The 225,131-nt window shown below is 68.7% G+C and carries 212 protein-coding genes, 2 pseudogenes and 1 riboswitch (1 of these 215 running past the window's edge); of the genes and pseudogenes, 122 read left to right on the top strand and 92 right to left on the bottom strand.

Annotated elements, in window-relative coordinates; genetic code table 11:
• Nucleotides 1-77 precede the first annotated feature (77 nt).
• Nucleotides 78-743 carry a TetR/AcrR family transcriptional regulator gene (locus AC07PU_RS20510; RefSeq protein WP_495319998.1) on the bottom strand — a complete coding sequence of 222 codons (666 nt, stop codon included), beginning with the start codon at nt 741-743 and terminating at the stop codon, nt 78-80.
• A gap of 182 nt (nt 744-925) precedes the next feature.
• On the opposite strand from AC07PU_RS20510, the gene AC07PU_RS20515 reads away from it, so the two are divergent.
• The 23 genes from AC07PU_RS20515 to AC07PU_RS20625 all read left to right on the top strand — a co-directional run bounded on the left by AC07PU_RS20515 (nt 926) and on the right by AC07PU_RS20625 (nt 30,492).
• Nucleotides 926-2,758 carry a flavin-containing monooxygenase gene (locus AC07PU_RS20515; protein ID WP_495320000.1) on the top strand — a complete coding sequence of 611 codons (1,833 nt, stop codon included), beginning with the start codon at nt 926-928 and terminating at the stop codon, nt 2,756-2,758.
• Complete coding sequence (locus AC07PU_RS20520; protein ID WP_495320002.1) at nt 2,755-4,020, top strand: MFS transporter; 1,266 nt, start codon at nt 2,755-2,757, stop codon at nt 4,018-4,020. The genes AC07PU_RS20515 and AC07PU_RS20520 overlap by 4 nt, the downstream gene beginning before the upstream one ends.
• Nucleotides 4,017-4,967, top strand: coding sequence for an alpha/beta hydrolase fold domain-containing protein (locus AC07PU_RS20525; protein ID WP_495320004.1), 951 nt, complete (start codon nt 4,017-4,019; stop codon nt 4,965-4,967). Before AC07PU_RS20520 ends, AC07PU_RS20525 begins: the two co-directional genes overlap by 4 nt.
• Before the next feature lie 112 nt (nt 4,968-5,079).
• The gene (locus AC07PU_RS20530; protein ID WP_495320006.1) at nt 5,080-6,222 is read left to right on the top strand and encodes an epoxide hydrolase family protein; all 1,143 of its coding nucleotides are present in this window, start codon (nt 5,080-5,082) and stop codon (nt 6,220-6,222) included.
• A complete protein-coding gene (locus AC07PU_RS20535; RefSeq protein WP_495320008.1) occupies nt 6,215-7,114 on the top strand; it encodes an alpha/beta fold hydrolase in 900 nt (299 codons plus the stop codon). Before AC07PU_RS20530 ends, AC07PU_RS20535 begins: the two co-directional genes overlap by 8 nt.
• A 78-nt stretch (nt 7,115-7,192) precedes the next feature.
• On the top strand, nt 7,193-7,852 hold the full coding sequence (locus AC07PU_RS20540) for a hypothetical protein (protein WP_398493483.1): 660 nt from the start codon (nt 7,193-7,195) through the stop codon (nt 7,850-7,852).
• Between the two features lie 483 nt (nt 7,853-8,335).
• A complete protein-coding gene (locus tag AC07PU_RS20545; protein WP_495320010.1) occupies nt 8,336-15,841 on the top strand; it encodes a non-ribosomal peptide synthetase in 7,506 nt (2,501 codons plus the stop codon).
• Between the two features lie 10 nt (nt 15,842-15,851).
• Nucleotides 15,852-17,165: a glycosyltransferase gene (locus tag AC07PU_RS20550; protein WP_495320012.1), complete on the top strand. Its 1,314-nt coding sequence runs from the start codon at nt 15,852-15,854 to the stop codon at nt 17,163-17,165.
• Nucleotides 17,166-17,201: 36 nt separating this feature from the next.
• Nucleotides 17,202-17,402 (top strand): MbtH family protein, encoded by a 201-nt coding sequence (locus AC07PU_RS20555; RefSeq protein WP_057591017.1) that lies wholly within the window; start codon nt 17,202-17,204, stop codon nt 17,400-17,402.
• A 28-nt stretch (nt 17,403-17,430) separates the two neighbouring features.
• Nucleotides 17,431-17,598: a hypothetical protein gene (locus tag AC07PU_RS20560; protein WP_398493477.1), complete on the top strand. Its 168-nt coding sequence runs from the start codon at nt 17,431-17,433 to the stop codon at nt 17,596-17,598.
• 57 nt (nt 17,599-17,655) lie between these two features.
• Nucleotides 17,656-18,591, top strand: coding sequence for a LysR family transcriptional regulator (locus AC07PU_RS20565; protein ID WP_209542202.1), 936 nt, complete (start codon nt 17,656-17,658; stop codon nt 18,589-18,591).
• A gap of 170 nt (nt 18,592-18,761) precedes the next feature.
• Nucleotides 18,762-19,769: an acrylyl-CoA reductase (NADPH) gene (gene acuI / locus AC07PU_RS20570; RefSeq protein WP_495320015.1), complete on the top strand. Its 1,008-nt coding sequence runs from the start codon at nt 18,762-18,764 to the stop codon at nt 19,767-19,769.
• Nucleotides 19,766-21,895 carry an acetate--CoA ligase family protein gene (locus tag AC07PU_RS20575; RefSeq protein WP_495320017.1) on the top strand — a complete coding sequence of 710 codons (2,130 nt, stop codon included), beginning with the start codon at nt 19,766-19,768 and terminating at the stop codon, nt 21,893-21,895. Before acuI ends, AC07PU_RS20575 begins: the two co-directional genes overlap by 4 nt.
• A 12-nt stretch (nt 21,896-21,907) precedes the next feature.
• A complete protein-coding gene (locus tag AC07PU_RS20580) occupies nt 21,908-22,726 on the top strand; it encodes an enoyl-CoA hydratase/isomerase family protein (protein WP_495320019.1) in 819 nt (272 codons plus the stop codon).
• Nucleotides 22,727-22,760: 34 nt separating this feature from the next.
• Nucleotides 22,761-23,528 (top strand): ABC transporter ATP-binding protein, encoded by a 768-nt coding sequence (locus tag AC07PU_RS20585; protein WP_209542205.1) that lies wholly within the window; start codon nt 22,761-22,763, stop codon nt 23,526-23,528.
• Nucleotides 23,525-24,364, top strand: coding sequence for an ABC transporter permease (locus AC07PU_RS20590; protein WP_495320021.1), 840 nt, complete (start codon nt 23,525-23,527; stop codon nt 24,362-24,364). The genes AC07PU_RS20585 and AC07PU_RS20590 overlap by 4 nt, the downstream gene beginning before the upstream one ends.
• 37 nt (nt 24,365-24,401) lie before the next feature.
• Complete coding sequence (locus AC07PU_RS20595; RefSeq protein WP_495320023.1) at nt 24,402-25,505, top strand: ABC transporter substrate-binding protein; 1,104 nt, start codon at nt 24,402-24,404, stop codon at nt 25,503-25,505.
• Nucleotides 25,506-25,523: 18 nt separating this feature from the next.
• The gene (locus AC07PU_RS20600) at nt 25,524-26,309 is read left to right on the top strand and encodes a class II aldolase/adducin family protein (RefSeq protein WP_495320025.1); all 786 of its coding nucleotides are present in this window, start codon (nt 25,524-25,526) and stop codon (nt 26,307-26,309) included.
• 129 nt (nt 26,310-26,438) lie between these two features.
• A complete protein-coding gene (locus AC07PU_RS20605) occupies nt 26,439-27,224 on the top strand; it encodes an alpha/beta hydrolase (protein ID WP_495320027.1) in 786 nt (261 codons plus the stop codon).
• A 76-nt stretch (nt 27,225-27,300) separates the two neighbouring features.
• Nucleotides 27,301-27,981, top strand: coding sequence for a heavy metal response regulator transcription factor (locus AC07PU_RS20610; RefSeq protein WP_208512467.1), 681 nt, complete (start codon nt 27,301-27,303; stop codon nt 27,979-27,981).
• The gene (locus AC07PU_RS20615) at nt 27,978-29,384 is read left to right on the top strand and encodes a heavy metal sensor histidine kinase (RefSeq protein ID WP_495320030.1); all 1,407 of its coding nucleotides are present in this window, start codon (nt 27,978-27,980) and stop codon (nt 29,382-29,384) included. Before AC07PU_RS20610 ends, AC07PU_RS20615 begins: the two co-directional genes overlap by 4 nt.
• Before the next feature lie 203 nt (nt 29,385-29,587).
• A complete protein-coding gene (locus AC07PU_RS20620; RefSeq protein ID WP_296780548.1) occupies nt 29,588-30,142 on the top strand; it encodes a hypothetical protein in 555 nt (184 codons plus the stop codon).
• Nucleotides 30,139-30,492 carry a hypothetical protein gene (locus AC07PU_RS20625; RefSeq protein ID WP_490875966.1) on the top strand — a complete coding sequence of 118 codons (354 nt, stop codon included), beginning with the start codon at nt 30,139-30,141 and terminating at the stop codon, nt 30,490-30,492. Before AC07PU_RS20620 ends, AC07PU_RS20625 begins: the two co-directional genes overlap by 4 nt.
• 3 nt (nt 30,493-30,495) lie before the next feature.
• Here the strand turns inward: AC07PU_RS20625 and AC07PU_RS20630 are convergent, their stop codons facing one another.
• From AC07PU_RS20630 to AC07PU_RS20645, 4 genes are read right to left on the bottom strand one after another with little or no spacing between them, the layout of a single operon-like run.
• Complete coding sequence (locus tag AC07PU_RS20630; protein ID WP_495320033.1) at nt 30,496-31,491, bottom strand: quinone oxidoreductase family protein; 996 nt, start codon at nt 31,489-31,491, stop codon at nt 30,496-30,498.
• A gap of 14 nt (nt 31,492-31,505) precedes the next feature.
• On the bottom strand, nt 31,506-32,588 hold the full coding sequence (locus AC07PU_RS20635; protein WP_495320035.1) for an isocitrate/isopropylmalate dehydrogenase family protein: 1,083 nt from the start codon (nt 32,586-32,588) through the stop codon (nt 31,506-31,508).
• A 13-nt stretch (nt 32,589-32,601) separates the two neighbouring features.
• Nucleotides 32,602-33,978 carry an MmgE/PrpD family protein gene (locus AC07PU_RS20640; protein WP_495320037.1) on the bottom strand — a complete coding sequence of 459 codons (1,377 nt, stop codon included), beginning with the start codon at nt 33,976-33,978 and terminating at the stop codon, nt 32,602-32,604.
• Between the two features lie 49 nt (nt 33,979-34,027).
• Nucleotides 34,028-35,005: a Bug family tripartite tricarboxylate transporter substrate binding protein gene (locus tag AC07PU_RS20645; protein ID WP_495320039.1), complete on the bottom strand. Its 978-nt coding sequence runs from the start codon at nt 35,003-35,005 to the stop codon at nt 34,028-34,030.
• Between the two features lie 103 nt (nt 35,006-35,108).
• Between AC07PU_RS20645 and AC07PU_RS20650 the strand changes: the two genes are divergently transcribed.
• The 4 genes from AC07PU_RS20650 to AC07PU_RS20665 all read left to right on the top strand — a co-directional run bounded on the left by AC07PU_RS20650 (nt 35,109) and on the right by AC07PU_RS20665 (nt 38,439).
• A complete protein-coding gene (locus AC07PU_RS20650; protein WP_495320040.1) occupies nt 35,109-36,056 on the top strand; it encodes a LysR family transcriptional regulator in 948 nt (315 codons plus the stop codon).
• A gap of 91 nt (nt 36,057-36,147) precedes the next feature.
• A complete protein-coding gene (locus AC07PU_RS20655; protein WP_495320042.1) occupies nt 36,148-36,963 on the top strand; it encodes an alpha/beta fold hydrolase in 816 nt (271 codons plus the stop codon).
• Nucleotides 36,960-38,096, top strand: a complete 1,137-nt coding sequence (locus AC07PU_RS20660; RefSeq protein ID WP_495320044.1) for a PAS domain-containing sensor histidine kinase — start codon at nt 36,960-36,962, stop codon at nt 38,094-38,096. The genes AC07PU_RS20655 and AC07PU_RS20660 overlap by 4 nt, the downstream gene beginning before the upstream one ends.
• A gap of 91 nt (nt 38,097-38,187) precedes the next feature.
• Nucleotides 38,188-38,439: a hypothetical protein gene (locus AC07PU_RS20665; RefSeq protein ID WP_495320046.1), complete on the top strand. Its 252-nt coding sequence runs from the start codon at nt 38,188-38,190 to the stop codon at nt 38,437-38,439.
• Between the two features lie 126 nt (nt 38,440-38,565).
• Here the strand turns inward: AC07PU_RS20665 and AC07PU_RS20670 are convergent, their stop codons facing one another.
• From AC07PU_RS20670 to AC07PU_RS20680, 3 genes are all read right to left on the bottom strand, one after another.
• Nucleotides 38,566-38,898, bottom strand: a complete 333-nt coding sequence (locus AC07PU_RS20670; RefSeq protein ID WP_495320048.1) for a hypothetical protein — start codon at nt 38,896-38,898, stop codon at nt 38,566-38,568.
• A gap of 212 nt (nt 38,899-39,110) precedes the next feature.
• Nucleotides 39,111-40,640, bottom strand: a complete 1,530-nt coding sequence (locus tag AC07PU_RS20675) for a tripartite tricarboxylate transporter permease (protein ID WP_093354916.1) — start codon at nt 40,638-40,640, stop codon at nt 39,111-39,113.
• A gap of 10 nt (nt 40,641-40,650) precedes the next feature.
• Nucleotides 40,651-41,076 (bottom strand): tripartite tricarboxylate transporter TctB family protein, encoded by a 426-nt coding sequence (locus tag AC07PU_RS20680; RefSeq protein ID WP_177239571.1) that lies wholly within the window; start codon nt 41,074-41,076, stop codon nt 40,651-40,653.
• A gap of 215 nt (nt 41,077-41,291) precedes the next feature.
• On the opposite strand from AC07PU_RS20680, the gene AC07PU_RS20685 reads away from it, so the two are divergent.
• Nucleotides 41,292-42,494: a hypothetical protein gene (locus AC07PU_RS20685; RefSeq protein WP_495320050.1), complete on the top strand. Its 1,203-nt coding sequence runs from the start codon at nt 41,292-41,294 to the stop codon at nt 42,492-42,494.
• A gap of 27 nt (nt 42,495-42,521) precedes the next feature.
• Here AC07PU_RS20685 and AC07PU_RS20690 read toward each other — a convergent pair whose 3' ends face one another.
• A complete protein-coding gene (locus tag AC07PU_RS20690) occupies nt 42,522-43,337 on the bottom strand; it encodes an MmyB family transcriptional regulator (RefSeq protein ID WP_495320052.1) in 816 nt (271 codons plus the stop codon).
• Between the two features lie 302 nt (nt 43,338-43,639).
• Here AC07PU_RS20690 and AC07PU_RS20695 point away from each other — a divergent pair, with 302 nt between their 5' ends.
• Nucleotides 43,640-44,602, top strand: coding sequence for a helix-turn-helix transcriptional regulator (locus tag AC07PU_RS20695; RefSeq protein WP_495320054.1), 963 nt, complete (start codon nt 43,640-43,642; stop codon nt 44,600-44,602).
• 27 nt (nt 44,603-44,629) lie between these two features.
• Here the strand turns inward: AC07PU_RS20695 and AC07PU_RS20700 are convergent, their stop codons facing one another.
• Entirely contained in the window at nt 44,630-45,784 is a 1,155-nt protein-coding gene (locus AC07PU_RS20700; RefSeq protein ID WP_495320056.1) for a helix-turn-helix transcriptional regulator, read from the bottom strand.
• A 293-nt stretch (nt 45,785-46,077) separates the two neighbouring features.
• Between AC07PU_RS20700 and AC07PU_RS20705 the strand changes: the two genes are divergently transcribed.
• The 3 genes from AC07PU_RS20705 to AC07PU_RS20715 all read left to right on the top strand — a co-directional run bounded on the left by AC07PU_RS20705 (nt 46,078) and on the right by AC07PU_RS20715 (nt 48,345).
• Nucleotides 46,078-47,019 carry a phosphate/phosphite/phosphonate ABC transporter substrate-binding protein gene (locus AC07PU_RS20705; protein ID WP_495320058.1) on the top strand — a complete coding sequence of 314 codons (942 nt, stop codon included), beginning with the start codon at nt 46,078-46,080 and terminating at the stop codon, nt 47,017-47,019.
• A gap of 81 nt (nt 47,020-47,100) precedes the next feature.
• On the top strand, nt 47,101-47,649 hold the full coding sequence (locus tag AC07PU_RS20710) for a DUF6886 family protein (protein WP_495320060.1): 549 nt from the start codon (nt 47,101-47,103) through the stop codon (nt 47,647-47,649).
• A gap of 75 nt (nt 47,650-47,724) precedes the next feature.
• Nucleotides 47,725-48,345, top strand: a complete 621-nt coding sequence (locus tag AC07PU_RS20715) for a CHAP domain-containing protein (protein WP_495320062.1) — start codon at nt 47,725-47,727, stop codon at nt 48,343-48,345.
• Between the two features lie 32 nt (nt 48,346-48,377).
• On the opposite strand, the gene AC07PU_RS20720 is transcribed toward AC07PU_RS20715, so the two are convergent.
• On the bottom strand, nt 48,378-49,949 hold the full coding sequence (locus tag AC07PU_RS20720) for a PGAP1-like alpha/beta domain-containing protein (RefSeq protein ID WP_495320064.1): 1,572 nt from the start codon (nt 49,947-49,949) through the stop codon (nt 48,378-48,380).
• Between the two features lie 12 nt (nt 49,950-49,961).
• A complete protein-coding gene (locus AC07PU_RS20725; RefSeq protein WP_495320066.1) occupies nt 49,962-50,756 on the bottom strand; it encodes a CHAP domain-containing protein in 795 nt (264 codons plus the stop codon).
• 240 nt (nt 50,757-50,996) lie between these two features.
• Here AC07PU_RS20725 and AC07PU_RS20730 point away from each other — a divergent pair, with 240 nt between their 5' ends.
• Nucleotides 50,997-51,755 (top strand): hypothetical protein, encoded by a 759-nt coding sequence (locus AC07PU_RS20730; RefSeq protein WP_057591046.1) that lies wholly within the window; start codon nt 50,997-50,999, stop codon nt 51,753-51,755.
• Between the two features lie 104 nt (nt 51,756-51,859).
• On the opposite strand, the gene AC07PU_RS20735 is transcribed toward AC07PU_RS20730, so the two are convergent.
• The 7 genes from AC07PU_RS20735 to AC07PU_RS20765 all read right to left on the bottom strand — a co-directional run bounded on the left by AC07PU_RS20735 (nt 51,860) and on the right by AC07PU_RS20765 (nt 61,291).
• Nucleotides 51,860-52,885, bottom strand: coding sequence for a hypothetical protein (locus AC07PU_RS20735; protein WP_093354888.1), 1,026 nt, complete (start codon nt 52,883-52,885; stop codon nt 51,860-51,862).
• A gap of 282 nt (nt 52,886-53,167) precedes the next feature.
• Nucleotides 53,168-54,244, bottom strand: coding sequence for an AraC family transcriptional regulator (locus AC07PU_RS20740; protein WP_495320069.1), 1,077 nt, complete (start codon nt 54,242-54,244; stop codon nt 53,168-53,170).
• A gap of 133 nt (nt 54,245-54,377) precedes the next feature.
• A complete protein-coding gene (locus tag AC07PU_RS20745) occupies nt 54,378-57,743 on the bottom strand; it encodes a glycosyltransferase (protein ID WP_495320071.1) in 3,366 nt (1,121 codons plus the stop codon).
• A gap of 168 nt (nt 57,744-57,911) precedes the next feature.
• Nucleotides 57,912-58,214, bottom strand: a complete 303-nt coding sequence (locus AC07PU_RS20750) for an I78 family peptidase inhibitor (protein WP_296776273.1) — start codon at nt 58,212-58,214, stop codon at nt 57,912-57,914.
• 87 nt (nt 58,215-58,301) lie between these two features.
• Complete coding sequence (locus tag AC07PU_RS20755) at nt 58,302-59,285, bottom strand: hypothetical protein (protein ID WP_495320074.1); 984 nt, start codon at nt 59,283-59,285, stop codon at nt 58,302-58,304.
• A gap of 44 nt (nt 59,286-59,329) precedes the next feature.
• A complete protein-coding gene (locus tag AC07PU_RS20760) occupies nt 59,330-60,337 on the bottom strand; it encodes a hypothetical protein (RefSeq protein ID WP_495320625.1) in 1,008 nt (335 codons plus the stop codon).
• A gap of 432 nt (nt 60,338-60,769) precedes the next feature.
• Entirely contained in the window at nt 60,770-61,291 is a 522-nt protein-coding gene (locus AC07PU_RS20765; RefSeq protein WP_208508864.1) for a helix-turn-helix domain-containing protein, read from the bottom strand.
• Nucleotides 61,292-61,389: 98 nt separating this feature from the next.
• Here AC07PU_RS20765 and AC07PU_RS20770 point away from each other — a divergent pair, with 98 nt between their 5' ends.
• The 6 genes from AC07PU_RS20770 to AC07PU_RS20795 all read left to right on the top strand — a co-directional run bounded on the left by AC07PU_RS20770 (nt 61,390) and on the right by AC07PU_RS20795 (nt 67,003).
• Nucleotides 61,390-62,373, top strand: a complete 984-nt coding sequence (locus AC07PU_RS20770; RefSeq protein ID WP_495320076.1) for a Bug family tripartite tricarboxylate transporter substrate binding protein — start codon at nt 61,390-61,392, stop codon at nt 62,371-62,373.
• A gap of 5 nt (nt 62,374-62,378) precedes the next feature.
• Nucleotides 62,379-63,029: a glutathione S-transferase family protein gene (locus AC07PU_RS20775; RefSeq protein ID WP_495320078.1), complete on the top strand. Its 651-nt coding sequence runs from the start codon at nt 62,379-62,381 to the stop codon at nt 63,027-63,029.
• A 16-nt stretch (nt 63,030-63,045) separates the two neighbouring features.
• Nucleotides 63,046-63,840 (top strand): aldolase, encoded by a 795-nt coding sequence (locus tag AC07PU_RS20780; protein WP_490875621.1) that lies wholly within the window; start codon nt 63,046-63,048, stop codon nt 63,838-63,840.
• Nucleotides 63,841-63,871: 31 nt separating this feature from the next.
• On the top strand, nt 63,872-64,564 hold the full coding sequence (locus AC07PU_RS20785) for a glutamine amidotransferase (RefSeq protein WP_495320080.1): 693 nt from the start codon (nt 63,872-63,874) through the stop codon (nt 64,562-64,564).
• Entirely contained in the window at nt 64,561-65,271 is a 711-nt protein-coding gene (locus AC07PU_RS20790) for an MOSC domain-containing protein (protein ID WP_495320082.1), read from the top strand. Before AC07PU_RS20785 ends, AC07PU_RS20790 begins: the two co-directional genes overlap by 4 nt.
• A gap of 100 nt (nt 65,272-65,371) precedes the next feature.
• Entirely contained in the window at nt 65,372-67,003 is a 1,632-nt protein-coding gene (locus tag AC07PU_RS20795; RefSeq protein ID WP_495320084.1) for a hypothetical protein, read from the top strand.
• Between the two features lie 7 nt (nt 67,004-67,010).
• Here the strand turns inward: AC07PU_RS20795 and AC07PU_RS20800 are convergent, their stop codons facing one another.
• A complete protein-coding gene (locus tag AC07PU_RS20800) occupies nt 67,011-67,988 on the bottom strand; it encodes a MurR/RpiR family transcriptional regulator (protein WP_495320086.1) in 978 nt (325 codons plus the stop codon).
• 195 nt (nt 67,989-68,183) lie between these two features.
• On the opposite strand from AC07PU_RS20800, the gene AC07PU_RS20805 reads away from it, so the two are divergent.
• From AC07PU_RS20805 to AC07PU_RS20835, 7 genes are all read left to right on the top strand, one after another.
• Nucleotides 68,184-69,086: an NADP-dependent phosphogluconate dehydrogenase gene (locus AC07PU_RS20805; protein WP_057591059.1), complete on the top strand. Its 903-nt coding sequence runs from the start codon at nt 68,184-68,186 to the stop codon at nt 69,084-69,086.
• On the top strand, nt 69,083-69,637 hold the full coding sequence (locus AC07PU_RS20810; protein ID WP_093354852.1) for an SIS domain-containing protein: 555 nt from the start codon (nt 69,083-69,085) through the stop codon (nt 69,635-69,637). Before AC07PU_RS20805 ends, AC07PU_RS20810 begins: the two co-directional genes overlap by 4 nt.
• Before the next feature lie 13 nt (nt 69,638-69,650).
• Nucleotides 69,651-70,754: an ABC transporter ATP-binding protein gene (locus tag AC07PU_RS20815; RefSeq protein ID WP_495320088.1), complete on the top strand. Its 1,104-nt coding sequence runs from the start codon at nt 69,651-69,653 to the stop codon at nt 70,752-70,754.
• Nucleotides 70,755-70,804: 50 nt separating this feature from the next.
• Nucleotides 70,805-72,061, top strand: coding sequence for an ABC transporter substrate-binding protein (locus AC07PU_RS20820; RefSeq protein ID WP_495320090.1), 1,257 nt, complete (start codon nt 70,805-70,807; stop codon nt 72,059-72,061).
• 64 nt (nt 72,062-72,125) lie between these two features.
• A complete protein-coding gene (locus tag AC07PU_RS20825; RefSeq protein ID WP_495320092.1) occupies nt 72,126-73,007 on the top strand; it encodes a carbohydrate ABC transporter permease in 882 nt (293 codons plus the stop codon).
• Nucleotides 73,004-73,831 carry a carbohydrate ABC transporter permease gene (locus AC07PU_RS20830; RefSeq protein ID WP_495320094.1) on the top strand — a complete coding sequence of 276 codons (828 nt, stop codon included), beginning with the start codon at nt 73,004-73,006 and terminating at the stop codon, nt 73,829-73,831. The genes AC07PU_RS20825 and AC07PU_RS20830 overlap by 4 nt, the downstream gene beginning before the upstream one ends.
• A 13-nt stretch (nt 73,832-73,844) precedes the next feature.
• Nucleotides 73,845-75,311: a gluconokinase gene (locus tag AC07PU_RS20835; RefSeq protein ID WP_495320096.1), complete on the top strand. Its 1,467-nt coding sequence runs from the start codon at nt 73,845-73,847 to the stop codon at nt 75,309-75,311.
• Between the two features lie 102 nt (nt 75,312-75,413).
• Here AC07PU_RS20835 and AC07PU_RS20840 read toward each other — a convergent pair whose 3' ends face one another.
• The 3 genes from AC07PU_RS20840 to AC07PU_RS20850 form a co-directional block, all read right to left on the bottom strand.
• On the bottom strand, nt 75,414-75,560 hold the full coding sequence (locus AC07PU_RS20840; protein ID WP_495320098.1) for a hypothetical protein: 147 nt from the start codon (nt 75,558-75,560) through the stop codon (nt 75,414-75,416).
• 76 nt (nt 75,561-75,636) lie between these two features.
• A complete protein-coding gene (locus tag AC07PU_RS20845; protein WP_495320100.1) occupies nt 75,637-77,313 on the bottom strand; it encodes a tannase/feruloyl esterase family alpha/beta hydrolase in 1,677 nt (558 codons plus the stop codon).
• A 261-nt stretch (nt 77,314-77,574) separates the two neighbouring features.
• The gene (locus tag AC07PU_RS20850) at nt 77,575-78,222 is read right to left on the bottom strand and encodes a TetR/AcrR family transcriptional regulator (RefSeq protein WP_495320102.1); all 648 of its coding nucleotides are present in this window, start codon (nt 78,220-78,222) and stop codon (nt 77,575-77,577) included.
• Nucleotides 78,223-78,428: 206 nt separating this feature from the next.
• Between AC07PU_RS20850 and AC07PU_RS20855 the strand changes: the two genes are divergently transcribed.
• Genes AC07PU_RS20855 through AC07PU_RS20880 form a run of 6 tightly spaced genes read left to right on the top strand, consistent with a single transcriptional unit; the run spans nt 78,429 to nt 84,996 of the window.
• Nucleotides 78,429-79,895 carry an ABC transporter substrate-binding protein gene (locus tag AC07PU_RS20855; protein WP_495320104.1) on the top strand — a complete coding sequence of 489 codons (1,467 nt, stop codon included), beginning with the start codon at nt 78,429-78,431 and terminating at the stop codon, nt 79,893-79,895.
• Nucleotides 79,896-79,900: 5 nt separating this feature from the next.
• On the top strand, nt 79,901-80,866 hold the full coding sequence (locus AC07PU_RS20860) for an ABC transporter permease (protein WP_495320106.1): 966 nt from the start codon (nt 79,901-79,903) through the stop codon (nt 80,864-80,866).
• An 11-nt stretch (nt 80,867-80,877) separates the two neighbouring features.
• Complete coding sequence (locus AC07PU_RS20865; protein WP_281081502.1) at nt 80,878-82,074, top strand: M20 aminoacylase family protein; 1,197 nt, start codon at nt 80,878-80,880, stop codon at nt 82,072-82,074.
• Nucleotides 82,071-82,982, top strand: a complete 912-nt coding sequence (locus AC07PU_RS20870; protein ID WP_495320108.1) for an ABC transporter permease — start codon at nt 82,071-82,073, stop codon at nt 82,980-82,982. The genes AC07PU_RS20865 and AC07PU_RS20870 overlap by 4 nt, the downstream gene beginning before the upstream one ends.
• A gap of 20 nt (nt 82,983-83,002) precedes the next feature.
• Nucleotides 83,003-84,007 carry an ABC transporter ATP-binding protein gene (locus AC07PU_RS20875; RefSeq protein WP_495320110.1) on the top strand — a complete coding sequence of 335 codons (1,005 nt, stop codon included), beginning with the start codon at nt 83,003-83,005 and terminating at the stop codon, nt 84,005-84,007.
• A complete protein-coding gene (locus AC07PU_RS20880; RefSeq protein ID WP_495320112.1) occupies nt 84,004-84,996 on the top strand; it encodes an ABC transporter ATP-binding protein in 993 nt (330 codons plus the stop codon). Before AC07PU_RS20875 ends, AC07PU_RS20880 begins: the two co-directional genes overlap by 4 nt.
• A 13-nt stretch (nt 84,997-85,009) precedes the next feature.
• Here the strand turns inward: AC07PU_RS20880 and AC07PU_RS20885 are convergent, their stop codons facing one another.
• Genes AC07PU_RS20885 through AC07PU_RS20895 form a run of 3 tightly spaced genes read right to left on the bottom strand, consistent with a single transcriptional unit; the run spans nt 85,010 to nt 89,139 of the window.
• A complete protein-coding gene (locus tag AC07PU_RS20885; RefSeq protein ID WP_495320114.1) occupies nt 85,010-86,959 on the bottom strand; it encodes an AMP-binding protein in 1,950 nt (649 codons plus the stop codon).
• Nucleotides 86,960-86,983: 24 nt separating this feature from the next.
• Nucleotides 86,984-87,796 carry an enoyl-CoA hydratase-related protein gene (locus AC07PU_RS20890; protein WP_495320116.1) on the bottom strand — a complete coding sequence of 271 codons (813 nt, stop codon included), beginning with the start codon at nt 87,794-87,796 and terminating at the stop codon, nt 86,984-86,986.
• Nucleotides 87,793-89,139 carry an aminotransferase class III-fold pyridoxal phosphate-dependent enzyme gene (locus AC07PU_RS20895; RefSeq protein WP_495320118.1) on the bottom strand — a complete coding sequence of 449 codons (1,347 nt, stop codon included), beginning with the start codon at nt 89,137-89,139 and terminating at the stop codon, nt 87,793-87,795. The genes AC07PU_RS20890 and AC07PU_RS20895 overlap by 4 nt, the downstream gene beginning before the upstream one ends.
• Nucleotides 89,140-89,315: 176 nt before the next feature.
• Between AC07PU_RS20895 and gcvA (AC07PU_RS20900) the strand changes: the two genes are divergently transcribed.
• Both gcvA (AC07PU_RS20900) and AC07PU_RS20905 read left to right on the top strand, forming a co-directional pair.
• A complete protein-coding gene (gene gcvA, locus AC07PU_RS20900; protein ID WP_495320120.1) occupies nt 89,316-90,233 on the top strand; it encodes a transcriptional regulator GcvA in 918 nt (305 codons plus the stop codon).
• Between the two features lie 34 nt (nt 90,234-90,267).
• Nucleotides 90,268-90,756, top strand: coding sequence for a YbaK/EbsC family protein (locus AC07PU_RS20905; protein ID WP_495320122.1), 489 nt, complete (start codon nt 90,268-90,270; stop codon nt 90,754-90,756).
• 25 nt (nt 90,757-90,781) lie between these two features.
• Here AC07PU_RS20905 and AC07PU_RS20910 read toward each other — a convergent pair whose 3' ends face one another.
• From AC07PU_RS20910 to gbd, 6 genes are read right to left on the bottom strand one after another with little or no spacing between them, the layout of a single operon-like run.
• Entirely contained in the window at nt 90,782-92,059 is a 1,278-nt protein-coding gene (locus tag AC07PU_RS20910) for a TRAP transporter large permease subunit (protein WP_495320124.1), read from the bottom strand.
• A 28-nt stretch (nt 92,060-92,087) separates the two neighbouring features.
• Entirely contained in the window at nt 92,088-92,591 is a 504-nt protein-coding gene (locus AC07PU_RS20915) for a TRAP transporter small permease (RefSeq protein WP_093352725.1), read from the bottom strand.
• A 41-nt stretch (nt 92,592-92,632) separates the two neighbouring features.
• A complete protein-coding gene (locus AC07PU_RS20920) occupies nt 92,633-93,565 on the bottom strand; it encodes an amidohydrolase family protein (protein ID WP_495320127.1) in 933 nt (310 codons plus the stop codon).
• Nucleotides 93,562-94,554 carry a TRAP transporter substrate-binding protein gene (locus AC07PU_RS20925; RefSeq protein WP_413764873.1) on the bottom strand — a complete coding sequence of 331 codons (993 nt, stop codon included), beginning with the start codon at nt 94,552-94,554 and terminating at the stop codon, nt 93,562-93,564. The genes AC07PU_RS20920 and AC07PU_RS20925 overlap by 4 nt, the downstream gene beginning before the upstream one ends.
• A 59-nt stretch (nt 94,555-94,613) precedes the next feature.
• Nucleotides 94,614-95,591 (bottom strand): Bug family tripartite tricarboxylate transporter substrate binding protein, encoded by a 978-nt coding sequence (locus AC07PU_RS20930; RefSeq protein WP_495320130.1) that lies wholly within the window; start codon nt 95,589-95,591, stop codon nt 94,614-94,616.
• A 29-nt stretch (nt 95,592-95,620) separates the two neighbouring features.
• Entirely contained in the window at nt 95,621-96,760 is a 1,140-nt protein-coding gene (gbd, locus tag AC07PU_RS20935) for a 4-hydroxybutyrate dehydrogenase (protein ID WP_495320132.1), read from the bottom strand.
• A 274-nt stretch (nt 96,761-97,034) separates the two neighbouring features.
• Between gbd and AC07PU_RS20940 the strand changes: the two genes are divergently transcribed.
• The 4 genes from AC07PU_RS20940 to AC07PU_RS20955 are packed head-to-tail and all read left to right on the top strand — an operon-like array spanning nt 97,035 to nt 101,048.
• The gene (locus AC07PU_RS20940; RefSeq protein ID WP_093352737.1) at nt 97,035-97,814 is read left to right on the top strand and encodes an enoyl-CoA hydratase/isomerase family protein; all 780 of its coding nucleotides are present in this window, start codon (nt 97,035-97,037) and stop codon (nt 97,812-97,814) included.
• Between the two features lie 35 nt (nt 97,815-97,849).
• A complete protein-coding gene (locus tag AC07PU_RS20945; protein ID WP_495320135.1) occupies nt 97,850-99,076 on the top strand; it encodes a CaiB/BaiF CoA transferase family protein in 1,227 nt (408 codons plus the stop codon).
• Between the two features lie 36 nt (nt 99,077-99,112).
• Nucleotides 99,113-100,111 (top strand): Bug family tripartite tricarboxylate transporter substrate binding protein, encoded by a 999-nt coding sequence (locus AC07PU_RS20950; protein ID WP_495320137.1) that lies wholly within the window; start codon nt 99,113-99,115, stop codon nt 100,109-100,111.
• 28 nt (nt 100,112-100,139) lie between these two features.
• The gene (locus AC07PU_RS20955; protein WP_495320139.1) at nt 100,140-101,048 is read left to right on the top strand and encodes an amidohydrolase family protein; all 909 of its coding nucleotides are present in this window, start codon (nt 100,140-100,142) and stop codon (nt 101,046-101,048) included.
• Here the strand turns inward: AC07PU_RS20955 and AC07PU_RS20960 are convergent.
• Entirely contained in the window at nt 101,036-101,962 is a 927-nt protein-coding gene (locus AC07PU_RS20960; protein WP_208513754.1) for a transcriptional regulator GcvA, read from the bottom strand. The two genes, AC07PU_RS20955 and AC07PU_RS20960, sit on opposite strands and share 13 nt — an antisense overlap.
• Before the next feature lie 184 nt (nt 101,963-102,146).
• Here AC07PU_RS20960 and AC07PU_RS20965 point away from each other — a divergent pair, with 184 nt between their 5' ends.
• From AC07PU_RS20965 to AC07PU_RS21020, 12 genes are all read left to right on the top strand, one after another.
• On the top strand, nt 102,147-102,557 hold the full coding sequence (locus AC07PU_RS20965; protein WP_495320142.1) for a thioesterase family protein: 411 nt from the start codon (nt 102,147-102,149) through the stop codon (nt 102,555-102,557).
• Between the two features lie 155 nt (nt 102,558-102,712).
• Entirely contained in the window at nt 102,713-103,240 is a 528-nt protein-coding gene (locus AC07PU_RS20970; RefSeq protein ID WP_093352756.1) for a PPC domain-containing DNA-binding protein, read from the top strand.
• 126 nt (nt 103,241-103,366) lie between these two features.
• Nucleotides 103,367-104,935 (top strand): metallophosphoesterase family protein, encoded by a 1,569-nt coding sequence (locus AC07PU_RS20975; protein ID WP_431513087.1) that lies wholly within the window; start codon nt 103,367-103,369, stop codon nt 104,933-104,935.
• Nucleotides 104,932-106,302 (top strand): cytochrome-c peroxidase, encoded by a 1,371-nt coding sequence (locus tag AC07PU_RS20980; RefSeq protein WP_495320144.1) that lies wholly within the window; start codon nt 104,932-104,934, stop codon nt 106,300-106,302. The genes AC07PU_RS20975 and AC07PU_RS20980 overlap by 4 nt, the downstream gene beginning before the upstream one ends.
• A 215-nt stretch (nt 106,303-106,517) precedes the next feature.
• Entirely contained in the window at nt 106,518-107,267 is a 750-nt protein-coding gene (locus AC07PU_RS20985) for an isochorismatase family protein (RefSeq protein ID WP_495320146.1), read from the top strand.
• 242 nt (nt 107,268-107,509) lie between these two features.
• Nucleotides 107,510-109,087, top strand: coding sequence for an ABC transporter substrate-binding protein (locus tag AC07PU_RS20990; RefSeq protein WP_495320148.1), 1,578 nt, complete (start codon nt 107,510-107,512; stop codon nt 109,085-109,087).
• A 15-nt stretch (nt 109,088-109,102) separates the two neighbouring features.
• Entirely contained in the window at nt 109,103-110,059 is a 957-nt protein-coding gene (locus AC07PU_RS20995; protein ID WP_495320150.1) for an ABC transporter permease, read from the top strand.
• 3 nt (nt 110,060-110,062) lie between these two features.
• Nucleotides 110,063-110,989 carry an ABC transporter permease gene (locus AC07PU_RS21000; RefSeq protein ID WP_495320152.1) on the top strand — a complete coding sequence of 309 codons (927 nt, stop codon included), beginning with the start codon at nt 110,063-110,065 and terminating at the stop codon, nt 110,987-110,989.
• Complete coding sequence (locus AC07PU_RS21005) at nt 110,986-112,071, top strand: ABC transporter ATP-binding protein (RefSeq protein ID WP_495320154.1); 1,086 nt, start codon at nt 110,986-110,988, stop codon at nt 112,069-112,071. The genes AC07PU_RS21000 and AC07PU_RS21005 overlap by 4 nt, the downstream gene beginning before the upstream one ends.
• An 8-nt stretch (nt 112,072-112,079) precedes the next feature.
• Nucleotides 112,080-113,090: an ABC transporter ATP-binding protein gene (locus tag AC07PU_RS21010; protein ID WP_495320156.1), complete on the top strand. Its 1,011-nt coding sequence runs from the start codon at nt 112,080-112,082 to the stop codon at nt 113,088-113,090.
• A gap of 86 nt (nt 113,091-113,176) precedes the next feature.
• Entirely contained in the window at nt 113,177-113,458 is a 282-nt protein-coding gene (locus AC07PU_RS21015; protein WP_495320158.1) for a YlcI/YnfO family protein, read from the top strand.
• Nucleotides 113,455-113,781 (top strand): type II toxin-antitoxin system RelE/ParE family toxin, encoded by a 327-nt coding sequence (locus tag AC07PU_RS21020; RefSeq protein ID WP_093352758.1) that lies wholly within the window; start codon nt 113,455-113,457, stop codon nt 113,779-113,781. Before AC07PU_RS21015 ends, AC07PU_RS21020 begins: the two co-directional genes overlap by 4 nt.
• A 103-nt stretch (nt 113,782-113,884) precedes the next feature.
• Here the strand turns inward: AC07PU_RS21020 and AC07PU_RS21025 are convergent, their stop codons facing one another.
• Genes AC07PU_RS21025 through AC07PU_RS21035 form a run of 3 tightly spaced genes read right to left on the bottom strand, consistent with a single transcriptional unit; the run spans nt 113,885 to nt 116,773 of the window.
• Nucleotides 113,885-114,970, bottom strand: a complete 1,086-nt coding sequence (locus tag AC07PU_RS21025; protein WP_495320160.1) for a carbon-nitrogen hydrolase family protein — start codon at nt 114,968-114,970, stop codon at nt 113,885-113,887.
• 53 nt (nt 114,971-115,023) lie between these two features.
• On the bottom strand, nt 115,024-116,541 hold the full coding sequence (locus AC07PU_RS21030; protein WP_495320162.1) for a sodium:solute symporter family protein: 1,518 nt from the start codon (nt 116,539-116,541) through the stop codon (nt 115,024-115,026).
• A 4-nt stretch (nt 116,542-116,545) separates the two neighbouring features.
• Entirely contained in the window at nt 116,546-116,773 is a 228-nt protein-coding gene (locus AC07PU_RS21035) for a hypothetical protein (RefSeq protein WP_495320164.1), read from the bottom strand.
• Nucleotides 116,774-117,025: 252 nt separating this feature from the next.
• On the opposite strand from AC07PU_RS21035, the gene AC07PU_RS21040 reads away from it, so the two are divergent.
• Nucleotides 117,026-117,997 carry a helix-turn-helix transcriptional regulator gene (locus AC07PU_RS21040; RefSeq protein WP_495320166.1) on the top strand — a complete coding sequence of 324 codons (972 nt, stop codon included), beginning with the start codon at nt 117,026-117,028 and terminating at the stop codon, nt 117,995-117,997.
• A 21-nt stretch (nt 117,998-118,018) separates the two neighbouring features.
• Here AC07PU_RS21040 and AC07PU_RS21045 read toward each other — a convergent pair whose 3' ends face one another.
• Complete coding sequence (locus AC07PU_RS21045) at nt 118,019-118,591, bottom strand: TetR/AcrR family transcriptional regulator (RefSeq protein WP_495320168.1); 573 nt, start codon at nt 118,589-118,591, stop codon at nt 118,019-118,021.
• Between the two features lie 380 nt (nt 118,592-118,971).
• Here AC07PU_RS21045 and AC07PU_RS21050 point away from each other — a divergent pair, with 380 nt between their 5' ends.
• The gene (locus tag AC07PU_RS21050) at nt 118,972-119,445 is read left to right on the top strand and encodes a nuclear transport factor 2 family protein (protein ID WP_495320170.1); all 474 of its coding nucleotides are present in this window, start codon (nt 118,972-118,974) and stop codon (nt 119,443-119,445) included.
• Between the two features lie 24 nt (nt 119,446-119,469).
• Nucleotides 119,470-120,906 carry an MFS transporter gene (locus AC07PU_RS21055; RefSeq protein WP_495320171.1) on the top strand — a complete coding sequence of 479 codons (1,437 nt, stop codon included), beginning with the start codon at nt 119,470-119,472 and terminating at the stop codon, nt 120,904-120,906.
• 30 nt (nt 120,907-120,936) lie between these two features.
• On the opposite strand, the gene AC07PU_RS21060 is transcribed toward AC07PU_RS21055, so the two are convergent.
• Together AC07PU_RS21060 and AC07PU_RS21065 are read right to left on the bottom strand one after the other, a co-directional pair.
• Complete coding sequence (locus AC07PU_RS21060; RefSeq protein WP_495320172.1) at nt 120,937-121,482, bottom strand: cytochrome b; 546 nt, start codon at nt 121,480-121,482, stop codon at nt 120,937-120,939.
• Complete coding sequence (locus AC07PU_RS21065; RefSeq protein ID WP_495320174.1) at nt 121,479-122,546, bottom strand: catalase family peroxidase; 1,068 nt, start codon at nt 122,544-122,546, stop codon at nt 121,479-121,481. The genes AC07PU_RS21060 and AC07PU_RS21065 overlap by 4 nt, the downstream gene beginning before the upstream one ends.
• Before the next feature lie 427 nt (nt 122,547-122,973).
• Between AC07PU_RS21065 and AC07PU_RS21070 the strand changes: the two genes are divergently transcribed.
• The 3 genes from AC07PU_RS21070 (at nt 122,974) to AC07PU_RS21080 (ending at nt 127,133) form a co-directional block, all read left to right on the top strand.
• Nucleotides 122,974-123,483 (top strand): sigma-70 family RNA polymerase sigma factor, encoded by a 510-nt coding sequence (locus tag AC07PU_RS21070; protein ID WP_495320176.1) that lies wholly within the window; start codon nt 122,974-122,976, stop codon nt 123,481-123,483.
• On the top strand, nt 123,480-124,496 hold the full coding sequence (locus AC07PU_RS21075) for a FecR domain-containing protein (RefSeq protein WP_495320178.1): 1,017 nt from the start codon (nt 123,480-123,482) through the stop codon (nt 124,494-124,496). Before AC07PU_RS21070 ends, AC07PU_RS21075 begins: the two co-directional genes overlap by 4 nt.
• Nucleotides 124,497-124,580: 84 nt before the next feature.
• Entirely contained in the window at nt 124,581-127,133 is a 2,553-nt protein-coding gene (locus AC07PU_RS21080; RefSeq protein ID WP_495320180.1) for a TonB-dependent siderophore receptor, read from the top strand.
• Nucleotides 127,134-127,181: 48 nt separating this feature from the next.
• Here AC07PU_RS21080 and AC07PU_RS21085 read toward each other — a convergent pair whose 3' ends face one another.
• From AC07PU_RS21085 to AC07PU_RS21100, 4 genes are all read right to left on the bottom strand, one after another.
• On the bottom strand, nt 127,182-128,435 hold the full coding sequence (locus AC07PU_RS21085; protein WP_495320182.1) for an MFS transporter: 1,254 nt from the start codon (nt 128,433-128,435) through the stop codon (nt 127,182-127,184).
• Nucleotides 128,432-128,986 carry an isochorismatase family protein gene (locus AC07PU_RS21090; protein ID WP_495320184.1) on the bottom strand — a complete coding sequence of 185 codons (555 nt, stop codon included), beginning with the start codon at nt 128,984-128,986 and terminating at the stop codon, nt 128,432-128,434. The genes AC07PU_RS21085 and AC07PU_RS21090 overlap by 4 nt, the downstream gene beginning before the upstream one ends.
• A 13-nt stretch (nt 128,987-128,999) precedes the next feature.
• Nucleotides 129,000-129,452, bottom strand: a complete 453-nt coding sequence (locus AC07PU_RS21095; protein WP_495320186.1) for a MarR family winged helix-turn-helix transcriptional regulator — start codon at nt 129,450-129,452, stop codon at nt 129,000-129,002.
• 108 nt (nt 129,453-129,560) lie between these two features.
• Nucleotides 129,561-130,457 carry a LysR family transcriptional regulator gene (locus AC07PU_RS21100; RefSeq protein ID WP_495320188.1) on the bottom strand — a complete coding sequence of 299 codons (897 nt, stop codon included), beginning with the start codon at nt 130,455-130,457 and terminating at the stop codon, nt 129,561-129,563.
• 107 nt (nt 130,458-130,564) lie between these two features.
• Here AC07PU_RS21100 and AC07PU_RS21105 point away from each other — a divergent pair, with 107 nt between their 5' ends.
• The gene (locus AC07PU_RS21105) at nt 130,565-131,431 is read left to right on the top strand and encodes an SDR family oxidoreductase (protein WP_495320190.1); all 867 of its coding nucleotides are present in this window, start codon (nt 130,565-130,567) and stop codon (nt 131,429-131,431) included.
• Nucleotides 131,432-131,469: 38 nt separating this feature from the next.
• A complete protein-coding gene (locus AC07PU_RS21110; RefSeq protein WP_495320192.1) occupies nt 131,470-131,943 on the top strand; it encodes an AtaL-like protein in 474 nt (157 codons plus the stop codon).
• Nucleotides 131,944-132,016: 73 nt separating this feature from the next.
• On the opposite strand, the gene AC07PU_RS21115 is transcribed toward AC07PU_RS21110, so the two are convergent.
• From AC07PU_RS21115 to AC07PU_RS21165, 11 genes are read right to left on the bottom strand one after another with little or no spacing between them, the layout of a single operon-like run.
• Complete coding sequence (locus tag AC07PU_RS21115) at nt 132,017-133,441, bottom strand: NAD(P)(+) transhydrogenase (Re/Si-specific) subunit beta (RefSeq protein WP_495320194.1); 1,425 nt, start codon at nt 133,439-133,441, stop codon at nt 132,017-132,019.
• Complete coding sequence (locus AC07PU_RS21120; RefSeq protein ID WP_093350473.1) at nt 133,438-133,767, bottom strand: NAD(P) transhydrogenase subunit alpha part 2; 330 nt, start codon at nt 133,765-133,767, stop codon at nt 133,438-133,440. The genes AC07PU_RS21115 and AC07PU_RS21120 overlap by 4 nt, the downstream gene beginning before the upstream one ends.
• A 24-nt stretch (nt 133,768-133,791) precedes the next feature.
• Nucleotides 133,792-134,922 carry a Re/Si-specific NAD(P)(+) transhydrogenase subunit alpha gene (locus AC07PU_RS21125; RefSeq protein ID WP_495320197.1) on the bottom strand — a complete coding sequence of 377 codons (1,131 nt, stop codon included), beginning with the start codon at nt 134,920-134,922 and terminating at the stop codon, nt 133,792-133,794.
• Nucleotides 134,919-136,061 (bottom strand): CaiB/BaiF CoA transferase family protein, encoded by a 1,143-nt coding sequence (locus AC07PU_RS21130; protein ID WP_495320199.1) that lies wholly within the window; start codon nt 136,059-136,061, stop codon nt 134,919-134,921. The genes AC07PU_RS21125 and AC07PU_RS21130 overlap by 4 nt, the downstream gene beginning before the upstream one ends.
• Nucleotides 136,058-136,714, bottom strand: coding sequence for a 3-hydroxyacyl-CoA dehydrogenase family protein (locus AC07PU_RS21135; RefSeq protein ID WP_495320201.1), 657 nt, complete (start codon nt 136,712-136,714; stop codon nt 136,058-136,060). The genes AC07PU_RS21130 and AC07PU_RS21135 overlap by 4 nt, the downstream gene beginning before the upstream one ends.
• 3 nt (nt 136,715-136,717) lie before the next feature.
• Nucleotides 136,718-137,593: a 3-hydroxyacyl-CoA dehydrogenase family protein gene (locus AC07PU_RS21140; protein ID WP_495320203.1), complete on the bottom strand. Its 876-nt coding sequence runs from the start codon at nt 137,591-137,593 to the stop codon at nt 136,718-136,720.
• 27 nt (nt 137,594-137,620) lie between these two features.
• Entirely contained in the window at nt 137,621-138,787 is a 1,167-nt protein-coding gene (locus tag AC07PU_RS21145) for an acyl-CoA dehydrogenase family protein (protein ID WP_495320205.1), read from the bottom strand.
• A gap of 1 nt (nt 138,788) precedes the next feature.
• Complete coding sequence (locus tag AC07PU_RS21150) at nt 138,789-139,529, bottom strand: SDR family NAD(P)-dependent oxidoreductase (protein ID WP_495320208.1); 741 nt, start codon at nt 139,527-139,529, stop codon at nt 138,789-138,791.
• Complete coding sequence (locus AC07PU_RS21155; protein ID WP_495320210.1) at nt 139,529-140,296, bottom strand: enoyl-CoA hydratase/isomerase family protein; 768 nt, start codon at nt 140,294-140,296, stop codon at nt 139,529-139,531. The genes AC07PU_RS21150 and AC07PU_RS21155 overlap by 1 nt, the downstream gene beginning before the upstream one ends.
• Nucleotides 140,293-141,984: a class I adenylate-forming enzyme family protein gene (locus AC07PU_RS21160; RefSeq protein WP_495320212.1), complete on the bottom strand. Its 1,692-nt coding sequence runs from the start codon at nt 141,982-141,984 to the stop codon at nt 140,293-140,295. Before AC07PU_RS21160 ends, AC07PU_RS21155 begins: the two co-directional genes overlap by 4 nt.
• Nucleotides 141,985-142,003: 19 nt before the next feature.
• Entirely contained in the window at nt 142,004-142,783 is a 780-nt protein-coding gene (locus AC07PU_RS21165) for an enoyl-CoA hydratase-related protein (RefSeq protein ID WP_495320214.1), read from the bottom strand.
• 369 nt (nt 142,784-143,152) lie between these two features.
• Here AC07PU_RS21165 and AC07PU_RS21170 point away from each other — a divergent pair, with 369 nt between their 5' ends.
• Entirely contained in the window at nt 143,153-144,412 is a 1,260-nt protein-coding gene (locus AC07PU_RS21170) for a porin (RefSeq protein WP_495320216.1), read from the top strand.
• A gap of 19 nt (nt 144,413-144,431) precedes the next feature.
• Here AC07PU_RS21170 and AC07PU_RS21175 read toward each other — a convergent pair whose 3' ends face one another.
• Nucleotides 144,432-145,337 (bottom strand): TRAP transporter substrate-binding protein, encoded by a 906-nt coding sequence (locus tag AC07PU_RS21175; RefSeq protein WP_495320218.1) that lies wholly within the window; start codon nt 145,335-145,337, stop codon nt 144,432-144,434.
• A 170-nt stretch (nt 145,338-145,507) separates the two neighbouring features.
• Here AC07PU_RS21175 and AC07PU_RS21180 point away from each other — a divergent pair, with 170 nt between their 5' ends.
• The 4 genes from AC07PU_RS21180 (at nt 145,508) to AC07PU_RS21195 (ending at nt 150,061) form a co-directional block, all read left to right on the top strand.
• A complete protein-coding gene (locus AC07PU_RS21180; RefSeq protein WP_495320220.1) occupies nt 145,508-147,205 on the top strand; it encodes a sigma-54 interaction domain-containing protein in 1,698 nt (565 codons plus the stop codon).
• Between the two features lie 108 nt (nt 147,206-147,313).
• Nucleotides 147,314-148,276 (top strand): NAD(P)-dependent oxidoreductase, encoded by a 963-nt coding sequence (locus tag AC07PU_RS21185; protein WP_495320222.1) that lies wholly within the window; start codon nt 147,314-147,316, stop codon nt 148,274-148,276.
• A 73-nt stretch (nt 148,277-148,349) separates the two neighbouring features.
• Nucleotides 148,350-148,967, top strand: a complete 618-nt coding sequence (locus AC07PU_RS21190; RefSeq protein WP_490877609.1) for a TetR/AcrR family transcriptional regulator — start codon at nt 148,350-148,352, stop codon at nt 148,965-148,967.
• A gap of 107 nt (nt 148,968-149,074) precedes the next feature.
• Nucleotides 149,075-150,061, top strand: coding sequence for a tripartite tricarboxylate transporter substrate binding protein (locus AC07PU_RS21195; RefSeq protein ID WP_495320224.1), 987 nt, complete (start codon nt 149,075-149,077; stop codon nt 150,059-150,061).
• 54 nt (nt 150,062-150,115) lie between these two features.
• Here the strand turns inward: AC07PU_RS21195 and AC07PU_RS21200 are convergent, their stop codons facing one another.
• On the bottom strand, nt 150,116-150,874 hold the full coding sequence (locus AC07PU_RS21200) for a short-chain dehydrogenase/reductase (protein ID WP_495320226.1): 759 nt from the start codon (nt 150,872-150,874) through the stop codon (nt 150,116-150,118).
• Nucleotides 150,875-151,164: 290 nt separating this feature from the next.
• On the opposite strand from AC07PU_RS21200, the gene AC07PU_RS21205 reads away from it, so the two are divergent.
• Entirely contained in the window at nt 151,165-152,418 is a 1,254-nt protein-coding gene (locus AC07PU_RS21205; RefSeq protein ID WP_495320228.1) for a CaiB/BaiF CoA transferase family protein, read from the top strand.
• A 19-nt stretch (nt 152,419-152,437) separates the two neighbouring features.
• On the opposite strand, the gene AC07PU_RS21210 is transcribed toward AC07PU_RS21205, so the two are convergent.
• Nucleotides 152,438-153,766, bottom strand: a complete 1,329-nt coding sequence (locus AC07PU_RS21210; protein ID WP_495320230.1) for a RepB family plasmid replication initiator protein — start codon at nt 153,764-153,766, stop codon at nt 152,438-152,440.
• A 656-nt stretch (nt 153,767-154,422) separates the two neighbouring features.
• On the opposite strand from AC07PU_RS21210, the gene AC07PU_RS21215 reads away from it, so the two are divergent.
• Both AC07PU_RS21215 and AC07PU_RS21220 read left to right on the top strand, forming a co-directional pair.
• Nucleotides 154,423-155,577 (top strand): AAA family ATPase, encoded by a 1,155-nt coding sequence (locus tag AC07PU_RS21215; RefSeq protein ID WP_256222935.1) that lies wholly within the window; start codon nt 154,423-154,425, stop codon nt 155,575-155,577.
• A gap of 475 nt (nt 155,578-156,052) precedes the next feature.
• The gene (locus tag AC07PU_RS21220; protein WP_490878746.1) at nt 156,053-157,150 is read left to right on the top strand and encodes a ParB/RepB/Spo0J family partition protein; all 1,098 of its coding nucleotides are present in this window, start codon (nt 156,053-156,055) and stop codon (nt 157,148-157,150) included.
• A 209-nt stretch (nt 157,151-157,359) separates the two neighbouring features.
• Here the strand turns inward: AC07PU_RS21220 and AC07PU_RS21225 are convergent, their stop codons facing one another.
• Nucleotides 157,360-157,848, bottom strand: a complete 489-nt coding sequence (locus tag AC07PU_RS21225; protein ID WP_495320233.1) for an Lrp/AsnC family transcriptional regulator — start codon at nt 157,846-157,848, stop codon at nt 157,360-157,362.
• A gap of 72 nt (nt 157,849-157,920) precedes the next feature.
• On the opposite strand from AC07PU_RS21225, the gene AC07PU_RS21230 reads away from it, so the two are divergent.
• The 5 genes from AC07PU_RS21230 to AC07PU_RS21250 all read left to right on the top strand — a co-directional run bounded on the left by AC07PU_RS21230 (nt 157,921) and on the right by AC07PU_RS21250 (nt 162,578).
• Nucleotides 157,921-158,892: a DMT family transporter gene (locus AC07PU_RS21230; protein ID WP_495320235.1), complete on the top strand. Its 972-nt coding sequence runs from the start codon at nt 157,921-157,923 to the stop codon at nt 158,890-158,892.
• A gap of 175 nt (nt 158,893-159,067) precedes the next feature.
• Entirely contained in the window at nt 159,068-160,849 is a 1,782-nt protein-coding gene (locus AC07PU_RS21235) for a site-specific integrase (RefSeq protein ID WP_495320237.1), read from the top strand.
• 105 nt (nt 160,850-160,954) lie between these two features.
• Complete coding sequence (locus tag AC07PU_RS21240; RefSeq protein ID WP_495320239.1) at nt 160,955-161,335, top strand: nuclear transport factor 2 family protein; 381 nt, start codon at nt 160,955-160,957, stop codon at nt 161,333-161,335.
• Nucleotides 161,332-161,763 carry a PaaI family thioesterase gene (locus AC07PU_RS21245; RefSeq protein WP_296779255.1) on the top strand — a complete coding sequence of 144 codons (432 nt, stop codon included), beginning with the start codon at nt 161,332-161,334 and terminating at the stop codon, nt 161,761-161,763. Before AC07PU_RS21240 ends, AC07PU_RS21245 begins: the two co-directional genes overlap by 4 nt.
• Nucleotides 161,760-162,578, top strand: coding sequence for an MmyB family transcriptional regulator (locus AC07PU_RS21250; protein WP_495320241.1), 819 nt, complete (start codon nt 161,760-161,762; stop codon nt 162,576-162,578). Before AC07PU_RS21245 ends, AC07PU_RS21250 begins: the two co-directional genes overlap by 4 nt.
• On the opposite strand, the gene AC07PU_RS21255 is transcribed toward AC07PU_RS21250, so the two are convergent.
• Entirely contained in the window at nt 162,566-165,601 is a 3,036-nt protein-coding gene (locus AC07PU_RS21255) for a CHAT domain-containing protein (RefSeq protein WP_495320243.1), read from the bottom strand. The genes AC07PU_RS21250 and AC07PU_RS21255 overlap by 13 nt on opposite strands.
• Nucleotides 165,602-165,738: 137 nt before the next feature.
• Here AC07PU_RS21255 and AC07PU_RS21260 point away from each other — a divergent pair, with 137 nt between their 5' ends.
• From AC07PU_RS21260 to AC07PU_RS21270, 3 genes are all read left to right on the top strand, one after another.
• On the top strand, nt 165,739-166,179 hold the full coding sequence (locus AC07PU_RS21260; RefSeq protein WP_093352818.1) for a hypothetical protein: 441 nt from the start codon (nt 165,739-165,741) through the stop codon (nt 166,177-166,179).
• A 5-nt stretch (nt 166,180-166,184) separates the two neighbouring features.
• Nucleotides 166,185-167,033 carry a zinc ribbon domain-containing protein gene (locus AC07PU_RS21265; protein ID WP_495320246.1) on the top strand — a complete coding sequence of 283 codons (849 nt, stop codon included), beginning with the start codon at nt 166,185-166,187 and terminating at the stop codon, nt 167,031-167,033.
• 123 nt (nt 167,034-167,156) lie between these two features.
• Nucleotides 167,157-167,393 carry a hypothetical protein gene (locus tag AC07PU_RS21270; protein WP_495320248.1) on the top strand — a complete coding sequence of 79 codons (237 nt, stop codon included), beginning with the start codon at nt 167,157-167,159 and terminating at the stop codon, nt 167,391-167,393.
• Between the two features lie 7 nt (nt 167,394-167,400).
• Here the strand turns inward: AC07PU_RS21270 and AC07PU_RS21275 are convergent, their stop codons facing one another.
• The 4 genes from AC07PU_RS21275 to AC07PU_RS21290 all read right to left on the bottom strand — a co-directional run bounded on the left by AC07PU_RS21275 (nt 167,401) and on the right by AC07PU_RS21290 (nt 170,854).
• Nucleotides 167,401-167,802 carry a PaaI family thioesterase gene (locus AC07PU_RS21275; protein WP_093352823.1) on the bottom strand — a complete coding sequence of 134 codons (402 nt, stop codon included), beginning with the start codon at nt 167,800-167,802 and terminating at the stop codon, nt 167,401-167,403.
• 83 nt (nt 167,803-167,885) lie between these two features.
• On the bottom strand, nt 167,886-168,947 hold the full coding sequence (locus AC07PU_RS21280) for a ketopantoate reductase family protein (protein ID WP_495320250.1): 1,062 nt from the start codon (nt 168,945-168,947) through the stop codon (nt 167,886-167,888).
• 73 nt (nt 168,948-169,020) lie between these two features.
• A complete protein-coding gene (locus AC07PU_RS21285) occupies nt 169,021-169,839 on the bottom strand; it encodes an IclR family transcriptional regulator (protein ID WP_495320252.1) in 819 nt (272 codons plus the stop codon).
• A gap of 121 nt (nt 169,840-169,960) precedes the next feature.
• Nucleotides 169,961-170,854 (bottom strand): amidohydrolase family protein, encoded by an 894-nt coding sequence (locus AC07PU_RS21290; protein WP_495320254.1) that lies wholly within the window; start codon nt 170,852-170,854, stop codon nt 169,961-169,963.
• Nucleotides 170,855-171,024: 170 nt separating this feature from the next.
• Here AC07PU_RS21290 and AC07PU_RS21295 point away from each other — a divergent pair, with 170 nt between their 5' ends.
• Nucleotides 171,025-172,014 (top strand): Bug family tripartite tricarboxylate transporter substrate binding protein, encoded by a 990-nt coding sequence (locus tag AC07PU_RS21295; protein WP_495320256.1) that lies wholly within the window; start codon nt 171,025-171,027, stop codon nt 172,012-172,014.
• A gap of 207 nt (nt 172,015-172,221) precedes the next feature.
• On the opposite strand, the gene AC07PU_RS21300 is transcribed toward AC07PU_RS21295, so the two are convergent.
• Nucleotides 172,222-172,401, bottom strand: coding sequence for an alpha/beta fold hydrolase (locus AC07PU_RS21300; RefSeq protein ID WP_495320258.1), 180 nt, complete (start codon nt 172,399-172,401; stop codon nt 172,222-172,224).
• A gap of 18 nt (nt 172,402-172,419) precedes the next feature.
• Between AC07PU_RS21300 and AC07PU_RS21305 the strand changes: the two are divergent.
• The 4 genes and pseudogenes from AC07PU_RS21305 to AC07PU_RS21320 form a co-directional block, all read left to right on the top strand.
• Nucleotides 172,420-172,951, top strand: a pseudogene (locus AC07PU_RS21305) (sensor histidine kinase); the annotation flags it as partial.
• Between the two features lie 204 nt (nt 172,952-173,155).
• A complete protein-coding gene (locus tag AC07PU_RS21310; RefSeq protein ID WP_495320260.1) occupies nt 173,156-173,899 on the top strand; it encodes a heparin lyase I family protein in 744 nt (247 codons plus the stop codon).
• Nucleotides 173,900-174,214: 315 nt separating this feature from the next.
• A complete protein-coding gene (locus tag AC07PU_RS21315) occupies nt 174,215-174,811 on the top strand; it encodes a 7-cyano-7-deazaguanine synthase (RefSeq protein ID WP_495320262.1) in 597 nt (198 codons plus the stop codon).
• Nucleotides 174,795-175,484 (top strand): nitroreductase family protein, encoded by a 690-nt coding sequence (locus AC07PU_RS21320; RefSeq protein WP_495320264.1) that lies wholly within the window; start codon nt 174,795-174,797, stop codon nt 175,482-175,484. The genes AC07PU_RS21315 and AC07PU_RS21320 overlap by 17 nt, the downstream gene beginning before the upstream one ends.
• On the opposite strand, the gene AC07PU_RS21325 is transcribed toward AC07PU_RS21320, so the two are convergent.
• The 3 genes from AC07PU_RS21325 to AC07PU_RS21335 all read right to left on the bottom strand — a co-directional run bounded on the left by AC07PU_RS21325 (nt 175,416) and on the right by AC07PU_RS21335 (nt 178,354).
• Nucleotides 175,416-176,267 (bottom strand): 8-oxoguanine DNA glycosylase, encoded by an 852-nt coding sequence (locus AC07PU_RS21325; protein WP_495320266.1) that lies wholly within the window; start codon nt 176,265-176,267, stop codon nt 175,416-175,418. The genes AC07PU_RS21320 and AC07PU_RS21325 overlap by 69 nt on opposite strands.
• The gene (locus AC07PU_RS21330; RefSeq protein WP_495320268.1) at nt 176,264-176,950 is read right to left on the bottom strand and encodes a DNA adenine methylase; all 687 of its coding nucleotides are present in this window, start codon (nt 176,948-176,950) and stop codon (nt 176,264-176,266) included. Before AC07PU_RS21330 ends, AC07PU_RS21325 begins: the two co-directional genes overlap by 4 nt.
• A 174-nt stretch (nt 176,951-177,124) precedes the next feature.
• The gene (locus AC07PU_RS21335; RefSeq protein ID WP_495320270.1) at nt 177,125-178,354 is read right to left on the bottom strand and encodes a nucleoside 2-deoxyribosyltransferase; all 1,230 of its coding nucleotides are present in this window, start codon (nt 178,352-178,354) and stop codon (nt 177,125-177,127) included.
• Nucleotides 178,355-178,875: 521 nt separating this feature from the next.
• On the opposite strand from AC07PU_RS21335, the gene AC07PU_RS21340 reads away from it, so the two are divergent.
• The 3 genes and pseudogenes from AC07PU_RS21340 to AC07PU_RS21350 form a co-directional block, all read left to right on the top strand.
• Complete coding sequence (locus tag AC07PU_RS21340; RefSeq protein ID WP_495320272.1) at nt 178,876-179,277, top strand: hypothetical protein; 402 nt, start codon at nt 178,876-178,878, stop codon at nt 179,275-179,277.
• Nucleotides 179,274-182,003, top strand: a complete 2,730-nt coding sequence (locus tag AC07PU_RS21345; RefSeq protein WP_495320274.1) for a phosphoribosyltransferase-like protein — start codon at nt 179,274-179,276, stop codon at nt 182,001-182,003. The genes AC07PU_RS21340 and AC07PU_RS21345 overlap by 4 nt, the downstream gene beginning before the upstream one ends.
• A 124-nt stretch (nt 182,004-182,127) precedes the next feature.
• A pseudogene (locus tag AC07PU_RS21350) lies at nt 182,128-182,355 on the top strand (transposase); the annotation flags it as partial.
• Here AC07PU_RS21350 and AC07PU_RS21355 read toward each other — a convergent pair.
• The 7 genes from AC07PU_RS21355 to AC07PU_RS21385 form a co-directional block, all read right to left on the bottom strand.
• A complete protein-coding gene (locus tag AC07PU_RS21355) occupies nt 182,354-182,803 on the bottom strand; it encodes a TIR domain-containing protein (protein WP_495320276.1) in 450 nt (149 codons plus the stop codon). The pseudogene AC07PU_RS21350 and the gene AC07PU_RS21355 overlap by 2 nt on opposite strands.
• Nucleotides 182,804-182,831: 28 nt before the next feature.
• A complete protein-coding gene (locus tag AC07PU_RS21360; RefSeq protein WP_495320627.1) occupies nt 182,832-183,332 on the bottom strand; it encodes a toll/interleukin-1 receptor domain-containing protein in 501 nt (166 codons plus the stop codon).
• 282 nt (nt 183,333-183,614) lie between these two features.
• Complete coding sequence (locus AC07PU_RS21365; RefSeq protein WP_495320277.1) at nt 183,615-184,025, bottom strand: hypothetical protein; 411 nt, start codon at nt 184,023-184,025, stop codon at nt 183,615-183,617.
• 19 nt (nt 184,026-184,044) lie between these two features.
• Nucleotides 184,045-184,527: a TIR domain-containing protein gene (locus tag AC07PU_RS21370; RefSeq protein WP_495320279.1), complete on the bottom strand. Its 483-nt coding sequence runs from the start codon at nt 184,525-184,527 to the stop codon at nt 184,045-184,047.
• Complete coding sequence (thcA, locus tag AC07PU_RS21375) at nt 184,502-185,131, bottom strand: Thoeris type III anti-phage system protein ThcA (RefSeq protein WP_495320281.1); 630 nt, start codon at nt 185,129-185,131, stop codon at nt 184,502-184,504. The genes AC07PU_RS21370 and thcA overlap by 26 nt, the downstream gene beginning before the upstream one ends.
• A 2-nt stretch (nt 185,132-185,133) precedes the next feature.
• Entirely contained in the window at nt 185,134-186,270 is a 1,137-nt protein-coding gene (gene thcB4 / locus AC07PU_RS21380) for a Thoeris type III anti-phage system protein ThcB4 (protein WP_495320283.1), read from the bottom strand.
• Nucleotides 186,271-186,281: 11 nt separating this feature from the next.
• Nucleotides 186,282-186,785, bottom strand: coding sequence for a toll/interleukin-1 receptor domain-containing protein (locus AC07PU_RS21385; protein ID WP_495320285.1), 504 nt, complete (start codon nt 186,783-186,785; stop codon nt 186,282-186,284).
• A 368-nt stretch (nt 186,786-187,153) separates the two neighbouring features.
• Here AC07PU_RS21385 and AC07PU_RS21390 point away from each other — a divergent pair, with 368 nt between their 5' ends.
• A complete protein-coding gene (locus AC07PU_RS21390) occupies nt 187,154-187,435 on the top strand; it encodes a hypothetical protein (RefSeq protein ID WP_495320287.1) in 282 nt (93 codons plus the stop codon).
• A gap of 747 nt (nt 187,436-188,182) precedes the next feature.
• Here AC07PU_RS21390 and AC07PU_RS21395 read toward each other — a convergent pair.
• Nucleotides 188,183-189,571 carry a pyridoxal phosphate-dependent decarboxylase family protein gene (locus tag AC07PU_RS21395; protein ID WP_495320289.1) on the bottom strand — a complete coding sequence of 463 codons (1,389 nt, stop codon included), beginning with the start codon at nt 189,569-189,571 and terminating at the stop codon, nt 188,183-188,185.
• A 185-nt stretch (nt 189,572-189,756) separates the two neighbouring features.
• On the opposite strand from AC07PU_RS21395, the gene AC07PU_RS21400 reads away from it, so the two are divergent.
• Nucleotides 189,757-190,257 carry an Lrp/AsnC family transcriptional regulator gene (locus AC07PU_RS21400; RefSeq protein ID WP_495320291.1) on the top strand — a complete coding sequence of 167 codons (501 nt, stop codon included), beginning with the start codon at nt 189,757-189,759 and terminating at the stop codon, nt 190,255-190,257.
• Between the two features lie 33 nt (nt 190,258-190,290).
• On the opposite strand, the gene AC07PU_RS21405 is transcribed toward AC07PU_RS21400, so the two are convergent.
• A complete protein-coding gene (locus AC07PU_RS21405; RefSeq protein WP_495320293.1) occupies nt 190,291-191,523 on the bottom strand; it encodes a DUF1444 domain-containing protein in 1,233 nt (410 codons plus the stop codon).
• Nucleotides 191,524-191,649: 126 nt separating this feature from the next.
• On the opposite strand from AC07PU_RS21405, the gene map reads away from it, so the two are divergent.
• The 3 genes from map (at nt 191,650) to AC07PU_RS21420 (ending at nt 194,612) form a co-directional block, all read left to right on the top strand.
• On the top strand, nt 191,650-192,441 hold the full coding sequence (gene map / locus AC07PU_RS21410; RefSeq protein ID WP_495320295.1) for a type I methionyl aminopeptidase: 792 nt from the start codon (nt 191,650-191,652) through the stop codon (nt 192,439-192,441).
• Between the two features lie 123 nt (nt 192,442-192,564).
• A complete protein-coding gene (locus AC07PU_RS21415; protein ID WP_208508180.1) occupies nt 192,565-192,867 on the top strand; it encodes a hypothetical protein in 303 nt (100 codons plus the stop codon).
• On the top strand, nt 192,867-194,612 hold the full coding sequence (locus tag AC07PU_RS21420; RefSeq protein ID WP_495320297.1) for a RecQ family ATP-dependent DNA helicase: 1,746 nt from the start codon (nt 192,867-192,869) through the stop codon (nt 194,610-194,612). The genes AC07PU_RS21415 and AC07PU_RS21420 overlap by 1 nt, the downstream gene beginning before the upstream one ends.
• Here the strand turns inward: AC07PU_RS21420 and AC07PU_RS21425 are convergent.
• Complete coding sequence (locus AC07PU_RS21425) at nt 194,584-195,663, bottom strand: YihY/virulence factor BrkB family protein (protein WP_495320299.1); 1,080 nt, start codon at nt 195,661-195,663, stop codon at nt 194,584-194,586. The two genes, AC07PU_RS21420 and AC07PU_RS21425, sit on opposite strands and share 29 nt — an antisense overlap.
• A gap of 176 nt (nt 195,664-195,839) precedes the next feature.
• Here AC07PU_RS21425 and AC07PU_RS21430 point away from each other — a divergent pair, with 176 nt between their 5' ends.
• Nucleotides 195,840-196,178 (top strand): hypothetical protein, encoded by a 339-nt coding sequence (locus AC07PU_RS21430; RefSeq protein ID WP_495320301.1) that lies wholly within the window; start codon nt 195,840-195,842, stop codon nt 196,176-196,178.
• 13 nt (nt 196,179-196,191) lie between these two features.
• On the opposite strand, the gene AC07PU_RS21435 is transcribed toward AC07PU_RS21430, so the two are convergent.
• From AC07PU_RS21435 to AC07PU_RS21455, 5 genes are read right to left on the bottom strand one after another with little or no spacing between them, the layout of a single operon-like run.
• On the bottom strand, nt 196,192-197,184 hold the full coding sequence (locus AC07PU_RS21435) for a Bug family tripartite tricarboxylate transporter substrate binding protein (protein WP_495320303.1): 993 nt from the start codon (nt 197,182-197,184) through the stop codon (nt 196,192-196,194).
• Nucleotides 197,185-197,217: 33 nt separating this feature from the next.
• Nucleotides 197,218-198,018 (bottom strand): enoyl-CoA hydratase-related protein, encoded by an 801-nt coding sequence (locus AC07PU_RS21440; protein WP_495320305.1) that lies wholly within the window; start codon nt 198,016-198,018, stop codon nt 197,218-197,220.
• A complete protein-coding gene (locus tag AC07PU_RS21445; protein ID WP_495320307.1) occupies nt 198,015-199,358 on the bottom strand; it encodes a CaiB/BaiF CoA transferase family protein in 1,344 nt (447 codons plus the stop codon). The genes AC07PU_RS21440 and AC07PU_RS21445 overlap by 4 nt, the downstream gene beginning before the upstream one ends.
• Before the next feature lie 25 nt (nt 199,359-199,383).
• Nucleotides 199,384-200,295, bottom strand: a complete 912-nt coding sequence (gene gcvA / locus AC07PU_RS21450; RefSeq protein ID WP_490875266.1) for a transcriptional regulator GcvA — start codon at nt 200,293-200,295, stop codon at nt 199,384-199,386.
• Nucleotides 200,296-200,300: 5 nt separating this feature from the next.
• Nucleotides 200,301-201,266 (bottom strand): AraC family transcriptional regulator, encoded by a 966-nt coding sequence (locus tag AC07PU_RS21455; protein WP_495320309.1) that lies wholly within the window; start codon nt 201,264-201,266, stop codon nt 200,301-200,303.
• Between the two features lie 136 nt (nt 201,267-201,402).
• Between AC07PU_RS21455 and AC07PU_RS21460 the strand changes: the two genes are divergently transcribed.
• A complete protein-coding gene (locus AC07PU_RS21460) occupies nt 201,403-202,245 on the top strand; it encodes an oxidoreductase (protein ID WP_495320311.1) in 843 nt (280 codons plus the stop codon).
• Here the strand turns inward: AC07PU_RS21460 and AC07PU_RS21465 are convergent.
• Complete coding sequence (locus AC07PU_RS21465) at nt 202,236-202,961, bottom strand: FadR/GntR family transcriptional regulator (protein ID WP_203207964.1); 726 nt, start codon at nt 202,959-202,961, stop codon at nt 202,236-202,238. The two genes, AC07PU_RS21460 and AC07PU_RS21465, sit on opposite strands and share 10 nt — an antisense overlap.
• A gap of 89 nt (nt 202,962-203,050) precedes the next feature.
• Here AC07PU_RS21465 and AC07PU_RS21470 point away from each other — a divergent pair, with 89 nt between their 5' ends.
• The 4 genes from AC07PU_RS21470 to AC07PU_RS21485 all read left to right on the top strand — a co-directional run bounded on the left by AC07PU_RS21470 (nt 203,051) and on the right by AC07PU_RS21485 (nt 205,665).
• On the top strand, nt 203,051-203,737 hold the full coding sequence (locus AC07PU_RS21470; protein ID WP_495320313.1) for an RraA family protein: 687 nt from the start codon (nt 203,051-203,053) through the stop codon (nt 203,735-203,737).
• Between the two features lie 56 nt (nt 203,738-203,793).
• Nucleotides 203,794-204,594 (top strand): transporter substrate-binding domain-containing protein, encoded by an 801-nt coding sequence (locus tag AC07PU_RS21475; RefSeq protein WP_093352892.1) that lies wholly within the window; start codon nt 203,794-203,796, stop codon nt 204,592-204,594.
• Between the two features lie 95 nt (nt 204,595-204,689).
• Entirely contained in the window at nt 204,690-205,286 is a 597-nt protein-coding gene (locus tag AC07PU_RS21480) for an ABC transporter ATP-binding protein (protein WP_495320316.1), read from the top strand.
• 220 nt (nt 205,287-205,506) lie between these two features.
• Nucleotides 205,507-205,665 (top strand): hypothetical protein, encoded by a 159-nt coding sequence (locus tag AC07PU_RS21485; RefSeq protein ID WP_398501418.1) that lies wholly within the window; start codon nt 205,507-205,509, stop codon nt 205,663-205,665.
• Nucleotides 205,666-205,779: 114 nt separating this feature from the next.
• Here the strand turns inward: AC07PU_RS21485 and AC07PU_RS21490 are convergent, their stop codons facing one another.
• Nucleotides 205,780-208,203, bottom strand: a complete 2,424-nt coding sequence (locus AC07PU_RS21490) for a catalase (protein WP_495320318.1) — start codon at nt 208,201-208,203, stop codon at nt 205,780-205,782.
• A 190-nt stretch (nt 208,204-208,393) separates the two neighbouring features.
• Between AC07PU_RS21490 and AC07PU_RS21495 the strand changes: the two genes are divergently transcribed.
• From AC07PU_RS21495 to AC07PU_RS21510, 4 genes are read left to right on the top strand one after another with little or no spacing between them, the layout of a single operon-like run.
• Nucleotides 208,394-209,146: a Crp/Fnr family transcriptional regulator gene (locus tag AC07PU_RS21495; RefSeq protein ID WP_495320320.1), complete on the top strand. Its 753-nt coding sequence runs from the start codon at nt 208,394-208,396 to the stop codon at nt 209,144-209,146.
• Nucleotides 209,139-209,357 (top strand): hypothetical protein, encoded by a 219-nt coding sequence (locus tag AC07PU_RS21500; protein ID WP_495320322.1) that lies wholly within the window; start codon nt 209,139-209,141, stop codon nt 209,355-209,357. Before AC07PU_RS21495 ends, AC07PU_RS21500 begins: the two co-directional genes overlap by 8 nt.
• 7 nt (nt 209,358-209,364) lie before the next feature.
• Complete coding sequence (locus tag AC07PU_RS21505) at nt 209,365-209,715, top strand: hypothetical protein (RefSeq protein WP_495320324.1); 351 nt, start codon at nt 209,365-209,367, stop codon at nt 209,713-209,715.
• A 39-nt stretch (nt 209,716-209,754) separates the two neighbouring features.
• The gene (locus tag AC07PU_RS21510; RefSeq protein ID WP_495320326.1) at nt 209,755-209,967 is read left to right on the top strand and encodes a hypothetical protein; all 213 of its coding nucleotides are present in this window, start codon (nt 209,755-209,757) and stop codon (nt 209,965-209,967) included.
• A 39-nt stretch (nt 209,968-210,006) separates the two neighbouring features.
• On the opposite strand, the gene AC07PU_RS21515 is transcribed toward AC07PU_RS21510, so the two are convergent.
• Nucleotides 210,007-210,336, bottom strand: coding sequence for a hypothetical protein (locus AC07PU_RS21515; protein WP_495320328.1), 330 nt, complete (start codon nt 210,334-210,336; stop codon nt 210,007-210,009).
• 182 nt (nt 210,337-210,518) lie between these two features.
• Here AC07PU_RS21515 and AC07PU_RS21520 point away from each other — a divergent pair, with 182 nt between their 5' ends.
• From AC07PU_RS21520 to AC07PU_RS21540, 5 genes are all read left to right on the top strand, one after another.
• Entirely contained in the window at nt 210,519-211,322 is an 804-nt protein-coding gene (locus AC07PU_RS21520) for an alpha/beta fold hydrolase (protein WP_495320330.1), read from the top strand.
• Nucleotides 211,319-212,455, top strand: coding sequence for a PAS domain-containing sensor histidine kinase (locus AC07PU_RS21525; protein ID WP_495320332.1), 1,137 nt, complete (start codon nt 211,319-211,321; stop codon nt 212,453-212,455). The genes AC07PU_RS21520 and AC07PU_RS21525 overlap by 4 nt, the downstream gene beginning before the upstream one ends.
• A gap of 181 nt (nt 212,456-212,636) precedes the next feature.
• Nucleotides 212,637-213,896 carry a PQQ-dependent sugar dehydrogenase gene (locus tag AC07PU_RS21530; protein ID WP_495320334.1) on the top strand — a complete coding sequence of 420 codons (1,260 nt, stop codon included), beginning with the start codon at nt 212,637-212,639 and terminating at the stop codon, nt 213,894-213,896.
• Between the two features lie 9 nt (nt 213,897-213,905).
• The gene (locus AC07PU_RS21535; RefSeq protein ID WP_495320336.1) at nt 213,906-215,426 is read left to right on the top strand and encodes a superoxide dismutase family protein; all 1,521 of its coding nucleotides are present in this window, start codon (nt 213,906-213,908) and stop codon (nt 215,424-215,426) included.
• A 35-nt stretch (nt 215,427-215,461) separates the two neighbouring features.
• On the top strand, nt 215,462-215,698 hold the full coding sequence (locus tag AC07PU_RS21540; protein ID WP_495320338.1) for a hypothetical protein: 237 nt from the start codon (nt 215,462-215,464) through the stop codon (nt 215,696-215,698).
• Between the two features lie 48 nt (nt 215,699-215,746).
• On the opposite strand, the gene AC07PU_RS21545 is transcribed toward AC07PU_RS21540, so the two are convergent.
• The 7 genes from AC07PU_RS21545 to AC07PU_RS21575 form a co-directional block, all read right to left on the bottom strand.
• Nucleotides 215,747-216,580 carry an inositol monophosphatase family protein gene (locus AC07PU_RS21545; RefSeq protein ID WP_495320340.1) on the bottom strand — a complete coding sequence of 278 codons (834 nt, stop codon included), beginning with the start codon at nt 216,578-216,580 and terminating at the stop codon, nt 215,747-215,749.
• Nucleotides 216,581-216,626: 46 nt separating this feature from the next.
• On the bottom strand, nt 216,627-217,655 hold the full coding sequence (locus AC07PU_RS21550; RefSeq protein ID WP_495320342.1) for an LLM class flavin-dependent oxidoreductase: 1,029 nt from the start codon (nt 217,653-217,655) through the stop codon (nt 216,627-216,629).
• Nucleotides 217,652-218,392 carry an ABC transporter ATP-binding protein gene (locus tag AC07PU_RS21555; RefSeq protein WP_495320344.1) on the bottom strand — a complete coding sequence of 247 codons (741 nt, stop codon included), beginning with the start codon at nt 218,390-218,392 and terminating at the stop codon, nt 217,652-217,654. The genes AC07PU_RS21550 and AC07PU_RS21555 overlap by 4 nt, the downstream gene beginning before the upstream one ends.
• The gene (locus tag AC07PU_RS21560; protein WP_495320346.1) at nt 218,389-219,390 is read right to left on the bottom strand and encodes a FecCD family ABC transporter permease; all 1,002 of its coding nucleotides are present in this window, start codon (nt 219,388-219,390) and stop codon (nt 218,389-218,391) included. Before AC07PU_RS21560 ends, AC07PU_RS21555 begins: the two co-directional genes overlap by 4 nt.
• On the bottom strand, nt 219,387-220,298 hold the full coding sequence (locus AC07PU_RS21565; protein WP_495320348.1) for an ABC transporter substrate-binding protein: 912 nt from the start codon (nt 220,296-220,298) through the stop codon (nt 219,387-219,389). The genes AC07PU_RS21560 and AC07PU_RS21565 overlap by 4 nt, the downstream gene beginning before the upstream one ends.
• Nucleotides 220,299-220,300: 2 nt before the next feature.
• Complete coding sequence (locus AC07PU_RS21570) at nt 220,301-222,385, bottom strand: TonB-dependent receptor (protein WP_495320350.1); 2,085 nt, start codon at nt 222,383-222,385, stop codon at nt 220,301-220,303.
• Nucleotides 222,386-222,571: 186 nt separating this feature from the next.
• Nucleotides 222,572-222,828, bottom strand: a riboswitch (cobalamin riboswitch).
• Nucleotides 222,829-222,902: 74 nt separating this feature from the next.
• A protein-coding gene (locus AC07PU_RS21575) for an ATP-binding protein (RefSeq protein ID WP_495320352.1) crosses the window boundary here: on the bottom strand, nt 222,903-225,131 show its 3' portion. Its footprint extends 3 nt past the window's final position; 2,229 of the gene's 2,232 nt are visible here — the last part of the coding sequence; its start codon lies off the right edge, out of view; the stop codon is at nt 222,903-222,905.

Here is a 225,131-nt window from a genome sequence, read left to right on the forward strand (position 1 = left end):
CTTGGGTCTGGCTCGCTGAAGCACGTATCCTCGCTACTAGGCTGGCCGCGTAGATCATTTCAAATACACCCTCTGAGTCAACGAAGCGGCGGTGCGCGGAAGCCCGCGGCGGCGAACTGCACCAGCTGCTCGATCAGCTCGTTGGAGTCCTGCGCCGTGGCGTTGCCCTGGGAGAGCCGCTTGAAGCTGCGTCCATGCGGCCGCGTGGCGGTCAGGATCGCGCCCACGAGGAAGAACAGCCGCCAGACCAGCGTTTCGCGCGGAATGCCCGGCAGGCAGGCCTCGAGCATCGAGAGAAAGCGGAAGTTGATGGCGTCGTAGATCTCGACGATCAGCTGCTCCGACAGCTTGCCCTGTTCGGCATTCAGGCTGAATGACAGCGTGGTGACCGGGCTTTCCTTGGCCAAGGATCGACCTTCGAACATCGGCGCCACCCAGGCGCGCACGATCGATTCGACCGTGAGCGTTCCCGCTTGCTCGAGCTGCTCGAAGTTGGCGGCGCGCTTGTCGTTCAGCGGCGCGGCGACCTCCTTGAACACCTGCACGAACAGACCTTCCTTGCCGCCGAAGTAGTAGGAGATCAGCGCGGAGTTGGTCTTGGCGCGGTCCGCGATCTCGCGGATCGACACGCCGCGGTAGCCGTTCTTGATGAACAGATGCGTCGCGGCCGCTAGCAGCCTGCGCTGCACATCCGCGTTCTTTTCCTCGGCGCCGTCGGCGCGGGACTTGGTGTTCGTGGCCATGAAATCCGGGCGTGCATCCTTCTTAATCAATGATTAAAGCACGGAACGGTGTCGGCTTCCATAGGGGAAATCCGGGCCGCGGCACCGCTTGTCTCCGTTTCATGGCCGAACCTATACTTTAATCATTGATTAAAAACCGGCCGCGATCCACCGCGGCCTCTAGCACAAGGAAGCAGCACCCCATGCATGAGACATCGACCGGGATCGGGACACCGAGCCACGACGCGCCAGACAGCGGCGCCCGCGAACGCAGGCAGATCGCGCAGCAATGGATCGAGGGCTTCGACGACGCGCTTCGACAGCGCGACTGCCATCGTGCGGCCAGCCTGTTCGGTGACGACGGCTATTGGCGCGACATCCTGAGCTTCACCTGGAAGATCGCCACGCGGCAGGGAGCGTCCGAGATCGCGGAAGCACTGCAGTCCACGCTCGAGGCCTGCGGCGCGACCAACTTCCGCCTCGAAGCGCAGGCGCCGATGCGAGGCCAGCTCGGCGGCGTCGAGACCCTCGAGGCCTTCTTCCGCTTCGACACCCGTGTCGCGCACGGACGTGGCTTCCTGCGACTGACGCCCGACCCGGCCCAGCCTGGCGGCTGGAAGGCGCTGAACTTCCTCACGACGATTCACGAGTTGAAGGCATTCCCCGAAGACCCGTTCCTGACCCGTCGCCGCGAGAGCACGGGCCGCCGCAGCGTGGACAACTGGCTCGACCGCCGCCAGGCCGCCGCCGAGTTCGCCGAGAAAGATCCCGAAGTCCTGATCATCGGCGCCGGGCAAGCCGGCCTCGCGCTGGGCGCACGCCTCGCGCAGCTCGATGTCGCCACGCTGATCGTGGACAGGCACGAGCGCGTGGGTGACAACTGGCGCAAGCGCTACCACTCGCTGACGCTGCACAACGAGATCTGCACCAACCACCTGCCCTACCTTCCCTTTCCCAAGACCTGGCCGGTTTACATCCCGAAGGACATGCTGGCCAACTTCATGGAGTTCTATGCGATGAGCATGGAGCTCAACGTGTGGAACCGCACGAGCTTCCTCGATGGCACCTACGACGCCACGGCCAGGCGCTGGACGGTCCGCGTGCAACGAGCGGACGGGTCCATCCGGACGCTGCGGCCGAGCCAGGTCGTGATGGCGGTCGGCGCGAGCGGCGTTCCCAAGGTGCCGCGCATCCGCGGGCTGGAAGACTTCGGCGGCCAGGTGGTGCATTCGAGCCGCAGCACCGACGACCTCGAGGTCGCGGGCAAGTCCGTGCTGGTCGTCGGTGCCGGCACCAGTGCGCACGACATCGCGCAGGACCTGCATCTGCGCGGCGCCGAGGTCACGATGCTGCAGCGCTCTTCCACCACGGTGGTCGGCCTGGAGCCCGCATCGGTGCGCGCCTATGCGATCTACCGCGCCAACGAAGGCGTGCGGCCGATCGAGGAAACGGACCTGATGAGCGCCGCGATCCCCTTCGACCTGGTCCGGCAGCTGCACGGTCCGCTGAGCCGCCAGATGGCGCAGGACGACAAGGAACTGCTGGAAGGCCTGCGCAGCGTGGGCTTCATGCTCGACAACGGCGAGGACGACACGGGCTTCTTCATGAAGCTGCTGCGCTCCCTCAGCGGCTACTACCTCAACGTCGGCGCGTCCGACCTGATCGTCGAGCGCAAGATCAAGCTCAAGACCGGCGTGGGCATCGAGCGCGTGAAGGACAAGGAGGTGCTCTTCACCGACGGCGCTGCGATACCCGCCGACATGCTGGTGATGGCGACCGGCTACCAGCCGCTGCAGGAGGCCGTGCGCACGATGTTCGGCAGCGAGGTCGCCGAACGCGTCGGCCCGATCTGGGGCATCGGCCCCGATGGCGAGATGCGCAACATGTGGGTGCGCACGCGCCAGGAAGGCTTCTACGTCGCCGGCGGCACCTTGACCATGTGCCGCTTCTACTCGCACGTCACGGCGCTGCTGATCAAGGCGGCGCTCGAGGGCCTGATCACGCCCGACGCTGGCACCCCGGGGGCACGGCAATGACCGATGCGGCACAGGGCTCTGCGGTCGCGAAACCGCGCGCCGGTTTCTCGTCCCGCGCGCGCAGCCCCTGGTGGGTGGTGGTTGCCGCGGTGCTCGGCACGCTGGTGGGCAACGGGCCGCTGCTCCAGTTCAGCTTCAGCGTGTTCGTCAAGCCGCTGGCGGAGGCTTTCGCCACCGACCGCGCGACCATCTCCTCGGCGATCCTGGTGGGCTTCGTGGTGACGAGTCTCTCGACACCGTTCGCGGGACGGCTGGTCGACCGGTATGGCGTGCGCGCGGTCGTGCTGCCGGGGATCGTGCTGTTCGCGCTGTCCATCGCGGCCCTCGGCGTGGTGCCGCAGACGCCGCTGCAGTTCATCCTCATGTACGGCGTGGCCGGCGTCTTCGCGGCGGCGCAGTCACCGCTGCCCTATGCCAAGGCGGTGACCGGTGCGTTCGAACGCCATCGCGGCCTCGCGCTCGGCCTGTCGATGGCGGGCGTGGGCCTCGGCGCGGCCCTGCTGCCGCATCTGGCCCAGGCGCTGATCGCGGCGCACGGCTGGCGCACCGCGTTCGTCGGACTGGGCGCCACGGTGCTGCTCGTCGCCTTCCCGCCGGCCTGCCTGCTGCTGAAGGAGCCCGTGCCCGCGGCCTCGCTCGCGCGGCAGGCCGCGCCGGGCCTGAGCGCGCGGGAAGCGTTCCGCACGAAGCAGTTCTGGTGCCTGGCCCTGGTCTTCTTCGCGGTCGTGATGGCCTGCGGCGGGACCATCGCGCACATCACGGCGATCCTCACCGACCGCGGCGTCTCGGCGCAGCTGGCGACCACGGCGATCAGCGCGGCGGGCATCGCGCTCATCATCGGGCGGCTGCTCGCGGGCTTCCTGCTCGACCGCATCTTCGGTCCGTACGTGGCGCTGGTCTTCATCCTCATGCCGTTGATCGGCATCGTGCTGCTCCATGCGCCCGCGCATCCCGCGATCTACCTGATCGCCACCGTGTGCATCGGCCTGGGCCTGGGCGCCGAGGTGGACCTGATCGCGTTCTTCATCTCGCGCTACCTTGGGATGCGCGCCTTCGGCGAGATCTACGGCTATCTGTTCGCGGTCTTCATGTTCGGTTCCGGCCTCGGTCCGTTCCTGATGGGGCTGTCGTACAGCCGCCTGGGCAGCTACGGGCCCACGCTCGCCGGGCTCGCGATCGGACTCGTGGTGGCGAGCGTGGCCGTGATGCTGCTGGGGCCCTACCGGTATGCACTCGGGCGGCAGGGGGAGAAGCATCCATGAACGAGACCCTTTGGGGCGTGGATCCGGCGCTTCGCGAGGCCCTGCGCCAATCGGCCCAGCTGGCCGCGGCGCACGGCAACCCGAGCGATGGCATCGCGGGCCTTCGGCGCGGCATGGAACTGACCCGCCAGTACTGGAACGAGGGCGGTCCGTCGATGCGCGCGATCGAACGCGTGCGCGTTCCCGTCGAGGGCGGCACCGTCTCGATCGTGGTCTACCGGCCGGAAGACGGCCCGGCGCTTCTGCCGGCCTTCGTCTACCTGCACGGCGGCGGCTTCAAGACCGGCTCCGAATGGACCAACGACCGGCAGATGCGCGAGATCGCCAAGGCCTGGGGCGGCATCGTCGTGAGCGCGGACTATGCGCATGCACCCGAGCACCGCTTTCCCGTGGCGGTCGAACAGACCGCCTCGCTGCTTCGCGCATTGCACGCACGCGGCGACGAATGGGGCATCGATGGCGACAGGCTCGCATGCGGCGGATGCTCGGCCGGTGCCAACGTGTCGTTCGGGGCCTCCGTCGCGCTGGGGCGCCAGCCCTGGCTGCAGGCAGCCGTCGGCATCGTCGGCGCGTTCAACGGGGACACCTCGACCGACTCGATGCGCCGCCATGGCAACGCCGGCCTGTTCCCGGACCTCGCATCCGTGCCGTCCATCTTCGGCGACTACCTTCCCGACGAGGCCAGCCGGAACGATCCGCGCGCCAATCTGTTGCTCGCGGACCTCGGACTGCTGCCGACCACCTTCCTGGCCGCGGCGCAGTTCGATGTGTTCCTCGACGCGTCCTCGGCCATGGCGCGTTCGCTCGAGTCCGCCGGGCGTCTGGATAGATTCAAGGTCTATCGCGGCATGACGCACCTGTTCTTCGGCTTCAGCCGCAGCGTGGAAGGCGCCGCGCAGTGCACGCGCGACATCGGCGGCTTTCTCGCGCGGGTCCTGCCGCCTTGATGTCGAAGACGCGCCGATGTCGCACGGGAATGTAGTCCCAGGACGGACAAGGCCTGCACCCCACGAGAGCGTAGACATCTCGATTCGATCCACTGAAGAGCCGCTTCGAACCATGGTTTCGCCCTACACCCTCCATATTCCCGATACGCGGCTCGATGCCATCCGCAAGAAAGTGGAGGCCTTCGATTGGACGCAGCTGCCGGACGCGGGAGGTTGGAGCGCGGGCGTGGGAATCAAGGATCTCCAACGCCTCGTCGACCACTGGCTGAACCGCTACGACTGGCGCGCGGTCGAAGAACGCCTGAACCGGCTGCCCAACTTCACGACCGACATCGAGGGCGAACGCATCCACTTCCTCCACCTGAAGGGAGACGGCTCCAAACCACCCCTCCTCCTGCTGCATGGCTGGCCGGGTTCCTACCTCGAGTTCGAGCAGCTGCTGCAGCCTCTGGCGTCGGATGGGCACGACGTCATCGTCCCTTCCCTGCCGGGCTTTGCCTTCTCCAATCCGATCACCGGCGTGATCGGCCCTCGTCGGGCCGGCGAGCTCCTGCATGGCTTGATGGGCCGGCTCTTCGGCCCGACGCGCTACATCGTCCAGGGCGGCGACTGGGGTGCGCACATCGCGAGCTGGATGGCATTCACCCACCCGGAAGCGCTGCTCGGCTTCCACATCAACATGATGAGCATCTTTGCCCAGGACGCCACACCCACGACCGCCGAAGAAAGGGAACGGGCTGCGCGCAGCGCCGCGATCCTCGACGAGGAGACCGGCTACAACCACGCGCAGGAGACGCGCCCGCAGACACTGGGCGTCGCGATGGCCGACAGCCCGGTCGGCGCGGCTGCATGGATCCTCGAAAAATTCGGCAAATGGGCCGACCTGCCGGCCCGGGCCGATGGCAGCCCGGACCTCTGGTCCAGGTTCTCGGAAGAGGAACTGCTGACCTCCATCATGCTGTACGTCGCACCGGCGGCGGTCGTCACCGCGACCTGGATCTACCACGGCAAGCGCCTCGAAGGATCCTCGCGCTTTCCCGCGGGCACGCGCATCCGTGTGCCCGCGGGTTTCGCCGCGTTTCCCGACCCCGTGTTCCTGCCACCGCTGCGCTCGTTTGCCGCGAAGACCTACGACATCGTGCATTGGACCGACATGGCGGCCGGCGGACACTTCGCCGCCTGGGAGCAACCCGAGCTGATGCTGGCCGACCTGCGGGCCTTCATCGCCACGGTGTCGGAAGCCGCTCGTGAATGAGCGGGCGCTGAGAAGCGTCGAGACCCGGACGCTGCGCATCGCGTACGAAGAATGGGGCGCCGACAGCGGCTGGCCCGTGATCCTGTCGCACGGATTTCCCTACGACGTTCACGCCTTCGACGACGTCGCCCCGATCCTCGCCGATGCGGGAGCCCGGGTGATCGCACCCTGCGCGCGCGGCTTCGGCCCCACTCGCTTCGTCTCCGACGCCACCCTGCGAAGCGGACAGCAGGCCGCGCGCGGCCTCGACATCCTTCAGCTCGCCGATGCGCTCGCACTGCAACGCCCCATCCTGGCCGGCTTCGACTGGGGCGGCAACGCCTCCTGCGTGGCAGCCGCCCTGTGGCCGCACCGCTTCGGCGGTCTCGTTTCCTACGCCAGCTACGACATCATCGACATCGGCGCGCAGCGACGTCCCGCCTCGCCGGCGCTCGAACGCGTCTGCTGGTATCAACACCTCTTCCAGACCGAACGCGGCCGACAGTGTCTGGCCGAGCATCGCCGCGAGCTGTGCAGGCTGCTGTGGGAAGCGTGGTCACCAGGCTGGCGGTTCGACACGGCGACCTTCGAACGCAGCGCCGCGTCCTTCGACAACCCGGACTTCGTCGATATCGTGATCCATTGCTACCGCCATGTCTTCGGCCTGGAAGCCGGGGACCCTGCGCTGCAGCCGCTCGAAGATCGCCTGGCCCGGCGGCCGGCGATCGCGATTCCGGCCGTGACCCTCGATGGGACGCAGGATCCCCTCAAGCCCGGTGGCACGAAGAGCGATGCGCCCCTGTTCGTTGCGGCGCATGAACACCGCGTCATCGAGGCGGGGCACAACCTTCCGCAGGAAAGGCCTCGTGACTTTGCCGACGCGGTGTCGACGGTTCGCAGCTGGCTCGTTTGAAACGCCGACAGCGTGCCCCGGCGCAACCCACGCTCCCATAATCGCTGCCTTTCCCCCGCACCGGATCCCATCGCCCCCATGAGCGCCGCCGACTTCCTCCTGTCCCCCTCCGTCCAGAAGCTCCTGCAGGTGCTCTACGGGAACCCCGAGGAACCCTTCACCACGAACGAACTGGCCCAGAAGACGAAACTCGACGCGGCCGAGGTCGAAGGCACGCTCGCGCACCTCGTCGGCAGCGGCATGCTGTCGCGGCAGGCCGCGAAGGAGGAACTGCCCGAGACCGTCATGCTCGACCGCGGCTTCGTCTTCTACCGCGAGCTGCGCCGCATCGCACTGAAGTCCTTCGCGGCGGCCGAGCCGGTGCGCGCGATGCTGCGCGCGAAGTTCAAGGACTCGGTGGTACGCGCCTTCGTGCTCGGCGAGGACAGGAACGGCATCGTGGAGGTGCTCGTCGTGCATGGCGCCGTGACGCCCGACGAGGCGGCGATGACCGCCGCCTGCCAGAAGCTGTCGAAGGCCATCCATCGCCATCTGCAGGTGCACGTGATCTCGAGCGCGCGCTTCGAGCGCCTGACGCCGCGCGATGCGCTGGCCACGAAGCTCGCGGCCGACACGGCCTTCGAGATCATCGCGCCGGGCGACACCAAGGCGCGCCTGAAGCCCGAGCGCGCCGGGCTGCTGCACAGCGCGAAGAAGACGCTGGCGGCGCTGTCGCGGTCGGCACGCGGCGGCGCCTGATCGACCCCACCGCGAGCCCCGATCCGGCGCGGCGGAAGGACGCGAATTAGGCGCCATTTAATTACGCCGAAAGTCCTCGCCACACTTTTCTATTACCCACGGAATTCCGTGGGAATTAGGCAGTTTTTATTCAGCCAATACGCTGAGCGGCATCTCCAACATATTTGCCATACCCCTGCTGGGCGTATTGAAGTTGCTGCGACGCAACAAACTTTTTCCTCCTGCTTTTCCCTCTGAAAGTAAGCCGAACCGCCTCGAAAATGAGGCTTTCTGGGTGCAGTGCGAAAAACCCCAGGAAACCTTTCTTGCTCAATTGAGAGCGTGAAATATTGCCGCACTCGAAACTGCCATCGAAGTGACTGCAACCGCTTGTACATTTGGTTTTTAAATGTCAACGGAATGTCAATTCGACCCGCTGCGGATGTGCGAGAAGGCAGCTTCTGGCAATTCGCTTCGCGCCTGCAATGCCCCGTTGGCAACCCCATGTCCAACTTGGAGCAGCGCATGCAAGGCAGTGGTCCCCTGAGCAGTTCGGCGCCTCTCACCTCGGGTCAGATGGCGATGTGGCTGGGCGCGAAGTTCGCGTCGCCCGACACCAATTTCAACCTCGCGGAAGCCATCGACATCGACGGCCCGATCGATCCCGCCGTCTTCCTCGCGGCCATGCGCCGCATCACCGAGGAGGTCGAGGCCACGCGGCTCAACTTCGTCGACGCGGGCCAGGGGCCGCGCCAGGTGGTGACCCACACTTTCGAGGGCGAGATCCCCTACCTCGACCTCAGCGCCGAGTCCGATCCCGCGGCACGGGCCGAGCGCTGGATGCGCGCGGACTTCGAACGCAACATCGACCTCGCGCACGGCCAGCTGTGGCTGTCGGCGCTGATCCGCCTCGCGCCGGACCGCCACGTCTGGTACCACCGCAGCCACCACATCGTGCTCGACGGCTTCGGCGGCGGGCTGATCGCGCGGCGCTTCGCCGACATCTACAGCGCGATGGCCGAAGGCGCCGCCGAGGTGCCCGAGGCCTCGCGCCTGGCACCGCTGTCGCAGCTGGCCGAGGAAGACCGCGCCTACCGCGAATCGGGCCGCTTCCCGCGCGACCGCCAGTACTGGACCGAGCGCTTCGCCGACGCGCCCGATCCGCTGAGCCTCGCAGCGCAGCGCTCGGTCAACATCGGCGGCCTGCTGCGCCAGACGGTGCACCTGCCCGCGGCCAGCGTGCAGGCGCTGCAGCAGATCGCGCAGGAGCTCGGCACCACGCTGCCGCAGATCCTGATCGCCACCACCGCGGCCTACCTCTACCGCGCCACCGGCATCGAGGACATGGCGATCGGCATCCCGGTCACCGCGCGCCACAACGAGCGCATGCGGCGCGTGCCCGCGATGGTGGCCAATGCCGTGCCGCTGCGGCTCGCGATGCGCGCCGACCTGCCGATCCCCGAACTGATCCGCGAAGTGGGCCGCCAGATGCGGCAGGTGCTGCGCCACCAGTCGTACCGCTACGAGCACCTGCGCAGCGACCTCAACATGCTGGTCAACAACCGGCAGCTGTTCACCACCGTGGTCAACGTCGAGCCCTTCGACTACGACTTCCGTTTCGCCGGCCATGCGGCGCGGCCACGCAACCTCTCGAACGGCACGGCCGAGGACCTGGGCATCTTCCTCTACGAGCGCGGCAACGGGCAGGACCTGCAGATCGACTTCGACGCCAATCCCGCGGTGCACACCGCGCAGGGGCTGGCCGATCACCAGCGCCGGCTGATCGCCTTCATCGATGCCGTGATCCGGCAACCGCAGCAGGCCGTCGGCCATGTCGACCTGCTCGGTGCCGAGGAGCGCCGGCAGTTGCTGTTCGGCTGGAACGACACCGAACACGCCGTGCCCGACACGCACCTGGTCGCGCTGATCGAGGCCCAGCTCGCCGAGCGGCCCGAGGCCGTCGCGCTGCGCTTCGAGGGCGCGGCGATGTCCAACGCCGAACTGAACCGCCGTGCCAACCGCCTCGCGCAGTTGCTGCGCGCGCGCGGCGCGGGCCCCGAGCGCACGGTGGCGCTCGCGATCCCGCGTTCGATGGAACTGATGGTGGCGCTGCTCGCCACCTTGAAGACCGGCGCGGCCTACCTGCCGGTCGATCCCGATTTCCCGGCCGACCGCATCGCCTTCATGCTCGGCGACGCTGCGCCCGTGTGCCTGGTCACCACCGAGGCGCTCGCGCAGGTGCTGCCCGCCGACGCCCCGCGCCTGTTGATCGATGGGGCGCAAACGATTGCCGATCTGGCGAATTGCGACGAGGCCGACTTCGCAGTCGCGATCGATCCCGCGCACCCGGCCTACGTGATCTACACCTCGGGCTCGACCGGCCGGCCCAAGGGCGCGGTGGTGTCGCATCGCGCCATCGTCAACCGCCTGCTGTGGATGCAGGCGCGCTACGGCCTCGCGGCCGACGATCGCGTGCTGCAGAAGACGCCCTCGAGCTTCGACGTGTCGGTGTGGGAGTTCTTCTGGCCGCTGATCGACGGCGCCACGCTGGTGCTCGCCAGGCCCGGCGGCCACAAGGACGCGGCCTACCTCGCGGGCCTGATCGCCGACGAAGGCATCACGACGCTGCATTTCGTGCCCTCGATGCTCGAGGTCTTCCTGCGCGAGCCCGCGGCCGCCGGCTGCACCAGCCTGCGCCGCGTGATCTGCAGCGGCGAGGCGCTGTCCCCCGCGCTGCAGGCGCAATGCCACGAGCGCCTGGGCGCCGAGCTGCACAACCTCTACGGCCCGACCGAGGCCGCGGTCGACGTCACCGCATGGGAATGCGAACGCGCGCAGGCCTCGCCGAAGAGCGTGCCGATCGGCCGGCCGATCTGGAACACGCAGATGTACGTGCTCGACAGCGGCCTGCAGCCGGTGCCGGCCGGCGTGGCCGGCGAGCTCTACATCGCGGGCACAGGCCTGGCGCGCGGCTACCTGGGCCGGCCGCTGCTGAGCGCCGAGCGCTTCGTCGCCAATCCGCATGGTGCGCCCGGCAGCCGCATGTACCGCACCGGCGACCTCGCGAGCTGGCGCGCCGACGGCAGCCTGGACTACCTGGGCCGCGCCGACCAGCAGGTGAAGATCCGCGGCCTGCGCATCGAGCCCGGCGAGATCGAGGCGGTGCTGCTCCAGCATCCACAGATCGCACAGGCCGCGGTGGTGGCGCGCGAGGACGCTCCCGGCGAGAAGCGCCTGGTGGCCTATCTCGTGCCGGCCGAGTCCGCCGATCCGCAAACGGCCGAGCTGCGCACCCACCTCGCGCAGGCGCTGCCCGACTACATGGTGCCCTCGGCCTTCGTGAGCCTGCCCGCGCTGCCGCTGGGCCCGAGCGGCAAGCTCGACCGCAAGGCGCTGCCGCCGCCCGAGGTGCAGGCCGCCACGCCCTATGCCGCGCCGCGCACGCCCACCGAGAAGATCCTGGCCGGCCTCTGGGCCGAGACGCTGCATCTGCAGCGCGTGGGCATCCACGACAACTTCTTCGAGCTCGGCGGCCACTCGCTGATGATCGTGCAGCTGGTCTCGATGATCCGCCAGCAGTTCATGATCGACCTGCCGCTGGACACGCTGTTCCAGGTCTCGACCATCGCCGGCCTCGCCGAGTTGCTCGACCAGGAATCGGTGGCGCGGCCCAACCTGGTGCCGATGCCGCGCCCGGCGCGCATCCCGCTGTCCTTCGCGCAGCGCCGCCTGTGGCTGATGAACCAGCTCGAGGGCGCCAACCCGGCCTACAACATGCCGCTGGCGCTGCGCCTGTCGGGCACGCTCGACCGCGCGGCCCTGCATGCGGCGCTCGACGACCTGGTGCAGCGCCACGAGAGCCTGCGCACCATCTACCCGAACGAGGACGGGCTGCCGTGGCAGCAGGTGCTCGACGGCGCGCAGGCGCGCCCCGCCGTGCTCGAGGCCGACAGCAGCGAGGACGAGATCGCCGCGCAGCTGCACGCGGCCGCGGGCCATGCCTTCGATCTCGGCAGCACGGCGCCGCTGCGCGTCTCGCTGTTCAGACTGGCCGACGACGAGCACGTGCTGCTGCTGCTCACGCACCACATCGCCGGCGACGGCGCCTCGCTGCTGCCGCTGGCGCGCGACCTCAGCGTGGCCTACGCGGCGCGCTGCGAGGGCCGGGCGCCGGGCTGGACGCCGCTGCCGCTGCAGTACGCCGACTACGCGCTGTGGCAGCAGGAATTGCTGGGCAGTGAGGACGATGCAGAGAGCATGGCCGGACGCCAGCGCGCCTTCTGGCAGGCCACGCTGCAGGACCTGCCCGAGCAGCTCGCGCTGCCGGCCGACCATCCGCGCCCGCTGGCGACTAGCTACCGCGGCGACGTGGTGCCGCTGCAGATCGCGCCGCAGGTGCACGAGCGCATCCTGCAGCTGGCGCGCGACGGGCAGGCCAGCGTCTTCATGGTGCTGCAGGCCGCGCTCGCGGGCCTCTTGAGCCGGCTCGGCGCGGGCGACGACATCGTGATCGGCAGCCCGGTCGCGGGCCGCAGCGACCACGCGCTCGACGAGCTGATCGGCTGCTTCGTCAACACGCTGGTGCTGCGCACAGACACCTCGGGCCGGCCCAGCCTGCGCGAGCTGGTTTCGCGCGTGCGCGCCACCAACCTCGCGGCCTATGCCAACCAGGAGTTCCCGTACGACCGCCTGGTGGAGCTGCAGCGCAACGGCGCCGGCCGCGCGCGCACCAACCAGCCGCTGTTCCAGGTGATGCTGGGCTTCCAGAACAGCAGCCGGCTGTCGTTCAGCCTGCCGGGCCTGTCGATCACGCCGCAGCCGGTGGAGATCGACACCGCGAAGTTCGACCTCTCGTTCATCCTCAGCGAGCAACGCGGCGCCGACGGCCTGCCGGGCGGCATCGGCGGCGGCATCCAGTACAGCAGCGACCTGTTCGAGCGCGCCACCGTCGAGGCCATGGCCGCGCGACTGGCCCGGCTGCTCGAGGAGGCCTGCGACGCGCCCGACGCGCCGATTGCCGAGCTCGCGATCCTGAGTGCCGAGGAACAGCACCGGCTGCTCGCGCAGTGGAGCGGCCAGCCGCGCGAACTCGCACCGCGCTCGCTGGCCGCCATGGTGGCCGCGCATGCCGCCGAGCGCCCGCAGGCGCCCGCCGTGGTGCTCGACGACGCGACCGTCGGCTATGCCGAACTCGACGCGCGCGCCAACCGTCTCGCGCAGCTGCTGCGCGCCCGCGGCATCGCGCCGGGCGCCATCGTCGCCACGGTGCTGCCGCGCTCGCTCGACCTGGTCGTGGCCCACCTCGCGATCGTCAAGGCCGGCGCCACCTACCTGCCGATCGATCCGAACCACATGGCGGCGCGCAGCGCCTTCGTGTTCCAGGAGGCCGCGCCCGCGGCGGTGCTCACGCATGCGACGCTGCTGCCGCAGCTGGCCGACGTCGCGCATTGCATTGCGCTCGACGCCTCTGACACGCTTGAAGCGATCGCGATCCAGTCCGAGGCCGCGCCCTCGGCACCGCCCGCCGATCCGCGCGAGGCCGCCTATGTCATCTACACCTCGGGCTCCACCGGCCTGCCCAAGGGCGTGGTCGTGCCGCATGCGGGCCTGGCCAGCCTCGGCGCCGCCATGCAGGAGCGGCTGGCGATCACGCCCGACTCGCGCGTGCTGCAGTTCTCCTCCTGCGGCTTCGATGCCTCGGTGATGGACCAGCTCATGGCCTTCCACGCGGGCGCCGCGCTGGTGGTGCCGGGCGCGCAGCAGCTGCTGGGCAGCGACCTCGCCGAGCTGCTCGAATCCCGGGCCGTGAGCCACGCGCTGATTCCGCCGGCCGCGCTCTCGACGCTGCCGCCCGGCGAGTTCGCGGCGCTGCGAACGCTGATCGTCGGCGGCGACGCCTGCTCGGCCGAGCTGGCCGCGCGCTGGGCGCCGGGGCGTCGCATGGTCAACGCCTACGGCCCGACCGAGATCACCATCTGCGCGAGCATGAGCGCGCCGATGGAAGCCGGCCGGCAGCCCTCGATCGGCCAGCCGGTCTGGAACACGCGCATGTACGTGCTCGACGAGCTGCTGCAGCCGGTGCCGCTCGGCGTCGCGGGCGAGCTCTACATCGCGGGCGCCGGCGTGGCGCGCGGCTACCTGAACCGCGCCGCGCTCAGCGCCGAGCGCTTCGTCGCCGATCCGCACGGCGCGCCCGGCAGCCGCATGTACCGCAGTGGCGACCTCGCGCGCTGGCGCGCCAACGGCAGCCTCGATTTCCTGGGCCGCGCCGACCAGCAGGTGAAGATCCGCGGCTACCGCATCGAGCCCGGCGAGATCGAGTCGGCGCTGCTGCAGCATCCGCAGGTGACGCAGGCCGCGGTGATCGCGCGCGAGGACACGCCCGGCGACAAGCGCCTGGTGGCCTATTTCGTCGCCGCCGCCGATCCGCAGCCGACCGAGCTGCGCGCCCACATGGCGCGCGCCCTGCCCGACTACATGGTGCCCTCGGCCTTCGTGCACCTGCCCGCGCTGCCGCTCACGCCAAGCGGCAAGCTCGACCGCAAGGCGCTGCCCGTGCCCGAGCAGCAGGCCGCGGTGCAGTACGTCGCGCCGCGCACGCCCACCGAGGAACTGCTGGCCGGCCTGTGGCGCGAGACGTTGCGGCTGGAACGCGTGGGCATCCACGACAACTTCTTCGAGATCGGCGGCCATTCGCTGATGGCGATCCAGCTCGGCATGCGCATCCGCCAGCAGGTGCGCGCCGACTTCCCGCATGCCGAGGTCTACAACCGGCCCTCGATCGCCGAGCTCGCCGCCTGGATCGACGACAACGCGGGCACGGCCGAGGCGCTCGACCTGTCGCGCGAGGTGGTGCTGCCCGCGCATGTGCAGGCGCAGGCGGTCGCGCCCACGCTGGCACCGCGACGCGTGTTCCTCACCGGCGCCAGCGGCTTCGTCGGCAGCCACCTGCTGGCCGCGCTGCTGCGCGACACCGAAGCCCGCGTGGTCTGCCACGTGCGCGCCGCCGACGCCGAGGCCGGCGCGCTGCGGCTGAAGCGCACGCTGGCCACGCGCCAGCTCGAATCGATCTGGGACGACGCGCGCATCGAGGTCGTCACGGGCGACCTCGGCAAGCCGCGCCTGGGCCTGGACGACGACGCGGTACGGCTGGTGCGCGACGGCTGCGACGCGCTCTACCACTGCGCCGCGCAGGTCGACTTCCTGCATCCCTACGCCAGCCTCAAGCCGGCCAACGTCGACAGCGTGGTCACGCTGCTCGAATGGACCGCGCAGGGCTGCACGAAGACGCTGCACTACGTCTCCACGCTGGCCGTGATCGACCAGGCCAACAACCAGGAGGGCACGGTCACCGAGCGCTCGGCGCTCAGCTCGTGGCGCGGCCTGGTCGACGGCTACAGCCAGAGCAAATGGGTCGGCGACGCGATCGCGCGCGAGGCGCAGGCGCGCGGCATGCCGGTCGCGATCTACCGGCTGGGCGCGGTCACCGGCGACCACACGCATGCGATCTGCAACGCCGACGACCTGATCTGGCGCGTGGCCCATCTCTATGCCGACCTGGAAGCCATCCCCGACATGGACCTGCCGCTGAACCTCACGCCGGTGGACGACGTGGCGCGCGCCATCCTCGGTCTCGCGGCGCAGCGCGCCTCGTGGGGCCAGGTGTTCCACCTGATGGGGCAGGCGCCGCTGCGCGTGCGCGACATCCCGCCGGTGTTCGAGCGGCTGGGCATGCGCCTGGAGCCGGTGGGACTCGACCCCTGGCTCGAGCGCGCGCATGCGCGGCTCGCGGTGGGGCAGGACCGCGACCTCGCGGCGGTGCTCGCCATCCTCGACCGCTACGACACCTCGGCCACGCCGCCGCAGGTGTGCGGCGCGGCCACGCAGGCACAGCTCGAGGCGATCGGCACGCCGATCCGCCCGGTCGACCGCGACCTGCTGCAGCGCTACTTCGTCGACCTCGGCATCCACACCAAGGCGCGCCGCGCCCTGGAAACCACCGCTTCCTAAGGAGCATCCCATGGCACGCTATCTCATCGCGGCAACCGCCCTGCCCGGCCACGTCCTGCCGATGCTGGCCATCGCCCAGCACCTCACGGGCCTCGGCCACGAGGTGCGGGTGCACACCGCGAGCCAGTTCAGGGCCCAGGCCGAGGCGACCGGCGCGAGCTTCACGCCCTTCGCGCGCGCCATCGACGGCGACTATCGCGACCTCGACGAGCGCTTTCCCGAACGCCGCCGGCTGAATTCGCCGCATGCCCAGCTGTGCTTCGGCCTCAAGCACTTCTTCGCCGACGCGATCGAGGCACAGCATGCGGGCCTGCGCGCCATCCTCGAGGACTTCGAGGCCGACGCCATCGTGGTCGACACCATGTTCTGCGGCACCTTCCCGCTGCTGCTGGGTCCGCGCGACGAGCGGCCCGCGGTGGTCGCGGTCGGCATCTCGGCGCTGCCGCTGTCGAGCTGCGACACCGCCTTCTTCGGCACCGCGCTGCCGCCGTCTTCCACGCCCGAGGGCCGCGCACGCAACAAGGCGATGAACGCCAACCTGCAGCAGGCGATGTTCGGCGACGTGCAGCGCCACTTCGACGCCGTGCTGCGGCGCCTCGGCGCCGGCGCGCTGCCGGCCTTCTTCGTCGATGCGATGGTGCGCATGCCCGACCTCTACCTGCAGCTCACCGGCCCGTCCTTCGAATACCCGCGCAGCGACCTGCCGGCCTCGGTGCGCTTCGTCGGCCCGCTGCTCGCGCCGGCCAGCCGCGACTTCACGCCGCCCGCGTGGTGGGACGAACTCGACGACGGCCGCTCGGTCGTGCTGGTCACGCAGGGCACGCTGGCCAACCAGAATCCCGCGCAGCTGATCGTCCCCACGCTGCAGGCACTGGCCGGCGATCCGAAGTTGCTCGTGATCGCCACCACCGGCGGCCCGGTGCCGCCCGCGCTGTCGGCCAACGTGCCGGCCAATGCGCGCGTGCTGCCCTTCCTGCCCTACGACCGCCTGCTGCCCAAGCTGCATGCGATGGTCACCAACGGCGGCTACGGCTCGGTCAACCATGCGCTGAGCCTCGGCGTGCCGCTGGTGGTGGCCGGCAGCTCGGAGGAAAAGCCCGAGATCGCGGCGCGCGTGGCCTGGTCGGGCGTGGGCATCAACCTCGGCACCGCGCAGCCGGCCGCGCGCCAGGTCGGCGATGCGGTGCGCAAGCTGCTCGCCACGCCCAGCTACCGCGAACGCGCGAACGCCCTGCGCGAGGAGTTCGCGCGCCACCGCGCGCTGCACGGCATCGCGCAGGCGCTCGAGGCCCTGCCGCGTGTCGAATCCCTGGAAGCGGCCTGAGCGCCGGCCCCTTCGCACCCCCTCGAAAGAACCGCCATGACCAACCCATTCGACGACAAGAACGCCAGCTTCCAGGTGCTGGTCAACGACGAGGGCCAGCACTCGCTGTGGCCCGCCTTCATCGCCGTGCCCGCGGGCTGGCGCGTGGCCCTGCCCACCACCGACCGCGCCGCGTGCAGCGCCTACATCGAGGCGAACTGGCAGGACATGCGGCCGCTCTCGCTGGCGGGACGTTGAGCGCGTCCATCGCATCGGGCCCCCGGCCATGATCTTCCTGTTCCTGCGCAGCCGCAGTGCCGCCGCGGTCCACGTGCGGCGGCTGCGGGCACTCGGCCCAGAGGCCGCGGGCATGGCATCCGCCGTGGAGAAGCGCCGGGCCGACAAGCCCCGCCGCCGGAAGGCCGAGGCCGGAAAGAAGCGGCTCGCGGAATAGCGTCGGGACGTCTGCGCATAGCATCGGCCTCGCCACAGGATTTCCAGGAGGCCCGCGATGTCCCGCGAATTTTCCGCCCAGCTCAAGAACCCGACCGCGCTCCACTACTTCCGCGAGGTGGCGAAGGCCGGCTCGTTCCGCAAGGCCGCCGAGGTCACGCATGTCGCGGCCTCGGCCATCAACCGGCAGGTGAAGAACCTCGAGGACGAGGTCGAGGCGCCGCTGTTCGAACGCGGCCGCGGCCGCTCGGGGCTCAAGCTCACGGCCGCCGGCGAGATCCTGCTGCTGCATGTGCGCACCATCGCGAACGAGCTCAATGCGGCGAAGACCCAGATCGATGCGCTCAAGGGCCTGAAGCGCGGCAACATCCGCATGGGCGTCAACGAAGGCTTCGCGCGCGAGCTGCTGCGCGAGACGCTGACACCGTTCAACCAGCGGCATCCGCAGGTCACCTTCGAATTGCTGGTGGCCGCATCGCCGCGGCTGGTGGAGATGGTGATGGCCGACGAGGTCGATCTCATCATCGCCTACAACGTCGCGCCGCATGCGGGCCTGCAGGTGCAGGCGCGCTGCCTCGTGGGCTCCTGCATCATGGTGCCGCGCCAGCATCCGCTGGCCTCGAAGAGCTCGGTGCGGCTGGCCGATTGCGCGCCCTACGGTTTCATCATGCCGCACGAGAGCATGGCGCTGCGCCCGACCATCGACCGCATGTTCGCCAGCGTCGGCATCCAGCCGCGCATCGCGCTCACCACCGACTCCTACGAAATGATGCGCAGCGCGGCCTCGGCGGGACTGGGCATCGCGATCGTGAGCCAGTACCTGCACGGGCTCGATCCCAACTATCCGCACGCGGTGTTCGTGCCGATCCGCGACACGCGCGTGAAGAAGCAGGCGGTGTCGTGCTGCGTGCGCAAGGGACGCCATCTGTCGGTGGCCAGCCTCACGCTGCTCGAGAGCGTGGCCGCGGTGCTGCAGGCGCGCAGCGAACGCTGAACGGGGCCGGCACGCGGCGCCGAGCCGCGCTTTCAATGCGCTAATAAAGAGAACGCGTATCGACGTTTATTGATCTTGAGTAGAGCGGACCTCGCTCATAGAGTGGCGCTTCCCATCGCGCTGTATCCATCGAGTTTTTCGATGCAGTGCAGCAAAAAGCAGGAGCCCACGTGTTCAAAGCCATCCATCTGTCCCGGCCTGAAGGCGGCTTCGCAGCCGCCGAGGTCGAGCTCGACCGGTCCGTCCTGCCGCAGGCCGACGTGACCGTGCGCATCGAGCATTCCTCGCTCAACTACAAGGACGCGCTGGCCATCGCGAACCGCGGTCCCGTGGTGCGCCAGTGGCCGATGATTCCCGGCATCGACGGCGCCGGCGTGGTCGAGGCCAGCGACAGCGAGGAGTTCCGCGTCGGCGACCGCGTGATCCTCAACGGCTGGGGCGTCGGCGAAAACTGGTTCGGCTGCCTCGCGCAGTACGCACGGCTGAAGAGCGACTGGCTGATCCCGATGCCCGACCGGCTCGATTCGCGCTCGGCCATGGCCCTGGGCACCGCGGGCTACACCGCGATGCTCTGCGTGCAGGCCATCGAGCGCCATCACGTGCGGCCCGGCGCGGGCGAGGTGCTGGTGACCGGCGCCGCGGGCGGCGTGGGCAGCATCGCCGTCGCGCTGCTGGCCCACCTCGGCTATCGCGTGGTGGCCTCGACCGGCCGCGCCGCCGAGGCCGACTACCTGAAAAGCCTGGGCGCCGCCGAAGTGATCGACCGCGCCGAACTCGCCGCGCCCGGCAAGCCGCTGGCGCGCGAACGCTGGGCCGCGGCCGTCGACACGGTCGGCAGCCACACGCTGGCCAATGCCTGCGCGGCCACGCGCTACGGCGGCGTGGTGGCGGCCTGCGGCATGGCGCAGGGGCTGGACTTCCCGGCCTCGGTCGCACCCTTCATCCTGCGCGGCGTGACCTTGCGCGGCGTGGACTCGGTGATGGCGCCGCGCGCCGAGCGCATCAGCGCCTGGCAGCGGCTGTCGCATGTGCTCGATGCGCTGCGGCTCGGCGACATCGTCCACGAGATCGGCCTGTCGCAGGTGATCGCGCATGCGCACAAGCTGATGGCCGGCGAGGTGCGCGGCCGCATCTGCGTCGACGTCGATGCGTCGCACATCGCCGGGAGCCGCGCATGAGCATGAACCTGCAGGCACTGTTCCGACCCGCCGCCGTCGCGGTGCTGGGCGCCTCGCCGCGCGCCGATGCCATGGGCACCTATGTCGCGCGCAACCTGCGCGACGGTGGTTACGCGGGCGAGATCTACCCGATCCATCCGACGGCCGCCGAGGTCGAGGGAATGCACTGCTACCCCGACCTGGCCTCGCTGCCGCGCGTGCCCGATTGCGCCGTGGTCGCGCTGTCGGCCGACAAGGTGATGGGCGCGCTGCGCGATGCCGCGGCCCAGGGCGTGAAGTCGGCGGTGGTGTTCGCGAGCGGCTTCGCCGAACTCGGCGCCGAGGGCGCGGCGCTGCAGCGGCAGTTCGCAGAGCTGCATGCGCAGACCGGCCTGCTGGTGTGCGGCCCCAACTGCCTGGGCCTGATCGACGTGCATGCGCGCACCGCGCTCTACAGCGCGCCGCCGCCCGACCCGCTGCCCGCCGGCGGCGTGGCGGTGGTGTCGCATTCGGGCTCGGCCTGCATCGCGCTCGGCGGCACCGGGCGCCTGGGCCTGAGCCACCTGGTGTCGGTCGGCAACGCGGCGGTGCTCGACATCCACGACTACCTCGCCCACTTCGCGGGCGACGCCAAGGTGAAGCTCGCCGCGGTGTTCATGGAGACGGTGCGCGACCCCGAAGGCTTCGCGCGCGCCGCGCGGCTGATGCGCGCGGCCGGCAAGCCCATCGTGCTGCTGCGCGTGGGCCGCTCGAGCCAGGGCGCCGCGGCCACGGCCGCGCACACGGGCTCGCTGGCCGGCTCCGACGAGGCCTACCTCGACTTCTTCCGCGGCCTCGGCGTGGTGGTGGCGAACGACATGGACGAGTTCGTCGAGACCTGCGTGCTGTTCGAGAGCGGCGCCCGGGCGCCACGGGGCGACGGCGTGGCGGTGCTCAACGTGAGCGGTGGCGAGATCGCGCTCACCTGCGACCTCGGCGAGGCCGCCGGCCTGCGCTTCGCCAGGCCGGCCGCGGCCACGCTGCAACGCCTGGCCCAGGTGCTGCCCTCGTTCGCCACGCCGAGCAATCCGCTCGACGTGACCGGCGCGGCGGTGTCCGATGGCAGCCTGTACCGGCAATGCGTCGACATCCTCGCGGCCGATCCCGACGTGGCCGTGCTCGCGATCTCGCAGGACTGCCCGCCGGGCATCGGCGAACGCGCGGCCGGCAACTACCGGCTGATTGCGCAGGCGGCGGCACAGGCGGCCCAGGCGCTTTCGAAGCCCGTGCTGTTCTACAGCAATGTCGGCGGCGGCATGCATGCGGAGGTGGTTGCGCCGCTGCACGCGTCGCGCGTCGCGGCACTGCAGGGCGCGCGCCCCGCACTGCAGGCGATCGCGCACTGGCTCGCCTGGCACCGCTGGCAGCCCGAGCCGGCCTTCGAGCCCGCTCTCTCGCAGCCGCAGCCCGCCTGGCGCGACCGCTTCGCGAGCGGCGAGCCCCTGTCGGAAGGCGAGGCCAAGCGCTTCCTCGCCGACCACGGCATCGCGACGACGCGCGAGCGCCTGTGCACCAGCGCCGAGCAGGCGGTCGCCGCCGCGCGCGAGATCGGCCATCCGGTGGTGATGAAGATCGACTCGCCCGACATCGCTCACAAGACCGAGGCCGGCGGCGTGGCGCTGGGCCTGGCCGACGACGCCGCGGTGCGCGCGGCCTTCGACCGCATCCTGGCCGACGTGAGCCGCCACCAGCCGCAGGCGCGCCTGCGCGGCGTGGCCGTGCAGGAGATGGTGCGCGGCGGCATCGAGATGATCGCCGGCACCTCGCGGCGCGCGCCCTTCGGTCCCGCGCTGGTGGTCGGCACCGGCGGCATCTGGGTCGAGCTGGTGCGCGATTCGGTGCTGGCGCTGGCGCCCGTGAGCCCGGCACGCGCGCACCGGATGCTGCGCGCGACGCGGGCGGCGGCGCTGCTCGACGGCTTCAGGGGCGCGGCACCCGCCGACGCCGCGGCCCTCGAGGCCCTGATGGTGCGGCTGTCGGAGATCGCCGCGGCCTATGCGGACCTCGTGGAGGCCATCGAAATCAACCCGGTCGCCGTGCTTGCCGCGGGACAGGGCGTGCGCGTGCTCGACGCCCTGGTCGAGCTGCGCGGACCGACGCTCAACTGAAAGGAAGTACCCATGGACTACCAGGCCATCCAGCTCGCCATCGACGGCAGCATCGCGACGCTCACGCTCAACCGCCCCGAGAAGATGAACGCGCTCGACGACCAGCTGCTGCTCGAGATGCAGCATGCGCTCGACAGCCTCGAGGCGAACCTGGCCGTGCGCGCCCTCATCGTCACCGGCGCGGGCCGCGCCTTCAGCGCGGGCTTCGACCTCAGCCCGCGCGAGGAGCCGTTCTCCACCGTGCAGGACTGGCGCGAGCACGTGAAGCTGGGCAACGACACCTGGTCGCGCATCTGGCGCTCGCGGCTGCCGGTGATCGCGGCCGTCAACGGCTTCTGCCTCGGCGGCGCCTGCGACCTCTCGATGGTCTGTGACATCACGCTGGCCGCCGACACCGCGCAGTTCGGCGAGCCCGAGATCCAGTTCAAGTCGGCCCCGCCCTACGCGATCATGCCCTGGGTGCTGGGCATGAAGAAGACCAAGGAGCTGCTGCTGACCGGCGACCGCGTGGACGCGCAGGAGGCGCAGCGCATCGGCCTGGCCAACCGCGTGGTGCCGGCCGACCAGCTGCTGGCCGAGGCCCGGCGGCTGGCGACCAAGCTGTCGATGATTCCGCCGCCCGCGATGCAGCTCAACAAGATGGGGCTGAACCGCGCCTACGAGATGCGCGGCTTCCAGTCCACCATCGACTACGGCGCCGAGGTCTTCACGCTGGTGCTGATGGCGGAATCGGCCGAGGCCGACGAGTTCTTCAAGGTGGCCGGCGCGCAGGGCCTGAAGGCCGCCTTCAAGTGGCGCGACGCGCGCTTCGCGCTCGAAGGCCCGCAGTGAGGCCAGGCCGGGCGCACCTCGAAAGGCACGCACCATGATCGAGATCTCTGGACTCAACAAGCGCTACCTCACGCGCGACGGCGTGGACATCGACGCGCTGAAGGACGTGAACCTCTCGGTGGCCGACGGCGAGTTCGTCACCGTGGTCGGGCCCAGCGGCTGCGGCAAGTCCACCCTGCTCAAGATCCTGGCCGGCACGCTGCGACGCAGCTCGGGCTCGGTGAAGGCGCGCGACATCCCGCTCGACGGACCGAGCCGCGACGTCGGCGTGGTGCTGCAGGCGCCGGTGCTGCTGCCCTGGCGCACGGTGCTCGAGAACGTGATGGTGCCGGTCGAGATCCAGCGCCTGGACCGCAAGGTCTACGAGCCGCGCGCCCGCGCGCTGCTCAAGCTGGTGGGCCTCGAGGGCTTCGAGGGCAAGTACCCGTCCGAACTCTCGGGCGGCATGCAGCAGCGCGTGGGCATCTCGCGCGGGCTGGTGCACGACCCGGCCTTCGTGCTGATGGACGAGCCCTTCGGCGCGCTCGACGCGATGACGCGCGAGACCATGAACCTCGAGCTGCTGCGCATCTGGAAGGAGAGCGGCAAGACGGTGGTGCTGGTCACGCACAGCATCCCCGAGGCCGTGTTCCTTGCCGACCGCGTGGTCGTGATGTCGCCGCGGCCGGGCCGCATCACCGAGATCCTGCCGATCGACCTGCCGCGCCCGCGGCGGCTCGAGATGATCAATTCGGAACGCTTCGGCGGCTACGTCTCGGCCATCCGCAGGCACTTCCATTCGCTCGGAGCACTCGACGCATGAACACCCGCACCGCTTCCACCGTGCTGCCCGCCGCGCCTTCGGCGCCTCCCGCGCGGCGCATCGCCCGGCCCGAGATCCCGCTGGCCATCGCGCTGTTCGTCGTCGTGGTCGGCGGCTGGGAGCTCGCGGTGCGCGCGCTCGACGTCTCCGCGCTCGTGGTGCCGCCGCCCTCGGCGGTCGCGCTGGCGCTGTGGAGCGGGCTGATCTCCAACGCCTTCACCTACCACTTCGGCGTGACCGCCTACGAGACGCTCGCGGGCTTCGCGGTCGGCGCGGGCCTCGGGCTGGTGCTGGGCTCGCTGGTGTCGCAGTTCGTGCTGGTCGAGAAGACGCTCTATCCCTACATCGTCGCGTTCCAGACCATCCCCAAGGTGGCGATCGCGCCGCTGTTCGTGATCTGGTTCGGCTACGGCATGACCTCGAAGGTGATCATCACCGCCACCATCGCCTTCTTTCCCGCGCTGGCCAACACCATCGTCGGGCTGCGCGCGGCGCCGGCGGACCAGATCGAGCTGCTGCGGGCCTTCACCGCGACGCGCTGGCAGATCTTCCGCATGGCGCGCGTGCCGCATGCGCTGCCCTACATCTTCGCGGGCCTCGACGTGTCGATCGTGCTGTCGGTGATCGGCGCCGTGGTCGGCGAGTTCGTCGGCGCGCAGGCGGGGCTGGGCTACCTGATCCTGCAGCGCACCTTCTCGATGGACACGGCGGGCATGTTCGCCATCCTCATCCTGCTGTCGGCCATGGGCATCGTGCTGCATGCGGTCATGAAGTACGCCCGCAAGCGGGTCGTGTTCTGGCTCGAGACGCAGCAGGACGCCACGCTCGGCGCCTGAGCCCCGGTTTCCCCTCGCACTTCACCCTGGAGTTCTCATGACCACTCGCATCCTCGCCGGCGGCCTGCGCGCCCTCCTGCTGCTGCTCCTGGCCTGCGCGCTGCACGCATCGGCCCAGAGCGCCAAGCCCCTGAAGAAGGTCACGCTGGCCGTCGGCGGCGTGAGCGTGCTCAACGCGGCCTATCCCTGGCTCATGATGCCGCTGGCGCTCGGCTACTGGCGCGACGAGGGCTACGACGTCGAGGTGGTGGCCACGCCCGGCTCGCTGCAGACGGTGCAGCAGCTGGCCGCGGGCAGCATCGCGCTGTCGCAGATGAGCGCGGGCGCCCTGATCCAGGCCAACGTGATGAACAACCTGCCGATCCGCGCGATCAGCGTGAACAACGTGCTCGACTGGGCCGTGGGCGTGCAGGCCGACGGACCGGTCGCGAAGGTGGCCGACCTCAAGGGCAAGAACATCGGCATCGTGAGCCTGGCCAGCGGCGGCCTGCCGATGCTCAAGGCGCTGCTGCGCGCCGGCGGCCTCGATCCCGACAAGGACGTGACCATCGTCGCCGTGGGCACCGGCGCGCCCGCGCTGGAGGCGCTGCGCGCCAACCGCGTGCAGGGGCTGATGTTCTGGCACACGGCGCTGGTGGGCTTCGAGAATGCCGGCGGCCGGCTGCGCTACCTGTCCGACCCCGCCTGGGAGACCTTCGCCGACTTCAGCCTCGCGACCACGCAGCGCATCATCGACAGCGACCCGGCGATGGTCGAGGCCATCGCGCGCGGCGTGGCCAAGGCCAGCCTGTTCACCGCCACCAATCCGCAGTGCGCGCGCCAGCTGCACTGGAAGCGCTTCCCGCAGAGCAAGCCCACCGGCGCCGACGAGGCCACGCTGGCGCGCAACGACGACCGGCTGGTGGCGGCGGTGGTCGGGTCGATGGACAAGGCGCGGCGTCTCGACGGCGGCCAGGCCTGGGGCCGCGTCGATGCGGCCGGCTTCCGGCGCATGCAGGACTTCCTGTTCGACAACAAGGTGATCGACAGGAAGGTGGCGCCCGAGACCTTCGTGATCCGCACGCCCGGCTTCGCCGAGCGCGTGGACCGCTACGACCACGAGGCGGTGATCCGCCAGGCCAAGGCCTGTGCCATCTCCTGAGACGAAGGAGCGCGAACGATGACCCCGATGCATGGTGCCTATGCGGCGGACGCGGCGGCGGCAGGCCGCTCGCCGGCCGAGATCGCGGTGCGCTGCGACCTCGCGGCCGCCTACCGGCTGATCGCGCTGCACGGCCTGGACGACAGCATCTACACGCACATCTCCGCGCGCGTGCCCGATGCCGAGAACCAGTTCCTGATCAATTCCTTCGGCCTGCTGTTTCGCGACGTCACGGCCGGCTCGCTGGTGAAGATCGACCTCGAGGGCCGCCGGCTCGAGGACTCGCCGCACGACGTGAACCCCGCGGGCTTCACCATCCACAGCGCGATCCATGCGGCGCGCCACGATGCCGCCTGCGTGCTGCACACCCACACGGTGGCCGGCGTGGCGGTGTCGACGCTCGAGGAAGGGCTGCTGCCGCTCAACCAGTGGTCGCTGCTGTTCCACCAGCGCGTGGCCTATCACGACTTCGAGGGCATCGCGCTCGACCTCGACGAGCGCGAGCGGCTGGTGGCCGATCTCGGCGCCACCGCCAAGGTGCTGATCCTGCGCAACCACGGCCTGCTGACCGTGGGGCGCAGCGTGGCGGACGCGGTGCTGACCATGCTCGCGCTCGAGAAGGCCTGCCGGGCACAGATCGCGGTGCTCTCGACCGGGCGGCCCGTGCGCGCGATCCCCGAGGCCATCCGCCAGAAGACGCTGCGACAGCTCGAGAGCGGCGACGGCAACCGCATGAAGGGGCAGACCGATCCCGACCAGCGGGCCTGGCACGCCATGCTGCAGCGGCTGGCGCCGGCCAGATGACATTTTTGTAATCGAAATGTGCGATCCAGGTCGATGGCCTGGCGCCACAGTCCGCTCCAGAGCAGTGCCGGTCGTCACTGCATGACCCCGCGGCGCCGCAACCGGCACCGCCAGAACCTGGAGCCTTTCATGCATCGCAGAACCCTCATGGGCCGCATCGCGGCCATCGCCCTCGCCGGCGTCTTCTCCGCGGCCGCCGCCAGTGCGCAGACCGCGCCCCCGGCGCCGGTCGCCGTCCACAACGTGGTGCTGGTGCACGGCCTCTATGCCGACGGATCGAGCTGGGGCAAGGTGATTCCGCTGCTGCAGGCCCAGGGCCTGCACGTGACCTCGGTGCAGAACCCGCTGAGCGGCTTCCAGGACGACGTCGACGCGGTCAGGCGCGTGCTGGCGCAGCAGGACGGCCCGACGCTGCTGGTCGGCCATTCGTACGCCGGCATGGTGATCAGCGAGGCGGGCACCGACCCGCACGTGGCGGGCCTGGTCTACATCGCGGCGCGCGCGCCCGATGCCGGCGAGGACTACCCGGCCCTGACGCGCAAGTTCGCGGCCGCGCCCGCCGGCGCCGGCCTGCAGTGGGACACCAACGGCTGGGGTTCGCTGAGCCAGCCGGCCTTCGTGAAGGACTTCGCGGGCGACCTGCCGCCGGCCGACGCACTCGCCTACTACGCGGTGCAGCAGCCGTTCGCGCGCGCCATCACGACCGCCAAAACCACCGTGGCAGCCTGGCACGACAAGCCGACCTGGTATGCCGTCTCGCGCCAGGACCGCACCATCGATCCCGAGCTGCAGCGCTTCATGGCCCAGCGCATGAAGGCCAGCACGGTCGAGCTCGACGCGAGCCACGTGTCGCTGCTGTCGCAGCCCCAGGCGGTGGCCGACCTGATCGTGAAGGCGGCGCAGGGCCGGCGCTGAACGCGCGGCCCGGCGATAGACTGCGGAACCGCCGCGCCGGTCGAGCCGCCGGCGGCGGCCCCCGGAAGGACACAACATGCGCGTGCTCGTCGTCGAAGATCATCCCAAGCTGGCGGACTACCTGCGCAAGGGACTCACCGAGAACGGCTACGTCGTCGACGTCGCGGCCGACGGCATCGATGGCCGCCATCTCGCGGTGAACGGCGAGTACGACATCGTGGTGCTCGACGTGATGCTGCCCGGCCTCGACGGCTTCGCGGTGCTCAAGGCGATCCGCGCCACCAAGGACGTGGCGGTGCTCATGCTGACGGCGCGCGACCAGGTCGAGGACCGCGTGCGCGGGCTGCAGGATGGCGCCGACGACTACCTCGTCAAGCCCTTCGCGTTCTCGGAGCTGCTGGCGCGCCTGACCGCGCTGCGCCGCCGCGGCGTGCGCTCGGGCGGCACCTCGGAGCCCACCGTGCTGACCCTGGGCGAGCTGCAGCTGGACCTCGCGCGGCGCAAGGCCTCGCGCGGCGGCCAGGCGCTCGAGCTGACCAACAAGGAGTTCCTGATCCTGGCGCTGCTGATGCGGCGCCGCGGCGAGGTGCTGTCGCGCACCGTGATCGCCGAGCAGGTGTGGGACATGAACTTCGACAGCGACACCAACGTGGTCGAGGTGGCGGTGCGCCGCCTGCGCGCCAAGCTCGACGAGCCTTTCGAGACCCCGATGCTGCGCACCGTGCGCGGCATGGGCTACGTGCTGGAGTCCGCGTGAAGGCACCGCGGGTGCGCTTCGGGTCGATCTCGGCGCGCCTGGTGCTGATGCTGGCGGTGGTCGCGGTCGCGGTGTTCGCGGCCACCGGCTACCTGCTGCACAAGGCGCTCGAGCAGGTGCTGATCGCCGACGAGCGCTCGGACCTCAGCGGCAAGACCGAGGTGGTGCAGCACTTCATCGACGAGGTGCGCACGCCGGCCGACCTGCCGATGCTGCGGCGTCACCTCGCGGCCACCAGCGTGGGCGGGCGCTACCGCTGGAACGTGTGGCTGATCGCGCGCGACGGCGAGATGCTCTACGGCGCCGAGCCGATGCCGCCCACGCTGCGCGGCGAGGGCAACAAGGTCTGGCTGCAGCGGCAGGACGGCGTGGTGCTGCGCGGCGCGCACTACCGGCTCGACGAGCACGCCATCTTTCCGGGTGCGCAGGTGCTGATCGGCATGGACCCGCGGCCGCGCGCCGAGATGCTCGACCGCTACGACAACTACGGCCTGCTGGTCGGCGCGCTCGGCGTGCTGTGCACCGTGGCGCTCGGCGCCATCGCCACGCGGCGCGGCCTGCGCGCGCTCGCGGACCTGTCGCGCGAGGCCTCGGTGATACGCCCCGGCGGGCTGTCGCAGCGGCTGACCCTGCCGGCCGACAGCACCGAGCTGCTGCCGCTGGCCCTGCGTTTCAACGAGGTGCTGGCGCGCATGGAGGATGCGTGGACCCAGCTCGAGGGCTTCAATGCCGACGTGGCGCACGAGCTGCGCACGCCGCTGGCCATCATGATCAACGGTGCCGAGCTCGCGCTCGCGCGCGACCGGCCCCAGGACGAGATGCGCGAGGTGCTCGAGTCGCACCTCGAGGAGCTGCGCACGCTGGGCTCGATGGTCAACGACATGCTGTTCCTCGCGCGCGCCGACCGCGGCGACGCGGCCGAGGACCTGCGCGAGCTCTCGCTGGGCGAGCAGGCGCGGCAGGTCGGCGAATTCGTCGAGGTCTTCCTCGAGGAGAAGCGCCAGCGGCTCGAGATCGAGGGCGATGCCTCGGTGCCCGTCAACCGCGTGCTGCTGCGCCGCGCGCTCGTGAACCTGCTGACGAACGCGTCGCGCCATGCGCCGCAGGAGGCCGTGATCGGCTTGCGCATCGAGGCGCTGCCGGAGGGCGCGCGCATCACCGTCTCCAACCCCGGCGATGCGATTCCGGAAGAGGTGCGGCAGCACATGTTCGAGCGCTTCTGGCGCGGCGACAGCTCGCGGCCCAGGACCGGCGAGCGCTTCGGGCTCGGGCTGGCGATCGTGCGGGCGATCGCGCGCATGCATGGGGGGGAGACCTTCGTGCAGGGCGCGGCGGGGACCAACGAGATCGGGTTCACGCTCGGTAGCCGCGTCGCCGCATCGACGCCGAGCTCGCCCGCGTAGGTCCACCCCGGCCCGCCCGGGCGTTTACTTGGTTTCGGGGATTCCCCGCATCGACCGGCCTGCCTACGCTTGCCGCGATGTCCAGGCGAGTTCCTCGGCCACTCACCGGGACCGGCGAAATGCCGCGCTTCTTCACGAGAGAAAAGCGGGCCCGCGTTTCGCACCATCGCACAGGCCGATTGCAGAGCAGGAGGAGCAATTCCATGACCGACATGCATCTATCGCCCGACATCGTCGCCAATGCGTCCTTGGTCCCGAGCGCGGCCGTCGACAGCGGCGAGATCAAGATCACTTTCGTCAACTACTCGAAGTTCGAGCTCCGGCGCGACGTCACCGGCTACACCAAGGACTTCGCGCTCGGCAGCGTGACCTCCTCGCCGGGGCCGGTGCTCAAGGCCCGTTCGGGCATGGAGACGCTGGACATCTGCCAGATCGCGTTTTCGTGGATCGCCGACGGCGCCAACAACGCCTACGTCACCTGGTACAGCCCCGAGATCCCGGTGCGCTTCGGCGTGCGGATCGTCGCGCCGGTGCAGGTCTTCGGCATGGGCAAGCGTCCGTACTGGGACGTGTGCTGGGACAACAACCCTGGCAGGGATCCGCAATGGGCGCGCTCGGGGTCGGATCCGTCGGACCCCAGGACCTTCTTCGCCGACGGGCACGTCGGCGGCCTCGCGGCCATCGGCCGCGCGCAGTCGTGGCACACGGCGCTCGACCTGACCGTGACCATCAGCGACTACACGGGAGGCAAGCCATGAACGACCTGCTGATTCTCGAGATCGGGCAAGGACGGTGGGTCGCGCGGGTCGCGAACACCGACATCGAGTACGCCTTCAAGTACCTCGTGGAAGAACCCGACCTCAGCAGCCTCTGCGTCCAGTCGCTCGCCCTGGCCATGCAGTCAGGGCGCCAGCAGGTGATCGACAGTATCGCGGGCAACGGCATCTTCGATCTTCCCGCCGGCACACCGCCCGAGACCGTGGTCGCCGAGCTGTTCGACGCGACTGCGGCCCTGCGCTACGAGGGGGCCGCGATCTTCGTGGCGGAAACCGTTCTGGCCGACGAGCTGGAGCAAGCTGGAATCAAGCTGCTCGCGGTCGTGCCCTAAGTCTCAGCCCGCTCCCGGCATGCGCAGCACGATCTTCCCGATATGCGCCCCGGCCTCCATCCGCGCCTTGGCCGCCGGCAGTTCGTCGAACGCCACCACTTGGTCGATGCGCGGCCGGATGCGGCCGGCCGCGAACAGCGGCAGCACCTCGGCGACGAAACGCGGCACGCCCGAGGCGCGCTGGGCCTTGGTGCGCAGCTTGTTCGAGACGCCGAACAGCACCAGCCGGCGCGCATGCAGGGCCTCGAGGTCGAGCTCGGCATGCAGCACGCCGTCGACATGACCCACGGTCGCGTGCCGCCCCTCGAAGGCCATCGCGCGCAGGTTCTCGGCGAACACCGAACCGCCGACCGTGTTGACGACGAGGTTCGCGCCCTTGTCCTCGGTGGCTTGCAGCACGGCCGGCGCGAAATCGGCGGCGCGGGTGGGCAGCGCGACGTCGAGCCCCAGCGGCGCGAGGGCCGCGAGCTTGTCGGCCGAGCCCGAGGTGCCGATGACGCGCGCGCCGAGCGCCTTGCCCAGTTGCAGCGACGCCACCCCGACGCCCGAGGACACGCCGTTGACCAGCAGCCATTCGCCGGGCTGCAGCCGGCCCTGCAGCACCAGCATGTCGAACGCGACCAGGAAGGCCAGCGGAATGCTCGCGGCTTCTTCCCACGACAGCGCCTGCGGCACGGCCATGGCCTCGGCCGCTTCCATCAGCGCGTACTCCGCGAAGGCCCCGGCGCAGCGGCCCATGACGCGATCGCCGACTTGAAATCCACTAACGGCATTTCCAACATCGACCACCCTGCCTGCACCCTCCCCGCCGGCCGGCCGCCAACCACCCGACGCGCCGTGGCTCGCCAGGAACTCGCCGCGGTTGAGCGACGCTGCATGCAGGCGCACCAGCAACTGCCCCGGGCCCGCGGTGGGCACCGGCACCTCGCGTTGCTCGAGCACACCGCCCGCCTCGCTCATCCGCATCCAGAAGGACTGCATGGTGGTCGCTTCGGTCATCGAGAGATTCCCCTTCAAGCACTCAGATGGCGCAGCACGGCCTGCGTGAACGCCACCGTGTTGCCGCTGCCGCGGATGTCGCCGGTGCGCGCCGAACGATCGGCCAGGGCGGCCGTGGTGGCGCGCGACATCGACGCCGCCATGCGCACCGCGCCCTCGTTGCCGCGGCTGTGGCCGAGCCAGTCGAGCAGCATGCGCGTCGACTCGATCATCGCGTAGGGATTGGCGATGCCCTGGCCCGCGATGTCGGGCGCCGAGCCGTGCGTGGCCTGCGCCATCGCGATGTCGCCGTCGCCGATGCACAGCCCCGGCGCCATGCCCAGGCCACCCACCAGGCCGGCCGCCTCGTCCGACAGGATGTCGCCGAACATGTTGGTCGTGACCACCACGTCGAAGCTCTGCGGATCACGCACCAGCCGCATCGCGAAGGTGTCGACGATCACGTCGTCGACGCGCACGTCGGGGTACTCCTCGGCGAGCTTCCTGCACTCCTCGACGAACATGCCGCAGCCGAGCTTGAACACGGTGTCCTTGTGCACATAGGTCAGGTGCTTGCGGCGCTGCCGCGCGAGTTCGAAGGCCGCGCGCGCCACGCGCCGGCTGCCGGTGCGGGTGATCACGCGCACCGACAGCGTGACCTCGTCGTTGGGCCGGAACTCGCCCGAGCCCGCGACCATGTTGCGGTCGGGCTGGAAGCCCTCGTTGTTCTCGCGCACGATCACCAGGTCGACGCCGTCGTGCAGGCAGCCGATGTCCGGATACGAGCGCGTGGGTCGCACGTTGGCGAACAGGTTGAAGGTCTTGCGCAGGATCGGATGCGGATTGATCGCGTTCGGTCCCTTGGGATAGGCGCGGTGGCCGATGGGCCCGAGGAGCCAGCCGTCGAGCGTGCGCAGGGTCTCGAGGGTGCCGGGCGGCAGGGTGTGGCCGTGGGTCTGGAGCGCGCGTGCGCCGATCGGCAGCGGATGCCAGTCGATGGCCACGCCGTGCAGCTCGGCGGCCGCGCGCGCGATGTCGACCGAGGCCGGCACGATCTCGTGGCCGATGTCGTCGCCGTCGAGGATGCCGATGCGAAGCGATGGAATGCTGTTCGTCATGCGTGCCTCCTGTTCAAGCCGACGGCGCTGTCAATGCGGTCAGCGTGCGCAGGTCGGGCAGCGCGGCCAGCGTGCGGCACACCTCGGTGATCCGGCCCGAACGCTGTGCGCCGAGCAGCGGCACCGCGAGCGCGTCGAACTTGGCCTCGAGCTGCACATCGGAGAGCGGGTTGTGCATCGAGCCGATCGCATGATCGACCTGCACCTCGACGCGCCGGCCGTCGCGCAGCAGCGCGCTCACGTGCACCGATTCTTCCGCGATGCCATCGTCGACCACAGCCAGCACCCGGTTGCGCAGCGCGACCACGCGCGGGTCGTTGACCATCGCATCCGAGAACTCCTCCTCGCCGGCACGGCCATGGATCAGGCCCACGGCGCAGCCGTGGTAGACGCTGAACTTGCCCTGCAGCCCGTCCTTCGGCTCCTTCTTGCCCGTGAGCTCGAGCACCAGCGAATGCACGCGCAGCTCGATGCGCTCCACGTCCTCGGGTGCGATGCCCTGCGCGCGCAGCCGCACGCAGGCGTCGATGCTCGGATGGATCACGATGCCGCAGGCGAAGGGCTTGTAGGTGTTGAAGGAGATCTCGAAGCGCTCGCCGAGCTCGTCGGTGACCTCGTGCCAGGCCCGCTTGTCGGAAGCCACCTGCACGAAACCGCGCGGCGCCTCGAGCGCGCGCTCGCTGGCCGTGAAGCCCTGGCTCGCGAGCAGCGCCGACATCAGGCCCGCGCGCGCCGCGGCGCCCGGATGGAAAGGCTTGGTCATGGTGCCGAACTGCTCGCGCAGGCCCACGGGCTGCGAGGCCGCGATGCCGATCGCCATCGCCGTGCGGTGTTCGTCCAGCCCCAGCAGCCGCGCGCAACCCGCGGCCGCGCCGAGCATGCCGGTCGAGCCCGTGATGTGCCAGCCGCGGTCGTAGTGGTCGGGGTACATGGTGTTGCCGATGCGGCAGGCCACGTCGATGCCGAGCACCAGCGCGTCGATCAGCTGGCGGCCCGAGGCCCCGCGGTGCTCGCCGAGCGCGAGCAGCGCCGAGGCCACCGGTCCGGCCGGATGGATGATGGTCTTGAGGTGCGTGTCGTCGAAATCGAAGGTGTGCGAGGTGATGCCATTGAGCAGTGCCGCGCTGGCCATGTCGACCTTGTCGGCGCGGCCCGGCACGCTGGCCTGCGGCGCCGGCTCGAGCATGCGCACGGCGGCGATCGCGGCCTCGGCCGCCTCGTGGCGCGCGGCGCCAATGGCGCAGCCGAGCCAGTTGTAGAAGGTGCGATGCGCCTCGCGCTCGACCGCGTCGCTCCAGCCGCGCGACGGATGCGTGGCGACGAAGCGGGCCAGGATGGCGGTGACGGGAGGGGCCGAGGTGTCGGCGGAAACGTGCGTGTTGCGGGCCACTGGAGTTCTTGCTGGTTGCGTTGAGAAAAGGAAAGGGAGCCGGCCGGACCTACTCGTCGAGCTGGATGTTCCGGGCCTTGGCGAGCGCGGTCCAGCGCGCGATCTCCGAGCCGATGTACTTGCCGAACTGGTCGGGCGTCATCGGCCAGGGCTCGACGGCCTCGCTCGCGAGCTTCTCGGCCAGGTCGGGCGCCTTGAGCACCGCGACCTGGGTCTCGTTGAGGCGGCGCACCACGTCGGCCGGCATGCCGGCCGGGCCGACCGAGCCGTACCACTGCATCGCATCGAAGCCCTTGAAGCCGACCTCGTCCAGGGTCGGCACGTCCTTGAGCTGCGCGCTGCGCTTGCCGCCGGTGACGGCCAGCGCGCGCATGCGGCCCGAGCGCAGGTGCGGCAGCGCCGCCGCGAGCCCCGGGAACATGGCCTGGGTCTGGCCGCCGAGCACGTCGTTGATGGCCGGCGCGATGCCGCGGTACGGCACGTGCACCATGACCACGCCGGTCTCCTGCTTGAACAGCTCCATCGTCATGTGCGTGAGCGAGCCCGCGCCGGCCGAGCCGTAGCTCACCTTGCCGGGGTTGCGCTTCACGTAGTCGACGAACTCGGCCACGGTCTTCGCGGGCACGTCGGCATTGATGGCCAGCACGTTGGGCGTGGCGCCGATCATGCCGATCGGCGTGAAATCCTTGATCGCGTTGTAGCTCACGCGGCGCGTCGCGGGCGTGGTGCCGTGGGTCGCCACATAGCCCTGCATCAGCGTGTAGCCGTCGGCCGCGGCGCGCGCCGTGTTCTGGCAGGCCACCACGCCGCCGCCGCCGCTCTGGTTGTCGATCACGAAGGGCTGGCCCAGCGCGCGGCCCCAGCGTTCGGCGACCACGCGGGCGATCATGTCGTTGCCGCCGCCGGCGGCGACCGGCACGATGTAGCGGATCGGCTTGCTCGGAAAGTCCTGCGCGATCGCGAAGCGGGGCATCGCGAGGGTGGCCGAGGCCGCGGAAGCGGTCAGCAGCAGTTGGCGGCGTTGCATGTCGGTGTCTCCTTGTTCTGCCGCGCATCTTCTGCCTGGGCGTCATTGCAGTAAATTGCAAGTTTTTGGGGGTTTATTGCATGAACTGCATGAGTGAACTGAAATGCTGAAGCCCTCGCTGGCCGACCTGCGCGCCTTCGTCACCGTGGGCGAGCTGCAGAGCTTCGCCGCGGCGGCGCGCACCCTGCACCTGTCGCAGCCCGCGCTGTCGCGGCGCATCTCGCACCTCGAGGAGCTGCTGGGCGTGCGCCTGTTCGACCGCACCACGCGCAGCGTCGAGCTCACGCTGCTGGGCCGGCGCTTCCTCGGCCAGATCCGCGGCCTGGTCGACGACCTCGACCGCTCGGTGCTGAGCCTGCGCGACGCGGCCGAGCTCGAGGCCGGCGACGTCACCATCGGCTGCGTGCTGTCGACCGTGCACCACTTCATGCCGCCCGTGATCCAGGCCTTCCGCGCGCGCCATCCGCATGTGCTGGTGCGCATCATCGAGGAGGGCGCCGACGAGGTGCTCGCGAGCGTGAAGCAGGGCGAGGCCGATTTCGCGCTCAACTACATCGGCATGCAGGACCCCGAGGTGGAGTTCACGCCGCTGCTCAAGGAACCCTATGTGCTGGCCTGCCCCGCGGACCATCCGCTGGCGCGGCGCAAGTCCGTGGGATGGGAGGAACTCGCGCAGTACCCGCATGCGCGCGTCTCGCAGGCCAGCCGCAACCGCCTGTTCATCGACCAGGCCCTGGCCGAGCTGCCGCCGCTGCCGCGCCCGGTGTGCGAGGTGCGCCACGTCTCCACGCTGATCGGCATGGTCGAGAACGGCCTCGGCGTGGCCGTGGTGCCGCAGCTCACGCTGCCGCGCAAGCCGGCCGCGGTGGTCGGGGTGCGGCTGGAACGGCCCGAGATCGGGCGCACCATCGGCGTGATCCGGCGCGCGGGACGCAGCCTGTCGCCGGCGGCGGCGGCGTTTCTGGAGATGCTGGCGCTGGCGAGCCGGTCGAGCGTGAAGGCGGCCAGGCCGAAGAAGGCCCGGACACCGGAACGCGCGCGCCGGCCTTGAGCCAGCGCCTGGCGTTCACCGAATCGGCGCAAAATGGATACTTCTGGCTGCTCCCGCCATCTCTTCGCCTCAGACTTCGTCTGAGCTTTTCATGAACGTCCACCATCGAAACAACATCCGGATCCAGGGTTCGGGACCGGCGACCCTCGTCTTCGCCCATGGATTCGGGTGCGACCAGAACATGTGGCGGCTCATGGCGCCACGGTTCGCGGACCGCTACAAGGTGGTGACCTTCGACCTGGTGGGCGCGGGCCAATCGGACCTCGATGCCTACGACAGCGCGAAGTATTCGAGCCTCGAGGGTTATGCCGACGACCTGCTCGAGGTCGTCCGCGACGTGGCCGCGGGGTCGGCGATCTTCGTGGGCCATTCGGTCAGCGGCATGATCGGGGTGCTCGCCGAACTGAAGTCGCCCGGCACCTTCGCGGCGAACGTGATGATCGGCCCTTCGCCGTGCTACATCGACGATGGCGACTACGTGGGCGGCTTCGCGCGCGAGGACATCGACTCGCTGCTGGACACGCTCGACAGCAACTACCTCGGCTGGGCGAGCAGCATGGCGCCCGCCATCATGGGCGTGCCCGAACGCCCGGAACTCGGTGAAGAGCTTTCGGCGAGCTTCTGCCGCACCGATCCCGACATCGCCAAGCAGTTCGCCAGGGTCACCTTCCTGTCCGACAACCGCGAAGACCTGGCGAAGCTGCGCACGCCCACGCTCATCATCCAGTCGTCCGAGGACCTGATCGCGCCACCGGTCGTCGGCCGCTACGTCCACGAGGTTCTGCCCCACAGCACCTTGCGCGTCGTCGAGAACGTCGGCCATTGCCCTCACCTGAGCGCGCCCGATGCGTGCTGCGATGCGATCGAGGCCTTCCTCGATGCGCTGCCGCGGGCCCGAGCCGGATGACGCAGGCCATCCCCGACCTCGCCGGCCTCTTCGACGAGGCACCGTGCGGCTTGATCGTGACGAGGCTCGACGGCACGATCGTCAAGGCCAACGGCACGTTCTGCGACTGGATCGGCATCCCTCGCGACGAGCTCGTCGGCGCGAAGCGATTGCAGGAACTCTTCACGATGGGCGGCCGGATCTTCCATCAGACGCATTGGGCGCCTTCGCTGCAGATGCAGGGATCGCTGGCCGAGGTGAAGTTCGACCTTCGCCATCGCGACGGACGAACGATCCCCATGATCCTCAACGCCCGCCGGCGCCAACGACCCGAAGGCGAGTTCGACGAGATCGCGGCCTTCGTCGCCGAGGACCGCAACCGCTACGAGCGCGAATTGATGGGCGCCAGACGCAAGGCCGATGCGCTGCTCGAAGCCGAGCGCGAAACACGCAGCCTGATGCGCGACCGGGCGCTGTTCGCCGAGCAGATGGTCGGCATCGTGAGCCATGACCTGCGCAATCCGTTGTCGGCCATCCTGATGGGCGTGCAGATGCTCGAGCGCGTGGACGGCGAGCGCCGCACCCGCATCCTGGGGCATGTGCGCAATTCGGCCGAGCGGGCGCAGCGGCTGATCGAGGAGCTGCTCGACTTCACCCAGGCGCGCGTGGGCCAGGGGCTCACGGTCAACCGCCGGGCGGTCGACCTGCACGAGGTGGTCGACGGCGCGCTGTCGGAGCTGCGGCTGGCCTACCCGGGCCGCACGATCGAGTTCGCGTCCGAAGGCGACAGCGCCTGCGTGGCGGACGCCGACCGGCTGGCGCAGCTGATCGGCAACCTCGTGAGCAATGCGGCCGCCTACGGCCAGGTCGACACGCCCGTGTTCGTCCGTTCGAGCGTGGCCGGCGCCACGGCCGAGATCGTGGTGCGCAATCTCGGCGCGCCCATTCCCGAGGCGGTGCTGGCCGACATGTTCGAACCCATGGTCCGCGGCGAGACCGGCAGCAACACCGTGCGCAGCGTCGGGCTGGGCCTCTTCATCGTCCGCGAGATCGCGCGCGCCCATGGCGGCGACATGAGCGTGACGTCGACGGTGGCCGATGGCACCTCGTTCGGCCTGCGCTTTCCCGCGCATGCCGAGGGTCTTCCTTCGTAGCACCGGGGATGTCTTTGCTCATGAACGCTGGCAAGCCACCGTGCACCGGCCCCCGGGACGGCTCGACGGCGACAAGCCCCACCGCGCTGCCATGATTGCCAAGGTCATCGTGACCCTGTCGTGGGCCGCGCTGGGCTTCGCCCTGGCCGCCGGCGTGCTCGCCGCCTTCGGGGCGCTGCTTCACCTCCTGGCGCTTGCGGGTGGCCTGCTGCGCGGTTTCCGGCACGACGACACCGCCGACGACCGCCGCCATGCGACGCATCTGCTGGCTGGCGCCGGCATCTGTGCGCTGATCGCTGCGGCCGTTGGGGGCCTGGTGCTTCTCATTGCGTCATTCCAATGAGTGAGGCTTCCGCATCGCGTTGAAAACAGGGTGGCCCAGCGGGGACCCCGTCTCGACGCCTTCGCTTCTCCAGCGCGTCAACGCAGCAGCGAACGCCGTCTTTTGGCCGAATCCAGCCTTCTTCGCCTACACATGTCCCAAATCATCGAGCCGGCGAAGCTCCTCGGCCCCCTCCTCTGATGCCTGCAAGATGTTTCGCAGGATCTCGGGAGTGATGGGCCGGCCAGCCTCGCCGACAAGCGGCCGATGCCCGCCGCGCTCCAGCGCAGCAAGCACCGCACGCGCTTTGGCAAAGACGTCCTCTGTTCGATCGGAAAAAAGCGCCTGATCGAACACGGGCTTCCCGGTGGAAAGGCGGTCTCGCACATCGAGAACGCCGAGCTTCGTAATGCGCCGGATTTCGCTCACCAACGAAGCGGACGGGTCGCACGGCGCTGTGGAAATGGTCACGCGGCTCATCTTCGTTGGAAGGCGACAGGGAATGGATGGTCTTGGCCGGATGCTACCGCCATGGACATGCCGGCAAACGAGGATCGCCTCCCTCAAAAAAGAAAACGCCCGATGAGATTCATCGGGCGTCCATCGCCGGCTTCAACGGGCCGGCTCCGTGTCCTTCTCAGGTATCAGCCTGTGAAGAACGGATCAAGGGAAGCTTGGCAGCTGCACGCCTCTCAAGCCCCATGCGCCTCGCTCGCCGGCACCACCGCCGGCCCCTCGCGCCGTGCCTTCTGGATCGAGCGCACGAAAGCCACGAGCTGCCACACCACGAACACACCGATCAGGCCCAGCAGGGTCGCGCTGATCGGGCGGTTCACGAACACGCCGAAGCTGCCGCGGCTGATCAGCATGGCGCGCCGGAAGTTTTCCTCCAGCATCGGCCCGAGGATGAAGCCCAGCATCAGCGGCGCGGCGTCCAGCTCCAATCGCATGAAGGCGTAGCCGAGGCAGCCGAACACGGCGGTGATGAAGATGTCGTCGAGGCTGTTGTTGACGCTGTAGGTGCCGATGCAGCAGAAGAACAGGATCGACGGGAACAGCACGGCGTACGGGATCTTGAACACCGACAGCCAGTAGCGCACCAGCGGCACGTTGAGCGCGAGCAGGAAGCAGTTGCCGACCCACATGCTGGCCACCAGGCCCCAGAACAGGTCGGGGTGGCTGGCGATCATGTTCGGACCGGGCTGGATGCCCTTGATCACGAACGCGGCCAGCATCAGCGCCATCACCGGGTTCTCGGGGATGCCGATGCTCATCAGCGGGATGAAGCTGGTGCGCGCGGCGGCTTCGTCGGCCGCGGCCTGGCCGGCCACGCCCTCGATGCAACCGGTGCCGATCTCGTGCTTGTACTTGCTGACCTTCTTGTCGATGGCGTAGGCCGCGAACTGGGCGATCGAGGGACCGCCGCCGGGCAGGATGCCGAGGAAGGAACCGATGGCACCGCCGCGCAGCGCGCTCGGGATGATGCGCTTGAACTCGGCCCAGGTCGGGATCAGGTTGATCTTGCCGTTGAAGGGCGAACGCTCCTCGCGCGCATCGAGGTTCTTGGTGATCTCGGCGATGCCGAAGCAGCCCAGCGCGATGCTCACCAGGCCCACGCCGTCGGCGAGGAAGGGCAGGTCCATGGTGTAGCGCTGCATGCCGCTGTTGACGTCGGTGCCGATCTGGCCGAGCAGCACGCCGATGAAGCACATCGCGAGGCCGTTGAGCAGGCTGCCGGTGGTCACGAAGCTCACGCAGACGAAGCCCACGAGCATCATCGAGCAGTAGTCGGCCGGGCCGAACAGGAAGGCCACCTCGCCGAGCATCGGGGCCATCCAGGCCAGCACGACGATCGCGATGGTGCCGCCCACGAAGCTCGAGAAGCCCGCGGTGAACAGCGCCAGGCCGGTCTGGCCCTTGAGCGTCATCGCGTACCCGTCGATGCAGGCCACGATGCTGCTGGCATGCGGGATCTTCATCGTGATCGCGCTCACGCTGTCGCCGTACTGGGCGCCGTAGTAGATGCCGGCCAGCATGATCAGTGCGCCGCCGGTGGGGATCGAGTAGGTTAGCGGCAGCAGCAGGCTGATGGTGGCCAGCGGGCCCAGGCCCGGCAGCAGGCCCACCAGGGTGCCGACGGTACAGCCGATGGCGCAGAACAGCAGGTTCTGCATCGTGAGCGCGTGCGAGAAACCGAACGCGAGATTGTTCAAGACTTCCATGGCTTCGTCCTCAGAGCAGGGGCAGGTTCAGGCCCAGCAGCTTCTGGAGCGCGAAAGCCATCGCGATCAGGCCGAGGGAAATCTTGACGTTGCGCACCCACGAGTACGAGAGGCCGGCAGCCGTCGAGGCGAACACCATGAACACGATGCCCGCGACCATGTTGATGTGCTCCGAGATCAGCGCGAAGCCGCAGAGGCTGCCGATCACGATGCCGATGTTGCGCAGGTTGAGCTCCATCGGCTGGCGCGCGACGAAGCGCGAGCGGATCACGGTGGCCACGCCGATCAGGCCGAGCAGCACGCTGACGATGAACGGGAACATGCCGGGCCCGGCGCGCGAGAAGTCGCCGATCGGATAGTTGCGCGCGGCGGTGATGCCGAACAGGAGGGAAATGGCAATGAGGAAGAGCCCTCTGCCTAGGTTGCGGTCGTTCATTTCTGTCTCTGTGGGCGTGCCTGCGCAGCGCGCCTGCGGCCTGTTGTGATGGAGGCAGGGATGCTCGGCGTCGGCGGCTGACCGAAAACTGACACGCGGGCCTCGGGAACTACGTACGGCCGACTACGCCGCAGGTAATCGACGGCCCGCGCCGGTGCGGCGAGGATGCGCGCCTTGCGTCGCTTCTACGCGTTTACCCGAATACCGGAGTCCGCTTGAATCCCTTCCGAACCCTCGCCCCGATCCGCCCCGCCTGGCTGCTGCTGCTGGCCGGCGCGGTCCATGTCGCCGCGCTCGCGCAGACCGCGACCGTGACGGCCTCGCCGCCCGCCGCGCCTTCCCCCATGGCCGCGAACGCGCCCGACGCCTGCAGGCTGATGCCGCGCGCCGACATCGAGGCGCTGTTCCCCGGACGCCCGGTCACCGACAAGGGCCCCACGCTGAGCCCCCTGAGCCGCGGCCCGCAGTACGCCGAGAGCTGCGCCTACGTGGTGCGGCTGCCGAGCCCGACCTCGACGCTGGACTTCGCGCGCTTCGCGAGCCTGACCGTGGTGCGCTGGGGCGACTCGCCCGTGGTCGGCCGCGGCACCGCCAAGGACAGCTTCGCCTCGATCCGCACCGCGCGCGAACGCGTGGCCACCGACCCCAAGCTCAGCCTGCGCATCGAGCCGCTGGCCGGCGTGGGCGAGGAGGCCTTCATGGAGACCAGCGCGCACCGCGTCGCGGTCTATGCGCGCAAGGGCGACCTGATCGTCTCGACCAGCCTCGATGCCTATTCGAGCCAGACGCCCGGCAACGCGAGCGCGCTCGCGCGCCAGGCGCTCTCGCGCTGGCAGCCGGGCACCGGCATGGTGGCGGCCGCGGCGCCGATCGCGACCCAGGCGGCGCTCGAGGTGCCGGCCGACACGCGCGTGTCGCAGACCGCGCCCGCCGACCGGTGGCCCGATGCCTGCGCGCTGATGACGCCCGAGGACGTGAAGGCCGTGTTCCCCGACATGACGATCGCGGCGCCGGTGCAGTTCAAGGGAAAGATCACGCACGAGTCGCGCGAGAACCGCATCGAGGAGATTCCCAGGCCGATCGGCTGCCTCTACAACGTGCGCCGCACCGACACCCTCGACGGCAAGCGCGTGACCGTCTCGCACCAGGTGCAGATGAGCGTGCGCAACCTCGCATCGACGCCCGCGTTCTCGCAGCGCTACTTCGAGGTCTCGAAGAAGGTGGGCGAACCCAAGACGCCGGTGGCGGGCCTCGGCGACGAGGCGAACATCGACATCCTCAACCGCATCCAGATCCGCAAGGGCCTGCTGAGCGTGGAGGTGCGCGTGGGCGGCGGCGAGCGCGACGCGGCGCTGCACGCAGTGGCACGCGAACGCGTCAACGCGCTGGCCGCGCGCGTCGCGGCGAAGCTGCCCTGAGGCCGCGCCGACGCCGACCCCGGGCCGTCAGCAGCAGGCCTCCGCGTCGGCATCGGCGTCGCTCATCACCTCGCGCGTGTGCGCATCGGCCGCGAACCACAGCTCGATGCGCAGCGAGGAGGAATTGATGTCCTGCGGAATGCCGAAGGCACTCTGGAAGGTGGAGAAGTTCAGCGTGCCCAGCGGCGTGTCGAAGCTGAGGTTGAGGCTCGGCGTGGCGAGGCCGAGCGAGGGCACCTCGGGCAGCCGGCCGTAGCGGCGGTGCAGCGAGTCGGCCAGCCGATCGACGCGCGGCCGCAGCGACGGGCGCAGCCAGCTCTCGGTCTGCAACTGCGCGAGCAGGCTGGCGCCGACCTGCGCCGCGTTGCGCGAATGGCTCAGCAGGCCGTCGTCGTGCGCCACGCAGTCGATCATGTCCAGGCCTTCGAAGCGATGGTCGACGGCCTCGCAGTAGCCGGGCATCACGACCGTGCAGAGCCACTGGCCCGCGCAGTTGGTCGCGAGCATCTTCCAGTCGGGATCGAACACCAGGCCCGGCAGCGGGTTGTGCAGCTGCACCATGCGCTGCAGCGCGGCCTCGTTGGCATCGGTCATGCCGATCCACGACGTGCCCTCTTCGCTGGCGACGGTGGTGAAGCCGCCGAGCGACAGCGCCGCATTGCGCAGCGAGGTCGGCGCCTCGACCTCGTTCATCCAGGCCCGCAGCAGGTCGCGGCTCGGCGCGGCGCGGCCGGTCTCGAGGAAGCTGACGTGCCGCTGGGAGACGCCCAGCCGCAACGACAGATCGAGTTGGGAGATGTTCTTGCTCGCCCTCGTATGGCGCAGCAGCAGAGGCAGGCTCATGGGATCGGGGTCCAGGGATCGAAAAGCCCGCCATTGGACCTGAACGAAGGGCGAAACGCTTCGTCGCGAACGCAACAAACATGCGTAATCCGGGTAACAGGCGGTAGCGCCTTTGCACATGGTGCGCGGCCATTATCTGGAAGGTTATCGACGCCCTCCAGCCAGGGCGGCAACATGCCCTTCGCACCGGTGCCAGGGGCCTCTCGCGCACGGGTCGCAGCGCCGGTCCGGCGTTCCCCGGACCGCACGCTCGCCGCGCGACACGCGCGGCCTCCAGCCTCCTCGTCCACCGCATCGAACCCTTGCCCGCCGCCCATGTCTTCCTGCCGTACCGACGCAGCGCACGCTCGTCCGAGCTGCTGCAGCCGCGCGCCGAAGCGCCCCTGTCCGCCATGCCATCGGAAGACCCGGCGGTGCGCGACATGACGGGGCTGCCGCTGCACAGCGCGGCGCCGGTTCGTTTCGTCACGGACGGCCCGCTGCCGCACGCCGTCGACGGCGGTGCCGCGGCCGGCGAGGACGACCCGCTGCTGCGCATGCGCCCGATGCTGCAGGCGCTGGGCTTCCAGTGGTTCGCCTACGGCACGGTGGCGCTGGCGCAGGGCCGGTGGCGGCCCTCGAGCTTCTTCACCGGCCATGCCAATCCGCGCTGGACCGAACGCTATTTCTCGCAGCAATACCAGGAGGTGGATCCGCGCGTCGATGCCGCGCAGCGCAGCGCCGGTCCCTGGGTCTGGGACCGCGACAGCCTGGCGCGCCAACACCCGCCCGAGGACGCCCGCTTCGCGCTGCACGAACGCTTTCTCGAGGACCTGCGCGCCAGCGGCATCGGCAGCGGCGTGCTGTTCCGGCTGCCGGCACCGCCGCTGTCGTTGCCGCTCGGCGAGCACACGCTGGTGAGCCTGCAGTCGGAGCGCACGGACAGCGCGTGGATCGGCGCCGGCATCGTCGCGCTGGCCCGCATGCTGGCCGAGGACTTCCACCGGCGCGTGCAGTCCTGCGGCCTCGCTTCGGCGCCAGCCGCGGACCGGTTCGGCGGCGACATCGGCGGCGCTTCGAGGATGCTCAGCGCGATGCAGCTGCGCATCCTCGAGGAACTGCGGCAGGGCCGCGGCGACAAGGAGATCGCGCACCGGCTGCAGATGTCGGGCCATGCGGTCGACTACCACCTGCGGCAGCTGCGCGCGCGCTTCAAGGTGCGCAACCGCGTGCAGCTCGTGAACGCGGCCGCGCGCGCGATGCTGCCGGGCGCGCCGGCCGCCTGAGCGCGATGTGCGCGAGGCCTTTCGGCCTCACTCCTGCGGAAAGCTCGCCACCAGCAGGCGCACGAGTTCGGCCTGCCGCTGCACGCCCAGCTTGGCGAAGATCTGCTTGAGGTACTGCCGCGCGGTGCCCGCCGACAGCGCCATGAGCCCGGCCGCGCCGGCCAGGTCCTCGCCCTTGCCGAGCAGCACGGCCAGTTCGGCCTCGCGCGCCGTGAGCCCGTAGGCCTCGACCAGCCGGGCCGCGGCGATGGTGCCGTCGGTGCCGGCGTTGTGCACCATCACCGCGACGCGCGCGCTGCCGAACTCGGCCTGCGCCGAGAGGCTGGCCGCCGGCACGATCGACAGGATCAGCGGCCGCAGCGGCAGCGCGCGCCGGATGGTGACCGGCAGGCCCTGCGCCGCCACCGCGCCATCGCTGAGCGCCGCGCGGCGCGACTCGGGCGCGAGCTCGGCCGCGAGCCGCACCGCCTGCTGCAGCCGGCGGTCTTCCGCGCCGTCGCGCGCGCGCAAGCCTTCGCGATCGGCGCGCAAGCCGCAACCGGGTTGCGCCAGCAGCGCGCTCGCGCTGCGGTTGAGGAACACCACGCGGCCCGCGGCATCGAGCAGCAGCACCGCCTGCGGCGCCAGGTTCAGCATGTCGTGCGCCGCATCGACGCTGGCGCGCGCGCGCTGCCGCAGTTGCGCATGCAGCTGCTCGATGGTCCGCAGGTGCGGTACCAGCGCCTGGATCGAGGCCAGCTCGTCCTCGCGGAAGTCGTGGCCCGACTCGAGCGAGCGGCAGTAGCTGAGGCCGCGCCAGCCGTCGTGCTCGCGCCAGTACGACACCGCGGCCAGGCCACCGTTGAGCGGCCGCAGCACCTCCTGGTAGAGCTCGGTGCTGGCCATCGCCCGGCGGCTCAGGAAGGTGGAGGTGCGCACCGGCAGGCCCGAGGCCGTGAGCCGGACCAGCGACTCGTGGTCGGCCATGGTGAGCCACTGGCCGAGCTCGCGTTCCTCGACCTGGCCGAACTGCGTGCAGGCACGCCACTCGGTGTCGCCGTCGTGCATGCTCGTCATCACCACGTGCTCGGCGCCGATGCACTCGCGCAGCACGTTGAGGTCGATGCCGCCGGCACCCGGCGCCGCCACCTCGGCATACAGCCGCCGGACCGCGTCGGCCAGCGCCGTGGATTCCAGACCCATGTTCCCTCCTGTTCGGGAGTAGCGCGCGCGGGCGCGGATGCGCAGACTCCCCACTCTGCTGTCATTGGCCGGACGGCGGTCGCGCCACGGCGCGCCGCAACGCGTCCGGGCCGTGCCAGCGTTTGTCGTGAACCCGCATGGCGCCGTCCTTCCTCACCCTTTCACATGCACCCCCGGGTGCCACCCGCCGCGACGCATTGCTGCGCGTCGCGCGCGGCGGCGCCGGCGTGCTCCTGTTTTCGGGCTCGCGTCGCGCGCCAGCCTCGGCGGCCTCGAGCGAGGCCTTCTCCCCTGTGTCTTCCGCCCGGCTGCGCTTTGCCCTGCCGCTGCTCGACGAGGCCCTGGCCTCGCGCGCCGCGTGGGAACCGCTGCTGCACCCGCTGTGCGCCGCCGTCGGCTGCGCGCTCGAGACGGCCACGCTGTCCAGCCTCGAATCGCTGGCACGGGCCGTCGCGCACGCCGAGGTCGACGCCGGCTTCCTGGCCCCCGAGGCCGCGCTGCAGGCGGTGGTCGAGGGGCGGATGCGGATTCTCGCCCAGGCGAAGCGCCCGGCGGCGCAAGACCCCAACCGCGCGGTGCTGCTGGTGCGCCGCGCGGCCCCGCCCGACGCGCTCGACCGGCTGCTGGCCGAGCCCCAGGACTGGCGCATCGCCTACGGCGAGCGGCGTTCCATCGCGGGCTATGTGCTGCCCCAGGCGCGGCTGTTCCTGCCGCGCGGCATCGACATGGAGACCGCCTTCCGCACCGAGACCGTCGGCTCCACCTTCGCGAGCAGCCTCGCGCTGGCCAACGGCGACGTCGACATCGCGACCGGCACCCTCGACGACCACCGCCTGTTCTGCCGCCGCTTTCCGCCCGAGGGCCGGCAGCTCAGGATCGTCTGGCAATCGGAGCCCCTGCCCGCCGAGCGCTTCGCCATCCGCGCCGATTGGCCGCGCGCCACGCGCCAGGAGGTCCGCCGCTTCCTGCTGCGCTATGGCGCCGCCGCCGGGCCGCGCAGCGCCCGGGAGCGCGCCGTGCTGCGCGCGCTGAACGCGCCGGCCGGCTACGAGGCGGCACCCCACGCGACCCTGCTGCCGGTGGCGCAGCTGCAGCGCGACCTGGCGCTGCAGCGCGTGCGCGCCGCCCAGTGGACCAGCGACGCCGCGCGCGCACGCCGGCTGGCGCAGATCGCGGCCGAGTACGAGCGGCAGAAGGCGGTGCTGCTGCGCGACGAGGAGCGGGTGGCGGGCTGAGTGCCGGTGCGTCATGGCCACCGGTTTCGGTGGCCTTTGCCGGTGCCCGTCGCGGGCTTCGTGCGAGGATCGCGGCCACCCATGTCCGCTCCCGTTACCCCCGCGCCCCTGAAACTCTGGCACGTCAGCGAACAACCTGACATCGCCGTCTTCGAGCCCCGGCTGCCGCCGAACCGCGACGCGGCCGTGGCCACGCCCGTGGTCTGGGCCGTGGACGACGCCTGCCTGCCGCACTACCTGGTGCCGCGCGATTGCCCGCGGGTCGCGTTCCGCGCGCTGCCCGCGACCACGCCGCACGATCTCGCGCACTTCTTCGGCGATGGCGGCAGTCGGCACGTGCTGGCGATCGAGCAGGACTGGCATGCGCGCGCGCAATCGACGCCGCTGTACCTGTACGCGCTGCCGGCCCGGTCGTTCCGCTGCGTCGATGCCAATGCCGGCTACCACGTGTCGGACCAGACGGTGCGCCCCGAGGCCGTGCACCGCCTCGCGCAGCCGCTGTGGATGCTGGCCGAACGCGGCGTGACGCTGTGCGTGGTGCCGCAGCTCTGGCCGCTCGCGCGCGAGGTGGTCGCGTCTTCGCTGGGCTTCTCGTGCATCCGCATGCGCAATGCACGCGCGCAGGACTGAGGACGACGGATGAAGCCCCGCCCCGCTGCCGTTAAGCTTGCCCGCGCGTCCCGCTCCTTGATGCCCTCGCCTTCGATGCTTCTTCGCCGCCCCGCCCTTCTGCTCGCCACCCTCGCCGCCGTCGCCGCCATCGCCGCGCTGGCCGTCGCCGGCTACGGGGGCGCCACCTACTTCAACCTCAACCCCGCGCGCGAGGTCGGCGCGGTGGTCGACGAGTTCAACGGCGTGAAGGTCTACTACAACGGCGGCGTGAACAACGCCGAGGGCCGCGCGCTGTCGAGCGACGGCTACAACCTCGGCATCCAGTACCAGTGCGTGGAGTTCGTCAAGCGCTACTACTTCGAGCGCTTCGGCCACCGCATGCCCGACGCCTACGGCCACGCCAGGGACTTCTACGACGCGGCCACGCCGCAGGGCATGCCGAACACGAAGCGCGCGCTGGTGCAGTACCGCAACGGCCAGGCCGAGAAGCCGCGGGTCGACGACCTGATCGTGTTCGCGCCGACGCTGCTCAACCGCTATGGGCATGTCGCGATCGTGGCGAGCGTGGGAGACCGCGAGATCGAGATCGTGCAGCAGAACCCCGGGCCGTTCGGCGAGAGCCGCGCGCGGCTCGCGCTCGATGCGCAGGGCGGGAACTGGCGCGTAGAGGGCGGCACCCTGGGCTGGCTGCGGCGCGCGCAGGCGCCGTCCTGAGCCAGGCGACGCGCGGGTGAGCCTTCCCCGCCTCAACGCCAGGGGCGCATCTCCACGCGCAGGGTTCCCGTGAGGCCGGGCCGGACGTCCTGGATGATCGTCATGTCGAAGGCATAGCCGTCGGTGCCCTGCAGCGGGTACAGCGTGGCCTCGATGCCGGGCTTGCCCGGATGAACGTCCTGCGCGCCATAGAAGACGCGCCACCCGTACTTGGCGGCGGCATCCGGAAAGGCCTCGACGATGATCAGGTCGCGATAGACGAAGCCGCCTTCGTAGTGGCGCTTGAGGAACAGCAGCCCGTCGATCTCGTAGTCGGGAACCAGCACCTTGATGTCGAAGGCGAAGCTGACCGAGCCCGAGGCCACCACGCTCTTGTTCGGGTCCAGGAACAGCGAGAACAGGTGCGGGCTCTTGCCGCGGTCGGGCGTGCGCGCTCCGCCCGCGGCCGGAAACAGCTCGTCGTAGCCGCGGAAGATGGCCGAGTTCTCGCGCGCCTCGCGCCGCGTGATCTGCCACTGGGCACCGCGCACGCTGGCCACCACCTCGAACTGGTAGGAGGCCTTCACGCTCTTGCCGTCGTCGAGTGCCGCCTGCACCTCTTCGGGCAGCGTGATGTCGTCGATGTCGAGGATGCCGTCGGCGCGCAGCTGGCCGAACAGGAAGCGCGTGAGGTTCTGGTAGCCCTCTTCCGAGTTGACGATGCCGTAGTGCCCCGAATGGCTGCGATTGACGAAGGCGCGCGGCGATCCGACGTCCGTTCCGTCGGCCGCCAGCCCATGGGTGGTGGCGTTCTCGATGCGCACCAGGCCGTCGCTGGCATCGCCCGCGGCCCATGACGAGAGGCCGCCCGCCACCGCGTAGTCGCGCGCGTTGGTGCCCACCAGGTTGAACACCCGCTCGGGCGGGAAGTTCGTCACCATCGACACGTCGTCGCCCTTGGGAACGGCCATGTAGCCGGCCATGCGCTCGCGGTTGAAGTTGTTGACGTCGCCGAAGGACAGCCAGCCCGGCACGTTGCGCACGATGCGCATGTCGATGCCGTTGTGCGGCGTGGCATAGGTGAAGAGCTTGTCGACCGCCGCGCGCGCCGCGGCCGAGCCCAGCCTGGGGTTCTGCAGGAAGGCACGGCAGACCAGCCCGCCCATCGAATGCGCCACCAGGTAGACCTTGAAGTCGGCCGGCGTCATCGCGTTGTTCGGGTTGGCGCACACCCGGTCGCGCAGGCGCAGGATCAGCTGGTCGAGCCCCTGGGCGAAGGTCTCGATCGCCGGTGTCTTGCCGTTGCCGAAGTCCTTCGAGGCATCGTCGTAGTAGCGGTAGATGACGATGCTGCGGTAGGGCACGGCCTGGTCGGCGCGCGTGGCGGCCATCAGGTCGTCGCCGTCGACGAACACGTCCTCGTAGCGGTGGTCGCCCATCAGCCGGACCAGCGGCGACTCGAAGTAGAAGCGGCGCATGTCGCCGGTCCAGGCCATGCGCGTCTTGGTCGAGCCGATGTTGAAACCCATGTAGGGATCGGCCACGGTCTCCTCGATCTCGCCCTGCGTGGCGGCGAAGCCGCGCACGTAGATGATGGGGTGGTAGGGATGCTGTGCGTTGCTCATGGCCGGCGTTCCTCAGAGACCCGCGTAGTCGATGAAGCCCTTGTTCACGCTGTTGACCTTGCGGGTCAGCCTGAACACACCGATCCCCTCGCGCGATCCGCCCACATTCGAATTGCCCTCGAGCGTCGTCATGATCCCGCCCGTCACGCTCTCGACCAGGCCGGTATGACCCAGGCCGCCACCGTGGTCCATGATGAAGATCATGCCGGGCTGCAGCACCGCGGGGTCGGCCTTGGCCGCGGATGCGTTGATGCGGCGCGCGCCCTTGGAAGGCGCGCCGTTCCAGTGCGCGAGGCAACCCGCGGTCTTGAACAGGGGGTTGGCGCGACCGAGCTGCCGGGCCGCCTGCTCGAAGCACCAGTAGACGTAGGCCGCGCACCACGAGTGCCCGCCGCCGAGCCCGGTGCTGCGCAGATACGCCTCCACGTCGGGCCCCCGGTTGGAGCCGGGCGGCACTTCGCGCACCTGGCGCGCTTCCTCGCCCGACGCGACCGCCAGTGCGCGCTTCAGCAGATCGTCGGTGGTGCTGGTGGCCACGGGCACCTGGTCGTCGCCGAACAGGGCCGCCCAGGTGATGCTGCCGACCTCGCCGTCGATCTTTAGCGCATGGCCTTCGCTGTCCACGCTGCGCGACTGGAAGAGCTTGACCGCGCTCTTCATCATCGGGCCGAAGCTCGGCTGCTGGGCATCGAGCTTGACCGCTTCGCCGCCCTTCAGGACCAGCACCCGGTTCAACCGGTTCTTGAGTTCCTTGACGATGCGGGCATCGGTTTCGCCCTGCTTGATGACGCGGCCGGGATATTGCATGGCATGGTCCCCCAAGTTGATCGAATCGACCTCGAATCCACCGTGCGACTGACATGCCCGCCGTTGCACGCGGGCCCTGTCTTTGTTGTTGTGGGTTCGAGTCTTTCACCGCCGCCATCCCACGCCTATATCCCGCTTGCTCTACTTCCTCGGGAGGATGGTCGGTGCCGGGCGCGCGCCTTACCGTCGCGCCCATCGGCAGGTTCCCTGCGGCACGGCGGACTTCGCGTCCGGTTCCCCATGAGCGATCTTCCTTCCCAGAAATCGTGGCTGGAACGGGCCACCACCGCGGTGGGCATTGCGGGGTCGCTGGTCACCGTCGCGCTCACGGCCTGGAACGCCCAGACCAAGCAGCAGATCGATCAGCGCGAGGCGGACCTCAAGATGCAGACCGCCGCGCTCGACGCCGAACTGCGCCGGCGCAGCACCAGCGTGGAGGAATCCAAGGAGCGGGTCGAGCGCTACAAGTGGGTCTATGGCCTCGTGCCCGAGCTCAGTGCGACCGACGGCTCCAAGCGCAACGCGGCACTGGCCATGGTGCGGCTCGCGCTCTCCAAGGAAGAAGCCGAGGGCCTGCTCGCCGGGCTGCAGCAATCGCCCGATGAACAGGTTCGCAAAGCCGCGGCGCAGGGCGTGGCCACCATCGCCAACATCGAGAACGCCGAGCTCGTGCGGCTGGTGTCGCAGGTGAATGCCGCCGGTGCCGACGAGCGCCGCCGCGCGACCGGTCGCCTGCAGCGCGACTTCAACGATTCGGCCGAGGCCATTTCGCTGGCATTGAAGCTGCTCGATGCGAGCCAGGTCGACAAGCTGTCGCCGAGCGGGTTGATCAACGTTCTCTACTTCCTGTCGCGCACGGATCCGCGCGCATGGACGCCGACGGAGATCGCCGCGGCCAACCGGGTGCTGCCGGGCGTGCGCGCACGCAATGCCGGGCCGCAGACGCAGGCCGAACTGGGGCGGGTGGAGGACACGGTGAAGGCAGCGGGGCGGCAGTAGCTCGCGTCGCGCCAGCCGCCCGCCGCGGCGATCGCGATCTTCCGGCCCTGCTTTGCCGAGAAGATCATCGCGGGGCCGCGACGATGAACGTCAAAAGGGCAGCGCTAGCAAAGCAGCCCGCGGCAATCGAATGCCGTCATGAAGACGATGTAGGGACGGCCACCATCGTCGTAGCTCCGCCAGGGCCTGGCCCCCGTCGCGCCTTCGCGGTTGAGGATGGCCATCAGCTCCGCCGCTTGTTCAATGGTGTTCGGCCTGGCCGCGGTCGTCACGTCCACCGCCTTGAACTTGAAGCTCGACGCCTGCGCCTCGTCTCGAACGTAGAGGTTCACCAGCTTCTCGGCGACGAGGGCCGATGTCACGAACACCGAGCCCTTGGCACCCTGCTCGTTCTGCTCCGCGACGAAGCCGGTGCTCCCGCCGGACTTGGCGGTCACCAGCTCGAAGGCGCAGCGAGCGGTCGATGGCGTCTCCTTCACCAGGGCAAGGCCCGCGCCCCGCACCTGGGTGCCGCAATAGCCGAGCTTGCCCAGGTCGTTGAGCGGCCGGAGCAACTCCTCCGGGCTTCCGGCCATGAGGGGGACCTTGATCGCGTCCACGTACTCGTACTGGATCGCCTCACCCGTCACCTTGCTGAAGACGTTCTTCGGCGAGGTACCGCCGCTGGGCGTGAGGCGATAGCCCTCCGCGCCCTGCGCCTGGAAGTCGGCCAGCGTCAGCGGCGCGCCCGTCGAGACGAAGCGATGGTCGTAGCGGGCCGTCTGGCCCTTGCGCTGGTAGATCGCTCGCCATTGGCCGCGCGCGGAGGCATCGACGAAGACGATCCGATCCAGCAGGTAGCCGGCGAAAGCGGGACTCGTGAGTTCCGTCGTGAAGGCATCGAAGCCGCTTGCATCGACGTTCCCCAACAGGAAGGTGTAGGGCGTCGTCTGCATCGGGCGGGTGGCCGGTTGTTCCGTGGCGGGATCGGGCACGGTCGCAGGCGGATTGCGAGCCCCCTCGATGCCCGCCAGCGCGGCCGCCGTGGCCGGCGGCAGGCCGGCATAGCCGTCGCTTCCTCCTCCACCGCACGAGGCCAGGATGGCCGAGATTCCGAGCACGGTCGGCAGCAGGCGAAGCGATCTGTTCATTGATTTCTTGTCGGGGCGGGAAAGCGACGCGACGGTGCATGCGCTTGCGGTCGCAAGAGACGCCCCTGCCGCTGGCACGACCAGCGCGAGCCTGCGGGCTCTGTGCGTCGACCTCTCTCCTCGTCCCCTGTGTAGTTTTGTGTGTCAGCGAATCTTACGTGGGAGATGCGCTGTCCCGGACGGCGCCGATCGCTCGGCAGAAGAATTTCTTCTTACCGTTGCACGAATCGCACGCCTCGTCCCCTGCGTGGTCCCGCACGGCAGGCGAGGTGCCCCGCGCCCTCAGACCGCCCGCGACGGCCAGGTCCCGAGTTCGCGCTTGTAGGCGCGCGCGAGGATCGCGCCGGTCGAGTAGCCCACCGCATCGGCCGCTTGCTGCAAGGTCAGCCGGCGTTCGCGCAGCAGCCGCGACGCCAGATGGATGCGCCAGCGCGCCAGGTACTGCATCGGCGAGAGATTCATCTGCGCGCGGAATCGCGTGGCGAAGGCCGTGCGGCTCATGTGGCACAGCGCCGCGAGCGATTCCAGCGTCCATGGGTCCGCGGGCCGGGCGTGGATCGCCTCGAGCGCCGTGAGCAACCTCGCATCGGAAAGATCGGGGCCCGAGACACCCGCGATGGGCATGCCCGCCTCCGGCCTGCGCAACCAGGCCAGCACCGCGTGCTGCATCAGCGCGCCCAACAGCTCGGTCACGCCCACGCCGTTGCCGCCGGCCCTGCGGTCGGCCATCCAGCGCACCGCGTCCGCCATGGCGCGCAGCCAGGGCGCGGCATCCGCGGCGCGCAGGTGCAGCACGGACGGCAGCGATGCCACCAGCGGATGGGCGGCCAGCTCCACCGAGCGGTAGAAGCCGCCACTCCACACGCTGTGATCGCCGCCCGCCGGTGCGTGCCGCTCGGCACCGGCGGCGCCGGCGGAATGCGTCAGCAGTTCATCGAGGCTCGACGCGGGCAGGCCGGGGTCGGAGAAGACACGGTGCGCATCGCCGCGCGGCAGGAACACGACATCGCCATGCCGCAGGTGCAGCGCCGGCTCCCTGCCGACCTGCAGCCAGCAGTCGCGGCCGCCGACCACGTACAGCGGCGTGCGCCGCAGGCTCTCGACGCGAACGCAGAAGCGGGGACCGAGCTCGACCTGGAAATGCAGGGCCGGCTCGAAGCGCATGCTCTGGACGACGGACTCGGGCGCGGCCTCGGGCACCGGGAGGCGAGGCGCCTGCCTGGCCAGCAAGGCCGCGAGCGCGGCCGAATCCCCATGCCGCCAGCGCTCCGAAGACCGCCCGGGCCGGCGCGGCGCGGCATGCGGCGACAACGAGGACGGGGTCTGTCCGCGCCGGCAGGAGAAGGACATCCAGAGCATGAATTCGTGGTGAAAGGGTGGTGGCATGGGCCCGAAGAACCCACCCGCGATTTGTAAGCCCTTCCCCTGCTTCCAGCCCCCTCCCATCCGTGAGTACCGACCCGGTTTTCGGATCGGCCATTCGGTCTACGCCTCAGGCGCCGGGGCCGTTGCCGTGCGCGGCGATCGGGATCACCGAGGAGCGCCATGCGCGCCGGGTGGTGCCCACGACGCGGGCCGCGGCCGGCGCGGCGGCAATGCGCTGCAGGTAGGCCTTGAGCTCGGCGGCCTGCTCGTCGTAGCCGCGGATGCGCGGCAGCATCGCGTTGACGCCGCCGGCCGGCAGGCGATCGGGGCTGGCCAGCGTGTCTTCGATTGCGCCCCGGAAAGCGCCGGTGTCGCCGATCTCGACCACGCGGCCGTTGACGCCGTCCACGATGTCCTCGACGACACCGCCCGCCGCGGTCGCGATCACCCAGATGCCGCGGGCCAGGGCCTCGCGCACCACCAGGCCGAAGCTCTCCTTCCACAGTGAGGGCACCAGCAGCACGTCGATGTCGTCGTAGAACGCGTCCATCTCGGCCTGCTCGAAGGGCGCCACCACGCGCACCTGGCCCGACACGCGCCACTCGGTGGCGACGACGGACGCCGCTCCGGTGCGCAGGGCAATGTCGGTGATGACCAGTTCGTAGCCGCCCGCGCGCATGCCCTCCAGCACCTGCTGGAGCCAGAAGTAGCCCTTGTGCACCGCGCGGCCGCCGAGGTAGGCCATGCGCAGCGGCGACTCGGGCCGGCGCGCCGGCCGCGGGCGCGCGGGCAGCGGCACGCCATTGCGGTTCACCGCGATCTGCTGCGGCGCGACGCCGTTCGCCACGTAGAGCTCGCGCTGGAATTCGCTGGGCGCCAGCAGCAGGCTCGCGCGGTCGAGCACGTCGCCGAGGAAGAACCTGCGCTTGAAGGTGAAGCCGCTGTCCGGCACGCACTTGGAACAGGCGCGCAGGTCGATCGCCTTCTGGTTGCAGTACACGCCGTTGTCCTGCACCATGAACTGGCGCTCGCACAGCCACCAGGCATCGTGCAGCGTGATGGCGTAGGGCACGCCGGCCTCCACGCAGGCATGGGCCATCGTCGCGCCGAGCCGCTGCACCGAATGGAAATGCACGACATCGGGCCGCAGCGATTTCAGCAGCCGCGCGAAGATCTCGCCCACCTGCGGATCGTCGTAGTCGAGCGCGCGCTGCGTGTCGTCGGCCACCTGCACGGCGATCACCGGCAGCCCGTCGACCTCGTAGCGCATCACGCTGTAGGGCTCGAGCTCCGAGCCCAGGATGGCGGTGAAGACGGTGACGTCGCAGCCGTCGGCCTGCAGCCGGCGGCACAGCTGCTCCGCGACCACGGTCGCACCGCCGAAGCTCACCGGGGCGAACAGCACGTTCACGGCCAGCACCTTGAGGCGCGTGGCGGGCGCCGGCAGCAGCGGCCCGATCACCTGCTGCAGCTGCCGCGCGGCCACCACCTGCGGGTGATAGCGCGACAGCACGCTGCGGCGGGCTTCCTCCGCGATGCCATGGCGCAGGCCGGCATCGAGCACCAGCCGGGTCAGGGCCGCCTCCCATTCCTCGGGCGTGTCGGCGATCATGCCCGTGCGGCCATGCTCGATGCCTTCGCGGAACGGCCCCGTGCCCGAGCAGATGCTCGGCACGCCGAGGATCGCCGCCTCGATGAACTTGATGTTGCTCTTGGCTTCGTTGAACAGGCTGTCCTCGAGCGGCGCGATGCTGATCTGCCACGAGGCGAGCGCGCGCAGGTAGTCGTCGCCCTGCAGGAACGGGATCTGGAACACCCGGTCGGCGAAGCGCCGGAACGGCGCCGGCAGCTCGAGCGGGCCATGGATGGCGAGCCGCACCTGCGGATGGCGCTGCATCACGGCCAGCAGCGCGGACGCCACGACGCCGAAGTCGCCGTCGTGCGTGCGCGAGCCGCTGCCGTAGCCGATGGTGACGAAGCGCGGATCGGTCTTGACCGGACGCCGCTCGAGTTCCGCGGCGAGCGCGAGGATGCCCTCGTCCAATGCATTCGGCACCACATGCGTCTTGCCGGGAACGATCTCGCCCATGCTGCGCGCGATCGCGGCCGTGCTCCCGATGCCATGCTGGCAGTGGCTCAGCATCTGCCGGTACTGCGCCGTCGTCTCCTTCGACGATGCCATGCGATCGGACGGAGCGCCCGAGGCGAGCAGTTGCCGGCGATAGGCGTCCCAATCGAAGATCAGGTCGTCCACGTCGAAGAAGCTGGGCACGCCCAGCCGCCGGGCCTCGGTCGCCAGCAGCACCATGTGCGGCGCGGCCGGCACGCGGTAGAGGATCAGCAGGCCATGGAACGGCAGGGCCGCGCGGCAGGCCTCGGCATCGCGCCAGCTGAGCACCGTGGTCTCGAGGCCCAGGTGCTCGAACATGTCGACCTTCTGGTCGACCCGGTAGCGCTTGCAGGCCGGTATCGACAGCTCGGCGACGATGAGGATGCGCGCGCCCAGGCTCTGGCGCGACAAGGGCGTGAGCGGCGCGAGCCAGGGCCGGTGCCGCGCGGGATCGCGCGACGGCAGCGCGGCGATGGTGTCGAGCGACGGGCGAGCGCGCCCGGTCGATCGCTGCGCGACCCAGCGCTGGGCCCACCGCAGCAGCTGCCCGCGGCGCCGCTCGTAGAAATCGCCATGGCGCGTGCCCGCCGGAAAGACGCGCAGCCGCAGCCTTCCGTAGAACAGCACCAGCTGCAATCCAAGGCTGGCTTCGAAGCCGTCGATGCGCGCGGCCTGCGCCGCGGCGTGCGCCTTCAGCGCGAGGATGCGGGCATCGCGCTCGGCGATCTCCACGTCCTTCTCGAGCGATTCGAAGTGCCGGGTCTCGAGCATTTCCTCGGCCCGCTCGCGCTTGGCCGTGACTTCCGCGGCATGGCTGCGCAGACGTTCCAGCTCCTGCACCAGGCCCTCGATCCTGCGCGCGAGCACGCCGTCGAGCGGCGGCACGCGCGGCCCGAGACACAGCACGCCGAGCCCCAGGCCCTGCTCGAATTCGAAGGACGGATGGCGCTGCCGCAACAGCGCCCAGAGGCGGCGCAGCTTGCAGCCGGCGCGGGTTCCGTGCACCAGCACGAGCGCCTGCGGGCCGAGCTTGGCGCGCCACGGCGCGAGGTCCAGCGTGGCCAGCCGCGCCGGGTCGCCGGCATCGACATGCAGCAGGTCGATGCTGCCGTCCGCGAAGGCCGCGGCCGCCTCGCGGTGGCCCGCGAGCCGCGTGTCCACCGTGTGGCAGACCGCGCCGCGCGCGGCGGACTGCCTGAAGGTGGCACCCGGCACGCCGCCCTCCGCGCCGAGGTCGACGACGATGGCGGGCCGGGTGTGCTCGAGCAGCAGCGCGACGAAGGGCGCATGCACGCTCCAGGCGCGCGACGCCTGGGCCTGTGGCGCGGAGGAGCCCTTGGGTGCGAGGCCGCAGGTGGCGGTGAAGGTGGGGAGCGTGGACATCGGAAGGCTTTGCGCGGGCGAACTCGGAGCCCGACGATTCTTCCGACATGCGGCGCCACGGACTACAGCCGGCAGGACTGAAATCGCAGCCCGGCGTTCAGTTGTGCGGGCACGGTGCGCGGCCCTGCGCCGCGCATGTTCATGCCGCCGGCGCGCGCAGCCGCTGCCCTAGCCGCAGGCGGCGCGAACGATCTTGCCGGTGGCCGGGTCCGTCTCGATCGTCACGCGCTCGCGCCGGTAGTCCATCGTCGCGGGCTGTCCGGGCTGGAGTTGGCGCACGAGGGAGGCTCCGGTCGACTGCCGGGCCTCGGCATCGCCGATGCGGTTCTTGCCCGCGAGGGCACTCGCCGCCTCCGGCCGGCAGATGCCGGAGGCGCCGTCGTCACGCGCCTGCGGCGCGCTGCAGGCGGCGATCGACAGGACGGCCAGCGCCAGGGTCGCGGCCGGTATCAGTTTCGAGGTGGAAGCCAAGGCACATCCTTTCCGTGAACATGAAGCAGTGCCTGCATATTCCACCATGGCCGCCGCGCCACGGCATCGGCACGGGCCGGCGGCCGCTCACCCGATCGTGGTGCGGCGGCGCTTCCATATGACGCCGTCCACCAGGTAGTGATGGAAGTTCAGGACGAAGTGCGCAATGAGAATGGTGGGAAGCCCGAGCCACAGCAGGCTCTCGCCGATGCGGCTGGCGGCGAGGTACAGGAGGGCACCGCCGATCGCGCAGGACAGGAAGAAGCGCATCGGCGGCATCAGGACGGCGCGCCATGGCGCTGCGCGTGCCGGTGAACTTCTCGCCGTCTCCCCCTCCTTGCCCGTCGCGTCGTCGCGCTGCCGTTGGCGATAGACGAACACCAGGTACTGGATGTTGTGCCAGACGTTGACCACCAGCCAGCCGATGGTGATGTCGCTGATCCAGACATAGCCGACCAGCGAAACGATCAGGTGGGACAGCACGAGGCTGTCGAACGGTCCCGCCGCCTGCCTCATGCGCCTCGAATACGCCAGGCATGCCAGCCAGCACGCGGCGCCGACGAGGGCTGCGATTCCCGCGGCCAGGGCCCACGCCTGCGGAACCGGCGGCAGCCAGATTGGATAGCCGAGGAAGCTGTCGGCGCCCTGAGCACTGCGATGCAGATAGCCCCATGCGGGGAACAGATAGATCAGCCCATAGGGCAGGCTTCGCCAGGGCATCGGGGGCCTCCGGTCGCAGCGCCTCGCGATGCCGTAGCACTGGCGGGAGACATGGAAGGACTGCGCGAGGAAATAGACGGCGAACAGTCCGGCCACTTCATAGGCGAGGGCGACGATGGTCAGGCCCGCCAGGATCAGGACCGGCGCGACGAAGACCAGCGCCTGGCGCATGCGGGGACGCGAGGCCATCGCGCCCAGGCGGGCGTAGGTCGCGACGATATGGGGATTGGCCAGCAACCAGACATCGACGTAGAGAATGGCCAGCATCATCGGCGCGGACCACGATGCCAGCGCGCCGGCCGCCAGCGCCGCGAGCAGGTTGCCGACGACCAGCCACTGCTCGCGTCGCATCGAGCCGGCTGCGACGGTCCCCGACCAGAGCCCCCCATGCGCCGTCATGTCACGGGCATCGGCATAGGCCGCGGCCGGGGCGATCCGAGGGCGGCCTGCGTGGGAGGGATCGAAAACACCGAGCCGGGCCGCAGATGGCGCTCGAGATCCGCCCGCATGGTTTCGTAGGCCGCGCTCCGGGCTGCCGTGAATCTCGAATCGAGGGTCGCGCGGCTCGCGATGCCCGACAAGCCGGCCGGCGGAAGCTGCTGGTAGGGGTCGTACTGTTCGGTGATCTCACAGGGGTGGCAGCGTCCGTCCACGTCGTACTGGCTGTCGATCCTCACCGTGTAGAGGGCACCGCCCTCCTTGGCCGGGTCCACGGGAAAATTGAAAGTCAGAAGCTGTGCGGACGCCCTGGTGCCGGCCTTGGTTTCAACGGGGATGAAACCGGCATTCCTGTAGGCCCCAACGATGGCCTCCTTGAGACTGGACTCATCGATGCCGGTGAAGGAGTTGCCGAAGAGATTCCGCTCGCCGGCCCACTGCCGCTTGTAGTTGAAGCCTCCCCACGCGGGATCCCTGTGCTCGCGCCCGCTGGACTCGATGGTCGCGTACGCGTTGTCGATGGCCGGCACGAGCAGCGCGCTCAGCTCGTACTGCGTCATCCACGGAAGCGCCTGGAACTCGGACGCGTTCCTGATCTCGGCGAACCGCAGGAAGCAGGGATTGCACCGCTTTCTTTCGTCGAACAGCTCGTCGGCCGAAATGAAGATCATCGGCTTCGGCTCGACCTTCGGATAGGCATCGAACCTGAACTGGAAGATCGTCGACTTGTTCTTCTGCGCGTCCACGGCGACGAGAGAGAAGCCCGACTTCTGGAAAGCCTTGCTCACCATCGACCTGAATTCCGTGACGGCGATCTTCTGATAGGCCGCGGCCGGAATGGAGGGCCGTCCGATCTTGTAGCTGAGACCCAGCACACCCGGCAGCTGCTGTTGGGCCGAAACGGCCAGTGCGGCCAGCAAGCAGCATCCGCCCAGCAGGGCCTTGCAAATACGGGAGATGACCATCACGCATGCCTTCTGTCAAAGCGCGCCGCGCGCGCCACGTCGATCGGGGTGGAAGCGAGCTTCGGGGACTCGGCCAAGTACGCCGCGATGGGCGCAGTGCACGGCCCTCCTCGTCCCGCGTGTGCCTGCGGGACGAATCTTAGGGGTGGGAAGAAGCGTCCCGATGACGGATCGATCACATGCCGGCGGTATTTCGTCGCGGCGTTGCGCCCAACGCACGCCTCATCCAACCGGGGGATATCCAGCAGGTGTGCGACCCCGGCGTTCAGTCGCGCCCGGATGGTCAGTCGACGTGGTCGTAACGCTCGACCTGGCAGGCTTCGGTCCCCGGCTGCGTCGCGCACACCGAATACGCATGCGGCGGCGTGCTCGCGCAACCGGCGAGCAGCAGCATGGCGAACATCGACGCAAGAAGAAGCCGCGCCCGCATGCTCATTCCGCCTGCGCGATCACCAGCAGCACCGAGGCCGGCGTCTTCCCCACCGACGTGATCTTGTGCGGGATGCCCGCGTTGAAATGCGCCGTGTCGCCGGCCGACAGCGTTTCGGTACGGCTCGCGAGCTGCAGCGTGATGCGGCCCTTGAGCACATGGAGGATCTCCTCGCCCTCGTGGTGGCTCATCGGGTGGTTGCGCACCGGCTCGTCGGTCGGGTGCAGCACGAAGGCCACCATGCGGTGGCCCGGCAGCGAGCCCGACACCAGCCGCGCCGCGCCGCCCGCGGTCGCCGGCTGCTGGCGATGGATGACCACCGGGTCCTCCTCGGACGACTCGGCGAACAGCTCCTCGACCTGCACGCCCAGCGCCTTCGACAGCTTGAGCGCGGCGCCCACCGAGGGCGTGGACACGCCGCGCTCGAGCTTGGACACGTAGCTCTTGGTCAATCCGGTGGCCTGCGCCAACCCCTCCAGCGTGAGCCCCGACTGGACCCGCAACAACTTCAACTTGATGGACATGACTTTTCTTTAGGACACTTGTGTCCTAAAATGGATTTGTTTCTCGAACCCGATCGCACACGCAACGCGGCCGATCCCGCGCCGCACAGGAGTATGGTATGCCCGCACCTTCGCCGTTCCGCCGCTGGATCGCCCCTGTCCTCGCCCTGACGCTGGCCTGCGTCGGCGCGGCGGCCCAGGCCCAGCCCTACCCCGCCAAGCCGATCCGGCTCGTGATCCCGTTCGGCGCCGGCGGCATCACCGACATGGCCGGCCGGCTCATCGGCCAGGCGCTCGGCGAGGAACTCAAGCAGCAGGTGGTGATCGACAACCGTCCCGGCGCGGGCGGCTCGATCGCCGCGCAAGCCGTGGCACAGGCGCAGCCCGACGGCTACACGCTGCTGCTCGGCACGGTCGGCACGCAGGTGGTCAACAAGATGATCTATGCGCGGCTCGGCTACGACCCGGCGGCGCTGACGCCCGTTTCGCTGGTGAGCAACTCGCCCTATGTATTCGCGGTCGCGGGCCTCGATGGCGTGAAGGACCTGCCCGCGCTGGCGGCCTATGCGAAGAAGAATCCCGGCACGCTGAACTTCGGCTCGGCCGGCAACGGCAGCTCGCCGCACCTCGGTCTCGAACTGTTCAAGCTCGCGACGCACAGCGACATCCTCCACGTGCCATTCAAGAGCGGCGCCGAGGCGGTGAACGCCGCGCTCGGCGGCCAGGTCCAGATCGTGATCGACGCGATTCCCGTGATCCAGCCGCAGGCCAAGGCCGGCAAGCTGCGCATGCTCGCGATCGCCGCCGACCACCGCAACCCCGCCGTGCCCGACCTGCCCACCAGCAAGGAACAGGGCCTGGGCGAGTTCCAGATCGGTTCGTGGAACGCGCTGCTGGCACCGCCCGGCACGCCGCCGGCGCAGGTCGCGCTGGTCGACGAGGCACTGGCGCGCGCGCTCAAGCGCCCTGCCCTGGTGGCGCGCCTGGCCGAGCTCGGCATCGAGCCGCTGCCCACGGGTGCCGCCGCCTACGGCAAGCACCTGCGCGCCGAGACCGAGAAGTGGACGCGCGTGGTGCGCGCCGCGGGCACCAAGGTCGACTGATGGCCATGAAGCTCCACGACACCTTGCGCTCGGGCAATGCCTGGAAGGTGCGGCTGATGGCGGGCCTGCTCGGCGTGCCGCTCGAGCGGCACACGCGCTCGATCGACCGCGGCGACCTGCGCCGGCCCGACTTCCTCGCGATCGCGCCGCTCGCGCAGGTGCCAGTGCTCGAACTGGCCGACGGCAGCTGCATCGCCGAATCGATGGCAATCCTCCACTTCCTCGCACAGGGCTCGCCGTGGTGGCCCGCCGAGCCGCTCGCGCAGGCACGCGTGCTGACCTGGCTGTCCTTCGAGCAGGAGCGCCACATGAAGCCGCTCGCGAAGCTGCGCCTGCACCTGGCGCTGCACCGCGACCGCGATCCCGCGAGCCCCGAATTCCGCGCCTACCGGCACGAGGCCCTGGCCGCGCTCGCGCTGCTCGAAGCGCGGCTCGAACGGCAGGGCCCCGACGGCTGGGTCGCCACCGACACGCACCCGAGCATCGCCGACGTGGCGCTGTACCCTTACACGCGACTCGCGCCCATGGGCGGCATCGAGCTGCAGGGTTTCGTGGCGATCCGCGCCTGGCTCGCGCGCATCGAGGACCTCGACGGCTATCAGGCACTTTTTCCCGCGCATCCCGAGAAGACCTTCTCGACCAGCGAAACCCCTTAAGGAGATCCCCATGGCACTGCAAGACACCTTCGAACTCGCGAAGGAAGAACTCGTCGCCCAATCCATCGTCCAGATGGACCAGCACTTCGCCGAGAGCCCCTACACGCCGCGGCAGAAGCTCGCGCTGACCTGCCGCATCCTGTTCGACAACGGGCACGACTCGGGCCTCGCGGGCCAGATCACGGCACGCACCGGCAAGCCCGGCGAATACCTCACGCAGCGCCTGGGCCTGGGCTTCGACGAGATCGCCGAGGACAACCTGCTGACGGTCGACGAGGACCTCCACGTGCTCGACGGCGCGGGCATGCCCAACCCGGCGAACCGCTTCCATTCGTGGGTGTACCGCGCGCGGCCCGACGTCAACTGCATCATCCACACCCATGCGCTGCATGCCTCGGCGCTCGGCATGCTCGAGGAGCCGCTGAAGATCAGCCACATGGACAACTGCGTGCTCTACGACGACGTGGCCTTCGTCGGCGAATGGCCCGGCGTGCCCGTGGGCAACGAGGAGGGCGAGTTCATCTCGGCCGCGCTCGGCCAGAAGCGCGCGCTGCTGCTGTCGCACCACGGCCTGCTGGTCGCGGCCACGAGCATCGAGGAAGCCTGCGTGCTGTCGATCGCCTTCGAGCGTGCCGCCAAGATGCACCTGCTGGCCGCCGCGGCCGGCACCATCCGGCCGATCGACCACCGGCTCGCGAAGGAAGCGCACGACTGGATCGTGCGGCCGCGCCGCAACACGGTGGCCTTCGAGTACTACGCGCGCCGCTCGCTCAAGGACCCGCGCAACGCGGACTGCCTGCGCGCGGCCTGAGTTCCATCGCCTTTCGATCGAGGAGCCCGCCATGCGATGCATCGCGCTGCAGCACCTGGCCTTCGAGGACCTCGGCCTGTTCGCGCCGGTCCTGCGGGAGGCCGGCTGGACCATCGACTACCGGCAGGCCGGCGTCTCGCCGCTCGAGCCCGCGGAATGGCGCGAGGCCGACCTCGTCGTCGTGCTCGGCGGCCCGATCGCCGCGTACGACACCGGCCTCTATCCCTTCCTGCACGACGAGATCACGGGCCTGCGCGCGCGGCTCGCGCTGCGCCGGCCCACGCTGGGCCTGTGCCTCGGCGCGCAGCTGATGGCCAGCGCGCTCGGCGCGCGCGTGTACCCGTCTGGCAGCAAGGAGATCGGCTGGGCGCCGGTCGCGCTGAGCACAGCCGGCCAGGCGTCTTGCCTCGCGCCGCTGGTCGGCGTGCCGGTGCTGCACTGGCATGGCGACACCTTCGAGCTGCCCGAAGGCGCCGAGCTGCTCGCGAGCACGCCACTCACGCCGCACCAGGCCTTCAGCCATGGCCACCACGCGCTCGCCTTGCAGTTCCATCCCGAGGCCGATCCCGCGCGCATCGAACCCTGGCTCATCGGCCATGCGTGCGAACTCGCGCAGGCCGGCATCGATGTTCCGGCGCTGCGCGCGCAAAGCGCCGCGCAGGGCAACGCGCCGCAAGCGAGTGCCGCGGCGATGCTGCGCGCCTGGCTGGGCCAGCTCGAATGACGCTGGCGCCGGTGCGCATCGACGCATTGCTCGTGGGCCCCGTCGCGCCGCTGCCCGATGGCCGCACACCCAGCGGCATCGTCAAGACGCCGAGCAACGATGCGCTGTGGCTCTCGGCCACCGGACTCGCGGGCGACGCGCAGGCCGACCTGCGCATCCATGGCGGCCCCGAGAAGGCGGTGCACCACTATCCGCGCGAGCACTACGCCGCGTGGTCCGCATGGAGCCGCCGCCATGACCTGCTGGCCGCGCCCGGTGCCTTCGGCGAGAACCTCTCGACCGTGGGCTGGGACGAAGCCAGCGTCTGCATCGGCGACGTGCTTCAACTCGGCGAGGCGCTGGTGCAGGTGTCGCAAGGCCGGCAGCCCTGCTGGAAGCTCGACGTGCGCTTCGGCGAACCGGGCATGGCGCGCGAGATGCAGGACAGCGGCCGCACCGGCTGGTACTACCGCGTGCTGCAGCCCGGCGCGGTGCAACGCGGCGCAGCGATCGCGCTGGTCGAGCGACCGCATCCCGAGTGGCCGCTGTCGCGCCTCATCGCTTTGCTGTTCGCACGCGAGGAGCGCTTCGCGCCCGAGTGGGAACGCGCGGCCGAACTGCCCGCGCTCGCCGAACGCTGGCGCGCCACCTTCCGGCGCCGCGCGGCCTCGCGGCAGGTCGAAGACTGGACACCGCGCCTGTGCGTGCCGGGCGCGGACCCGGGCTGATGCAAGGCGGGAATACCCGCAGCCGATGGACAGCCGACTGACAGCGCAGTCCGCGAACATGTGACATCGACCGCGGGAGACACCCGCGCACAGGAGACACATGCCCTTCCCGACCTTCCGGCCGGCTTCCGCCGCCATCGCCGCGTGCATCGCGCTGGCCGCCTGCACGACCGCACCCACCTCTTTCACGCCCGTCGCGCGTGCCGTGCCGCCCACCGACTGCAAGGCCTGGGTCGGCACCGACCGCAACGCCGAGCTGCCGGGCTACACCCTGCGGCAGGCCGACGGCACCTCGCGCTGCGTGCCCCTGCTCCTCACGGCCGCCCGCGCTCCCGCCGGCTACGCGGGCGACTTCCACGTGCAGGAGTTCACCGACGCCAGGCTCAAGGAACGCTGGGCCGCGTGCAAGAGCGACGCGGCCTGCTTCAAGCGCATCAACGACCAGATGCAGCGCTGGCTGCCGCCGAACAAGGAGCGCGCGACGCGCGTCACCGGCATGGTCGACCCGGTCGGCAAGATCGATTCGGACGGGCAGGTGAACCTGCGCGACATCCGCAAGCCGGGCTTCTTCGCGAAGGCGCCCTACAACGAAGCCGTGGCCGAAGCGAACGGCCGCACGCACGTGGTCGAGTTCACCGTGCCGCGCGATCCGCTCGAGCGCCTCAAGCTCAACATGCAGGGCGACATCAAGCTGCGCGGCTGGTACGTGGAAGGCGCGGGCGTCGACGACGGGCGCGGCGGCCGCAAGCGTGCGCTGGTGATCATGAGCCCGGGCGGCGGCGGCCAGCTCACGGCCATCGACCATCCCGACGAGGTGTCGGTGCGCGTCGATCCCGCCACGCGCCGCGCGACTTCCGTGCGCTTCCCCAACGCGACCACCGAAGGCCCCGGCATGCGCTTCTGGCGCGACCACCTGCATGCGCTGAACCGCGCGGGCTTCGACGTGCTGGCCTACGACCGGCGTGGCGAAGGCCTGTCCGGCGGCTTCAGCGACACCAACACGCTCGAGCAGAGCGAGGACATCTTCCGTGTGCTCGCGCAGATGGACAGCGGGCGCGGCCTGCGCGTGCTGATGGCCTCGGGCCAGGAGCTCGAGGGCGCGCCGGCGGCCGGCAAGCTGATGGCCGGCATGAAGTCGCGCGAGATTCCGCTGCTGCTGCTCGGCTACTCGCGCGGCTCGATGACCACCGGCTGGGCCATGACCAAGAACTACGCCGGCGGCTGCAGCTACGACATGCCGACGGTGCAATGCAGCGCGCCCAAGGGCTACGCCAACATCAAGGGCGCGATCCTCTACGCCTCGTTCGTGAGCGGCGCGGGCTACCTGCCCGAGGCGCCGGACCTCGCGGATCGCAACCTCTTCCTCGGCGGCATGGCGGCCGACAACTACGTCGCCTTCTATCCCAACTCGGCGGTGCTCGCGAACATGCCGAAGTGGCCCGCCGTGTTCTTCGCCAAGGGCCTGTGGGACCGCGCGGAAAGCCTCGAAGGCACGGTCGCGGCCTACGACCGCGTGCGCGGGCTCAAGGACATCGTCGTCTCGCGCGGCCCGCATTCGATGGAAACCTGGCCCCGGCAGGAACTCGATCGCGTGCGCGGCCGGATGGTCGCGTTCGCGACGGCCGCCGTGCAGGGCCGCACCGCGCTGCCGCAGGCGCCGCAATGGACGGACCTCAAGGGCCTCGTCGCGACCACGCCGGACGTGTGGGAGATGTCGTCGAAGCCGCGCTAGCAGCGGTTCATTCGGGCCGGCGCCGCGCGCCGATGCGGCGCGAATCGGCGAGCACGTTGGCCTGGTCGACCAGCAGCGCCGACTGCTCGTAGGTCGAGCTGGCGATCGTGGCATAGAGGATGTCGGCGATCACCAGCTGCGCGATGCGGCCGGTCAGCGAGTCGGCCGAGAAGGCGGTGCGCTTGGCCGCGTAGGCGAGCACGGCATCGCAGTGCTCCGCGAGCGGCGACTGCGGCGCATGCGTGAGCCCGATGGTGCCGGCGCCGCCGAGCCGCGCGCGCCGCACCGCGGCCACCACCGGCTCGGTGCGCCCGGTATGGCTCACGCCGATCGCCACGTCGTCCGCCGACAGCGTGGAGGACGAGATCGCCATGATGTCGACGTCCGAATGCGCGGTGATCGGAATGCCCAGACGCAGCAGCTTGTGGCGGATGTCGAGCGCCACGGCCGCGCTGCCGCCCACGCCGTAGACATCGACGCGCCGCGCCTTCGCGATCGCATTGGCCGCGCGCTGCAGCGCCCGCAGGTCGAGCGTGGTGCAAGTGTCGTTGAGGCTCGCGACCGTGCCGGCGATCACCTTGTCGCGGATCTCCTCGGAGGCGTCGGTGGACTTCAGTTGCCCCACCGCGCGCTGATGGGCCACGGCCTGGTCGCGCGCGAACAGCACGCGAAATTCCGAGAAGCCGAGGTAGCCGACCGCCTGGCACAGGCGCGTGACCGTCGCATCGCTGACGCCGGCCGCCTGCGCGAGTTCGGTGATCGTCATGTGCAGCAGCTGCTCGGGGTGCTGCAGGATGAAGTCGCACAGCTTCTGTCCCGCGGGTGTCAGCGAGCCGTAGACGCCCTCGAGCCGCAGCTGCACGTGCGAACGCGGCACGCCGCTCGACGCGTTGGCCGTGTCGTCCGGCGCCGGTGCGGGATGATCGGCGCTGCCGTTCTCGTGGTCCTGCGCGGTGGCGCGCGGGGGTCTCCTTCGGTCGTTCATCGCTGCATCCTAAGACCTCGGCGCCAAGGGATTTCCCTGAGCGTTTTCGAGCGCTCCAGAGCCCCCTGAAAACGCCTGCGTGCCCTCGGAAAATGGGTTTCTTTCGAAGCCGGTTCCTGAAAAGAATTTACTTCTTTGTGCTTCACTTTCACTGTGCTTTACTCCACGCCCATTCTTGGAGACAGAGACACAGACATGGAAATCGGATTCGTTGGACTCGGCAGGATGGGTGGCGCGATGGTCCATCGCCTGCATGCGGCAGGCCACCAGGTCTTGGCCCACGACGGCCAGGCCGCCGCTCAGGATGCGGCACGCGCCAAGGGGATCGCGGTCGCGGCCGACCTGCCCGCGCTGGTCGCGCAGCTGAAGGCACCGCGCGTGGTGTGGCTGATGACGCCACCGGGCCAGGGCACCTGCGCGCTGATCGAGACGCTCGGCGCGATGCTCGCCGAGGGCGACACCATCGTCGACGGCGGCAACTCCGACTTCCGCGACACGCGCCGCCTCGCGGCCGCGCTGCGCGAGCGCGGCGTGACGTTGGTCGACGCGGGCGTGAGCGGCGGCACGCAGGGCGCGCGCGACGGCTGCGGATTGCTGGTCGGCGCGGAGCCCGCGCTGTTCGAGCGGCTGGTGCCCGTCTTCGAGGCGCTGGCCGCGCCGGGCGCCTATGCACGCGTCGGCGGCAGCGGCGCGGGCCACTTCGCGAAGGCGGTGCACAACGGCGTGGAGTACGCGCTGATGCAGGCCTATGGCGAAGGCTACGAGCTGCTGATGGCCTCCGACATGCAGGTCGACATCAATGCGACGCTGCACGCCTACCAGGGCGGCTGCTCGATCCGCTCGCACCTGCTCGAGAAGCTGTGCCATGCGCTCGACGCAGATCCCGCACTGCCCGGCATCAAGGGCCACGTGGCCGACTCCGGCATGGGCCGCTGGACGCTCGAGGAAGCGATCCGCCTGCGCGTGCCCACGCCGACGATCTCGGCCGCGCTGCAGGCGCGCTTCCGCTCGCAGCAGGAGGACTCGCCCACGATGAAGAGCATCGCGGCGCTGCGCCGCGAGATCGGCGGCCATGCGGTCGTGAAGGCGGCCGCATGAACGGGCTGTCGTCCGCCGCCGCGCTGCGCGCGCGCTATGCCGCGGTGATCGAAGAACACCGGCAGGTGCTCGATGCGCTCGACGACGCGCAGCTCGGCGCGCTGGCCACGGCCGTGCTCGGCGCCCGGCGCGTCTTCTTCAGCGGCCAGGGCCGCTCGGGCAACATGGTGCGCGCGCTCGCCATCCGGCTGATGCACATCGGCGTGCAGGTGCACGTGGCCGGCGAGCCGACCGCGCCCGCGATCGGCGCGGGCGACCTGCTGGTGGCGGTGTCGGCCTCGGCCAGAACCAAGGCCACGCTCGAGCACATCGCCGTCGCGCGCAAGGCCGGCGCCGCCGTGGCGCTCGTCACCACGGTGCGCCAGCCGCCCGAGGGCGCCGACACCGTGCTGTGCCTGCCCGTGCGCCACGGCGTCGGCACGGTGCAGCATGCGGGCTCGCTGTTCGAGCAGGCCATCCTGCTGCTGGGCGACGCGCTGGCCTGGCACGTGCAGCAGCGGCTCGGCGTGGCCGACGCGCAGCTCGATGCGCGCCACGCCAACCTGCAATGACCGGCGGCACGACATGGCAGGCGTGACACTGAAGAACGTCGTCAAGCGATTCGGGAACACCCAGGTCGTCGACGACCTCTCGCTGCGCATCGAGGAAAAGGAATTCGCCGTGCTGGTGGGCTCCTCGGGCTGCGGCAAGACCACGGCGCTGCGCATGATCGCGGGCCTGGAGAGCGTGACCTCGGGCGACATCTACATCGGCGACACGCGCGTGAACGACATGCCGCCGAAGGACCGCGACATCGCGATGGTGTTCCAGAGCTATGCGCTCTATCCGCACCTGAACATCCGCGACAACATCAGCTTCGGCCTGAAGATCCGGCAGATGCCGAAGAAGGAGATCGACCAGCGCGTCGAAGAGGCGGCCGACGTGCTCGGCCTGGGCGAGATGCTCGAGCGCAAGCCAAAGGAGCTCTCGGGCGGCCAGCGGCAGCGCGTCGCGCTGGGCCGCGCCATCGTGCGCAAGCCCCGGCTCTTCCTGTTCGACGAGCCGCTGTCGAACCTCGACGCCAAGCTGCGCGTGGCCATGCGCGCGGAGATCAGCAAGCTGCATCGCCGCCTGGGCACCACGATCATCTACGTCACGCACGACCAGGTCGAGGCCATGACGATGGCCGACCGCATCTTCATCATGAACAAGGGCGTGCTGCAGCAGAGCGGCACGCCGATGGAGGTGTATTCGCGCCCGGCCAACCGGCTGGTGGCGGGCTTCATCGGCTCGCCGGCGATGAACTTCCTGGAGGCGAAGCTGCAACCCGTCGACGGCCGCCTGTACGTCGAGGCACCGGGCCTGCGGCTCGCGCTGCCCGAACGCCTGGCGCAGCCGCTCCAGGCACACGCGGGCCGCGACGTCGTCTTCGGCCTACGGCCCGAGGACATCTCGCTCGCGCGCGCCGACGCGCCCTTCGACCCGGCCACGGGCTTCGAGGCCCAGGCCGAGGTCGTGGAGACGCTGGGCTCGGAGATCTTCGCCTACCTGCGCTGCGGCGCGCACTCGATCGTCGCGCGCATGGAGACGCCCGACACGCCGCTGCGCGTGGGCGATGTGCTGCGGCTCAAGGTGAAGATGGAGAAATCGCACCTGTTCGACCCGGCCACCGCGCTCGCGATCGGCTGACGCACCCGAGCGCCATTCCAAAAAAGGCGCCCCTTTCCACTGGAGACACCATGAACAAGACCCTCAAGACCACATTGCTCGCCGCGCTCGCGCTCGGCATCGGCGGCCCGGCCCTGGCGCAGACCAAGGAGATCCGCGTATTGCTCGCCAACCATCCCTACGGCGAGCTGCTCAAGGCCGCGATCCCCGAGTTCGAGAAGCAGAGCGGCATCAAGGTCAACGCCGAGAGCCTGCAGGAGAGCCAGCTCTCGACCAAGCTCACGACCGAGTTCGCGACCAAGTCCTCGTCGGTCGACGTGTTCATGACCCGGCCGCTGCAGGAAGGCAAGCTGTTCGCGAAGAACAACTGGTTCGAGCCGCTCGCGGGCTACGACTTCTCCGACTACCCGGCCACCGCGATGAGCGTGTCGACCTACGGCGGCAAGCCGAGCATCGTGCCGCTGGTGACCGAATGGCAGGTGCTGTTCTATCGCAAGGACCTGCTGGCCGCCGCGGGCCTCAAGGTGCCGACCAACTTCGACGAGCTCGCCGCCACCGCGCAGAAGCTCAACTCCGACAGCGTGGCCGGTCTCGCGGCGCGCGGCAAGGGTGCGGCCGCGGTCACGCAGCTTTCAAGCTACGTCTACAACCACGGCGGCCAGTACCTCGACAAGGGCGTGGCCGCCTTCGATTCCAAGGGCGCGGTCGATGCGATCCGCTACTACGGCAAGGTGGTCGGCAGCTACGGCCCCAAAGGCGTGACCTCGATGTCGTGGGAGAACATCATGCCGCTGTTCCAGGCCGGCCGCGTCGCGATGTGGACCGACGCCTCGGTGTTCTACGGCCAGCTCGTCGATCCCGCGAAGACCTCCATCGGCGCCGACAAGATCGGTATCGCCAACTTCCCGGCCGGACCGGTCACCAACTCGCCGTTCTACGTGACGGCCTGGGGCATGTCGATCGCGAGCCAGTCGAAGAAGAAGGACCTCGCGAAGACCTTCCTCGACTGGGCCACCGGCAAGGACCTGGCGACGCGCGCCATGCTCGCCAACATCACCATGGCGCGCTCCTCGGTGTGGGAGGACAAGGCGGTGCTCGGCAAGGTCAACCCGGGCCTGGTCGAGACGCGCACCTTCGCGGCGAAGAACGGCTACCCGGCCGACAAGCCCTTCATGAGCGCCGTGGGCGAGGCGCGCGACCTGATCGGCGAGGTCATCATCGAGTCGATCAACTCGAAGGGCACCTCGACCAAGATCGAGGCGATGGCCAAGGACCGCGCGGCCAAGGTGAACGACCTGCTGCGCGACACCGGCGAGTACGGCAAGTGAGCGTGGCCACCGGGGCGGCGGCGCCCCGGCATCGCCGATCGAACCCAGTCCCGATGGAGGCCGCATGATCCACTCCACCCGCGCCGAGCGCCACCTGCACTGGATCTTTCCGCTGCCGGCGGTGCTCTTCGTCGCGCTGCTGATGGTGTTCCCGGTGCTCTACACCACCTGGCTGAGCTTCACCAACTGGACGCTCACCTCGGGCATGCCGCCTTCTTTCTCGGGCGTGAACAGCTACGTGCGCGTGCTCACCGAGCCGCGCTTCCTGCATGCGCTGTGGCGCACCGTCGCCTTCACTGTGCTCGCGGTGGGCATCGAGGGCGTGCTCGGCGTGGCGGCGGCGCTGCTGCTCAACCGCGCCTTCGTCGGCCGCGCGCTCGCCAAGCTGTTCCTGCTGCTGCCGCTGGTCGCCACGCCGGTCGCGGTGGGCATCGTGTTCAACCTGTTCTACGACCCGACCATCGGCCTGGCCAACTACGTGCTGCAGGCGCTCGGCCTGCCCACGGGTTCGTGGGTGTCGCATGCCGACACCGTGCTGATCTCGCTGGTGCTGGTCGACGTCTGGCAATGGACGCCGATGATCACGCTGATCGTGCTCGCGGGCCTGGCCTCGCTGTCCGACGAACCGGTGGAGGCGGCGCGCATCGACGGCGCCAGCGAGTGGCAGATCATCCGGCTCGTGACCCTGCCGATGGTGATGCCGGTGATCCTCACCGCGCTGATCCTGCGGCTGATCGACGCGCTGAAGACCTTCGACATCATCTTCGCGATGACCGGCGGCGGGCCCGGCTACGCCTCCGAGACCCTGAACATCATGGGCTTCAAGTACAGCTTCGAATACTTCCGCATGGGCCAGGCGGCCGTGGTCCTGGTGGTACTGTTCCTCGTGGTCTTCGCCTGCAGCGTCGCGATCACGCGGCTGCGCAAGCTGAGCGAGAACCCATGAGCACATCGTCGAAACGTTCCCTGCTGCCGCGCGTGCTGTTCTACCTGGCGGTGATCGCCATGGTGCTGATCGTGCTGTTTCCCTTCGCCTGGATGCTGGCCTCCTCGTTCAAGACGCAGGTGGACATCGTGGCTTGGCCGCCCAAGCTGGTGTTCAGCCCGACCCTGCAGAACTACCGCAAGGTGTTCGGCGAGCAGGACTTCGTCAAGTACTTCATCAACTCCACCACGGTGGCGCTGCTGGCCGTCGGGTTCTCGCTGCTGCTGGGGCTGCCGGCCGCCTACTCGATCGCGCGCTTCACGCAGCGCCGGCTCGCGATGTTCATCCTGCTGGCGCGGCTGATGCCGGGCATCTCGTTCCTGATGCCCTGGTACATCATCTTCTCGCGCCTCAACCTGATGGACAGCTACACCGCGCTGGTGCTGAGCCACATGCTGATCGCGCTGCCGATCGTGGTGTGGATCATGGCGAGCTACTTCGAGGCGCTGCCGCGCGACCTGGAGGAGTCGGCGATGGTGGACGGCGCCTCGCGCCAGTACGCCTTCTTCAAGATCATCCTGCCGCTATCGGGGCCGGGCGTGATCACCGCCACCACGCTGGCCTTCATCTTCTCGTGGAACAACTTCATGTTCTCGCAGGTGCTCAGCATGGAGAAGACCAAGACCCTGCCGATCGCCGTGTTCAATTTCCTCTCGTACGCCGAGATCGACTGGGGCGGCGTGATGGCGGCCTCGGTCGCGATCATGGCGCCGGCGCTGGTCCTCACGATGATCTTCCAGCGCTATGTGGTGAAGGGGCTGACCATGGGCGCCGTGAAGGGCTGAACTGCGTCCCCCGATGAAGAGCACCGCCGCCGTCCTGTCGATCGACATCGGCACCTCCTCCACGCGCGCCGCGCTGTTCGACCTCGCGGGCATGCCCCATGGGCCGGCCTCGCAGCATGCCAACCTGCTGCGCACCGATGCCACCGGCATGGCCGAGATCGATCCCGAGGCGCTGGCGCGCGGCGTGATCGAGGCCATCGACCAGGTGCTGAAGGCCTCGCCCGACACGCGCATCCTCGGCGTGGGCATCAGCTGCTTCTGGCACAGCCTGCTCGGCCTCGATGCGCATGGCGCGCCGACCACCGCGGTGCTGAGCTGGGCCGATCGCCGCGCGGGCGCCATCGCGGCCGGCCAGCGCGAGCCCGGCCAGCGCGCCGCCGCGCTGCGCCCCGACACCGGCTGCCCCGTGCATTCGAGCTACTGGACCGCCAAGCTGCCGTGGCTGCGGCAGTCGCGCCCCGTGGCCTGGGCCGCCACCGCGCACTGGGTGTCGGCGGCTGATCACCTGCTGGCGCGCTTCTTCGGCGATCTCGCCACCTCGGTCTCGATGGCCTCGGGCACCGGCCTGTTCGACCTGTGGACGCTCGGCTGGCATCCCGGGGCGCTCGAGGTCGCGGACGTGCCCGCGTCGATGCTGCCGGCGGTGACCGACCGGCCGCGTACGCAGCTCGTGCCCGAGTTCGCGCAACGCTGGCCGCGGCTGCAGGGCGTGCCCTGGTTCCCCGTCACCGGCGATGGCGCCTGTTCGAACATCGGCGTGGGCGGCATCGATCGCGACACCCTGGTGCTGATGCTCGGCACCAGCGGCTCGATGCGCGTCGTGTGGGACGCGCACGAGGCGCGCCTGGACGATCCGGGCCTCTGGTGCTACCGCGTCGATGCGCGCCGGCTCGCGGGCGGCATGGCCATGTCCGAGGGCGGCGCTTCGGCTGCGTGGACGCGCGGCCTGTTCGAAAGCGCGGCCCCGGACCTCGATGCCCAGGTGGCCGCGATGGCCCCCGATTCGCACGGCCTCGCGGTGCTGCCCTATGTGCTGGGCGCGCGCAGCCCCGACTGGATCGACGGCCGCACCGCCTGCATCGCGGGCATCACAGCCGCCACGAGCGGCGCCCAGATCCATCGCGCCATGCTCGAGAGCGTCGGCCTGCGCTTTGCCGGCCTGAAGCAGCAGCTCGAAGCGCGCATGCGGCCCGCGCGACGCATCGTCGTCACGGGCGGCGCACTCTCGCGCTCGGCCACCTGGCGCCAGATCGTCGCCGACTGCATCGGGCAGGACGTGCAGGTGTCGGCGATCGACGAGGCCTCGCTGCGCGGGGCTGCGCTGCTCGCGCTGGAAAGCCTCGGCGTCGGCGGGCTGGCGGACTTCGCTTTCGAGTTCACCGAGCATGTGCGCTTCGATGCGGCGGCGCACGAGACCTATCTCGGGGCGCTGGAGCGGCAGCTTCGCTTCGATGCGGCGATGAAGGGCGCGGGGTCCTAACTTTCTGGCACGACCACAGCCGACCTTCTCAGCGGGAGCGTGTGCGGCGGAATGCGCGAAAGCGGCGCCTCATTTCCAACCATCACCGATCCGCTTTTTTGCTTATCGGTCTGGATTTCCATTTAAAAACTGCCTGCAATCCAGGTTTTCACATACCAGCGGCCAGCTGCCCGCGGCCATCACCGAACCGATATTGGCCAGGCGGGCCTGCACGAGCGCGGCATCGACGGGATCGTGCAGCGGCCACATGTCGAGCGTCTCGCATCGACCAGCATCAGGTCGGCCTGCTTGCCCGGCATCACGGTGCCGATGCGGGCCGACTGCGTCAGCTCGTCGCGCAGCGATAGCTGCCCGCCGCATTCAGGTCGCCAGACCCGTTGTACTTCGGCCAGCTCGGATAGATGCAAAGCGGCCGGGTGCGACCGGCCGTCGCGGGGTTTGCATCGGTCGCCATGAGCTCTCCCGGCGCCTTGCCGCGCTCCACCCAGGCCTCCAGTGCGTCCAGCACCGGCACGCCGCCGGTCGCATTGAAGTGCCCGGTGCCATGGCCGTATCCCGGCACCTGATAGAAGCGCAGAAACGCGTCGACCTGCGGCCGGCCCAGCTTCAGCAGCAGCGCGTTGTAGTAGTCGACCGAGCCCTGGAAGGGGATCAGCGGATCGGAGGTGCCGTGCACCAGCAGCCACTTGCCGCCGCGCGCGACGAAGGGCTCGATGTCGGTGCTCGTGGCGTCCATGACCCCGGACAGTTCCTGAATGCGAGGCAGGTAGCTTCCCGGTGACGCGCCATCGAGGCCGATCGACAGACCCAGAGGGTCCATCAACACCGCGTTGCGGATGAAGGCGTCGGGCAACGCCCCCAGGCTGCCCAGCACCAGCGGATTCGGCGGAACCGGAAAGGTCGCGGTCGCACCCAGCACCGAAGCGTAATCCGTGGACGGCAGGAAGCCGGGATTGCTGGTCGCGCCGTTCTTGAACGCATAGGAGAACTCGGTGCGCGATTGCAGCGTGTCGACGGTCTTGATCTGAGCATCGGACAGGCAATCGTCTCCCGTATCCGCCCCGCCCTTGCAGCGCAGGTTCTGCGGCTTGAACGTGCATGCGGCGACGTTGCCGATGATGCCGTCGGCGGCGCCATCAAGCGCATCGCAGGCCGCGAGTTCGGCCGTGCGCAGCGTCTGCAGTTTCTTCGGACCGAGGAAGCCGACGCCGCCATTGCCCCACAACGCACGCGTGCCGACCTGGATGGTCATCATCTGCGGCATGTAGGCATAGGCCGGGAAGTACGTGACCACGCCGTCGTAGTCGGCGGGCCACTTCTGCATGACCTGCATGCCTTCGTGACCGCCCTTCGAGCCGCCCATGAAATAGGTCCTGGCCGGCGCCTTCCCGTAGCGCAGGCCGATCAGCTTCATCGCCACGTCGCGCGTCTTCTTCAAGGCGTCGCCGGCGTAGTTCCGGAGCATCTCGCCGTTCGATGCGAAGGCGGTGTAGAAGGGGTCGGTCGGCGGTGCCTGATGCCCCGAGTCGTCGGCGAAGATGGCGTATCCGCGCTGCAGCGGACTCGCGCCCGATGTCAGCGGCGTGGTCACGAGATCCGGGACCACGCCGTCGAATCCGCCGCCACCGAAGTGCATCGCATTGCCGTTCCAGTTCGTGGGAAGCACGAGGGCGAACATGATGTCCTGCGCCCCGTCGGAGACAGAAGCGATGCGGCCCTTGAGCATGCAATGCTCGCCCGTCTGGCCTGTGCCCGGCACGAGCGCTGCTTCAGTGACCGTTGCGCCCTTGGTCGGCAGTCCGATCACGGTGCCGTCCACCTTGGTTCCCCGAAGTGCGGCGCATGCCGTGCCCGCCGAAGGCGGCGATGGTGGCAGCTGAGTCGTGGCGACCGCCGACGGATCGATCTGGATGGCGCCACCACCCCCTCCACCGCCACCGCACGCTTGAAGAAGCAGGACAGCCAGCAATGGCACGACGCGTCGTTTCTTGAATCCCCGCATGGATCTTTGTCTCCGTTGAAGTTGTTGATGCGACCTTGGACCTCGTCGCAACCGGCGCCTCTCACTTGCAAGGCAGTTGCGAAAAGTCCGCGGATGCTACGTGGCGAGTTCGCGCGTAGCGATTGCGAAAGGCCGCATCCGCATGGCAAAAACAATCATGTGGCGCGCGGCGCGCAAGCCCATGGCATGGGCACGGAGATGTGCCGCCCTGCGCGTGAGCGGCAACTTCGCCTCACGAGGCGATGAAAAACACGGAGCCTGCTAGGCCCTTCGCGCAGTCTTGCCCGCCGCCTTCGGCACGAACAGCATCTTCTCGACCTGCGCCAGCAGCCGCTTCGCAAAATCGGCATCGAGCTCGGCATGCTCGAAGAGCAGGCGATACCAGACCGGCCCGAACAGCAGGTCGAGCACGATGTCGTGGTCGACGTCGGCCGCGATCTCGCCGCGCTCCTGCGCCTTGCGCAGCAGGCGCAGGCCCGATTCGCGGCGCGGCAGCACCACCTTGTCGCGCAGCAGGGCCGCGGTGGCCTGGTCGTACTGCGCCTCGGCGACGAGCGAGCTGAGGATCGTGCGCCACTCGCGGTCCTGCACGCGCTCGACCGTCGACACGAGGTAGCGGCGCAGCTCGCTCTTGAGCGAGGCCGCGTCCTCCACGATGGCCGTGTCGGGCAGGCCCTCCATGTAGAGCTCGATCAGCAACGCGCCCTTGCTCGGCCAGCGGCGGTAGATCGAGGTCTTCGAGACGCCGGCCAGCGCCGCGACCTGCTCCATCGCGAAGCGCGCATAGCCGTGCACGCGCAGCACCTCGCGCGCGGCTTCGAGGATGGCGTCGTGCGTCTGCTGCCGGCGGCGCCGGGCGCGCGGCCCCTGCTCCACGGGCTCGGAACTCTGGTCGGGGGTGTCCTGCATGGTCATGGCGCGATTCTGACATTCCGATGCCTGTTGACATACGGTACGTACCGTTCTAAAGTTTTAGATACGGTGCGTACCGTTTACTGGAGTCAATCATGCCGCCTCGGGCTCTCCGCCGCTTCGCCGGCCTTCTCGCCCTCGTGCTTTGCTGTTCCGCGCACGCCGTTGCGTTCAAGTGGGCGTCCCAGGACGACGCCGCAACCATGGACCCGGATGCCTTCAACCACGGGCCGACCATGACCGTGCTCGGCCACATCTACGAGGGACTGGTGCGGCGCGACCGCGAGCAGCGCATCGAGCCCGCGCTCGCGCAGTCGTGGACCCAGCCGGCGCCGACCGTCTGGCGCTTCCGCCTGCGCGAGGGCGTGCGCTTCCACGACGGCAGCCTGCTGACGGCGGAGGACGTGGTGTTCTCACTCAAGCGCGCGATGACGCCCGAGTCGGACATGAAAGTGTTCGCCGCCTCGATCGCCGACGTGAAGGCGGTGGACGCCACGACCGTCGATGTCGTCACCGAATTCCCCAACGCGGCGCTGCTGCAGTCGCTGCCCGAACTCAAGGTGATGTCCAGGGCCTGGGCCGAGAAGAACGGCGCGCTGCGCCCGGCCGACATGCGGCAGAAGAGCGAGAACTTCGCGACCCGCAACGCCAACGGCACCGGCCCGTTCAAGCTCTCGGTGCGCGAACCCGACGTGCGCACGGTGCTGGTGGCGCACACGGGCTGGTGGGACAAGCCCGCCACCAACATCACCGAGGCGACGATGGTGAAGATCTCGTCGGCCGCCACCCGCGTGGCGGCGCTGCTGTCGGGCGAGCTCGACTTCGCCTACCCGATCCCGCTGCAGGACATCCCGCGCGTCGAAGCCTCCGCCGGCTACAAGGTGCTGCAGGGGCCCGAGATCCGCAACCTGTTCCTCTCGATGGACCAGGCCAGCCCCGAACTGCGCTACGCGAACGTCAAGGGCCGGAATCCCTTCGCCGATCGCCGCGTGCGGCTGGCGATCTACCAGGCGATCGACATCGAGGCGATCGGCAAGCGCATCCTGCGCGACTCGGCGGTGCCCACCGGCATCCTCGTGCCGCGCGGCGTGAACTCGGTCGACGCCGCCATGGTGGCGCGGCCCTTTCCCTACGACCTCGCGGCCGCGAAGAAGCTGCTCGCCGAGGCCGGCTATCCGACGGGCTTCGAGGTCACGCTCGACTGCACCAACGACCGCTACGTCAACGACGAGCAGGTCTGCACCGCGATCGCCGGCATGCTCTCGCGCATCGGCGTGAAGGTGGCGGTCAACGCACTGCCGGGCGCGCGCTTCTTCACCAAGGTGGGCGCGGGCGACTCGAGCTTCAATTTCTTCGGCTACACGCCCGTCAACCTCGACGCCTACAACACCCTCAACGTGATGATGGCGACGCGCGACGGCAAGGCCGGCCAGTGGAACGTCGGGCGCTACAGCAATCCCGAGGTCGACCGGCTGATCGGCCAGGTGCTGACCGAGATGGACCCGCAGGCGCGCACGCGGCTGGTCACGCAGGCGATGACCCTGCACCGCAACGACGTGGGCCACATCCCGCTCTACCAGCAGGGCTTGGCCTGGGGCATGCGCAAGAACGTCGACGCGGCACTGCAGAGCGACAACCGCGTCAACCTGCGCTTCATCAGCGTCCGGTAGGCCCGATGCTCGCGTTCTTCATCCGCCGGCTGCTGGCGGCCGTCGGGGTGCTGGCCACCGTCGCGTTCATCGCCTTCGGCCTGTTCAAGCACGTCGGCGACCCGGTCACGCAGATGCTGGGGCCCGATGCGAGCGATGCCGATCGCGCGCGCGTGCGCCAGGAGCTGCGGCTGGACGACCCCTTCGTGCTGCAGTTCGCGCGCTTCTCGGCGCGGCTCGCGCAAGGCGACCTCGGCGTGTCGCTGCGCCAGGGCCGGCCGGTGCGCGAACTGCTGGCCGAGCGCCTGCCGGCCACGCTCGAGCTCAGCCTGGTCGCCGCCTTCGTCTCGGTGGTGGCCGGCCTGTTCCTGGGCGTCGCATGCGCGGTGCGCCCGCGCAGCTGGTTCGCGCGCAGCACCATGGCACTCTCGCTGATCGGTGCCTCGCTGCCCACCTTCCTGATCGGCATCCTGCTGATCCTGGTCTTCTCCGTCACGCTCGGCCTGCTACCCTCCTACGGCCGCGGCGAGGTGGTGGCCATCGGCTGGTGGAAGAGCGGGCTGCTCACGCGCGACGGCTGGCTGCACCTCGCGATGCCGGCGGTCACGCTCGCGCTGTTCCAGCTCGCCTTGATCGTGCGGCTCGCGCGCGCCGAGATGATGGAAGTGCTGCGCGCCGACTACATCCGCTTCGCCCGCGCGCGCGGCATCCGCGAGCGCGCGATCCTCTACCGCCATGCGCTGCGCAACGCGCTGGTGCCGGTCGTGACGATCGTGGGGCTGCAGCTGGGCGCGGTCATCGCCTTCGCCGTGGTCACCGAAACCGTCTTCCAGTGGCCCGGCCTCGGCGCCCTGTTCGTCGATGCGATCGGCTTCGCCGACACGCCCGTCATCGCCGCGTACCTGTGCTTCGTCGCGGCCATGTACGTGTGCATCAACCTGGTCGTGGACATCCTCTATGTCGCGATCGATCCCCGTCTAGAGACAGCCTGAAAGCGGCCCGCATGAATCCCACGCCTCCCATGGCGCGCACCGTCGAAGCGGTGCGCGCGTTCCACGACGACCTGGCCCGGCTGCGGCAGGACCTCCACGCGCATCCCGAGCTCGGCTTCGAGGAGGAACGCACCGCCGCGCGCATCGCCACCTTCCTGCAGGCGCTCGGCATCGAGGTGCACCGCCACGTCGGCCGCACCGGCGTGGTCGGCGTGCTGCACGGGCGCTCCACGGCCAGCGGCCGCAGCATCGGCCTGCGTGCCGACATGGACGCGCTGCCGATCCAGGAACTCGGCGATCCGGCCTACCGCTCGTGCATTCCGGGCCGCATGCACGGCTGCGGGCACGACGGGCACTGCGCGATCCTGCTGGGCGCCGCGAAGTACCTGGCGCAGACCCGCGACTTCGACGGCACCGTCTACTTCTTCTTCCAGCCGGGCGAGGAAGGACATGCCGGCGCGCGCGAGATGATCCGCGACGGCCTGTTCGAGCGCTTCCCCGCGCAGCAGGTGTTCGCGCTGCACAACTGGCCCTCGCTGCCCGCGGGCACCATCGCGCTGAACCCCGGGCCGATGATGGCGGCGATCGACCGCTTCTCGATCCGCGTGCAGGGTCGCGGCGGGCACGGCGCCCATCCGCAGCAGGCCATCGATCCGATCCTCGTGGCCTCCGGGATCGTCTCGGCGGTGCACACCATCGTGAGCCGCAACGTCAATCCGGTCGATGCGGCGGTCATCAGCTTCCAGTCCTTCCAGTCCGGCGCGCCCGAGGCCCTGTCGGTCATTCCGGACCACGCGCAGCTGCACGGCATGGTCAAGTGGTTCAAGCCCCAGGTGCAGGCCGTGCTGCGCGAACGCCTAATCGAGACCGCGCAGCGCGTGGCGCTGGCCTTCGGCGCCCAAGCCGAGGTGCACTACGAGGAGCTCTATCCACCGACCGTCAACCACCCCGAGGCGGCCGAAGCGCTCGCGCGCGTCGCATGCCGGGTGGTCGGCGAGGCCCACGTGGTCCGCGACATGGAGCCCAGCATGGGATCGGAGGATTTCGCCTTCATGCTGCAGCAGCGGCCGGGCGCCTACTTCCGGCTCGGCCAGGGCATGACCGACGGCCGCTTCCTGCATCACCCGCGCTACGACTTCAACGACGCCACCATTCCGGTCGGCAGCGGCGTGTTCGCGGCACTCGCCGAGGACCTGCTCGCGCCATGAAACAGCTCTGGACCCGATGGCTCGACAGCGATGTCGGCCACAGCTTTCGCAGCTCGCCGGTCGCCATGGCGGCGGCGGTGATCGCACTCGCCTGCCTGCTGGCGGCCGTCTTCGCGGGCTGGGTGTCGCCGCAAGATCCCTTCGACCTGACCCGGCTCGAGCTGCTCGACGCGCGGCTGCCGCCGGCATGGGCACCGGAAGGCAGTGCCAATTACCCGCTGGGCACCGACGACCAGGGACGCGACATGCTGTCGGCCGTGATCCACGGCCTGCGCATCTCGCTGGTCGTGGGCCTGGCCTCGGTCGCGGCCTCCGCCGTGGTCGGCGTCGCGCTCGGCTTGCTGGCCGGCTTCGCGGGCGGCTGGGTCGACGCGCTGCTCATGCGCGTATGCGACGTCATGCTGTCGTTCCCGCCGATCCTCACCGCACTGCTGATCGCCGGGGTGGCACGCTCGCTGCTGCCGAACGCGCACGCCTCGGTGGCCTTCGCCGTGCTGGTGCTCGCGATCTCGCTGAGCGGCTGGGTGCAGTACGCGCGCACCGTGCGCGGCGCGACGCTGTCCGAGCGCCACAAGGAGTACGTGCAGGCCGCGCAGGTCACGGGCGTCGCGCCCTTTCGCATCATGCGGCGCCATGTGCTGCCCAATGTGCTCGGACCGGTGCTGGTGCTCGCGACCATCCAGGTCTCGACCGCCATCGTGACCGAGGCGACGCTGTCCTTCCTCGGGGTCGGCGCGCCGCCGACCTCGCCCTCGCTCGGCACCTTGATCCGCGTGGGCAACAACTACCTGTTCTCGGGCGAATGGTGGATCGCGCTCTTCCCCGGCCTGATGCTGATCGCGGTCGCGCTCAGCGTGAACCTGCTGGGCGACTGGCTGCGCGACGCGCTCAACCCGAGGCTGCGATGAGCACGCCAGGAACGGACTCCATGAACATCCTCGACGTCGAAGACCTGGTGGTCGAATTTCCCGGGCGCCGCGGCACCCTGCGCGCGCTCGACGCGGTCAGCTTCTCCATCGCACCGGGCGAGATCCTCGGCGTGGTCGGCGAGTCGGGCGCCGGCAAGTCGCTGACGGGCGCCTCGATCATCGGCCTGCTCGAACCGCCCGGACGCATCGCGGGCGGCCGCATCCGGCTGCAGGGCGAGCGCATCGACCAGCTCGATCACGAGGCCATGCGCCACATCCGCGGCCGCCGCATCGGCTCGATCTTCCAGGACCCGCTGACCTCGCTCAATCCGCTGTTCACCGTCGGCCAGCAACTGATCGAGGCCATCCGCACCCATCTGCGGCTCGATGCACGGCAGGCCCGTGCCCGCGCGATCGCGCTGCTCGACGAGACCGGCATCCCGGCCGCGGCGCAGCGCATCGATCACTTCCCGCACCAGTTCTCGGGCGGCATGCGCCAGCGCGTGGTGATCGCGCTCGCGCTGGCGGCCGAGCCCGTGCTGATCGTGGCCGACGAGCCGACGACCGCGCTCGACGTGTCGGTGCAGGCGCAGATCGTCGCGCTGCTGCAGCGCATCTGCCGCGAGCGCGGCGCCGCCGTGATGCTGATCACCCACGACATGGGCGTGATCGCCGAGGCCTGCGACCGCGTGGCCGTGCTCTATGCCGGCCGCGTGGCCGAGATCGGGCCGGTGCACGACGTGGTGCGGCACGCCGCCCATCCTTACGCAGCCGGACTGATGGCCTCGATTCCCGACATGGACTCGTCGCCCGAGCGGCTCGCGCAGATCGACGGCGCGATGCCGCGCCTGAGCCGGATTCCTCCCGGCTGCGCCTTCCATCCGCGCTGCGGCCAGGCCTTCGCGCGCTGCACGCACGAGCGGCCCGAACTGATCGCCGCGGGCGCGACGCATGCCGCCTGCTGGCTGCATGCGCGCACCGCGGCAAGCCCTCTCTTTCCCCACCCTTCCCTCGCCCTCCCATGACAGCCCTCGTCCAAGCCCACGACCTCGCGCGCACCTTCGACGTCTCGCCGCCCTGGCTCAACCGCGTGCTCGAGCGCAAGCCGCGCGTGCTGCTGCATGCGGTCGACGGCGTGAGCTTCTCGATCGAGCGCGGCAAGACGCTCGCGCTGGTCGGCGAATCGGGCTGCGGCAAGAGCACGGTCGCGCGCCTGCTCGTGGGCCTGTACGCGCCCACGCGCGGCGGGCTGCAGTTCGACGGCCAGGACGCGCACGCGGCCTTCAAGACCGCCGAGGGCCGCAAGCTGCGCCGCCGCATCCAGATGATCTTCCAGGACCCCTACGCGAGCCTCAACCCGCGCTGGATCGTCGAGGACATCATCGGCGAGCCGCTGCGCGAGCACGGCATCCTCAACGACAAGGCCCAGTTGCGCGAGCGCGTGGGCCAGCTGCTGCAGTCGGTGGGCCTGTCGCCGCTGGACATGAGCAAGTACCCGCACCAGTTCTCGGGCGGCCAGCGCCAGCGCATCTCGATCGCGCGCGCGCTGGCCACGCAGCCCGAGTTCCTGGTCTGCGACGAGCCCACCTCGGCGCTCGACGTGAGCGTGCAGGCGCAGGTGCTCAACATCATGAAGGACCTGCAGCGCGAGCAGGGCCTGACCTACCTGTTCATCTCGCACAACCTCGCGGTGGTGCGCCACGTGGCCGACCAGGTGGGCGTGATGTACCTGGGGCGGCTGGTGGAGGTGGCGGACAAGCAGAAGCTGTTCGCGACGCCGCAGCATCCGTACACGCGCATGCTGCTCGACGCGATCCCGCAGATGAAGCACACGGGGCGCGCGCGCACGCCGGTGCAGGGCGAGGTGCCGAATCCGCTCAATCCGCCCGCGGGCTGCGCTTTTCATCCGCGCTGCCCGCATGCCAATGCGCGCTGCTCGGCCGAGCGGCCGAAGCTCCAGAGCATCCGCGGCGTGCAGGTGGCCTGCCATGCGGTGGAAGAGGGCCGTGCCTGAACGGCCCCCGCTCTCAGGGCATGTCGGCGAGTCGCCGGATCGCCTCGACCGCGCCGGGATTCTCGAGCGCCGAGAGGTCGCCCGGCGGCTGCCCCGCGAGCACGCGGCGGATCACCCGCCGCATCGCCTTGCCATTGCGCGTGCGCGGCAGATCATCGACGCAATGCACGATCGCGGGCCGAAAAGGCTTGCCGAGCGCAGCTTCGATGGCGGCCGCCGCACGCGTCGCCAGGTCGTCGCCGTACGGGGCCCCATCCCCCGCCGGCTGCGGTACCAGCACCAGCACCAGCTTCTGTCCCTTCACCGGATCGGGCAGGCCGACCGCGGCGGCGTCCTTCAGCGGCAGCGCGGCCAGCAGCACGGCCTCGACCTCGGCCGGCCCGAGCCGCTTGCCCGCGATCTTGAGCGTGTCGTCCGAGCGGCCGAGCACGAAGAAATGGCCCTCGCCATCCTCGTAGACCAGGTCGCCATGCACCCAGCGGCCCGGCACCGCCTGCCAGTAGGCCTCGAGGTAGCGTGCATCGTCGCGCCAGAAGCCCTGCGTCATGCCCACGAAGGGCTGCGCGATCGTCAGTTCGCCGGGCACACCGACCACCCGCGCGCCCGTGTCGTCGGCCGCGAAGGCCTGCACGCCCGGCGAGGCGCTGTTGAAGCCCGAGGCCTTGATCGGCCGCACCGGCACATTGGCGAGGATGGCGCCCGACGCCTCGGTCCCGCCCGTGTAGTTGATGAGCGGCAGCGCGCCGCGACCGAAGCGGCGAAAGAACCACTCGAAGTGCTCGGGATCGAGCACCTCGCCGGCCGCCATCAGCATGCGCAGGCTGCGCAGGTCGCCCCGCGTGACCGCGTCCGCATGCGCCGCCAGGCTGCGGATCAAGGTGGGCGAGGCGCCGAAATGCGTGACGCCATGCCGCTCGATCATCGACGCGAAGCGCGACCAGTCGGGGAAGTCGGGCGCCCCGTCGTAGCACAGCAGCGTGGCGCCGGCGATCAGCGCGCCGATGACCGTGATCGGCCCGACGATCCAGCCCATGTCCGAAGGCCAGCACCAGGTGTCGCCGGCCCGCAGCTCGAAATGGAAGGCGCTGTCGTGCGCGATCTTGAGCGGGAAGCCGCCATGCACATGCACCGTGCCCTTGGGCGCGCCCGTGGTGCCCGAGGTGAAAACGATCATGAAGGGATCGTTGGGATCCATCGAGACGAAGTCCGCCACCGGCTCGTCGCAGGCGACCTCTTCCCATCGCCGAAGCTCGCAGCGGCCCTCGATGGTGTCGCCGTCGCCGAGCACCACCATCTGCGCGAGCAGTGGCAGGCGCCCCAGCGCCTCGTTGACGGCCGCGGCCGCCGACACCCGGCGGCCGCGCCGCATGAAAGCTTCGGCCGCGATCAGCATGCGCGCCTGCGCGAGCTCGAGCCGCGAGACGATGGCCTCGGCGCCGAAGCCGGTGAACAGCGGCACGCACACGGCCCCGAGCGCGGCGATGGCGAGAAAGGCGATGGCTGCTTCCGCACCCATCGGCAGCATCAGCCCGATGCGGTCGCCGGGCGCGATACCCATCGCGCGCAAGCCGCCGGCGAAGCGGCGCACGCGCAGCGCGAGTTCCGCGTGGCTGATCCTTTCGACGCGACCGTCCTCGGCCTCCGCGATCAGCGCGGGCTGCGTCGCGCGCTCGGGATCGCCGGACCAGCGCAAGGCGCTGCGCACCCAGTTCAATCGGCCGCCATCGAACCAGCGCGGATGCGCGGCATCGGGTGCGTCGGTGCGAAAGCGTTGCCAAGGCGCATCCCAGACGATGTCGAGTTGCGCCAGCACGTGACGCCAGTAGCTCGCCGGATCGTCCACCGAGGCGCGGTGCAGTTCGTCATAACCCGCCAGGCCCATGCGATGGGCGAGCGCGGTCAGTGGCGCCGAGGCGATGCGTTCGGCATCGGGCCGCCAGAGCGTGAGATCGGGAAATTCCATGCGCGGTCCTCCGTTCGTTCCGGCTCAGCCGCCGCGCCGGCGCGCGGCACGGAAATCGGGCGCGCGTTTCGCGAGAAAGGCGTCCACGCCTTCGCGCGATTCCGCCGTGCCGTAGTAGAGCGCCAGCGCCTCGAAGCCCAGCGCACCGATGGCGCGGATGTTCTCGGAGTCCGCATTGAACGAGCGCTTCGCGATCGCGATGGCGGTCGGGCTCTTCGCCAGGATCTCGGCACACCAGCGCGCCACCTCCGCATCGAGTTCGTCCGGCGCAACGACGCGGTTGACCAGGCCCATCGCCAGCGCCTCGTTGGCACCGTAGCGGCGACAAAGAAACCACATCTCGCGCGCCCGCTTCTCGCCGATCACGCGCGCGAGCAGCGCGGTGCCGAAGCCCGGATCGACCGAGCCCACCTTCGGTCCGACCTGGCCGAAGACCGCATCGGTGCTCGCGATGGCGAGGTCGCACACCGTGACCAGCACGTTGCCGCCGCCGATCGCATAGCCCTGCACGCGCGCGATCACCGGCTTGGGGATGTCGCGGATCAGGCTCTGCAGCTCGTCCATCGGCAATCCGATGGTGCCGCGCCCGCCATAGCCGCCTTGCCCTTCGCCATGGTCGGACTGGTCGCCTCCCGTGCAGAAGGCCTTGTCGCCGGCACCGGTGAGCACGACCGCGCCGATGTCGCGGTTCCACCCGGCGCGGCCGATTGCGTGCAGCAGCTCTTCCACCGTGCGGCCGCGCAGCGCGTTGTAGCGCGCGGGGCGATCGATGGTGACGCGCGCGACGCCGTCCTTCTCTTCGTAGCGGATGTCCTCGTAGTCGAAGGCGTCGTTCACAGCGCGGCCTCCACCACCGACAGCGCGGCATCGAAGGCTTCCAGGCCCTGCGACAGTTCCTCCCGGGTGATCACGAACGGCGGCGACACCATCGCCACGTTGTATCGGCCATAGGCATGCACACCGCGCTTCATCAATTCGCCGTAGAACAGCTTCATCGGCGCCGAGCCCTCGGGATGGTGCCATTCCACCAGCGGCTCGCGCGTCTCGCGGTCCTTGACCAGCTCGATACCGAAATGCGCGCCGAGCCCGCGCACGTCGCCCACCACCGGGTGCCTGCGCTGCAGTTCGCCGAGCCCCTCGCGCAGCCAGCCCTCGATCTCGAGGGCACGTTCGAACAAGCCCTCCTCGAGGTAGACCCGCAGCGCGGCGACGCCGCCCGCGACGGCCAGCACATGGCCCGCATGCGTGTGGCCCACGTCGAACAGCTCGGTGTCGAAATGGCTCGCCACGCCTTCGCGCACCAGCACGCCACCCAGCGGCGTGTACGAGGAGCTGGCGCCCTTGGCAAAGGACATGAGGTCGGGCAGCACGCCAAGCCGCGTCGCGGCGAAGGCGGCGCCGGTGCGGCCGAAGCCGGTCATCACCTCGTCGTACACCAGAAGGATGCCGTGGCGGTCGCACAGCGCGCGCACGCCCTGCAGGTAGCCCTCGGGATAGATCACCATGCCGCTCGATCCCGTCATCGGCTCGAGCACGATGGCCGCGACGTTGTGCGCGCCCTCGTGCGACAGCACCTGCTCGAGATGCTGCAGCGCGCGCCGCGATTCCTCGGCCGGCTCGCGCGTGTGGAACGGGCTGCGATACGGATAGGGAGTGAAGAACTTCACCATGCCCGGCAGGTTCGGCAGCGGGTCGCGCCACCGGTCCACGCCCGTCAGCGCGCTGCCGCCGATGGTGCTGCCGTGGTAGGAGCGGTAGGCGGTCAGCACCTTGGGCCGCCGCGTGACGAGGCGCGCGATCTTCACCGCATCGTCGTTGGCCTCGCCGCCGCCGCTCGCGAAGTGCACGCGCAGCCCCTCGCTCCAGGGCGAGATGCGGTTCAGCAACTCGGCGTATTCGGCGCGCACGTCGTTGAAGTAGCTCGAGGCCACCCAGCACAGCCGTTCGGCCTGCTGCTGTATCGCGCGCACCACCTTCGGATGCCCGTGGCCCAGCGGCACCGCCACGTAGCCGCTGGTCATGTCGAGATAGGCCTTGCCGTTGGTGTCGTGGAAATGACAGCCCTTGGCGTGCGTGATCACGGGCGGGTTGAGCCCGCCCTGCACCGACCACGACACCAGCACCTGCCGGTAAGCGGCGGGCAGGCTCGCGTTGGCCTGGCCATGGATCTGAAGGTCCATCGTCTGTCCTCTGTGTTGTTGCGTGAAGAAAAGTTGAAGCAGATCGCTGCGATGAAGCATAGGAATGCGGGTCCGTGCGGACAAACCAAAGCTTTGGGGCCTGAGCCGCAAAGCAATTCGCGCTCGCCATGTCCCGCCGAGCGCCCTTCCCCTCCCCTGAACCTGGAGCGATAGCCATGGCACGCCAGCTTCCCCCCATGCTGTCGGTGCGCGTGTTCGAGGCCGCCGCGCGCCATGGCAGCTTCGCCAAGGCCGCGTCCGAGCTCTTCGTCTCGGCCGGCGCGGTGGCCCACCAGGTGCGGCAGCTCGAGGACTGGCTCGGCCTGCCGCTGTTCCTGCGCACGCCCCGCTCGGTCGAGCTCACCGACGCCGGGCAGGCCTATCTGCGCGGCGTCGCGCCGCTGCTCGAGGAACTCGAACGCGTCTCGATGCGCTGGCGCCAGCATGCGGAGGGCGCCAGCGAAGTGACGGTCAGTGCCATGCCCTCGTTCGTGACGCGCTGGCTGATGCCGCGGCTCGGTGAGTTCCGCGCCGCGCATCCCGCGGTCGAGGTGCGCGTGCTCGCCGCGGTGGCACCGGTGGACTTCGCGCGCGATCGCGTCGACGTGGCGATCCGGCTCGGCTCCGGCCCCTACCCCGGAATGGAGGCACAGCCGCTGCTGCACGAGGCCTTCTATCCCGTCGCGAGCCCGCGCTGGCTGGAACGGCATGGAATGCCCGCGTCGCCACGCGATCTGCTGGGCAGCGTGCTGCTGCACGACGAGTTCGAACCGCGCATTCCCGAACAGATCAACTGGGAGGCGTGGTTCGCGGCCCACGGCGTGGCACCCGGAGCATCGCTGCGACCGGCTCCCGCGTTGCGCTTCTCGCACAGTTATCTCGCACTCGATGCCGCGGCCGCGGGGCAGGGCGTCGCACTCGCGTCCGACGTGCTGGCACGCGATGCGCTGCAGCGCGGCGAACTGGCCCGGGCCTGGCCCGACGATCTGCCCGGGCCCTACCGCTACCACCTGCTGTGCCAGCGCGGCGCGCGGGACCGGCCCGCGGTCGCGGCGTTCACGCACTGGCTTCGCGCGGCGGCCGATGCTTTCTGAAGACAGCACGCCGGCGTTTACGTAGCATGTGCCGATGCAAGCTCCCCACGACCCCTCGCTGAGCCCCACCGCACTGGCCTTCCTGCAACAGGCCGGCATGCCCTACCGCCTGCACGCCCATGCCCCCGTCGTCTCCTTCGAGGACGCGCGCACGCTGCTGCCCTTCGACGCCGGCGCGATGGTCAAGTGCCTCGCGTTTCGCCTGCCCGACGGCCGCTATCTGCTGGCCGCGCTGCGCGGCCAGGACCGGGCCGACTACAAGCGCATCGCCGATGCCTTCGGCGTGCGCCGCGCCGACCTGCGGCTCGCGGCCGACGAGGAACTCGCGACCGACCTGCAGATGGTGCCGGGCGGCGTGGCGCCGCTGCCGGTGGGCGGCGCGCGCGTGATCGTCGACGAGGCGGCGGCGCGCCTGGTCACGCTCTACTGCGGCACCGGCCGCAACGACTCCACGCTCGAGATCGAAACGGCCGCGCTGCTGCGCGCCACGGGCGCAGGTGTCGCGCCGCTGGCCAAGCCCTGAGCTACGGCCTATCGCTCACACCTTGTCAGCGCAGCCAGCTGGCGGGCACGGTGATGAGCTGCGGGAACAGCACGAACAGGAACATCAGCGCGGTGAGCGACAGCAGGAAGGGCCACACGCCCTGGATCACCTGGTCGAGGCTCACGCGCGAAGTACCGGCCACCACGTTGAGCACGGTGCCCACCGGCGGCGTGAGCAGGCCGATGGCGTTGTTCATGATGAACATCACGCCGAAGTAGACGGGGTCGATGCCGGCCTTGTGGATCACGGGCATCAGGATCGGCGTCATGATCAGCACGGTGGGCATCAGGTCGAGCGCGGTGCCGACGATGATCACCAGCACCATGATCACGAACATCAGCAGGATCTTGTTGTCGACGAAGGGCTCGAGCAGCTCGCTCACCTGCGCCGGGATGTTGGCGATGGCGATGAGCCAGGCCGACACCAGCGCCGAGGCCACGAGGAACAGCACGGTGCTCGAGGTCTTGGCGGCGCTGAGCACCAGCTCGGGCAGGCGCGGCATCTCGAGCTCGCGGTAGACGAAGCGGCCCACCACGAAGGCATAGACCACCGCCACCACGGCGGCCTCGGTGGGCGTGAACACGCCGAACTTCATGCCGCCGATGATCACCAGCGGCAGCACCAGCGCCCACACGCCGTCGAGCAGCGCGCGGCCCAGGCCGCCCGCGCTGAAGCTGCGCACCGCGACGTTCTTCTCCTTCTTCGCGCACAGCCACCAGGTGGCGGTGAGCGTCAGCGCCATCATGATCCCGGGGAACAGGCCGGCGAGGAACAGCTTGGTGATCGAGATCTGCGCCACCACGCCGAACACCACGATGGCGATCGAGGGCGGGATCACCGGCGCGATGATGCCGCCGGCCGCGATCAGGCCGGCCGCGCGCGGCACGTCGTAGCCGGCCTTGCGCATCATTGGAATCAGGAGCGCCGCGACGGCGGCGGTGTCGGCCACGGCCGAGCCCGAGATGCTCGCGACCACGGTGGCCGCGATGATGGCCACGTAGCCCAGGCCGCCGCGCACATGGCCGACCAGCGCGTCGGCCACCTTGACGATGCGCGCCGACAGGCCGCCCGCGTTCATCAGCTCGCCCGCGAGCATGAAGAAGGGCACCGCCATCAGCGGGTAGTTGTTGACGCCCTCGAGCATGTTCTGCGCGAGGATCTGGGTGTCGAAGTTGCCGAGGTGCACCATTAGCGCGACGCCGCAGACGAGCAGCGCGAAGGCGATGGGCATGCCGAAGGCCATGGCCCCGAGCAGCGAGGCGATGAAGACGAAGATGGTCATGGATGTCCCGTGTTCTTTTAGTTCGCGCTCATTCGCCCGCGCTGCCGGTGTCGTTGACCAGTTCCTCGCGCGCCATGCGGCCCGTGAAGAGGCGCCACAGCGAGCCGACCAGCATCAGCGCCATGCCCACGCTGCTGACCAGCAGGCAGGCATAGACCAGCCCGATCGGCACGCCGGTGACCGGTGCGCGGTCGTCCATGCCGATCACCACCAGCTTCCAGCTGCCGTGCGCGAGCAGCAGGCAGCAGGCCAGCGCGCCGAGATCGGCCACGCCGCGGCAGAAACGCTGGCCGCGCTCGCCGAGCCGCGCGACGACGGTCGACATGCCCAGGTGCGCGTTGTCCTTCATCACCAGCAGCGCACCGATCAGCGTGAGCCACATGAAGACGAAGCGCGAGGCTTCCTCCGAGAACACGATGCCGGAGTTGAAGGCGTAGCGCAGCACGACGTTGCCGAACACGAGCGCGACCATCACGGCCATCATCGCGATCATCAACACGTTGGCGCCGCGCTCGAAGAGGCGGGAAAGCATGGGGAGTCTCCTGTTGTAGTTGGTTCTTGCACCCGGCCGCCTCAGCGCCCCGGGCCGGCCGGTTCGATGCGATAGAAGCGCAGGGCGTTGCCGCGCCAGACCGCGTCGCGCGCCGCGTCGTCGAGACCGTCCAGTCCCTCGGCCACCGCGCGCACCACCTCGGCCATGGACGCGCGCAGGCCCGACACCGGCAGGTTGCTCGCGAACATGCAGCGCCCGGCGCCGAAGATCTCGACCGTCTCGCGCACCACGCGCACGTTGCTGTCGGCGCTCCAGGGCGCATCGGGCAGGCCGAACTCCGAGAGCTTGACCATCACCTCGGGCAGCGCCGCGAGCGCGCGCATGCCGCGCCGCCAGTGCGCGAGGCCGGCCTCGCTGCGGTCCCAGGGCAGGCCCGCATGCTCGAGCGCCACGCGCAGGCCCGGAAAGCGCGCGATCGCCTCGGCCGCTTCCTCCAGGTGCCAGTAGGGCACGCGCACGTCCCACAGCAGGCCGTGGTCGCGCAGCAGACCCAGGCCCGCGCACCAGCGTTCGTCCTGCAGGGTGCCGGGCTCGCCGCGCACGCTGTGATCGGGGCCGCGCGAGATGCGCGGCTTGCAGCGCACGCCGCGCACCAGCGGCCATTCGGCCTGCGCGCGCATCTGCGCTTCGGCATCGCTCGCAAGGAATTCGACGTTGGCCACCACGGCATTAGGAAAGCCATGTTTCGCGTGAACCGCATGCAGCCAGCGCGTCTCGGCCAGCGACTCGGCGCGCGAGCGCTCGGCCTCCACATGCACCGTGGCCACCACCGGCAGGCCCTCGGTGGCGGCGCGGTAGTCGGCCACGCCGAAGTCGCGCCGCAGCACCGCGTAGTCGCCGAGGAAGAAGGCCTCGGCGTCGTAGCCGTCCTGCAGCCACGGGAAATGGCCCTCGCCCAGATGCCACAGGTGGTGGTGCGCGTCGACGATGGCGGCGGGAAGCACGGCGCTCACGGCTGCGCGTCCATCGCCTTGAGCACCGCGTCGCCGTTCTTCTCGACGTACATCCTGCGCGTCTCCTCGCGCACCACCTGGCGGATGCTCGCGACGTCGGGCGTCTCGTTGATCTGCATGCCCTTGGCGCGCAGCTGAGCGATGGCGTCCTTCTCGCCGTCGTTGTTGAGCTTGCGCTGGAAGTTCGCGGCCGCCGCGGCCTCCTCGAGCATCGCCTTCTGGAACTCGGGCTTGAGCGCATCGAAGCGCGCCTTGTTCATGATCACCACCAGCGGCGTATAGGCATGGCGCGTGAGCGACAGGTACTTCTGCACCTCGTACATCTTCGACGACAGCATCAGCGTGGGCGGGTTCTCCTGCCCGTCGACCGCGCCCGACTCGAGCGCGCCGAACACCTCGGCGAAGGGCATCGGCTGCGGGTTCGCGCCCAGCAGCTGGAAGGCCTTGAGGTGCGAGGGATTGGGCGTGGTGCGGATCTTCAGGCCCTTGATGTCGGCCGCGCCGTTGATCGGCCGCTTGTTGTTGCCCAGGCTGCGAAAGCCGATCTCCCAGAAGGCCAGGCCCTTGATCTGGTGCGTGCCTAGTTCGTCGAGCAGCGAGCGGCCGACCGGGCCATCGAGCGTGCGGTAGGCCTGCTGCGCATCGGCGAACTGGTAGGGCAGGTCGAGCGCATTGAGCTTGGGCGCGAGGCCGGTCACGAAGGGGTTGCCGGTGGCGCCGATGTCGATGGTGCCGCTGCGCACGCCGGTCACCAGCGTCACGTCGTTGCCGAGCTGGCTGTTGGCGAAGACCTGGATCTCCACCGCGCCGCCGGTGCGCTCCTTCACGCGCTTCGCGAACTCGAGCGCGGCCTTGTGCTGCGAATCGCTCTCGGGCACGGTGTGGCTGAAGCGCAGCTTGACCGGCGCCTGCGCCGCGGCGCCGCCGGCGCCGAGGCCGAGCAGCGCGGCCAGCAGCACGCCGGCCAGGGACCTGAAATTCCTGTGCATGGTTGTCGTCTCCTGTCGTTGAAATTCGGGGAAGGCGCGCGCCTTCCGGGGGCCGCCGCTCAGACCGTGACCTTGGCTTCCTTGACCACCTTGGCCCACTTGTCCTTCTCGGTGCCGATGAACTCGGCGAACTTCGCGGCGCTACCGCCGCCGTCCTCGGCGCCGTAGCTCGCGAGCTTCTCCGCCACGTCGGGCATGGCGAGCACGCGGTTGAAGTCCTCGTTCATGCGCTGGACCATCGCGGCATTCATCTGCGCCGGTCCGACCAGGCCGTACCAGGTGCTGGCGTCGAAGCCCGGGTAGCCGAGCTCGGCCACGGTGGGCACCTCGGGATGCGCCTTCGAGCGCCGCGGCCGCGTCTGCGCGATCGCCACCAGCTTGCCGCTGGCCACGTGCGGCGTGGCCGAGGTCATGGTCTCGAAGCTGTAGTCGATCTGGCCGCCGATCAGGTCGGTGAGCATCGGGCCCGAGCCGCGGTAGGGCACGTGCAGCGCATCGACGCCCGCGCGCAGCTTGAAGAGTTCGATCGCCAGGTGCTGCGAGGCGCCCGCGCCCGAGGAGCCGAAGGTCACGGTGCCCGGCTTGTCGCGGCACAGCGCCACCAGGTCCTTGACCGTGCGCGCGGGCTTCGAGGGGTTGCAGATCAGCAGGTTCGGCGTGACGCCCACCAGCACCAGCGGCGTGAAGTCGCGCTCCACCACATAGCCCAGCGTGGGATAGAGCGCGGGCGCGATCGCATGGTTGCTGATGTTGGTCATCAGCAGCGTGGTGCCGTTGTTCGGCTGCTTGGCGACGTACTCGGCGGCGATCACGCCGCCCGCGCCGGCCTTGTTCTCGACCGTGACCGGCACGCCCCACAGGGTGGCGAGCTTCTGCGCCATCACGCGCGCCATCACGTCGGTGCCGCCGCCGGGCGGAAAGCCGACGACGATGCGCACGGGCGTGGTGGGCAGCGGCGCGGTCTGCGCGCGCACGGTGGCGAAAGGCAGGGCCGCGCCGGCGGCCAGTGTCGATGCGATGAAGCGGCGGCGTTGCATGGCGTTGTCTCCTTGTGTTCTTTTCGGGCTTACATCGACTCGGCCAGCAGGGCCTGGTAGTCGGCCACGCTGGCTTCGCGCGGATTGGTCTTGTGGCAGTGGTCCTTGAGCGCGCCTTCGATCACGCGCGGGAACAGGTCGGGCGAGACGTCGAGCGCGGCCAGGCCCGTGGGCAGACCGAGGCGCGCGCTCATGGCCGCGACGGCCGGCGCCACCTCGTCGCCGCTGCCCAGCCCCATGGCCTGCGCCATGCGCGCGAGGCGCTCGTCCTTGCGCATCGACTCGGCCTGCGCGTTGAAGCGGATCACGGCCGGCAGCAGGATCGCGTTGAGCGTGCCGTGGTGCAGGCGCGGCGCGATGCCGCCGAGCGAATGGCTCAGGCTGTGCACGCAGCCCAGGCCCTTCTGGAACGCGAGCGCGCCCTGCATCGAGGCGCTCATCATGTTCAGGCGCGCCTCGCGGTCGCCGGGCGTGGCGGTGGCGCGTTCGATGTGGCGCCAGGCGCGGCGCAGGCCGTCGAGCGCGATGCCGTCGGCCGGCGGATTGAAGGCCGGCGCCATGAAGGTCTCCATGCAGTGCGCGATCGCGTCCATGCCGGTGGCGGCGGTCAGCATCGGCGGCAGGCCCAGCGTGAGTTCGGGATCGCACAGCGCGACGCGTGGCACCAGGTGCGGCGAGAGAACGCCGACCTTGCGCCCGTCGTCGAGGATCAGCACCGCGCCGCGGCCGACCTCGCTGCCGGTGCCGGCCGTGGTGGGCACGGCGATCACCGGCGCGGTGGCCGCGGTGATGCGCGCCACGCCACCCTCGATGGCCGCGAAGGACTTCAGCGGCCCCTCGTGCGTGGCGCACACGGCCACGCCCTTGGCGAGGTCGATCGGCGAGCCGCCGCCGACCGCGACGATGCCGTCGCAGCGGTGCTCGGCATAGAGCGCCACGGCCGCGCGCATCGCGCGCTCGGTGGGGTTGGAGGGCGTGCCGTCGAACACGACGAATTCGCGGCCCGCGCCGAGCTGCGCGGTCACGCGTTCGAGCACGCCCGCGGCGCGCACGCCGGCGTCGGTCACGACCAGCGGTCGCCGGATGCCGAGGCGGTCGCACTCCTGCGCCAGCAGCTGCACGGCGCCGAAATCGATCTGGATCTGGGTGATGTAGTGGATGAGCGCCATGCGCGGGTTCCTTGTCTCGGCGGTGGTCCGGGGTGCCGGTGTTTCGCTCGAAGCGGCACCGGTCGTCGTGGGCCGCGAGTCTAGGAACGGGTGCCGGGGGCGGCAACGTGGATTTACTTGAAGTCCGGGCGAGAAAAATTCACAAGCCGCAGGCCCTGCCGGGCGCGAGTTTTTCTTGAAGACCGCCCCAGTTTTTTTCGTTTGGCCGCGCGCGGGCCGCTCCCTAGACTTCGGCCCGTTCGCAACCCGCCCCCTACGAAAGAGACAAGCCGACATGACCTCGCTCATCCTGGTCGAGCGCGACGACCGCATCGCGACCGTGACCCTCAACAAGCCCGACAAGATGAACGCCATGGACCAGGTCATGTGGCAGGGCCTGGCCGATGCCTTCGCAGAGCTTTCGGCCGACGACGAGCTGCGCTGCGTGGTGCTGCGCGGCGCCGGCGGCAAGGCCTTCTCGGCCGGCGCCGACATCGAGGAGTTCCAGCGCAGCCGCGCCAACGCGGCGCAGGCCGCCGCCTATGCCGAGGTCACGCACCGCGCGATGCATGCGATCGCCACCAGCAAGCACCCCACGCTCGCGGTGATCGAGGGTGCCTGCGTGGGCGGCGGGCTCGAGATCGCCACCGTCTGCGACATGCGCATCTGCGGCAGCTCGAGCCGCTTCGGCGTGCCGGTCAACAAGCTCGGCCTGGTGATGTCGTACGGCGAGCTCGGCGGGCTGGTCGACCTGGTCGGCGGCGCGACCGCGCTCGAGATCGTGCTCGAGGGTCGCGTGTTCGATGCCAAGGAGGCCTTCGAGAAGCGCCTGGTGAACCGCGTGGTCGACGACGCCGCGGTGCTCGAACAGGGCTACGCGACCGCGCGGCGCATCGCCAACGGGGCGCCGCTGGTGGCGCGCTGGCACAAGAAGTTCGTGCGCCGGCTCGCGCAGCCCGCGCCGCTGTCGGCCGAGGAGAACGCCGAGGCCTACGCCTGCTTCGACACCGAGGACTTCCGCATCGGCTTCCAGGCCTTCCTGGCCAAGAGCAAGCCGGTCTTCACGGGCCGCTGAGCCCGCCACCCTCCTTTCAGATCCGGAGCCCCCGCGTGACCCTTCCCCTTTCCCGCATCAAGGTCCTCGACGTCAGCCAGATCATGGCCGGCCCCTTCTGCTGCATGCTGCTCGGCGACATGGGCGCGGACGTCATCAAGGTCGAGACGCCCGGCATCGGCGACCAGACCCGCCGCTCGATGGGCTTTCGCCTCAAGGGCGCCGACAGCGGCGGCTTCCTCGCGCTCAACCGCAACAAGCGCAGCATCGAGATCGACCTCAAGAACCCGGCCGGCCTCGAGGCCTTCTACGCGCTCGTGAAGGAGGCCGACGTGCTGGTCGAGAACAACCGCCCCGGCGTGGCCGCGCGGCTGAAGATCGACTACGAGACCTTGCGCCAACTCAACCCGCGGCTGGTGTACGCGAGCATCTCGGGCTTCGGCCAGACCGGCCCCTGGGCCAAGCGCCCGGGCCTGGACCTGATCGCGCAGGCCATGACCGGCGTGATGAGCGTGATGGGTCATCCGGGCGAGCCGCCGGTGAAGTCGGCGATCCCGCTGGCCGACCTGGGCGCGGGCCTGTTCGCGGCCTACGGCATCCTCAGCGCGGTGATCGGCCGCGGCCTCACGGGCGAGGGCCAGTTCGTCGACGCCTCGCTGTTCGAGACCGCGCTGGGCCTGTCGGTGTGGGAATCGGCCGAGTACTGGGGCACGGGCCAGGTGCCCACGCCGATCGGCAGCGCCAACCGCATGAGCGCGCCCTACCAGGCGGTGCGCGCCTCCGACCGCCCCTTCGTCATCGGCGCGGCCAACCCCAAGCTCTGGACCGCGCTGTGCGGCGTGATCGGGCGCGAGGACCTGGTGCGCGACGCGCGCTTCACCGACAACGTGCTGCGCATCCGCAACCGCGTGGTGCTGATCGAGGAGCTGGAGCGCGAATTCGCGCGCCGCACCGCCACCGAGTGGGTCGATGCGCTGCTGGCCGCGGGCGTGCCGGCCGCGCCGATCTACGACTACGCCGAGGCCCTGGCGAGCGAACAGGCGGTGGCGCGCAACATGGTGCTGAAGATCCAGCACCCGGTGGAGGGCGAAACACGCGCCCTGGGCTTTCCGGTCAAACTCGGCGGCACGCCGCAGCAGGTGCGGCATCCGGCACCGCTGCTGGGCCAGCACACCGAGCAGGTGCTCGGCGAGATCGGCATGACGGCCGAGGACATCGCCGCGCTGCGAAGCAACGGCGCCTTCGGCACGGCGCATGCCGCGGCCGACGCGACGGCGGACTGAGACACGCAAGAAACACAACGAGACGGAGACAAGACCATGCAGAAAAGCACCATCGACCTCTCGCGCCGCCGCTGGCTCGGCGCCATCCCCGCGCTCTCGGGTGCGCTGCTGCTCGCGCCCGGCTTCGCACGGGCGCAGGCCGGCCCCTATCCACACAAGCCGATCGAGCTGGTCGTGCCCTGGCAGGCCGGCGGCGGCGCCGACGTGGTGGGCCGGGCCTTCGGCGCGGCGGTCGCCAAGTACCTGCCGCAGCCGGTGGTCGTCATCAACAAGCCCGGCGCGAGCGGCGTGCTCGGGCTGGGCGACGTGGTCAACGCGAAACCCGACGGCTACCGCATCGTGCTGTCGTCGACCGAGCTGACCTTCCTCAACCACCTGGGCCTGGCCAAGTTCTCATACAAGGACCTGCGCCCGATCGCGCGGCTCAATGCCGACCCGGCCGCGGTGGTGGTGCGCGCCGATGCGCCCTACGCCACGCTCGAGCAGTTCCTCGAGGCCGCGCGCAAGGGCGACGCGAACATCCGCGTGGGCAACGCGGGCCATGGCTCGACCTGGCACATGGCGGCCGCCGCGCTGGCCGAGAAGACCGGCGCGAAGTTCAACCACATCCCCTATGCCGGCGGCGCGCCCGCGGTGCTGGCGCTGCTCGGCGGCCACATCGACGCGGTGACCGTGAGCACGGCCGAGGTGTCGAGCTACGTGGCCGCGGGCAAGCTCAAGGCGCTGGCAGTGATGGCCGACCGGCGCGTGGCCGACGGCTTCGAGAAGATCCCGACGCTCAAGGAACGCAACATCGACCTGTCGATCGGCATCTGGCGCGGCCTGTCGGCGCCGCGCGGCACGCCCGACGACGTGATCGCGGTGCTCAAGGGCGCGGTCGCGAAGGCCGTGAAGGAACCCGCCTGGCTCGAGGCGCTGACCAAGCTGCACTTCAGCACCGACACCTATGCCGACGATACCGCGCTCGAGGCGGTGATGGCCAGGGAGAGCGAGTTCTTCAAGGCGCTGGCGGGCAAGATCAACCTGTCGAGCTGAAGCACGGCGCACGGCCGAGAATCGCGCGATGGCTTTCGAATTCAGCGAACCCTTCGTCGACGCGCACCAGCACTTCTGGCACCTCGATGCGCATCCCTATCCCTGGCTGCAGGGCGAGACGGTGCCGAACTTCCGCTACGGCGACTACTCGGCGCTGAAGCGCAACTACCTGCCGGCCGATCTCGCGCGCGACACGCGCGGCTTCGCGCCGGCGCGCACGGTGCACATCGAGGCCGAATGGGAACGCACCGATCCGGTGGCCGAGACCCGCTGGCTCACCGGCCTCGCGGCCACCGAGGGCCGGCTCTCGGCGATCGTCGCGCATGCGGCGCTCGATCGTGGCGACGTGGCCGAGGTGCTCGCGGCGCAGGCCGCGTTCGCGCTGGTGCGCGGCATCCGCCACAAGCCGGTGACGGCCCCAACGGCCGCCGAGGCCGCGCGCGGCGTGGCGGGCTCGATGGACGATCCGCGCTGGCGCGCGGGCTATGCGCTGCTCGAAACGCACGGGCTCTCGTTCGACCTGCAGGCGCCCTGGTGGAACCTCGACCAGGCCGCACAGCTCGCGCGCGACTTTCCGCGCACGCTGCTGATCCTCAACCACAGCGGCCTGCCCGCGGACCGCAGCGCCGAGGGCCTCGCGGGCTGGCGCCGCGCGCTCGAGCGGCTGGCCGATGCGCCCAACACCGCGATCAAGATCTCGGGCCTGGGCCAACGCGGCCTGCCATGGACCGAGGAGGCCAACGTGCCGCTGATGCGCGATGCGATCGCGATCTTCGGCGCGTCGCGCTGCATGTTCGCGAGCAACTTCCCGGTCGACAGCCTCGTGGCCAGCTACGAGACGATCCTGCGCGGCTTTCTCGCGGCCATCGCTGGGCATTCCGACACGGAACGCCGGCAGCTGCTGCACGACAACGCCGTGCGGCTCTACAGGCTCTGAGCGGCCGCCTCGTCTTTCGCGCGCTCTTCGTGCACCCATGACACGAAGGCCGCGATGCGCGCATCGGCGGCGCGGTCCTGCGGGTAGACCATGAAGTAGGAGAACTCCACCGGCAGCGTGACGTCGAAGGGCCGCACCAGCAGACCGTCGGCCAGGTCCTTCATCACCCAATTCTTCTTCACCAGCGCCACGCCGAGCCCGTCGACCGCGGCGGCGATCACCAGGTGGCTGGGCCAGAACGAGGGGCCGCGCGTCACGTCCACGTCGCTCACGCCCGCGTGCTCGAGCCACATGCCCCAGTCGGGGTTGCTCACGTCGCTGTAGGTGCTGTTGTCGTGCAGCAGCACGTGGTGCTTGAGGTCGGCCGGCGTGCGCAGCGGATGGTCGCCCTGCATCAGCGCCGGGCTGCAGACCGGGAACACCTCGACCGGCAGGCACAGCTCGGAGTGCAGGCCCGGGTAGATGCCGCGGCCGTAGCGCACCGCCATGTCGAAGTCCTCGCGCGTGAAGTCGACCATGTGCTTGGAGGTCGAGATCTCGAGGTCGATGTCGGGGTAGGCCTGCATGAAGCGGCGCATGCGCGGGATCAGCCACTTGACCGCGAAGGTCGGCGGCAGGTTGATCTTGAGCGAGGGCGTGCCCTGCGACTGGCGCAGCTGCTGCGTCGCATACATCACCTGCTTGAAGGCTTCCTGGATGCCCGGCAGGTAGGCCTTGCCGGCGGCGGTGAGCGCGAGCGACTTGGTGTCGCGCACGAACAGCGCGATGCCGAGGTTCTCCTCGAGCGTCTTGATCTGGTGGCTCACGGCCGAGGGCGTGACGAAGAGCTCGTCGGCCGCGCGCGTGAAGCTCAGGTGCCGCGCCGCGACCTCGAAGGCACGCAGCGGATTGAGCGGGGGAATGGGGCGCGACATGGTGGACGTATTCCTTCGGGAGCGGGCACGGAGCGGAGGCGCGGGCCTTCAATATTTTCTACGCAATGCTTCGAGAAAAACTCGTTTGCCGCGCCGCGCCGCGATTCCTAGACTGCCCTTCGCACCGACGCACGGCCAGTCGGGACAACGTCAATTGACGCTCAACGCTTTCGGACCAACCTTCATGAACCCAGAACTGCGCGCAGGCGCCCTCACCCGCCGCGAACTCGTGATCGACCGCCCGCGCACCGTCGACTTCCTCGGCGAGGACCTGCGCATCTATGCCACGCCCGAGCTCGTGCGCGACGTCGAGCAGACCTGCCTCGACTTCCTGCTCGACCACGTGGGCGCGGGCGAATCCTCGGTCGGCACCGCGATCGCGCTGAAGCACGTGGGCGCCACGCTGCTGGGCCAGCCGGTGCGCATCGAGGCGCGCGTGCGCGCGGTCGACGGCCGCGGCGTGGACTTCGAGTTCACGGTGCACGAAGGCGACAAGGAAGTCGCGAGCGGCACGCACAGCCGCTTCGTCGTCGACGTCGCGCGGCTGCGCGCCAAGGTGCATGCGGCCGTCGCCCAGAGCACGAACGCCTCGTGAGTTCCTGATCTTCCGCGGGCCCCGGCCTGCGACTCCCCGTGCCGGACAGCGGCGCGCCAGCACTTTCGGTGCGGGCGTGCGGCCGTTCCTCACCCGTGCGGCGAAAGCCGAATCCGCAACCTGGTTGCATCTTCAAAAAGAAACGAGACAGACCGATGTTCAAGACCCTCGCCTCCGCCCTCTTCGCACTGGCCACCGCCTGTGCCTCGCTCGCCTTCAGCGCCTCGGCCGGCGCGCAGGACCTGACCGGCAAGGTCACGCGCACGCCCACCGGCTACCTGATGGTGCTGCGCAACGGCGACGACGTGCTCGCGCACCTCGAGCGCCTCGCCGTGGTCGAGCAGATACCGAGCGCCAGCATCGTGGGCATCGGCTTCATGCGCGAGGCCACCTTCGGCTTCTACGACTTCGCGAAGAAGGTCTTCAACCCGAAGACCTTCAAGGACGTGGAACTCGCCAACCTCACGGGCTCGATCGCCTGGAAGGAAGGCAAGCCCTCGATCCATGCCCACGGCATCGTGACCGACGGCAGCTTCATCGGCGCGGGCGGCCACCTGCTGGGGCTGACGGTGGGCACGGGCTCGTGCGAGATCACGGTGATCCTGCACCCGCAGCGGCTCGAGCGCTTCGTCGATCCTGCCATCGGGGCGAATGTGCTGGGGCTGCATCCGGGCGCGAAGTAAACGGCATGCGGACGTGAAAGGGGCGGGGCTGGCGCGGGCCGGTGACACGGCGCTGTAACACGGCTTGCATGTTGGCTTCGTATCTTCCGGGGACCCACGACAACAACCCACAACAGAGGGATCCCCATGCACGCCACTCCCACGACGCCGCGCGCGCGGCTCGACGCACGCCGCCTGCGCTGGCTCGCCGCCTTCGCCGCGCTCGCATCATTCGCCGCCCTGCAGGCATGCAACGGCGGCGGCTCCTCGAGCAGCTTCGTTCCGGTGGCCGGTGCGCCCGCGGCGCCGCCGGCTTCCGCGCCGCCGCCCGCGCCCGACGCGGCCACGGCCGACGCCAACCTGCAGGCCGCCTGGGTCGAGATCGGCGACGGCAACGCGGCCTTCGCGCGCGTCATCACCAGCTACGCCGCGCCCGCCGCCGACACGGCGGCCGATGCGAACGCCACCTGCCCGCAGATCACGGTCGACGGCAAGGCCAGCCGCATGAGCCTGCGCATCGGCGCGGGCTCGATGCCGCTGCGCACCACGGCCAGCGATCCCGCCGACTCGAAGCCTTCGGAATTTCCGGTGTCGACCTGCGAGGCGACCCTGCCCGCGGGAGCGAAGCAGGTCGCCGTCGGCAGCCGCGCGCTGCCGCTGCCCAAGGCCGAGCCGCAGCGCATCCTGGTGCTGGCCGACACCGGCTGCCGCCTGAAGAAGGCCGACAACGCCTACCAGCCCTGCAACGACAGCAGCGTGTGGCCGTTCGCGCCACTGGCCGCCACCGCCGCCGGCTTCGATCCCGACCTGGTGCTGCACATCGGCGACTACCACTACCGCGAGAACGCCTGCCCGGCCGACGTGGCCGGCTGCAAGGGCAGCCCCTGGGGCTATGGCTGGGACACCTGGCAGGCCGACTTCTTCAGGCCCGCCGCGCCGCTGCTCGCGAAAGCCCCCTGGGTGCTGGTGCGCGGCAACCACGAGGAGTGCGCGCGCGGCGGCCAGGGCTGGTACCGCTTCCTCGACACGCGCGCCTACGCCGACAAACGCTCGTGCAACGACCCGGCCAACGACAGCACGGGCAACTATGCCGAGCCCTATGCCGTCTCGCTGGGCGGCGGCTCGCAGGTCATCGTGTTCGACTCGGCCAAGGCCGGCAAGGCGGCGCTGAAGACCGACGACCCGCAGTTCATCGCCTACCAGAAGCAGTTCCAGGCCGTGGCGGCGCTGGCGGCGAAGCCGGGCATGAGCACCACCATCTTCACCAACCATCACCCGATCCTGGCCTTCGCGCCGGTGGCGGGCGCGACGCCCGCGCCGGGCAACCTCGCGCTGCAGTCCGTGATGAACAACCTCTATGCGAAGGCCTACTACCCGAGCGGCGTGCACATCGCGCTGCACGGCCACGTGCATGACTTCCAGGCGCTGAACTTCGCCACCGACCATCCGGCCACCGTGGTGACGGGCAACGGCGGCGACAACCTGGATGTGGCGCTGCCCGACCCGCTGCCCGCCGGTACTACCCCCGCGCCGGGCGTGACGATCGACCGCATCACGCACCACAACACCTTCGGCTTCATGCTGATGGAGCGCAAGAAGTCGCCCGACGTGGGCTGGACCTTCAAGGCCTACACCGTGGCCGGCAAGCTGCTCGCCACCTGCGGGCAGACCGGTCGGGCGCTGAGCTGCGACAAGACCGGCTTCCTGACGCCGTGACGCGGCGCTCGACGCGCTTCCCCCCGCTCGCGGGCGCCGCGCTCGCCCTGGGCGCGGCCTGCCTTGGATGGATCGTGGGGGCCGCGGGCGCCGCCCCCGGATCGATGCAGGTCATCGGCCCGGGCGGCCCCGCGAGCCAGGTGATCGAGCACATCGGCGCCACGCCGAAGCTCGCCGCGCGCGTCGACCCCACGGCGTCCGTGTTCCGGCCCGATCCCGCGCTGGCGGCCCTGGGCAAGCGCCTCTTCTTCGACACTCGGCTGTCGCAGCCGCAAGGGCTGTCGTGCGCCGGTTGCCACGACCCGCTGCGCGCCTTCACGTCGACGCTGAATGCGCCATCGCTCGCGGGGCCGCGCACGCCGCAGGGCAGCCGCGCGGGCCGCTTCAGCGCGCGCACCGCGCCCTCGCTGCTGTACGTGCGCTACGTGCCGCGGCGCCACTTCTACCAGGACGACGACGCGCCCTACGCATCGCCGTTCGGCGGCCTGTTCGCCGACGGCCGCGCCGACACGCTGGCCGAGCAGGTCCGCGGCCCGCTGTTCGATCCCGACGAGATGAACAACGCCTCGCCGCGCAGCCTGCTGCGCAAGGTACGCGCCACCGAGCTCGCGCCGGCGCTGTCGCAAGCGCTGGGACCCGAGGTGCTGCGCGATCCGCAGCGCATGGTCCAGGGCATCGGCCTGGCGCTGCAGGCCTACCTCCAGAGCGACGAGATGGCGCCCTTCAGCTCGCGCTTCGACGACTACCTGCGCCAACGCACGCCGCTGACGCCGCAGGAGATGCGCGGCCTGGCGCTGTTCAAGAATCCGGACAAGGGCAACTGCATGTCCTGCCATACGCTCTCGGACACCGCGAGCCGGCCCGAGCGCTCGCTGTTCACCGACTTCGGCTACGACGCGATCGCCGTGCCGCGCAACCTGGCGTTGCCCGCGAACCGCGATGCGCGCCACTTCGACAACGGGCTCTGCCGCACCGCCTCGCAATTGCGCTGGCCCGATCCCGGCCAGTGGTGCGGCTACTTCCGCACCCCGGGCCTGCGCAACGTCGCGGTGCGCCAGAGCTTCATGCACAACGGCACCTTCGCCACGCTGCGCGAGGCGGTGGCCTTCTACGCCACGCGTTCGACCGATCCGGCCAAGTGGTACCACGGCCACGCCACCTTCGACGACGTGCCCGCCGCGCATCGCGCGAACATCAACGTGAACTCGACGCCGATGAACCGCCGCGCGGGCAGCACGCCAGGGCTGAGCGACGAGGAGATCGACGCGATCAGCGCCTTCCTCGGCACGCTGACCGATGCGCGCTACGAGGCGGCCATGCGCGCGCCCGGCGTTGCCGCGGTGGCGAACGCGCGCGCGACCCGGTAGCGCCGACGGCGGCTGTCGACCACGCGCACACCGGGCGCGCCGGTGTCGTTCCCGCACACACGGCGGGCGAGGCGACGACACACCGGATTCGCACGCGCGACGGCGCTGCTTCAGAGGGAAAACGGGGTGCGGGCACTGCGTGCGGGGCGCGGACGGCGACCGGGGCATGGCGATTGCAGAACGACTGGCTCTCAACATCACCTGGAGCCTCGAACATGCAAGAACCTCTATGGGACCAGTTCCTGACCGCGCGCGACAAGGCGGTCTTCGCCACCTCCGGCTTCGGCGCCAGGGGCGGCTTCGGCAAGCGGCCGGCGCTGCTGGTCATCGACGTGAGCTATGCCTTCTGCGATGAGAAGCCGGTGCCGATCCTCGAATCGATACGCAACTGGCACACCTCCTGCGGCGAGGACGCCTGGCTCGCGATCCCGCACATCCGCGCCCTGATCGACAAGAGCCGCGAACGCGGTGTGCCGGTGATCTACACCACCGGCGTGCGCCGCGCCGACAGCTGGGATGGCGGCAGCTGGCGCTGGAAGGATGCGCGCCTGAGCGACGACGGCGAGCAGATCGCGAAGTCCTCGCGCGGCGCGAACGAGATCGTCGCCGAGATCGCGCCGGGGCCGCGCGACCTCGTGGTCCTCAAGCAGAAGCCCTCGGGCTTCTTCGGCACCAACCTCGCGAGCTATCTCACCTTGCTGGGCTGCGACAGCGTGATCGTGACCGGCACCACCACCTCGGGCTGCGTGCGCGCGACGGTGATCGACGCCTTCAGCCTCAACTACCGCGTGGCGGTGGCGGAGGACGGCTGCTTCGACCGCGCGCAGGCCAGCCACGCGATCAACCTGTGCGACATGCACGCGAAGTACGCGGACGTGGTGAAGACCGCGGAGCTGCTCGACTATCTCGGCACCTTGCCCGCCGGCCAGTTCGAACTGCCCGACGGGCAGCCCGCGATGGCCTGATGGTTCCGGGTGTCCGGCTGTACGCGCGCGCGACAGCCGAGACGCCCGATCTGTCTGCGCGGCAGACAGACCCGGCGGCTACCGGGCGCCGCGCGGCCTTGGTTCCGCTGGCACGGAACCTGCCCCTTGGCATCACCACCCGCCCCGCGAGGCACGGCCGCCGAGCCGATGCCAGCGGGGTCGCATCGAATCGTAGAGGAGCACATATGAGATCGAGAACTCGCGCTTTCGCGTCGCGGCTGTTGGCCGCATCCCTGTTCGCGGCGGGCCTGCTGCCGCTGTCGGCGCTGGCCGAGAAGGTCCTGCGCGTCGGCATGACCGTGGCCGACATCCCGCTGACCACTGGACAGCCGAGTCAGGGCACCGAGGGGCTGCGCTTCATGGGCGGCACGGTCTACGACTCGCTCGTGAACTGGGACCTGTCGAGCGCGGACAAGACGGCGGTGCTGCGGCCCGCGCTGGCCGAGAGCTGGTCGGTCTCGGCCACCGACAAGACGCTGTGGACCTTCAAGCTGCGCCGCGGCGTGAAGTTCCACGACGGTTCCGAGTTCAACGCCGACGCCGTGGTCTGGAACCTCGAGAAGCTGATGAAGCGCGACGCGCCGCAGTTCGACCAGGCCCAATCGACCCAGGGCTCGCAGTACTACAGCGCGATCAGCGGCTGGGCCAAGGTCGACGACCACACGGTGCAGATCCGCACCGCCAAGCCCGATGCGGTGCTGCCCTACAACCTGGTCAACATCTTCTTCTCGAGCCCGAAGCGCTGGGCCGAGGTGGGCAAGGACTGGAACAAGTTCGCCGCCCAGCCCTCGGGCACCGGCCCGTGGATCTTGCAGAAGCTGGTGCCGCGCGAGCGCGCCGAGCTGGTCCGCAACGCGCAGTACTGGGACGCGGCGCGGGTGCCGAAATCCGACCGCCTGGTGCTGCTGCCGATGCCCGATCCGAACACGCGCGTGGCCGCGCTGCTGTCGCGCCAGGTCGACTGGGTGGAAGCGCCGCCGCCCGACGCGGTGCCGCGGCTGCGGCAGGCCGGCATGCAGATCGTGACCAACAAGTACCCGCATGTCTGGGCCTACCAGATCAGCCTGCTCGACGACTCGCCGCTGAAGGACGTGCGCGTGCGCAAGGCCGCCAACCTCGCAATCGATCGCGAGGGCATGGTGAAGCTGCTGGGCGGGCTCGCGCTACCGGCCAAGGGCATGGTCACGCCGGGCCATCCGTGGTTCGGCAGCCCGGCCTTCGACATCAAGTACGACCCGGCCGCCGCCACCAGGCTGCTGGCCGAGGCGGGCTACAGCAAGAGCAACCCGGCGCGCATCAAGATCGTGATCGCGCCCTCGGGCTCGGGCCAGATGCAGCCGCTGTCGATGAACGAGCTGATCAAGGAGAACTACAAGCAGGTCGGCATCGACCTCGAGTTCGAGGTGATGGACTGGGAAGCGCTGCGCGCGCGCCGCCGCGCCGGCGCCTGGGCGCCCGAGAACAAGGGCCGCCATGGCGTCAACAACAGCTGGGGCTTCTGGGACCCGGACATCGCGCTGATCAAGACCGCGGCCTCGTTCGAGCCGGTGCCCACGGGCTACAACTGGGGTCGTTTCAACGACCCGAAGGCCGACGAGCTGGTGACGCGCGCGCGCACCACCTTCGATCCGAAGGAGCAGGACCGCATCCTGGCCGAGCTGCATGCGCGCATCGTCGACCAGGCGATGTGGATCTGGGTCGTGCACGACGTGAACCCGCGCGCGCTGTCGCCGCGCGTCAAGGGCTTCGTGCAGGCGCAGAGCTGGATCCAGGACCTGACGCCGGTCGTGGTGGACTGAGCGCCGGGCACCGCCATGTTCGTCTACTTCCTGCGCCGCCTGCTCTACACCGTGCCGATCGCGATCGGCGTGTCGCTGTTCTGCTTCGCGCTGATCCACCTGGCACCGGGCGATCCGCTGAGCGCGGTGCTGCCCGAGAGCGCCAGTCCGCAACTGGTGGCCGAGGTGCGCGCCGCCTACGGCTTCGACCGCTCGCTGCCCGAGCAATACCTCAAATGGCTGGGCCACGTGCTCACCGGCGACTTCGGCCAGTCGACGGTGACGCGCCGCCCGGTGCTCGACGAGGTGGCGCCCGCGGTGGTCAACACCTTCGCGCTCGCCGCGGCCGCCACGCTGCTGGGCATGTCGGCGGGCCTGCTGCTCGGGCTGGTGGCGGGCTTTCGCAGCGGCAGCACGCTCGACCGCGCGGTGACCACGGTGGCGGTCACCGGCGTGAGCATTCCGCACTACTGGCTCGGCATGGTGCTGGTGGTGGTGTTCTCGGTCAACCTGGGCCTGCTGCCCGCGATGGGCATGGGCTCGCAGGGCGCCGACACCACCTTCTCGCTGAGCGCCGACAGCCTGCGCGCGCTGGTGCTGCCCGCGATCGCGATGGCGGTGATCCCGGCCGGCATCGTGGCGCGCACGGTGCGCAGCACGGTCGCCGAGGTGCGCAAGCGCGAGTTCGTGCAGACGCTCCATGCCAAGGGGCTGCCGCCCTTCGGCGTGTTCATGCACATCGTGAAGAACGCGGCACCCACGGTGCTGGCCATTGCCGGCCTGCAGCTCGCGCAGCTGCTCGGCGGCTCGATCCTGGTGGAGACGGTGTTCTCGTGGCCAGGCACCGGCTTCCTGCTCAACACCGCCATCTTCACGCGCGACCTGCCGGTGCTGCAGGGAACCATCCTCGTGCTGTCGATGTTCTTCGTCTTCATCAACCTCGCCGTGGACCTGGTCCAGACGATGTTCGATCCGCGCATCAAGCGCAGCTGAGTCATGAACCGGATTCTTCCTCTTCGTCCCGCGGCCGTGCCATCGGCATCTGCCGTGCCCGCTCCCGCAGCCGCATCGCGGCGCCCGGTCTCGCGCAGCTTCTGGCAGCAGGTGGCGCGCCGGCTCGCGCGCGATCCGCTCACGCTGACCTGCCTGGCCGTGCTGCTGCTGGTGATCGCGCTGGCCGTGTTCGCGCCTTGGGTGGCGCCGCACGACCCCTTCGCCACCAGCATGACGCGGCGGCTGCTGCCGCCGGGCGACGCCAGCCACTGGCTCGGCACCGACGAGCTCGGCCGCGACCTGCTCTCGCGCCTGCTGCACGGCGGGCGCAACTCGCTGTTCATGGGCTTCATGCCGGTGCTGTTCGCCACGGCGATCGGCGCCACGCTCGGCATCGTCGCGGGCTACGCGGGCGGCGCGCTCAACATGGCGATCATGCGCGTCGTCGACGTGTTCTACGCCTTTCCCTCGGTGCTGCTGGCGGTCGCGATCTCGGGCGTGCTCGGCGCGGGCATGCTCAACAGCCTGGTGTCGCTCACGCTGATCTTCGTGCCTCCGATCGCGCGCGTAGCCGAGAGCGTGACCACCCAGGTGCGCTCGCAGGACTACGTGGACGCGGCGCGCGCCACCGGCGCCTCGGCGTTGCGCATCGTGCTCGGCCATGTGCTGAGCAACGTGCTCGGGCCGATTCTGATCTATGCCTCGAGCCTGGTCAGCGTGTCGATCGTGATCGCTTCCGGCCTGAGCTTCCTGGGCCTGGGCGTGGTGCCGCCCGAAGCCGAGTGGGGGCTGATGCTCAACACGCTGCGCCAGTCGATCTACGTCGCGCCGCTCAACGCCATCCTGCCGGGCGTGATGATCTTCCTGACCTCGATCTGTTCCAACCTCATCAGCGACGGCCTTCGCGCGGCCATGGACGTGCACGCATGAACTCCCTCCCGCACCCCACCCCCGTGCCCACCGATGCGCCACCCGAAGTGCCACCCGAGGCCGCGCCGCGCCCAGTCATCCTGCGCGTCGCGGGGCTGCGCAAGCATTTCCCGCTCAAGTCCGGCCTGCTCGGGCGCGTCACCGCCCACGTCAAGGCGGTGGACGGCATCGGCTTCGAGGTCCACGACGGCGAGACGCTCGGCATCGTCGGCGAATCGGGCTGCGGCAAGTCCACCTCGGCACGGCTGCTGATGCGTCTGATCGAACCCGACGAAGGCGTGGTCGAGGTCGACGGCCACGTGGCCGGCCACGCCACCAGCGCGGCCACGCGCGCGATGCGCAAGAAGATGCAGATGGTGTTCCAGGACAGCCATGCCTCGCTGAACCCGCGGCTGACCATCGAGGACTCGGTGATGTTCGGCCTCAAGGCCGCCGGCACGCCCACCGCCATGGCGCGCGAACGCGCGCGCGAGACGCTCGGACTGGTCGGCCTCGCGCCCGACCTGTTCGCGCAGCGCTATCCGCACGAACTCTCGGGCGGCCAGCGCCAGCGCGTGAACATCGCGCGCGCGCTGGCATTGGGTCCGCGCGTGCTGATCCTCGACGAGGCCGTCTCGGCGCTCGACAAGTCGGTGGAGGCCCAGGTGCTCAACCTGCTGCAGGAGCTCCAGCGCCGGCTGCGCCTGACCTATCTCTTCATCTCGCACGACCTCAACGTGGTGCGCCACGTCAGCGACCGCGTGATGGTGATGTACCTCGGCAAGGTGATCGAGGTGGCGCCGGCCGGGCGGCTCTACGAGGCGCCACTGCATCCGTACACCCAGGGCCTGCTGGCTTCACGCCTCTCGATGGACCCGCGCCGGCGCATCGAGAAGGCGCCGCTCGCGGGCGATCCGCCAAACCCGGTCGACCCGCCCTCGGGCTGCCGCTTCCGCACCCGCTGCGCGATCGCCGAGCCCGTGTGCGCGGCGGCCGAACCGCCGCTCGCCAGCGCCGAGGCGGGCCACGTGGTCGCCTGCCACGCCTGCACGGCGGGCTCGGGCCACAGCCTCGCCGGCCCTTCGAATCCGAATCGATCGTGAGCAGGACCATGCCCTCCCACTCCTCCCCCCTCCCCTCCGCGCCCGCACCCTCGGCCGACGCGCCGCTGGTCCAGGTACGCGACCTCACGGTGCGCTTCGTCTCGCGCGACCTCGACATCCCGGTGGTCGGCGGCGTCAGCTTCGACGTGCACCGCGGCCAGGTGCTCTGCCTGCTCGGCGAATCGGGTTCGGGCAAGAGCGTGACCCTGCGCGCGCTGATGCGGCTGTTCCCGCCGACCGCGCGCATCGGTGGCGAAATTCTGATCGACGGCATCCGCATCCTCGACCTGCCGGCCTCGCGGCTGCGCAGCGTGCGCGGCGGACTGGTATCGATGGTGTTCCAGGAACCGATGACGGCCTTCGACCCGGTGTTCCGCATCGGCCGCCAGATCGCCGAGACCGTGGCCTGCCACGACGGCGTCTCGGTGAAGGACGGCCATCGGCGCGCGCTGGAGCTGTTCGAGCTGGTGCAGATCCCCTCCGCGCAGCGGCGCCTCGAGGCCTACCCGCACGAGCTGTCGGGCGGGCTGCGCCAGCGCGCCATGATCGCGCTGGCGCTGGCCTGCCGCCCGCGGCTGCTGCTGGCCGACGAACCGACCACCGCGCTCGACGCCACGGTACAGATCCAGATCCTGCTGCTGCTGCGCCAGCTGCAGCAGGAGCTCGGCATGGCCACCATCTTCGTCACCCACGACCTCGGGGTGGCCTGCGAAGTCGCCGACCGCATCGCCGTGATGTATGCGGGGCGCTTCGTCGAATCGGGCCCGGTGGCCGAGGTCATGGATGCGCCGCGCCATCCCTACACCCAGGGCCTGCTGCGCGCGACGGTGCATGGCGGCACCGATGGCCGCCCGCTCGATTCGATTCCCGGCTCGGTGCCCGACCTCAACGACCTGCCGCCCGGTTGCGCCTTCGCGCCGCGCTGCGCCCGGGTGCAGCCGCGCTGCGCGATGGGCGTGCCGCCGAACCTCGAGGTGGGACGCGCGCATCTCGCGCGCTGCGTGCGGCTCGCGGCCTGAGGCGCTGTGGGCGCTGTGGGCGCATGCGTGCAAAACTTGGCGGACCGAGGTGGCGGTTGCATTACATATGTGATACAGTCTCAGCCATGAAATCATGCACCTTGCCTGCCGTTCGCGTGGAGCCGGAACTGCGTGCTGAGCTCGAAGCGGTCCTGGGCGCGGAGGAAACCATCAGCACCTTCGTGGCCGATGCGGTGCGCCGCGCCGTCGACTTCCGCCGTGTCCAGACGGAGTTCTACGCGCGCGGGGAGGCCGCTTGGCAAGAATATCTACGAACTGGTGTTTCGCACCCTGTGGCCGAAGTGTTCGATCGCATGCAGGCACGCATTGATGCGCGACGTCGCGAGCTGCAAAGCCCCAACACGTGAGCGAGTTATTTGGGGTCGAGATGACCCCGCAGGCCGAGGATGACCTCGAGCGCTTGTTTGAATTCCTCGTCGCAAGGTCGGAGACCTTGGAAGAACTGGACCATGCGCAGCGTGTACTGGACCAGCTTCGCGCCAGTATCGAGACGCGACTGGCCGAGAATCCTTGGGCTTATCGGAAGGCGGGGGACGGCAGGCGTACAACGCGCCGGGAGTTGGTCGTCGGCCTGGGATCCGCAGGCTATGTGGCCCTCTACGAAATCCTTCCCGGGCAGCAAATCAAGGTGTTGGCCGTTCGTCATCAGCGCGAAGAGGACTACCACTGAGACGATGCGGCTGCAGGTCCGCGGCTCGGGCTTGCGGACGGAGTCACCGCTCGGGTGAAGTGAGACGAGCGTCAATGACCCGCCGAGTGGGCGGGAAGCCTCATCAAGCCGGGCTGTTCGCGCCGACCGCGTGCTCGGTCACCGCATCGGTGTCGAAACGCGGCGCCTGCCCGGACGCGCCGCCCTCGGCCTGAAGCGCCAGATCGAAGGCATGAACCCGGTGGTTCGGTGCCCGGTTGATCATCAGCCGCATGACATCGGCTCGCGCATAGTGGCCCGCGGGATCGGCGGCCGCCTTGGCCACCGCGATCTCGCCCAGGTCGATCTCGGCGCAGATGACGCCCTCCCAGGTGTCAGGCATGCGTTCGGACAGCGGGTTGCCATGCGGCCCGTAGATGATGGAGTGCCCGCCGCCGACCGTGAACAGCGCATGCTTGGCCGGCGTATCGCAGATCTGCGACACCATCGACGCCGAGGTCACGGCCGAGGGGGCCAGCACGAAGCAGCCGCCCTCCAGCGCATAGGTCTGCGTCGCCGCGAGGCTGACCTCCGCGCCCAGCGCGTAGGCGTTCTCCTTGTAGAGGCTGAAGCCGGGCCAGGCGGCGATGTGCAGCTGCTCGTTCTGGCTGTACATCGCAAACTTCGTGAGCGGCTGCAGATGCTCCCAGCAGGAGAGCGCGCCGATGCGGCCCAGCGGCGTGTCGCTCACCACGAGGTCGCTGCCATCGCCTTCGCCGAAGACGGTGCGCTCCATGTGCGTCGGCTTGAGCTTGCGCCGGCGCGAAACGGTCTCTCCCCGGTCGTCGATGATCCAGTTGCCGACGTACAGGCTCGCGCCCAGCCGTTCGACGACACCGAGCGACACGAAGATGCCGAACTGCTTCGCGGCCGCGGCGATGCGTCGCGCGCCCTCGCTGTCGTAGCTGAAGGCGTTCTCGAAGAAGCGCCGCACCCATCCCTTGCCGAAGCCCCAGGCCGGCGCGTCGAGCCACACCCACCAGGGATAGCCCGGGATCCAGTCCTCCGGAAAGGCCACGATGGCGGCGCCCTTGCCGGCCGCCTCCTCGATGTAGCGCACGGTGAGATCGATGGCGGCGTCGTGGTCGCAGAAGCCCGGCGCGGCCTGTACCACGGCCGCGAGGAACTTGGGAGGGAAAAGGGGCGACGGCGCGCCGGTGGATGCATTCATGGACGAAGCGCTCCTCGAAGGATGAGTGAATGAGGGGATGGGTGGGAGAAGACTCAGGCGCGCGCGGAGGCACCGACGCTCGCCGGCTGCGGCACCGGCTCGGCCACGGCCTCGCGGGTCAGCCCGAACAGGCCGTCGATGCGCTGGCGCTCGGCCGCGCCGTGGGGTCGCAGCCATGCGAAGCCGGCGTAGATGGCCAGGTTCACGGCCAGCGCGATCACGCCCGAGGTCAGGCCCCAGGCGGCCTCGAGCTGCCGTGCGAAGAAGCTCTCGAGCACGATGACGAGCGCGAAGCCCACGACCATGCCCGCGATCGCCCCTTCCTTGGTGCCGCGCTTCCAGAAGATGCCCAGGAACTGCGGCACAGCGAGCTGGATGACGCCCTGGTAGGCCAGCACCGCGAGCGTGAACAGCGCCGGCAGCTTGAGACAGGCGACCCAGGCGGCCAGGGCCGTGAGGACCACCATGCCGATCTTCGACACCGTAACCAGCTGCCGCTGGCTCAGCGTGGCGTAGTTCCCGACCAGGTCGTTGGCGATCTGCGCGCCCGTTGCCTGGATGCTGCCGTCGGTGTGGCCGATCGATGCGGCCAGCAACACCACGCCGGCCAGCCCGAGCAGCAGCAGGCCACCCGCTTCCTGGCTCACGATGAACCACACGTCCTCCGGGTGGCTGGCCACGGAGGGAAGCTGCGAGGCGAGCATGCCGAAGATCAGCAAGGGGATGCAGAACACCAGCGACGCGGGCATCGCGATGGCCGCCGATTTCTTCAGCGCGGCCACGCCGTCGGCGGTGAACAGGCGCACGAAGATGAACGGCAGGCACCAGCCGCCGATGGTGCTCGTGAACAGCAGGCTGAACAGGTAGAGCGGCCCTTCCTTCGAGCCGAAGGAGGGCAGCGAGAACATCGCGGGATCGAGCGACTGCAGCCGCACGCCCTTGCTGGTCCACAACCACACGACCAGGCCGCACAGCATCAAGCTGCCGAAGATGTAGGCCACGATGCCCTGGTACATGTCCGAGATGATCACGCCGCGCATGCCCATGCGCACGGTCCAGATCTGGCGGATCGCGACCACCACCACGCCGAGGATGACGGCCTCCGAGAAGGGCAGCGCACCGAGCGACATGAAGTGGAAGAGGCCACCCATCGCCTGCATCGCGAGCACCAGCCAGGGGAAGCCCGACACGATGCCGATCAGCGCCGCGATGGTGCGGATGTGCCTGGAGTCGTAGCGCAGGGCGAACAGGTCGGGCTGCGTGCGCAGGTCGAAGCGCTGGCCCCAGGTCCACACGCGCTGCGACATGGCGTACATCAGCACCACCGTCATCAGGCTGTAGGCCAGCACGTAGAACGAGATCACGCCGGCGCTGACGGCCAGGCCCGCGAAGGCGGTGAACATCGCGCCCGGATACCAGGTATTGAGGAAGGACATGGCCTGGTAGTTGGCCCCGAACGAGCGGCCGCCCACGGCGTAGTCGGTGAAGGACCGGTCCTTGCGGTAGCTGCGGTGCAGCACGTAGATGATGACGAGGAAGAAGGCCAGCTGGAGGCCGAATGTCAGCACCATGGCTTCACCCCCTTCCCGCTTCGTCGTATTCGGCGACATAGGCGGCCACCACGCTGGCCGCGATCGACACGCTGAGCGCGAGGAAATAGAAGAGGGTCGGCGGCAGGCCGAGGATCGGCGCCTGGTGATCGTTGACGAGCCAGTGCACGGGCGGCAGCAGGAGCAGCAACGCATTGAGCAAGAACCACCACCGGATCGAGGCCGGTAGCCGTGGAAGTGTCGCAAGGGGCATGGGAGGCTTTCGGGGAGGCCGCGGGCTGCGGGAGGGAAAAGGGCCGGTACGAGGTCTGCGAGGCGGATCCTTCGCATCGCGACGGACTCTAGGAGCGCTGTCCTTCGGCGTGCACCGTTCAAATGAACGGGGTACGGGCCCCGGGGGCGGGCAAGCCGCATTGGCAAGGCGGGAACGCAACGCTAGGATGGCCCGCCACACCATGCGATGGCATATGGCTTGCTTGTTGGAACGCCCCCAGTTGGAACTCCCATGCTGAACAACCTTCAGGAGTGCGGCAATCTGATCCTTCGGATCAACGAGGCGGCCTACGAGACGCGGGAGGAGGACTTCCAGGCGCGCGTGCTGAGCGACATCGATCGCGTGATCGGCTTCGATCGCGCGTGGTGGGGAATCATGTCGCCCGTCGCCGCAGGCGGCTTTCGCCTGCTGAGCTCCTACCGGGCCAACCTGCCGGCGTCATACGTCGAGACCTGGGACACCTGCACGCCCGACGACCGCCTGGCCAGCAGCGTCAGCGATGCGCCCACCCACACCGTGCGCTTCGACACCCACCAGCTCCACAGCACGCCGGGCCTGTACGAGATCAACGCGGGCGTCGGCAACCGGCATGCGCTGTGCACCGCGATCAAGCTCGCGGAGCGTCCCGGCGACTTCCTGTTCGTCTCGCTGTTCCGCGGCGGCCGCAGCCCTGCGTTCGACACCTCCGAGGCCTGGGCCAAGCAGTTCCTCATGCCGCATGTCTTCATGGGCTGGCGGCACAACCTCGGGCGCAATCAGGAGCGCGCCGATGCGCGGCCGGCCGGCGGACTGCTGGCGTCGGCCTTCGTCGACCTCCAGTGGGGCGTGATCGAGAAGTCGGCGAGCTTCCAGGACTGCATGACCCGGATCTGGCCCGCATGGACGCCGCCAGCGCTGCCGCCGGCGCTGGTTTCGGCCTTGCGGCTGGACGGCGCGCGCAGCGTTTTCTCGGACCTGGTCTTCTCGATCGAGGCCGCGGGGGCACTCCAGCGGCTTTCGATCCGCAAGCTGCGCGCCATCGATCGCCTCACGCCGCGCGAGTCCGACGTCGCGCGCGCGTTCTCCTCGGGCCAGTCGTACAAGGAAGTCGCCCGCGCGCTGCAGCTGTCGCCGGCCACCGTCAGGCACTACCTGCGCGAGATCTACATCAAGCTCGGGCTGACCGACAAGGCGGAGCTGGCCAGCCTGTTGAACGCGCCTTGAACGGCCGCGGTCGACCGAAGCTCAGCCTGAACGATCGGGTCGATCCAGCGCGGCATCCCAGATGCCCATGGCTTCGACCACGGACTCCTCGATGACCGCGAGCCGCACACGGTCGCGCGCCAGGACGGAGAGACCCAGGAAGAAACTGTCGAACGCGGCGGCCATCGAAGCCGGGTTCGTGGACTTGCGCAGTTCTCCGCTCTTGATGGCCCGCTCGACGCAGGCACGGAACCCGGCACGCGTGCAACTGCGCACATCTCGAAGCATTGCGGTGATGGTTTCGCTGCCCGACGAGCAGGCGCCCATCACGCCCAGCGCGACCATGCAACCCTTGGGGTGCCCACCCTCCCACTGCATCTTTGCCGAACGTTTCAGTGCGAGGAACACCGCTTCTCGCGGCTCCAGCGAAGGATCGTGGAGGCTTCTGGTCAAGTGGCCATAGATCTCCATGTATCGATCCAGCGCCTCCTTGTACAGGGCTTCCTTGGACTCGAAGGCCGCGTAAAAGCTGGGCGCGGAGATTCCACTGCCCATCGCCGCCTTCAGCTGCGACAGCGAGGTCGATTCGAAGCCATGCTCCCAGAAAAGGTGCATGGCAGAGGTGAGTGCCGCATCGCGATCAAACGCGCGTGGTCGACCTCGCTGAGCCATGAGGATCTCCGCCAGTCCAAAATTACATACTAGTCGATACACAATAGAGCGGCAAGCAAAGACCGCTGATCCCCGCTGGCAAATCGACGTCTTGAACCGTTCCGTTGACAGCCTTCGAGGAGCCGTCATATATTTATACCGATCGATATTTAAATCGACGCGATCGAAGAGTGCACTTGGACACCAGGCGCCCGCGCATGGAGCGGGCTCCACGCCCCTGGTAGCTCAAGTCGCGCTCTTTTTTTACCCATTTCTGTACCACTTGGTACATTTTTTGGTGCGCTCACAGAGTGTCCGCACCGCTCACTCACGGAGAACCCCACATGTCAAAAGAAATTGAAGCTCGCCTCGACGCCATCGAAAGCCGCTTCGCCATCGATGCCCTGATCGCCAACTACGCAGAAGCATTCGACACGATGAATGAAGCGCTGCTGGCAACCCTATGGCATCCCGACTCGCGGCTGCTCCTTGGCGCCAATGGAAACGCGGAAGGACTCGATGCGATCCTGGCGCAGGCACGCGTCAACATGAAACGCATGCCGCACATGCATCACTGGATGGCGAATTCGATCATCACGCTCGACGGCGACAACGGCCATGGTCTGGTCGCGGCGGATTGCCTCTTCTATGACGTCGAGAAGGGACCGCTGCAAGTGAGCGGCCAGTACAAGGACATCTATCAGCGAAGAGACGGGCGCTGGGCGTTCCAGCAGCGCATCTTCGAGATGCATTTCGCCACGCCCTTGCAGAACTGGGCTCCCATCATGGGCACGGAACGCTTCGGTCGTCCCGTCTGAAACAGAACCGCCGCAATCGGAATCATGCAAGAACCAACTTCAGATTCACGTCGGTGGCTCGCATTCGCGGTGTTGCTGGTGGGAGCGTTTCTGCCTCCGCTCGACTTCTTCATCGTCAATGTCGCGCTGCCGTCCATTCAGGGCAACCTCGGTACGAGCGCTGCTGAATTGCAACTGGTGATCTCCGGATATGCGGCGGCTTACGCGGTCTTCCTCATCACCGGTGGACGGCTCGGCGACCTCTTCGGCCGACGTCGCATGTTCCTGCTGGGCATCAGCGGCTTCGGACTCACGTCCTTGCTGTGCGGCCTCGCCACCTCGCCTTCGATGCTCATCGTCGGACGCATACTTCAAGGTCTCAGCGCGGCCGCCATGGCCCCCCAGGGGCTGGCCTCCGTTCATGCCCTGTTTCCCGTGCGGGAGCGCTCGCGCGCCCTGGGTCTCTATGGCGCCACCGTAGGACTGGCGGCAGTGATCGCGCAAGCACTGGGCGGCGCCTTGATCTCCGCAGACATCCTTCACCTTCAGTGGCGAATCATCTTCCTGATCAATCTGCCCGTGGTGGCTGCGGTCCTGATCGGAGGATTGCCTTTGCTGCCGGACGTTCGCGGCGACAGCCCCGCGCCCATCGATTGGGGCGGTGTCCTGCTCTGCGCGCTCACGCTGAGCCTGCTGATCGTGCCCCTGGTAGAGGGGCGCGAAAGGGGATGGCCATGGTGGGCATGCGCCATGCTCATCGCAACGCCCGTCGCTGCATTCAGCTTCTGGCGCTATGAAAAGGCATTCTCTCGACGAGGCGGCGTCCCGCTCGTCAGCATCGACCTGGTCCGCATGCCTGGATTGATGAGCGGCCTCGCCGGGGTCCTCTTCTTCTACGTCGTCTCTGCCTTCTTCCTGGTGTTCTCCGTCTACCTCCAGTCGGCACTGGGTCTGGATCCCCTGGCAACGGGACTGGTGTTCCTGCCGTTCGGCGTCGGCTTCTTCATCGGTCCTTTGACGACACCGCTTGCCGTCCGTCTCTTCGGCAAGTGGGTTCCCGCCATCGGCATGCTGTTCGAGGTGGCCGGATGCCTGTACCTCGCGGCGCTGGTTGCCGGCGCCCCCGCACGAATGCCGGCCCAGCTTCCGCTCATCGTTGCGGTGGGACTTCTGGGTTTCGGGCAGGGCTGGGCACTGCCTACCCTCGTGCGCTCGGTCATCGACCGTGCACCGGTGAGCGGCTCCGGAATGATTGCCGGCATCACGAACTCGGCCTTGCAGATCAGCGCTGCCCTCGGCGTCGCAGTCATCGGGGGCGTCTTCTTCACGGTCGCAGGCACTTCGCCCAGCGCGAGCTCCATGGCCAAAGCACTGGTTGCCGCCATGCTTTGCATTGGCGCGAGTCTGACCCTTGCGGCCATCTTCTCCGTTGTCGCTTCGAGGTCGGGAATCGGTGTCGCTCCCCGGCCTGCCCCCAACTAGCCGGCGAGGAACGCACACCGGCCGAATGAATCAGCGACCGCCTCGGCGACCAAAGGTCATGGTCTCGAACACGCCATCCCTTCGCACCCAGGCATGGAGAAGCGCCGCAGCGAAGTGCAGCAAGAACAAAGCGAACAAGCAGAACGCGAGGAAGCGATGGGCGCTCCACAGGATGCTGTGCAACTCGGCACTGGGTCGGACGATGGAGGGCAGCCGCATCCCGGCCAAGGTCACGGGATAGTCCGCCGCCGACAACATGGACCATCCCAGCAAAGGCATCGCGATCATCAGCGCATAGAACGCGACATGCGACAACCTTGCCGCAAGCTTCATGGGCTCGCTCATGCTGGCAGGCAACGAAGGTGCCCCGCTGCGCCAGCGCACGATGAGACGCAGCAGCGCCAGGACAAGTATCGCAATGCCGAGCTGCTTGTGGATGCCTACCAGCACCAGGTAAGCGCGATCGATCGTGGACATCATGCCGACCCCGATGAACAACATCGCGAGGATGCCGATCGCCATGGCCCAATGGAGCACGCGCTGCAGCTTCGAGAACTTCATGCTTTGATGGCTCATGGCTTGCCTTCGGCTTGAACGCGAGGGTAGTGTTTCGACTCCGAGGTGCGTCGGTCATAAGACACCGCATAGGCGGCCGAGCGCGCTGCAGGGAACGGATCGTCGGAGGTCTGCATTCCCTCTGGCAGGACCGTGGGATCGAAGTTGATGTCGCGGCATGGTCCGTTGGCTTCGGCTTCGATCCGGGTCACCACGAGCGTGCCCGCTTCTATCTGCCGGCGGTCCTCTGGCCAAACCTTGGTGGGATCGGCGGTGGAATCGCCCGGATTGGCGAGCGTCAGTACCAGCCTCCACTTCTGCGGGGCGTCCGCGACTCGCTGAGTGATTTCCTTGAAGAGGAAATCGGGATCGCGCTTCTTCAGGTCCTCCGAAGGCACTGGAACCATGGCGGCGGTCGGAAGGAATGACCAGCGCACAGTCTGCTTTTGACCCTGTGCATTGGTCAGTACGAAACTGTTGAGGCTGTTGAAGCGATCCTCCGCGTAGGATTCGGCATAGGGCGCACTGCCCGCCCACGCGCCGAACTCGCGAAGCGAAGGGTGGCTGGCTGCGAATTGCTTGACTGCACCGGGGTCATCCTTGTTCGCACTGGCGCGCTGGAGTTCATAGAACTCCTTCGGCGTCGCGATCGGAAAGAACGGTGCGTTGATCATCGCGGTGCGCCACTCCTGCTGGTCTGGCGCCTGTATCCGAAGACTCAATCCACGTACACGACCTGTGCCATCTGCCATGGTCGGAATGGGGCCCGCAAGATTGAAGCGACCCGTGACCGGATAAGTTCCGGCCTTGAAAATTGACGCTCGTGAAACCGCGACCGCCGCGCCATTCGCCTCGAAATTTCCAGCGAAGCAAATGCCTTTCGCATGATTGCGACGGAAGCCCTTGACCGGTCCGCTTGGCGGCGCGAGCGAATCCACGATCTTGTCGGGCGTCAGGCGCGCGGGTGTGAGCCACCCGGCTGCGTAGGCGAAGGCACAGGCAACGGCTCCGACTGAAAGAGCGATCGCGGCGAGTCGGACCACGGTGGGTCGCCCGTTGGCAGCTTGATCTTGTCGGTTCTTCATCCGCTTACGCTCCCGTGCACCTGCCGGAGGCAGTGGGTGTGTCTAGAACTGTTCATCTCATGCCCTTTCAACGGGTTGGCAAGCAACCAGGCAACACGCTGGCCTGTCCGATTCGTCAGGCCTTAGTTCGAGAAGAAAAGGCTCCTGGTTACGCCGCCTTCAACGGATTCCAGGCACTGACCGGCCTTGCAGAAGTTTCGGACCGCGCCGCACATGCCTACGCAGCCGATGCCGCTGCCACAGGCGGTCTTCTGCTCGACCCCCTCATTGGCGGCAAGAGGTACTGGCGCGGCGGCGATCGAGCCCGATGCGCTAACGCGCCAGGCCGTTAGTTGATTTTCAAGCTTCGACGACGGCATCAGCGTGGCGGAGGATGTAATTCTTTAGAATAAGAACTATTCTTATTTGTCACGCCTTTCGTGCTCCCATGTCCGCCCCCCTGCCAGCCCCCGCGCTGATCGACAGCATCTACCGCGAGCACCATGGCTGGCTGCTCGGCTGGTTCCTGCGCAGGCTGAGCGGCAGCTCCCAGGCCGCGGACCTGGCACACGACACCTTCGTACGGCTCATCACCTCGCGCGAGTTGGCGCAGGTGCGCGAGCCACGCGCATTCCTGCGCACGCTCGCCCACGGTGTGATCGTCAACCACTGGCGCCGCGCCGACGTGGAGCGCGCCTGGGCGGAAGCGGTCGCCGCACAGCCCGAGCTGCTCGCCCCCTCGCCCGAGGAGCGAATGATCGCGGTGGAAATGCTGTGCCGGATCGACGCCATGCTGAACACGCTGAGCGACAAGGCGCGCAAGGCCTTCCTGCTGTCGCAGATCGACGGTCGGACCTACGCGGAGATCGCGCTCGAACTCGGCGTGTCGGATCGGATGGTCAAGAAATACATGGCCCAGGCGATGTTGCAGTGCCTTCTTCTTTCGCAAGAGCCATGACGGCGGTGTCGGCGCACCCGGAACAGCCCCGAGCGACGTTCGAACATCTGCAGCAGGCGGCGACCTGGTTTGCCCTGCTGCAGTCCGAGTCGGCCACCGCGGGCGACCGGCTGCGCTGGGAAGCGTGGCTGCGCAAGGATGGCGGTGCGCGTGCCGCGTGGCAACAGGTCGAGGCCGTGTCCCGCGACTTCTCCTCCGTGCGCCATCTCCCTGCGCGCCAGATCCTCGAAGACACGCGGGCCACGGCCACGCGCCGCCGGCGCAGCGCGCTGCGCGTGCTGGCCTTGCTGCCCGTTGCCGGCGTGGCCGGCTGGCTGCTCGAACGCGAAGTGCCCTGGAGCGCCTGGGTGGCAACGTATCGCACGCAGACCGGCGAACGCCGTGAAATCGCGCTGGAAGACGGCAGCCGGCTCTGGCTCAACACCGCTTCGGCGGTCGATGTCGACTTCACGGCAATCCATCGACGCATCCTCCTGCATGCCGGCGAAGTGCTGGTGTCCACAGGACACGACCCGGCCTGGGAGGATCGACCGCTCGTGGTCGAGGTCGCCCAGGGACGGCTCACCGCGCTGGGCACGCGCTTCACCGTGCAGGGCGACGGCAACGCTGCCGACGCGGCACTCGTCACGGTCTTCGAAGGCGCGGTGCGCGTCCAGCCCGCCCGGGGCGGGCCATCGCTCACGCTGCGCGCCAATGAACACACCCGGCTGTTCGTCGACCGCGTCGAAGCACCGGCGGCCGCGGACGCGGGAAGCGACAGCTGGACACGCGGCCAGCTTGTCGCCAACGACATGCGTCTGGGCGACTTCATCGATGCGCTGGCCCGCCACCGGCGCGGCCACCTCGCCTGCGCCCCGGCCGTTCGCGACCTGCGGATCGTGGGCAGCTATCCGCTGGCCGACACCGACCGCATCCTCGCGGCGCTCCAAGCCACCCTCCCGGTACGGGTGAACCGCGTGCTGCCATGGTGGGTGACCATCGAGCCCGCGCAGGGCCCCGACAACCGCCACTGAAAAAAGATTCGCGGCGCAGGTTCCCCTTTTGCGACCGTCGCGTGGCAAGGAAGGTACCAACCCTTCCATTTGCTCAAAGCCTCCATGCGCGACCTCTCGATTCCCTCCCTCCATGGCGTGCGCCCCGCACGAGCGCCCCGCTCGCGCCTGCGTCGCACCACCCTCGCGGCGCGTGCGCTGGGCACGGCGCTCGCCATCCTGCCCGCCGCCGTCGTCCTGCATGCCAACCCGGCGCTCGCCCAGTCGCCCGCGGAGCAGGCCGCGCGCGACTACGCCCTCGCACCCGGCCCGCTGGCCGGCGTTCTCACGCAGCTCGCCAGCCAGTCGGGCATCCTGCTGTCGGTCGATGCATCCCTCACCGCCGGGCTCGACAGTCCCGGCCTGCGCGGACGCTTCACCTTGCAGGAAGCGCTCGCAACGGCCCTCCAGGGCAGCGGCCTGCGGGCGACTCGCACGGGCGACAACATCTACTCCCTGCAGCGCGATGCGTCGCGCCCCGCCAGCCCGTCGGCAGCGGGCCAGCCATCGGCCGGGTCGCTGCCGGCGATCGTCGTGGAGCCCCAAGCGAACCGGGAGACCGGCACCGGCCCGGTGTCCGGCTTCATCGCGCGGCGCAGCGTCTCGGGCACCAAGACCGACACGCCCCTGATGGAGACGCCGCAGTCCGTCTCCGTCGTGACGCGCGACCAGATGGACGCGCAGGGCGCGACCACGCTGGTCGAGAGCCTTCGCTACACGCCGGGCATCGTCGCCCAATACGGCAACACCGACCTGCGCCTGGACTGGCTCACCTTGCGGGGCTTCACGCCGCCCGCGCGCTACCTCGACAACCTGCGCCTGCCTTTCGGCGCACGCGGCTACTCGCAGCCGCGCATCGAGCCCTGGGGACTGGAACGCGTCGAAGTCGTCAAGGGCCCGTCGTCGGTGCTCTACGGCCAGGCGACGCCCGGCGGGCTGGTGAACATGGTCAGCAAGCGCCCGACGCTCGAGCCGGTGCGCGAGGTCGAGCTGCAGTTCGGCAGCCACGACCGGCGCCAGGCGGCGCTCGATCTAGGCGGTGCCATCGATGCCGATGGCATCTGGAGCTACCGGCTGGTCGCGCTGCACCGGGAGGCCAACACCTCCTACGACCACGTTTCCGAACGCAAGACCTACTTCGCCCCGTCGCTGACCTTCCGCCCTTCCAGCGCAACACGCCTCACGGTGCTCGGCCAGTGGCAGTCGCTCGACTCTCCCGGCGGCGGCGGCGCGCCGGCACTGCCCGCCGCGGGCACCCTCGACACCAGTCGCTACGCAGCTCTGCCCACGCGCACCTTCGTCGGCGAGCCAAGCTACGACCGCTTCAGCAACCGGCAGCGCTTCGTGGGCTATGAATTCGAACACCGCTTCAACGACACCTTCACCGTGCGCCAGAACCTGCGCTACGGCAAGGTCGACGCGTACACCCAACGCATTCAGGCCGTCTGCCTGGCGGCCTGCAACCCGTCGTCGCTGCTGCGCTACGCCTGGGCCTTTCCAGAAGAAGCCAGCCTGCTGACCGCCGACACGCAGCTGCAGGCGGATTTCGTCACCGGCGCGTTGCGGCACACGCTGCTCGCCGGCGTGGACTTCTCCAATGAGAAGTCCGCGTTCGACGAGACCAACCTGCGCATCATCACGCGGCCCTTCAACGCCTACCTCCCGGTCTTCGGCACCGATTCCGGCAGCGTGCCCAGCGTCGCGACCCATATCGACCAGAAGCGCCGCCAGACCGGCTTCTACCTGCAGGACCAGATCCACCTGGACCGCTGGAGCCTCGTGCTGGCCGGCCGCTACGACAAGGCCGACACCGACACCCGCACGCTGACGACCGCGACGGCGCGCATGGCACGCGTCGACCAGCACGACGACAAGTTCACCGGGCGCGCCGCGCTCATGTACAACTTCGACGGTGGCTTCGCGCCCTACCTGAGCTACAGCACCTCGTTCCAGCCGGCCGCCGGCACCGACCGGCAGGGCAACCCCTTCGAGCCCACCACGGGCCGGCAGATCGAGGCCGGTCTGAAGTACCAACCGGCCGGATCCAAGGCCATGGTGACGGCGGCCGTCTATGAGCTGACGCAACGCAATGTGTTGACGCCGGATCCACTGAGCCGATCGTTCAGCGAGCAGACCGGCGAGGTGCGTGTGCGCGGCCTCGAGCTGGAAGCCAAGGCACCGCTGGCGCGCGGCCTCGATGTGATCGCCTCCTATGCCTACACCGACAGCCGGGTCACGCGTGCCAACGCCAACGCGTCGGGCGCCAGCACCCTGGGCAAGCGCTTCCCCTATGTGCCCGAGCACCAGGCGGCGCTGTGGCTGGACTACGCTTTTCCGATGGACATCGCGCCCGGGCTGTCGCTGGGCGCGGGCGTGCGCCGCATCAGCACCACCTACGGCGATGCCGCGAACCAGTTCCGCGTGCCCGGTGTGACCCTCATGGATGCGGCCCTGCGCTGGGACCTCGGGCGCTGGCGTCCGGCACTCAAGGGCCTGCGCCTGGCGCTGAACGTGTCCAACCTGGCGGACAAGACCTATGTGGCGACCTGCCTGTCGTCGACGGGCTGCTACTACGGCGAGCGTCGCAGTGTCTATGTGACCGCCGGGTACAGCTGGTAGCGCGGCCATCGAGTGTCAAGTGTCTCAGCGCATCAGCGCCAGCCGTTTTCACCCGTCCCATGACCCCGGTTTTGCCTGTGAAGCGCCCGCCGGCGACAGCCGGCCGTAAGTCGACAGGTAACGCCACCCGACGAGGGCCGCGGCCAGCCCCGACAGCGCCGCCACACCCATCGCCCAACGCGCCCCGAACGTGTCGGCCACCCAACCGACCAGGGGCGCACCCATCGGCGTGCAACCGAGCACGATGGCCAGCAGGATCGCCAGCACGCGCCCTCGCATGGCGGGCTCGGTCGACAGTTGCACCCAACTGTTGACCGTGGTGGTGAAGGTCTGCGCGGCCACACCCACCACGATCAGCGCCATGCCGAAGAGCCAATAGCCGGGCATCAGCGCGGCCAGCGCGCAGCCCACGCCGAAAACGGACGCCCCCACCACGAGCACGCCCATGCGCGGCTTGTCGCGCCGCGCGGCAAGCAGCGCGCCAACGACTGACCCGATGGCCATGATCGAAGACAGCAGGCCGTACTGGTGAGCGCCCGCATGAAAGACGGTGACCGACATCGTGGAGATGAAGATCGGAAAGTTCAGGCCGAAGGTGCCGATCAGAAAGAGCATGAACAGCACGGCCTTCAGGTCGGGGCGTCGCCAAACGTAGCGGAAGCCCTCGAGAAAACTGCCGCGGGTGCGCACTGCGCGCTGGCGCAGGTAAAGCTCGTGCACGCGCAGCATCTTCATCGCGCCGATCACGGCGACATAGGAGGCCGCGTTGATCACGAAGACCCAGCCCGTACCGACCGCGGCGATGAGCGTGCCTGCAACCGCCGGGCCGATCATGCGCGCGGCATTGAATGACGTGGAGTTGAGCGCCACTGCATTCTGCAGGTCGATCTCGGTGACCAGCTCCGACACGAAGGTCTGGCGCGCCGGCGCATCGAAGGCAGCCACGCACCCCAGCAGCAGCGCGAACACATACACGTGCCACAGCTGCACGAGGCCGGTGAGTGTCAGCAGACCCAACCCCAGCGCCAGCGCGCCCATGGTGGCCTGCGTGACCATGAGCAGCTTGCGCCGGTCGAGATGGTCGGCCGCCCAGCCGGTGAGCGGCAGCAGCAGCAATTGCGGGCCGAACTGCAGCGCCATCACGATGCCGACCGCGGTGGCGTTGTGGCGCGTGAGCTGCGTGAGCACGATCCAGTCCTGCGCGGTGCGCTGCATCCAGGTGCCCACGTTGGACACCGCCGCGCCGCCGGCCCACACACGGTAGTTGTAGCCCCTGAGCGAACGGAAAGTGCTGCTGCTCACCGAGCGAGCAGGTCGATGATTTCCTGCGTGGTGCCGGTTTCGCCCAGGCGCGGAAAGATGCGAGTGATGCTGTTGGCGTGAGCGTCGGCGTTCATGTCGGTCATGGCGTCGATGCCAAGCGTGACGTTGAAACCCAGTTCGTAGGCTTGGCGTGCGGTCGACTCCACGCCGATGCTGGTGGCGATGCCGACGATCACGACCTGCGTGACGCCCAGCGCCTTCAGGTGCGATTCGAGCCCGGTGTTCGTGAAGGCACCCCACGTGTACTTGGTGACCAGGTGGTCCTGGGGCTGGCGGTCGAGTTCGACGGCCAATTCAGCCCAGTCGGCGGGCAGTTCGCCGCCGGGGCGTTGCTGCTGGGTGCGGCCCTTGGCACCGCCTGCCACGTTGACGAGCACCACGGGCAGGGCGCGTTGGCGGAAGGCAGACGCCAGGGCACTGGCGCGCCGCACGATCTCGCCGGTGGCATGCGCGACGGGCAGCGCGAGGATGCCCTTTTGCAGGTCGATGACGATGAGGGCGGTTCGAGGATCGAGGGTGGTGACGGGCATGGTGGGTTGGCTTTCAATCTTCGGCGAGGCGTTTGAAGAGTTCGATGGATGCCGCGAGCGTTTCCTGCTCACGCGGGGCGAGCCTGGTCTGGATGACCTGGAACAGCCAGTCCTCGCGCGCGGCGCGGGCGTCCTTGATCCATTTGCGAAAGACCGGCGTGACCGACCAGATGGTCTGGCGCCCATCGGCCGGGTCGGGCGCGCCGCTGACAAGTCCCGCCCCTTGCAGCGCGGCCACGGTCGCGCCCATGGATTGAGGGCGCACGCCCACCGTACGCGCAAGGGTCGTGACCGTCGCCGGACCTTCGCGCTCGAGATGCAGCAGCACGGTCTTCTGGGAACCCGTGAGATCGCCGGCATGCGACTGCTCGCGCAGTCGCCGGTTGAGCTTGGCCATCAGCATGCGCAGTTCCGCGGCCAGCGCGTGCGCCCGCAGATCGTGAGGGGCGCCGGCTGACTTGTTCATGGCGCAATGCTATTCGACGCAAAGGAAAACTACAAAGGTTTCCTTCGTAGTTTTCTTAGCCGTGAATGAGCGATCGAGTCCCTGCAAGGCGACCGAGCGGCCATGGCTTCAATCGATGAAGGCCGCCAGCTCCTCGGGTGATCCCGAAGGAAATGCCTCCTTGAGGAAATCCAGGAACGCCGACACGCGCGCACTCAGGAGCCGGCGAGACGGATACAGCGCCCACAGCTCGATCCCGGGGCCCTCGACATCGCCCCACAGCTTCAGCTTTCCCGTGCGCAGGTCATGCGTGACCAACGACAGCGGCAGCCGCGCGGCGCCGACGCCCGCCCTGGCGGCATCGCGGACCATGAACAACGAGGACAGGCGCAGCACGGGATCCACGGCGAAGCGCTTCGTCCCGGATCGACCGCCCATCTCCCAGGTCGTGGTCTGCTCCCCCGTGCCGCCTTCGCGCAGCACGGCTGGCACCGGCGCCTTGCCCGCCGGCCGCGTGAGCTTCGGGCTCGCGACCACCACGAGCCGGTCCCTGAGAAAGACGCGTCCCACCAGCTGGGCATCGGGGTCCGGATTCACCCGGATCACCACGTCATAGCCCTCCTCGACCATGTCGACGGCCCGGTCCTCGGTCGTGACCTCGAGCCGGACCTCGCCATGCTTCAGCGCGAATCGCGCGGCGAGCTTGCCCATCGCGGCTTGCGAGAACAGCAGCGGCGCGCTCACCCTCAACCTGCCGCGCGGTGCATGGCCGCCCGACGCGATCTCCGCGGCGGCTTCGTCGATTTCGGTGAGCAGCACGCTGGTTCGCTCGTAGAGGGCACGGCCTTCCTCGGTGAGCTTCAGGGTGCGCGCGCCGCGCTCCAGCAGGCGCAGGCCGAGCTCGCTTTCGAGGTCCGCGACCCGGCGCGACAGCGTCGCCTTGGGCCGGCCGGATTCGCGGGCCGCACGCCCGAAGCCCCCGTGGCGCGCCACGAGGTTGAAGTCGGCAAGGGCGAGGAAGTCCATGTTTTGAAGTGTTCCAACAATGAGACGAGGTGTCCAAATATACGGGCTATCGGCTCATCGATGGAACTCGGAAGATCAAGGCTCCTTCAATCAACCGGAGCCATTCCATGACCATCCTCATCACCGGCGCGAGCGGCCACATCGGCCGCCAGGTCGTCCAGCAACTCGCCAACCGCGGCGCCACGGTGCGAGCACTCGTTCGCGATCCATCGAAAGTTGCGTTCCCCGCGGGCGTGGAGGTCGCGCAGGGCGACCTGCTCGACGTGGACGCGATGCGCCGCGCCCTGGCGGGCGTCTCCAGCCTGTTCCTGCTCAACGGCGTCGTGCCCGACGAGTTCACGCAGGCCCTGGTCGCGCTCAACCTGGCGCGCGAGACGGGGATCGAGCGCGTCGTCTACCTGTCTGTGATCCACGGCGACACCTACGTGAACGTCCCGCATTTCGCGGGCAAGTTCGCGGTGGAACGGATGCTCGAGCAAATGGGCTTCGGCGCCACCATCCTGCGGCCGGCCTACTTCATGCAGAACGACCTGACGATCAAGGACGTGGTGCTCGGGCACGGCGTCTACCCGATGCCGATCGGCGGCAGGGGTCTGGCGATGATCGACACGCGCGACATCGCGGAGATCGCCGCCATCGAACTGATCCAGCGCGAGGTGTCCGCACCGCGCGCGCTCGAGCGCATCAACCTCGTCGGGCCCGACACGCTGACCGGCCACGACATCGCCGGCATCTGGTCGGATGTGCTGGACCGCCCGATCGCCTACGGCGGCGACGACACCGCCGGCTTCGAGAAGAACCTGCTGAACTTCATGCCGGGCTGGATGGCCTACGACATGCGTCTCATGAGCGAACGCTTCCTGTCGGACGGAATGATCCCGCAGGCCGACGACGTGCAGAGGCTCGTGGCGCTGCTGGGGCGGCCGCTGCGCTCGTACCGCGATTTCGCATCCGGCCTCGCCGCCGCGGCCTGAGCACCGGATCCACCAACAAGAACCAAGGACGCACCGTCATGATCTACTCATCCGCCACGGTCGCCGTGAACCCGCACGGCGAAACCCCACTCACGCGCGAGCAGGCCTGGAGAGGCCTCGAGCTGAAGGCGCGCGACGCGCGCCTGTTTCTCCCACCCGGCCTGTGCACGCGTTGCGATGTCGTCGAGCAGGGGGCGACCCACTTCGTACGCGAAGCCACGATCGCCGGCGCCGACCTGCGCGAGATCATCGCCCTGGAGCCGCAGCGCAAGGTCACCTTCTTCCAGGCGAGCGGTCCGCGCGAGGGCGCGATCGTCAACGAGTTGTTCGAGGACGAGGCCGGTGAGTTGCAGCTGCGCTTCTATTGCTACATCGGGCTGCGCGGCAAGACGCCGAACGGCCCCGAGGAACAAGCCGAGCAGGCGATGTTCGACAGCGCGGAGGGTTACCGCAGCGCGCTGTCGTCGACCCTGAAACGCACGCGCGAACTGCTCGCCCAAGGCCGGCTGTGAGGACGATCCGTGAACAGGCATCACCCTTGAAGGCAGGGACGTCGTTGTCAGCGCGGCGGACACGCCACACGCGCTATTCGACCGCCTTGCCCATCTCCTCGACCACCTTCTTGGCATCACCGAACACCATCATGGTCTTGTCCATGTAGAACAGCTCGTTGTCCAGGCCGGCGTAGCCCGCGGCCATGGAGCGCTTGTTGACGATCACCGTCTTGGCCTTGTAGGCCTCCAGGATCGGCATGCCGTAGATCGGGCTGCCCTTGGTGTGCGCGGCCGGGTTCACCACGTCGTTGGCGCCCAGGATGATCGCCACGTCGGCCTGGCCAAACTCGCCGTTGATGTCCTCCATCTCGAACACCTGGTCGTACGGCACCTCGGCCTCCGCCAGCAACACGTTCATGTGCCCCGGCATGCGCCCGGCCACCGGATGGATCGCGTACTTCACCGTGATGCCCTTCTCGGTGAGCTTGGCCGCGAGCTCCTTGACCGCATGCTGCGCACGGGCGACGGCCAGGCCGTAGCCCGGCACGATCACCACCGTCTCGGCATTGCCCAGCACGAAGGCCGCGTCGTCGGCGCTGCCGCTCTTCACGGGGCGCTGCTCCTTCGCGCCGCCCGTGGCCGCGGCCGCGTCGCCGCCGAAGCCGCCCAGGATCACGTTGAAGAACGAGCGGTTCATCGCCTTGCACATGATGTAGCTCAGGATCGCGCCCGAGCTGCCCACGAGGCTGCCCGCCACGATCAGCATCGCGTTGTTCAGGCTGAAGCCGATGCCCGCGGCCGCCCAGCCCGAGTAGCTGTTGAGCATCGACACCACCACCGGCATGTCCGCGCCACCGATCGGGATGATGATCAGCACGCCCATCACGAAGGCCAGCGCGAGCATCGCGAAGAAGGCGGTCCAGTTCTCGGTCGCCATGAACACCAGCCCCAGGCCCACGGTCGCCAGGCCCAGCACGAGGTTGAGCATGTGCTGGCCCGCGAACTGCACCGGCGCGCCCTGGAACAGGCGGAACTTGTACTTGCCCGAGAGCTTGCCGAAGGCGATCACCGAGCCGCTGAAGGTGATGGCACCAATGGCCGCGCCCAGGAACAGCTCCAGGCGGTTGCCCGCGGGGATCGGATCGCCCTTGAGCGCGATGTTGAAGGCATGCGGCTCGGCCACGGCGGCCACCGCGATGAACACGGCCGCCAGGCCGATCATGCTGTGCATGAAGGCCACGAGCTCGGGCATCTTGGTCATCTCGACCTTGTTGGCCATGTAGGCCCCGAGGCCCCCGCCCACGACCAGCGCGACCAGCACGTAGGCCAGGCCCTCGAGGTTGCCGCTGGCGAGCTTGTAGATCAGCGCGCCGGTGGTCAGCACGGCGATCGCCATGCCGGTCATGCCGAAGACGTTGCCGCGGATCGAGGTGGTGGGATGACTCAGGCCCTTGAGCGCCTGGATGAAGCAGATGCTGGCCAGCAGGTACAGCAGGGTGACGAGGTTCATGCTCACTTGGAAGCTCCCTCGGCGGCTGCGGGCGCGGCCTTGCGCTCCTTCTTCTTGAACATCTCCAGCATGCGCCGCGTGACCAGGAAGCCGCCGAAGACGTTGACCGCCGCCAGCGCGACGGCCAGCACGCCCATGGTCTTGCCCAGGCCGGTCTCGGTGAGTGCCGCGGCCAGCATGGCGCCCACGATGACGATCGCCGAGATGGCGTTGGTCACGGCCATCAGCGGCGTGTGCAGCGCGGGCGTGACGGTCCACACGACGTGGTAGCCCACGTAGATGGCCAGCACGAAGATGATGAGGTTGATGACGGTGTGAGAGACGATGTCCATGATTTCTTCTCCTCGCGTGTTCGCTTACTTCTTCGTGACCTGGCCGTCCTGCGTGACGCGGCAGGCGGCGACGATGTCGTCCTCGAGGTCGATCTTCAGCGCGCCCTCCTTGGTCAGCACGAGCTTGAGGAAGTCGAGCACGTTGCGCGCGTACAGCGCCGACGCGTCGGCCGCCACCAGCGCGGCGAGGTTGGTCTCGCCGACGATGGTCACGCCGTGCTTGACCACCGTCTTGTCGGCTTCGGACAGGGGGCAGTTGCCGCCTACCCCGTCCGGGCCTTTACCGGCGGCGATGTCGACGATGACGCTGCCGGGCTTCATGGACTTGACCATGTCCTCGGTGATGAGGGTCGGCGCGGCACGCCCCGGGATCAGCGCAGTGCTGATGACGACGTCGGCCAGCGCCACGCGCTTGGCGACCTCGGCCTGCTGGCGCGTGAGCCAGCTCGCGGGCATCGGGCGGGCATAGCCGCCCACGCCCTCGGCCGCGTCCTTCTCTTCCTGGGTCTCGTAGGGCACGTCGATGAACTTGCCGCCCAGCGATTCGATCTGTTCCTTGACGCTGGGGCGAACGTCCGAGGCCTCGATGACCGCACCCAGGCGCTTGGCCGTGGCGATGGCCTGCAGGCCCGCGACGCCCACGCCGAGGATCACGACGCGCGCGGCCTTCACGGTGCCGGCGGCGGTCATCAGCATCGGGAAGAAGCGCTGGTACTTGTCGGCGGCGATCATCACGGCCTTGTAGCCGGCGATGTTGGCCTGGGAGCTGAGCACGTCCATGCTCTGGGCGCGGGTGGTGCGCGGGGCGGCTTCGAGCGCGAAGCCGGTGAGGCCGGCGGCGGCCACGCGTTGCAGGCCGGCGGCGTCGAAGGGGTTGAGCATGCCCACGAGCACGCTGCCGGACTTGGCGAGCGCGCATTCGGCGTCGCTCGGGGCGCGCACCTTGAGCACGATGTCGGCGCCGAAGGCGCCGGCCTGGTCGGTGATCTCGGCACCGGCCGCTTGATAGGCCGCGTCGGTCACGCTGGCCGCCACTCCCGCGCCGCTCTGCACACGCACCGTGTGCCCCAACGCCACCAGTTTCTTCGCCGTCTCCGGGGTCACGGCCACTCGGGTTTCGCCTGTCGTTGTCTCGGCAGGCACGCCTATCTTCATCGGAACCTCTCTGCGTCGGGTGTGTCGGCAAACTCCTGGGGTCGGGCCTCGCCCAGCGGCGGATAGGACGCACTCGTGCCCCCCGAACGAAAACGCGCATCGACCGGCAGAGGCAGCGCCGCGATCTCGGCGCCGTCGGCGTTGCGCACGCGGCGCTCGAACAGGCCGCGCGCGCGAAAGTGCGGATGGGCCACCGCCTCCTCGAGCGTCGCGACCAGCGCCACGCAGACGTCGCGGCCGTCGAAACGCTGCAGCCATTCGTCGGCCGTGCGCTGCGCGATCGCGTGCGCCACCGCATCGCGCGTGGCCTGCGGATCGAGCGCGGGATCCTCGAGCTGCGGCGCCTCGATGATCTCGAGGAATGCGTGCCAGAACTTGTCCTCGAGCGGTGCCACCGCGAGATGGCGGCCGTCGCGCGTCGCATAGACCTGGTAGCGCGGCGTGCCACCCGTGACCAGGCCGCGCCCGGCCTGCGGCCAGCGGCCGGTGGCCTGTCCCTCGGCCAGGCCCCAGTACATCAGCGTGAACAGGTTGTCGGCCATCGCCACGTCGAGATGGCAGCCGGTGCCCGTGGCGTCGCGCTGCCGCAGCGCCAGCAGGATGTTCATCACCGCCGGATAGCAGCCGCCCGCGATGTCGGCCACCAGTGCCTGCGGGAGCGGCGGCGTGCCGTCCGCGCCCGCCGAGAGGCCGAGCATGCCGCTTTGCGCGAGGTAGTTGAGGTCGTGCGCCGCCACCTCGGCGAGCGGCCCGTGCTGGCCATAGCCGGTGATCGAGCAATAGACCAGCCGCGGATTGACGCGCGCGAGCGCCGCGGGATCGAGGCCCAGGCGCTGCATCACGCCCGGGCGGAACTGCTCGACCAGCACGTCGGCCGTGGCCACGAGTTCGAGGAAAGCGGCGCGATCGTCGGGCTGCTTGAGGTCGAGCGCGAGCGAGCGCTTGCCGCGGTTGAGCAGCGCGAAGTTCGCGCTGTCGCCACCGAAGCGCGGTTCGTACGAGCGCATCTCGTCGCCGCGCCCGGGCCGTTCGATCTTGATGACCTCGGCACCGGCATCGGCCAGCAGCAGCGTGCACAGCGGCCCCGGCAGCAGGGTGCCGAGGTCGAGCACGCGGATGCCCTCGAGCGGCGGCATCATGCGGTGGCGCGCCGCGCGGCGACCTGTGCGCGGCGCGCGGGCACATAGGCGGCCTGGCCGAGCGCCGCATGCAGCGCCTGTGTGACCTCGAAGTGCGCCGCGAGGCCGGTGCGCTCGAGCAGCGCGATCGGTCCCTCGGGATAGCCGAGGCCGAGCCGCAGCGTCTTGTCGAGATCGTCCGCGCTCGCCAGGCCCTCGTCGAGCCGGCGCAGCGCCGCGTTGAGGTAGGGGCGCAGCAGCCGGTCGACGATGCGGCCGGGGAAGTCGGCGCACACGGCCACCGCCAGCCCCGCGCCGCGGAAGGCCTCGCAGGCGGCCGCGAGCGACTCGGCCCGCGTTCCGGGCTGGCGCACCACCTCGACCAGGTTTGAGGGCGCCGCGTCGCCGAGCCGGAAGCGCGCGAAGCCCACGAGGTTCGAACCTTCGAGGCCGCGCGATTCGCCGCCGTGCACACCCAGGCATTCGCTGCCGAGCTCGACCGCGACGAAGGGGCAGGCTTCGAGCGGCTGTGCGTCGCGTAGCGCGGCACCGGCCTGCAGACCGAGGAACACGCGCGCTTCGCCTTGCGGGGTGGCCGCCTCCAGAAAAGGATGGGGCGCGGGAAAGGAGCGGCTGTCACCGCCATGGACGATGCGATAGGAAGTGGTTGTCATGGCTCAGGCTCCGTGAAGCGCGTTGTCGGCATAGGCATGGAATCCGCGGCCCGACTTCTTGCCCAGGCGGCCGGCGGCGATCATGCGGCGCACGAGCGGCGGACAGGCCGCGCGCTCCTCGTGCGTGAGGCCGTGCATGGCCTCGCACAGCAGGCGCTGGGTGTCCAGGCCGATCAGGTCGAGCAGCTCGAGCGGGCCCATCGGATAGCCGAGCGCGGCCTTGATCGCGGTGTCGATGTCCTCGGCGCTCGCCACGCCTTGCTCCACCAGGCGGGTGGCGTCGTTGTTGAACGGGATCAGGAAGTAGTTGAGGATGAAACCCGGCGAGTCCTGCGTGCGCACCGGCTTCTGTCCGAGCGCCTCGCAGAAGGCCCAGGCACGCTCGAAGGTGGCCTCGCTGGTGTTCAGGCCCGGCGACATCTCCACCAGCTTCATCAGTTGCGCGGGCAGGCAGAAGTGCATGCCGACGAAGCGGTCGGAGCGGCCGCTGCCGCCGGCGATCTCGGTGATCGAGATGGTGGAGGTGTTCGAGGCGAAGATCGCATGCGGCGCACAGACCGCATGCAGCTGCTCGAAGATCCTGTGCTTGGCGCCGAGGTCCTCGAACACCGCCTCGATCACGAGGTCGCAGTCGGCGAGGTCTGTGAGCGCCGTGGTGCCCTGCCAGCCCTCGAGGATGCGCCCGGGCGCATCGGGCGGCAGCTTGCCCTTCTTCACCGAGCGCTCCAGGAAGACCCGCGTCTGTTCGCGCGCGCGGTCCAGCGCGTCCTGCCGCAGGTCGAACACGCGGGTCCTGAAGCCCGCCCGGGCGCACACGATGGCGATGCCGGCACCCATCGTGCCGCATCCCACCACGCCCACTGTCTTGATCTCGCTCATCGTCGGTCCTTGGTTGATCACGTTGCGCTAACGCTCGAGGAAGCTGCGGCCGATGAGCTGGCGGTGGACCTGGTTGGTCCCCTCCCAGATCTGCGTGATCTTGGCGTCGCGCATCAGCCGCTCGACGCGGTAGTCCTTGCAGTAGCCGTAGCCGCCGAGCAGCTGCACCGCATCGGTCGAGGCCTTCATCGCGAGGTCGGTCGCGCGCAGCTTCAGCACCGAGGCCTCGATGCCGAAGTCGCGCTCGCCCGCGTCCACGCGCTGCGCCAGCGACCACAGCCACGACTCGACCAGCGCGATCTCGGCCGCGAGGTCGGCGACCATGAACTGCACGCCCTGGAATTCGAGGATGCGCCGGCCCGACTGGCGCCGCTGGTTGATGTAGGCCACCGCGTCCTCGAAGGCCGCGCGCGCAATGCCCAGCGCATGCGCGGCCACGCTCGGGCGGGACTTGTTGAGCGAGGCGAACAGGATCTTCAGCCCGTCGCCGGGCTCGCCGAGCAGGTTGGCGCGCGGCACGCGGCAGCCGTCGAAGGCCAGCGTGGCGGTGCTCGATGCGCGCGTGCCCATCTTGTCCTCGAGCCGGACCACCGACAGCCCCGGCGTGCCCTTCTCGAGCACCAGCACCGAGATCGCGGCCTTGGCATCGGCGATGCCGGCCCACTTGCCGAACACCAGGTAGAGGTCGGCGACATCGCCGTTGGTGATGAAGCTCTTGCCGCCGTCGATGACGATCTGGCCGTTCTCCTCGCGGAAGGTGGTGCGCATGCCGGTGGCGTCGGAGCCGGCGCCGGGCTCGGTGATCGCGAGCGCGCCCAGGCCGCCTTCGGCGATGCGCGGCAGCAGACGCTGCTTCTGTTCCTCGGTGCCCCAGTCGATCAGCGGCTTCATGGCGTGGTAGTTGGTGGCCCACACGATGCCGGTGGAAGCGCAGGCCTTGCTGATCTCGCGCACGCAGGCCAGGTAGCAGAGGTAGGACAGCGGCGCGCCGCCGTACTCGGCGGGCACGAACATCGCGTTGAGCCCGAGCCGGTTGATGTTGCGCAGGTTCTGCGCCGGGAACTCGCCCGTGCGGTCGTGGTGTTCGGCGCGCGGCGCGATCGCCTCGCGCGCGAGTTGCTGCACGCTGTCGAGCAGCATGCGCTCGTCGTCGGCCAGCGCGATGCCGGCATCCAGTCGTTGGAGAAGGTTCATGTCAGTGCGCGATGCCCTGGGCACCGTCGAGGTAGATGGTTTCGCCGCTGAGGAAGCCGCCCGGCTGCGCGTAGAGCGCGGCGACGAAACGGCCGACGTCCTCGGCGGTGCCGGGCTCGCCGGATGGAATGCGCTTCTGCAGGTAGGCGCGCAGCGGACCCGAAGCGAGCATCCCGGCGTTGAGGTCGGTCTGGATGTAGCCGGGCGCGACATCGATCACGCGGATGCCCGCCGCAGCCCATTCGACCGCGAGGCAGCGGGTGATCGCGCCCACCGCGGCCTTCGACGCGCAGTAGGCGACGTTGCGCTTCACGCCGAGCTTGTCGAAGAAGGAGCCGATGTTGACGATCAGCCCGCCGCCCGCCTCGACCAGGTGGGGATGGACCGCTTGCGCGGCCAGCAGCGTGGCGGTGGCGTTGGTGTCCATCACGGCATGCCATTGGTCGAGCGGCGTCTGCGCCGCCGGCGACTCGAGGTGCACGCCGGCGTTGTTGACCAGCCCGGCGATGCGATGGCCGCGCCCGGTGATCTCGCGGCAGGCCTCGGCCATCGCGCCAGCCTGCGCCACATCGGCGCGCACGCCGAACAGTCGCGCGGCGCTGGCGGTGCTGGCCTCGGGCAGCGCACCCGAGCGCGAGACGCAGGCCACGGCGTGGCCCGCCTCGGCCAGCGCGCGCGCGATGGCGGCGCCGATGCCGCGGCTCGCGCCCGTGACCACGATGCATTGCTTGGTGTCGTTCATCATCGATCCTGGAAAACGGGTGGGCGCTTCTCGACGAAGGCACGCATGCCCTCCTCGGCGTCCGCGGTGCGGTAGGCGAGCGTCGACAGGTCGGCCTCGATGCGCAGGCCCTCGGCCAGCGGCGTCTCGGCCCCACGCAGCACGGCATCGCGCGCAAACTGCAGCGCGCGCAGGCCGAAGCCGCTGAAGCTGCGCGCGAACGCGAAGGCGGCGTCGATGCCCTCCTCGCGCGCGACGATGCGCTGCACCAGGCCGATGGACAAGGCTTCGTCCGCGCCCACGCTGCGCCCACTCATCACGAGCTCCAGCGCACGCCCCACGCCCACCAGCCGTGGCAGCCGTTGCGTACCGCCATAGCCGGGGATCAATCCCAGCTTGATCTCGGGCAGCGCGAACTTCGCATGCGGCTGCGCAAGCCGGAAAGTGCAGGCCAGCGCGAGCTCCATGCCGCCGCCGAAGGCATAGCCGTTGACCAGCGCGATCGAGGGAATGGCCAGCCGGTCGAGGCGCGCGAACACGGCCTGACCGAGCTCAGCGCCCTCGCGTTGCGCCGCGAGGTCGCGCCCACGCAGTTCCTGCACGTCGGCGCCGGCGCAGAAGGCCTTGTCGCCCGCGCCGGTCACGATCAGCGCGCGTGCGCCCGAAGTCTCGGCGCGCGTGATCGCATCGCCCAGGTCGCGGATCAGCTCGAAGGACAGCGCATTGAGCGCGGCCGGCCGGTCGATGCGCAGCACCGCGAACTCGGCTTCGCGATCGAGCGCGATCATCGCGTGCCTCCGGCCACGAAGCGCACCGGCTGCGGCACGATGCTGCCGGCCCTGGCCCAGGCGGCCAGCTCGCGCTTGAGGATCTTGCCGCTCGCGGTGAGCGGAAACGCGGGCAGCACGAGGTAGTACTCGGGCATGTCGAACTTCGACAGCCCCTGCGCATCGAGGTGCGCGAGCATCTCCTGCGCACTCGGCGGCTCGCCCGCGCAGACCAGCGCGAGGCAGACCTTCTCGCCCAGTCGCTCGTCGGCGACACCGAAGGCCGCGGCCTTGTTCACCGCCGCATGGCGGTAGGCCAGGTCCTCGATGCGCGCCGGATGGATGTTGTGGCCGCCACGGATGATCAGGTCCTTCTTGCGGCCCACGATGCGCAGGTTGCCTGCCGCGTCGAGCTGGCCGAGGTCGCCGCTCATGAACCAGCCGTGCGCGTTGAACGAGCGCTCGGTCGCGTCCTGGTCGCCGAAGTAGCCGAGCATCAGCACGCCGCCGCGCCCGGCGATCTCGCCGACCTCGCCGGGCTGCGCCTCAAGGTCGGGGTCCTGCTGCGACCACAGCCGCACCTCGTAGCCGAGGCAGGCCGGCCCGCAGGTCTCGGTGACCACCTTCACGCCATCGGCCGGGCGCGTGTACTGGTGCGAGCCGCTCTCGGTCATACCGTAGACGTTCTGCGGCTGGATGCCGAGCTTGAGGAAGCGCCGCGCGGCCTCCTCGGGAATGGGCGCGCCCGCCATGTAGAAGATGCGCACGCGACCCAGGTGCTTCATGCCGCGCCGGTCCATGTCGTCGAGCAGGTCGATCGCATGCGTGGGCACGCCCATCACGTAGGTGGCGCCCGACTCCACGATCCAGTCGAGCCGCGACAGGCCCGCGGCGGGGTCGTGCAGCACCAGTTCGCAGCCACTGACCAGGCATTGCTCGATCGCCACGGTGCCGATGTGATGCGACAGCGGGCTCAGGCTCAGCAGCACCGTCGACTCGTCGTGCCCCCAGTCGGCCACCATGGCGCGCCCGTTCGCCAGCAGCGTGTTGTCGCTGTGCATGACGGCCTTGGGCAGGCCGGTGGTGCCGCTGGTGAACGCGAGGTAGACGACTTTGTCGGGGTTGGTGTGCGGCGCACGGCCCCAGCGGCTGCGTTCGCGCTCGCGCGGGCGCGCGGGGAAGGCATGGGCCGGCGGTATCCGCGGCACTGGCGGCGCACCGGCCTCCGGCGGTGCCACGCACCAGGCGCGACGCAGGCTGGGCAGGGCCGTGACGCGCGCGAGCACGTCGTGCCGCGCGGCATCGGCACCATAGCCCGCCTGCGTGAAGAAGGCAGCGCAGCCGATGCGTTCCAGCAGGCCGACGACCTCGTCGAGCGTGTAGTTCTGATGCAGCGAGGGATTGCACACATAGCCGTTGCGCGAGCAGGCGAGAAAGACCACCACGGCCTCGACGCGGCTGGGCATCCACACCGAGACGCGGTCGCCGGCGCGCAGGCCCGCGCGGTCGAGTTCGACGGCGAGCATATCGACCCACTCGTGCAGCGCCTTCCAGCTCAGGCGGTGGTGCAGGTCGCGCACGGCGGGCGCGGCACCGCGCAGCTCGGCATGCCGTTGCAGCAGGCCGTAGAGGGTGTCGGACTGCCACACGCCCGACAGGTAGTGGCCGCGTGCCGTCTCGGGGTCGTGCAGCGTGAGGATCTGGGTCACGGTGGGCTCCACGCGCGGGTCAGTGGCCGAACTTGGAGCCATCGGGCTTGCGCCGCGCGGCGAAGGCGTCGGCCAGCTCGGCATGCTCGTCGGTGTTGAGGTAGCCGCGCAGCAGCAGGTCGTGCGCCATGCGCGAGAGGCCGCCGACGCCGCCGTGCCGCGCGTTGAACGCCGCCTTGATCGAGGCCAGCGCGAAGGCACCGCGCTCGGCGATCTCGAGCGCGAACTCGCGCGTGGCCTGCTGCAGCGTGTCGTCGGGCACCACGCGGTTGATCAGGCCCATGGCCTGCGCCTCGGCGGCCGGGATCTTCGGATTGCTGTACCAGATCTCCTTGGCGCGCTTCTTCCCGACCAAGTCCTCGAGGTACCAGGTGCCATAGCCCGCATCGAAGCTGCCGACCATCGGGCCGACCTGGCGAAACACCGCGCTGGCCTTGGCGATGGTGACGTCGCACACCATCTGCAGCACGTTGCCGCCGCCCACGGCCAGGCCGTTGACCGAGGCGATCACGGGCTTCTGCAGGCGGTCGATGCTCTCGTACATCTCGAGCGTGGGCAGCACGCCGGCATAGAGCAGCGTGTCCTCCATGCCGTCCTTGCGGCCGCCAAGGCAGAAGAAGCGGTCGCCCGCACCGGTGATCACCAGCACGCGGGTGCGCGTCTCGCGCCGGACCTGGTTGATGCAGTCGCGGATCTCGTGGCACATGCGCTCGGTGAACATGTTCCCGTCGTGCGGGCGATTGAGCGTGAGCGTGCCGACGGGGCCGTCCTCCGCGTAGGTGATTTCTTCAAAGGCCATTGATCTGTCTCCGATGGGTTGCGTGCGCTGTCTCCGCAATCGCCGTGCCACGAGCAATGCATGCGCGTCGCGAGAGGCCGGAGGGCGGGCGCTCTCCCTGGAGAGGACGGCGGCTTTCACCGATACGCAGGGTCTCGAATCACCCGCGACGCGTGCGCTTCGTTGCGCGCCACTGCATTCAGGCCGGACAGATCGCCGCTCGCCTGTCTTCGCCACCGACAGTGCGCGCGCCACGGCGCGTGGTGCCGTCACTGGCGTCGATGCGGCGAAGCCCGCGTGGCATGGAGCTTGCCCCCGACAGGCCTCGATGGCCTCGCGCCTCGTCGCAACGGCCTTCAGCTCCGCACCATCAACCAGGAAATCCGAGACATGAAAAGAACCCTTCGCGCCCACCTTCCCTTCCTCGCCGCGCTGGCCGCGCCTTGCGGCGGCGCGTTCGCGCAGTCCAGCGTCACCGTCTTCGGCGTGATCGACGCCACGCTCAGCGGCTACAGCAGCCGCTCCGATGCGCGCTCGCCGACGCTGGCCGCGCTCGCGCTGAGGCCCGATCGTGTCGGCGTGAGTCGCACCGAGCTGCGCAACTCGGGCTACAACGGCAGCCGCATCGGCTTTCGCGGCACCGAGGACCTGGGTGGCGGTCTGGCCGCGGGCTTCTGGCTCGAGGCGCCGGTGACCAACGACGACGGGCAGCAGGGCATCGCCTCCTTCGCGCGGCGCGCGACCGTGAGCCTGTCGGGTGCCTTCGGCGAGGTGCGCATCGGCCGCGACTACACCACCACCTTCTGGAACGACTCGGCCTTCGACCCCTTCGGCGTCAACGGCGTGGGCACGACCCTGATCTACACCGCGAACATCTTCGAGCCCTCGGGCGCCGCGGGTGGCTTCGGCACCAACGCGAACTACACGCGCATCGGCAACTCGATCTCGTACTTCCTGCCGCCGACGCTGGGCGGCGTCTACGGCCAGTTCCAGTACGCCTTCCACGAGCGCGACAAGTTCTCGCCGGACGGCACCACGCCGCCGGGCCTCGCTGCCAACGGCGCGGTCAATCCGGGCGCGGTGACCTCGGTGCGCGCGGGCAGCTATGTGGCCGGACGGCTCGGCTATGCCTCGGGGCCGCTCGATGTGGCGATCTCGGCCGCCTCCTTCGTCACGGGCGACAGCTACTACGCGGGCACCACGGACCGGGTGCGCAACCTCAATGCGGGTGCGTCGTACGAGTTCGGGCCGGTGAAGCTCTTCGCCGAATACTCGCGCTCCACGTCGGTACGCTCGCATGAAGACTTCACGCCGCTCGCGGCGCGGCGCCCCGACGTCGAGGTCCAGGGCTACTCGCTCGGCCTGACCGCGCCGGTCGGGCCCGGACTGATCCGCGCGGCCTATTCGGCGGTGAAGTACGACCTCGGCACGGCCCCGGGTCTCGCGCAGCCGCAACCGCGCGCCCATAAGATCGCGCTGGGCTATGTGCACAACCTGTCGAAGCGCACGGCGCTCTATGCGACCGTCGCGCAGGTCAACAACCGCAATAGCGCGGCCCTGGTCGTGAACGGACCGGCCTTCATCAACAACGCGAACTACCAGCCGCGTTCCTCGCGCGGCTACGACTTCGGCATCCGGCACGCGTTCTGACGACGCGCCACGTTCAACGTCACTCGAGCAGGCTGGCGATCACGCCCGGGTGCGCGCGCTCGAAGCGCCGCGCCATCGGCGCCAGCCGCTCGCGCCAGGCCGCCGTGTCGGCGATCGTGCGCAGCACGAGGCCGCGCGCGGCCAGGTCGGCGAGTACGCGTTCGTCGTCCTGTCGCAGCGCGTTCCATTGCGCGTTCACCGCCTCGTCGGCGGCGCCTTGAACCCACGCGCGGACTTCGGCCGGGCCCGGCATCTCGGCCCGGCCGACCAGCCAGTAGGTCAGCAGGCTCATCTCCTCGACGCGCCAGGCCACCGGTGCCTGCTGCGCCGCGACGGTGAGCCAGACGCCGGGCGATGACATCAGACCATCGATCTCGCCGGAACGCAGCGCCGCGCCGACGCGGTGGATCGGCATCGGCACCGGTTTGCCATTCAGCGCCTGCACCAACTCGCCGAGATGGCCGGGCCCGGTGACGCGCAGCCGCAGCGACTGCAGGTCGGTCTCGCGCGCGCCGCGCGCATCGGGCGGCGTGCGGAACACCATCAGCTGTTCGGCGCCGCGCATCACCGCATGCAGCGCGAGGCCCAGCGGTGCCAGCACGCGGTTGAACACCGCCATCGCGCGCGCGAGCGCACCGGGCCGCGCCATCGCGCTGTCGGTGAGAACGAAGGGCAGCGTGGCCGCGCCGAGCGCGGGCGCGAGCTGCTCCATGTAGGCCACGCTGACCCAGGCCAGGTCGGCCTCGCCCTCGCGCACGCGCTGCAGGCCCGCGGCCTCGGCATGGCGCGGGTCGGACTCGAGGCGGATGCGCGCATGGCCTCCGCCGAGCTGCGCGAAGCGGCGCGCGAAGGCCTCGAAGTACGGCGCGCGCGGATGCGCGAGCGGGAAGTCGGTCACCGCCTTGAGTTCGATTTCGCTGTGCATGTCCCGTTGCCTCGGTGGCGTCGCCAGCCCCTTCGTGTTTACCCGCATCGGGTGCATTCGCCAGCGACAGTGGTGGATATTATCGATACGATACGGATCGAAATGCAATAGAAGAACCGGGATCGACCAGGGACGAACGGCGCGACAGTGCCACTTGACAGGACGAAACGATGACCGAACAGCACGGGATGATGGGTGTCCTCGTCGTCGACGAAGGCGGAACGATCGTCTTCTCCTCGGGCGTGATGTCGCGCGCGGCCGTGGCCACCGCGGTGATCCAGCGCTGGCGCCGCGCCGAGGACGCACTGGGCGCGCTGTGGAGCGTGCGCAGCGGCGACATGTCGCTGTGCGTGCTGGCGACACAGGCCGACCAGGCCTGCGCCTTCTTCGCCCTGAGCGACGGCTGCAACGACGAGCTGCTCAATTTCGTGAACGCCGTGCCCTTCGCGGGCGACATCCTGCGCCACCTGCTGACCAGCCCCTACGAGGCCATGACCGTGGTCGACAGCGCGGGCGTGGTGCGCTACCTGAGCCCGGTGCACGAGAAGTTCTTCGGCATGGAACGCGCCGACTGGATCGGCAAGCACGTGACCAAGGTGATCGAGAACACGCGGCTCGACACCGTGGTGCGCACCGGCAAGGCCGAGATCGGCCAGACGCAGGAGATGCGCGGCGCCACGCGCATCGTCTCGCGCGTGCCGATCCGCGCGCGCGGCGGCGAGCTGGTGGGCGCGGTGGGCCAGGTGATGTTCCGCGGCCCCGAGCACCTGCAGTCGATGAACGCGGAGCTGAGCCAGCTGCGCACGGAGGTCGCTTTCTACCGGCGCGAGCTCACCAACCGGCGCACCAATTCGCTCGGCCTCGAGCAGATCGTGGGCAACAGCGCGGTGATCCGCAAGCTCAAGGACGACATCGTGAAGGTGGCGCCGCTCGACGTGCCCGTGCTGCTGGTCGGCGAGAGCGGCACCGGCAAGGAACTGGTCGCGCATGCGCTGCACCTGCTGAGCATGCGGCGCGACAACCCGCTGGTGCTGGTCAACGCCGCGGCCCTGCCCGCGACGCTGGTCGAGAGCGAGCTGTTCGGCTACGAGGCCGGTGCCTTCACCGGCGCCGAACGCAAGGGACGCAAGGGCAAGTTCGAGCAGGCCAACGAGGGCACGCTGTTCTTCGACGAGATCGGCGACATGCCGCTGGAGATCCAGGTCAAGCTGCTGCGCGTGCTGCAGGACGGTGCCTTCGAGCGCGTCGGCAGCGAGCGCAGCCGCAGCTCGAACTTCCGCCTGATATCAGCGAGCAACGTGGACTTCCAGCGCATGATTGCCGAGAAGTCGTTCCGCCTCGACCTGTTCTACCGCATCAGCGGCGTGACGCTGCACGTGCCGTCGCTGCGTGAGCGCCGCGACGACATTCCGCTGCTGGTCGAGCACGCGCTCGAGAACTTCGCGCAGCGCCACGGCACCGCGAAGAAGCGCGTGAGCGCCGCCGCGATGGAGCTGCTGGTGCGCCAGCCGTGGCCCGGCAACGTGCGGCAGCTGATCCACACGCTCGAACGCGGCGTGATCTTCGCCGAAGGCGAGGAGATCGGCCCCGGCGACCTCGGCCTGCTCGGCGAGGGCGAGCACGGAGGCTCGGCGATAGCCTCTCTGCTCGCGCCGCGCGGGCCGGGCGAGCCGGGCGAACGGCCGCTGCCTTCGGTCGCGTCGACGATCTCGACGGGCCCGGTGCGCGAAGCGGTCAGCAGCCTCGAGATGTCGCTGATCCGCGATGGCATGGCGCGCTTCAAGGGCAACAAGCTGCGCGTGGCCTCCGAGCTCGGCATCTCCCGCTCTTACCTCTACAAGCGGCTCGCAGAGATGGGGCCGCTGTGAGGCGCGCGCTGTCCGCCGCTGTCTGCGCGCGTGCCGCGGCGAACGACAGTCTGCCCGCGCCGTGCACACCACGGGCACGAACCGTGGCGTACCGGCCCCTGCTTCGCGATGGCACAACGCTTGCACCCTTCGAGCGCCACAGGCATCTGGAGAAGGCAATTGGCGATACAGGCAAGCGGCGCGGCGCCGGTGGGTTTCATCGGTATCGGTGCGATGGGTTTTCCGATGGCGCAGCGGCTCATGGCGCGCGGCCATGCGCTGGTGGTGCACGACACCAGCCCCGAGGCAATGACGGCCCTCGGCGCGCAGTCGGCGGCATCGCCGCGCGAGGTGGCGCAGCGCTGCGAGGTGGTGTTCTGCTGCCTGCCGAGCCTCGAGACTTATCGGGCCGTGGTGCTCGGCGTAGACGGACTGCGCGAGGGCCGGCGCATGACACACTACGTGCACCTCGGCACCACCGGCTCGGCACTGGTCGAGGAGTTCGAAAATACGCTAACGCGGTGTATGACCATCGACGCCCCGGTCACCGGCGGTCCCGCGAACGCGGTCGAGGGCCAATTGACCTCCATCGTGTCGGCAAGCACCGAGGCCCTCGACACCTGCCGGCTCATGATCGAAAGCTACTCGGCTCACCTGATCGTGGTATCGCAACGGCCCGGCGCGGCGCAGCAGATGAAGCTGATCAACAACATCGTCTCGGCCGCCAATCTCGCGGTGGCCTGCGAAGCGCTGGTGGTCGGCGCCCGGGCCGGGCTCGACCCCACGATGATTGTGCAGGTGTTCAACCGCGGCAGCGGCCAGAACAGCGCGACGCTCACGAAGATTCCCGCGGCCGTGCTCACGCGCAGCTTCGACTGGGGCGCCGCGCTGCGCATCGTGCTGAAGGACGGCGCGCAGTTCCTGCGCGATGCCGATGCGGCGGGCGTGCCGGTCGAGGTGGCGCGTGCGGTGATCGAGAGCTACCGGCGCGCGGCCAGCATCGAAGGACCCGATGCCGACATGACCACCGTGATCCGCCAACTCGAACGCGCGGCCGACCTGCACGCCACCGCCCTGCCCCTGCCCTCCTGACACGCGGGGCTGGGTGCCGCACGGCGGCGCGCGGGGATGACGCTACGATGCCTTCGCTTCCCTCCTCCACGCCATGACCACCTCCGCCACTCCCCGCTCGCCGGGCCGCCAGCGCGACACCGCCGCGCACGAAGCGATCCTCGCCGCCACGCACGAACTGCTCGACGAACTCGGCTACAGCAAGCTGTCGATCGAGGGCGTGGCGAGCCGCGCGGGCGTGGGCAAGGCAACGATCTACCGCTGGTGGCCCCACAAGGGCGCGCTCGCGGTCGAGGCTTACCTGACGGCCGTGGCGCCGAGCATCGCCTTTCCGGTGACCGACGATCCGCGCCGCGACATCGAGGTGCAGGTGCATCGGCTCGCCCGCGTGTACCGCGGACAGAAGGGCCAGACGCTGCGCACCATCATCGGCTCGGGCCTGGCCGACGAAGGCACGATGCAGCTGCTGTCGGACGGCTACCTCAACCCGCGCCGCGGCGTGGCGAAGGCGGCGCTGATGCGCGGCGTCGAGCACGGCGTGTTCCGTGACGACCTCGACCTGGAACGCGTCATCGATGCGATCTACGGTCCGCTGTTCCACCGCCTGATCATCGGCCACGCGGCGCTCGACGTCGCCTTCATCGACACGTTGCTGCAGATCGTGCTCGACGGGATCTCGGTGCGGCCGCCGTCGCGCGCACCCAAACGCTGAGCTTTTTTTCGATACGTCTCGTATCGAATCGGTCTCGGCATGTTGCTTGCGGTTCGCAGGCGTGGCGATCGGTCCACGCCTTTCCGATTTTTGCGGAGCACAACACCATGAGAGACAAGCGACGAATTCTTCTGGCCGCGGCAGGCGCGGCATTGCTGCTCGCGGCCGGCGGCGCGCATGCACAGACACAGCAACAGGCCTACCCGTCGAAGCCCATCCGCATCATCGTGCCGCTGGCGCCGGGCGGCTCGGCCGATGTGCTCGCGCGCGCGGTCGGCCAGCAACTGGCCGAAGCGCTCGGGCAGCCCGTCATCATCGACAACAAGCCCGGCGGCAACAACATCATCGGCACCGACGCACTGGCGCGGGCCACGCCCGATGGCCATACGCTGGGACTGCTGATCAGCACCCACGCGATCAATCCGCATGTGAACAAGGCACTGCCCTACGACTCGCTCAAGGACTTCGCGCCGGTCGCAATGGTGGCGCTGATGCCGGGCCTGCTCACCGTGCATCCGGGCGTACCGGCGCGCAACGTGCAGGAGCTGATCGCGCTTGCGAAGGCGAAGCCCGGCGCGCTGGCCTACGGCCAGGCTGGCCAGCTCTCGTCCGGCCACCTGTCGATGGAGCTGCTCAAGCAGGTCGCGGGCGTGGACATCGTCAGCGTGCCCTACAAGGGCGGGTCGGCCGCGCTGTCGGATGCGGCCGCGGGCAACATCCAGGTGCTGATCAACAGCCCGGTGAGCGCGATGCCCTTCGTGAACGCGGGGCGGCTGCGGGCGCTGGCGACCACCGGAGCGCGCAGGCCGGCGGCGTTCTCGCAGTTGCCCACGCTCGCCGAGTCGGGCTATCCGGGCTTCGACCTCAACGAGTGGTACGGCCTCTTCGCGCCGGCGCGCACGCCGCGAGCCGTGGTCGAGCGGATCAACACCGAGGTGCGACGGATCATGGCGAGCCCGGCGATGGTGAAGCGGCTCGCGGAGATCGGGGCCGAGTCGCCCGCGATGGACACGGCCGGGTTTGCGGACTTCGTGACGGGCGAGACCGCGCGCTGGGGCGAGGTGGTGCGCAAGGTGGGCGTGAAGCTCGAATGAGCCGGCCCCGTCGACACGCCGAATGCCGCGCGTGCCGACGGGGCGATGTGGGGACTAGAAGCGGAAGCGCGAGCCGCCGTCGATCGAGATCACCTCCCCGCTGAGGTAGGACGCACGCTCCGACACCAGGAAACTCACGAGGTCGGCCACTTCCGCGGGCTCGGCCATGCGGCCGAAGGGCAGCGAGGCCAGCAATGCGTCGTAGGCCTTGTCGGCGGCCTGCGTGGGATTGAGCAACGAGGCGGTGCGGCCGGTGCGCACCAGACCCGGGTTCACGCCGAGCACGCGCACGCCGTGATCGACGCTCTCCGCGCCCAGCGCCTGGGTCAGCGCGATCAGCGCCGCGTTCGCGGACGAGGTGCCGATCGATTTCGGATTCGGGCGCAGCCCGCTGATGCCGATGATGTTGAGGATCACGCCGCGCCGGCGCTCGCGCATGCGGCGGTAGAAGGCGCGGCACAGCGCGATCGTTCCCATGAGCTTGCCTTCGAAGCCTTCGCGCAGCGCGCCGGGGTCGACGTCGAGCAGGCCGCCACGCGGGATCGCGCCCGCGGAGTTGACGACGATGTCGACCTCGGGGAAGGCGTCGACCAGGAGGCTGTCGGACAGGCGCGAGAGATCGGCCTCGAAGATCTCGACCGACACGTCATGCGCGGCGCGCAGCACGTCCCGCGCTTCGACGAGCGCGGCCTTGTCGCGCGCGACCAGCCGCACATGGCAGCCCTCGGCGGCCAATGCCTTCGCGCAGGCGAAGCCGATGCCTTTCGACCCGCCGGTGACGAGCGCCGTTCGGCCGGACAGTTGCAGATCCACTTTGTTGACTCCAATGCTTCGATGGGGATGGGATGCCGGCCGCCCCGCGTTGCGGCGAAGGGCCGGCGGCTGGCTTCGCTACCGCAACGCGCATGCCATGCGAGGAAGGGCGTGCTTCGGCGCGATGCGGGCGCGCCGATGTCGTCGCGGCGGTCAGCCTTCGACCGGCGCGCGCGCAGTGTCCGCGCGGCGAACAGCGGCGCGCGGGCCGCGGCGGGAACTTTGGCATGCGCTTCGCAGCGAAGGCACGGGCGGCGCGCGATTGGCATGGGCGTTGCGGAAAGGCCCGCATGTCATCCCCCACACCGAACCCGGCGGAGATTCCGCTCGACACGCTGCCGCGCAAGCGCTCCGCCCCCCTCGACCTGCTCGAGGGGATCCGCGTCCTCGACCTGACCTCGTCGATCGCCGGTCCCTATGCGGCGCAGCTGCTCGCCGACATGGGCGCGACCGTGGTGAAGGTGGAGCCGCCGGGCAAGGGCGACGACGTGCGCGCCTGGGGCCCGCCGTTCCTGCAGGGCGAGTCGCTCTGGTACCTGAGCGTCAACCGCAACAAGCACAGCATCACGCTCGACCATGCGCAGCCCGAGGGCCACGCGATCCTGCGCCGGCTCGTGGCGCAGGCCGATGTCGTGATCGTGAACCTGGTGCCGCGCGTGCAGCGCAAGCTGCGGCTCGATGCGCGGACGCTCGGCGCGCTCAGGCCCGGGCTGATCCACGTCTCGCTGACCGGCTTCGGCGGCGAGGGCGAGCGCGCCGACCTGCCCTGCTACGACCTGGTCGCGGAAGGGTACTCGGGCGTGATGGCACTGACCGGCGAGCCCGATGCGCCGCCGCAGAAGGTGGGCACGCCGGCCGCGGACCTGCTGGCGGGACAGGACGCGGCGCTCGCCACGCTGGCGGCCCTGCAGCGGCGCCACCGCAACGGCGAAGGCTGCGCGATCGACATCTCGATGGTGGAGAGCATGACGCGCTTCATGTCGCCGCGCATCCTGCCCTACCTTGGCGGCGGCGAGCTGCCGCGCCGCTCGGGCGGGCGCGACAGCGTGATCGCGATCTACCAGGTGTTCGAGACGGCCGACCAGCCGATCACGCTGGCGCTCGGCAACGACGCGGTGTGGACGCGCTTCTGGCAGGCGGTGGGACAGCCCGAGGTCGCGCACGAGCCGGCCTTCGCAACCAACGCGCTGCGGCGCGGCGCGCGCGCGCCGCTGGTCGAGAAGATCGCGGCCCTGCTGCGCACCGCGCCGCGCGCGCACTGGCTCGCGGCCTTCGCGCGCGAACGCGTGCCCGCGGGGCCGATCCATGGCGTGGACGAAGTCGCGGCCGATACCGCGCTACGCGAGCGCGGCTTTCTCTATGCGGTGGACAGCGATCGCGGACCGTTGCCGCAGATCGGCCTCGGCATCCGCTTCGACGGCGCGTCGGAAGGATCGACGCGGCCGCCGCCGACGCTCGGCGCGGACACGGTGCAGGTGCTGACGCAGTGGGCGGACGTGGACCCGGCGGCAATCGAGGGCTTGCGCGAGCGGCGCGTGATCTAGCGCCGCGGTCCGCGCCGCCTCACATCCCCGTCACGCCGCGCTCGAGCGCGAAGGCCAGCAGCGCCTTCTCGTTCGGTTCCTGCGGCCAGGTGTCCTGCGCGAGCCACTTGTGGAACGAGCTCGCGGCGATGCGGCTCGCGGGACCCTCGCGGCGCCAGGCGCGCGCGATCGGCGCGGCGAGCAGGTCGAGCCGGTCGGCCTCGAAGCGCGCGCGCACCTGCGCCTGGTCGGCCTCGGGCATCTCGGCATAGAGGGCGCGCGCCTGTACCATGCGCGCGTTCTCCCACAGCTCGAGGATGCGGCGCATGCGCTCGCCTTCGGACAGCGCCGGCGCCGCCGCGGGCTGCGCGGGCGTGGCCGGTGCCGGCGAACCCGGGGCGGCGGCTGCGCCGGCCGTGGGCGGCAGCGCCTTCAGGCCGGCATAGCCCTTCTTGAGCGCATCCTTGAAATAGGCCGCGGGCGACTTGAGCTCGGGCATCGCGGCATTGCGCAGCCGCTGCTCGACATGGTCGAGCGTGGCGCGGATCTGGCCTTCGTCGGTGATGGCGTAGAGGTCCTGCGCCTCTTCCTGCTTGATGCCCAGCGCGATCAGCCGGCCGACCAGCTCGAGGTCGAACACGTTGCGGTCGGCCGAGGAGATGTCGCCGAGCCGCTGCTGCACCTTGGGCACGACGCGGAACTGGATCTCCTCGATTTTGCGGCCGCGCTTGTGCTCGATGAGCTCGATGCTGAAGTCCTCGCACAGCGCGTCGATCTCGGCCAGGGCCTTGCTGATCACGTCGCGCTTGAGGAAGCGGTAGTCGACCTCCTTGATGTCGCTGCGGCCGGTGAGCACGGCGGCCCACCACAGCACGTCCTCGCGCATCGACAGCCGGCCCGGCGAGGTCAGGTAGCGCGCGCCGATCTCGTAGAGCACGGCGGCCGAGTAGCTGCGCATCTGGCCGCTGATCTCGAGCAGCACGCGCGTGTACTGGTGCGGCTTGACCAGCCGCTCCTTGATCTCGTCGGGATAGCGCCAGGTGACCATGCACGGACGGCCCCGGCCCTGCTCCTCGATGGTGACGGTGCCCAGCAGCTGGGTCGACACCCAGCGCCGCAGCGCGGGACCGCTGGTCGACCACTCGATGGTGGTGGCCTGCATGTCGCGCAGGTGGGCCTTGAGCAGCTCGGTGTTGTTCGAGTTGAAGCGGGCGTCGCCGATCAGCTCGCTGAGCGGGAGCTGGTAGACGGGCTCGTCGACCCCCTGGCGCTGCGAGTGGTAGAGCAGCGCGTTGTAGATCCGGCGCGACAGCAAGGTGAGCCGGCCCCGCTTGGGCCGGATGGCGATGGCCTCGTTGGCCTTGGCCACGCTCTGCTCGTCCGCCGGGGGTGGCGGGCGCGGAAGTGTGCGTGGAAGGTCGTCGTCGGCCATGTTGCGTAAGCGGGAGGGTTCACATGATGCTTGGCTAATGTGAATTCGTCAAATCACAAACCCGGGTGCCTTGGTGAGTTTAAAGATAAACACTTGGGAGATTGAAGAGTTGGCGGTCCGATTTCTCTTTTCACGACAAGGACTTGCGAGGCTTTCTGTGAGTGTTTATGGGAGTTGATGTGAGGACCGTTGGGATTTGATGTGAGATCCGTTGGGGTACCGACCCCTGGAATGTGAGCAGGAATGGGGTCCAATGTGAGTGGACAAGGGGAACGGGGCGGTGCGGGCCCCGGATTGCGGCGATGACCGCCCCCGCAGCGCCGGTTTGGGGCCTCCGGGCTGCCTGGCGCTCGCCGATGGACCCGGATCGCGCCCGCTTTTTGACAACTCCGCGACGGGTTCCCCAACCGACCTCACAATAGAGAGGCGGGAAATGCTCTCGTACTCGGTGGAAGTTGTTCATTCGACAGATTCTCGTAGAATTGCAGAATTCTGTCGAATAAGGTGTCTCCCCGATGTCCGTCAATGCACCGCCGATCCCTGGAAACCAGGTTTCCACCGAGGCTCCGCTTCCCCCCCGCCAGGTCATCAACATGTCCAAGATTGCCGCCCTGGCAACGCGGGCCGGTTCGATGGTCGAGCAGATCCGCAGCATGCTGCTGGCCCCCGAGGCCCGCAAGGTGCCGCCCATTTTTTCCACTGCCCAGCTCGCCGCCCTGTGCGGCGTCGACAAGGCGCACGTCGCCTACCGCATCACCAAGGAAGACCTGCCGGCCGGCCGGCTCACGCCTTCGGGCGGCAAGCGCAACTTCGGCCTCGATGAGCTGCGTCGCTGGACCCGCACCTACCGCGCCGACAAGATGCGTCCCGCCGGCCGTAAGGCCGTGACCATCGCGGTCGGCAACTTCAAGGGCGGCGTGGCCAAGACCACCACCGCGATGATCCTGGCCCAGGGCCTGAGCCTGCGCGGCCACCGCGTGCTCGCGATCGACACCGATCCGCAGGGCTCGCTGACCACGCTGCACGGCCTGCTGCCCGAAGCCGAGGTAACCGAGGACATGACCATCGGCCCGCTGTGCGACGGCACCGAGCGCGACATCCGCTACGCGATCCGCTCGACCTACTGGGACGGCATCGACCTCGTGGCCGCCGCGCCCTTCCTGTTCTCGGCCGAGTTCGCGCTGCCGGCGCGGCAGATGCAGGAGCCGGGCGCCAAGTTCTGGGACGTGCTCAACGAAGGCCTCGAGAGCGTGCGCGATCTCTACGACGTGATCGTGATCGACACGCCGCCGTCACTGTCCTATGTGACGATCAATGCCCTGTGGGCGGCCAACGGCATCGTCGTGCCCGTGCCACCCTCGGGCCTGGACTTCGCCTCGTCGGCGCAGTTTTGGTCGCTGCTGGCCGACCTCGGCGGCAACCTCGACGGCCAGAGCAAGGACCGCGAAGGCAAGGCCTTCGATTTCCTGCACGTGCTGCTGAGCCGCGTCGACGCGGCCGACCCGGCCATGCCCGCGGTGCGGCAGTGGATCCAGGCGACCTATGGCGAGTACACCTTGCCGGTCGAGATTCCGAAGACCAGCGTCACCAGCAACAAGGCGGCGGAGTTCGCGACCGTCTACGACGTGCAGCGCTACGAAGGCGCCGCCAAGACCTACAAGCGCGCCGTCGATGCGTACGACGCCTTCGTGGAACTGGTCGAGCAATCGGTGGTGGGCGCGTGGGGTGCGCAGGGGCGCCCGCGTTGATGAGTAGTTCGTCGGATCCGGTGCGTGGAAACCTGGTTTCCACGCCCATGTCGAAAAGGCTCGCAGCGCGGCCCGAGGAAGCGTTCGGCCCGGGCCGGAAGGGCCGGGCGATCGCGAGGCCGCCGCGCGCCAGGTTTGAAAGACGGGGTGGCGTGGAAACCAGGTTTCCAGCAGCCGTCTCCGATACGCGTCCTGTCGATGCGTGGACCTTCGGCCCCTGGCTGCCGTCCCCATCGCCCTCTCTATATATGCAGACCCCAGGGGCCCTCCGTGGGAACACCGCGCCGACGACCTCGGCGCTTTCGGCTTTTGCCGCGCCGGCGATCCGGTCCGTCGGCACGATGCGCGCTCCGGTGTCGAAGCCCTTCGCACACCCGCGCTGTGGAAACCAGGTTTCCAGCCACCCGCCCATTCCACCGGCACTCGTCCGGCCCGTCCGTGGAAACCGGGGTTCCAGATTCAAGGAGACATGACCATGTCCAGCACACGCAAGCGTCTCGAGGCGCTCACCGCCAACCTCTCGCTGCCGCAGGATCTGCCACCGGCCGCTCCACCGACCACCGCGCTGCCCGAAGCCGCCGCGCCCGAGGTGCCGCCCTTCATGCCGCCCGCCGCCGTGGAAACCAGGTTTCCACCGGTGGGCAAGAGCTCGCTCGCCCCCCGCACCGGCCCGGGCCAGATGATGGCTTTTCGTGGCCAGATCCAGCAGGTCGAAGGCGAGATGGCCGCGCTGCGCGAAAAGCTCAGCCAGTACGAAGGCTCGCTGCCCACGCGCAAGCTCGATCCCCAGACCATCCGCCCGAGCCGCTGGGCCAACCGCCACGAGACCGCGTTCTCGAACGCCGAGTTCGCCGGTCTCAAGGCCGACATCGAACATGCGGGCGGCAACGTGCAGCCGATCCTGGTGCGGCCGCTCAAGGACGAGGAAGGGCAGTACGAACTGGTGTTCGGCCATCGCCGGCACCGCGCCTGCCTGGAACTCGGCATTCCGGTACTGGCCTCGATCTGGCAGGAAGAACTCGGCGACGCCGCCCTGTTCGCCGCCATGGACCGCGAGAACCGCGAACGCGCGGACCTCTCGTCCTACGAGCAGGGGATGATGTACCAGCGCGCGCTCGACGAGCAGCTGTTCCCGACGCAGCGCCAACTGGCCGAAGCGCTCGGCGTCAGCCACACCTGGGTGCGCAAGGCGCTGCAGGTCGCGGCGCTGCCCTCGCTGATCGTCGAATGCTTCCGTACGCCGCTCGAGGTCGGCTTCCGCCACGCCGAGCAGATCCATGCCGCGATGGACAAGGACCGCCGCGCCGTGCTCAAGCGGGCCGAGAAACTCCGGGGCCACGACCTCTCGGCCTCGATGGTGGTGGCGCGGCTGCTCGATGCCCGCCCGAGCATGGAGCGCGCGGAACGGCTCGAGCTGCAGGCCAACGGCACGCGCCTGGGCACCCTCGCGCGCTCCAAGCTCGGCGAGGTCACGATCACGCTGACCTCCCAGGCATCGGCCGACGGCGACGTGGAAGCGATCCAGAAAGCCGTGGGCGATGCGCTGCTGAAGCTCCGGACTACCGGCGCCTGAGAAGGTGTGAATGAAGCTGCTGCGCGCCCCGATCTCGCATCTGTGGTCCTCGCCGTATGTCAGTGCGGCTGCGGTCCTCGACGCGACCTCGGGGCGCTCGCGACGGTTCCTTCACACCTTCCGAGCGCTCTTCAAAGCTCAATGTGAGTAGATTTGGGATTTCCGAAGCGCCTGCGCCCAGCGCTTCGGAGACCCTTCCAGCCATCGATCTAGGGGATGACGATGGCGGTATCGGTCTTCACGCGGTCCAGCGCCACCAGCGACCGGAAGCTCTTCACCTGCTCGTTCTCCGCGAAAAGACGCCGCGTCAGCCCTTCGTAGCTGCGCATGTTGGCCGCCACGATGATCAGCACGCAGCTCACGCCCCCGGTCACGTAATAGCACTGCTGCACTTCGGGCGTCTCGCGGAAGAAGGCCTTGGCGCGGTCCACCGTCGCCGCCCGCTCGTCGACCAGCTGCACCTCGACGATCGAGGTGATGGTGGCGCCCAGCGCATCGGCATCGAGCACCGCTACGTTGCGCTGGATCACGCCGGCGGCCTCGAGCGCGGCGATGCGGCGCTGGACGGCCGGCGCGGACAGGCTCACTTCCTCCGCGATCACGCGCTGCGGCGTCTTGTTGTCGCGCTGCAGGATCTGCAGGATGGCGCGGTCCTGGCGGTCGAGGACATATCCCGATTCGGTGAGTCTGGTAGGCATCTTGAGCGAATATTGCGTGAAGAGGCTGAAAATCCAGCCAATTCTTCACCATGGCAAGCATAAAGTGCGTTCATGATGACATTCTTCTCCTCCGGCGTCACCGACCCCCAGGCCCGCCGCAAGGCCTTGGGCGTGGCCTGCGGCGCCGGGGCCGGCGCCCTCTGGGGCCTGGTGTTCCTGGCGCCGGCGCTGGTGCGGGACTTCAGTCCGCTGATGCTGACCATCGGCCGCTACCTCTTCTTCGGCCTGATCGCCGCCTTCCTGCTGGTGCCGCGGTGGCGCGCGCTGGCGCCGCGGCTCGCGCGCGGGCACTGGCGCAGCCTGGCCTGGCTGGCCTTCACGGGCAATGTGCTCTATTACCTGCTGCTGTCCAGCGCGGTCCAGAACGGCGGCATCGCCATGACCTCGCTGGTGATCGGCTTCCTGCCCGTGGCGGTGACCGTGATCGGCAGTCGCGACCACGGCGCCGTGCCCCTGCGCGCGTTGCTGCCCTCCATCCTGCTGAGCGTGGCCGGCGCTGTCTGCATCGGCTGGCAGGCCTTCGCCGCGCCCGCCAGCGGCGGCCTGGGCGCCTCCGTGCTGGGCTTCGCCTGCGCCGTCGGCGCGCTGGCGTCCTGGACCGCCTTCGCCGTGCGCAACGCCCGCTGCCTGCAGCGCCTCGAGGGCGTCTCGGGGCAGGACTGGAACCTGCTGACCGGCATCGTCACCGGCGCCCAGAGCCTGCTGCTGGTACCGGTGGCGCTGCTGCTCGAATCCGCCCACCACGAACTGGGCGCATGGGCCCGGTTCGGGGCCGTTTCGGCCGGCCTGGCGCTCGTGGCATCGATCGCGGGCAATGCGCTGTGGAACCGGATGAGCCGGCTGCTGCCGCTCACGCTGGTGGGCCAGATGATCCTTTTCGAGACCCTGTTCGCGCTGGTCTACGGCCTGGCCTGGGAGCGCAGGGCGCCCACGCCGCTCGAGCTGCTGGCCCTCGGCTTCGTGGTCCTGAGCGTGGTGTCGTGCCTGGCGGCGCACCGTCCGGCGACGGCCGCCAGCCACTGAATGGATGGTTCCGCCGCCACCGTCCCGCTTCCGGACAGATTCAAAACCGACGCCAAGTGCTTGAAAACAAAAGAGAAAAATCCGTCGATGGGCTTGACATCGGCATTTGACATCGCAAAATCGCGTGGATGATTATTGAGGTCCCCAAGACCCATTCGATGCACCCGACCGCCGCATGAAAGCCCACCGCCAACGCCTGCAGCGCGCCCACTTCGCTTTCATGCGCGCGCTGATCCAGGGCCTCGATGCCCGCGCGAGCTGGGACCGCTATCTGCGGCTCGAGGGCGAGTCGGCCGACATGCGCAACGTGCGGCGCACCATCGGCTGGATGCGCGACGCCTTCGCCGCCGCCGCCCGGCGCGAGCGCCGGCCCGGCACGGCGCGGCTGATCCTGCTCGACCCCGAGCGCTTCGCCAGCGCGCCCAAGTTGCCGACGCTCGAGGACTTCGCGCACGCGCAGGGGCTGGAAGACTTTTCCCACGCCGAGCAGATCGAGGCCTACGAGGCCGCCTACCCCGGGGCGGGCGCGGGCGGCGGGGCCGGGCAGGGCGGCGCCGGCTCGCGGCGCGCGCGCGTGGTGGCGCGCCAGCTCGAGGCGCTGCAGTGGCTCGAGGGCCTCACGGCCGAAGACCCCCGGCCCGACGACCCGGTCGCCGCCTGGCTCAACCCCGCGCTGGCCGCGCGCCTCGAGCGCGCCCACCTCGGCACCCTGCGCGAACTGGTCGAGCGCGTGAACCACAGCGGCGCGCGCTGGTGGACCCGGGTGCCGGGCATCGGCGCCCACAAGGCGGCGCGCGTCATCGAGTGGCTGCAGGTCAACGAGCAGGCGCTGGGCCTGCGCATCGGCCACCATGCATTGCGCCGCCGTTCGCAGCTCGCACCTGAGGTGCTGCATGCCGTGGTGGCGCCCGCCACCGAATTGCGGCCGCTCGAGAAGCTGGTGCTGCCACCCGCGCTCGACGGCAGCCTGGGCCTGTTCCGTTCGTCGGCACCGGGCAGCGGCGCGCGCACCGATCCCGAAGCCATCGCCGAGTGGCTGGCCGCCCGCGGCGCGCCGCGTGATGCGCGCGCGTCCGCGGCGCCGCCGACGCTCAGCGCCACGCAGCGCGCCTACCGCAAGGAGGCCGAGCGGCTGCTGCTGTGGGCTGTGCTCGAACGCGGCAAGCCGCTGTCCTCGCTCACGCCCGACGATGCCGCGGCCTATGGCGACTTCCTGTGCGCGCCGCCCGCCGCCTGGTGCGGCCCGCGCCATCACCAGCGCTGGTCGCCGCAGTGGCGGCCCTTCGAGGGCGCGCTGTCGCCCGCGGCGCGGCGCCAGTCGCTGGTCATCCTGCGCGGGCTGTTCGGCCATCTGGTGCGATGCAACTACCTTGTGTGCAATCCTTTTGCACCCAATGAGCTGCCGGCGCCCGCCGAGGCGCCGGTTCCCGTCGCACCGGCGCCATGGGCGCACCTCGACTTGCAGTTCGAGCTGCGTGCCGATGACGAAGCCGCGCGCCGGCTGCGTCGCGCGCTGCAATGGATCCGCGCCACCGGCCTGCGGCTCGGCGAGGTGGTGGCGCTGCGCTGTGGCGATCTCGTGCCGCCCTCGGTCGATGAGACAACGCGTACGACCCACCCCTGGCAGCTCCAGGTGAAGGGCGCGCGCGGCGCGACCCGCCAGGTGCCGCTCGCGGCCGAGCACGTGCGCGAGCTCGAGGAAGAACTCGCGCGCCATGGCTTCGAGCCGCGCGTCGATGCGCATGCCAACCACGGCATCGCCGTGCTCGCACGCTTCGTCGCGCATCCGCTGCAACCCGGTGCCTGGTCGGCCTCGGGCCTGCACAAGGCCATGAAGCGCTTCCTGCACCAGGCCGCGCACGGCCTCGACGAAACACAGGCCGCGCAGCTTCGCCAACTGACCACGCATCACCTGCGCCGCGCCGCGCGCGAGGGCTTGCCCGCGTCCCAGGCCTGACTACTTGGCAGGTCATCGACAGCCTTCGTGCCGCGTCGCATGATGGCCGACGTCGGCCGGCTCATAGCGGCCCCGGCGCCCCTCCCGGATTCGAAAGCCTTTCCCATGCCCACAGCAGAGACCCTCGAGAAATTCATCGCGCGCGTGGAGTCCAACTTCCACGCCGAAGCCCTCGCCGAGTTCTATACCGAGGACTCGTCCATGCAGGAGAACCAGTCGCCCCCGCGCATGGGCCTGGCCGCCAACATCGCGCGCGAGCGCGCCACGCTGGCCCGCGCCTCCGCGGTCCGTTCGCAATGCGTGCGGCCGGCCTTCGTGCAGGGCGACCATGTCGCGATCCGCTGGATCTTCGAGTTCGACTGGCTCGACGGCAGCAGCAGCCGCATCGAGGAGGTCGCCTGGCAGCGCTGGTCGGGCGAGCGCATTGCGTCGGAGCAGTTCTTCTACGACCCCGCGCAGATGGCGCCGAAGAAGCCCGCGCCATGAGCGAGCCCAAGCAACTGGCCTACGCACGCTCGGTGCTGCAGGCCCAGCCCTTCAGCGTGCTGCTGGGCACCGAGATCCTGGCCTTCGGCCCCGCGCTCACCGAGCTGCGCCTCGCCCTGCGGCCCGAGCTCAAGCAGCAGCACGGCTTCGCCCATGGCGGCGTGCTCAGCTACCTGGCCGACAACGCGCTGACCTTCGCGGGTGGCAGCGCGCTGTCCGATGCGGTCGTCACCGCCGAGTACAAGATCAACTATGTGCGCCCCGCGCAGGGCGACACGCTGCTCGCGCGCGCCCGCGTGCTGCACGGCGGCAAGCGCCAGGCCGTCTGTGCCTGCGAGATCTTCGCGATCGACGCCGAAGGCGGCGAGAAGCTGGTGGCCGTCGCCCAGGGCACGATCTCCGCGATGGGCGAGCGGCCGGCTGTGTGAGCGTCGCGCTGATCCTGCGCCGCACGCGGCTCGAGCACGGCATCAGCCAGCTAGAGCTCGCGGGGCGCCTCGACGTCTCGCAGCGCCACATCAGCTTCCTCGAATCGGGTCGCGCGCTGCCGAGCCGCGGCCTGATCCTCGCGTGGATGGCCGAGCTGGGCGTGCCGGTGTCGGTGCGCAATGCAGCGTTGTTGCAATGCGGCTTCGCGCTGCCGCAGCCCGACGAGGACACGCAGGGCGCCGAAGCCGCGCTCGTGCGCGAGGCCGTGCGCCGCACGCTCGACGCGCACCTGCCGCATCCGGGCCTGGCCTTCGATGCCGACTGGAAGACGGTGGAGCAGAACCGCGGTGCGCGCTGGCTGTCGTCGGTCGTGATGCCCGGGCTCTGGCGCACGGCCGGTGGTGGCGGCATGGGCCTGGACATCATCACGGCCATCGGCCATCCGCAGGGCCTGCTCTCGCGCGCCCGCGAACCCGAGTCCACGGCCGCCGCGCTGCTCACGCAACTGCGCGCCGAAACCTGGAGCCGCCCCGCGCTCGCCTCGCGCGTCGAATGGCTCGCACGCGCGCTCGAGCGCCGTTACCCGGGCCGCATGCCCGAGCGCGGCCGCGCGGTCGGCGTGCCGTATTTCAGCTTCGTCTTCGACACCGAGTTCGGCGCGCTGTCCTTCGAGGTCATGCAGAGCGTGTTCGCGTTGCCGCAGGACGTGACGCCGGCCTCGCTGCGCGTCGAGATGTGGTTCCCGCGCGATCGCGCCACCTCCGAGGCGATGGCGCGCCACGTGCCGCTGCAACCGGCGCTTCAGGTGCCGTAGAGCACGAACGGCGCCCAGTAGGCGGGCTTGCGCAGGCGTTCGCCGTATTCGCCCTCGGCGAAGGCACGCTTGGTCTCGGCCAGCGCGCGTTCCACCGGCAGCCTGCGCTCGATGCGTGCGAAGAAGGCCTCCATGAAGCGCGCCGTGCTCTCGTCGCTGACCGGCCACAGCGTCATCACCGTGTTGACGTTGCCCGCCACGTACAGCGCATAGGGCAGCCCCATCACGCCGTCGCCCGCCACCACCTTGCCGATGCCGGTCTCGCAGGCCGACATCACGACCAGGTCGCTGCGCAAGGTGTAGCCCGGCCATTCCGCGGCCGTGACATAGCCGTCCACCGACGGCGGGTTGTCGACCTGGCCCAGTACCAGCGCGCTCAGCGCCGGCACGCTCGGGCTCAGGTAGCCATGCACCGAGAACAGCAGGTGCCGGTACTTCGCAAGCTCGCCGCTGCGGTCGAGCCGCTGCAGGTTCTGCTCGGTCGCGTCGGCGCCGCTGATCAGGTCGACCTGGCGATGCTGGAACACGCGCGCGATGCTCTCGAGTTCGCGCTGCGTGCCGGGCAGGTTCTCCCAGCTGTTCTCGCGCAGTTCCTCGACCGCCGCGCCGATGCCTTCCTCGCTCTCGGCAGAGGCGCGGGCCGACAGCAGCGCATCGTCGCCGACGCTTGCGCCGCGTTTGGCCGAAGGCGGCGCCGTCCGTGCTTCGCCTTCGTACACCGGATTGCCGATCGCCAGCATCGCCTTGCGCGGCGGCAGGCGGCCGTAACTGGCCGAGCGGCGCTGCAGCAGTTCCATCATCGAGAGCGACTGCACATAGCCCACGCTGTGGCGCTGCGCGAGCAGCTCGCCGTCGACCGGCAGCGTCTCGAACGGCAGCATCGCGAGCGCGCCATCGGGCGAGACGATCAACCGCCGCCGCGCGCCGATGCTCGCCTGCAGCGGCGCGATGAGCCGCTTCGACAGCCATTGCCCGATCGGCGCCGCGTCGCTCACGCGTTGCGCGCCCTCCTGCGGCGACTGCGCGGCCGGTGCCACGCGATAGCGCTCGGGCCCGAGCTGCCACACCGCCTGTCCCTCGCCGAGCGCATCGCCCACCAGTCGCCGGTAGGCATCGATGCTGTCGGCCAGGCCGGGCAGCGGTGCGAGCTCGGCCGCCTGCAGCAGCCCGCTGCCGTCGACCACGAAGGCCATCACGCGGTCGCCATCGAGCAGGTAGCTCACGAACACGCTGTCGGACGGCAGCAGCCGCTTCGCATCGGCCAGCGAGGCGATGTGCGGCTGCGACTGCTGCGCGTACTTCGGATGCTGCGCGCGCAACCGCCGCTGCAGGTCGGCATAGGACAGCACCACGCGGTTGCGCTCGGCCTCCAGCGTCTGGCGGCGGTCGACTTGCGCGCCGGTCTCGTCGAGGCTGCGGTCGATGCGTGCCAGCTCGGCCTCGTGCCGGTCGACCGCCTCCTGCTCCTTTGCGGGCAGCAGCCGGCCGCGGTTGGCCTGCTGCAGGGCCGTGCTCTCGATCAGCGTGCGCGCCTTCGACAGCTCCGCGATCTCGAAGGCCCGCGCGTTCTCGCCGTCGCGCACGCTGGCCAGCGCGTGGTGGCGGTAGCCCTCCACATAGCGTTCGAACAGCGCGCGCCGGCTCTTCACGCTCAAGCCGTGCTGCGCGCGCAGCGCCTCCAGGTTGCGCTGGAACTGCGGCATCAGCGGCTTCACCGTGTCGAGCCGGTCGGCCGCCAGCGCGGCGCCCATGCGCTCGATCAGCGACAGCAGCGTCTCGGGATGCGCGTCGCCCAGCAGCGCGCGCCGGCCCTCGTGCGCGCGCTCGAACAGCGCGAGCGCCTCGTTCGCATCGCCGGCCGACAGCACCGAGCGGCCCAGGCTGTGGACCGCGGCCAGTGTCAGTGGATGCTGCTCGCCCATCAGCGCGACGCGGATATCGAGCGCCTCGCGCGAGCGCTGCGCCGCTTCCGCGTGCCGCCCCTGCGCCTCGAGCACGCTGGCGTACACGTTGAGCGCATAGAGCGTGTCGGGATGCCCCGCGCCGCGCGCGGCCGCGAGTTGCGTCCAGGCCATGCGCGCCTTGTCGTGCGCGGCGCCGAGCCGGCCCATGCGGCGCAGTTCGATGGCCTCCGCGCTCGCGGCCCGCGCGCTGCGCGGATCGGCGTCGCCATGGGCCGCGGCGGTGAGCTCGTGCACGCGCTGCGCATAGGCCAGCGCCTCGCGGTGGCGGTACAGCGCCGAGTAGGTGGCCGACAGGCTGGCCAGCGAACTCAGCGTGTCCGGTGCCTGCGCGCCCAGCACGCGGCGGCGCGCTTCGTAGACCTGCTCGTGCAGCTTCAGTGCCTCGGCGAAACGGCCGAGGTCGCTGAGGTTCACCGCCATCGCATTGCGCATGCGCAGCGTCGTCGGATCGTCGGCGCCCCATTGCGCCTGCGCGGCCGCGGCCAGCTCCACGCCGATCGCCAGCGCCTCGCCATAGCGACCCGATTCGCCGAGCGTGCCCGCGAGGTTGTGACGCGCGACCAGCGTGTTGCGCGCGGCCGGGCCGGCCGACTTCAGCGTGAGGCGGTAAATCTCTTCCTGCAGCGCGAGCGCTTCGCGGCAGCGGCCGACCTTGCACAACTGCAGCGCGAGTGCGTTGCGCCCCGACAGCGCCGCATTGGCCTCGCGGCCCCAGAAGGCATCGCGCCAAGCCGCGCGCTGTTCGAGCCAGGCCAGCAGCGCGGCATCGTCGGCGCGCGCATCGCTGTTGTCGGCGAGCCGGCCGAGGATCAGGTCCTTCGCGAGAAAGGCCTCCATCGACAGCGAGGCGGCCTGTTCGAGTGGCAACTGCTGCAGCGCGCGGCGAAGCCGTTCGTCACTGTCGCGGAAACGGCCGGCCTTCTCGAACTCATCGGATTCGCGCACGAGGCCGCCGACTTCCGAATAGGCCGCGCCCAGCGACGGAAACGGCGGCGCGGCCGCGGCGGTCAGCGGCAGCAGGAGCAATGAAAGAAGGAAGCGGTGGAGCAGCGTGGGCAATGGCATCTTTCGCGCGGTGAATGCCCCGAAGCTAAGGGCGCTGGCGCCGCTCCACGACTACGAGCTTTCGTAGCGCGAGGCCCGCTGCGATGGCGCGAGACTTTGGTCTTCGGCAATGGCGAATGGCGAGGCAATCGATGTTTAGAGGAAAGTTCTCAACCCTGGTTTTCCTGCTCTGCGGCGCGGCGTACTGCCATGCCGCCTCCAGCCTCGAGCTGATCACCGATGCCGAAGCGAAGCTGCCTTCGGCCTATCTCGAGAACAAGCGCGCCGGTCTCACGCGCGGGCCCGGCATCGAGGTCGCGAGCCCGAGCACCGAAGCCGGCCGCGAGGCGGTCGCGCTGAAGATCGGCTTCAAGCCGCGCGGCGGCGTCGTGATCGATCCGAAGACGGTGAAGGTGCAGTACATGAAGGAACCGGTGGTCGATCTCACCGAGCGCGTGCGGCCCTACATCAGCGACACCGGCATCGCTATCGACGCCGCGCGCGTGCCCGCGGGCGAACACCAGTTGCGCGTGCAGGTCGGCGATGCCGAGGGCCGCGTCAGCAGCAAGCTGATCCAGTTCAAGGCGCAGTAGGCCGCATGGGCGTTGCCGCAACCTCGCCGGACGCGCCGGACGCGCCGCGCACCGTCGCCTGTCCCTACTGCGCCGAGCCCATCGCCGAGCAGGCACTGGCGTGCCGGCATTGCGGGCGCGACCTGTTCTTCTTCGCGCCGCTGCGGCGCGAGCTCGAGGCGCTGTCGCGGCGTGTCTCCGAACTCGAGAGTGCGCTGAGCGCGTCGCGCAGCACCGCGGCTGCGCCGGTGGTGCCGACATCGGAAGCAGCCGAGCCCGCGGCGATCCCGCCAACTCCGGCACAACCCCAGCGCCCCGGCATCGGCTCGGTGCTCCTTTTCCTCGTGCTGCCCGTGCTGTGCCTGGTCGCGATGCATGCCGTGACCATCGTGCTGCTCGACCTCAACGAGCTGTACCTGCGCGTGGCTTCCGTGATCCTGCCGCTGGGCCTGGGCATGCTGTTCGTCGCGCTGTTCAGGGTGCGGCTGCCCTACCAGCTGCTGATGGCCGTGGCCATCGCCGTGCTGTCGGTGCTCGGCATGGCGGCTGTCATCGCCTACACCGACGACGTGCCGCTGATGCCGCAGGGCGCGCGCGAATGGCGCGAGATCCTCTATTACGTGACGAGCATTGCCTTCAGCCACATCACCGGCATCTTCACCGGCCTGCTGGTGTTCCATCGCCGCAACCGCGGCATCGATAGGCTCTCGCACCGCCTCGCGAGCGCGCTCACTGACGGTTCGCCCGCCCCGGGCAAGGCGCAGCGGCTGCGCCAGTACACCGAGCGCATCCGCGACTTCATCACGCTGGTCACGCCGATCGTGACCGCGATCGTGTCGGTGGTCACCGGCGTCGTGACCTTGCTCAAGAAGTAGCGAAGCACCGGCCGATCATGGCCAATGTCCTGCATGCGCTGTCGCCGAAGGATGGCGTGCCGCGCCGTGCGCGCTGGCGAGGCTGTGCGTTTCATCCGCACAACCCCGCACAAGGAGATCCCCATGCCAGCCAGCACCCGCAGCGCCGAGCACGCAGAGAACACCGAGCCGCTTCCGCGCGAGGAGCCCGAGGTCGGCAGCGAGGAGTCGGTGCCCACCGATGGCCGCGACACCGAGGGCGAGAAGCTGATGAAGGACGTGAAGAACCCGAAGCTCCACGAGCCGGGCTTGGCCGAGCACAAGACGCCAGAGAAAGCCGAAAAGGCCGAGAAGGCCGAGGGCGGCAAGAAAGCCGCCTGATCCTCGGTCAGTCGAGCACCAGCTGCGTCTGCGTCACCAGCGCGCAGAGCCGCCCGTCGGCATTGGTGACCGAGGTCTGCCACACCATCGTCGTGCGGCCGCGGTGCAGCGCCACGCAGGTGCCGGTCACGGTCGTGCCCAGCTTCGCGCCCGCGATGAACTTGGTGCTGGAATCGGTGGTGGTCGTGCGTTTGCCCTCGGGCAGGTTCGCGATCGTGCCGACCGCGCCCAGCGTGTCGGCGAAGGCCATGTAGGCGCCGCCGTGCAGGATGCCGCCGGCGGTGCAGAGGTCAGCACGCACCTCCATCTCCGCGACCACGCGATCGGGTTCCAGCACGGTGAGGCGCACGCCCATCAGGCCGGGGAAGATCGGTTCCAGCAGTTGCTGGAGCGAGGCGATGTCGTGCATGCAGGTCTCCTTGGGGCGGCGGGCCGCCGATGGAGACCGATCCTAAGCACGCGGCGCCGCGCGCGCCATGCGGTTCACCCGGATCAGCCCATGACGTCGGCCAGCAGGTCCGGGCTCGGCACCAGCTCGCCGCGCTCGATGCGCCCGATGATCTCGTTCACGCGCCGGTGGTAGCGCACGTCCACCCCGACCTCTTCGCCGCGCCGCGCCACCAGCCCGTTGATGTACTCGGTCTCGGTGCGCCGGCCCTTCTGGATATCCTGGCCCATCGAGGGCCGCTGGCCGTCGCTGCGCGAGTTCGCCACCTCGAGGATCATGCGTGTGATCGCGTCGCGCGCCGCGGCGTCTTCCTCCGCGCGCGCCAGCAGGTCGAGGTCGAGCCCGCCCACCGGTTCGAGCGCCAGGCCCAGCGCGCGGCCGACGCGGATGCTCGAGCTGCCGAGCCGGATCGTGAGTTCGCGCGCCACCTCGTTCATGTCGCGCTGCTTGCCGCTCAGGCCCGTGAGCGCGCACACGCCGTTGCGCATCGCGTTGATCGTGAGCTTGGACCAGCGCTCGCCCCAGAGGTTGGTCGTGACCCGGCTGGTGTCGCCGTGCGCGAGCAGCGCCGAGATCGCTTCGGCGCGCGGCGTCACGCGACCGTGCAGCTCGCCCACGCGCATGCCCCATTTCTTCTCGTCGCCCAGCGGCGAGTTGCGCACGATGCGGGCCGGCGCCACCAGCTCCGCCGCCAGCGCGCTCACCGAGCAGCCCAGCGTGCGTTCCCAGCCGGCGATGGCCGCGATGCTGTCCTCGTTGATGCCGTTCTGCAGCGACACCACGCAGCCCGTGGGCGCGAGCAGCGGCAGGATCAGCTGCGTAGCCCAGGCCGTGTCGTAGGACTTCACGGCGATGAAGGCCACGTCGAAGGCCGCTTCGCGCGCGAGCTGCGCCACCTCGCCCACGTGCAGCGCGCGCACCTTCGCATGCACCGCGCCCCCGCCGTCCATGCCATTCATTCCGCTCACGCTCAGGCCGTCGCGCCGCATGGCCTCCACGTGTTCGGGCCAGGCATCCACCAGCGTGGTGTCGACCCCCGCCCTGGCCAGGTGCGCGCCCACATAGCCGCCCACGGCCCCCGCGCCCACGATGCATATCCGCGTCATCCGTTGCTCCTTCTTCGATCGGTTGAAAACGCGAAGCGCGCCGCCAGCCGCCCGAAGGGGAGGGCGCCGCGCCTCAGAGATTGAAGCCGCGCGCCTCCGTGCCCAACTCGGCGGCCGCGCCATCGAGTTCGTCGCGCAGCTGCGCCAGGTGCTGCTCGCCATAGAGCTCGGGCGTGCCGAGCAGGCACAGCGCGGCGAAGGCCTGGCCATCGGCACCGCGCACCGGCGATGCGAAGGCATGGATGCCGGGCACCACGTCGCCGAGGTTCACGCCGAAGCCGTGCCGGTCGGAGCGCTCGCGCATGCGCTGCAGCGCCGCGAGCCGTCCCGAGCCGCAGCGCGCCACTTCCTGCGCCACGTTGTCGAGCAGCACCGCGCGCGCCTGCGCCGCGTCCAGCGTCTGCAGGATCGCGACCCCGCCCGCCGTGGTGAACAGCGGCCGGCGCGCGCCCGGGTAGAGCACCGAGCCGGTCAGCGGAAGCTGGCCCTGGCGCACGCTGCACACATGCTCGTTGCCGCTGCGCAGCAGCAGCACCGCGATGCCGCGCATCCGGCGCGCGAAGGCCTCGAGCAGCGCTTCGGCGCGGCGTTGAAACAGCAGGTGGTCGGGCAGCGCCAGTCCCAGCTCGTGCATCAGCGGGCCCGGCAGGTAGTGGCGGTCGGCCGCGCGCTGCGTCACCAGGCGTTCCTCGACCATGCAGGCCAGCATGCGGTGCACGGTCGCCTTGTCGAGCTCGCAGGCCACGGCCAGGTCGGACAGCCGCCAGCCGAACTGCGGCCGCGACGCGACCACGCGCATCAGCTTGATCGCGCGGCCCAGGCTGCGCGTGCCGGGACGTTCGGGGGCGGTGGTGGCGAATGCGTCCTGGATGATCGGCTGGTCGGTGTCCATCGTCGGTGCTTCCTCGGGCAGATGCGGGGGAGGCCCACCGGACAGGGGCGCGGCGGGCGCGAACCATGCATTCTGCGATGGAGCGATGCGCGCGATCAGGGACGACACCGCGGCCAGGTCTTCAGTCGCTGTCGAAGCCATAGAGCCGCGCCGGGTTGTCCACGAGGATGCGATCGAAGGTCCGCGCGTCCGGCGACCACTGCCGCAACTGCGTGAGCACGCTGGCGTTGTCGACTTCGTGCGGCGCGCTGACCTCGGTGGCCGAGGCGGCAGCGCCCGGCTGCGGATGCGGCCAGTCGCTGCCCCACAGCATGCGTTCGGGGTTGCAGCCGATGAAGCGGCGCGCCAGCGCTTCCATGTCGGCATGGCCGGGCATCGTGCTGCAGCGGTAGGGGGCCGAGAGCTTGACGTAGGCTTTCCCCTCTTCGACGAGCGCGAGCACCGCGGCCAGCGCCGGCGTGTCGGGACCGTCCATCGCCTGCGCACCCGCGTAGTGATCGAGCACCACCGGCACCGGCAGCTCGCGGATCGCCGCGGCGCAATCGGTCAGCAGCGGCAGGCTCGCATAGACCTGCACATGCCAGCCCAGCGGTGCCACGCGTTCGGCCGTGCGCCGGAGCTGCGCGGTGGCGCGGCGGGCATCGCCTTCGCGGTCGATCTCGAGGTTGACGCGCACGCCGCGAACGCCGGCCGCGTCCAGCGACTGCAATTGCGCGTCGGTGGTGGCGTCGTCGATCACCGCCACGCCGCGTGCCCGCGCCGGGCCCAGCTGCCGCAGCGCCTGCAGCGTCGCCGCGTTGTCGAGCCCGTAGACGCTGGGCTGCACGATCACCACGCGAGCGATGCCGAGCGCGTCGTGCCATTGCGCCAGTGCCTCGATCGATGCTGGCGGCGGCGTGTAGCGGCGCGCGGGCAGCAACGCAAACTCGCGCTCGTCGAGGAAGACATGCGTGTGGCAGTCGCAGGCGCCGGGCGGAAGCTGCGGCGCGGGCCGCTGGGTCGAGGATGTCGTCATGCTGTGGTGACGATAGCTTTCCGGCCCGCGCCCCGGCCGCACAGCGGGCAGCGGAATTTCATGGGTTGAACTTTCGCGCGCCGCCACGAGCGCACGCCGCGGGGGTGCTCGATATTCTGCGCAGGGCCCGGGCAAGCCCGCCGCGGACATCGCAGAACAACGGAGACGACATGCCACCCTTCATTTCGCGCAAGACCTTCCTTCGACGGCTGGCCGGATCGCTCGCGCTGGCCTTCGGGCCCGCCGCAGCGCTGGCCCAAGGTTTTCCCGCCAAGCCCGTGACCCTCGTGGTCCCGTTCGTGGCGGGCAGCCCTACCGACATCGTCGCGCGCGCCTTCGCCAGCGAGTTCTCGCTCGCGCTCAACACGCCGGTGCTGGTGGACAACAAGCCCGGCGCCAACCAGACCATCGCCGGCAGCTACGTGTCGCGCGCGGCGCCCGACGGCTACACCCTGTTCTTCGCCAACCTGCCGGCCATGGTCGCCCCCTCGCTGCGTGCCAGCCTGCCCTACCAGGGCGTGGGCGACTTCGCGCCGGTGTCCGACGTGCTGACCATCGGCTTCATGCTCGTGACCGCGCCCAACGTGCCGGCCACCACGCTCAAGGAGTTCGTCGCCCTGCTCAAGGCCGACCCATCGAAGTACTCCTATGGCTCCTCGGGCATCTCCACGCCGATCCACCTGATGGCGGAGATGTTCAACAAGGAGCTCGGCGTCAAGACCCTGCACGTGCCCTACAAGGGCGCCAACCAGGTCCAGCTCGACCTCATGAGCGATCGCGTGACCTACGCTTTCCTGCCGACCGGCACCATGGACTACGTGCGTGCCGGCAAGCTCAAGGCCTTCGGCCTGGCCGCCAGCCAGCGCGACCCGGCCTACCCCGAGCTGCCCACCATGGAGGAGTCGGGCATGCCCGGCTTCAAGGCCACGGTCAACTTCGTGCTCGTCGGCCCGAAGAAGACGCCACCCGACGTGCTCGCCAAGCTCAACGCCGCCGCCAACAAGGTCGTGGCCAGCGACGCCTTCTACGGCAAGGTCAAGCCCGTGGGCGGCGTCGAGCTGTCGCGGCCCGCGACCACGGTACAGGTCGGCGCGCACATCGCGGCGGAGGAGGCGCGATGGAATGCGCTGATCAAGCGGGCCGATATCCAGCTCGAGTGAAGTCGCGCCGCAGTCTGCAGAGCGTGAGCCTGCCGCCGATAGTGAAGCTCGTGTCGGTCACGTAGGGGGCTTCGTCAGGTGATAGACGCTCGCGTACCGATCAAGGAGGTGCGGGCCGTCACGACGCGCGCTTAGCCGAAGTCTTGGTCGACACTCATGCCGTTAGTGCCTTTTAGGAAGCTCATGTCGTTCATGGCGTGCCCCTTCTCAACGGCCCGCCGCCTCGACGATTACGCGCGTGACCGCCTCGGGCTGCGAGGGCATCACGACGTGCGAGGCGCCCTGGACCACCACCGTCTTCTTCGCGTGCGCGTGCTCGGCCATGAAGGCCATCGCGGCCGATGAAATGTTCTTGTCGCGGTCGCCGTAGACGAACCACGAGGGCACCGACTTCCATGCCGGCGTCTGCGCGGCTTCGTCGAGCGTGATTTCGCCGAGACACAGGAGCTGGTCGAGGCCAGTGTTGCCAGCGCGCATGCAGCGCAGCGTGGCGGAGCCGCTGCAGCGCGTAGATGCCGACGGCCTGCTCGACAACCTCGTGCGCGGCTACCGCGACGCCGGCCGCGCCATCGCGCTCGACGGCCGCATCGGCCAGCCGGTGGTCGCCTGCCCGCTCGCGCTGCGGCGCGTGCTGGCGAACCTGATCGACAACGCGTTGCGTTATGGCAGCGACGTGCGGGTGTGTGCACACGTCGATGCGCAACGGCTGGTGCTGGCGGCGGTGGATTCGGGGCCGGGGATCAAGCCGGCGCAGATCGATGCGGTGTTCGCGCCGTGGGTGCGGGGGCGGCAGGGGCAGGAGGACAAGCCTGGGTCTGGGCTTGGGCTGGCGATTGCGCGGCGGTTGGCGCGGTCGATGCAGGGGGAGTTGTTGTTGCGGAACCGGCGCAGTGGGGGGGTGGAGGCGCGCTTGACGTTGCCGTTGGTGGTGGCGTGAGGGGGGTAGGCGAAGCTTGGGAGAAAGCGGTTAGTTTTCGCGAGGATTGTTGTGGAGTGGGAGTGTGGAGGTAAGTTCGCTTAGGACTGATCTGAGTCATTTGCGTCCAGCTGCCGGAAAGGCCGCTGCGGCCATCACCAGACATTCGTTGGGCGGCGGTTCGTAATGCAAAATCAGGCTCAAAACGCTTCCTAGGCTCTCAGCATGCCCACGTTCTCTTGGCCTCACGGATGGACCGCCCAGCGCTACGAGTTCGACCATTCGGTTAACAAACCCCGCAACTTCACACTTTCTGAAGAGCAGCGCCCCCTTGGAGAGGATGCCGCATCGCATCGCTTTGAGGTGCAATCAGGTGACGTTTCCGAAATGGATACAGCAGAAGCCCGCGAAGACGGTGTCGCACGGGCTCGGTCTGAGATCGCGCAAGTCGAGGGTCTTCAGGGCGAAGGTGATGAATACTGGTACGCGTGGTCGTTCTACGTTCCCGACGGTTTCCCAGACTCGGTTGCTCCACCCAAGAAAGCCTGGCCGTACGTGACTCTCACTCAATTCATGCAATCGCCCCGAGAATGCAAAGAGAGATGGGCCCCAGCATTCGTTTTCGCCAAGCATCGCGAAGACGGGTTCATCCTGCAGGGATTCCCCGCCAGGGACCGCGAAGGTTCTACCCGTTGGAAGCTCATCTGCAATCAAAATTTTGCAGGCCGCTGGCACGACCTGGTCGTTCACATCAAATGGACTTGTAAGGACGATGGATTTGTTCGTGTTTGGGTCGATGGAGCTAGTCAGCCCACTGTCGACCAAACTCTGGCGACACGCGATGCCGGGGCCGGCGTGATCTATCACAAGTATGGTATCTACAGGATCGACGCGGCGGGCGATGGGCCTGGCATTGTTTTCTTCTCCCGGCTTCGCCGCGGTAGGACGCGCTCAGACGTGGAACCTTAGCATCAGGGCGTTTAGTTCCCAGATCCATCCATTTAGCGCAGATCCAGATGGTTGGGGGCGTCGAGCTCAACTAGAGTGCACACGTCGCGTACCTGTAGGCCAGCGAAGCTTGGAAGGCGACAGAGGAGGCGTTCCTCTCGGGTCCTCCTCTTTGGTGAGGGACTGCACTTGCAGTTAGAGTGCCATCTAATCGGCCATGCTGAATGCAGTTGTGAATCTGTAAATGTGTGGCGAGAACTCAACCAGAATGCCCGGCCACGCCTTCTCGTCCTCCCTTCGGGAACTGACCTCCACCGCCGGGACAGCACGCGAGCTATGAAAACTGCGCTTCTTCTTTCCGGCGGTATGGACTCCCTCAGCATCGCCTGGTGGATGCGGCCCGAGGTGGCCATTACAGTCGACTATGGGCAACTGCCGGCCCAGGCCGAGAAGGCTGCTGCAAGCGCCGTCTGCGCGCACCTAGGCATAGAACACCACATCGTCGAGATCGACTGCCGGGCCTTGGGGTCAGGTGACATGGCCGGCTCAGCGGAGAACGAACACGCTCCCGCCTCCGACTGGTGGCCCTACCGCAACCAGATGCTAATTACCTTTGCGGTGATGAAGGCGATCTCCCTGGGCGTCAAGAAGCTGCTGATCGGCACCGTCATGACAGATGGCCTTCATCTGGATGGCACCCCGGAGTTCGTGAGCGCAGTCAGCAAGCTCGTGTCGCTGCAGGAGGGTGGCATCGTCGTCGAAGCGCCAGCCATCGAGCTCAGCACTGAAACGCTGATTGCAACGGGTCAGGTACCGCGCGAGTTCCTGGCTTGGGCACATAGCTGCCACAAAGCCAACGTGCCGTGCGGCGACTGTCGGGGCTGCAATAAGTACTTTGACGTGCTCAGGGCAATCGATGCCGAACTGGCCTGATCTGGGCAATCCGGCTCCAAAGGAGCGGCCGGAGCGCTGGCAGCCGTTGCCCTGGCCGCAAGGGGACCAGTTGCTGTTGGACACCCTAGCGCCCATGCCGGCAACTGCAGTGGAAATTGATCAGCTCCTGCGAACGCGCCGAACCGAACGAACGATGGGGCCGATTTCGGATGCAGAGCTTGGCACGTGGCTCGACCTTGGCTGCCGAGCACAGTTGATCCAGGGCTCAGTTTACGGCTTCGACATCAGCCTGAGAGCGGCCCCATCCGCTGGGGCCATTCACCCGATCCATCTCATCCTCGCAACGCCCGGCATTTCATCCTGGCGGCGCTACGACGGAGTCGCCCATGCGCTGATCGACGTGCCGAGCGGCTTAGATGCGCGCGATGTACATCGCGCTATGCAGATCGTCCTAGCCGCGCCCGATGCCACGCTGATCCTGTTTGCCGCCGAAGTTGGCAAAACGGCCGCGAAATACGACCATCCCGCGAGCCTGGTCTGGCGCGACGCAGGTGCCCTGCTCGCGGTCATGGGCCTCGCAGCCCACGCCCATGCACTGGCCTTCTGCCCGCTGGGTGTGACGGGAGAGCCTTGGGTCGGCCGACTACTTGAAAAGCACGGGCTGTTCGGCGTTGGCGCTGCTTTCGTTGGAACGCGGGCGGCGTCGGGCTGACTTCCGAGGCTTGGCCGCCATGGCGGCTCGTTTGCTCGCCAGTAAACGACTGACGGATTTCGGCGACAGTTTCATCTCGAACCAGATGACCGAGTCCAATTCCGACGGCCTGACCTGCAGATGATGGCTGAACTCTAGGAACCGGGCCTCCAGCTCGAGGTAGTGGCGCGCCACGGTCAACGACGGATCGAAGAAGCCACCCAGCTCGCCTGCACGAATGATGTGGATGTCTAGGATCGCAACGTCGTCGGCATCCATCACATTGCGTGCAATCCAAGAAGCCGTCTTCATGCCCACACCGGGCAATTGGGTCAGCCAGTCGCGCAGGGCTCTGCCTGAGTCCGCGGGTGCGGACTCGTCCGCGAGCAGCCTCAGGGCTCGGCTCAGGTAACGAGCCTTCTGGGCCGCAAAGCGGTATCGGACGGCCCGGCCTCCGACAGTGAGGGGGGGCGACAGCAGCTTAAGGATCTCCGCCTCTCCCGCTGGCGCATACAACGCGCCGCTGTCGCGAAGTCGCTGATACGCCGCCAAGCCGACCTCGGCGGGAATTCCATACCCACCAAGAAGACACGCAGCCACTTCCTCAACCAGGTCTCCCCCCAACTTGTGCGCGATGGTCGTGCACGTGATGCGGCGCGCCAGAACTTGGTAGGCCCAGTAGGCTGGCGTTGGAAAGGCCTCGACAGCGCCCCAAGCAACGCCGGGCATAACCTCAGCGTCGGCCGGCGGCAGCTCAACCTGCACGTTGAGGTGACCGGAACAGATGCCCGCGAGCTGGCTCATGCCTGAGGCTCCCGCATGTACTTGTCCTGGATCAACGCCAGCAGGTGGCTGCGTTCAGCGGGCTCCATGGTTTCCAGACGATCCAACCAACGTTGGTTGCGGCGTTTGATGGTTTGACGTTCGCGAAAGGTTGCGCCAAGGTGCGCGCCGTCGTGTAAGCGCTTCGGGGGCTCAAAGTTAAACCACAGACACTCCTCGCGCATGTCGACCCGCGTGCGCGCCGGAAAACTGGTCTTGCCCCAACCTCCCAAGGCCTTCGCGTACAGCGGGCTGTCATAACCAGAAAGCAGAACCATGCAAGGCAGCGCCTTGAGAACAGCCAACAGTCTCTGATGGTCTGCGTCCTCGAAGTCATGCCGATAGACGCGGGCCTGACGACGCGTTGCCTTGACATAGGGCGGGTCGCAGTACACCAACTCCGTGCCCGTGAACGAGTACTGTTCGAGATAGACCGTGGCGTCGGCCAGTACGAGCTGGCAGATCGGTGGCTGCACCGTTTGCCACTGCTGGATAACGCGAGCGTCTATGTCAATGCCGATGTTCACAACCGCCGGTTTCTTGTGCCTGATGACGGCACCACCGCCGAGGTGCGATTCGATAAACACAGTATGCGCCGGCATCAGGTTGATGATGCGCTGATAGCACTTGCCTTTGCCCCCTGGATACATCATGGCATCAATCATCGTCAGAAACGACGATGATTGCAAGGAATTCTGAATGCTCAGGCCGAGCGACCACGACGTTGATCGCCCTACGCGGCTATTAATGAACTCCCGCAGCACCCCAGTATGGGGCGGGCGCAATGGGCATCGGGTAGCTGCCCAGCTTGGTCAAAGAGGATTGCGCTGGCCGGGGCCTCAAATCGCTATGGCCGTCCATAGCGCTCTATAGATGGCGCTGACGTAGTCGGCACAAAGGATGCACCCGGAGCCCGCCATCATCTTTAGGTCTTCTTCGCTCTCGTTTTCGCAGTAGACGACGACAGGCATGCCGCGCGCAAGCGCGTACCCGATCTCGATGAGCGTCCCCGCGTCCAGTCCATCCGCAATCGCAAACACGAAGTCCACGTCTCGAAGGCCCTGCAGGTCAGCTTCCACGACCTTCTCCGCTGGTCCTAGTCCCACGTCATGGTAGGGCGAAAAAACGTTCAGGCCCAAGTGCTGTAACTGCATGCGTGTCTGCTCTACGATCCAAAGCTGCGCGAGCGTAAAAAAGGGGGCGGCAAGATAGACCTTGGGAACGCGTCCCGTCAGAAATTGATCGGACGGCACTACCGGCGTCGCATCAAGGCTCTGCAGGAGCTTCGCGTTAGGAAATCCGCCCGTCTCGCAATAGCTGGCCGTCGCCCGCGATGCCGCCTGAGTACTTTCCAACGGGTCACGCCCGTGTACGGCCCAATTCAACGCGAAGTGGGCGCAGAAGACGTCACCCGAGCCGATCTTCCAGACTGTCTTCGTTTGCAGCGCCGGCACCAAGCTGCGCGTCGCGCCATCGAAAACGATGGCGCCCAGCGGCCCACGCTTGACAACTACAATTTCAGCCCGGTTGAGATCTCTAACTGCAATCGTCAGCTCATCGATGTCGGCGTCATACAGGCCGGTCATTGAGCGCGCCTCGTTCTCATTGAGCACAACCGCCAAGCGATCGGCTCGAGAGCCATTGGTGTGGAAAATAGCCGGGGAAACCGCGGTCTGCGGGTCATAAACGACGTTGCCACCGTCGATGACCGCATCACCTTCAAGCATGCCGAACCGCAGCACATTGACCGCTTTGGCAGTAAGAGACGGGTGGCCCGTCGTGGCGTTCTCGATCTGCGGCCGATCCAGGCCATGCACGTAGACGAACCGCATCGTGTTGGCGATCGCCGTGACATGCAGCTGCGTGCGCTCCAACGCGCTCCGTGCTGCCAATGCCTCCTGGATTCGCGGATCCGCATAGCAGTGCAGCGCCACAGCGACTTCGTCATCGGCAGCAACGATCGCTGAGCAAGCGCGTCCTGCTGACCCGTACACCTCGTACCAGTCAGGGCGCAGACAGCGCTCTTCATAGACGCCACCTACGACAGCAATTTCAGGGATGCTGCTCATTAGGAGTGAATCGACACCGGCGACACTTGTAGCCGTACCAGCGCGCCATTCTTGGACATCACCCTTGCCCGGTACACCGTATCTGCCTCAATGCAAGCGCGTAGGCGGTGCAATAGAGGCGAGGCCAAGCCGCCAACTAGGATCCCGGCTTGTTGAACAACGACGGCTCCGCCCAGGAGCGCGACCTCCAAGATCTGGCCAGGGTACAGGCGCTCCACAGCGCCTGGCCGGGGCGACGCCAGCATCGTGTTGATCACGAGCCGGTCGCAACTCACCTCTGGGCCTGATGCTCCACCTCCAGAACCGCTTGAACCCGACATGCAGCCTCCATGTAATCTGTAGCGCCCTGCGCCTTGCTTGATCCGACACACCTCGCAGGTTTGAGCCTGCCCAGCGCGGTACGGCCTCAAGCGTAACCGGTCGCCAAGCTCGCTGGAGATACAGCCTGCGGATGCCTCCGCTACACTGATCCGTCTCCAACGGCGATCGCGCATTCGCCGCATCATTCAATTCCTATTTCCATGAGCCGTATCCTGACCGCGGAAGAGTTTGTAACGCTCATATTGGCCAAGATCAGGCTGAAGGCCAATCCCGGCTTTGTGCTGGAGGCCGGTATTATCGACCAGCGGTTTGAGGCTGCTTACAACTGGCTGAGCAGTCGAGTGGATACGCTTGATGTCGCGCCGAACTTCACATTCCGGTGTGACCCGCTGTACGGTGTCACCTCGACGTTCCGAGACGCGCTCTTGTCGCTGCGTGAGCGTCGCATGATCCAGCCGGATGCACCCAGACGCGCGTATCGGATCAGCCTGTCCATGCAGTTGGCCTGTGACCTCATACAGGATGGCGTGCTGGCGTCAGACGATTTGGATGAGCTGGTGAACGAAGTGTTCCCGCAAGCCGTCGCGGGCACTACCTCGTGACGCCCATTCCTTCGCCTCCCCTGCTGCTGCTCAGGGAGGTAGCCGAGGCGATTGCCTCCAAGTACTTGAGTCAGTACACCGCAGAGCTCAGCGCTGGGAAAATGGGGCGCTTGAAAGGCAAGGAGATCAACGACGCTTTGTGGGGGACCGTCACGCTGTCGGAAGCGGAGGTGGCTATTCTGGATTCGCCCCTACTGCAGCGACTGCGTTTCCTGAGGCAGATGGGAGTGGCCCACTGGGTATATCCCGGCGCCGTTCATACACGCTTCGAGCATGCGATTGGCGCACTTCACCAGACCCAGCAGCTTATCGACTCTCTGAACTCCCAGGCCGTTGGCGACGACGGAAAGCCGCTGATCGGTGAGCAAGATGCGCAACTGCTGAAACTTAGCTCGCTGTTCTCGCATGTCGGATGCCTGGCGTTTTCTGACAGCGTGGTGCTTGAGCTCGTCGCCCAGCCGGCTTTCGCCACGGTTGCGAAGGATTTCGCCACCGAGAGCACCCCGAAGGAGTTCGGAGCCGACCCGACGTTCTGCCAGCTCCTGGCGCACTACATCGTCAAGTCGGCCGCCGTCAAAGCGCTATTGCTGACCTTAGTCAAGAAACAGTGGCTGCGAAACGAACAGGGCAGTGAGGGGGAGGCGGTCGAACACGCTGCAAACCGCATCGCCCTGACGGTGATCGGCCGAAGGATTGATGAGATCCGTCCTCAGTTGCAGGAGTTGGTAAACGGGCCCTTCGATTCGTCGACCTTGGACGCGCTGGTTCGCGATGCCAAGTTCTCCGGCATCCCCTCGGTGCTGGACATTCGTCGACTAATCCAGAAGCTGGCGGTTGAAGTCATCCGCCTGGAGGAGCTACCTGATTGGATCAACGGGAGTCTGGTTTTCGAAGAGGAAGAGAGTAAGAAGTCGCCAAACATTTGGATCTTTGGCGTTCAACCCAGCTCTACGTCAATCCTTAACGAACTGCAATTAGCGCAGCTGTTGGTCAACACCAAGATCCGCCGCCATCCCAAGGTGCTTGCCACTGAGCAGATGCTACGCTCGGTCGTTCGGACTTTGGCTGAGCTCTCATCAGCGAAGGATCTGCTGCTCCTTCTCTACGCGACGCCGGAAGATGTGCTGGTCAGCATGAACTCGGCCGCGTTCGAATCGGCAATCCGCCCAGGCAAACCACTGAACGACGACGATCGAGAGCGATTGGTCCTCGCGACTGGCACTTTGGCAGCCATTCGCGAGAGACGCATCTGGGTGCGAGCACTCCAGCTGTCGGATTGGGTGATCGAGTCCGATTCGCCCGAATCCGTAGGCATCAGTCGCTTTTATGGCGAGTTGCGGCACGTGCAGCGCGGTCCTCTCATTCTTTCCGCCATCTGCAATGAAATTGCTGACATCCTTAGGGCCAGCAATCAAGCGGAAATCTCAAAGACTATGTTGGCGGCGCAGATCAGCTTGCGAAGCCTGCCCTCGTTTTCTGCGGAATCACGAATCGGCCGTGCGATCGTGCTGCCGCCCAGCAAGGTTCCCTACATGCTGCGCGGCACCTGGGAGGGTGGAGACAACTGGGTGGACCAGTATCTCAGGGGGCAGCCTACTGTCTACGTATTCACGTCGCCCGAACTGGCCGACGCCGCCTTTGTGGCCATCCAGAGAATCGTTGACCGCACGTATCGCTCTCCGTTGCCTTCCGGCACGCTCGAGGCGTCCAAGAGAGAAAAGAAGGCCCTCAAGGACCTGAAGCTGCGGACCGCCAAACCGGGGTTCTGGCATGGGCACTCCTGGAACATCCGCCCTCGGGCGCTCGTTTGGGGCGCTGCCGGCATCAACAAGCGCATCCGAGATGTCGCGTTCAAGCTGAACAAGGTCAACACGATTGCGGTGACTGGGCACAGGCCGGATTTTTTAGATGCCACGTATCGCTGGCTTGAGCAGTTTGAAACCGATAAAGATATCGAGTGCGCACTAACGATGCTCGAGTGCTTCGAGATCGTCGATCGCGACAAGACCACCGAAGCGTTCACCGCACTTTTCAAAGCCCATCCCAACTTCGAGAATGCCTACGCAGTGTCATTTGGCGACCCAAAGGACGGTGGCGTCATTCAGGGCTACTTTGCTGCCGACCAGGCGAAGGTGGTGAAGGTCATGACGCTCGATCAATGGGTCAACGAGCCTGAGGACCGGCCGCTGATCTTCGTAGACGATTGCTGCGGCAGCGGACGCCAAGTCTGCGACGTACTAGCTGCGTGGCTGGGTCGTGAGGACTTGCGCGAGGACCTAGGCGAAGAGCGTGAGGCGCTATCCAAGGCAATTCAAGTGCGGCTGCTGAAAACGGAGATCGCCTTCCTTTTCATCACCGCCTGGGACATTGGTGTCCGCAAGATTCGCCACCGCCTCCCCGAACTGAATCTAAACGGTATCGTCTTTCCATACCTCTCGGACACCAAGATCCCCTTTGTCAGAACAGCTCTGCTGGCGAAGGGCAAGATGCAACCGGAGGTCGATGCGTTTATCACGCGATGCGAAGCCATCGGCACGGAGATTCTTGAAAGCAACCAAGTATTGCCGGAAAAAGTCGAGAGGAGGAAGTTCGGCTACGGGAACCGGGGCATGCTTTTAGCGACCTTGGTCAACGTGCCAACCCAGACGACCACGCTGATTTGGAAAAGCGGCGAGGTCGATGGCGTGCGTTGGGACGCACTTCTTCCCCGACGAAAGAAAGAGTAGATCCCGCCTGAGAGGTGCTGCGCTTTTCAATACGATGCGGATCTGGATGATTGCTGCAGACAGCAATAAACGTCCCCATCCAATGCCGCGCAGGTTAGCGGTTTCCATTGAATTTGCGCCGCTTACCGGTTTTGATGACAAGATGATCGCCATGCACGCGCGCAGCATGACGGCGCGCGAGATCCAGGCTTTGGCCGAGCAGTACGCCATCAAGGTGTCCCCGGAGTTCATCAGCTCAGTCATCGATGAGGTCGTGGCAGAGGTCACGGCTTGGCAAGAGCGGTCGCTGGAGCCGATGTACCCAGTGGTGTTCTTCGATGCGGTGCGCGTGAAGATCCGCGAGGATCAGATCAACGCCCCGCGGCCTTCGCAGCGGCTTCGATCCATGCACCGATGTTGTTCCGGCCCTCGTCATTGACCCAGTCGTAGGTCTTGTAGCCAGCAGGAAGAGGGTTTGAGCCCTTTGTGTCGGTCTTGCCTTCCACGTCTTTCATGTTGTGGATATAGATCCCCAGCAAGCCGTTGCCCCGCGCGACGCTCTGTTCGATCTCATACTTTACATACGGCCGAGTGGAGGTCTCGTTGCCGATGAGAACCACGGTGACCGAAGTTCCAGCAAGCTGTTTGTCGATCCACTTCCGGATATTGTCCGGAGTCTGCAGCTTCACCTTTTCCCATTCTGCAGCGTCCCAAAAGCCGGCGGCCTCGCGATCCTTGCCGACGACCCAACTGTTGCGCACCTGACCAACTCGCCAGTTGTCGCGGCCATGGTGAAAACTGAAAAACGTACGTCGTGCCATCTGACTCTCCTCTGGTCTGAAAGACCATCTAGGGTTGGGGGTAGCTTTTCCAATTGGGGGTTCCCGCTAGGAACGACTTGAGAGTCGTCCAGCGACCAAGGCCCTCGACAAAGACATCCGACGTGGTCGAGTTTTGGTAGTTGTCCTTAGTCACTCTGGGGTAGAGGCCTAGATATTCCTGACCAGCAAAGCCATCGGTCTCTCTGTCCAGCAGAGGCATGATTGCCACACCGCCGGATCGATAGCCATCAAAAAATCCGAGCTCCCAGGGCATCCATCTCGATGTGGTCGCTGCGTCGGTTGCTAAGTAGATCAGGGACTTCGACTGCCTCATTCGCTGACGGAGCAGTGCCGCTGTACCGGCGTTGACCTTTGATCTATCAAGCTGTCGGTCGTGACTCCAGTCCACGTAAACCGTGGCCCCTTGCCGCTCTAACAGTTGCTTAACGCCGAGAACCAATTCAGCGTCAGCAATTGAGTGCGACAGAAAGATGTCGAAGGTCTCGGAATCTCGTGTCTTCGCGCGCACGGAATCCAAGATGACTTCTGCAGACTCCGCAGCGTACCTTCGAGTGACGCCCTGAGCCGCGGCTCGTGCTTCCGCCTTTGTGAAATGACGCGCTGCCATCATCCGCCCTAAAGTTCGATGAATGCCCGGGCTACGGTGGGCTGCTGATCTGCCAGTGGTCGACCGGTGACATTCATTGCGTAGTTATCGCACCTAAAGTTGAAAAAATTTCTGCGAGTCATATTTCTGTTTGTCAAGGCTGGTTTCTCGATGAATTCAGTAAGGTGCCGCTGCCTGCATCGCCTAGCGCAGGAAGAACGACAACAAAATCATGAGGAGGGCCAGAGTGATGTAGTACGGAAATAGAGTCCGGGAAAACAATGTAAAAATCCATTGATTTCGCGAGTCGCTCTTGTACGGTTCGGTGTTCATCGAGAAGTCGATGTCTTCCTCCTTGAGCTGCCGCACGTGCTCATACAGCGATCGGAAGCGCCTCTCCATCGCGAGAAAGTAGCCGTCCAAGAACCAGAAGATGAAGAGCGGAAAATAAGCCACGACGATATAAGCTTGGTTGGTCTCCTTGGCCGCTAAGGCGAAGAGAGCAGCGATGAGTGTGACGCTCCAACCCTTGAGCAAAAATAGGTTGCCTGACATCCGGCTGATCGACGCCTGGATGAACTCAAGGTGTTTGTGCTTGTTGGAGATGTCGGACATGGCGTAGTGCTTGGCGGCCCTACCGGCGGCGGGCGATGGCGTCATCGACCCATGCCGCCAGGTGGTCCTTGATGTGGTTATAGGTGCCGTATGCGGGTGGGTCGTAGACCGGCGGCCGCACGATGGTGTTGTTGCCGTCGCGGAAAGTGAACTGGTCGAACGGATTCCCGCCCTTGGAGCAGATGCCCTGTCGGGGGCAGCGAAGGTTGTGGATGTGAATGCCCAGCAGGCCGCGGTTATCTGTCCAGGCCTTGCGGATTTCATGCTGAATCCAAGGCCGCGCATGGGTCTCGGTGCCGATAAGCACGACCACGCAGCGCTTGTGTTTCATGTTGTCATCGATCCAGCGCTCGACGGCCGCCGAACCGCGGCGCTTGACCGTCTCCCAGTCATTCGGCGACACAGGCTCGTCGCCGTCAATCATGCCCATTTGGCGGATCTGCTGCACTCGCATGACGTCGTTGTCAAAGTGAAAGCTATAGAACACCGGAACTCGTGCCATCGTCTCCTCCTTGGTTTGTATGAGCTTCTCGCTTTTGGCTGGGCCGGATGCCCAAGCCGCGATAGAGCAGCGCCACGAAATCCAATGGCGCCAAATCGTCGGGGGGCAAGTAATTCAAGTCTCCGGCAAGATGCACGGTCGCGCCGCCGGTTTGGACGATGGGGATGCACGTTGCGCTGGGCCAGTAACTCGTAAATAGCTTGTGCTCCTCCAGGATGCCATGCATGCCACCTATGAAGACTGCCGCTTCGAATTCATTGGACGTAAACATGGCCTTACGCATCGCGAGGAGGCTTGCTTCAACGTCCTCGCCGACAGCGTTGATCAACTTTACGTTCGCGAAGTTCTTGTTCTCCTCTGGGAGCACCTTCTGGAACAACCTCGACTGGAACAGCTCGACGGCCACCGTGTACTCGACGCCAACTGCCTGGGCCGCGGACCACAGTAGCGGCGTGATGGCCGGATGGCCGCCCCAAACTAGCTTCCTCCGACCTAGCACTACCTGCGCTAGCGCGTTGACAGCAGCTTGGATCTCCTGTGGCCGGCAGTCCGCGCTGTACGGTTCGCGGGTTGGTACGCTAGCGGATAGAAAGATCGCGCCCATGGCTACTGCTCGATGTCAGCCAACTGCCAATCCGCCTCGCGGCTTCGCAACCATTTGACGGCACCGACACGGGAGGCGAGCCAGTCCAGGTGGCGCCGCCATTCTTCGCTGATGCCGAGGTGGTCGTAGAACACGGCCGCGGCACGCGAGTCGCTCAGGTCAATGCAGTCGTGGACGTCGACGGACGTCGGCACGCCAACAACCGGGTAGGCTACCAACGGGTTGCCGGATGGTAGCCTTAGGATGACGGAGCGCTTCTGGCCTACGCCTTCGACGCTGCCACCAAGGTCCTGGATAGCGGTGCGCAGCGTACCAACCATGTTGGAGTGTCGCAGCGCCACGCTGACGCTCCGTACGCGCTCGAGCTCCAGTGCGACATCCGCGACTATCGCCGGCATGAGGCGCCCGCCGTTGAAGTCGGCGGCGATCAACTTCTTAGAAGTGGCCAGGCTCGACTCGCGCACGGGCGTGTGGCCGGGCCAGACCAACTGCAGCATGGAGATATGCTTCGCGATGGCCCGACCCCACTCGGCGGTGGTCCACCGGCTGGTGAAGTAGCCCGGGGTGTCGAGCATGACCAGCACATCGGAGTCGCATAGCCGATGCCAGAGTGCGGCTTGGAAGTCAGCGGCCACCGAGACAGAATGCGTGTCCAAAAACACATCGAAACGGCGTGCGGACAACGCCTCGTAGAGTTGCAGAGCGACGTCGGCTGACTCCTCGCGGCGATAGCTGACAAAGACTCGTCGCTGGGCCGGCAGCAAGCCTAGACACTGCAAGGCTGCTGTTACGACTCGGTGCAGGCCGACATCAGCGGAGTCATGGAACATTGCATTGATGCTACGCAACTCTGCTGGCAATTCAGCGCTGACACGGGCCGCTGCGCTGACAATGGGCACCACGGGCACTCCCAGCTTGGTCAGCCGGGTCCCTTCAGGGTACTCAGCGTCATCAGCACCGAAGAAAATGGCCACCGTGGCTGTCGTATCGCTGAAGTTATCGGCGATGCCGCGGTCAATCGTGTAGTCGCGACCGCGCAGCAGGCCAAACAAGCCGAGGCATTCGTCAAACGTAGCCGAAAAGGTGGAGATCTGCGGGTCGGTCGGAGAACCCAGTAAAAGACACTGGTAGAGCGCCATGAATCGTGCACTCAAAGGAACGGCACGGTGCGCACGAACTGCCCCTGGTTGCTGCCCGCCGGCACCCAGAGCAACTCGCCGGCGCTGGACGTGTCGACGCGGCGGTAAAGCTGCATGTATTCGTTGCCGTGTGTCGTCGCGGAATCGGATGTCTGAACGATAGCAATACGGTCAGACTGCTTTTGGCTATCGGCATAGCCCAACTCCCACGGGCACCAGCGCGAGGCCATGGAGTGGGCGGTGGCAAGAAATAGGAACCAGTCGCACGTCTTGATGCGGTGCTGAATACGTGACGCCGTTTCTCGATTGGGCTCGGGCGGCATCGACGCATCTTTCCAGTCGATGTACAGCTCGACGCCCTGTTCTGCGAGCAGAGCCTGTAGTCCCTCTGCAAGCTTGTCGTCGCGATGGCTGTGGGACAGGAAAGCTGTCTTCTGCAATCCGGCATGAACTTGTGATTTGAGTAATGGCCGTCGTTGACCGGCTCGCAGCAGTTCAGATTGAGCAATTGCCATTGGTTTTTCCCGCCACTCCTCTGTGAACAGTAACAAAATGATTTCATACTGTCAATTGGGGCGGCACGTTCGCAGGCGCGGTTGCGGCTCAGTTGGGCAGAATGGCCTGAGCTAAGAGCTCGTCTCTATTTAGAAATTATTTCTCGACCGCCTCAATTGCTGTTGAACGCGGAAATTGGGGGGCGTGTGAAGTCGGCTGAACCAGCTGTTATGGACCGCAACGTCCCAATGCCGTCGCTGACAAGCGCCCACTCTTGGCTGAGGTCTGACCGTCGTGGCTATCACGCTACGGACAGCAATCGCTGCGACGTCGACCCTTGACCGATGGATTAGAAGGCCAGTTCGGGGGCAAGCGAGACACCCATCTGATGTTCCGCACCGTGCGCAACACCTCGCGCGTGTTCCGCAACGTGATCTCCGAAGAAGTCGTGGTCAAGGAGAACCGTCCGGGCGGCTGCGAATTCGAGGAGATCCGCCACGCTGGTGGTAGGTGCGCGCGGCCGCGCGGCGCGGGAGTCGGGCGCGATACAGGACGGCGTGAACTCCGCCGGCCGGTGCATGGGGCTGATCGACGACATCTCGAACTGCTGGAACGCATGATGCACAAGTGCCGCGAGCACCTGGGCCGCGCGCGGTCAAGGATAAATTGAGCCTTTTCTTGCCCGCATTCCGCCGGCGCCCACGCCAATCGGGACCGCCACGCCACCACCTCTTCAAGCCCCATGCCCCGCGCACCGCAGAAGCTGCATTTGTTGGCGCTTCCCGCAACTTCATGCCAAACGGCACCGCACCCCGCCCACTTCTTCCCTAGAGTGGGTGCCCCTCTCACTCACCACCCCACCCAGGGGAGAAGAAAGGCACAACACACCAACCACACCGAGACGCTCAAAGACTGCTCGCCTCGCGGCAGGTCGTCGTTGCGAAAGCATCGACGCAAATGCGAGGTATCAAAAGGCGACGGCCAGGGCGTTACTAGCACCCCAGCCGTCTAACCAAGTTCGTGCACAACCCTCGAAAGGACCGCACAAAAATGGCTACCAAGACTATAGCCCGGCGTCGCGCGCTGGTATCTCCCGGAGAAAACGCCCAAGGCCCGGCGGATCTCCTCGAAAACACCCTCTCCCAACTCGAAGCGCTTCTGTGGGCCTCCCACGGAAGGGACATCGATTGGTGCAGCGGTGACGGGCCTCGCCAACTGGACAACCTGCTCTGGCTCGCGTCGGACCTCGCTCGCAAGGCCGGGGAGCTGTTTCAACTGAGCGAGATGCCGCGACGTGGAGCGCTTGATATTGGCGGGTAAGGGCCGGTCTGCGGGCCGCGGTTTCGCGGCCCGCTTTCGAAGGTCCTGACTCCCTCAGCGCAACCCCCTGAACGATGAAGCCGTGGCCAGTGGCTCATCACGCGCAAGGCTTGGGTATCTGAACGCCTGAAGCCAGTACCGCGTCGGCATACGACGACAGCATCCGGATCGTCTCCCGCATGTCGCTCTCAGTAGCATCCGGATGGATCGCGCAAATTCGCAGCACGGTTCGATCTCGCAAGCGTGTCGTCAAGACCGTCGCAAAGCCCTCCTGAAGTGCCCGCGATGAAATCTCGCTGTTCAGCGCATCGAGCGCCTCCGGGCTCATGGCCGCATCCGTCATGCGGAAGGTGACGATGCCCAACTGCGCAGGCGACACGATGTCCCAGCGAGGATCCTTCTCGAGTTCATCCTGAGCCCAGGCCGCCAACCGGCAACCATGCGCGATGGCCTCGCCCATGGCGTCCGACCCCAGCACCTGCAAGGTGAGCCACAGCTTCAGTGCGCGTGCCGGTCTCGTGAGTTCCACGCCGAGGTCCCAGAAATTGATCTGGTCGGCATCGGTGTCGGCATGCGCATCGAGCAGGTATTCGGGTCGGGTATGGAAGACCTGCGAGAGGTGCTTGCGCTGCCGCACGAAGACCATCCCGCAGCCGTAGGTCTGGAACAGCCACTTGTGCGCATCCCAGCTCAGGCTGTCGGCCTCGCCGATGCCGTCGAGCAAACCCCGATGCGATGGCGACAGCGCGGCGGATGCACCGTATGCGCCATCCACGTGCATCCACATGTCGTGGGCATCGCACAGCGCGCGAATCCGTCGCAGTGGATCGATGCTGCCGGTGTTCGTCGTGCCCGCGCTCGCAACCACGGCGAAAGGCCTGAGCCCATCGGAGATGTCCTGCTCGACCGCGGCCGCCAGGGCCGTCATGTCCATGCGGAACGCGGCGTCGGTGGGCATGCGGCGAATCTGATGCGGCAGCAGCCCGAGGATCTTCAGGCCCTTGGCAACGGATGAATGGGTTTGCTCCGAGACGTAGGCAACGCCTTGCAGGCGCTGCGCCGGCTCGAGCTTGAAATCGCGTGCCATCGCAAGCGCCGTCAGGTTGGCCATGGAGCCCCCCGACACGAACAGGCCGCCAGCCGAAGGCGGGAGCCCGACCTGCGCCGCCAGCCATTGAATGAGCGCCGCCTCGATGACGCTGGCCCCCGAACTCTGCAGCCAGCTGCCGGCGTGGACGTTGTGAACCGCGGTCACGTAGTCGCCCAAGGCCGACAGCGGCGAAGACGGTCCCGGAATGAATGCCAGGAACCGGGGATGGTCCATGCGCGCACGCCAGGGGTAGATTTCGTCCAGCATCTGATCGATCACCTCTTCCAGCGGCCGGGCCTGTGCGGGCACGCCGATCGCGCGAAGCGACTCGGCGCTGGCGTGATCGATCACGTCCACCGGACGTTGTTCGCGGGATGAGTGGCCGATCAGGCTCATGCGAGACAGGACCCGTGCCCATGCTTCCGGCGTCACCGCTCCGAGCAGGCGGCTGGGTGGGACTCCATCTGATGCTGAGGGAGGAAGGGTGAGGTTCGAAGGCTCAGGCATTTTTTACCGAATGATGTTCTGTGTTTGACTTATTCTCCCGAACATCATTCAGCCGCCCTAGCGCTTTCAGGACCATGGCCAAAAATACGAACCAGCTTCAACCGGAGAGCAAGGCACCCGCCCGCCTGGATGCTGTCGACCGAAGACTGTTAGGGCTTTTGGCGAACGACAGCACGCTCAGCTATGCCGCGCTGGGTCAATTGCTTCATCTGTCGGCGCCCGCGGTGCACGAGCGGGTGAAGCGGCTCAAACGCGACGGGGTGATCCTCGCGACGGTGGCGCGCCTGGATGGCGCGAAGCTGGGGCGGCCGCTGCTGTGCTTCGTGCAGGTGATCACCAGCACCGTCAAGCGTGCCCGCCAGATCGCGGCGCTGGAATCGCTCCCCGATATCGAGGAGATCCACATCGTCACCGGCGACAGCGGCCTCCTGTTGAAGGTGCGCACGCGCGATGCGCAGGCGCTGGAAGTGCTGCTGGCGCGCATCCACGAGGTCGAGGGCGTGGAAGGAACGCGCACGCAGATGGCGCTGCGCACGCTGGTCGAACGCGGGCCCAGTCCGGACGCGGCGGATTGAACGCGATGGCGTCCGTCGCCGACGTCGGCGCGCCTACTGGAGCCGCACGGCCTCCACCGTCGTCGCCAGCTCCTGCAGCCGCCGCAGGCAGTCGCCCTCGGGATAGCCGAGCACCTTCCAGCGCGGCACGGCCAGCGGCAGCCGCTCGATCAGGTGGCCCGCATGCTCGGCGAAATGCGGCCACGCGACGATGGTCGGGGTTTCGCCCGCGACCTCGCAGAGAAAGACCAGGTCGGCTTCGGGCAGCCAGGTGTCGACCCCCTTGGGCAGCACGGCATAGCTGATCACCGCGCCATCGGAGTCGCGCTGCAGCAGGCTGTGCTTGGCGACGAAAACGTCGACGCCGGCCGCCACGTGGGCCTTCTCCAGCACCTCCTGCTGGTCGTTGTAGTCGACCGCTTTTTCCTCGCGCAACAGCGCCGTGAGCTGCACGCCGGCCTGCCCGGGCGGCGTCCACAGCGACCACGCCTTGTCGCGCAGCCTGAACATCTCGGCGCTCAGCGGGCGCGACTGTTCGCGCAGCACCCGGCGCGCGGTGGCGATCATGTTCTCGAGCGCGTCCGCATCGCCGGCACCGCAGACCAGCAGGCAGGTGCGGTTCGGCGCCATCGCCACCGGGTCGCCGTCGAGCGGCAACTGCCAGGCCAGCTCGTGCAGGAAGATGCGGCCGGCGTCGTAGTAGTCGCCGTAGTTCGACACGTAGAGCCCGGGCGCGAGCTGGCCGAAGGCCGGGGCGGCCTTGTGGCGCAGGTTGTCGACCGCGATCTCGAAGGCCTGCTCGAAGCCGATGCCCCAGCGCTTGAGGTCATCGGGGCTCACCTGCGCGATCGCATGGTCGCTGTCGATGGCGACGGCCGCGCCGAGCGTCGGCGAGAAGGGGGTCCACACCATGGTGTCCTCGAGCTTCTTCGAGAAGTCGCCATGCGAGATCCGCGCGAGGTCCACGCCGGCAAGGCGCCGCAGGATCGGCAGCAGTCGCGGCCGCGCTTCGTCGAAATCGGCGGGGCGGTCGCTGCCGATGCCCGCGACCCCCAGCGCGAAGCGCGCGATCTGCTCGCGGCGCTCCGCCGGCCGGGCCTGGCAGTAGTCGGTGTAGAGGTTGTGCAGGTAGATCGTGCCGCCGTCGGCGCGGCGGATCAGGAACTGCTTGGGATCGAGGACCAGCTTCTCTTCGGGGAGAAGGCGTTGCAGCTCCTGCAGGAGCAATCGGGCGACCTGTTCGGTGCCGGGCTTCCGGTCGAAAAGGCGGCGGATGAATGACAGCATGTTCCCCTCCTGCGAACCAGTATAGGCAGCGCCCGTGTCACGCCGGCACATCCGTCCGGGCGATGGCCGATGCAACGAAGCATGTATGATTCATATATGTTTCGTATATGCGACGACTGAGTACCCATGGCATCCGGCATCCACATCAAGTCCCCCGAAGAGATCGAGAAGGCGCGCCAGGCCGGCCGGCTCGCGGCCGAAGTGCTCGCCATGATCGAGCCGCACGTGGTGCCGGGCGTGAGCACCGAAACGCTCGACCGCATCTGCCACGACTACATCGTGAACGTGCAGGGCCTCATCCCGGCCAACGTGGGCTACCAGGGGTATCCGAAGACCATCCTCACCTCGGTCAACCAGGTGGTGTGCCACGGCATTCCCTCGCCCGACAAGATCCTGAAGAAGGGCGACATCGTCAACATCGACGTGGCCGTGATCAAGGACGGATGGTTCGGCGACACCAGCCGCATGTACTTCGTCGGCGCGCCCAGCGTGCTCGCGCGCCGGCTGGTGGAAACGACCTACGAGGCGATGCGCGCCGGCATCCTCGCCGTCAGGCCCGGCGCCACGCTGGGCGACGTCGGCCATGCGATCCAGTCGGTGGCGCAGCGCGAGCATTTCGGCGTGGTGCGCGAGTTCTGCGGCCACGGCATCGGGCAGGTCTACCACGAGGACCTGCAGGTGCTGCACTACGGACGCCGCGGCGAGGGCCTGCGGCTCGTGCCCGGCATGGTGTTCACGATCGAGCCGATGCTCAACGCGGGCGGGCGCGAGATCCGGCACTTGCCCGATGGGTGGACGGTGGTGACCAAGGATCGGTCGCTGTCGGCGCAGTGGGAACACATGGTGGCCGTGACGCCAGAGGGCCATGAGGTGCTCACGCGCTGGCCCGATGGGACCGGGAGCTACCCACCGGTCTGAGGCGCCTGTCGAGGCGACCCGCATCCGTAGACATCGATGGCGGCCCGGATGCGCGAATCTCCTACTTCCGCCGCGTCCGATGGCTCCCAGTCTGTGCATCTGTCTCTCAAGGAAACGACGCACATGGCAACCAGCAGCATCCTCGGCGGCGAGCACGCCCCGACCGCCCCCAAGGGCACCGACGCCGACGCCCTCGGCCCCAGCGATTCCAGCGACAGCGGCAGCGATGCCGCGGGCGACGATCGCGCCGTCATCGACGGCGGCGAGGAGCCGGCGACCAACGCGGACATCCTGCCCGACCGCGTGGGCGTCTTTCCGGACGCCGCGACGGAAGTCGCCGACGCCGTCGACGATCCCGAAGCGCTGACTCCCGAGGAACTTGCCGACGAGAACGACGGCGAGGACGACGACGAAGAGACCGCCTGATGCCAGGCGTTCCCGATGCGGCCGCGCGCCTGAAGCACACGCTGCGCCATGTGTTCGGCCATGCCCGCCTGCGCGCGGGCCAGGCCGAGGTCATCGAGCGCGTGATGGCGGGCCGCTCGACCCTGGCCGTGATGCCCACGGGCGCCGGCAAGTCGCTGTGCTACCAGCTGCCGGCCCTGCTGCTCGAGGGCCGCACGCTGGTGGTGTCGCCGCTCATCGCATTGATGAAGGACCAGTGCGACAAGCTGCGCGCGCTGGGCATCGCCGCCGTGCAGGTCAACAGCGCACTGGGCGCCGAAGAGCTGGAACGGGCCGAACAGGCGATCGACGACGGCAGCGCGCGCATCGTGCTGGTCACGCCCGAGCGGCTGTCGGACCCCGCGTTCGTGCGGCGCTTGTCGACCCATCCCGTGGCGCTGGTCGCGGTCGACGAAGCGCATTGCATTTCCCAATGGGGCCACGACTTCCGGCCCGCCTTCCTCGAGATCGGCCCGGCCGTCCGCGCGCTCGGCGGCCCGCCCGTGCTAGCGCTCACGGCCACCGCGGGCGAGGAGGTGGCGGCGGACGTCATGAAGAACCTGGGCATTCCGCGCGCCGGCCTGATCGATACCGGCGCCTACCGCGCCAACCTGCAGTTCGCGGTCGAGCAGATGACGCACGAGCCGGATCGCCAGCGCCGCATCGTCGAACTGGTGCGCGAGGAGGCCGGCAGCGGCATCGTCTACGCCGCCACGGTGAAGGCCGCGCAGGAGGCCTTCGATGCCTTGAAGGCGGCCGATCAATCGGTCGCGCTCTATCACGGCAAGCTCGGCGCGCGCGAGCGCGCCGAGGCGCAGGAAGCGTTCATGGCGGGCAGCGTGCGCGTGATGGTCGCGACCAATGCCTTCGGCATGGGCATCGACAAGCCCGACATCCGCTTCGTCGTGCACTGCCAGATGCCGTCGAGCCTGCATGCCTACTACCAGGAGGCCGGCCGTGCGGGCCGCGATGGCGAGCGCGCGCGCTGCGTGCTGCTGTTCCATGCCAAGGACCGGTCGGTGCAGCAGTTCTTTCTCGCGGGCCGCTATCCGCAGCTCGAGGACCTCGATGCCGTGTACCGGCAACTGCTCGCGGAGCCGCCCGCGCCCGAGGGCTGGACCGCCGCGCACCTGCTCGATGCGCTGGAGCGTCCGCGCACGCGCATGCAGGCGGCGATCGCCTTGCTGCGGCAGCAGAAGCTGCTGGCCATCGACCGGCGCGGGCGCATCTCGCTGCGCCAGGCGATGGCCGAGCGTGCCGACTTCGGCGCGATGCTCGATGGCTACAAGGCGCGGCGCGAGCAGGACCGCGAGACCCTCGAACGCATGCTCGCCTATGCGCAGTCGGGCCAGTGCCGCTGGCAGCTGCTGCTCGACGACCTCGATCCCTCGGCCACCGCCAAGCGCTGCGGCACCTGCGACAACTGCCGGCGCATCGCGGCCCACGAAGCCGCGATGGCGCAGCCCATCGTGGTGAGCGAGAAGACCGCCAAGGTCGCGACGCGCGAGCGGGTGCCCTTTGCCGAGAGCGATCCGGTGAAGGTCAAGCGCTTCGGCGCCGGTGTCGTCGTGTCGTCGACCGACGGGATGGTCACGGTGGCTTTCGAGGATGGCAGCCGGCGCTGCTTCCATCCCGACTACGTGAGCCGGCGGCGCGCGTCGCGCAAGAAGCCCGCCGCACTCGCGATGGCTGGCGCCGCTAGCTTCGCGGCACCCGTGCCGGCCTGATCCGCCGCATCGCAACCGCCATGAACAGCGCGCCGCCGGCGAACATGGCCAGGGGCGCTGCCAGCCCGCGCGGTGCGCGCCGGACGTCCGCGGCCGGCACGCGCACGCTCGGGCCCAGGCTGTCCGTGCCCACTTCCGCCTGCCGCGCAGCTTCTTGCGTGGCCGCCTGCGCCTTGCTCGCGGCGACCGACCCGTGGGCATTGGCATAGACCTTGGTGAACTCCGCGCCCAACAGGAAGATCTGCGCCGCGTAGTAGACCCACGCCAGCAGCACCACCAGCGAGCCCGCGGCCGCGAAGGATTCGTTGACGCCGCTCTTGCCGAGGTACAGGCCGATCAGCACCTTGCCGATCTCGAACAGCACCGCGGTCACGCCGGCGCCGACCCACACGTCGCGCCAGGCGATCGGCGCGCTCGGCATGAACTTGAAGATCATCGCGAACAGCACGGTGAGGATCGCGAGCGAGACGAGGACGTTGAGGCCCTGCAGCAGCGCCTCCCATCCCGGCAGCAGCGCGGCGCTCCAGCTTCCCAGCGCGGCCAGCGCCGCGCTCACCACGAGCGAGACCATGAGCAGGAACGCGAGGCCGAGGATCAGTCCGAACGACAGCACGCGCGCGCGCAGGATGCCCCACACGCCCTGCGGCTTCACGCGCTCGGGCACATGCCAGATGCGGTCGAGCGCGCTCTGCAGTTCGGCGAAGACCGTGGTGGCACCGACCACCAGCACGACGATGCTGATCGCGCCGGCCACCAGCCCGCGCGAGGGTTCGCTGGCGCTGCGGATCAGCCCCTGCACCGCCAGCGCGCCTTCCGCGCCGATCAGGCCCGAGAGCTGCGCCGCGATCTGGCCCTGCACGGCTTCGGCGCCGAACAGCGCGCCGGCCACCGCGATCACGATCACCAGCAGCGGCGCCAGCGAGAACATCGTGTAGTACGAGATCGCCGCGCCCATGCTCGGCGCGAAATCGTCGATCCATGCCATCACGGCGTCCTTGCACAGGCTGAGAAGACCGGGCGAGCGGGCGGTGCGGGTCGAAGAGGAGGCCATGGCCGGCACCGTGCCCGCGCCCTCGCTCGCCGGCCGTAGGAAACCGGCGGCTCATGGCGTGGGTCGCGCGGCGTGCGTGTTGGCTGACAGGGGAGGGCGCGGATGCCCCACCTGGGCCGGTGCGGCATGGCGGTTCATTGAAGTCTTCTCTTCACCACTTCACGAAAGTCTTCTACATGAACCGAATCACCCGAATCCTTTGCGCTAGCAGTTTCGCGCTGGCCGTCGTGCCCGCCCTGGCCCAGTCCGGTGGCAGCGGCGGCGGCGGCGGCGGGCCGGGCCTGAACAGCTCGGACAGCGTCGCGACGCAACCGAAGAATGGCGGCACCTCGGCCACCACCCAGCCTTCCGCGACCAGCCAGGGCAATTCGATGTCGGGTGGCAACCTGAACCCGCAGGGCAAGGCGTCGAACCAGAAGGCGCGCCCGGGCACGAACTCGTCGATGGGTTCGAAGGCGGGCGAGAACCCCAACACGCAAACCACCGGACAGGGCCGGACGACCAGCCCTCAGTAAGCCGGCGCGTGGGTCACTCCGGCTCGATGCCGGCGGCCTTGATGACCTCGCTCCATCGGCGCGACTCGGTGGCCTGGAATCTCGCAAGCTCCTCGGGCTCCGTCGTCCACGCGGAGGCGCCCGAGGCCCGCAGGAAGCTTTGGGTCCTGGGCTCGCCGACCGCCGCTGCCAACGCCTCGCGCAGTTTCGACACCACGGGCGCGGGCGTGGTGGCCGGTACGTAGGCGGCGAACCAGTAGCCGAGGTCGTAGCCCTTGATGCCCGACTCGTCGAAGGTGGGCACGCCGGCGAGCGCCGGCACCCGCCTGGCCGACGATACGGCGATCGCGCGCAGGCGCCCGCCCTCGATCTGCGGAATGCCGGTCACGGTGTCAACGATCATCATGTCGAGCTGCCCGCCGATGAGGTCGGTCATGGCGCTGGGGTTGCTGCGATAGGGCACGTAGAGCAGGTCCGTGCCGCTCATCTGCTTGAACATCTCGCCGGCGATGCGGCTCGACGAGTTGCCAGCGCCGAACGAGAGCTTGCCCGGTGCCGCGCGCGCGGCGGCGATGACGTCGGCGAGGCTCTTCAGGCGCGAATCCGGACGTACCACGAGCACCATGCCGCCGCGGCCCAGGCCCGTCACCGGCTTGAAGTCCTTCACGGGATCGTAGGGAAGCTTCTTGAACAGGTGCGGGTTCGCGACCTGCGTGGTGTTGGTCGTGATCAGCACCGTGTAGCCGTCGCCCGCGGCCCGGGCCACCTCCTGGCTCGCGATGAGCCCGCTCGCGCCGCCCTTGTTCTCGACGACGACCGGCTGCTTGAGGCGCTCCGCGACGGTGGCGCCGACCGCCCGCGCGAGCTGGTCGGTGGCGCTGCCCGCGCCGAATGGAACGACGAGGACGATCGGCTTGCTCGGATAGGGGGCGGCTTGCGCCCACACGGCGTGCATCGCCATCGTCGCGGCCGCGAGGACGCAGGCCGCACGGACGAGGCGGAAAAGCTGGCTGGTGGTCTTGTTCATCTGCTTGTCTCCTGTCTTGCTCGTTCTCGGTGGCTACCGGGCGCCGCGCTCGTTCGCGAGGAAGCCGCGCACCGCGTTCTTGTGCTCGTCGCCGCACAGCAGGATGGCCTGCATCGAGGCCGCCTGCTCGAGTGCGCCGGCCAGCGTCGACTGGCTGGCGTCGCGAACGAGTCGCTTGGCCATGCGCATGCCATGCGGCGGGTTCCTTGCGATCCGCTCGGCGAGCCTGCGTGCTTCCTCCTGGAGCTGGCCCGCGCCGAACACCTGGGAAACGACGCCCAGGCGCAGGGCGGTCTGCGCGTCGATGAACTCGCTCGTCAGCGTGAGCTCCATGGCCTTCGACAGGCCGACGAGGCGCGTCAGGAACCAGGCGCCGCCGATGCCCGACACCAGCCCGAGGCGCAGGAAGCTCTCGGAGAAGCGCGCCTCTTCGCTGCACAGGCGCACATCGCACATGAGCGACAGGTCGAAGCCCGCGCCGATCGCGAGGCCGTTGACCGCGGCGATGACCGGCACCTCGATGCGGTGGACCGCATGCGTGATGCGATGCAGGCGCTGGAGCAGCCGTTCGCGCACCTGCGTCGTGCTGCCCGCCATCAGGTCGGTGCCGTCGCGCATGTCGTTGACGTTGCCGCCGGTGCAGAAGTTCTTGCCGCTGGCGCACAGCACCACGCAGCGGACCTCCTCGTGCGCATTGACGCGCTCGAGCGCATCGGCGAGCGCCGAGGTCATCGCGAGGTTCAGCGCGTTGCCGGTGGCGGCGGACTGCATGGTGATCGTGAGAACGGGGCCGTCGATGCGCGATGCGACGAGGTCGGAAGGGGAGGAGGTCATGCGGCGATGCTTCGGGAGGGAGTGATGGGGGTGGCGGGGGTGGCGATCGCGCCGCAGCGCAACAGCGCGTCGATCTCTTCGTCGGGGATGCCGTAGGCCGCGAGCACCGCCGCGGAGTGCTGTCCCACGAGCGGTGGCGGTGTGGCGCGCACGCCATCGCCGCCTGGGTTTCCGATCGCGAATCCGGGCATGCGCACCGCGCCGGCGATCGGATGCTCGATCACGGTTTCGACGCCGCTGCTGCGGTACTGGAGCGAGGACGTGACTTCCGCATAGCCGGCGATCGGCGCGCAGAGGATGTCCACCGCTTCGAGCGTCGAGAGCCAGGCCTCGGTGGGCCGCTGCTGGAACGCCGCGGCCAGTTGCTGGAACAGCGCATCGCGATGCCCGACCCGCGACACGTTGTCCGCGAACAGCGGATCCTTCTCGAGCGCGGGCTGGCCGATGGCATGGCAAAGCGCGCTCCATCGCTCGGGCTGGTAGGCCGCCACCATGATCCAGCCATCGGCGGTCGGAAAGGCTTCGTTCGGTGCCGCATACGGTGCGGCGCTTCCGCTTTTGCCGGGCTCGATGCCGCTGGCGAGGAAGGACGCGAGTCCCACCTGCTGGAGCATCAGCGTGGCGTTGTAGAGGCTGACGTCGATGTGCTGGCCCTCGCGTCCCTGCCGCACCGGAACGAGCGCACCGAGGATCGCGATGGTCGCCAAGTAGCCGGTCGCCATGTCGGCGATGGGGCTCGGGACTTTCGAGGGCGGCGACCCCGCCGGGCCGAGGGTGCTCATCAAGCCCGCGACCGCCTGGATGATTCCGTCGACGCCGGCCTTGCCACTCGAAGGACCGTGCTGCCCGTAGGCCGAGATCGAGCAGTAGACCAGCGAGGGATTGGCGTCGCGCACGCTGTCGAAGTCGAGACTGAATCGCTTCATCACGCCGGGCCTGAAGCTCTCGACGACCACGTCCGCGGAGGCCATCAGGCGCCGCACGAGGTCGCGGCCCTGCGGTGTCTTGAGGTCGACCGCGAGGCCCTGCTTGTTGCGGTTCACGCTGAGCGAGATCACGCTCTCGCCGTGGATCCAGGGCGGGCCGATGCGCCGTCCCATCTCGCCTTCGGGCGACTCGATCTTGACGACCTCGGCGCCGAGATCGCCGAGCAGCATGCCGCACAACGGACCCGCGACGACGTGCGAGAAGTCGAGCACGCGCAGCCCGGCCAAACTGGTTCCCAACATCTGTTCTTGCCTCTTGTTCTCGAAGCCGGCGGTATGCCGGCGCCCACCCTCAGGGGGTGGTTTCAACGAGGCTCGAGAATAGAAATCGGCTGCCCGGCGGGCAAACGACATTTGCTGCCGAGGCTTTGACTTTTTGTTAAAGCGCCGAGGGCACCGCAGTGCTCGACGCGGCGACCGCGTCCGCCAGCCAGCGCCGGAATGCGGCCAGCTCGACCGACTCGTCGCGCTCGCGGGGCGAGGCGAAGTAGTAGGTGTGGTCGCCGCGATCGAGCGCGAGCCCGAACGGCATCACCAGCCTTCCCTCGGCGAGGTCCTTCTCGACCAGCGCCTTCTGCGCCATGGCCACGCCATGCCCCTCGACCGCCGCCTGGTAGGACAGCAGCGAGGTCTCGTACTTCATGCCCTGGTAGGCGTTGACGCCAGGCGCGCCGGCCGCGCGCAGCCACAGCGCCCAGTCGTCGATGCGCGCGAGCGAGTGCAGCAGCGTCTCGGAGGCCAGCGCGCGCGGCTCCCGCGGAACGGCGGCGCCCGCGCGCGGCGCCATCACCGGCACGAGTTCGTTCGGCACCAGCTTCTGCACGATCAGCCGCGGCCAGTGGCCGTCGCCGAGTTCGATGCCGGCGTCGATGTCCTCCCGGCTGAAGTCCAGCGGTGCCGCCGATGCGGTCAGCTGGACGTCGATGCCCGGGTGCAGCTGATGGAAGCCCGCGAGCCGCGGAATCAGCCAGCGCACCGCGAAGGTGGCCGGCGAGCGGATCCGCAGCACGCGCCGCCGGTAGCCGCCGCCCATCGCGGCGTTGGTGGTCTCCCGCAAGGCCATGAAGAGGGGCGTGATCTCCGACAGGTATTTCGCGCCCGCGGGCGTGAGAGACAGGCCGCCATGCTCGCGCCGGAACAGCTGGAAGTTCAGGAACTCCTCGAGCACGCGGATCTGCCGGCTGACGGCCGCCGGTGTCACGAACAGTTCCTCGGCCGCCTTCGAGATGCTCAGGAGGCGCCCCGCGGCCTCGAACATCTTCAGCGGGTTGAGCGGTGGAAGCGGCGTCATGGTCTTCAGTGCGCGGCCACGTACAGCGCATGCGGCGAGGGATCGGGCCGCGCGAACGCCTCGCGCATGCGCGCGGCCTCCTCGGCCGGGCCGCGGCCGAACATGCGCTTGAACTCGCGGCTGAACTGCGAGGGGCTTTCGTAGCCCACCTGCGCGCTGGCATGCGCGGCCGTGACCTGGTGGCGGGCCATGATCAGCCGGGCCTGGTGCAGGCGCGTGGTCTTCAGGTACTGGATCGGCGAGGTCGACGTGACGGCCTTGAAGTGCGCGTGGAACGAGGTGGGGCTCATGCCGGCCTCGTCGGCGAGACCGTCGATGTCGAGCTTCTGGTCGAAGCGCGCATGGATGGTGCGGATGGCCTTCGCGATCTTGCCGAAGTGGCCCTGGCGCGTGAGCGAGGCCCGGATGGCGCTGCCCTGCTCGCCGGTGAGAACGCGGAAGTAGATCTCGCGAACCAGGTCGGGGCCGAGGATGGGCGCCTCGAGCGGCGAGTTCATTGCCTCGAGAAAGCGCAGCACGGCGCGGGCCAGGCGTTCGTCCATCGGGGTCGACATCAGGCCCTTGGGCGCCGCGCCTTCGGCCAACCCGTGTTCGTCGAGCTTCATCATCAGCTCCGCCGCGACCTGGAAGTCGAGGCGGAAGTAGATCGCCAGCAGCGGCTCCTGCGCCGAGGCGTCCGTATCCATCGAGAAGGGAACCGGCACCGACACGGCCAGGTAGTGCTGCGCGTCGTAGAGGTAGACCTCGTCGCCGAGGAAGCCGCGCTTGCGGCCCTGCAGCACGATGACGATGCCGGGCTCGTAGAGCACCGGCGCGCGGGCCAGCGGCCGGTCGGACCGGAGGATCCGGACATCGGGCAGCACGGTCAGGTTGTAGCCTTCGATCGGCGCCAGGGGCTGCACCAGATCGACCATCTGCCGCTGCACATGGGAGACCTTCGGCGGTGCGTTGCGTGGACGAGCGTCGTTCATGGGAGCCGCGAATCTGCCACAGCCGGGCCGCCGGGTCCACGGCTTCGTAGTTTTAGGCAAGCCATGTGTGCGACTCGGCATATCGCGACCGTGCTGCGATTTCTACGATCGGTGCCTGATCTTCAAGGAGCCGACCATGACACAGACCACACTCAAAACCTTCCTCATCACGGGCGTCAACTCGGGATTCGGAAAAGCCTTCGCGGCAGCCGCCCTCGCGCAGGGGCACACGGTGCTCGGCACCGTGAGGAGCGAAAGCAACAAGGAAGCCTTCGAGCGCGGCGTGCCCGGGCGAGCGCATGCCGTGGTGCTCGACGTCACCGACTTCGAGGCGATCGAGCGTTCCGTTCCCCAGCTGCTTGCCGAGCACGGGCCCATCGACGTGCTGGTCAACAACGCGGGCTATGGGCACGAGGGCACGCTCGAGGAGTCCAGCCTGGCGGAGATGCAGCGCCAGTTCGACGTGAACGTCTTCGGCGCGGTCGCGATGATCAAGGCCGTGCTGCCCTCGATGCGCACGCGCCGCCGCGGCCACATCATCAACATCACCTCGATGGCCGGCTACATCACCATGCCCGGCATCGCCTACTACTGCGGCAGCAAGTTCGCGCTCGAGGGCATCTCCGAAGTGCTCGGCAAGGAGGTCGCGGGCTTCGGCATCCATGTCACCGCCGTCGCGCCAGGCTCGTTCCGTACCGACTGGGCCGGGCGCTCGATGGTGCGTTCGGAGCGCAGCATCGCGGACTACGACGCGCTCTTCGATCCCATCCGCGAGGCCAGGCAGGCCAAGAGCGGGGCCCAGATCGGCGATCCCGTGAAGGCGGCGCAGGCGCTGCTCGCGCTGGTCGATGCGCCGAATCCGCCGGCGCATCTGCTGCTGGGCACCGATGCGCTGGGGCTCGTGCGCGCCGGTCTCGCGGCGACGTCCGGGGAGATCGATGCCTGGGAAGCGGTGACGCGCTCGACCGATCACGCCTGAGGTTCGCGCAGCAGCGCGTGCAGCGCCGCCGCCATGTGGGCCTGCATGGCGGCCGCGGCGCCGGCCACGTCGCCTTCGCAGATGCGGGCCACCAGCTCGGCGTGGCCATCCTGCACCTGCTGCAGGCTCTTGCGCGTCTTGCGCCGCTCCATGCCCTGGCGCGACAGCGATTCCAGCGACGCGCGGATCGAGCCGATCATCTGCCACAGCAGGGGATTGCCGCTGGCGCGCGCGATCTCGACGTGCAGTTCGGTGTCGAGCGCCGCATAGGTGGCCGGGTCGCGCAGGCAGCCCTGCATGCGGGTCACCAGCGCCGTCATGCGCTCGATCTGGGCCGGCTGCCGGCGCGCGGCCGCGAGCGCCGCCGACTGGCCTTCCAGCGCCGCGCGCACGGCCATCAGGTCCTCGGTGGAGTTGTCGAGCACCTGCAGCGCGCGCGCGAAGTAGATCGACATCGCGGTGGCGTCGAGGTCGCGCCGGATGATCGGGCTCTTGCCGTTGGCGATGTCGACCACCCCCATGCCCTTGAGCGTGCGCAGCGCCTCGCGCACCACGGGCCGGCTCACGCCGAGGATCTCGGCCAGCCGGCCTTCGCCGGGCAGCGCGGCACCGGGTGCCAGCCGCGAGCGCTCGATGTAGCCCAGCAGGCTCTGCACGGCCTGCTCCGAGAGCGGCACGCGCTCGAGCTTGTCCAGGACGAAGGGGTGGGCGGTCATCGCTACCTATCATATAGGGTGAGAGCTTGCGAGCCCGACCCGCGCCCCGTTCAATCAGGCCATTGATCGACTGACTGAACGAGACAAGCATGTGGAAAGACGATGACGAGCTGTTCCAGCTCATGAAGACCAAGCTGTTCCCCGCCGTCGTGGGCGACATCCTCGACACCATGGGGCTGCTGCGGCAGTTCCTGCCGCCGGCCATCCGGCCGGTGGAGCGCTCGATGGTGATCGCGGGCCGCGCGATGCCGGTGCTCGAGACCAACTGCTTCGCGCGTACCGAGCCCGAGGGCAAGACGCCGCTGAGCCGCCAGCCCTTCGGGCTGCTGTTCCAGGCGCTCGACGACCTGAAGCCCTACGAGGTCTATGTCGCGACCGGCTGCGCGCCGCAGTTCGCGCTCTGGGGCGGGCTCATGACGACGCGCGCCCAGCATCTGAAGGCGGCGGGCGCGGTGCTCGACGGCTATTCGCGCGACACCAACGAGGTGCTGGAGCTGGGCCTGCCGGTCTTCTCGCTCGGCGGCTATTCGCAGGACCAGGGCCCGCGCGGCAAGGTCGTCGACTACCGCGTGCCGGTGGAGATCCAGGGCGTGCGCGTGCGTCCGGGCGACATCGTCTTCGGCGACCAGGACGGCGTGCTGATCGTGCCGAAGGAGGCCGAGGTCGAGGCCTTCCGCCGCGCGCTCGAGAAGGCCAGCACCGAGAACGCGGTGCGCACCGCCATCCGCAACGGGATGAGCACGGTCGAGGCCTTCGAGACCTTCGGCGTGATGTGACGAGACCGCCTCGTCCTCTCATCGTGCCCTGCCGACCCATTCACAAGGAGACTCACATGTTCGATTCGATGTCGCGCCGGCAGCTGCTGGCGGTCGCGGCCGGTGCCGCCATGGCCGGCCTGTCCGGCGCCGCCGTGGCGCAAAGCGCCGCGGAAATCCAGAAGAAGGGCCAGCTCACGATCGGGCTGCTCGTGGACTTTCCGCCCTACGGCACCACCAATGCGCAGAACCAGCCCGACGGCTACGACGCCGATGTCGCGCGGCTGCTGGCCAAGGACCTCGGCGTCAAGCTCAACCTCGTGCCCGTCACCGGCCCCAACCGCATCCCGTTCCTGTTGACGAACAAGGTCGACCTGCTCGTCGCCTCGCTAGCGATCACGCCCGAGCGCGCCAAGCAGGTCGACTTCTCGGCGCCTTATGCGACCGCCACCGTGATCCTGTATGGCGCGAAGAAGGTCGACATCAAGAGCGCGGCCGACCTCAAGGGGCGGCGCATCGGCGTGGCGCGCGCGAGCGTGCAGGACGTGGCGCTGACCGCCATGGCGCCCGAGGGCACCGAGATCCGCCGCTTCGACGACGATGCCTCGGGCATGCAGGCGCTGATCTCCGGCCAGGTCGATGCGATCGGCTGTTCCACCACCGTCGCCGCGCAGATCGCCAAGCGCGTGCCGCCCGACACCTACGAGAAGAAGTTCACCGTGCGCGAGCAGGTCATGGCCATCGCCATGCGGCCCGGCCAGGCCGAGCTGAAGAAGACGCTCGACGAGTTCGTCGCGCGCAACCGCGCGAATGGCGAGCTCAACAAGCTCTATCAGAAGTGGCTGGGGACGGACTTTCCGGTGATTGCGGCGTCCTGAGATCGTCGACCCGACGGGCGCGGCGCGCGCCGGTTTTGCGGTAGGGTCGAGGCATGAACCCAGCGTCGACCGCGCCCATCCTCGTCATCAAGAACTTGAGCTTCGCCTACCCCCGTCGGCCTGCGCTCCTGTCCGCCTGGAGCGCCAGCATCGGCGCCGGGCTGACCCAGCTCTACGGTGGCGACGGGAGCGGCAAGTCGACGGTCCTCCGGCTGCTTGCGGGGAAGCTTCGCGGCGAAGGCCAGCTGGACCTCGCGGGAGCGCGCCTGGACCACGACCCCGACACCTATGGCCGGAACGTGTTCTTCGTCGACCCGGAGACCGACGCCTTCAATGACATCTCGGCGACGCAGTGCACCGCGTCGTTGAGTGCCGGCGATCCAGGCTTCGATGAAGCGAAGTGGCGCGCTCTCGTGGAGGGCTTCTCCCTGACGCCGCACCTCGAGAAGCCGATGTACATGCTCTCCACCGGGTCGAAGCGAAAGGTCTGGCTGGCGGCTGCCCTCGCGTCGGGACGCGCACTCACCTTGCTCGACGAACCCACCGCGGCGCTCGATGCCAATTCGATTCGCTTCCTGTGGCGTACCCTCTCCGAGAGCGCTGGCCGGGACGACCGCGCGATCGTGATCGCAAGCGCCGAGCGAATCGATGCGGTACCGCTGTCGGGTTGGATCGAGCTGCCCTCATCGTGAGGCAACGCTCGGTGGTCGGTGCCGATCGAACACCGATCACGCGATTGGCAACCCCACCTTTGGGGGATACGGCAAAGAACATCGTGCCCCGGGCTTTTGCGAAAATCCGCACATGCTTCTTTCTCCACCGAGCGGTACGGACCGCGTACAGGGCCTCGCGGCGCGGCTTGGCTGCACAGTGGCCGAACACTGCGAGCCCTATGGACAATCCAAACCCGCCGTGTTGGGCAGCCTCTCCGGGCTCGCGTTGACGCTCAAGGAATTCGGCGGGCGCTGGGACCGGGTGGAACGGGTCTACGTGTTCGCCAACTGGCCCATGCTCGAGGCGGCGCTCGAGTACTGCGTGAGAAACAAGGACGAAGCACGCGTGCCGGTGTGAACGGCACGCGCTCTTGCCGCGCGGGAATGTCGAATCCGATCATGGTCCCGCCGCGGGAGGCCTCGGCAGAGGTCACCAGGGACTCGCGCGCCATCTCGGCGCGACGAGCACGCATCAGTTCTTCGGCGGATCGTTCTCGCGTTCGAAATGGCGCAGCGGCATGGCGGCGATGAAGGCCGCGATCGCCGCATCCGCGTCGGCGGCGTCCGCGAGGACCAGCCCCGCATCCGCCGAACCGTCGGGCAGCGCCAGCGGGATCTGAGCCTCGGCCAGCAGGGCTTCCGAGGCGCCGAAGGCCAGGATCGTCTTGCAGTGCCAGTACTGCGCGCGCAGGAACTCGAGCGTGTGGGCATCGGCGTCCAGGGCTTCCACCGCCGCGGCGCCATCGGGCAGGACGAGCGCATCGAACAGGAAGCCCGGCGAGTTCTCCATCGTGGCGTCCGCCTCGAAGCGCTCGCCCGCGGCGCCGCTGTAGGTTCCGAGCCTTGCGGCAACGAGGCGCGGCACGGCACCAGCCTCGACCAGTGCGCTGATCAGCTTCGCGAGCGACGTTCCTTCCACGCCATGCGCGATCAGGATCGCCACCTTGCGCGTGCGGATGCCGCCATCGCCCGGCCGGGCCAGCAGGGACAGCGGCGGCGACACCTCGACCTCGGGCCGAGCCGGGTTCTCGAGCGCCCTGGGCAGTGGCGTGGGCAGTGCCATGCCCAGGTCCTGAGCGAGCCGCGCCGCCAGTTCGGGCGATGCATTCGCGAGACTGGCGACCACGCGCTCGCGGATCGCGGGCACCGTCACCTTCGACAACTCGAAGCGGAACGCGTTGCCGATGTGGGCTTTCTCGACGTCCGACTGGCTCTCGAAGAACAACCGTGCTTGGGTGTAGTGGTCGGCGAACTTCTCGGGCTTGATGCGCACCTTGTCCGCGCTCTCCTTCGCATCGAGGCGCTTGGCGACGCTGGTGAAGCCCTGCGCGGCGCCGGCCTGGAACGGGCAGCCGCCCGCCAGCGAGTTCGGCTCGTAGGCGACACGGCCGCGGTGGATGGCCTGGCGGTGCATGCCGTCGCGCTGGTTGTTGTGGACCTGAGCGATCGGTGCGTTGATCGGCAGCTCGTGGAAGTTCGGCCCGCCCAGGCGGCTGATCTGCGTGTCCACGTAGGAGTGGATCCGGCCCGCGAGCAGCGGGTCGTTGGTGAAGTCCAGGCCGGGCACGATGTGCGCGGTGCAGAAGGCCACCTGCTCCGTCTCGGCGAAGAAGTTGTCGGGGTTCCGGTTGAGCACCATGCGCCCGACGATCTGCACCGGCACCAACTCCTCGGGGATCAGCTTGGTCGCGTCAAGGATGTCGAAGCTGAACTGCTCGGCCTGTTCCTCGGTGAAGATCTGCAAGCCCAGTTCCCACTCCGGATACTCGCCGGCCTCGATCGCCTCCCACAGGTCGCGGCGATGGAAGTCCGGGTCGGCGCCCGAGATCTTCACGGCCTCCTCCCACACCAGAGAGTGGGTGCCGAGCTTGGGCTGCCAGTGGAACTTGACGAGGAAGGACTCGCCCGCGTCGTTGACGAGGCGGAAGGTATGGACCCCGAAGCCCTGCATCATCCGGTAGCTGCGCGGGATCGCGCGGTCCGACATCTGCCACATCAGCATGTGCGTCGACTCGGGCATCAGCGAGACGAAGTCCCAGAAGGTGTCGTGCGCGCTCGCGGCCTGCGGCATCTGGTGATGCGGCTCGGGCTTCACGGCATGGACGAGGTCGGGGAACTTGATCGCGTCCTGGATGAAGAACACCGGCATGTTGTTGCCGACCAGGTCCCAGTTGCCTTCGTCGGTGTAGAACTTGACGGCGAAGCCGCGCACGTCGCGTGCCGTGTCCTTGGAGCCGCGTTCGCCCGCCACGGTCGAGAAGCGCACGAACACCGGCGTGATCTTTCCGGCCTCCTTGAAAGGCGCGGCCTTGGTGTACTTCGTCAGCGGCTCGTAGGCTTCGAAAAAGCCGTGCGCGCCCGAGCCACGCGCATGCACGATGCGCTCGGGGATGCGCTCGTGGTCGAAGTGCGTGAGCTTCTCGCGCAGGATGAAGTCCTCGAGCAGCGCCGGCCCGCGCGCGCCGGCCTTCAGGGAGTTCTGGTTGTCGGCGATCGGCACGCCCTGGTTGGTGGTGAGCGCCTGGCCCGAAGAGTCCACCCGCACGCGGTCCAGCGAATCGATGGTTGCGTTCATGCCCTCGGGCGCCGCACTGCCTGTCTTGGCCGAGGCATTGGCCTCCGACAGCGTGCTGCCTGTGGGCAATCGCGATGCCGGTGTGGCGGTCGCGCCGACAGGCGCGGACTGTGCGTTCACCAAGCCATGCTCGAGCGCCTTGTTCGGATTGGCGGGCATGGCGGCGGCGAGCGCCTGTGCATCGATCATCTTCTGCGCGGGAAGGTCGCCCTTCCCCGCGGCCGCGGGCGCCGGTGCAGCAGGACCGCTGTCCGTGTTGCGTGCCGCCGCGCGCGCCGCGTCGAGGTTGGCAACGGAAGGGGTGGCTTTTTTCTTGGACATGGGGGTGGGGCCTCGCGTGGAGATGGATCGTGGAAGGAGCGCGACTCTGAGCACCGGCGTCGACCCCGTGCGTAGGACAAAAACCTCTTTGACCCGAATTTGCCGCGCCGCGTTTTTGCGGCCTCAAACTTGATGCAGGTTAATGCGACGTGCCGCGATGCGGTGCACCATCCGATGTGAGGACTTCCCCATGCTGACCGAGAACGTACTTCGCAACCGTGCCGCAGAAATCTCCAACGCCGAACGCGACCTCCTGGAAGGCGCGATCTCCCATACGCAGACCTACACGGCCGGCAGCCTGGTCGTTCGCCAGGGGGTGCCGGTCGAGATCAGCACGCTGCTGGTGAAGGGACTTATGACGCGCCACGTCGATGCACCGGATGGCCGTCGCCACCCCGTGGCGCTGCATGTGCCCGGCGACTTCGTCGACCTGCATGCCTACGCCCTGAAGAAGCTCGACCACGATGTCGCCGCGTTGACGGACATCACCGTCGCGGTCTTTCGCCACGCTTCGCTCGCTGAGATTCAGGCTTCGGAGCCCGGTCTCGCGCGGCGGCTGTGGTTTCTCACGCTGCTGGACGCGGCGATGCACCGGCAGTGGATCTACAGGCTGGCAAGTCTCAACGCGGTGCAGCGCGTGTCGCACTTCCTTTGCGAGACCCATGCCCGCTTGCTGGCGATCGGCGCGTCCGAGGGCCACGCCTTCACGTTGCCCATGACACAGGCCGATATCGGCGAGGTCTGCAGCCTCACGAATGTTCACGTGAACCGCGTGTTGCGCGAGTTGCGCGAATCCGGCCTGTGCAATGTCCGCGGCGCGAACGTGCAGATTCTCGATCTGAAGGGCCTGGTCGACAAAGCGCGATTCGATCCTCACTATCTGTACCTCAACCCCCAGACTGCGGCACGCGCGGTCGACCACACCGGGAATCCCCATGACTGATCGCCGCACGATTCCCGGACCGCGCGAAGACGCCGGCCACGCCACTGCCGAGGACGGCGTGGTGATCCTGGATGGCCCCGATGGGGTGGCCGTGACGATGACGGCGGATGCTGCCGCCTTGACGGCGGAACGTCTCCACGCGGCCGCGCTGCAGGCGCGCGAGCAGTTGACCGCCGCGGGGCCTGGCGCCGAAGGCCAGCCGCGTGCGTAGAAAGGCATTGAACGAGCGCGAGCTGCGCGTGCTGGCCAGCATGAAGCTGCTTTCATATTTCGGGCAGCAGCAACTCCCCGCCGAATGCACGTCAAGGGATGACATCGAGCGGCTGCTCGGCTTGAACGCAGCGAACCTCATCAAGGCGAGCTTCGAGGCGCCGGTGCGGGAACGCTCGGGCGATGTCTACATCCCGCGCGCGGTCGTGATGGAAGTGACGGCGGAAGGGCATTCGGCATTGGCGCGCGCTCGGCGGCAGCAGCCCGAGCATTTCGACGACATGCCGGCACGGCGGCCGCGTGTGAGGCGCGCTTCCAAAGTAGCGGAAGTGCTTTTCCCAGAGGTGCCCGATTCCTGATCTATCCTCCGCGATCGCCGGAGGGACAGCAACATGCCCATGGACTTTCTTCGCCGTATCAAGGATTTCCAGTTTCCACTTGCGCTGCACGACGAGGCCGACATCCGCAATGCGATCGTGCTTGAGGCTGCGGGCCTGATCGAGGCGCAGCTTCCTTCGCCCGACTTGCCGCTGACGCAGGGCGCCTCGGTCATCTTCCGCATCACGCCCGAAGGCCGGGCCGCGATTTCGAAGGCCGAGCGATCGCAGTGACGACGAAGACGACGAGGCTGAGTCCGATGTCGCGCCAGGCTACCAGTTGCGCAGCGAAGCTTCCGGCTCGCTCGCGGACCAGTGCCTGGCCGAGCCGATCTGTCGCGGCCCTTCGCGCACATCGCTCGCCAGTTCCATCAGCGCAGCCATGCCGTCGGTCAATGCATGGTTCCAATGCCTGCAAGGCCGCTGGCTCGCCAGCAATTCGCGCCAGGTGGAGGGGTCGGCGCCTTGCTCCAGGAGCACCCAGTGGTAGCGGCCTGGGCGGGGTTCGATCACGTGGACGGAAATGCGCCGCAGCTGGCTCGCGGGCGCGTCGTCGGATGTCGGTGGATTGTCTTGTTCTGTGCCGTGGGCAGCATCGGCCATGCGTGTCTCTCGCGTCGTTGGGATGAATGAATGGAGCCTGGACACTCGGACCTCGCAGGGCTTCGTCACGTAGGCGCTCCGCGCTTCGCGCGGCAGGGCGTGGCGTACAGGGCGGTCAATGCCCGCCTGGCCCTGTGCCAGAATCATCGAGCGTTGCGTCGCGGCGCATCAATGGAGCGTCCATGAGCGTGCGAGAGCGCAACAACGTGCGCGTCGGTGGAGCCGGCGTCGATACGATCATCTTTGCCCACGGCTTCGGCTGTGATCTGAACATGTGGCGATTGCTCGAGCCGATCTATGCCACCCGGTACAGGACAGTCATGTTCGACCATGTGGGCGCCGGGGAGTCGGACCTGAGGGCCTACGAGGTGGAGAAGTACTCGACGCTCGAAGGCTATGCGCAAGACGTGGTCGAGATTGCCCGCGAGTTCGGTCAAGGTCGATCGATCTTCGTGGGCCACTCGGTCAGCGCGATGATCGGCATGCTTGCCGACCTGGCATCGCCAAGTCTGTTCGCCGGCCATGCAATGATCGGGCCGTCCCCGTGCTATGTGAACGACGGGCACTATGTGGGTGGGTTCTCGCGCGAGGATGTCGACTCGTTGCTCCGAACGCTCGAGGGCAACTACCTCGGGTGGTCGAGCAACATGGCGCCCGTCATCATGGGTGCCCCCGGACAGCCCGAGCTCGGGGCAGAGTTGTCCAACAGCTTCTGTCGCACCGACCCGGACATCGCGGCGCGCTTCGCTCGTGCGACCTTTCTCTCCGACCACCGCGCCGACCTTTCGCGGCTCACGACTCCCACGCTCATCCTCCAGTGCGACGACGACATCATTGCGCCGGTCGCCGTGGGTGAATACATGGCGCGCACCCTGCCGGACGCCGAGATGGTGGTCATCGACAACGTCGGCCACTGTCCGCACCTGAGCGCCCCCGGCGCGAGCGCCGAAGCGATCGACGCCTTTCTGGCGAGGCGAGGTCTTTGACTTCCCGAGGCGACGAGCTTCCCCGCGAGGAACCGGCGTCGCCCGACGACGCGGCCTGCGGGCTGCTGACCACCGATGCCAAGGGGCTGATCCTCGCGGCCAACAGGACGTTCTGCGATTGGGTCGGGATGGACAAGAGCGACCTGGTGCGCCGCAGGCGGATACAGGACCTGCTCACCATGGGCGGGCGAATCTTCCACCAGACGCACTGGCTGCCCTTGCTGCAGATGCAGGGCTCCGTTTCCGAGGTCAAGCTCGAAGTCAGCCATCGCGACGGCGCATTGCTTCCCATGATCTTCAACGCCGTGCGCCGCGAGCGCGGCGGCGCCGTCGTGCACGATCTGGCGCTGTTCGTCGCCCGCGACCGAGACGTGTACGAGCGCGAGCTGGTGGCTTCGCGCGAAGAACTCAGGATCCTGGTGCACGAGGCCACGCGGATGCAGGAGGAAGCCAAGGACCGGGCGCTGTTCGCCGAGCAGATGGTAGGTATCGTGAGCCACGATCTGCGCAATCCGCTGTCGGCCATCCATCTGGGGCTCATCGCCCTGTCGCGCAGTGAACTCACCTCGAACCAGATTCGGGTGCTTGGTCGCGTCTCGCGTTCGACCGAGCGCGCGCATCGGCTCATCGCCGATCTCCTGGACTTCACCGCCGCCCGCATCGGTCGCGGCCTGTCGGTTTCATTCAAGTCCATCGATCTCCATGGTGTCGTGGCGGAGGCCCTGGAGGAACTCGCCACCGCCTATACGGACCGTCGGATCACGCACGTCCAGAAAGGCGAGGGCAGTTGCCATGCCGATCCGGATCGGCTTTCGCAACTGCTGGGAAATCTCGTGTCGAACGCGATGGCCTACGGCGACCCCGGCCGCGAAATCGTCGTGACATCGCGCAGGGAGGACGACGGTCGCGCAGCCATCGAGGTTCACAACTTCGGGCCTCCGATCCCGGCCGATTCGCTGCCGCTGCTCTTTCAGCCCATGGTCCGTGGCAACCCGGGCGGCGCGGCGCGCAGTGTCGGCCTGGGGCTCTACATCGTCAGCAAGATCGCGGAGGCGCATGGCGGCGAAGTCAGCGCCACGTCGAGCGCTGCGGAGGGGACGAAGTTCACCGTGCGACTGCCGTCACGGCAATGACGAGGCGCGCCATCACCGGGTGGCCCTCGAACCCGCTGCCTGATTGAACGAAAGTTCTGCCGGCGCGCCTCAGGCGCCCTTTCGCTGGCTGAACGTCCTACGCCTGCTCGGGTGAAGCTCGGGCGCCTCGGACCCTGCTCGCCTTCTAGTTTGCCGAGGCGATCATTTCGGGGACCTACTCATGCACGCAGCTTCATTCTTCCGCACGGTGCTCGCACTGGGCACTCTTCATGTCGCGGGCGCGTGGGCACAGTTGCCGCCGGGTGACGGTCCGAACACGGTGTCCACCGTGATGCTTGAACCCTCACCGGTGAAGTTCGACGAATCGCTGCTCTCGCAGCTGAAGCTGCCTCCCGGCTTCAAGGTCGGCGTGTACGCCAAGGACATGCAGCATGTGCGCTGGCTGCAGGTGGCACCCAACGGCGACGTCTATGCAAGCCGTCCCAAGCAGGCCGACGTGCTGCTGCTGCGCGACACCGATCGCGACGGAAAGATGGACTCGCAACAGATCGTGGCGCAGAACATCAAGAATGTGCATGGGCTGCTGCTCAAGGATGGCAAGCTCTTCATGGCCAGCGACAAGAAGGTGCTGGTCGCCGATGTGCAGCCTGACGGCTCGCTGGCCCTGCCGCGGGTTCTCCTCGATGACCTGCCCGACGGATCGCAGCATCCCTATCGCACGCTGGCATCCGGTCCCGACGGTTTCCTGTACGTGACTGTGGGCTCGCAGTGCAACAACTGCGTGGAGACCAATCCCGAGGCCGCGACGGTCCTGCGCATGCGCCCCGACGGCAGCGCGCGCAGTGTGTACGCGCGTGGGCTTCGCAACACGCTGGGCTTTGCCTTCAGTCCGGTCGATGGCACGCTCTACGGCTTCGACCACGGCTCGGACGACCGTGGCGACGATGTGCCGCCCGAGGAACTCAACGCGATCCGGCCGAACCGTCACTACGGGTGGCCCTTCTGCTGGGGCGACAAGCAGGTCGACATGAAGCAGCAGAACGATCCCGAAGGATCGACCCGTGCCGACTTCTGCCCGACCACGGAGGCGCCGGCGCTCATGACTACGGCGCACTCCGCGCCTATCGGGCTGGTCTTCTATGGCGGCAGCCAGTTTCCCGCCGAGTATCGGAACAGTGCCTTCGTGGCGATGCGCGGCTCCTGGAACCGCGGACAGCCCAGCGGCTACAAGGTGGTGCGGGTGAGCTTCGACGCGGCGGGCAAGCCGCAGTCGATCGAGGACTTCGTCACCGGATGGCTGATGCCGACGCCGCCGGCCCCTCTGATGCAACCAGGTGCGGGACCCGCCGCCGAACAGGCGAAGGCGGCTCGGCCGGCCCAATTCGGACGGCTCGCCGGCCTGGCCGTGGCCGCCGACGGTTCCCTGCTGATCGCCGAGGACCAGAACGGCGTGATCTATCGCGTGAGCCATGCCCGCTGAAGGACCGACATGAATTCCCGACACCTCCTGTGCCCGATCGCCATATGCGCCGCCGCCTTGCTGGGCGCGTGCGGCACTCCTGCGCGCGACCACGCCGCAATGCCTTCCACCAGTGCCGCGGGCACGTCGCAGGCAAGCGCCGGCGCATCCGCGCAGCCGGAAGCCGCGCCGGTGGCGTCGGCGCGTCTTCTCACACCGTCCGGCAAACAGGCTGGCAACGTGCGCTTCGCGCCGGCCGGTGGCGGCACCGCGGTGGTCCTCAACGCGGACGTCGAAGGACTTGCGCCGGGCGTGCACGGCTTTCATGTGCACGCGCATGGCGAATGCGCACCCGGGCCCGACGCAGCGACCGGCCGGGTCGTCGACTTCGGCGCTGCCGGCGGCCACTTCGATCCCGGTAACTCGCGCAACCATGGGCGGCCGGGCGACGACAAGGCCCATGCGCATGCCGGCGAGCTGCCAGCCCTGCAGGCGGACGCCGGCGGTCGCGCGGTGCTGCGCTACCTCAACACGAATCTCTCGCTGGACCGCGCGCCCACGTCGGTGATCGGCCGCAGTGTCGTCATCCATGCGGATTCCGACGACTACAGCAGTGACCCCGCGGGCAACTCCGGTGCGCGGGTCCTGTGCGGCGTGATCGAGGCCACCGCGCCCACCGTCGTTCGCGCGCGTGCCACCCTCGAAGGCGCGCAGGTGTTCCCGGAGGGCATCGCGATCGATCCGCGCACTGGTGACGCCTTCGTCGGATCGAGCACCAATGGCGACCTGTTTCGCATCAGGCAAGGCGGCACGAAGGCCGAGCTGGTGCAGGCCGGCGGCGCGGTGGGACGGCAAGGCGCGTTCGGCATGAAGTTCGATAGCAGCGGACGCCTGTGGATCGCGGGCGGGCCCGGCGGCACGCTGGCCGCGGTCGACGTGACCGACGGGAGCACGCTGGCCGTGGCCAAGGCACCGCAGGACATGCCGAGCTTCCTCAACGACCTCGTCATCGCACGCGATGGCTCGGCCTACATCACCGACTCGTTCCGCCCGGTGATCTACCGGGTGCGCACCGGCGTCGGTGCGCCCGCGACGCTGGAGCCGTGGCTCGATCTGTCGTCCACGCCGCTGCGCTACCTGCCGAACAAGATCAACCTCAACGGCATCGTCGCGTCGCCCGATGCTCGCTACCTGCTGTCGATCCAGCTCGCGACCGGCCAACTCTGGCGCATCGATACCCGCTCGCGCGCGGTCTCGCAGTTGCGCGTGGACGGCGGCGAACTTACGGACGGCGATGGCCTCGTGCTGGCCGGTGGCAACGATCTCTACGTGGTCCGCAATGCGCACCATGAGCTCGTGCGCGTGGAACTTGCGCCCGACTGGAGCGCGGGTCGCGTCACGCAACGCATCACCGACACGCGCCTGCGCTATCCGACCACGGCGGCCGTGGTCCCGTCCGGCCTGATGGTGGTCAACGGGCAGCTCGATCGCCAGAAGAGCCCGCCGGCCGTGCTTCCCTTCGACGTAGTGACCGTGGCGTTGCCGCGGTAGCTCGCCCGCGGGCGACAGTCCCTGGAGATTTTCGAATGACCAACGAACATGCTTTTGTCTACGGCGGCCATGCCTTTCGGCTGGTGCTCGAGCCGGACCCGCGCGGGTCCTGCAAGGTCGCGGTGGATTGGATGGCGCAGCCGGACCATCCCATGCGGTTGCCGCAGGACGCCGATCCCTATGCGACCGCCGAAGAGGCCTTGCGGCATGGCCAGCAGCAAGCCATGCGGTGGGTCCATGACCGCACAGGGGACGGGCAGGGGCGGTTCTAGAGCCGAAGGGGCGGTGGCACTTCGAGGGCGGTGCCGCAGAAGCGCGAATCAGCCCAGCAAGGCCGCGCGCACCGCGTCGAAGCTCGCGCGGTCGGCGGTGCAGATCAGCCCGCCGGTCCGGTGCGCGGGCCGGTACGCCGAGCCGTCGTGATGCGCCGCGTAGCCGCCCGCTTCGCGATGCAGCAGCCAGCCCGCCGCATGGTCCCAGGGCATGAGCTTGTTGTAGAACAGGGCGTCGATGTCGCCCGCGGCCGCGAGCCGGTACTCGTGCGCGGCGCAGCGGAACCAGTTGGTCATGCCCAGGCGCGACAACCGCGCGTTGACTTCGCTGCGAAGCGGCTCGGGCAGGAAGTTCGTCCCGACGATGGCTTCCATCTTCTCGATGGGCACGGCCGGCGCCACCTGCAGTTGCTGCTTTGCGCCCGAGGCCGATTCGATCCACGCGCCCTCGCCACGGATCGCGAAGGCCGTGTCGGCGCGCACCGGGTCATGGATCGCGGCCGCGATCACCTCGCCCCGCGCGGTCACGGACGCCATCGTGCCGAACAACGGCAGGCCGCTCGCGAAGTTCTTGGTGCCGTCGAGCGGGTCGACGATGAAGGCCAGCTCCGCGTCGTCGATGGCATCGAGCAGCGCGGGGTCGCGCGTACAGGCCTCTTCGCCGATCAGCACGGCCTCGGGATGGCGCGCGCGCAAGGCAGTGAGCACCGCGGCCTCGCAGGCCTCGTCGGCATCGGTCACGATGTCGAAGGACGAGGTCTTGCGCCGGCGGTCGACGCTGTGGAGCGTCTGGAAGCGCGGCATGATTTCCTCGCGCGCGGTGGTCGCGAGAAGCGATCCCAGGAACGCGAGGTCGTCGGAAGTGAAAGGCGAGGCGGGCATGCGAGGTACCAGGGGAGTGGGCCCGCAGGAGGATAAGGCGGTTTCTTCAGCCCCGCTTGAGCACCGGCAACACCTCTTGCGCGAACAGCCGCATCCCGCGCAGCGCCACCGTGCGGTCGAGCACACCGTTGCCATTGAAGACGCAGCGCAGTTGCCGAATGCCGGTGCGTGCGGTGAGGGCCTGTATCTGTTCCAGGCACGAAACCGGATCGCCGACGATCGCCTGCGTGCGCAGCACCTCGGCAGGATCGCGCATCGGCAAGGTGCCAGGGGCCTGCCCGCGCAGGATCGCGAAATGCTCGCGCCGGCGGTGGAGCAGGGGCAGCAACTCATCAAACTGCTGCCGAGCCTCGGCTGGCGTCGCGCCGATGCAGACGTAGCGCGAGAGCGAGGAACGCGCGAGGAAGGCGGCACGTCGCTGCGCCACCGCTTCACCGTCGAGCGAAGCGAAGGCTGCCTCCACATGTGCGAGCTGCGCCTGCTCGGGCGGCTCCAGGCTCAACAGCAGCGGCAGGTCCTCCGTGACGGCGAAGCGCATCGTCTCCTCGGTCGAGCCCGCGATGTACAGCGGCGGTGCCGAGGTCGTGAGATGGCGGATCTGCTGCGCATCGAAGCGCCAGGGGCCGTCGCTCGACGACACGCTCTCGCCGCGCAAGGCCGCGATCACCAGGCGGCAGCCGTGCGCGAAGCGCTCGCGCGTCTGCTGCGGATCGATCTCGAGCGCGCGCAGGGTCGATGCATCGGTGCCGCGCCCCAGGCCCGCGTCGAAGCGGCCATCGCTCTGCAACGCCAGCTGCGCGATCTCCTCGGCCAGCAGCAGCGGATGGTGCAGCGGCACCACCAGCGCGGAGATGCCGATGCGCAGCCGTTCGGTGCGCGCGAGCAGCGCGGCGGCCAGCAGCAGCGGGGAGGGATAGGGGCCGCCTTCGGCCAGCAGGCGGAATTCGTGGAACCACGCGCCGTCGAAGCCCAGCCGCTCGGCCTCCTCGAAGAACGCGAAGAACTCGCGCGACGGGCCGAGCGTGGCCTCGCGCGACCAGCCGGCCAGGTCGATGCGCAATGCAGATGCGGTCATGGCGCGGGGGCGGCCGTGAAGAAGCGCAGGCCACCGCTCGAGAAGGCGGCGATGCCCGGGCCATAGGCCTGCGCCAGGCGTTCGTCGCTCAGCACCTCGGCGGGCGTTCCGGTCGCCACCAGCCGGCCCTGGCCGAGCAGCGCGAGCCGGTCGCACCAGGTGCTGGCGACATGCAGGTCGTGCAGCACCACGAGCACGGCGCGCGTGCGGGCGCTGTCGCGCAGCAGGGCCATCAGGCGGTGGTGATGCGGAATGTCGAGGTGGGCCGCGGGCTCGTCGGCCACCAGCAGGCGCGGGTCGTGCGCGAGCGCGCGCGCCACGCCGACGCGGGCGCGTTCGCCACCCGACAGCGAGGCATGGCGGCGGTCGATCAGCGTGTCGAGCTCGAAGCGCGCGACCAGCGCGGGATCTGGCGCGCGGCCCGGGCGCTGCAGCTGCAGCATCTCGCGCACCGTCAGGTCCCAATGGCTCTCGCCGTGCTGTGCGACATAGCCGAGGTGGCGCGCGAGCTCGGCCGGCTTCCATTGATCGAGTGCGCGCCCAAGCAGCGCGATGCGGCCCTCGCGGGGTCGCACCAGCCCGAGCGCGGCACGCAGCAGCGTGGTCTTGCCCGAGCCGTTGGGGCCGACGATGCCGAACAGGCCGCGCTCGGGGATCGCGAGGTCGATGCCGTCGAGCAGGGTGCGGCCCGAGGCCTGCACCCGCAGGCCTTCGAGGCGCAGGGCATCGGCCGTCATCCGCGCCTCCACAGCAGCAGCGCGAGGAAGAAGGGGCCGCCGATCAGCGCCGTCAGCAGGCCCGCGGGGATCTCGCTCGGGGCCATGGCCGAGCGCGCCAGCGCATCCACCAGCACCATGAGGCCGCCGCCCGCGATGGCGCAGGGAACGGTGAGCCGCGCATGCAGCGGGCCGATCCACCAGCGCATCACGTGCGGCACGATCAGGCCCACGAAGCCGATCAGGCCGCCCCAGCTCACGGCCAGCGCGGTCGCGAGCGAGGCCACGAGCACGGCACGGGCCGAGAACGAGGCGGCGCGCACGCCCATCGCATGGGCCGTGTCCTCGCCCAGCCCGAGCGCGTCGAGGCCGCGGCCCAGCGCGCGCACCAGCAGCACCAGCACCAGCAGCACGGGCGCGAGCACGGCGATCTCGGCGCTCGTGGGCGTCTGCACGCCGCCGAGCTGCCACGAGATGATGGCGCGCAGGTTGGTCGACTCGTCGCCGAACACGATCACGATGAGGCTGCGCAGGGCGGCCAGGATCGCGGCCAGGCCGACGCCCGCGAGCAGCAGGCGGTTGCTCTGCCAGCCACCGCCGAGCCTGCCGGCCAGCAGCACCAGCCAGCTCGCGCCCCAGGCGCCCGCGAAGGCCAGCACCGGCAGGCTCAGCGCGGTGGGCACCAGCGCCGGCAGCAGCAGCGAGACCGCGGCGCCCACGGCCGCGCCGCTGGCGCTGCCGAGCAGATAGGGTTCGGCCAGCGGGTTGCGGAACACGCCCTGGAACACCAGGCCCGCCAACGACAGGCAGGCGCCGACGAAGAAGGCCCCGGCCACGCGCGGCGCGCGCCACACGCGCACGAGTTCGGCCTGCAAGGTGTCGGTGCCCCACCATTGCGTGGGCCAGACCGTGGCAGCGCCCACGCTCAGCGCGAGCACCACGGCCGCGGCCAGCAGCAGGAGCAGCACGAGCCACACCGTGGCCATCGATGCACGTCGGCCGTCGCTTGCGTGCCTCATGCGAAGCGCTCCGGATGCAGCGCGCGCGCGTACTGCTCGACCGCCTCGATCTGGCGCGGGCCCGGAATCAGCTTGTGGCCGCGCTCGAGCACGACCACGCGCTTCGTGCGCACGGCGCGCAGCGTGTGCCAGCCGGGGCGCTGGCCGATCAGCGCCGGATCGCGCGGCACCTGCTGCAATGAAATGATCACGTCGGGGTCGCGCGCGAAGATCGCCTCGGCGCTGACCTGGGCCGCGCCCTGGAGGTCGGCGAACACGTTGCGCCCGCCGGCCCAGCCGAGCGCGTCGTTGGCATAGTGGCCCGTGCCCACGGTCTGGAAGGCACCGCGCGCGGCGGCCGCCGTCTCGAAATAGACGCTGCGGCGCGGCGCGCCCTCGAGCCGGCGTTCGATCGCGGCCAGCCGCGCCTGCATGTCCTCCCGCACCCGGCGGGCCTGTTCGTCGGCACCCGTCGCGCGCCCGAGCAGGTCGATGTTGCGGAACACCGAGGGCAGGTCGGGATGCGCGAGCACCACGCAGGGCAGCTTCGCGCGGTCGAAGGCATCGACCAGCGACAGCGCCGAGTGATGCGAGGGCGTGACCACGAGCAGGTCGGGCTGGAAGGCGGCGACCGCCTCGGCCGAGTAGCCGAGCGCGCCGCCGATGCTGGGCTTGGCGCGCGCGTCCTCGGGCCAGCGCACGCGCCCGCCGATGGCCACCACGCGGTCGGCCAGGCCCAGGGCCCAGGCCAGCTCGACGTTGCTCGGGAACACCACCACGATGCGTTGCGGCGCGCGCGGCACGACGACGCGCCGGCCCAGCGCATCGACGAGTTCGCGCGGGAAGCCGCCCGACGGCGCCTCCTCGGCGCCCGCGGGCAGAACGGCCGTCATGCACACCATGCCGAGGATCGCGTCGCGCCGGTTCACGCTCAGAAGGTGTAGCGCGCGCGGGCGAACACCGTCCTCGGCGCACCGGCGTTGCCGGCTTCCTGCGCCGACAGGTCGTCGGCGATGTAGTACTTGTTCGTTAGGTTGTTCACCCCGGCCTGCAGTGTGAGCGAAGGATTGACGCGATAGGCCACGGCGACGTTGAGCAGCAGGTAGCCGGGCAGCTTCTGCGGATTGACCGCATTGTCGCGGAGGTAGCGGCTGCCCACGTAGCTGGCGGTGCCGGTCACGGCCCAGGCGCCGTGCGCATAGGTCAGGCCCGCGCCCGCGATGTTGTGGGCCGACATGCGCACGCGGTAGCCGCCGAAGTTGGTGCTGCGCGCGCCGCTGTCGGTGTAGGTCTGGAAGTCCTTGAGCCGCGCGTCCTGCCAGGTGTAGTGCAGGTAGCCGTTCCAGCGCGGCGAGAGCTGGAACTGCAACTGGGTTTCGATGCCCTTGGTGCGCGAGGTCGCGTTGCTGAAGACGAAGGAGTCGGGGCCGTTGCGGTAGGAGCGCTGGCCGTCGATCTTCTCGGCCTCGAACAGGCTGAGCTGGTAGCTCCAGCGGTCGTCCGCCGCGCGGCCCTTCAGGCCCACTTCCTTGCTGCGCGTGATCTCGGGCCGCAGGATGTCGGGCACGATCACGCCGCCGCGCGTGTTGAGCGCCACGGCCTGCGGCCGGAAGCCTTCGCTCCAGTTCGCGAACACGGCGTGCGAGGAGGCATCGCCCTGCAGGAACAGCCAGTCCACGCCGGCGCGCGGGCTGGTGTGGCTGCCTTCCTGCGCCGAGATCACCTGCGTGCCCGTGCGGCCGAGCGTCTGCTCGAAGCGGTCGTGGCGCACGCCCAGCGTGAAGCCGACCGGGCCGTACTCGAAGCGGTCCTGCAGGTAGACGCTGCGCACCTCCTGGTCGAAGCGCGAGGAGGTGATGCTGCCGCGCACGCCGCGCGGATCGTTGCGCACGTTGCTCACGGGGATGTCGTAGAACGGTCCGCGGTAGGTGGGCGCGTTGCTGAAGCTCGGCGAGTCGAGTCCCTGCCAGCCGCGCTCGAGGTTCAAGCCGGCCTGGAACTCGTTGCTCCAGCCCTTGCCCGCCATCAGGTGCGTGGCCGCGAGCTCGTGGTAGACGCCGCGGTCGGCGGTGTAGCTCTCGGAATAGCCCTTGCTCACGGCCGCGGGCGGCGGAACGATGGTGATGCCGCCCGCGAAGAAGCGGTTGTAGCGCGCGAAGCTGCTCAGGTGGTTGATCGACCAGCCGGCGCCGAGCTCGAAGCGGTTCTTCCACGAGAACGACTGGTAGTCGCCCGTGACGTAGGAGTCGGGAATGCCGTAGTTGTCGCGCGACGTGATGCCGAAGATCGGCTTGCCGTTGACCAGCGGCACGATCGAGCCGCGGTCGCCGCGCACGCGCGTGTCGTAGAGCTGGAAGCCGGTGGTCCAGTTGCGCGTGACGGCGAAGTCGCCGCCGACCAGCAGGGCCGACTGCGCGCGGCCGGCATCGCGCTGGAAGCCGTTGTAGTCGCTGTTGGCCACGCCGATGTAGAGGTTGCCGCGCTCGAAGTCCCAGCGGTAGCGCAGGCTGCCGTCGAGGCGGCCGTGGCTGCCGATGGTGGCCGTGAGGCTGCCGCCCGCGCGCTCGGGCTTCATGAAGAACTGCGCCACGCCGCCGATCGCGTTCTTGCCGTAGAGCGCCGAGGCCGGGCCCTTGATGAACTCGAGCCGGTCCACCAGGTCGGGCGCGATCAGCGTGATGTCGGCATTGCCCTGCAGCAGGCGCAGCGGCACGCCGTCCATCAGCACCAGCACGTCCTGCGTGTCGCGCAGGCCGCGGGTCTCGAAGCGCGAGTAGTAGTTGCCCTGCGTGCCGTACTGCAGGCCCGGCACGCTGCGCAGCGTGTCCTCGAGCGTGACGGCGCCCACCGCGTCGAGCTGCGCGCGTTCGACCGAATAGGTGGCGAAGGGCAGCCGCAGCGTGTCGGCTTCCTGGCGCGTGGCGGTGGAGATGGTCTTGCGGTCGCTGACGGTGGTGGGCGGCAGCGAGCCGGCGCCCTCGGCGTCCTGCGCCGAAGCGACCGAGGCGAGCAGCATGACGCCGGATCCGATGAGGGCTTGGTGGGGTCTGACGCGACCGCGCCTGTAGATGTTGCGCACGTGGGCTTCCTTCGGGCCCGCGCTCCCGCGGGCCATGAGAACAAACCGGGCGCCGATGGATGCTGCAAGCGACCGGGTCCGCGCCCACGCGTGACCGGCCCGGCTTGCCTGCACTCCCGCAGCGACCGAACGAGGCGAAGGCCGGTATCCGGGCTTGCGGAGCGCAGCGAGGCATCGAGCGATGCTTCGCTGCCGCGATCCTCGCCTTCCCATGCCGAGGCACAGTGGCCGCCGGTGCCCGCGAAGGCATCGACTGTGAGGACCGCGAATCCGCCGACCGTTGCGGGGGCAGCGCAGGAATGGGGCCCCGTGGGGCTCGTCACCTGCTTCCCGTTTAACGCCGGTCACGGGACCGGCGCACCTTCGCGCACGCCGGCTTGGGTGATGCTTTCGTTTGCATCGGCCGGCGGGGCGGATTATAGGAGCGGGTCTTGCGCCGCCCGGCGCGAAAAACTCAGGGCGCGGGCGTGGACGTGTGTGGCAGCCGCACGGTGAACACCACGTAGCCGTCGTCGTGCGCATAGCCGATGCTGCCGCGGTGCGAGCGCACGATGGCCTGCGCGATGTGCAGCCCCAGGCCCAGTCCGCCCTTGTTGCGCTCGTTGGGCACGCTGCGCTGCTTGAAGGCGCTGAACAGGTCGGGCACCAGCGCGGCGTCGATCGGCGGCGCGCGGTTGGCCACGCTGAACACCACGTGCGCGTCGACCTGCTCGAGCCGGATGCGCACCGCCTCGCCGGGCAGGCCGTGGTGGCGCGCGTTGCTCACCAGGTTGCCGACCAGCTGCGCCATGCGGTCGGGATCGGCCAGCACGGGCAGATTCCTGGGCGCCTCCAGCTCGAGTTGCGAGCCGGGATAGGCGGTGCGCGACTCGTCGACCGCGTCTTCCAGCAGCCGTGCCAGGTCGATCTGCGCCGGCACCACCTGCAGGCCCATGCCGCTTTGCAGGCGCGAGGCATCGAGCACCTGGCCGATCAGCCGCGCCATGCGGCTGCTCGAGGTCTGGATGCGCTGGCCCAGCCGCGCGCCGGCGTTGCTGCCGTCGGGCAGGCTGCGTTCGAGCAGCTTGGCGGCCATCGTGATCGACTGCAGCGGGTCGCGCAGGTCGTGGCCCAGCACGGCCAGCAGCTCGGTGCGGGCCTTGTAGGTGTCGGCCAGCCGCGCCGCGCTGGCGCGGATCAGCTCGTCGCGCAGCTGGCGCGCGAAGTCGAGATCGTTGGCGCCCCAGGGCACGCTGGTGTCGCGCACCGTCTGCTTCCAGACGTCGAAGGAGCCGCGCGGCGTGAGCCGGGGGCCGAGCGGGCCGCTCACGTAGTGCTTCTCGGGCTTGCCGCCCCAGTTGATGGTCTCGATCTGTTCCTTGCGCGCGAGCACCAGCCAGCCGTTGTCGATCGCGTCGAAGCGCAGCGCGAGAAAGCCGCACCACACGCCGCTCAGCGAACGCAGGTTCTCGGGCAGTTGCTCGCGCGTGTGCAGCGCCACGATCTGGTCGCCGTTCGTCGAGGCGGTGAGCCACTGCATCAGCGCCGCCGCGGCCTCGCGGGGCATGTCGCCGTCCACGTGCAGCCGCGACTGCTCGGCGATGACCGCCGCCTGCGCGTCGAAGGCGTCGGCCAGCGGGCGCGCCAGGCCGATCAGCGCGCTGAAGGTGTCCTCGGCATGCAGCACCGCCTCGATCAGCGAGCCGCGCAGCTGCGCCGCGCTCGAGGCCCGGCCCGCCTGCTCGCGCGCCAGCAGGCTCTGCACGTTCGAGGCCAGCACCTGCGCGAGCACGTCGCAGGCCATGCGGATCGCGTAGGGCACCTGGTGGGCGCTGCGGTGGTGGCAGGCCAGCATGCCCCAGAGCTGGCCGTTGATGACGATCGAGATGCTCATCGACGCGCCCACGCCCATGTTGCGCAGGTACTCGATGTGGATCGGCGACACGCTGCGCAGCGTGCAGTGGCTCATGTCCAGCGGCGGCAGCTGCGGGTCGGCCACGTCGAGCCCGACCGGCGTCGACTGCACGTCCGCGATCAGGCGCAGGGTGTTGATCACGTAGAGCCGGCGCGCCTGCGCCGGGATGTCGCTGGCCGGATAGCGCCGGCCCACGAAGGGCTCGAGCGCCTCGTGGCGGCGCTCGGCCACCACCTCGCCGCTGTCGTCGTGGCGGAAGCGGTAGGCCATCACGCGGTCGAAGCCCGTGAGTTGCCGCACCGCCTCCACCGAGAGATTGAGCAGTCCGTCGATCGAGCCCTGGCGCTTGAGCCGGTCCATCGCGCGGTGCGCCTTGAGCGCGAAGTCCGACACCGCGTCCGCCGTGGCGTCGCGGGCCTCGAACTCGGCCACCAGCTCGTAGCCGACGCGGTGCAGGATCAGGTCGAAGCGACGCTCGCCGAGCGTCACCTCGAGGTTGATCGGCGAGCCCTCGCCGGTATCGACCGCCACGCCGTTGGCCTCGTGCAGCGCCTCGTGCACCAGCGCGTCGCCCATGAAGTGGCCGGCCGACAGGCGCTCGCCCAGCGCGGGCGCCGTGTCGCCGAGCAGCGCGCGGGCATTGGCGCTGACGCGCGTCAGCGTGAGGGTCGAGGCGTCGAATGCGAACAGCGCGCCATGGTGCTGCACCAGGCCCGGGATGTGGATGGGCTCGCTGTCGCAGTTGGCCAGCGTGACGGGCTGCGTGGTCGTGGGTTGGGGCGGCCGTTC

The organism is Variovorax sp. GW821-FHT10D07 (genome assembly GCF_059415325.1).

Coding starts and splice junctions, on each gene's coding strand:
- AC07PU_RS20510 (WP_495319998.1), bottom strand. CDS start 743: ATGGCCACGAACACCAAGTCCCGCGCCGACGGCGCCGAGGAAAAGAAC.
- AC07PU_RS20515 (WP_495320000.1), top strand. CDS start 926: ATGCATGAGACATCGACCGGGATCGGGACACCGAGCCACGACGCGCCA.
- AC07PU_RS20520 (WP_495320002.1), top strand. CDS start 2,755: ATGACCGATGCGGCACAGGGCTCTGCGGTCGCGAAACCGCGCGCCGGT.
- AC07PU_RS20525 (WP_495320004.1), top strand. CDS start 4,017: ATGAACGAGACCCTTTGGGGCGTGGATCCGGCGCTTCGCGAGGCCCTG.
- AC07PU_RS20530 (WP_495320006.1), top strand. CDS start 5,080: ATGGTTTCGCCCTACACCCTCCATATTCCCGATACGCGGCTCGATGCC.
- AC07PU_RS20540 (WP_398493483.1), top strand. CDS start 7,193: ATGAGCGCCGCCGACTTCCTCCTGTCCCCCTCCGTCCAGAAGCTCCTG.
- AC07PU_RS20545 (WP_495320010.1), top strand. CDS start 8,336: ATGTCCAACTTGGAGCAGCGCATGCAAGGCAGTGGTCCCCTGAGCAGT.
- AC07PU_RS20550 (WP_495320012.1), top strand. CDS start 15,852: ATGGCACGCTATCTCATCGCGGCAACCGCCCTGCCCGGCCACGTCCTG.
- AC07PU_RS20555 (WP_057591017.1), top strand. CDS start 17,202: ATGACCAACCCATTCGACGACAAGAACGCCAGCTTCCAGGTGCTGGTC.
- AC07PU_RS20560 (WP_398493477.1), top strand. CDS start 17,431: ATGATCTTCCTGTTCCTGCGCAGCCGCAGTGCCGCCGCGGTCCACGTG.
- AC07PU_RS20565 (WP_209542202.1), top strand. CDS start 17,656: ATGTCCCGCGAATTTTCCGCCCAGCTCAAGAACCCGACCGCGCTCCAC.
- AC07PU_RS20575 (WP_495320017.1), top strand. CDS start 19,766: ATGAGCATGAACCTGCAGGCACTGTTCCGACCCGCCGCCGTCGCGGTG.
- AC07PU_RS20580 (WP_495320019.1), top strand. CDS start 21,908: ATGGACTACCAGGCCATCCAGCTCGCCATCGACGGCAGCATCGCGACG.
- AC07PU_RS20585 (WP_209542205.1), top strand. CDS start 22,761: ATGATCGAGATCTCTGGACTCAACAAGCGCTACCTCACGCGCGACGGC.
- AC07PU_RS20590 (WP_495320021.1), top strand. CDS start 23,525: ATGAACACCCGCACCGCTTCCACCGTGCTGCCCGCCGCGCCTTCGGCG.
- AC07PU_RS20595 (WP_495320023.1), top strand. CDS start 24,402: ATGACCACTCGCATCCTCGCCGGCGGCCTGCGCGCCCTCCTGCTGCTG.
- AC07PU_RS20600 (WP_495320025.1), top strand. CDS start 25,524: ATGACCCCGATGCATGGTGCCTATGCGGCGGACGCGGCGGCGGCAGGC.
- AC07PU_RS20605 (WP_495320027.1), top strand. CDS start 26,439: ATGCATCGCAGAACCCTCATGGGCCGCATCGCGGCCATCGCCCTCGCC.
- AC07PU_RS20610 (WP_208512467.1), top strand. CDS start 27,301: ATGCGCGTGCTCGTCGTCGAAGATCATCCCAAGCTGGCGGACTACCTG.
- AC07PU_RS20620 (WP_296780548.1), top strand. CDS start 29,588: ATGACCGACATGCATCTATCGCCCGACATCGTCGCCAATGCGTCCTTG.
- AC07PU_RS20625 (WP_490875966.1), top strand. CDS start 30,139: ATGAACGACCTGCTGATTCTCGAGATCGGGCAAGGACGGTGGGTCGCG.
- AC07PU_RS20630 (WP_495320033.1), bottom strand. CDS start 31,491: ATGACCGAAGCGACCACCATGCAGTCCTTCTGGATGCGGATGAGCGAG.
- AC07PU_RS20635 (WP_495320035.1), bottom strand. CDS start 32,588: ATGACGAACAGCATTCCATCGCTTCGCATCGGCATCCTCGACGGCGAC.
- AC07PU_RS20645 (WP_495320039.1), bottom strand. CDS start 35,005: ATGCAACGCCGCCAACTGCTGCTGACCGCTTCCGCGGCCTCGGCCACC.
- AC07PU_RS20650 (WP_495320040.1), top strand. CDS start 35,109: ATGCTGAAGCCCTCGCTGGCCGACCTGCGCGCCTTCGTCACCGTGGGC.
- AC07PU_RS20655 (WP_495320042.1), top strand. CDS start 36,148: ATGAACGTCCACCATCGAAACAACATCCGGATCCAGGGTTCGGGACCG.
- AC07PU_RS20660 (WP_495320044.1), top strand. CDS start 36,960: ATGACGCAGGCCATCCCCGACCTCGCCGGCCTCTTCGACGAGGCACCG.
- AC07PU_RS20665 (WP_495320046.1), top strand. CDS start 38,188: ATGATTGCCAAGGTCATCGTGACCCTGTCGTGGGCCGCGCTGGGCTTC.
- AC07PU_RS20670 (WP_495320048.1), bottom strand. CDS start 38,898: ATGAGCCGCGTGACCATTTCCACAGCGCCGTGCGACCCGTCCGCTTCG.
- AC07PU_RS20675 (WP_093354916.1), bottom strand. CDS start 40,640: ATGGAAGTCTTGAACAATCTCGCGTTCGGTTTCTCGCACGCGCTCACG.
- AC07PU_RS20680 (WP_177239571.1), bottom strand. CDS start 41,076: ATGAACGACCGCAACCTAGGCAGAGGGCTCTTCCTCATTGCCATTTCC.
- AC07PU_RS20690 (WP_495320052.1), bottom strand. CDS start 43,337: ATGAGCCTGCCTCTGCTGCTGCGCCATACGAGGGCGAGCAAGAACATC.
- AC07PU_RS20700 (WP_495320056.1), bottom strand. CDS start 45,784: ATGGGTCTGGAATCCACGGCGCTGGCCGACGCGGTCCGGCGGCTGTAT.
- AC07PU_RS20710 (WP_495320060.1), top strand. CDS start 47,101: ATGTCCGCTCCCGTTACCCCCGCGCCCCTGAAACTCTGGCACGTCAGC.
- AC07PU_RS20715 (WP_495320062.1), top strand. CDS start 47,725: ATGCTTCTTCGCCGCCCCGCCCTTCTGCTCGCCACCCTCGCCGCCGTC.
- AC07PU_RS20720 (WP_495320064.1), bottom strand. CDS start 49,949: ATGAGCAACGCACAGCATCCCTACCACCCCATCATCTACGTGCGCGGC.
- AC07PU_RS20725 (WP_495320066.1), bottom strand. CDS start 50,756: ATGCAATATCCCGGCCGCGTCATCAAGCAGGGCGAAACCGATGCCCGC.
- AC07PU_RS20730 (WP_057591046.1), top strand. CDS start 50,997: ATGAGCGATCTTCCTTCCCAGAAATCGTGGCTGGAACGGGCCACCACC.
- AC07PU_RS20735 (WP_093354888.1), bottom strand. CDS start 52,885: ATGAACAGATCGCTTCGCCTGCTGCCGACCGTGCTCGGAATCTCGGCC.
- AC07PU_RS20740 (WP_495320069.1), bottom strand. CDS start 54,244: ATGCTCTGGATGTCCTTCTCCTGCCGGCGCGGACAGACCCCGTCCTCG.
- AC07PU_RS20745 (WP_495320071.1), bottom strand. CDS start 57,743: ATGTCCACGCTCCCCACCTTCACCGCCACCTGCGGCCTCGCACCCAAG.
- AC07PU_RS20755 (WP_495320074.1), bottom strand. CDS start 59,285: ATGCGACGCGAGCAGTGGCTGGTCGTCGGCAACCTGCTCGCGGCGCTG.
- AC07PU_RS20760 (WP_495320625.1), bottom strand. CDS start 60,337: ATGGTCATCTCCCGTATTTGCAAGGCCCTGCTGGGCGGATGCTGCTTG.
- AC07PU_RS20765 (WP_208508864.1), bottom strand. CDS start 61,291: ATGTCCATCAAGTTGAAGTTGTTGCGGGTCCAGTCGGGGCTCACGCTG.
- AC07PU_RS20770 (WP_495320076.1), top strand. CDS start 61,390: ATGCCCGCACCTTCGCCGTTCCGCCGCTGGATCGCCCCTGTCCTCGCC.
- AC07PU_RS20775 (WP_495320078.1), top strand. CDS start 62,379: ATGAAGCTCCACGACACCTTGCGCTCGGGCAATGCCTGGAAGGTGCGG.
- AC07PU_RS20785 (WP_495320080.1), top strand. CDS start 63,872: ATGCGATGCATCGCGCTGCAGCACCTGGCCTTCGAGGACCTCGGCCTG.
- AC07PU_RS20790 (WP_495320082.1), top strand. CDS start 64,561: ATGACGCTGGCGCCGGTGCGCATCGACGCATTGCTCGTGGGCCCCGTC.
- AC07PU_RS20795 (WP_495320084.1), top strand. CDS start 65,372: ATGCCCTTCCCGACCTTCCGGCCGGCTTCCGCCGCCATCGCCGCGTGC.
- AC07PU_RS20800 (WP_495320086.1), bottom strand. CDS start 67,988: ATGAACGACCGAAGGAGACCCCCGCGCGCCACCGCGCAGGACCACGAG.
- AC07PU_RS20805 (WP_057591059.1), top strand. CDS start 68,184: ATGGAAATCGGATTCGTTGGACTCGGCAGGATGGGTGGCGCGATGGTC.
- AC07PU_RS20810 (WP_093354852.1), top strand. CDS start 69,083: ATGAACGGGCTGTCGTCCGCCGCCGCGCTGCGCGCGCGCTATGCCGCG.
- AC07PU_RS20815 (WP_495320088.1), top strand. CDS start 69,651: ATGGCAGGCGTGACACTGAAGAACGTCGTCAAGCGATTCGGGAACACC.
- AC07PU_RS20820 (WP_495320090.1), top strand. CDS start 70,805: ATGAACAAGACCCTCAAGACCACATTGCTCGCCGCGCTCGCGCTCGGC.
- AC07PU_RS20825 (WP_495320092.1), top strand. CDS start 72,126: ATGATCCACTCCACCCGCGCCGAGCGCCACCTGCACTGGATCTTTCCG.
- AC07PU_RS20830 (WP_495320094.1), top strand. CDS start 73,004: ATGAGCACATCGTCGAAACGTTCCCTGCTGCCGCGCGTGCTGTTCTAC.
- AC07PU_RS20835 (WP_495320096.1), top strand. CDS start 73,845: ATGAAGAGCACCGCCGCCGTCCTGTCGATCGACATCGGCACCTCCTCC.
- AC07PU_RS20840 (WP_495320098.1), bottom strand. CDS start 75,560: ATGTGGCCGCTGCACGATCCCGTCGATGCCGCGCTCGTGCAGGCCCGC.
- AC07PU_RS20845 (WP_495320100.1), bottom strand. CDS start 77,313: ATGCGGGGATTCAAGAAACGACGCGTCGTGCCATTGCTGGCTGTCCTG.
- AC07PU_RS20850 (WP_495320102.1), bottom strand. CDS start 78,222: ATGCAGGACACCCCCGACCAGAGTTCCGAGCCCGTGGAGCAGGGGCCG.
- AC07PU_RS20855 (WP_495320104.1), top strand. CDS start 78,429: ATGGACCCGGATGCCTTCAACCACGGGCCGACCATGACCGTGCTCGGC.
- AC07PU_RS20860 (WP_495320106.1), top strand. CDS start 79,901: ATGCTCGCGTTCTTCATCCGCCGGCTGCTGGCGGCCGTCGGGGTGCTG.
- AC07PU_RS20865 (WP_281081502.1), top strand. CDS start 80,878: ATGAATCCCACGCCTCCCATGGCGCGCACCGTCGAAGCGGTGCGCGCG.
- AC07PU_RS20870 (WP_495320108.1), top strand. CDS start 82,071: ATGAAACAGCTCTGGACCCGATGGCTCGACAGCGATGTCGGCCACAGC.
- AC07PU_RS20875 (WP_495320110.1), top strand. CDS start 83,003: ATGAACATCCTCGACGTCGAAGACCTGGTGGTCGAATTTCCCGGGCGC.
- AC07PU_RS20880 (WP_495320112.1), top strand. CDS start 84,004: ATGACAGCCCTCGTCCAAGCCCACGACCTCGCGCGCACCTTCGACGTC.
- AC07PU_RS20885 (WP_495320114.1), bottom strand. CDS start 86,959: ATGGAATTTCCCGATCTCACGCTCTGGCGGCCCGATGCCGAACGCATC.
- AC07PU_RS20895 (WP_495320118.1), bottom strand. CDS start 89,139: ATGGACCTTCAGATCCATGGCCAGGCCAACGCGAGCCTGCCCGCCGCT.
- gcvA (WP_495320120.1), top strand. CDS start 89,316: ATGGCACGCCAGCTTCCCCCCATGCTGTCGGTGCGCGTGTTCGAGGCC.
- AC07PU_RS20905 (WP_495320122.1), top strand. CDS start 90,268: ATGCAAGCTCCCCACGACCCCTCGCTGAGCCCCACCGCACTGGCCTTC.
- AC07PU_RS20910 (WP_495320124.1), bottom strand. CDS start 92,059: ATGACCATCTTCGTCTTCATCGCCTCGCTGCTCGGGGCCATGGCCTTC.
- AC07PU_RS20915 (WP_093352725.1), bottom strand. CDS start 92,591: ATGCTTTCCCGCCTCTTCGAGCGCGGCGCCAACGTGTTGATGATCGCG.
- AC07PU_RS20925 (WP_413764873.1), bottom strand. CDS start 94,554: ATGCACAGGAATTTCAGGTCCCTGGCCGGCGTGCTGCTGGCCGCGCTG.
- AC07PU_RS20930 (WP_495320130.1), bottom strand. CDS start 95,591: ATGCAACGCCGCCGCTTCATCGCATCGACACTGGCCGCCGGCGCGGCC.
- gbd (WP_495320132.1), bottom strand. CDS start 96,760: ATGGCGCTCATCCACTACATCACCCAGATCCAGATCGATTTCGGCGCC.
- AC07PU_RS20940 (WP_093352737.1), top strand. CDS start 97,035: ATGACCTCGCTCATCCTGGTCGAGCGCGACGACCGCATCGCGACCGTG.
- AC07PU_RS20950 (WP_495320137.1), top strand. CDS start 99,113: ATGCAGAAAAGCACCATCGACCTCTCGCGCCGCCGCTGGCTCGGCGCC.
- AC07PU_RS20955 (WP_495320139.1), top strand. CDS start 100,140: ATGGCTTTCGAATTCAGCGAACCCTTCGTCGACGCGCACCAGCACTTC.
- AC07PU_RS20960 (WP_208513754.1), bottom strand. CDS start 101,962: ATGTCGCGCCCCATTCCCCCGCTCAATCCGCTGCGTGCCTTCGAGGTC.
- AC07PU_RS20965 (WP_495320142.1), top strand. CDS start 102,147: ATGAACCCAGAACTGCGCGCAGGCGCCCTCACCCGCCGCGAACTCGTG.
- AC07PU_RS20970 (WP_093352756.1), top strand. CDS start 102,713: ATGTTCAAGACCCTCGCCTCCGCCCTCTTCGCACTGGCCACCGCCTGT.
- AC07PU_RS20975 (WP_431513087.1), top strand. CDS start 103,367: ATGCACGCCACTCCCACGACGCCGCGCGCGCGGCTCGACGCACGCCGC.
- AC07PU_RS20985 (WP_495320146.1), top strand. CDS start 106,518: ATGCAAGAACCTCTATGGGACCAGTTCCTGACCGCGCGCGACAAGGCG.
- AC07PU_RS20995 (WP_495320150.1), top strand. CDS start 109,103: ATGTTCGTCTACTTCCTGCGCCGCCTGCTCTACACCGTGCCGATCGCG.
- AC07PU_RS21000 (WP_495320152.1), top strand. CDS start 110,063: ATGAACCGGATTCTTCCTCTTCGTCCCGCGGCCGTGCCATCGGCATCT.
- AC07PU_RS21005 (WP_495320154.1), top strand. CDS start 110,986: ATGAACTCCCTCCCGCACCCCACCCCCGTGCCCACCGATGCGCCACCC.
- AC07PU_RS21010 (WP_495320156.1), top strand. CDS start 112,080: ATGCCCTCCCACTCCTCCCCCCTCCCCTCCGCGCCCGCACCCTCGGCC.
- AC07PU_RS21015 (WP_495320158.1), top strand. CDS start 113,177: ATGAAATCATGCACCTTGCCTGCCGTTCGCGTGGAGCCGGAACTGCGT.
- AC07PU_RS21025 (WP_495320160.1), bottom strand. CDS start 114,970: ATGAATGCATCCACCGGCGCGCCGTCGCCCCTTTTCCCTCCCAAGTTC.
- AC07PU_RS21030 (WP_495320162.1), bottom strand. CDS start 116,541: ATGGTGCTGACATTCGGCCTCCAGCTGGCCTTCTTCCTCGTCATCATC.
- AC07PU_RS21035 (WP_495320164.1), bottom strand. CDS start 116,773: ATGCCCCTTGCGACACTTCCACGGCTACCGGCCTCGATCCGGTGGTGG.
- AC07PU_RS21040 (WP_495320166.1), top strand. CDS start 117,026: ATGCTGAACAACCTTCAGGAGTGCGGCAATCTGATCCTTCGGATCAAC.
- AC07PU_RS21045 (WP_495320168.1), bottom strand. CDS start 118,591: ATGCACCTTTTCTGGGAGCATGGCTTCGAATCGACCTCGCTGTCGCAG.
- AC07PU_RS21050 (WP_495320170.1), top strand. CDS start 118,972: ATGTCAAAAGAAATTGAAGCTCGCCTCGACGCCATCGAAAGCCGCTTC.
- AC07PU_RS21055 (WP_495320171.1), top strand. CDS start 119,470: ATGCAAGAACCAACTTCAGATTCACGTCGGTGGCTCGCATTCGCGGTG.
- AC07PU_RS21060 (WP_495320172.1), bottom strand. CDS start 121,482: ATGAGCCATCAAAGCATGAAGTTCTCGAAGCTGCAGCGCGTGCTCCAT.
- AC07PU_RS21065 (WP_495320174.1), bottom strand. CDS start 122,546: ATGAAGAACCGACAAGATCAAGCTGCCAACGGGCGACCCACCGTGGTC.
- AC07PU_RS21070 (WP_495320176.1), top strand. CDS start 122,974: ATGTCCGCCCCCCTGCCAGCCCCCGCGCTGATCGACAGCATCTACCGC.
- AC07PU_RS21075 (WP_495320178.1), top strand. CDS start 123,480: ATGACGGCGGTGTCGGCGCACCCGGAACAGCCCCGAGCGACGTTCGAA.
- AC07PU_RS21080 (WP_495320180.1), top strand. CDS start 124,581: ATGCGCGACCTCTCGATTCCCTCCCTCCATGGCGTGCGCCCCGCACGA.
- AC07PU_RS21090 (WP_495320184.1), bottom strand. CDS start 128,986: ATGCCCGTCACCACCCTCGATCCTCGAACCGCCCTCATCGTCATCGAC.
- AC07PU_RS21095 (WP_495320186.1), bottom strand. CDS start 129,452: ATGAACAAGTCAGCCGGCGCCCCTCACGATCTGCGGGCGCACGCGCTG.
- AC07PU_RS21100 (WP_495320188.1), bottom strand. CDS start 130,457: ATGGACTTCCTCGCCCTTGCCGACTTCAACCTCGTGGCGCGCCACGGG.
- AC07PU_RS21105 (WP_495320190.1), top strand. CDS start 130,565: ATGACCATCCTCATCACCGGCGCGAGCGGCCACATCGGCCGCCAGGTC.
- AC07PU_RS21110 (WP_495320192.1), top strand. CDS start 131,470: ATGATCTACTCATCCGCCACGGTCGCCGTGAACCCGCACGGCGAAACC.
- AC07PU_RS21120 (WP_093350473.1), bottom strand. CDS start 133,767: ATGGACATCGTCTCTCACACCGTCATCAACCTCATCATCTTCGTGCTG.
- AC07PU_RS21125 (WP_495320197.1), bottom strand. CDS start 134,922: ATGAAGATAGGCGTGCCTGCCGAGACAACGACAGGCGAAACCCGAGTG.
- AC07PU_RS21130 (WP_495320199.1), bottom strand. CDS start 136,061: ATGATGCCGCCGCTCGAGGGCATCCGCGTGCTCGACCTCGGCACCCTG.
- AC07PU_RS21135 (WP_495320201.1), bottom strand. CDS start 136,714: ATGACAACCACTTCCTATCGCATCGTCCATGGCGGTGACAGCCGCTCC.
- AC07PU_RS21140 (WP_495320203.1), bottom strand. CDS start 137,593: ATGAGCGAGATCAAGACAGTGGGCGTGGTGGGATGCGGCACGATGGGT.
- AC07PU_RS21145 (WP_495320205.1), bottom strand. CDS start 138,787: ATGAACCTTCTCCAACGACTGGATGCCGGCATCGCGCTGGCCGACGAC.
- AC07PU_RS21150 (WP_495320208.1), bottom strand. CDS start 139,529: ATGAACGACACCAAGCAATGCATCGTGGTCACGGGCGCGAGCCGCGGC.
- AC07PU_RS21155 (WP_495320210.1), bottom strand. CDS start 140,296: ATGATCGCGCTCGATCGCGAAGCCGAGTTCGCGGTGCTGCGCATCGAC.
- AC07PU_RS21165 (WP_495320214.1), bottom strand. CDS start 142,783: ATGGCCTTTGAAGAAATCACCTACGCGGAGGACGGCCCCGTCGGCACG.
- AC07PU_RS21170 (WP_495320216.1), top strand. CDS start 143,153: ATGAAAAGAACCCTTCGCGCCCACCTTCCCTTCCTCGCCGCGCTGGCC.
- AC07PU_RS21175 (WP_495320218.1), bottom strand. CDS start 145,337: ATGCACAGCGAAATCGAACTCAAGGCGGTGACCGACTTCCCGCTCGCG.
- AC07PU_RS21180 (WP_495320220.1), top strand. CDS start 145,508: ATGACCGAACAGCACGGGATGATGGGTGTCCTCGTCGTCGACGAAGGC.
- AC07PU_RS21185 (WP_495320222.1), top strand. CDS start 147,314: ATGGCACAACGCTTGCACCCTTCGAGCGCCACAGGCATCTGGAGAAGG.
- AC07PU_RS21190 (WP_490877609.1), top strand. CDS start 148,350: ATGACCACCTCCGCCACTCCCCGCTCGCCGGGCCGCCAGCGCGACACC.
- AC07PU_RS21195 (WP_495320224.1), top strand. CDS start 149,075: ATGAGAGACAAGCGACGAATTCTTCTGGCCGCGGCAGGCGCGGCATTG.
- AC07PU_RS21205 (WP_495320228.1), top strand. CDS start 151,165: ATGTCATCCCCCACACCGAACCCGGCGGAGATTCCGCTCGACACGCTG.
- AC07PU_RS21215 (WP_256222935.1), top strand. CDS start 154,423: ATGTCCAAGATTGCCGCCCTGGCAACGCGGGCCGGTTCGATGGTCGAG.
- AC07PU_RS21220 (WP_490878746.1), top strand. CDS start 156,053: ATGTCCAGCACACGCAAGCGTCTCGAGGCGCTCACCGCCAACCTCTCG.
- AC07PU_RS21225 (WP_495320233.1), bottom strand. CDS start 157,848: ATGCCTACCAGACTCACCGAATCGGGATATGTCCTCGACCGCCAGGAC.
- AC07PU_RS21230 (WP_495320235.1), top strand. CDS start 157,921: ATGATGACATTCTTCTCCTCCGGCGTCACCGACCCCCAGGCCCGCCGC.
- AC07PU_RS21235 (WP_495320237.1), top strand. CDS start 159,068: ATGAAAGCCCACCGCCAACGCCTGCAGCGCGCCCACTTCGCTTTCATG.
- AC07PU_RS21240 (WP_495320239.1), top strand. CDS start 160,955: ATGCCCACAGCAGAGACCCTCGAGAAATTCATCGCGCGCGTGGAGTCC.
- AC07PU_RS21245 (WP_296779255.1), top strand. CDS start 161,332: ATGAGCGAGCCCAAGCAACTGGCCTACGCACGCTCGGTGCTGCAGGCC.
- AC07PU_RS21260 (WP_093352818.1), top strand. CDS start 165,739: ATGTTTAGAGGAAAGTTCTCAACCCTGGTTTTCCTGCTCTGCGGCGCG.
- AC07PU_RS21265 (WP_495320246.1), top strand. CDS start 166,185: ATGGGCGTTGCCGCAACCTCGCCGGACGCGCCGGACGCGCCGCGCACC.
- AC07PU_RS21270 (WP_495320248.1), top strand. CDS start 167,157: ATGCCAGCCAGCACCCGCAGCGCCGAGCACGCAGAGAACACCGAGCCG.
- AC07PU_RS21275 (WP_093352823.1), bottom strand. CDS start 167,802: ATGCACGACATCGCCTCGCTCCAGCAACTGCTGGAACCGATCTTCCCC.
- AC07PU_RS21280 (WP_495320250.1), bottom strand. CDS start 168,947: ATGACGCGGATATGCATCGTGGGCGCGGGGGCCGTGGGCGGCTATGTG.
- AC07PU_RS21285 (WP_495320252.1), bottom strand. CDS start 169,839: ATGGACACCGACCAGCCGATCATCCAGGACGCATTCGCCACCACCGCC.
- AC07PU_RS21290 (WP_495320254.1), bottom strand. CDS start 170,854: ATGACGACATCCTCGACCCAGCGGCCCGCGCCGCAGCTTCCGCCCGGC.
- AC07PU_RS21295 (WP_495320256.1), top strand. CDS start 171,025: ATGCCACCCTTCATTTCGCGCAAGACCTTCCTTCGACGGCTGGCCGGA.
- AC07PU_RS21310 (WP_495320260.1), top strand. CDS start 173,156: ATGCCCACGTTCTCTTGGCCTCACGGATGGACCGCCCAGCGCTACGAG.
- AC07PU_RS21315 (WP_495320262.1), top strand. CDS start 174,215: ATGAAAACTGCGCTTCTTCTTTCCGGCGGTATGGACTCCCTCAGCATC.
- AC07PU_RS21320 (WP_495320264.1), top strand. CDS start 174,795: ATGCCGAACTGGCCTGATCTGGGCAATCCGGCTCCAAAGGAGCGGCCG.
- AC07PU_RS21325 (WP_495320266.1), bottom strand. CDS start 176,267: ATGAGCCAGCTCGCGGGCATCTGTTCCGGTCACCTCAACGTGCAGGTT.
- AC07PU_RS21330 (WP_495320268.1), bottom strand. CDS start 176,950: ATGATTGATGCCATGATGTATCCAGGGGGCAAAGGCAAGTGCTATCAG.
- AC07PU_RS21335 (WP_495320270.1), bottom strand. CDS start 178,354: ATGAGCAGCATCCCTGAAATTGCTGTCGTAGGTGGCGTCTATGAAGAG.
- AC07PU_RS21340 (WP_495320272.1), top strand. CDS start 178,876: ATGAGCCGTATCCTGACCGCGGAAGAGTTTGTAACGCTCATATTGGCC.
- AC07PU_RS21355 (WP_495320276.1), bottom strand. CDS start 182,803: ATGGCACGACGTACGTTTTTCAGTTTTCACCATGGCCGCGACAACTGG.
- AC07PU_RS21365 (WP_495320277.1), bottom strand. CDS start 184,025: ATGTCCGACATCTCCAACAAGCACAAACACCTTGAGTTCATCCAGGCG.
- AC07PU_RS21370 (WP_495320279.1), bottom strand. CDS start 184,527: ATGGCACGAGTTCCGGTGTTCTATAGCTTTCACTTTGACAACGACGTC.
- thcA (WP_495320281.1), bottom strand. CDS start 185,131: ATGGGCGCGATCTTTCTATCCGCTAGCGTACCAACCCGCGAACCGTAC.
- thcB4 (WP_495320283.1), bottom strand. CDS start 186,270: ATGGCGCTCTACCAGTGTCTTTTACTGGGTTCTCCGACCGACCCGCAG.
- AC07PU_RS21385 (WP_495320285.1), bottom strand. CDS start 186,785: ATGGCAATTGCTCAATCTGAACTGCTGCGAGCCGGTCAACGACGGCCA.
- AC07PU_RS21390 (WP_495320287.1), top strand. CDS start 187,154: ATGTTCCGCACCGTGCGCAACACCTCGCGCGTGTTCCGCAACGTGATC.
- AC07PU_RS21395 (WP_495320289.1), bottom strand. CDS start 189,571: ATGAGCCTGATCGGCCACTCATCCCGCGAACAACGTCCGGTGGACGTG.
- AC07PU_RS21400 (WP_495320291.1), top strand. CDS start 189,757: ATGGCCAAAAATACGAACCAGCTTCAACCGGAGAGCAAGGCACCCGCC.
- AC07PU_RS21405 (WP_495320293.1), bottom strand. CDS start 191,523: ATGCTGTCATTCATCCGCCGCCTTTTCGACCGGAAGCCCGGCACCGAA.
- map (WP_495320295.1), top strand. CDS start 191,650: ATGGCATCCGGCATCCACATCAAGTCCCCCGAAGAGATCGAGAAGGCG.
- AC07PU_RS21415 (WP_208508180.1), top strand. CDS start 192,565: ATGGCAACCAGCAGCATCCTCGGCGGCGAGCACGCCCCGACCGCCCCC.
- AC07PU_RS21420 (WP_495320297.1), top strand. CDS start 192,867: ATGCCAGGCGTTCCCGATGCGGCCGCGCGCCTGAAGCACACGCTGCGC.
- AC07PU_RS21425 (WP_495320299.1), bottom strand. CDS start 195,663: ATGGCCTCCTCTTCGACCCGCACCGCCCGCTCGCCCGGTCTTCTCAGC.
- AC07PU_RS21430 (WP_495320301.1), top strand. CDS start 195,840: ATGAACCGAATCACCCGAATCCTTTGCGCTAGCAGTTTCGCGCTGGCC.
- AC07PU_RS21435 (WP_495320303.1), bottom strand. CDS start 197,184: ATGAACAAGACCACCAGCCAGCTTTTCCGCCTCGTCCGTGCGGCCTGC.
- AC07PU_RS21440 (WP_495320305.1), bottom strand. CDS start 198,018: ATGACCTCCTCCCCTTCCGACCTCGTCGCATCGCGCATCGACGGCCCC.
- AC07PU_RS21445 (WP_495320307.1), bottom strand. CDS start 199,358: ATGTCGTTTGCCCGCCGGGCAGCCGATTTCTATTCTCGAGCCTCGTTG.
- gcvA (WP_490875266.1), bottom strand. CDS start 200,295: ATGACGCCGCTTCCACCGCTCAACCCGCTGAAGATGTTCGAGGCCGCG.
- AC07PU_RS21455 (WP_495320309.1), bottom strand. CDS start 201,266: ATGAACGACGCTCGTCCACGCAACGCACCGCCGAAGGTCTCCCATGTG.
- AC07PU_RS21460 (WP_495320311.1), top strand. CDS start 201,403: ATGACACAGACCACACTCAAAACCTTCCTCATCACGGGCGTCAACTCG.
- AC07PU_RS21465 (WP_203207964.1), bottom strand. CDS start 202,961: ATGACCGCCCACCCCTTCGTCCTGGACAAGCTCGAGCGCGTGCCGCTC.
- AC07PU_RS21470 (WP_495320313.1), top strand. CDS start 203,051: ATGTGGAAAGACGATGACGAGCTGTTCCAGCTCATGAAGACCAAGCTG.
- AC07PU_RS21475 (WP_093352892.1), top strand. CDS start 203,794: ATGTTCGATTCGATGTCGCGCCGGCAGCTGCTGGCGGTCGCGGCCGGT.
- AC07PU_RS21490 (WP_495320318.1), bottom strand. CDS start 208,203: ATGTCCAAGAAAAAAGCCACCCCTTCCGTTGCCAACCTCGACGCGGCG.
- AC07PU_RS21495 (WP_495320320.1), top strand. CDS start 208,394: ATGCTGACCGAGAACGTACTTCGCAACCGTGCCGCAGAAATCTCCAAC.
- AC07PU_RS21500 (WP_495320322.1), top strand. CDS start 209,139: ATGACTGATCGCCGCACGATTCCCGGACCGCGCGAAGACGCCGGCCAC.
- AC07PU_RS21510 (WP_495320326.1), top strand. CDS start 209,755: ATGGACTTTCTTCGCCGTATCAAGGATTTCCAGTTTCCACTTGCGCTG.
- AC07PU_RS21515 (WP_495320328.1), bottom strand. CDS start 210,336: ATGGCCGATGCTGCCCACGGCACAGAACAAGACAATCCACCGACATCC.
- AC07PU_RS21520 (WP_495320330.1), top strand. CDS start 210,519: ATGAGCGTGCGAGAGCGCAACAACGTGCGCGTCGGTGGAGCCGGCGTC.
- AC07PU_RS21530 (WP_495320334.1), top strand. CDS start 212,637: ATGCACGCAGCTTCATTCTTCCGCACGGTGCTCGCACTGGGCACTCTT.
- AC07PU_RS21535 (WP_495320336.1), top strand. CDS start 213,906: ATGAATTCCCGACACCTCCTGTGCCCGATCGCCATATGCGCCGCCGCC.
- AC07PU_RS21540 (WP_495320338.1), top strand. CDS start 215,462: ATGACCAACGAACATGCTTTTGTCTACGGCGGCCATGCCTTTCGGCTG.
- AC07PU_RS21545 (WP_495320340.1), bottom strand. CDS start 216,580: ATGCCCGCCTCGCCTTTCACTTCCGACGACCTCGCGTTCCTGGGATCG.
- AC07PU_RS21550 (WP_495320342.1), bottom strand. CDS start 217,655: ATGACCGCATCTGCATTGCGCATCGACCTGGCCGGCTGGTCGCGCGAG.
- AC07PU_RS21555 (WP_495320344.1), bottom strand. CDS start 218,392: ATGACGGCCGATGCCCTGCGCCTCGAAGGCCTGCGGGTGCAGGCCTCG.
- AC07PU_RS21560 (WP_495320346.1), bottom strand. CDS start 219,390: ATGAGGCACGCAAGCGACGGCCGACGTGCATCGATGGCCACGGTGTGG.
- AC07PU_RS21570 (WP_495320350.1), bottom strand. CDS start 222,385: ATGCTGCTCGCCTCGGTCGCTTCGGCGCAGGACGCCGAGGGCGCCGGC.